198 protein-coding genes, 2 tRNA genes, 3 rRNA genes and 1 riboswitch (2 of these 204 cut by a window edge) are annotated in these 230,686 nt (G+C 56.4%); of the genes, 114 read left to right on the forward strand and 89 right to left on the reverse strand.

All coding sequences use genetic code 11. The annotated features are described in order from the left end of the window. On the forward strand, nt 1–990 hold the 3' portion of the coding sequence (locus tag BN1936_RS00450) for an alpha/beta hydrolase (protein WP_232422044.1). It extends 132 nt beyond the left edge of the window; only the last 990 of its 1,122 coding nucleotides appear in the window; its start codon lies off the left edge, out of view; it ends in the stop codon at nt 988–990. Between the two features lie 45 nt (nt 991–1,035). Here the strand turns inward: BN1936_RS00450 and rlmD are convergent, their stop codons facing one another. Continuing rightward, nucleotides 1,036–2,442 (reverse strand): 23S rRNA (uracil(1939)-C(5))-methyltransferase RlmD, encoded by a 1,407-nt coding sequence (gene rlmD / locus BN1936_RS00455; RefSeq protein WP_022443306.1) that lies wholly within the window; start codon nt 2,440–2,442, stop codon nt 1,036–1,038. Nucleotides 2,443–2,881: 439 nt separating this feature from the next. Between rlmD and cysK the strand changes: the two genes are divergently transcribed. From cysK to BN1936_RS00500, 9 genes are all read left to right on the forward strand, one after another. Further along, the gene (cysK, locus tag BN1936_RS00460) at nt 2,882–3,817 is read left to right on the forward strand and encodes a cysteine synthase A (RefSeq protein ID WP_049686391.1); all 936 of its coding nucleotides are present in this window, start codon (nt 2,882–2,884) and stop codon (nt 3,815–3,817) included. 225 nt (nt 3,818–4,042) lie between these two features. Further along, the gene (locus tag BN1936_RS00465; RefSeq protein ID WP_049686392.1) at nt 4,043–5,050 is read left to right on the forward strand and encodes an ABC transporter substrate-binding protein; all 1,008 of its coding nucleotides are present in this window, start codon (nt 4,043–4,045) and stop codon (nt 5,048–5,050) included. Nucleotides 5,051–5,172: 122 nt separating this feature from the next. Continuing rightward, on the forward strand, nt 5,173–6,066 hold the full coding sequence (locus BN1936_RS00470) for an ABC transporter permease (RefSeq protein WP_022443302.1): 894 nt from the start codon (nt 5,173–5,175) through the stop codon (nt 6,064–6,066). Beyond that, the gene (locus tag BN1936_RS00475) at nt 6,066–6,863 is read left to right on the forward strand and encodes an ABC transporter ATP-binding protein (RefSeq protein WP_022443301.1); all 798 of its coding nucleotides are present in this window, start codon (nt 6,066–6,068) and stop codon (nt 6,861–6,863) included. Before BN1936_RS00470 ends, BN1936_RS00475 begins: the two co-directional genes overlap by 1 nt. A 325-nt stretch (nt 6,864–7,188) precedes the next feature. After that, the gene (locus tag BN1936_RS00480; RefSeq protein WP_022443300.1) at nt 7,189–8,871 is read left to right on the forward strand and encodes a carbon starvation CstA family protein; all 1,683 of its coding nucleotides are present in this window, start codon (nt 7,189–7,191) and stop codon (nt 8,869–8,871) included. A 181-nt stretch (nt 8,872–9,052) separates the two neighbouring features. After that, entirely contained in the window at nt 9,053–9,964 is a 912-nt protein-coding gene (locus tag BN1936_RS00485; protein ID WP_022443299.1) for an AEC family transporter, read from the forward strand. 260 nt (nt 9,965–10,224) lie between these two features. Continuing rightward, on the forward strand, nt 10,225–10,506 hold the full coding sequence (locus BN1936_RS00490) for a hypothetical protein (protein ID WP_022443298.1): 282 nt from the start codon (nt 10,225–10,227) through the stop codon (nt 10,504–10,506). Between the two features lie 370 nt (nt 10,507–10,876). Then, a complete protein-coding gene (locus tag BN1936_RS00495; protein WP_148521167.1) occupies nt 10,877–11,632 on the forward strand; it encodes an HNH endonuclease in 756 nt (251 codons plus the stop codon). A 75-nt stretch (nt 11,633–11,707) separates the two neighbouring features. After that, a complete protein-coding gene (locus BN1936_RS00500; protein ID WP_148521168.1) occupies nt 11,708–13,504 on the forward strand; it encodes an IS1634 family transposase in 1,797 nt (598 codons plus the stop codon). Nucleotides 13,505–13,678: 174 nt separating this feature from the next. On the opposite strand, the gene BN1936_RS00505 is transcribed toward BN1936_RS00500, so the two are convergent. Then, nucleotides 13,679–13,754: transfer RNA gene (locus BN1936_RS00505), tRNA-Glu, on the reverse strand. A 110-nt stretch (nt 13,755–13,864) separates the two neighbouring features. After that, on the reverse strand, nt 13,865–15,271 hold the full coding sequence (gltX, locus tag BN1936_RS00510; protein WP_022444649.1) for a glutamate--tRNA ligase: 1,407 nt from the start codon (nt 15,269–15,271) through the stop codon (nt 13,865–13,867). A gap of 173 nt (nt 15,272–15,444) precedes the next feature. Further along, nucleotides 15,445–15,642, forward strand: a riboswitch (yybP-ykoY riboswitch). A gap of 56 nt (nt 15,643–15,698) precedes the next feature. Between gltX and BN1936_RS00515 the strand changes: the two genes are divergently transcribed. Continuing rightward, nucleotides 15,699–16,298 carry a TMEM165/GDT1 family protein gene (locus tag BN1936_RS00515; protein ID WP_049686395.1) on the forward strand — a complete coding sequence of 200 codons (600 nt, stop codon included), beginning with the start codon at nt 15,699–15,701 and terminating at the stop codon, nt 16,296–16,298. 1 nt (nt 16,299) lies between these two features. On the opposite strand, the gene BN1936_RS00520 is transcribed toward BN1936_RS00515, so the two are convergent. Together BN1936_RS00520 and BN1936_RS00525 are read right to left on the reverse strand one after the other, a co-directional pair. Then, nucleotides 16,300–16,941 carry an epoxyqueuosine reductase QueH gene (locus BN1936_RS00520; RefSeq protein WP_022444647.1) on the reverse strand — a complete coding sequence of 214 codons (642 nt, stop codon included), beginning with the start codon at nt 16,939–16,941 and terminating at the stop codon, nt 16,300–16,302. 107 nt (nt 16,942–17,048) lie between these two features. Further along, nucleotides 17,049–18,410 carry an OmpP1/FadL family transporter gene (locus BN1936_RS00525; RefSeq protein WP_022444646.1) on the reverse strand — a complete coding sequence of 454 codons (1,362 nt, stop codon included), beginning with the start codon at nt 18,408–18,410 and terminating at the stop codon, nt 17,049–17,051. A gap of 342 nt (nt 18,411–18,752) precedes the next feature. Between BN1936_RS00525 and BN1936_RS00530 the strand changes: the two genes are divergently transcribed. Continuing rightward, nucleotides 18,753–19,475, forward strand: coding sequence for a YggS family pyridoxal phosphate-dependent enzyme (locus BN1936_RS00530; protein ID WP_022444645.1), 723 nt, complete (start codon nt 18,753–18,755; stop codon nt 19,473–19,475). A gap of 9 nt (nt 19,476–19,484) precedes the next feature. On the opposite strand, the gene recG is transcribed toward BN1936_RS00530, so the two are convergent. Continuing rightward, nucleotides 19,485–21,545, reverse strand: coding sequence for an ATP-dependent DNA helicase RecG (gene recG / locus BN1936_RS00535; protein WP_049686396.1), 2,061 nt, complete (start codon nt 21,543–21,545; stop codon nt 19,485–19,487). 672 nt (nt 21,546–22,217) lie between these two features. Here recG and BN1936_RS00540 point away from each other — a divergent pair. The 4 genes from BN1936_RS00540 to BN1936_RS00555 all read left to right on the forward strand — a co-directional run bounded on the left by BN1936_RS00540 (nt 22,218) and on the right by BN1936_RS00555 (nt 28,270). Beyond that, nucleotides 22,218–24,206, forward strand: a complete 1,989-nt coding sequence (locus tag BN1936_RS00540; protein WP_049686397.1) for a fumarate reductase flavoprotein subunit — start codon at nt 22,218–22,220, stop codon at nt 24,204–24,206. 19 nt (nt 24,207–24,225) lie between these two features. After that, nucleotides 24,226–25,029 (forward strand): fumarate reductase iron-sulfur subunit, encoded by an 804-nt coding sequence (locus BN1936_RS00545; RefSeq protein WP_022444640.1) that lies wholly within the window; start codon nt 24,226–24,228, stop codon nt 25,027–25,029. Between the two features lie 296 nt (nt 25,030–25,325). After that, nucleotides 25,326–26,726 (forward strand): aspartate ammonia-lyase, encoded by a 1,401-nt coding sequence (locus BN1936_RS00550; RefSeq protein ID WP_049686398.1) that lies wholly within the window; start codon nt 25,326–25,328, stop codon nt 26,724–26,726. 206 nt (nt 26,727–26,932) lie between these two features. Further along, the gene (locus BN1936_RS00555) at nt 26,933–28,270 is read left to right on the forward strand and encodes an anaerobic C4-dicarboxylate transporter (protein ID WP_022444638.1); all 1,338 of its coding nucleotides are present in this window, start codon (nt 26,933–26,935) and stop codon (nt 28,268–28,270) included. A gap of 106 nt (nt 28,271–28,376) precedes the next feature. Here the strand turns inward: BN1936_RS00555 and BN1936_RS00560 are convergent, their stop codons facing one another. The 5 genes from BN1936_RS00560 to leuS all read right to left on the reverse strand — a co-directional run bounded on the left by BN1936_RS00560 (nt 28,377) and on the right by leuS (nt 35,400). Then, nucleotides 28,377–29,603 carry a THUMP domain-containing class I SAM-dependent RNA methyltransferase gene (locus BN1936_RS00560; RefSeq protein ID WP_022444637.1) on the reverse strand — a complete coding sequence of 409 codons (1,227 nt, stop codon included), beginning with the start codon at nt 29,601–29,603 and terminating at the stop codon, nt 28,377–28,379. Nucleotides 29,604–29,641: 38 nt separating this feature from the next. Further along, nucleotides 29,642–30,940, reverse strand: a complete 1,299-nt coding sequence (locus tag BN1936_RS00565) for a glutamate-5-semialdehyde dehydrogenase (RefSeq protein WP_049686399.1) — start codon at nt 30,938–30,940, stop codon at nt 29,642–29,644. A gap of 80 nt (nt 30,941–31,020) precedes the next feature. Then, nucleotides 31,021–32,076 (reverse strand): DNA polymerase III subunit delta, encoded by a 1,056-nt coding sequence (gene holA, locus BN1936_RS00570; RefSeq protein ID WP_022444635.1) that lies wholly within the window; start codon nt 32,074–32,076, stop codon nt 31,021–31,023. Then, a complete protein-coding gene (locus tag BN1936_RS00575) occupies nt 32,060–32,584 on the reverse strand; it encodes an LPS-assembly lipoprotein LptE (RefSeq protein WP_022444634.1) in 525 nt (174 codons plus the stop codon). Before BN1936_RS00575 ends, holA begins: the two co-directional genes overlap by 17 nt. 164 nt (nt 32,585–32,748) lie before the next feature. Next, nucleotides 32,749–35,400: a leucine--tRNA ligase gene (gene leuS / locus BN1936_RS00580; protein WP_022444633.1), complete on the reverse strand. Its 2,652-nt coding sequence runs from the start codon at nt 35,398–35,400 to the stop codon at nt 32,749–32,751. A 286-nt stretch (nt 35,401–35,686) separates the two neighbouring features. On the opposite strand from leuS, the gene BN1936_RS00585 reads away from it, so the two are divergent. From BN1936_RS00585 to BN1936_RS00595, 3 genes are all read left to right on the forward strand, one after another. Next, a complete protein-coding gene (locus BN1936_RS00585) occupies nt 35,687–38,083 on the forward strand; it encodes an ATP-dependent helicase (protein WP_049686400.1) in 2,397 nt (798 codons plus the stop codon). Between the two features lie 167 nt (nt 38,084–38,250). Beyond that, nucleotides 38,251–40,584 (forward strand): inorganic phosphate transporter, encoded by a 2,334-nt coding sequence (locus tag BN1936_RS00590; RefSeq protein WP_022444631.1) that lies wholly within the window; start codon nt 38,251–38,253, stop codon nt 40,582–40,584. 85 nt (nt 40,585–40,669) lie between these two features. Further along, nucleotides 40,670–41,107: a prolyl-tRNA synthetase associated domain-containing protein gene (locus BN1936_RS00595; protein ID WP_022444630.1), complete on the forward strand. Its 438-nt coding sequence runs from the start codon at nt 40,670–40,672 to the stop codon at nt 41,105–41,107. A 58-nt stretch (nt 41,108–41,165) separates the two neighbouring features. Here the strand turns inward: BN1936_RS00595 and BN1936_RS00600 are convergent, their stop codons facing one another. Further along, nucleotides 41,166–41,825 carry a response regulator transcription factor gene (locus BN1936_RS00600; RefSeq protein WP_082164407.1) on the reverse strand — a complete coding sequence of 220 codons (660 nt, stop codon included), beginning with the start codon at nt 41,823–41,825 and terminating at the stop codon, nt 41,166–41,168. Then, entirely contained in the window at nt 41,822–43,531 is a 1,710-nt protein-coding gene (locus tag BN1936_RS00605) for a sensor histidine kinase (RefSeq protein WP_187367740.1), read from the reverse strand. The genes BN1936_RS00600 and BN1936_RS00605 overlap by 4 nt, the downstream gene beginning before the upstream one ends. A gap of 631 nt (nt 43,532–44,162) precedes the next feature. On the opposite strand from BN1936_RS00605, the gene BN1936_RS00610 reads away from it, so the two are divergent. Further along, nucleotides 44,163–45,770 carry an amidohydrolase gene (locus BN1936_RS00610; RefSeq protein ID WP_022442972.1) on the forward strand — a complete coding sequence of 536 codons (1,608 nt, stop codon included), beginning with the start codon at nt 44,163–44,165 and terminating at the stop codon, nt 45,768–45,770. A 9-nt stretch (nt 45,771–45,779) separates the two neighbouring features. On the opposite strand, the gene BN1936_RS00615 is transcribed toward BN1936_RS00610, so the two are convergent. Then, on the reverse strand, nt 45,780–46,418 hold the full coding sequence (locus tag BN1936_RS00615; RefSeq protein ID WP_049686402.1) for a LysE family translocator: 639 nt from the start codon (nt 46,416–46,418) through the stop codon (nt 45,780–45,782). 137 nt (nt 46,419–46,555) lie between these two features. Between BN1936_RS00615 and BN1936_RS00620 the strand changes: the two genes are divergently transcribed. After that, nucleotides 46,556–47,482, forward strand: coding sequence for a LysR family transcriptional regulator (locus BN1936_RS00620; protein WP_022443026.1), 927 nt, complete (start codon nt 46,556–46,558; stop codon nt 47,480–47,482). Between the two features lie 60 nt (nt 47,483–47,542). Here the strand turns inward: BN1936_RS00620 and BN1936_RS00625 are convergent, their stop codons facing one another. Next, a complete protein-coding gene (locus BN1936_RS00625) occupies nt 47,543–47,779 on the reverse strand; it encodes a hypothetical protein (RefSeq protein ID WP_082164422.1) in 237 nt (78 codons plus the stop codon). Between the two features lie 444 nt (nt 47,780–48,223). On the opposite strand from BN1936_RS00625, the gene BN1936_RS00630 reads away from it, so the two are divergent. The 5 genes from BN1936_RS00630 to BN1936_RS00650 all read left to right on the forward strand — a co-directional run bounded on the left by BN1936_RS00630 (nt 48,224) and on the right by BN1936_RS00650 (nt 53,816). Beyond that, nucleotides 48,224–49,021, forward strand: a complete 798-nt coding sequence (locus tag BN1936_RS00630) for a MetQ/NlpA family ABC transporter substrate-binding protein (protein ID WP_022444001.1) — start codon at nt 48,224–48,226, stop codon at nt 49,019–49,021. A gap of 233 nt (nt 49,022–49,254) precedes the next feature. Further along, nucleotides 49,255–50,049 carry a MetQ/NlpA family ABC transporter substrate-binding protein gene (locus BN1936_RS00635; protein ID WP_022444002.1) on the forward strand — a complete coding sequence of 265 codons (795 nt, stop codon included), beginning with the start codon at nt 49,255–49,257 and terminating at the stop codon, nt 50,047–50,049. A gap of 301 nt (nt 50,050–50,350) precedes the next feature. After that, complete coding sequence (locus tag BN1936_RS00640) at nt 50,351–51,142, forward strand: MetQ/NlpA family ABC transporter substrate-binding protein (RefSeq protein ID WP_022444003.1); 792 nt, start codon at nt 50,351–50,353, stop codon at nt 51,140–51,142. A gap of 613 nt (nt 51,143–51,755) precedes the next feature. Then, nucleotides 51,756–52,730, forward strand: a complete 975-nt coding sequence (locus tag BN1936_RS00645) for a LysR family transcriptional regulator (protein ID WP_022444004.1) — start codon at nt 51,756–51,758, stop codon at nt 52,728–52,730. A 231-nt stretch (nt 52,731–52,961) separates the two neighbouring features. Next, nucleotides 52,962–53,816 carry an adenine nucleotide alpha-hydrolase family protein gene (locus BN1936_RS00650; RefSeq protein ID WP_049686405.1) on the forward strand — a complete coding sequence of 285 codons (855 nt, stop codon included), beginning with the start codon at nt 52,962–52,964 and terminating at the stop codon, nt 53,814–53,816. Between the two features lie 464 nt (nt 53,817–54,280). Here the strand turns inward: BN1936_RS00650 and BN1936_RS00655 are convergent, their stop codons facing one another. The 5 genes from BN1936_RS00655 to BN1936_RS00675 form a co-directional block, all read right to left on the reverse strand. After that, nucleotides 54,281–54,583 carry an integration host factor subunit beta gene (locus BN1936_RS00655; RefSeq protein ID WP_049686485.1) on the reverse strand — a complete coding sequence of 101 codons (303 nt, stop codon included), beginning with the start codon at nt 54,581–54,583 and terminating at the stop codon, nt 54,281–54,283. A 113-nt stretch (nt 54,584–54,696) separates the two neighbouring features. Continuing rightward, a complete protein-coding gene (locus BN1936_RS00660; RefSeq protein WP_049686406.1) occupies nt 54,697–55,869 on the reverse strand; it encodes an MFS transporter in 1,173 nt (390 codons plus the stop codon). 168 nt (nt 55,870–56,037) lie between these two features. Further along, on the reverse strand, nt 56,038–56,376 hold the full coding sequence (locus tag BN1936_RS00665) for an integration host factor subunit beta (protein ID WP_049686486.1): 339 nt from the start codon (nt 56,374–56,376) through the stop codon (nt 56,038–56,040). A 410-nt stretch (nt 56,377–56,786) separates the two neighbouring features. Beyond that, nucleotides 56,787–57,452 carry a hypothetical protein gene (locus BN1936_RS00670; protein WP_022442986.1) on the reverse strand — a complete coding sequence of 222 codons (666 nt, stop codon included), beginning with the start codon at nt 57,450–57,452 and terminating at the stop codon, nt 56,787–56,789. A gap of 456 nt (nt 57,453–57,908) precedes the next feature. Then, nucleotides 57,909–58,598, reverse strand: a complete 690-nt coding sequence (locus BN1936_RS00675; protein ID WP_022442985.1) for a Crp/Fnr family transcriptional regulator — start codon at nt 58,596–58,598, stop codon at nt 57,909–57,911. Between the two features lie 144 nt (nt 58,599–58,742). Here BN1936_RS00675 and BN1936_RS00680 point away from each other — a divergent pair, with 144 nt between their 5' ends. Further along, nucleotides 58,743–59,609: an alpha/beta fold hydrolase gene (locus BN1936_RS00680; protein ID WP_049686407.1), complete on the forward strand. Its 867-nt coding sequence runs from the start codon at nt 58,743–58,745 to the stop codon at nt 59,607–59,609. A 68-nt stretch (nt 59,610–59,677) separates the two neighbouring features. Here the strand turns inward: BN1936_RS00680 and BN1936_RS00685 are convergent, their stop codons facing one another. Then, on the reverse strand, nt 59,678–61,261 hold the full coding sequence (locus BN1936_RS00685; protein WP_049686408.1) for an FAD-dependent oxidoreductase: 1,584 nt from the start codon (nt 61,259–61,261) through the stop codon (nt 59,678–59,680). A gap of 265 nt (nt 61,262–61,526) precedes the next feature. Between BN1936_RS00685 and BN1936_RS00690 the strand changes: the two genes are divergently transcribed. The 3 genes from BN1936_RS00690 to BN1936_RS00700 all read left to right on the forward strand — a co-directional run bounded on the left by BN1936_RS00690 (nt 61,527) and on the right by BN1936_RS00700 (nt 64,525). Next, a complete protein-coding gene (locus tag BN1936_RS00690) occupies nt 61,527–62,309 on the forward strand; it encodes a basic amino acid ABC transporter substrate-binding protein (RefSeq protein ID WP_049686409.1) in 783 nt (260 codons plus the stop codon). A 90-nt stretch (nt 62,310–62,399) separates the two neighbouring features. Then, the gene (gene mmuM, locus BN1936_RS00695) at nt 62,400–63,356 is read left to right on the forward strand and encodes a homocysteine S-methyltransferase (RefSeq protein WP_022443346.1); all 957 of its coding nucleotides are present in this window, start codon (nt 62,400–62,402) and stop codon (nt 63,354–63,356) included. Nucleotides 63,357–63,559: 203 nt separating this feature from the next. Continuing rightward, a complete protein-coding gene (locus BN1936_RS00700) occupies nt 63,560–64,525 on the forward strand; it encodes a metallophosphoesterase (RefSeq protein WP_022443347.1) in 966 nt (321 codons plus the stop codon). Nucleotides 64,526–64,720: 195 nt separating this feature from the next. Here BN1936_RS00700 and BN1936_RS11150 read toward each other — a convergent pair whose 3' ends face one another. Both BN1936_RS11150 and BN1936_RS11540 read right to left on the reverse strand, forming a co-directional pair. Continuing rightward, nucleotides 64,721–65,239: a hypothetical protein gene (locus BN1936_RS11150; protein ID WP_053101769.1), complete on the reverse strand. Its 519-nt coding sequence runs from the start codon at nt 65,237–65,239 to the stop codon at nt 64,721–64,723. 114 nt (nt 65,240–65,353) lie between these two features. Continuing rightward, nucleotides 65,354–66,220, reverse strand: a complete 867-nt coding sequence (locus BN1936_RS11540; RefSeq protein ID WP_187367741.1) for a Crp/Fnr family transcriptional regulator — start codon at nt 66,218–66,220, stop codon at nt 65,354–65,356. 294 nt (nt 66,221–66,514) lie between these two features. Between BN1936_RS11540 and BN1936_RS00715 the strand changes: the two genes are divergently transcribed. Beyond that, nucleotides 66,515–68,050, forward strand: coding sequence for a flavocytochrome c (locus BN1936_RS00715; RefSeq protein ID WP_022443350.1), 1,536 nt, complete (start codon nt 66,515–66,517; stop codon nt 68,048–68,050). A 193-nt stretch (nt 68,051–68,243) separates the two neighbouring features. On the opposite strand, the gene BN1936_RS00720 is transcribed toward BN1936_RS00715, so the two are convergent. Continuing rightward, complete coding sequence (locus tag BN1936_RS00720) at nt 68,244–68,588, reverse strand: cytochrome c3 family protein (protein WP_022443351.1); 345 nt, start codon at nt 68,586–68,588, stop codon at nt 68,244–68,246. Nucleotides 68,589–68,813: 225 nt separating this feature from the next. On the opposite strand from BN1936_RS00720, the gene BN1936_RS00725 reads away from it, so the two are divergent. The 4 genes from BN1936_RS00725 (at nt 68,814) to BN1936_RS00740 (ending at nt 73,758) form a co-directional block, all read left to right on the forward strand. After that, on the forward strand, nt 68,814–70,643 hold the full coding sequence (locus BN1936_RS00725) for a sensor histidine kinase (RefSeq protein ID WP_049686411.1): 1,830 nt from the start codon (nt 68,814–68,816) through the stop codon (nt 70,641–70,643). Next, on the forward strand, nt 70,640–71,260 hold the full coding sequence (locus BN1936_RS00730; RefSeq protein WP_049686412.1) for a response regulator transcription factor: 621 nt from the start codon (nt 70,640–70,642) through the stop codon (nt 71,258–71,260). The genes BN1936_RS00725 and BN1936_RS00730 overlap by 4 nt, the downstream gene beginning before the upstream one ends. Nucleotides 71,261–71,445: 185 nt before the next feature. Then, a complete protein-coding gene (locus tag BN1936_RS00735; RefSeq protein WP_049686413.1) occupies nt 71,446–71,703 on the forward strand; it encodes a hypothetical protein in 258 nt (85 codons plus the stop codon). 258 nt (nt 71,704–71,961) lie between these two features. Beyond that, nucleotides 71,962–73,758 (forward strand): IS1634 family transposase, encoded by a 1,797-nt coding sequence (locus tag BN1936_RS00740; RefSeq protein ID WP_148521168.1) that lies wholly within the window; start codon nt 71,962–71,964, stop codon nt 73,756–73,758. 97 nt (nt 73,759–73,855) lie between these two features. On the opposite strand, the gene BN1936_RS00745 is transcribed toward BN1936_RS00740, so the two are convergent. The 5 genes from BN1936_RS00745 to BN1936_RS00765 form a co-directional block, all read right to left on the reverse strand. Beyond that, nucleotides 73,856–73,949 (reverse strand) — tRNA-Ser (locus tag BN1936_RS00745). A gap of 103 nt (nt 73,950–74,052) precedes the next feature. Continuing rightward, nucleotides 74,053–75,168, reverse strand: coding sequence for a M20 family metallopeptidase (locus BN1936_RS00750; protein ID WP_049686414.1), 1,116 nt, complete (start codon nt 75,166–75,168; stop codon nt 74,053–74,055). Between the two features lie 96 nt (nt 75,169–75,264). Next, a complete protein-coding gene (locus BN1936_RS00755) occupies nt 75,265–75,762 on the reverse strand; it encodes a YjiG family protein (protein ID WP_022443356.1) in 498 nt (165 codons plus the stop codon). Between the two features lie 17 nt (nt 75,763–75,779). Then, a complete protein-coding gene (locus tag BN1936_RS00760) occupies nt 75,780–76,475 on the reverse strand; it encodes a nucleoside recognition domain-containing protein (protein WP_022443357.1) in 696 nt (231 codons plus the stop codon). A 391-nt stretch (nt 76,476–76,866) separates the two neighbouring features. Next, the gene (locus BN1936_RS00765; protein WP_049686415.1) at nt 76,867–79,335 is read right to left on the reverse strand and encodes a heavy metal translocating P-type ATPase; all 2,469 of its coding nucleotides are present in this window, start codon (nt 79,333–79,335) and stop codon (nt 76,867–76,869) included. A 108-nt stretch (nt 79,336–79,443) separates the two neighbouring features. Here BN1936_RS00765 and BN1936_RS00770 point away from each other — a divergent pair, with 108 nt between their 5' ends. Genes BN1936_RS00770 through BN1936_RS00795 form a run of 6 tightly spaced genes read left to right on the forward strand, consistent with a single transcriptional unit; the run spans nt 79,444 to nt 84,953 of the window. After that, on the forward strand, nt 79,444–79,884 hold the full coding sequence (locus BN1936_RS00770) for a MerR family transcriptional regulator (protein ID WP_022443360.1): 441 nt from the start codon (nt 79,444–79,446) through the stop codon (nt 79,882–79,884). A gap of 27 nt (nt 79,885–79,911) precedes the next feature. Next, the gene (locus tag BN1936_RS00775; RefSeq protein ID WP_022443361.1) at nt 79,912–80,493 is read left to right on the forward strand and encodes a hypothetical protein; all 582 of its coding nucleotides are present in this window, start codon (nt 79,912–79,914) and stop codon (nt 80,491–80,493) included. A gap of 20 nt (nt 80,494–80,513) precedes the next feature. Continuing rightward, complete coding sequence (locus BN1936_RS00780) at nt 80,514–81,065, forward strand: hypothetical protein (RefSeq protein WP_022443362.1); 552 nt, start codon at nt 80,514–80,516, stop codon at nt 81,063–81,065. Next, the gene (gene tadA / locus BN1936_RS11620) at nt 81,065–81,979 is read left to right on the forward strand and encodes a tRNA adenosine(34) deaminase TadA (RefSeq protein WP_232422045.1); all 915 of its coding nucleotides are present in this window, start codon (nt 81,065–81,067) and stop codon (nt 81,977–81,979) included. The genes BN1936_RS00780 and tadA overlap by 1 nt, the downstream gene beginning before the upstream one ends. Before the next feature lie 2 nt (nt 81,980–81,981). Further along, entirely contained in the window at nt 81,982–83,010 is a 1,029-nt protein-coding gene (locus BN1936_RS00790) for a S66 peptidase family protein (protein ID WP_022443364.1), read from the forward strand. 20 nt (nt 83,011–83,030) lie between these two features. After that, complete coding sequence (locus tag BN1936_RS00795; protein WP_022443365.1) at nt 83,031–84,953, forward strand: ATP-binding protein; 1,923 nt, start codon at nt 83,031–83,033, stop codon at nt 84,951–84,953. On the opposite strand, the gene BN1936_RS00800 is transcribed toward BN1936_RS00795, so the two are convergent. After that, nucleotides 84,943–85,626, reverse strand: a complete 684-nt coding sequence (locus BN1936_RS00800) for a response regulator transcription factor (RefSeq protein ID WP_022443366.1) — start codon at nt 85,624–85,626, stop codon at nt 84,943–84,945. The genes BN1936_RS00795 and BN1936_RS00800 overlap by 11 nt on opposite strands. A 123-nt stretch (nt 85,627–85,749) precedes the next feature. Here BN1936_RS00800 and BN1936_RS00805 point away from each other — a divergent pair, with 123 nt between their 5' ends. Next, nucleotides 85,750–86,022, forward strand: coding sequence for a hypothetical protein (locus tag BN1936_RS00805; protein ID WP_049686416.1), 273 nt, complete (start codon nt 85,750–85,752; stop codon nt 86,020–86,022). A gap of 59 nt (nt 86,023–86,081) precedes the next feature. Here the strand turns inward: BN1936_RS00805 and BN1936_RS00810 are convergent, their stop codons facing one another. From BN1936_RS00810 to BN1936_RS00895, 18 genes are all read right to left on the reverse strand, one after another. Continuing rightward, a complete protein-coding gene (locus BN1936_RS00810) occupies nt 86,082–86,693 on the reverse strand; it encodes a hypothetical protein (RefSeq protein ID WP_022443367.1) in 612 nt (203 codons plus the stop codon). A gap of 15 nt (nt 86,694–86,708) precedes the next feature. Beyond that, complete coding sequence (locus tag BN1936_RS00815) at nt 86,709–87,206, reverse strand: RDD family protein (RefSeq protein WP_022443368.1); 498 nt, start codon at nt 87,204–87,206, stop codon at nt 86,709–86,711. 12 nt (nt 87,207–87,218) lie between these two features. Then, nucleotides 87,219–88,271, reverse strand: a complete 1,053-nt coding sequence (hypE, locus tag BN1936_RS00820) for a hydrogenase expression/formation protein HypE (RefSeq protein WP_049686417.1) — start codon at nt 88,269–88,271, stop codon at nt 87,219–87,221. Nucleotides 88,272–88,313: 42 nt separating this feature from the next. After that, nucleotides 88,314–89,432, reverse strand: a complete 1,119-nt coding sequence (gene hypD / locus BN1936_RS00825; protein ID WP_022443371.1) for a hydrogenase formation protein HypD — start codon at nt 89,430–89,432, stop codon at nt 88,314–88,316. Further along, the gene (locus tag BN1936_RS00830) at nt 89,429–89,683 is read right to left on the reverse strand and encodes a HypC/HybG/HupF family hydrogenase formation chaperone (RefSeq protein ID WP_022443372.1); all 255 of its coding nucleotides are present in this window, start codon (nt 89,681–89,683) and stop codon (nt 89,429–89,431) included. Before BN1936_RS00830 ends, hypD begins: the two co-directional genes overlap by 4 nt. Nucleotides 89,684–89,711: 28 nt before the next feature. Next, nucleotides 89,712–92,072, reverse strand: coding sequence for a carbamoyltransferase HypF (gene hypF / locus BN1936_RS00835; protein ID WP_049686418.1), 2,361 nt, complete (start codon nt 92,070–92,072; stop codon nt 89,712–89,714). Nucleotides 92,073–92,115: 43 nt separating this feature from the next. Next, nucleotides 92,116–92,967: a hydrogenase nickel incorporation protein HypB gene (gene hypB / locus BN1936_RS00840; RefSeq protein ID WP_022443375.1), complete on the reverse strand. Its 852-nt coding sequence runs from the start codon at nt 92,965–92,967 to the stop codon at nt 92,116–92,118. A gap of 64 nt (nt 92,968–93,031) precedes the next feature. Beyond that, nucleotides 93,032–93,403, reverse strand: coding sequence for a hydrogenase maturation nickel metallochaperone HypA (gene hypA / locus BN1936_RS00845; protein ID WP_022443376.1), 372 nt, complete (start codon nt 93,401–93,403; stop codon nt 93,032–93,034). After that, entirely contained in the window at nt 93,396–94,532 is a 1,137-nt protein-coding gene (locus BN1936_RS00850) for a nickel-dependent hydrogenase large subunit (protein WP_022443377.1), read from the reverse strand. The genes hypA and BN1936_RS00850 overlap by 8 nt, the downstream gene beginning before the upstream one ends. Then, on the reverse strand, nt 94,529–95,167 hold the full coding sequence (gene hybE / locus BN1936_RS00855) for a [NiFe]-hydrogenase assembly chaperone HybE (RefSeq protein ID WP_022443378.1): 639 nt from the start codon (nt 95,165–95,167) through the stop codon (nt 94,529–94,531). The genes BN1936_RS00850 and hybE overlap by 4 nt, the downstream gene beginning before the upstream one ends. A gap of 1 nt (nt 95,168) precedes the next feature. Beyond that, nucleotides 95,169–95,414, reverse strand: coding sequence for a rubredoxin (locus tag BN1936_RS00860; protein ID WP_049686419.1), 246 nt, complete (start codon nt 95,412–95,414; stop codon nt 95,169–95,171). Nucleotides 95,415–95,443: 29 nt separating this feature from the next. Beyond that, nucleotides 95,444–96,262 carry a hydrogenase expression/formation C-terminal domain-containing protein gene (locus tag BN1936_RS00865; RefSeq protein WP_022443380.1) on the reverse strand — a complete coding sequence of 273 codons (819 nt, stop codon included), beginning with the start codon at nt 96,260–96,262 and terminating at the stop codon, nt 95,444–95,446. A gap of 30 nt (nt 96,263–96,292) precedes the next feature. Next, nucleotides 96,293–96,751, reverse strand: coding sequence for a thioredoxin domain-containing protein (locus tag BN1936_RS00870; RefSeq protein WP_049686420.1), 459 nt, complete (start codon nt 96,749–96,751; stop codon nt 96,293–96,295). Between the two features lie 26 nt (nt 96,752–96,777). Further along, complete coding sequence (locus BN1936_RS00875) at nt 96,778–97,107, reverse strand: HypC/HybG/HupF family hydrogenase formation chaperone (RefSeq protein ID WP_022443382.1); 330 nt, start codon at nt 97,105–97,107, stop codon at nt 96,778–96,780. 5 nt (nt 97,108–97,112) lie between these two features. Next, nucleotides 97,113–97,769: a HyaD/HybD family hydrogenase maturation endopeptidase gene (locus BN1936_RS00880; protein WP_082164411.1), complete on the reverse strand. Its 657-nt coding sequence runs from the start codon at nt 97,767–97,769 to the stop codon at nt 97,113–97,115. Nucleotides 97,770–97,942: 173 nt separating this feature from the next. Then, nucleotides 97,943–98,656: a Ni/Fe-hydrogenase, b-type cytochrome subunit gene (gene cybH, locus BN1936_RS00885; protein ID WP_022443384.1), complete on the reverse strand. Its 714-nt coding sequence runs from the start codon at nt 98,654–98,656 to the stop codon at nt 97,943–97,945. A gap of 11 nt (nt 98,657–98,667) precedes the next feature. Beyond that, nucleotides 98,668–100,440, reverse strand: a complete 1,773-nt coding sequence (locus BN1936_RS00890) for a nickel-dependent hydrogenase large subunit (RefSeq protein WP_049686422.1) — start codon at nt 100,438–100,440, stop codon at nt 98,668–98,670. Then, the gene (locus tag BN1936_RS00895; RefSeq protein WP_049686423.1) at nt 100,433–101,536 is read right to left on the reverse strand and encodes a hydrogenase small subunit; all 1,104 of its coding nucleotides are present in this window, start codon (nt 101,534–101,536) and stop codon (nt 100,433–100,435) included. Before BN1936_RS00895 ends, BN1936_RS00890 begins: the two co-directional genes overlap by 8 nt. A gap of 568 nt (nt 101,537–102,104) precedes the next feature. On the opposite strand from BN1936_RS00895, the gene ccmA reads away from it, so the two are divergent. The 10 genes from ccmA to aroD all read left to right on the forward strand — a co-directional run bounded on the left by ccmA (nt 102,105) and on the right by aroD (nt 110,410). Then, on the forward strand, nt 102,105–102,815 hold the full coding sequence (ccmA, locus tag BN1936_RS00900; RefSeq protein ID WP_022443387.1) for a cytochrome c biogenesis heme-transporting ATPase CcmA: 711 nt from the start codon (nt 102,105–102,107) through the stop codon (nt 102,813–102,815). After that, a complete protein-coding gene (gene ccmB, locus BN1936_RS00905) occupies nt 102,808–103,476 on the forward strand; it encodes a heme exporter protein CcmB (protein ID WP_022443388.1) in 669 nt (222 codons plus the stop codon). Before ccmA ends, ccmB begins: the two co-directional genes overlap by 8 nt. 96 nt (nt 103,477–103,572) lie before the next feature. Next, the gene (gene ccmC, locus BN1936_RS00910; protein WP_022443389.1) at nt 103,573–104,304 is read left to right on the forward strand and encodes a heme ABC transporter permease CcmC; all 732 of its coding nucleotides are present in this window, start codon (nt 103,573–103,575) and stop codon (nt 104,302–104,304) included. Between the two features lie 2 nt (nt 104,305–104,306). Beyond that, nucleotides 104,307–104,504, forward strand: a complete 198-nt coding sequence (gene ccmD, locus BN1936_RS00915; protein ID WP_022443390.1) for a heme exporter protein CcmD — start codon at nt 104,307–104,309, stop codon at nt 104,502–104,504. Nucleotides 104,505–104,508: 4 nt separating this feature from the next. Then, nucleotides 104,509–104,973, forward strand: a complete 465-nt coding sequence (gene ccmE / locus BN1936_RS00920) for a cytochrome c maturation protein CcmE (RefSeq protein ID WP_022443391.1) — start codon at nt 104,509–104,511, stop codon at nt 104,971–104,973. A gap of 63 nt (nt 104,974–105,036) precedes the next feature. Then, the gene (locus BN1936_RS00925; protein ID WP_049686424.1) at nt 105,037–107,001 is read left to right on the forward strand and encodes a heme lyase CcmF/NrfE family subunit; all 1,965 of its coding nucleotides are present in this window, start codon (nt 105,037–105,039) and stop codon (nt 106,999–107,001) included. Nucleotides 107,002–107,003: 2 nt separating this feature from the next. After that, complete coding sequence (locus BN1936_RS00930; protein ID WP_022443393.1) at nt 107,004–107,543, forward strand: DsbE family thiol:disulfide interchange protein; 540 nt, start codon at nt 107,004–107,006, stop codon at nt 107,541–107,543. Further along, nucleotides 107,543–108,160, forward strand: coding sequence for a cytochrome c-type biogenesis protein (locus BN1936_RS00935; RefSeq protein ID WP_022443394.1), 618 nt, complete (start codon nt 107,543–107,545; stop codon nt 108,158–108,160). The genes BN1936_RS00930 and BN1936_RS00935 overlap by 1 nt, the downstream gene beginning before the upstream one ends. After that, the gene (gene ccmI, locus BN1936_RS00940; RefSeq protein WP_022443395.1) at nt 108,157–109,446 is read left to right on the forward strand and encodes a c-type cytochrome biogenesis protein CcmI; all 1,290 of its coding nucleotides are present in this window, start codon (nt 108,157–108,159) and stop codon (nt 109,444–109,446) included. The genes BN1936_RS00935 and ccmI overlap by 4 nt, the downstream gene beginning before the upstream one ends. 163 nt (nt 109,447–109,609) lie before the next feature. Then, on the forward strand, nt 109,610–110,410 hold the full coding sequence (aroD, locus tag BN1936_RS00945) for a type I 3-dehydroquinate dehydratase (RefSeq protein WP_157274768.1): 801 nt from the start codon (nt 109,610–109,612) through the stop codon (nt 110,408–110,410). Nucleotides 110,411–110,503: 93 nt separating this feature from the next. Here the strand turns inward: aroD and BN1936_RS00950 are convergent, their stop codons facing one another. From BN1936_RS00950 to BN1936_RS00985, 8 genes are all read right to left on the reverse strand, one after another. Next, entirely contained in the window at nt 110,504–111,214 is a 711-nt protein-coding gene (locus BN1936_RS00950; RefSeq protein ID WP_022443397.1) for an ankyrin repeat domain-containing protein, read from the reverse strand. Between the two features lie 56 nt (nt 111,215–111,270). Then, on the reverse strand, nt 111,271–112,071 hold the full coding sequence (locus BN1936_RS00955; RefSeq protein WP_022443398.1) for a TatD family hydrolase: 801 nt from the start codon (nt 112,069–112,071) through the stop codon (nt 111,271–111,273). 5 nt (nt 112,072–112,076) lie between these two features. After that, nucleotides 112,077–113,927 (reverse strand): AMP-dependent synthetase/ligase, encoded by a 1,851-nt coding sequence (locus BN1936_RS00960; RefSeq protein WP_022443399.1) that lies wholly within the window; start codon nt 113,925–113,927, stop codon nt 112,077–112,079. A gap of 6 nt (nt 113,928–113,933) precedes the next feature. Further along, entirely contained in the window at nt 113,934–115,790 is a 1,857-nt protein-coding gene (locus BN1936_RS00965; RefSeq protein WP_022443400.1) for an AMP-dependent synthetase/ligase, read from the reverse strand. 275 nt (nt 115,791–116,065) lie between these two features. After that, on the reverse strand, nt 116,066–116,449 hold the full coding sequence (locus tag BN1936_RS00970; protein WP_049686426.1) for a hypothetical protein: 384 nt from the start codon (nt 116,447–116,449) through the stop codon (nt 116,066–116,068). Between the two features lie 39 nt (nt 116,450–116,488). After that, nucleotides 116,489–116,995, reverse strand: coding sequence for an HMA2 domain-containing protein (locus tag BN1936_RS00975; protein WP_049686427.1), 507 nt, complete (start codon nt 116,993–116,995; stop codon nt 116,489–116,491). Continuing rightward, nucleotides 116,992–119,085 carry a heavy metal translocating P-type ATPase gene (locus tag BN1936_RS00980; protein WP_049686428.1) on the reverse strand — a complete coding sequence of 698 codons (2,094 nt, stop codon included), beginning with the start codon at nt 119,083–119,085 and terminating at the stop codon, nt 116,992–116,994. Before BN1936_RS00980 ends, BN1936_RS00975 begins: the two co-directional genes overlap by 4 nt. Nucleotides 119,086–119,216: 131 nt before the next feature. Next, nucleotides 119,217–119,522 carry a hypothetical protein gene (locus BN1936_RS00985; RefSeq protein WP_022443049.1) on the reverse strand — a complete coding sequence of 102 codons (306 nt, stop codon included), beginning with the start codon at nt 119,520–119,522 and terminating at the stop codon, nt 119,217–119,219. 688 nt (nt 119,523–120,210) lie between these two features. Between BN1936_RS00985 and BN1936_RS00990 the strand changes: the two genes are divergently transcribed. Genes BN1936_RS00990 through BN1936_RS01000 form a run of 3 tightly spaced genes read left to right on the forward strand, consistent with a single transcriptional unit; the run spans nt 120,211 to nt 123,232 of the window. Next, nucleotides 120,211–122,253 carry a ribonucleoside triphosphate reductase gene (locus BN1936_RS00990; RefSeq protein WP_049686429.1) on the forward strand — a complete coding sequence of 681 codons (2,043 nt, stop codon included), beginning with the start codon at nt 120,211–120,213 and terminating at the stop codon, nt 122,251–122,253. Nucleotides 122,254–122,288: 35 nt separating this feature from the next. Next, entirely contained in the window at nt 122,289–122,486 is a 198-nt protein-coding gene (nrdD, locus tag BN1936_RS11800; RefSeq protein WP_049686430.1) for an anaerobic ribonucleoside-triphosphate reductase, read from the forward strand. An 11-nt stretch (nt 122,487–122,497) separates the two neighbouring features. Beyond that, nucleotides 122,498–123,232, forward strand: a complete 735-nt coding sequence (locus BN1936_RS01000; RefSeq protein WP_022443047.1) for an anaerobic ribonucleoside-triphosphate reductase activating protein — start codon at nt 122,498–122,500, stop codon at nt 123,230–123,232. Nucleotides 123,233–123,316: 84 nt separating this feature from the next. Here the strand turns inward: BN1936_RS01000 and BN1936_RS01005 are convergent, their stop codons facing one another. Beyond that, nucleotides 123,317–124,870, reverse strand: coding sequence for a Na+/H+ antiporter NhaC family protein (locus BN1936_RS01005; RefSeq protein WP_022442918.1), 1,554 nt, complete (start codon nt 124,868–124,870; stop codon nt 123,317–123,319). Between the two features lie 602 nt (nt 124,871–125,472). Between BN1936_RS01005 and BN1936_RS01010 the strand changes: the two genes are divergently transcribed. Then, nucleotides 125,473–125,661: a hypothetical protein gene (locus BN1936_RS01010; RefSeq protein ID WP_022442917.1), complete on the forward strand. Its 189-nt coding sequence runs from the start codon at nt 125,473–125,475 to the stop codon at nt 125,659–125,661. Nucleotides 125,662–125,798: 137 nt separating this feature from the next. Here the strand turns inward: BN1936_RS01010 and BN1936_RS01015 are convergent, their stop codons facing one another. Beyond that, entirely contained in the window at nt 125,799–127,595 is a 1,797-nt protein-coding gene (locus BN1936_RS01015) for an IS1634 family transposase (RefSeq protein ID WP_148521168.1), read from the reverse strand. A 470-nt stretch (nt 127,596–128,065) separates the two neighbouring features. On the opposite strand from BN1936_RS01015, the gene BN1936_RS01020 reads away from it, so the two are divergent. The 4 genes from BN1936_RS01020 to BN1936_RS01035 all read left to right on the forward strand — a co-directional run bounded on the left by BN1936_RS01020 (nt 128,066) and on the right by BN1936_RS01035 (nt 131,464). Beyond that, the gene (locus tag BN1936_RS01020) at nt 128,066–128,758 is read left to right on the forward strand and encodes a nucleoside recognition domain-containing protein (RefSeq protein WP_022443108.1); all 693 of its coding nucleotides are present in this window, start codon (nt 128,066–128,068) and stop codon (nt 128,756–128,758) included. After that, entirely contained in the window at nt 128,751–129,233 is a 483-nt protein-coding gene (locus tag BN1936_RS01025) for a YjiG family protein (protein ID WP_049686431.1), read from the forward strand. Before BN1936_RS01020 ends, BN1936_RS01025 begins: the two co-directional genes overlap by 8 nt. 177 nt (nt 129,234–129,410) lie before the next feature. Then, a complete protein-coding gene (locus tag BN1936_RS01030; RefSeq protein WP_022443106.1) occupies nt 129,411–129,959 on the forward strand; it encodes a DJ-1 family glyoxalase III in 549 nt (182 codons plus the stop codon). A gap of 89 nt (nt 129,960–130,048) precedes the next feature. Then, the gene (locus tag BN1936_RS01035) at nt 130,049–131,464 is read left to right on the forward strand and encodes an esterase-like activity of phytase family protein (protein ID WP_022443105.1); all 1,416 of its coding nucleotides are present in this window, start codon (nt 130,049–130,051) and stop codon (nt 131,462–131,464) included. On the opposite strand, the gene BN1936_RS01040 is transcribed toward BN1936_RS01035, so the two are convergent. Beyond that, nucleotides 131,442–132,176 (reverse strand): Crp/Fnr family transcriptional regulator, encoded by a 735-nt coding sequence (locus BN1936_RS01040; RefSeq protein ID WP_022443104.1) that lies wholly within the window; start codon nt 132,174–132,176, stop codon nt 131,442–131,444. The two genes, BN1936_RS01035 and BN1936_RS01040, sit on opposite strands and share 23 nt — an antisense overlap. A gap of 204 nt (nt 132,177–132,380) precedes the next feature. Here BN1936_RS01040 and BN1936_RS01045 point away from each other — a divergent pair, with 204 nt between their 5' ends. After that, nucleotides 132,381–133,877 (forward strand): FAD-dependent oxidoreductase, encoded by a 1,497-nt coding sequence (locus BN1936_RS01045; RefSeq protein WP_049686432.1) that lies wholly within the window; start codon nt 132,381–132,383, stop codon nt 133,875–133,877. Nucleotides 133,878–133,991: 114 nt separating this feature from the next. Here the strand turns inward: BN1936_RS01045 and BN1936_RS01050 are convergent, their stop codons facing one another. From BN1936_RS01050 to BN1936_RS01065, 4 genes are all read right to left on the reverse strand, one after another. Continuing rightward, nucleotides 133,992–134,507, reverse strand: coding sequence for a cysteine hydrolase family protein (locus tag BN1936_RS01050; RefSeq protein ID WP_022443102.1), 516 nt, complete (start codon nt 134,505–134,507; stop codon nt 133,992–133,994). 44 nt (nt 134,508–134,551) lie between these two features. Beyond that, complete coding sequence (locus BN1936_RS01055; RefSeq protein ID WP_049686433.1) at nt 134,552–134,902, reverse strand: hypothetical protein; 351 nt, start codon at nt 134,900–134,902, stop codon at nt 134,552–134,554. A gap of 32 nt (nt 134,903–134,934) precedes the next feature. Further along, nucleotides 134,935–135,606 carry a hypothetical protein gene (locus tag BN1936_RS01060; RefSeq protein ID WP_022443100.1) on the reverse strand — a complete coding sequence of 224 codons (672 nt, stop codon included), beginning with the start codon at nt 135,604–135,606 and terminating at the stop codon, nt 134,935–134,937. Between the two features lie 125 nt (nt 135,607–135,731). After that, complete coding sequence (locus BN1936_RS01065; RefSeq protein WP_022443099.1) at nt 135,732–138,533, reverse strand: heavy metal translocating P-type ATPase; 2,802 nt, start codon at nt 138,531–138,533, stop codon at nt 135,732–135,734. A gap of 104 nt (nt 138,534–138,637) precedes the next feature. Here BN1936_RS01065 and BN1936_RS01070 point away from each other — a divergent pair, with 104 nt between their 5' ends. Then, nucleotides 138,638–139,114, forward strand: a complete 477-nt coding sequence (locus tag BN1936_RS01070) for a winged helix-turn-helix transcriptional regulator (protein WP_022443098.1) — start codon at nt 138,638–138,640, stop codon at nt 139,112–139,114. Between the two features lie 78 nt (nt 139,115–139,192). Further along, the gene (gene proC, locus BN1936_RS01075) at nt 139,193–140,074 is read left to right on the forward strand and encodes a pyrroline-5-carboxylate reductase (RefSeq protein WP_082164414.1); all 882 of its coding nucleotides are present in this window, start codon (nt 139,193–139,195) and stop codon (nt 140,072–140,074) included. Between the two features lie 91 nt (nt 140,075–140,165). Here the strand turns inward: proC and BN1936_RS01080 are convergent, their stop codons facing one another. Both BN1936_RS01080 and BN1936_RS01085 read right to left on the reverse strand, forming a co-directional pair. Continuing rightward, nucleotides 140,166–140,804 (reverse strand): YigZ family protein, encoded by a 639-nt coding sequence (locus tag BN1936_RS01080; protein ID WP_022443096.1) that lies wholly within the window; start codon nt 140,802–140,804, stop codon nt 140,166–140,168. A 241-nt stretch (nt 140,805–141,045) separates the two neighbouring features. Beyond that, complete coding sequence (locus BN1936_RS01085) at nt 141,046–141,675, reverse strand: hypothetical protein (protein WP_022443095.1); 630 nt, start codon at nt 141,673–141,675, stop codon at nt 141,046–141,048. A gap of 267 nt (nt 141,676–141,942) precedes the next feature. On the opposite strand from BN1936_RS01085, the gene BN1936_RS01090 reads away from it, so the two are divergent. Further along, nucleotides 141,943–143,511 (forward strand): alanine/glycine:cation symporter family protein, encoded by a 1,569-nt coding sequence (locus BN1936_RS01090; protein WP_082164415.1) that lies wholly within the window; start codon nt 141,943–141,945, stop codon nt 143,509–143,511. Between the two features lie 106 nt (nt 143,512–143,617). On the opposite strand, the gene BN1936_RS01095 is transcribed toward BN1936_RS01090, so the two are convergent. Then, complete coding sequence (locus BN1936_RS01095) at nt 143,618–144,394, reverse strand: radical SAM protein (RefSeq protein WP_049686435.1); 777 nt, start codon at nt 144,392–144,394, stop codon at nt 143,618–143,620. 204 nt (nt 144,395–144,598) lie between these two features. On the opposite strand from BN1936_RS01095, the gene BN1936_RS01100 reads away from it, so the two are divergent. Both BN1936_RS01100 and BN1936_RS01105 read left to right on the forward strand, forming a co-directional pair. Continuing rightward, nucleotides 144,599–148,192 (forward strand): SNF2-related protein, encoded by a 3,594-nt coding sequence (locus tag BN1936_RS01100; RefSeq protein ID WP_022443092.1) that lies wholly within the window; start codon nt 144,599–144,601, stop codon nt 148,190–148,192. Between the two features lie 38 nt (nt 148,193–148,230). Continuing rightward, nucleotides 148,231–148,710 (forward strand): hypothetical protein, encoded by a 480-nt coding sequence (locus BN1936_RS01105; RefSeq protein WP_022443091.1) that lies wholly within the window; start codon nt 148,231–148,233, stop codon nt 148,708–148,710. A gap of 86 nt (nt 148,711–148,796) precedes the next feature. On the opposite strand, the gene BN1936_RS01110 is transcribed toward BN1936_RS01105, so the two are convergent. The 8 genes from BN1936_RS01110 to BN1936_RS01145 all read right to left on the reverse strand — a co-directional run bounded on the left by BN1936_RS01110 (nt 148,797) and on the right by BN1936_RS01145 (nt 157,129). Further along, nucleotides 148,797–149,114 carry an HU family DNA-binding protein gene (locus BN1936_RS01110; protein WP_022443090.1) on the reverse strand — a complete coding sequence of 106 codons (318 nt, stop codon included), beginning with the start codon at nt 149,112–149,114 and terminating at the stop codon, nt 148,797–148,799. Nucleotides 149,115–149,457: 343 nt separating this feature from the next. After that, a complete protein-coding gene (locus tag BN1936_RS01115) occupies nt 149,458–150,516 on the reverse strand; it encodes a tetratricopeptide repeat protein (protein ID WP_022443089.1) in 1,059 nt (352 codons plus the stop codon). An 18-nt stretch (nt 150,517–150,534) separates the two neighbouring features. Further along, the gene (locus BN1936_RS01120; RefSeq protein ID WP_022443088.1) at nt 150,535–151,008 is read right to left on the reverse strand and encodes a hypothetical protein; all 474 of its coding nucleotides are present in this window, start codon (nt 151,006–151,008) and stop codon (nt 150,535–150,537) included. 261 nt (nt 151,009–151,269) lie between these two features. Further along, entirely contained in the window at nt 151,270–151,701 is a 432-nt protein-coding gene (locus BN1936_RS01125; RefSeq protein WP_022443087.1) for a type II toxin-antitoxin system HicB family antitoxin, read from the reverse strand. Nucleotides 151,702–151,825: 124 nt separating this feature from the next. After that, nucleotides 151,826–153,166: an MmgE/PrpD family protein gene (locus BN1936_RS01130; RefSeq protein ID WP_053101771.1), complete on the reverse strand. Its 1,341-nt coding sequence runs from the start codon at nt 153,164–153,166 to the stop codon at nt 151,826–151,828. A 65-nt stretch (nt 153,167–153,231) separates the two neighbouring features. Next, complete coding sequence (dcuC, locus tag BN1936_RS01135) at nt 153,232–154,629, reverse strand: C4-dicarboxylate transporter DcuC (protein WP_022442680.1); 1,398 nt, start codon at nt 154,627–154,629, stop codon at nt 153,232–153,234. Between the two features lie 126 nt (nt 154,630–154,755). After that, entirely contained in the window at nt 154,756–155,946 is a 1,191-nt protein-coding gene (locus BN1936_RS01140) for a mandelate racemase/muconate lactonizing enzyme family protein (protein ID WP_049686436.1), read from the reverse strand. 217 nt (nt 155,947–156,163) lie between these two features. After that, entirely contained in the window at nt 156,164–157,129 is a 966-nt protein-coding gene (locus BN1936_RS01145) for an AEC family transporter (protein WP_049686437.1), read from the reverse strand. A 311-nt stretch (nt 157,130–157,440) separates the two neighbouring features. On the opposite strand from BN1936_RS01145, the gene BN1936_RS01150 reads away from it, so the two are divergent. The 6 genes from BN1936_RS01150 to fsa all read left to right on the forward strand — a co-directional run bounded on the left by BN1936_RS01150 (nt 157,441) and on the right by fsa (nt 167,063). Continuing rightward, nucleotides 157,441–159,336: an AIPR family protein gene (locus BN1936_RS01150; protein WP_022442683.1), complete on the forward strand. Its 1,896-nt coding sequence runs from the start codon at nt 157,441–157,443 to the stop codon at nt 159,334–159,336. Beyond that, nucleotides 159,336–159,941: a hypothetical protein gene (locus BN1936_RS01155; RefSeq protein WP_022442684.1), complete on the forward strand. Its 606-nt coding sequence runs from the start codon at nt 159,336–159,338 to the stop codon at nt 159,939–159,941. The genes BN1936_RS01150 and BN1936_RS01155 overlap by 1 nt, the downstream gene beginning before the upstream one ends. Before the next feature lie 117 nt (nt 159,942–160,058). Further along, complete coding sequence (locus BN1936_RS01160) at nt 160,059–164,681, forward strand: AAA domain-containing protein (protein WP_049686438.1); 4,623 nt, start codon at nt 160,059–160,061, stop codon at nt 164,679–164,681. 15 nt (nt 164,682–164,696) lie between these two features. Continuing rightward, nucleotides 164,697–165,617, forward strand: a complete 921-nt coding sequence (locus BN1936_RS01165) for a ketopantoate reductase family protein (RefSeq protein WP_022442885.1) — start codon at nt 164,697–164,699, stop codon at nt 165,615–165,617. A gap of 44 nt (nt 165,618–165,661) precedes the next feature. Beyond that, complete coding sequence (locus tag BN1936_RS01170) at nt 165,662–166,261, forward strand: hypothetical protein (RefSeq protein ID WP_049686439.1); 600 nt, start codon at nt 165,662–165,664, stop codon at nt 166,259–166,261. Between the two features lie 154 nt (nt 166,262–166,415). Then, the gene (gene fsa / locus BN1936_RS01175) at nt 166,416–167,063 is read left to right on the forward strand and encodes a fructose-6-phosphate aldolase (protein ID WP_022442883.1); all 648 of its coding nucleotides are present in this window, start codon (nt 166,416–166,418) and stop codon (nt 167,061–167,063) included. A gap of 76 nt (nt 167,064–167,139) precedes the next feature. On the opposite strand, the gene BN1936_RS01180 is transcribed toward fsa, so the two are convergent. Next, entirely contained in the window at nt 167,140–167,937 is a 798-nt protein-coding gene (locus tag BN1936_RS01180) for a mechanosensitive ion channel family protein (protein ID WP_022442882.1), read from the reverse strand. Between the two features lie 146 nt (nt 167,938–168,083). Between BN1936_RS01180 and BN1936_RS01185 the strand changes: the two genes are divergently transcribed. The 5 genes from BN1936_RS01185 to rrf all read left to right on the forward strand — a co-directional run bounded on the left by BN1936_RS01185 (nt 168,084) and on the right by rrf (nt 174,944). Beyond that, nucleotides 168,084–168,395, forward strand: a complete 312-nt coding sequence (locus tag BN1936_RS01185) for a UxaA family hydrolase (protein WP_022442881.1) — start codon at nt 168,084–168,086, stop codon at nt 168,393–168,395. A 1-nt stretch (nt 168,396) separates the two neighbouring features. After that, complete coding sequence (locus BN1936_RS01190) at nt 168,397–169,557, forward strand: UxaA family hydrolase (protein WP_022442880.1); 1,161 nt, start codon at nt 168,397–168,399, stop codon at nt 169,555–169,557. Nucleotides 169,558–169,975: 418 nt separating this feature from the next. Then, nucleotides 169,976–171,508, forward strand: a 16S ribosomal RNA gene (locus BN1936_RS01195). A gap of 280 nt (nt 171,509–171,788) precedes the next feature. After that, nucleotides 171,789–174,671 (forward strand): 23S ribosomal RNA (locus BN1936_RS01200). A 158-nt stretch (nt 174,672–174,829) separates the two neighbouring features. Then, nucleotides 174,830–174,944 (forward strand): 5S ribosomal RNA (gene rrf, locus BN1936_RS01205). The 16S, 23S and 5S rRNA genes sit together here, the layout of an rRNA operon. 128 nt (nt 174,945–175,072) lie before the next feature. Here the strand turns inward: rrf and BN1936_RS01210 are convergent. After that, on the reverse strand, nt 175,073–176,251 hold the full coding sequence (locus BN1936_RS01210) for a DUF4143 domain-containing protein (protein WP_022442998.1): 1,179 nt from the start codon (nt 176,249–176,251) through the stop codon (nt 175,073–175,075). Nucleotides 176,252–176,445: 194 nt separating this feature from the next. Here BN1936_RS01210 and BN1936_RS01215 point away from each other — a divergent pair, with 194 nt between their 5' ends. Next, entirely contained in the window at nt 176,446–177,789 is a 1,344-nt protein-coding gene (locus BN1936_RS01215) for an MFS transporter (protein WP_232422046.1), read from the forward strand. Nucleotides 177,790–177,795: 6 nt separating this feature from the next. On the opposite strand, the gene BN1936_RS01220 is transcribed toward BN1936_RS01215, so the two are convergent. The 3 genes from BN1936_RS01220 to BN1936_RS01230 all read right to left on the reverse strand — a co-directional run bounded on the left by BN1936_RS01220 (nt 177,796) and on the right by BN1936_RS01230 (nt 180,237). Beyond that, nucleotides 177,796–178,365, reverse strand: a complete 570-nt coding sequence (locus BN1936_RS01220; protein ID WP_022443000.1) for an RrF2 family transcriptional regulator — start codon at nt 178,363–178,365, stop codon at nt 177,796–177,798. A gap of 127 nt (nt 178,366–178,492) precedes the next feature. Continuing rightward, nucleotides 178,493–179,200 (reverse strand): orotate phosphoribosyltransferase, encoded by a 708-nt coding sequence (locus BN1936_RS01225; RefSeq protein ID WP_022443001.1) that lies wholly within the window; start codon nt 179,198–179,200, stop codon nt 178,493–178,495. 5 nt (nt 179,201–179,205) lie between these two features. Then, nucleotides 179,206–180,237: an amidohydrolase family protein gene (locus BN1936_RS01230; RefSeq protein WP_022443002.1), complete on the reverse strand. Its 1,032-nt coding sequence runs from the start codon at nt 180,235–180,237 to the stop codon at nt 179,206–179,208. A 445-nt stretch (nt 180,238–180,682) separates the two neighbouring features. Here BN1936_RS01230 and BN1936_RS01235 point away from each other — a divergent pair, with 445 nt between their 5' ends. From BN1936_RS01235 to BN1936_RS01250, 5 genes are all read left to right on the forward strand, one after another. Continuing rightward, entirely contained in the window at nt 180,683–181,855 is a 1,173-nt protein-coding gene (locus BN1936_RS01235; RefSeq protein WP_022443003.1) for an iron-containing alcohol dehydrogenase, read from the forward strand. A gap of 163 nt (nt 181,856–182,018) precedes the next feature. Continuing rightward, nucleotides 182,019–186,416 carry an acyl-CoA dehydratase activase-related protein gene (locus tag BN1936_RS01240; protein WP_198290739.1) on the forward strand — a complete coding sequence of 1,466 codons (4,398 nt, stop codon included), beginning with the start codon at nt 182,019–182,021 and terminating at the stop codon, nt 186,414–186,416. A 52-nt stretch (nt 186,417–186,468) separates the two neighbouring features. Next, on the forward strand, nt 186,469–187,260 hold the full coding sequence (locus tag BN1936_RS01245; RefSeq protein ID WP_049686441.1) for an amidohydrolase family protein: 792 nt from the start codon (nt 186,469–186,471) through the stop codon (nt 187,258–187,260). A gap of 168 nt (nt 187,261–187,428) precedes the next feature. Then, complete coding sequence (locus BN1936_RS11440) at nt 187,429–187,602, forward strand: hypothetical protein (protein WP_157274769.1); 174 nt, start codon at nt 187,429–187,431, stop codon at nt 187,600–187,602. Nucleotides 187,603–187,773: 171 nt separating this feature from the next. Beyond that, nucleotides 187,774–188,622 (forward strand): formate/nitrite transporter family protein, encoded by an 849-nt coding sequence (locus tag BN1936_RS01250; protein ID WP_049686442.1) that lies wholly within the window; start codon nt 187,774–187,776, stop codon nt 188,620–188,622. Nucleotides 188,623–188,702: 80 nt separating this feature from the next. Here BN1936_RS01250 and map read toward each other — a convergent pair whose 3' ends face one another. Further along, nucleotides 188,703–189,548 carry a type I methionyl aminopeptidase gene (gene map, locus BN1936_RS01255; RefSeq protein WP_022443007.1) on the reverse strand — a complete coding sequence of 282 codons (846 nt, stop codon included), beginning with the start codon at nt 189,546–189,548 and terminating at the stop codon, nt 188,703–188,705. A gap of 359 nt (nt 189,549–189,907) precedes the next feature. Between map and rpsB the strand changes: the two genes are divergently transcribed. The 7 genes from rpsB (at nt 189,908) to BN1936_RS01290 (ending at nt 196,235) form a co-directional block, all read left to right on the forward strand. Then, nucleotides 189,908–190,672: a 30S ribosomal protein S2 gene (gene rpsB / locus BN1936_RS01260; protein WP_022443008.1), complete on the forward strand. Its 765-nt coding sequence runs from the start codon at nt 189,908–189,910 to the stop codon at nt 190,670–190,672. 113 nt (nt 190,673–190,785) lie between these two features. Beyond that, a complete protein-coding gene (gene tsf / locus BN1936_RS01265; protein WP_022443009.1) occupies nt 190,786–191,676 on the forward strand; it encodes a translation elongation factor Ts in 891 nt (296 codons plus the stop codon). Between the two features lie 202 nt (nt 191,677–191,878). Then, nucleotides 191,879–192,610 (forward strand): UMP kinase, encoded by a 732-nt coding sequence (gene pyrH / locus BN1936_RS01270; protein ID WP_022443010.1) that lies wholly within the window; start codon nt 191,879–191,881, stop codon nt 192,608–192,610. A 43-nt stretch (nt 192,611–192,653) separates the two neighbouring features. Then, nucleotides 192,654–193,217, forward strand: a complete 564-nt coding sequence (gene frr / locus BN1936_RS01275) for a ribosome recycling factor (RefSeq protein WP_022443011.1) — start codon at nt 192,654–192,656, stop codon at nt 193,215–193,217. A gap of 22 nt (nt 193,218–193,239) precedes the next feature. Continuing rightward, entirely contained in the window at nt 193,240–193,977 is a 738-nt protein-coding gene (gene uppS / locus BN1936_RS01280) for a polyprenyl diphosphate synthase (RefSeq protein ID WP_022443012.1), read from the forward strand. Between the two features lie 73 nt (nt 193,978–194,050). Continuing rightward, the gene (locus BN1936_RS01285; protein ID WP_049686443.1) at nt 194,051–194,905 is read left to right on the forward strand and encodes a phosphatidate cytidylyltransferase; all 855 of its coding nucleotides are present in this window, start codon (nt 194,051–194,053) and stop codon (nt 194,903–194,905) included. 304 nt (nt 194,906–195,209) lie between these two features. Next, nucleotides 195,210–196,235, forward strand: coding sequence for a branched-chain amino acid aminotransferase (locus BN1936_RS01290; RefSeq protein WP_022443014.1), 1,026 nt, complete (start codon nt 195,210–195,212; stop codon nt 196,233–196,235). Between the two features lie 120 nt (nt 196,236–196,355). Here BN1936_RS01290 and BN1936_RS01295 read toward each other — a convergent pair whose 3' ends face one another. Then, a complete protein-coding gene (locus tag BN1936_RS01295; protein ID WP_049686444.1) occupies nt 196,356–196,772 on the reverse strand; it encodes a DUF805 domain-containing protein in 417 nt (138 codons plus the stop codon). A 3-nt stretch (nt 196,773–196,775) separates the two neighbouring features. Next, nucleotides 196,776–197,612 (reverse strand): SDR family NAD(P)-dependent oxidoreductase, encoded by an 837-nt coding sequence (locus tag BN1936_RS01300; protein ID WP_022443015.1) that lies wholly within the window; start codon nt 197,610–197,612, stop codon nt 196,776–196,778. A 264-nt stretch (nt 197,613–197,876) separates the two neighbouring features. On the opposite strand from BN1936_RS01300, the gene BN1936_RS01305 reads away from it, so the two are divergent. From BN1936_RS01305 to BN1936_RS01360, 12 genes are all read left to right on the forward strand, one after another. After that, nucleotides 197,877–198,926, forward strand: a complete 1,050-nt coding sequence (locus BN1936_RS01305; RefSeq protein ID WP_082164418.1) for an autotransporter domain-containing protein — start codon at nt 197,877–197,879, stop codon at nt 198,924–198,926. A 71-nt stretch (nt 198,927–198,997) separates the two neighbouring features. After that, on the forward strand, nt 198,998–200,173 hold the full coding sequence (dxr, locus tag BN1936_RS01310; protein ID WP_049686446.1) for a 1-deoxy-D-xylulose-5-phosphate reductoisomerase: 1,176 nt from the start codon (nt 198,998–199,000) through the stop codon (nt 200,171–200,173). A gap of 22 nt (nt 200,174–200,195) precedes the next feature. Beyond that, nucleotides 200,196–201,569 (forward strand): RIP metalloprotease RseP, encoded by a 1,374-nt coding sequence (rseP, locus tag BN1936_RS01315; protein WP_049686447.1) that lies wholly within the window; start codon nt 200,196–200,198, stop codon nt 201,567–201,569. Nucleotides 201,570–201,667: 98 nt separating this feature from the next. Beyond that, on the forward strand, nt 201,668–204,001 hold the full coding sequence (gene bamA, locus BN1936_RS01320) for an outer membrane protein assembly factor BamA (RefSeq protein WP_022443234.1): 2,334 nt from the start codon (nt 201,668–201,670) through the stop codon (nt 203,999–204,001). 84 nt (nt 204,002–204,085) lie between these two features. Then, the gene (locus tag BN1936_RS01325; protein ID WP_022443233.1) at nt 204,086–204,604 is read left to right on the forward strand and encodes an OmpH family outer membrane protein; all 519 of its coding nucleotides are present in this window, start codon (nt 204,086–204,088) and stop codon (nt 204,602–204,604) included. Between the two features lie 151 nt (nt 204,605–204,755). Beyond that, the gene (gene lpxD / locus BN1936_RS01330; RefSeq protein ID WP_022443232.1) at nt 204,756–205,868 is read left to right on the forward strand and encodes a UDP-3-O-(3-hydroxymyristoyl)glucosamine N-acyltransferase; all 1,113 of its coding nucleotides are present in this window, start codon (nt 204,756–204,758) and stop codon (nt 205,866–205,868) included. A gap of 93 nt (nt 205,869–205,961) precedes the next feature. Continuing rightward, complete coding sequence (gene fabZ, locus BN1936_RS01335) at nt 205,962–206,411, forward strand: 3-hydroxyacyl-ACP dehydratase FabZ (protein ID WP_232422047.1); 450 nt, start codon at nt 205,962–205,964, stop codon at nt 206,409–206,411. Between the two features lie 73 nt (nt 206,412–206,484). Beyond that, nucleotides 206,485–207,273 carry an acyl-ACP--UDP-N-acetylglucosamine O-acyltransferase gene (lpxA, locus tag BN1936_RS01340; protein WP_022443230.1) on the forward strand — a complete coding sequence of 263 codons (789 nt, stop codon included), beginning with the start codon at nt 206,485–206,487 and terminating at the stop codon, nt 207,271–207,273. A gap of 57 nt (nt 207,274–207,330) precedes the next feature. Continuing rightward, entirely contained in the window at nt 207,331–208,533 is a 1,203-nt protein-coding gene (gene lpxB / locus BN1936_RS01345; protein WP_049686449.1) for a lipid-A-disaccharide synthase, read from the forward strand. Continuing rightward, nucleotides 208,530–209,189, forward strand: a complete 660-nt coding sequence (gene rnhB / locus BN1936_RS01350) for a ribonuclease HII (RefSeq protein WP_049686450.1) — start codon at nt 208,530–208,532, stop codon at nt 209,187–209,189. Before lpxB ends, rnhB begins: the two co-directional genes overlap by 4 nt. Nucleotides 209,190–209,205: 16 nt before the next feature. Continuing rightward, entirely contained in the window at nt 209,206–210,030 is an 825-nt protein-coding gene (locus BN1936_RS01355; protein WP_049686451.1) for a TrmH family RNA methyltransferase, read from the forward strand. A gap of 38 nt (nt 210,031–210,068) precedes the next feature. Then, a complete protein-coding gene (locus BN1936_RS01360; RefSeq protein WP_022443021.1) occupies nt 210,069–210,302 on the forward strand; it encodes a hypothetical protein in 234 nt (77 codons plus the stop codon). 112 nt (nt 210,303–210,414) lie between these two features. Here BN1936_RS01360 and BN1936_RS01365 read toward each other — a convergent pair whose 3' ends face one another. The 4 genes from BN1936_RS01365 to BN1936_RS01380 all read right to left on the reverse strand — a co-directional run bounded on the left by BN1936_RS01365 (nt 210,415) and on the right by BN1936_RS01380 (nt 213,638). Next, nucleotides 210,415–211,143 carry an amino acid ABC transporter ATP-binding protein gene (locus BN1936_RS01365; RefSeq protein WP_049686505.1) on the reverse strand — a complete coding sequence of 243 codons (729 nt, stop codon included), beginning with the start codon at nt 211,141–211,143 and terminating at the stop codon, nt 210,415–210,417. 55 nt (nt 211,144–211,198) lie between these two features. Beyond that, entirely contained in the window at nt 211,199–211,876 is a 678-nt protein-coding gene (locus BN1936_RS01370; RefSeq protein WP_022443019.1) for an amino acid ABC transporter permease, read from the reverse strand. 11 nt (nt 211,877–211,887) lie between these two features. Further along, nucleotides 211,888–212,607, reverse strand: coding sequence for an amino acid ABC transporter permease (locus BN1936_RS01375; protein WP_049686506.1), 720 nt, complete (start codon nt 212,605–212,607; stop codon nt 211,888–211,890). A 146-nt stretch (nt 212,608–212,753) separates the two neighbouring features. Further along, nucleotides 212,754–213,638 carry a transporter substrate-binding domain-containing protein gene (locus tag BN1936_RS01380; protein WP_022443017.1) on the reverse strand — a complete coding sequence of 295 codons (885 nt, stop codon included), beginning with the start codon at nt 213,636–213,638 and terminating at the stop codon, nt 212,754–212,756. Nucleotides 213,639–214,020: 382 nt separating this feature from the next. Between BN1936_RS01380 and BN1936_RS01385 the strand changes: the two genes are divergently transcribed. Continuing rightward, nucleotides 214,021–215,313, forward strand: a complete 1,293-nt coding sequence (locus BN1936_RS01385) for an exonuclease SbcCD subunit D C-terminal domain-containing protein (RefSeq protein WP_049686452.1) — start codon at nt 214,021–214,023, stop codon at nt 215,311–215,313. Continuing rightward, complete coding sequence (locus BN1936_RS01390) at nt 215,310–218,789, forward strand: SbcC/MukB-like Walker B domain-containing protein (RefSeq protein WP_049686453.1); 3,480 nt, start codon at nt 215,310–215,312, stop codon at nt 218,787–218,789. Before BN1936_RS01385 ends, BN1936_RS01390 begins: the two co-directional genes overlap by 4 nt. Before the next feature lie 66 nt (nt 218,790–218,855). On the opposite strand, the gene BN1936_RS01395 is transcribed toward BN1936_RS01390, so the two are convergent. Continuing rightward, nucleotides 218,856–219,401, reverse strand: coding sequence for a hypothetical protein (locus BN1936_RS01395; protein WP_049686454.1), 546 nt, complete (start codon nt 219,399–219,401; stop codon nt 218,856–218,858). A gap of 149 nt (nt 219,402–219,550) precedes the next feature. After that, complete coding sequence (ppsR, locus tag BN1936_RS01400) at nt 219,551–220,408, reverse strand: posphoenolpyruvate synthetase regulatory kinase/phosphorylase PpsR (protein ID WP_022443619.1); 858 nt, start codon at nt 220,406–220,408, stop codon at nt 219,551–219,553. A 112-nt stretch (nt 220,409–220,520) separates the two neighbouring features. Here ppsR and ppsA point away from each other — a divergent pair, with 112 nt between their 5' ends. From ppsA to BN1936_RS01430, 6 genes are all read left to right on the forward strand, one after another. Continuing rightward, nucleotides 220,521–222,887 (forward strand): phosphoenolpyruvate synthase, encoded by a 2,367-nt coding sequence (gene ppsA, locus BN1936_RS01405; RefSeq protein ID WP_049686455.1) that lies wholly within the window; start codon nt 220,521–220,523, stop codon nt 222,885–222,887. Nucleotides 222,888–223,002: 115 nt separating this feature from the next. Then, a complete protein-coding gene (locus BN1936_RS01410; RefSeq protein WP_049686456.1) occupies nt 223,003–223,428 on the forward strand; it encodes an NfeD family protein in 426 nt (141 codons plus the stop codon). Between the two features lie 51 nt (nt 223,429–223,479). After that, entirely contained in the window at nt 223,480–224,436 is a 957-nt protein-coding gene (locus tag BN1936_RS01415; RefSeq protein WP_022442695.1) for an SPFH domain-containing protein, read from the forward strand. Nucleotides 224,437–224,526: 90 nt separating this feature from the next. Beyond that, a complete protein-coding gene (locus tag BN1936_RS01420) occupies nt 224,527–225,090 on the forward strand; it encodes a hypothetical protein (protein ID WP_049686457.1) in 564 nt (187 codons plus the stop codon). 30 nt (nt 225,091–225,120) lie between these two features. After that, complete coding sequence (locus BN1936_RS01425) at nt 225,121–225,492, forward strand: hypothetical protein (RefSeq protein WP_022442693.1); 372 nt, start codon at nt 225,121–225,123, stop codon at nt 225,490–225,492. 84 nt (nt 225,493–225,576) lie between these two features. Next, the gene (locus tag BN1936_RS01430) at nt 225,577–226,092 is read left to right on the forward strand and encodes a hypothetical protein (RefSeq protein ID WP_049686458.1); all 516 of its coding nucleotides are present in this window, start codon (nt 225,577–225,579) and stop codon (nt 226,090–226,092) included. Between the two features lie 59 nt (nt 226,093–226,151). On the opposite strand, the gene BN1936_RS01435 is transcribed toward BN1936_RS01430, so the two are convergent. Then, nucleotides 226,152–226,769 carry a response regulator transcription factor gene (locus BN1936_RS01435; protein ID WP_232422048.1) on the reverse strand — a complete coding sequence of 206 codons (618 nt, stop codon included), beginning with the start codon at nt 226,767–226,769 and terminating at the stop codon, nt 226,152–226,154. Nucleotides 226,770–227,242: 473 nt separating this feature from the next. Between BN1936_RS01435 and BN1936_RS01440 the strand changes: the two genes are divergently transcribed. The 4 genes from BN1936_RS01440 to feoB form a co-directional block, all read left to right on the forward strand. Continuing rightward, nucleotides 227,243–227,674 carry a hypothetical protein gene (locus tag BN1936_RS01440; RefSeq protein WP_022443249.1) on the forward strand — a complete coding sequence of 144 codons (432 nt, stop codon included), beginning with the start codon at nt 227,243–227,245 and terminating at the stop codon, nt 227,672–227,674. A gap of 354 nt (nt 227,675–228,028) precedes the next feature. Beyond that, complete coding sequence (locus BN1936_RS01445; protein WP_022443248.1) at nt 228,029–228,250, forward strand: FeoA family protein; 222 nt, start codon at nt 228,029–228,031, stop codon at nt 228,248–228,250. Nucleotides 228,251–228,265: 15 nt separating this feature from the next. Further along, nucleotides 228,266–228,493: a FeoA family protein gene (locus BN1936_RS01450; protein WP_049686459.1), complete on the forward strand. Its 228-nt coding sequence runs from the start codon at nt 228,266–228,268 to the stop codon at nt 228,491–228,493. A gap of 16 nt (nt 228,494–228,509) precedes the next feature. Next, nucleotides 228,510–230,686: the 5' portion of a Fe(2+) transporter permease subunit FeoB gene (gene feoB / locus BN1936_RS01455; RefSeq protein WP_049686460.1), read on the forward strand. It continues 172 nt past the right edge of the window; 2,177 of the gene's 2,349 nt are visible here — the first part of the coding sequence; it begins with the start codon at nt 228,510–228,512; its stop codon lies off the right edge, out of view.

Genomic DNA, 230,686 nt, shown 5'->3' on the forward strand with positions numbered 1-230,686 from the left:
ATTGATCCCGCAAAGCTCTCGAACGCTTGGGACAAGGTTTTTCCGGAGGATTCGCGGGTGTCGCACCGGAAGGTTGTTTTCCATAACCGCTTTGGAATCACCCTGGTAGGAGATCTCTACACGCCGAAATCCATGAAGGCGGGAGAGAAGATGAGAGCAATCGCTCTTGCGGGTCCCTACGGCGCGGTGAAGGAGCAGGTATCGGGGCGTTACGCTCAGGAGCTCGCGGCCCGAGGTTTTCTGACGCTGGCATTTGATCCGTCATTCACCGGTGAATCTGGTGGACAGCCCCGGAATGTAACTTCCCCCGATCTCAATACGGAAGACTTCTCTGCAGCGGTTGATTATCTGTCGAACCGTCCCGACGTAAATCCTGAAGCGATTGGTATTGTGGGCATCTGCGGCTGGGGCGGCTTTGCTATTAACGCGGCCGCTATGGATCCGCGCATCAAGGCTACCGTGACCTCCACGATGTACGACATGAGCCGGGTGATTGCGAACGGGTACTTCGATAAAATGAAGACGCAGGAAGCGATCCGAGCTGAACGGAAAGCGCTGAGGAAGACGCTGAGCGCGCAGAGAACGGCTGATTACAAGAGCGGCACCTATAAGAAGGCGGGCGGTGTGATCACTGAAGTGAAACCCGATACTCCTCAGTTTGTGCGTGACTATCACGACTTTTATCAGACGAAGCTCGGCTATCATCCGCGTTCATTCGGGTCAACAACCGGAGCGACTCTGAGCTCAGTGCTCGACTTCACGAATATGCCGATAACGGTTTATGCCGAGGAAATCGAAACGCCGGAGCTGATGATCCATGGCGAGAAGGCTCACTCCCGCTACTTCAGCGAAGACCTGTTCAAACGCCTGAAGGGGAACAATAAAGAGCTTGTCATCATTCCCGGTGCCGTACACACAGATCTGTACTACAAGATGAATGTGATCCCGTTCGATAAGATTACGTCGTTCTTCGACGCGAATCTGAAGTAAACGGAATCAGGTTCTGAAAGCGGATGACGAAAACCGTCCGCTTTTTTATTGCGCCCGCCGGAACCGCGCAACGCATTCAATATGCGCGGTATCCGGGAACAGATCTACGGGCTGAAGCGTATCGAGGCAATACCCGAGGCTGTGGAACTTCGCCGCGTCGCGCGCCAGAGCCTCGGGGCCGCACGCAATATAGATCACGGTTTCGGGCCCCATGGCAGTAATGATGCCAGGGACAGAGGCTTCGAGCCCTTTTCGTGAAGGGTCGACAAAAACCGTTTTCGGCTGGATGCCGCGGCTGTAGATATCCGGGAGGATTTTCTCTGCCGGGCCGCAGAAAAATTCGGTATTGGATAAGCCGTTCCTCACCGCGTTTTTCTTTGCCTCTTCAACCGATTCTGGAACAATCTCGACGCCGATCACGTGTCCCGCCTTTCTGGCGAGCAGCAGCGAAATGGTACCGATACCGGAGTAGAGATCAAGCACAGTATCCTCTGGGTCGATGGAGGCAAGGCGAATCGCTGTGTCATAAAGAACCGGGGTCTGCGGTGTGTTGACCTGCAGAAAGGTTTCGGGTCTGACCTCAAACTCAAGACCTGAAATTTCAGCAGTGATGGAACCTCTGCCCAAAAGCACCTGAGCTCTCTCACCAAGCACAAAGTTTCCAGGGCGGGTCTTGATGGAAACGGTGACGTCTGTAACACCGGCAGACTGAAGAGCCGGAATCAGGTTTTCAGAGGCGGAGTCAGGGATGGAAGAGGAGGTCACCAAAGTCGCAAGACGCCCGCTGCTGCCGGATCTAAGAATAAGACCGCGGAGCAGTCCCGTCTGAGAGCTTTCGCTCCAGACAGATAATCCTGAATCCTTGCTCCAGTGAAGCACTGCATTCGCCGCTTCTGCCATCCAGTTTGGACAGAGTCTGCAGGAGTCAGTTCCCGGCGCGACATGATGGCTTCCCGCTTCGTACATGCCCAGCTTTCGGGTTCCTGCAGACTCTTCAAAGTAGAGCACCGCTTTGTTTCGGTATCCAGAGTCAATCCCGTGAGGCATCGGAATCGGATCCAGTATCTGAGGTGCCCCGCCAGGGATCGCGGAGAAAAGCTTCTCGAGGAAACGCTTTTTATAAGAGAGCTGAGCCTCGTTTGTGAGTTCAATCAAAGGGCACCCGCCGCAGAGCGCTGAAGCAGGGCAGGGAGAACTCCGGCGGCCGGGGGATTTCCGAACGAAACGTGAAACACGTCCGATAGCGGAATGAGCCCCTTTTTTAGGCAGTTCGACCACGGCCTCTACCGTATCGCCAGGCAGCGTGCCGGGAAGAATCACCCGGACAGTCTTCCCTGAAACTTCAGTCCAAGCGATGCAGCTGCCATTTTTTCCCAGCTCCTCAGAAGTTAGCTGAAGCGTGAGAGAAGAGGGGGCTGTTGTCTCAGTGCGTTGGGAAGAAAATGAGTTCATTCGGGATCAGATCGGTGAGTGGTGACGGGGAAAAAGTATTTTCGATGAAATTCAAGGATTCGTCAGGTAATACATCAGAAGGTACACTTTTTTACAGAAGAGTTTTGATGCCGGGAGCTCTGAAAAGACCGATTTTTTAGCTGTTTTTTAACTTTTTTGTGTCGTTTATAGGGTTTGGTTTTTAAGGTCTTGTTTATATAAGATAATGAAAAATTTATATTTAATAAGTTTATTTAAATCGTAATCATCTACGTTTAAGACTTAAAAATCCACAAAAAATTAATTTTGCTTTTTTAAAATCCGACTGATAATATATCCGACAGAAAAACTCGGGTTTAAGCCCAAACACCTGTTACCAACTGGCGGATGAGCTGAGTCATCCGTATTCCATCACTGTTAGGCAGGCGTGAGTGAAACGCCTTGCTTTTGGAGAAAAGAATTGGCTATTTATAAGTCTGTGTCCGACCTGATCGGCAATACTCCCCTCGTCGAACTGAGCAAGCTTGAGAAGGAGCTTGGTCTTAAGGCCCGCATTCTCGCGAAGCTCGAATCCTTCAATCCGGCTGGTTCCGTGAAGGACCGTATCGCTAAGTCCATCATCCTGAACGCTGAAAAGTCTGGCCGCCTGCAGCCCGGTGCCACGATTTACGAACCGACCTCCGGTAATACCGGTATTGGTATTTCCATGGTTGGCCGTGCTCATGGCTACAAGGTTGTTATCGTCATGCCGGATACGATGTCGGTTGAACGCCGCAACATGATCCATGCCTATGGTGCTGAGATTGTTCTCACTCCGGGTAAGGACGGCATGAAGGGCGCCATTGCGAAGGCTCAGGAACTTCATGAGAAGGATCCTGGCTCAATCATCGCCGGTCAGTTCGATAATCCTGCGAATCCGCAGGCTCACTACGAAACCACTGGTCCTGAAATCTGGCGTGACACGGAAGGCGTTGTCGACTACTTTGTCGCCGGCGTCGGCACGGGCGGCACGCTGACAGGTGCCGGACGTTACCTCAAGGAAAAGAATCCGAATGTGAAGGCTGTAGCTATTGAGCCGACCACCTCTCCGGTTCTTTCCGGCGGCAGGCCCGGTCCGCATAAGATTCAGGGTATCGGTGCCGGTTTCATTCCGAAGACGCTTGATACGTCTGTTTATGACGAAGTGATCACGGTCACCAATGAAGACGCTTTCGCGACTGGCAAGAAGCTTGCCGGCACTGAAGCCATCCTCTCCGGTATTTCCGCTGGCGCTGCTCTTTGGGCTGCAATTGAAATCGCCAAGCGTCCTGAGGCCGAAGGAAAGACGTTTGTCGTGATCTTCCCGGATAACGGCGACCGTTACTTCTCGACCCCGCTGTTCGCCGAGAACAACTAATCAGTTTCGGAATCTGATCCCGCGGCGACGGGATCAGACCATGCTGAGAATAAAACACCAGGAATGGTTCATTCATCCTGGTGTTTTTTCATGCCTGTGGGAAATTCCAAAATTTCCACAACCTGCTTTCAGACGTGCATAATGACCAAATGCATCTGCTGAAACAGCAGACAAGATCCGATACATTTCAGATATCAGCAATAAATTCCCCCGAAGGAGCCCCTTATGAAGATGAAGTCGATTGGAATCGCGCTCGCCTGCGTCGGCGCGGCTGTACTGCTTGCTGCTTGCGGTGATAAGGGTGGAAGCGCTTCTTCGGCGGCAGCGTCTGCTCCGGCTGGTCAGCTGAATGTCGGCATCATTCAGCTGGTGGAGCACCAGGCTCTCGATGCGGCGAATAAGGGTATCGTGGATGAGCTGGCGGCCCGTGGCTATAAGGACGGCGAGAAGATCAAGATTGATCAGCAGAATGCGCAGGCCGATCAGTCGAATATGAAGAGCATCGCTCAGCGCTTTGTGTCCAACAATTCCGCGCTGATCTTCGCGATCGCGACACCGGCCGCCCAGACTGTAGCGAACACCACGAAGACGATCCCGATTGTCGGCACCGCTATTACGGACTATCAGACCGCGCGTCTCGTGAAGAGCAACGAGAAGCCCGGCACCAATGTTACCGGCAGCTCTGATATGAACCCGATCGCTGAACAGGCTCAGCTGATCAAGGATTTTGTTCCGAATCTGAAGACGCTTGGCGTCATCTATAACTCGAGTGAAGTCAATTCCGAGGTCCAGGTGAATGCTCTGAAGACCGTTGTTCAGAAGATGGGTGTGACTCTGAAGATCGCGACGGTTTCCAATGTGAATGATATTCAGCAGGCTGCGAACAGTCTTGTTGGCAAGGTTCAGGCGATCTATATCCCGACTGACAACGTTCTCGCGAGCGCCATGCCGACTCTGATCAAGGTCACCAACCAGGCGAAGCTCCTCGTGATCTGCGGTGAACCCAATATGGTGAAGAACGGCGGTCTTGCCACGATCGGTATTGACTACTATGAGCTCGGCAAGATTGCCGGTGACATGGGCGCGGATATTCTTGACGGCAAATCGAAGCCTGAAAACATGGCGATCCGCTATCAGCAGCAGTTCAAGGCCATGGTGAACGCGAAGACCGCCAAGGAAATCGGCATTCAGATTCCGGACTCCGTGAAGTCGAAGGCTGAAATCATTCAGTAAGAATTCCGCAGAGGTTCCGATCTCTGCTTTTGTTCAAAGCCTGCACGGCTTCATACTCTGAGGCCGCGCAGGATTTCTTTTTAGGTAACTCAGGTTCTTGTGCAGAAAGGAGCACCTGATCGATGTTAGATTTACTAATTCCCACCATTGCCCAGGGGCTTCTCTGGTCACTGCTTGCGCTCGGCGTTTATATCACGTTCCGTGTGCTCGATATTGCTGACCTGTCGGTTGAGGGTACTTTCCCGATTGGAGCTGCTGTCGCGGCTACCTGCATCACCTCCGGTCATTCCTTGGTTACGGCTTTTGTGCTTGCTGTTCTTGCCGGGTGTATCGCAGGTGCAGTGACCGGACTTCTCACGACAAAGCTGAAGATTCCCGCACTCCTCTCCGGTATTTTGACGATGATCGGTCTGTACTCGATCAATCTCCGCGTAATGGGACGCGCGAATCTTTCGCTTCTCGGGCAGACCACGATTTATTCCTGGGGCGCTTCCGCGGGGCTCACCGAAGCCCAGACTACCCTTGCTGTCGGTCTGATCGCGACGCTTCTGGTCGTCGCTGTGGTCTATTGGTTCTTCGGAACTGAGATTGGACTCGCTCTGCGCGCTACGGGCTATAACCCGCAGATGAGCCGCGCTCAGGGCGTGAACACGGATTCCATGGTGATCCTTGGTCTGCTTCTTTCCAATGGGCTTGTGGCTCTTTCCGGCGCGCTTGTCGGGCAGAGCAATGGCTTTGCGGATGCCGGCATGGGCGTCGGTACCATCGTGATAGGCCTTGCCTCAGTGATTATCGGCGAAGTGCTTTTCGGCACCCGGAGCTTTAAGAACTGTCTGATTTCAGTGGTTCTTGGCTCGATTGTCTATCGACTCGTGATCGCCATTGTGCTCGAGCTTGGCATGCCGCCGAACGACCTTAAGCTCTTCACTGCTATTCTTGTCGCCATTGCGCTTTCCCTGCCGCTTATTCAGTCCAAACTGAGAGCGGCATCCCGTCTCACCGGGAGGGCTTCCTGATGCTGAAACTTGAAAACGTTTATAAGACATTCTTCCCCGGGTCCCCGAATGAAAAGAAGGCCCTCCAGGGTGTGAGCTTCACGCTTGAGGACGGTGACTTTGCGACGGTGATCGGCAGTAACGGCGCCGGCAAGTCGACCGTTCTGAATTCGATTGCCGGTGTATTCCCGATCGACTCTGGACGCATCATCATCGGAGACACCGATGTCACCAAAATGCCGGAGCATAAACGTGCCCGTTTCATCGGCCGTGTTTTCCAGGATCCGATGAAGGGAACGGCAGCTGGCATGCAGATTGCGGAGAATCTGGCTATGGCCATGCGCCGCGGCCAGAGACTTGGACTGCGGTGGAGTGAGAGTTCAAAGATGTACGAGCATTTCCGCGAAATGCTCGCTGAGCTGGATCTTGGCCTTGAAGACCGGCTGACCAGCAAGGTTGGACTGCTTTCCGGCGGTCAGCGTCAGGCTGTTACGCTTTTGATGGCAACAATCCGCCGTCCTGAGTTGTTGCTGCTTGATGAACACACGGCGGCTCTGGACCCGAAGACCGCGGAGAAGGTGCTTGCGATTACCGATCGTTTCGTTCATGAGGGCCGTCTGACGACTCTGATGATTACGCATAACATGCGTGACGCTCTCCGTTTCGGTAACCGTCTCATCATGATGCATAACGGCCGAGCGATTGTGAATATCGCTGGAGAAGAGAAGAAGAAGCTCACGGTTCAGGATCTTCTTGGTCTCTTCGAAAAAGCTTCGAACGGAGAAGCGGATATTCCCGATTCGATGATTCTTGGCTGAAATAGCTGAGCAATAAACAGAACACCCTGAGAGATTTTTGTTTCTCAGGGTTTTTTATTGCCGCAAACACGGTATTCATGGGCTTTTTTAGGTGTGATGCTTGACCGCAGTGCAATCAATTAAGCACTTTTTCTTAGAAGTATCGATGTGCGAATGTGTATATTTTTAAACATTGAAAGAATAAAAACCTTCTTCCAAAAAGACCGCCGCCTCTCCTGATTCAGGAATCACTCATCTTTTTATCCAAGCGACCACCTGCGCTGGGACCAAAAGCAACCTCCGGGAGGCGGCTGCAGATTTCGTACTTGCTTCAAAGGAAAATAAAATGAACGGTTTAACCGTCATGCTGATCGCCTTTGTCGCTCTTGGCTTCGGATACTTCATCTATTCGAAGTGGCTTGAGAAGACATGGGGTATTGATCCTAAGCAGCCGACTCCGGCTGTAAAAAATGCGGGCGGTGACTATGCGCCTGCTTCCAAGTGGACGGTGGCCGCCCACCAGTTCACATCCATCACGGGTGCCGGCCCTGTCACGGGTCCGATTATTGCCGCCATGTTTGGCTGGCTTCCTGCGTTGCTCTGGATGCTGATCGGCGGCGTGTTTTTCGGCGCCGTTCAGGATTTCGGCTCTCTTTACGCATCTGTCAAGAACGGCGGCAAGTCAATCGGTGCCATTATTGAAGACTATGTTGGCCGTACAGGGCGTCAGCTGTTCCTCCTTTTCGGCTGGCTTTTCACGCTGCTCGTGATTGCGGCCTTCGGTGACATGGTCGCGGCAACTTTTAACGGTTTCTCGAAGACCGGTGATCTTCAGGTGCCGAATGCCGCAGCCGCGTCGATTTCAATGATCTACATGGTCGGCGCCGTTCTCTTCGGTCTCTTCATGAAGTATGTGAAGCCGAATTCCGGTGTGCAGTTCATTGTCGGTCTCGTGCTGATGGTGCTGATGGTTTGGGCGGGCATCGCTTACCCGATCTATGCAGACGCCGATACGTGGCGCTATATCGTCTTCATCTACCTCTTTGCGGCTTCCGTAATGCCGATGTGGCTTCTTAAGCAGCCCCGTGACTACCTGTCTGCTTATCTGCTGATCGGCATGATTATCTGCGGCGTGCTGGGTGTGTTCATTAAGAATCCGACACTCAATATGCCGGCTGTGACGGGCTTTACGGTTAAGAACATGGACCTCTTCCCGATCCTCTTTGTGACGATTGCCTGCGGCGCTGTGTCCGGATTCCATTCGCTCGTTTCTTCCGGTACGTCCTCCAAGATGATCAGCAACGAGAAGGATATGCGTCTTGTTGGCTACGGTTCGATGTGCGCTGAAGTGGTGCTTGGTATCGTGTCTCTCGTGGTGGTCTGCGCTGCGGCTACGAACGGCGCTCTTCCTGCAGGTACTCCGTTCCAGACGTTCTCCCACTCGGTTGCCGGTTTCCTCCAGGACATCTTCGGTGTTCCGGCTGATATCGCCGCCTGCATTCTGACGATGTGCGTTTCCGCTCTTGCCCTGACGTCTGTTGACGCCGTGGCCCGCATCGGCCGCATGTCGCTGCAGGAACTCTTTCAGCCGGCTCCGGGGAAGGAAAAGACCTTTATCCAGAAGATCTTCACGAATGTGGTCTTCTCCACGGTCCTTACGCTGGTCTGCGGCTTTGCGCTCTGCATGGCGGGTTATATGTCGGTGTGGCCGCTCTTCGGCTCCGCGAACCAGCTCCTTTCCGCTCTTGTGCTGACCGGTCTCGTAGTGTTCCTTAAGGCCACGGGCCGCAAGGGCTGGATGCTTTATGTTCCGATGACCTTCATGTTCATCGTTACTATGACTGCTCTGGTTGAAGCTGTGGTACGGATTTTTGGTCAGATCGCAAATGGCACGTTTGTCTTCATGGTGGGCGGTCTGCAGCTGATCGTTGCTTTTGCCCTGATCGTGCTCGCACTCCTTGTGGTTTACCACTGCGTCGCGAAGCTCCGTGAGCCGGCTCCTGTGAAGGCAGTGGCTCAGGCTGAGTAATCGAAGCCGAATCTTTCCAGTAGAGATCATTTACTGGAAACCAGAAAATCCCCGGGCAAGTCCCGGGGATTTTTGTCACTGAAGAGAACATATCTGGTCTCGATTCTGCTGATCAGACTGACCTATACTTAAGAATTAACCGATTAGGTATATTTGCTTAAGGGGCAGGGGGCTTCGAACCATGCATTTCTTCTCAGTCATTATTCAGCCCTTCATCCTTATAGCGCTCGGTTTTCTGCTCTCAAGACTGAGGATGTTTCCCCGGTCACTTTGGGAGGGAGTGGAGAAACTCGTCTACTACGTCCTTTTTCCTCCGCTGCTCTTTAATAGCGTCGCACGGGCAGAGCTGACGGTGTCCCAGACGAGTCTCTATCTTGCCTGCGGTGTGGGATCGATGGCGGCCGGCATGGTGCTCGCCTGGATCGTGTCAAAGCTTGCTCCGGCTGATCGTCTGACTGACGCCAGCATCCGTCAGTGCGGTTATCGATTCAACTCCTATATTGGCTTCGCAGTGGTTCTGGCGCTGTATGGAAACACCGGCATGGCGCTTTTTGCTTTGCTGGTAGGCGTCTGGGTGCCGATTTCCAATGCGGTAGCCGTAGCGGATCTCGCAGCAGCGTCTCAGTCTGAAGGATCCGGAATCAAGGGAATACTGAAGTCGATCTTTACGAATCCCCTCATTATTGCGACCCTTGCCGGGCTGTTCTTCAATGTGACCGGGCTTCAGATGCCCGCGCTTGTTACTTCGGTATTCAAAAGTCTGGGATCCGCCTCTCTCGCCCTCGCTCTGATGGCGATTGGTTCAGGACTCAGGCTTGAGGATTTCAGAAAGTATGGGAAACTGATTTCTCTCGCTACCGTGGAACGCCTGATTGCGGTTCCTGCTGTTTCATTCACCGTTGGTCTGTACTTTCATCTGACTCCGGTCGAGATGGGGGCACTCCTTTCGTTCACAGCGCTGCCGACAGCAAATTCCTGCTATATCCTCGCGGTCAGAATGGGTGGCAATGGTCCGGCAGTAGCGGATTTGACGACAGTTCAAACAATTGCGGCTCTCGCCACGATCCCATTCTGGATGGGACTTCTACAGTAGAAATTTATCGTTATTAAAAATATTCTTTATAAGAACATACCTTATTGGTATAAACCCAGCCTCTAGATCGTTTTTATCCCTATTTTATAAGGGTTATGACGGGGGATCACGTGTTTATATGATCCCCCGGTAGTACTTGTCCTACCCCCGAGAATAGCGCTTGCGGGATACTATTCGATCTCGCGGCAAGCACTGCGGCATCACCTAATTAAAGCTGTGTGCTTATCGCCCTAAAAAATTCAACTAAAGGACTTTTTCAAATGTCTATCAAGAACATCGCTCTCGCTGCTTCCATGATCGCTTTCGGCACCTTCGCCGTTTCCGCCCAGGCTGCTGACGTTGCCGCTCCGGCTGCTTCCACCGCTGCCGCCACCGCCTCTGCCCCGGCTGCCGCTCCGGCCGCTGCCAAGAAGGCTGTGAAGGCTGCCCCGAAGAAGGCCGCCAAGAAGGCTGCTAAGAAGGCCCCGAAGAAGGCTGCCAAGAAGGCTGTGAAGGCCGAGAAGAAGGCTGCCGCTGAGGTTGCTTCCCCGAAGGCTGAGTAATATCAGTTATTCGAATCCGGTGGCTTTGATCTGATATCAGATTGAAGCGCTGGAGGGAAAAAATAAAGGCTGCTGAAAAGCGGCCTTTATTTGTATTCATATAGTTATTAAAAAAGTTATTATATTATGGATGATCTACATCTGGACCATATGGTGCAGAAAGTCGCTAAGTGGTGCAGCATAATGAACAAACTTAGCCGATAATCGAATCGGTGTTCGATCTCTCTTCTGTCTTCTATTGGCTCATCCTATGCAATCATTCTCTATAGAACAGTCTGCCAGGCGTAATTGAACAGAGGATGAGGTAACCCTGGCCTTAGTGCTCTACGTTCAGATGTCGTCGGGTCAGTACACGCATGGCAATCCTTATGTGATCAAACTCGCTCAGCAGATTGATAGAACTCCAAATGCGGTTGCACTGAAACTCAGCAATTTGATGAGGCTTGATCCGAAACATGCGAAGAAAGGTGTCTCGGGCATGAGTCACGGCAGCAAAATCGATGAGGCTGTGTGGCATCGTTACATCGGAGATGATCCCCAGACAGCGGATCTGACGCGGCTTTTTGACGCTGCGGAGCAGATTGGAGATGAGAGAGGAATTTCTGAGGATGCCTATGTCCCCGGTTTTAATGGAATCAAGGTTCCTGATCCGATGGCGAAGACGGAGCGGTTCTATCTATCAAAGACGCGTCTGCACCAGGATATGTTCAGAAATGCGGTTCTTTCATCCTACGGATGGAAGTGCGCGATAACGGGGCTCTCGGAGAGAGGCTTAGTGGAGGCAGCCCATATTAAGCCGTGGAAAGACTCCTCCGAGATGCGTCTGCAGCCTAGCAACGGCATTGCGCTCAGCGTGACGATGCACAGGGCGTTCGATAAGAACCTTTTAGGCATCTCACCTGACATGAAGTGTGAGTTTTCCGGCGAACTCCTGCGTTCTGTTGAGGAAGGGAGCGCTGCCGCGGAATTCTTGGCACAGCTTAATCATCAAAGCCTTCAGATGCCTGAGAAATTTCAGCCGAATCGTGATTTTCTCAGTGAGCGATATCGGGAATTCTTGATTACGGAAAGCCCAAACTCCCGGAACATAGCTCCGGGATTTTTTCATTCTGGAAAAAATTCCTAGTAAATTTAAATAGTTGAGATTGACATTAAGGGTAATTCTTGGTATTATAGTCTATAAATATTGATAAAGACTATTATGGCTCGACCAAGAACTCTACCAGACAACCATTTCCGTTTCTCCACCTTCAGAAAAGGAGATTCCACCTATGTTTATGGCTATAGAAATGAGTGGGATCCGGTGAAGAAACAGTCAAGAATTGCCAAAAGGATTTATGTCGGCACGCTCAATGAAGCAACCGGAAGACTTAGACTGGGCAAAAAGTACTTATCCAATCATCCTGAGTATGAAGGCAAGACGCTTTACTTTGAAAATCGTACCCTCGTTGAAAGATCCGAGCAGGATGCTGCAGAAGAAGTTCAACAGCGCGAGCAGTCATGGGCTTCAAACAACCTTTCTTACGCTGCCACCTGGGCCCTTTGGCAGTTCGCCTCCAAGAACCGAATTCTGCAAAACCTGCAGGCGGCGTTCGGAAAACAATTAGGAACCGGCCTTCTGGCTTTGGCCGTCTATCAGCTCTTAGACGGGGGCGCCATGAACGGCTATGAAGACTGGCTTCCCGACAACTGGCTTCCTGTAAGCGCTCCTTTAAGCTCTCAGCGCATCAGCGAACTGCTTGCTCAAGTCGACCATGAGGACATGGTTAATTATTTCCGTTTACGATTTGACCGATCCAAGCAGAATTATCAGAAATGGCTTGAGGAAATAAAACAAAAGGCTCAGAAGCAGGGCTCGGCCATGCCGCCTTCAACTCTGCAAAAGATGTATATGGCGCTGGACTCCACGGCAATAAGTACCTTCTCTATGACAATCGAGGATGCGGCTTACGGGCACGCCAAACAGAATCCTGAACTCAAACAGATAAACCTTACGCTTGCCGTGGATTTCTTGAACGGAGACGTCTGCTATGCCAGAGAAGACGAAGGCTCGATAACCGATAAGTCGGTCTACAAATCCATCCTGGCTCAGATGAAAAGCTACGGCTTTGATCTTGACGAGACAGTCCTGGTGACCGACCGGGGTTACTCTTCCCTAATGAATCTTCAGAATCTTTTTAATACCGATGTCAGCTTCGTCGCCGGCGTTCCTATCGTGGAAAAGGGTTTAAAAGATAAATTTACAAAGTTCCGTGAAGCACTTTGCGACCTCGCTTTTTACAACAGTGAGTATGAAGTTTATTGCCGAACCATAAAAGAAGACTGGAAGCAAAACACAGAGGCCGGCTCAGTAAATCGTGACTGCTTCGTGCATCTGTATCGGTTCCCGGAAATTGCGCTCTCTCAGCAGAAGCAGCTACTAAAGAAAATAGATAAGGTCTTAGATAAAAAACGCGATGGAAAAGTCGTAGATCGAGATGACTGGAACTTCGCTGCCCGCTTCATAACTGAGTGCAAAGAAGAGCAAGACGGCAAGGAAAGGAAAATATGGGAGAAAAACCTCGAGGCTCTCAGACTCTGGGAACGCACTGCCGGCTGCTTTGTTATCCGCAGCGACTGGCTCGAAGATCCGATCGAGGCTCTAAGAATTTACAGGCGCAGGAATATCGTTGAGGTGGCTTTCCGACAGTTTAAAGTCCTTAACGGAGGAGACCGACTGCAGGCAACCCAAACCTCTTACATGGGCAAATTGATGGTACACATAATCGCTCAGTCTCTGAGGATGGCTATAACAGTGCAGGCTAAAAAAAGAGAAACTCAGGAATTAAAACTCCCCGATAACTCGGTGGAAAAGTTACTGGCCGCATTGAAGAGGATCAGAGCGGTGAGGGCACCAACGAGAGCTACATGGGTTGTGGAGCCTCTGACGAAAAAAGCCCAAGACATGCTTGAGCTTTTAAACCTGCCTAAACCTCCCATGACGTTTAAGTCAATATAGAACTATGTCACGGGAGTTCAGGGTTCAAGTAGATTGAGCGAGAATTCAATCTACTTTTTATTTTATGCCGGAGTTTCCCGGCGCCAAATCAGGTCCAGTGAACTGTTTCATGTAGTCCTGTATGTAGTCCACGAAGTGGAGCCTGCCTCACAAGGCCTGAATTCATTGAATTTATGGCGTCCCCACAGGGATTCGAACCCTGGTTCTAACCGTGAGAGGGTTATGTCCTAGGCCTCTAGACGATAGGGACTTAACGATCCCGACAAGTTCAGAAAACTCATCAGTTGAGGAGTAAAACTATACCGAAAGAATCTCAGAAAAGCAAGTTTTACATCCCAACTGCGGTTTTTCCTCCCATATTTAGGCGAGGTTTTCGCGGAGACGGGAGATTACAGCGTCACGGCCGATGATTTCGAGCGTCTGATCGATCTGCGGAACCTTCTTGGCGGCAGTGGCAATCACGCGGATCGGGGTCGCGATCACGCCGAACTTCACCCCCTGCTCATCGCAGACGGACTTCAGCACGGCATAAATATCTGCGGCCTTCCACTCAGGGAGCGCTTCAAGCTTCTTCAGAGCGAGGCTTGCGGCTTCACGGCCTCCATTTTCAAGCGACTTTGCGATGTCTTCAGCGACCGGAGTGTAGGGGCCATAGAACACCATGGCGTCGTCAGCCAGTTCCTCGAGCGTCTGGGCGCGGCTCTTGAGGAGCGCGCAGACCTTCACGAGATCCGCCTTCGAGAGATCGCCGCCGCGGGCAACGATACGGTCCTTCACGAGATCGGCGAGGCGGCTGTCGTCCGCTTCCTTCATGTACTGACCGTTCAGCCAGGCAAGCTTCTTGAAGTCCATGCGGGCAGCGGCGCGAGAGCAGTCGGAGAGCACGAACACCTTCGCGAGTTCCTCGCGGGTGAATTTCTCCATGTTGCCGTGGCCCCAGCCAAGACGGGCGAGGTAGTTGAAGATCGCTTCAGGCAGATAGCCGGCCTTCTTGTACTCCGTCACAGCGACGGAGCCGTGACGTTTCGACAGCTTCTTGCCGTCCGGTCCGTTGATCAGCGGCAGGTGGCCGAAGATCGGAGGCTCTACGCCGAGAGCGCGGTACAGATTGATCTGGCGGGGCGTGTTGTTGATATGGTCAGCGCCGCGGATCACGTGCGTCATCTTCATATCAATATCATCCACCACGACCGCGAAGTTGTAGGTCGGGATACCGTCGGAGCGCATGATGACGAGGTCATCAAGCTCAGTGTTTGACACGGTGATCGGACCGTACACAGCGTCTTCCCAGGTCACATCGCCGTCATCCGGATTGCGGAAGCGGAGAACTGGCTTCACGCCTTCAGGCTTCACAAGGCCGAGCTCAGCGGCGCGTTCGGGTCTCCAGCGGCCGTCATAACGGGGCTTTTCACCGCGGAGCTTCTGGGCTTCACGCATCGCGTCAAGCTCTTCCTTCGTGCAGTAATCCCAATAGGCAAGGCCCTTCTCGAGAAGCGAATCCGCCACTTCCTTGTAGCGGTCCAGACGCTGCATCTGATAAACCACAGCGCCCTGGTTGTCGTAGTCGAGGTTCAGCCACTTCATCGAGTCCAGAATCACCTGGGTCGCTTCCGGGGTGGAGCGTTCCTGATCGGTATCTTCAATACGAAGAAGGAATTTGCCGCCAAAGTGGCGGGCGACAGCCCAGCAGTAGATAGCCGTACGGGCGGTGCCGAGATGCATCATGCCGGTAGGGCTCGGTGCAATGCGGGTGCGAACTTCAGTCATGTTTCTTAATAGTCCAAAGAAAAAACCCGGGGAGAATCCTGTGACCCGCTCCGGTTCTGAGTACAAAACGCTCCCTATTGTAAGTCGTGAGGGCGGTGAGTCCAATAGGGTGAGAGAGGAAGTGATGGAAAAAATCCGTTTTTTTCCGGGAGTGTTATTTTCCGGTACAATCCCTTTCCTACTTTGGGGAGTAGCCGCGCTGCAGACCCTGGACCGCCACTAAGAGCGGCAAGGCAGCGACCTGCGTCAACACACTTGGCTCCAGAAGCCATGGCGCAGGATTCAGATATCAAGACTGAACCGGCAAGACCAGAGACTCTGCTGGGTGCGTGGGATGAGACGCCGGTCTCTGCCGCCTGCAGGGTTTCTGTCTGTCAGGACCGGCTCAGGATCTACGGGGATCCTTCAATCTCCCGACCCCAGAATCATGCTTCAAACAATACTGCTCAGCATGGGCGCAATCACGCTCTCTGAAATTGGTGACAAGACCCAGCTGCTTGCTCTGGCTCTGGCCGCTCACTACAGAAAACCTATCCCGATCGTGCTCGGTATTCTCTGTGCGACACTCCTGAATCATTGGCTCGCCGCCATGCTCGGCTACTGGATCAACGCGTGGCTCACGCCGGAAATTCTGCGCTGGGTGCTGATTGTGTCCTTCATCGGCATGGGCATCTGGATGATGATCCCCGATAAGGATGACAGCGACGCGGAACACAGCCGCTGGAAGAAGTACGGCGTTTTTACAGCGACGCTGATCCTCTTCTTCCTCGCTGAAATGGGAGACAAGACCCAGCTCGCGACCATTGCGATTGCGGCGAAGGTCGGCACCGTCATTCCAGTGATGATGGGAACCACGGTCGGTATGCTTTTGGCGGACGCTCCCGTTGTCTTCATCGGTGACCGGTTCGCGAAATACATTCCGGTCCGTACGGTTCACATTGTGGCGGCGCTCGTCTTTATCGGCTTCGGTGTTGCCGCCTACTTTGCCGATCCCTGGTCATTCGTGCCGCACGTTCCGGCACCGTAATTCAGGCGGATTTTCTGACGGACTGAAGAACGGCGTCGATCTTTTCCCGCGCTGCTTCTTCGTCCTTTTTCGCCTGTTCGCTCTGGCGGGCCATGCGTTCCGCAAGTCCCCGCATCGAGAATTCGCAGCCGCAGTAGAGCTGGTTATAGAAGTGATTCTCGCGGATCAGAGCGCCCCGGCGATCCTGCAGACCGCCTTTTCTCCAGTTGCGATCCCAGTATTCAACCCCGGGGAACTGGGATGCGGCCCAGTTCCCGGCCTCCGCTACCTGATCAAGGCGCTTCCAGCGGCTTGAGGCGAGCGTGGTTGTGAAGCGGGAGAAACCCATTTCGGAAGCGACCTTCGCTGTCTGGTACAGCCGCACGCGGAAGCACTGCAGGCACCGGGCGCCGCGTTCCGGCTCATCTTCGAGCCCCTTCACTTTTTCGCGCCAGAAGTCGTGATTCCAGTCACCGTCGATAATCGGTACGCCAAGTTTTTTCGCGTATTCGGTGATTTCGTTTTTCCGGATCAGATACTCTTTTTCCGGAAAAATATTCGGATTGTAGTAATAGACAGTCGGTTCGTAACCGTTTGCCATCATCCACTCAAGGATCGCGCCTGAGCACGGGGCGCAGCAGCTGTGAAGGAGAATTTTTTCCATAGTGCGCGTATTTTACTGAGGAAGCAGAGAGGCCTCATGGCTTGAACCATGAGGCCTCTCTTTTTTCAGATGGAGGCCGCGGAAGAGGCGGCCCCTGAATCTGCGGATCAGAAGCGGTAAACGACGCCCGCGCCGACCATGTAGCAGTTCAGCTTGTCAAAGCGGCCGATCTTCTGGGAGTTCGCGTCCTGGGAGGCGTAGAGATTACGTTCGCCGATACCGTGGATGTGAGTCGCGGCGATATCGAACTGCCAGTGCTCGTTCATGCGGTAGGTCGCGCCAAGCGTCGCCCAGATGCGGTTTGCGTCCGGAATCAGAGCCGTACGGTAACGGGGATTCGCGATCGGGGAGCGGTCATAGGCAACACCGCCGCGGATCGTCCACTTCGGCGTGATATCGAGGTCGTAGCCGAGGGAGAAGAACCAGGAGTCGCGCCACTTCATCGGCACGTCAGTCTGGCTGTGGGGGAGTCCGCCCGCATTGATAATCAGGTTATCGAAGCTGCTCCAGTCGGTCCAGCGGATGGAGCCCGAGAGTCTCATCTTCGGGGAGTACTTCCAGACAAACGTAAGGTTCGCGTTCGCGGGAGCGTCCATCTGGGCGCCGCCATTCAGCGTCATTGCGCCCGACTGGGCGATGCCCATGACGTCAGCGAACGACAGATTCGCCTGCCGCATGGCCGCGATCATGCCCGCAGCCTGAGTACTGCCGGGATTCAGTTTGGCGTTCTGAGCGGCGGCAACAATGGCCTTCTGGCCAGCGGCATCCGTCGAGAGCTTCACCGTGCCGTGTGCCTTATGCGTGATGGCGGAGCGGTAGCCGAAACCCATGCGGAAGTTATCGGTGGCGGACCACATGCCGCCGATATTCCAGCCGTAGCCCCAGTCATCCGCGTCAAGACGCGAGTACACGTTCTGGCCGAGGAGGTTACGCTTCATGGACACCGTGGCGTCAATGTACTGAGCCGAGAATCCAGCGCCGACCGAGAACTTGTCGTTGATCTTCCAGGTCACGGACGGGTTGATGTTGATCGTGAGAAGCTTGGCATCGTAGCCGCGTTCAGCGCCTTCCCAGTTCTGGTTATAGGAGTCAGCGAGGCCGAAAGGCATCACGATGGCAAGCCCGCCCCAGATCTTGTCATTGAACTGGTGGGTCACCATCTGGTGAAGAATCGGGGAAATGCGCTTACGGCCGTTTTCCGTAGAACCATCAGTGCCCTTATAGGACATGTCCATGGCATTTGCCACACCGCCGAGTTGGACCTGAGTGCCGGAGAGCAGCGTCATGCCGGCGGGGTTATACCAGGTAGCCGAGAGGTCGTCCCCCATGATGCCTTCGCCAGCGAAAGCGCGGCCCAGACCCGTAATCGACTGCTCGTTAAGCTGGAAGCCGCCTGCGAAAGCGGGACCCGAGAGAGAAAGAACGGCAGCAGCCGCGGCTGTCAATACGATTTTTTTTCTGATGGTCATTTTCTGTTTTGAACGAGTAATGCGTTGGGGCGTCCGCTAAAATACAGGGACACTGGGTTTAATGATGGTAAGACCTGGAGCGAAGGTTATTCTATGAACCTGAAATAGCTGCAAAAGTGAATCTGTTTTAGGTAATAACCCTTGCGGTATCTTTATTAAATCAGCAGCAAAGCTTTTTTATTGCGACAGCTGATTGAATTTAAACGAGTAAATCTTACGGGAAATTTTTCTTCCGCAAATGGATTTCAGATGAGGCGGCTTGTCGCCCCTTCAGGCTAATCCCTGCGGAAGCCCCATGCAGACAGAGTTTTCCGTGACTGAATGGAGGGCAGGGAAGTCACTATGTCAGTGCTGAAGCCTGGGATTGAAGAAAGAGTGGCGGAAGTTCGAAGTCGGATCGAAAAAGCGTGCCTAGAGGCGGGAAGGAAGCCCGAAGAGGTGAAGCTTCTGGCGGTGAGCAAGACGTTTCCCGCTGAGGCGGCGCTCGCAGCGGCTCAGCTAGGACTCTTTTCTCTTGGTGAAAACTATGCCCAGGAGGGCTGCGACAAGGTGGACTGGTTCCGCTCGAATCATCCGGAGCTGCCGCTTGAGTGGCACTTTATCGGACCGCTCCAGTCCAATAAAACGCGTCCGGTGGCGGAACACTTCAGCTGGGTGCAAAGCGTGAACCGGATGAAGATCGCCGAGAGACTCTCATCCCAGCGTCCCGAGGGGATGCCCCCGCTTAACGTTCTGATCGAAGTGAATGTGGACGGAGAAGAAACGAAGAGCGGAGTAAAGCCCGAAGAGGCGCTGCAGTTCGCGCGCGATGTTGCCGCGCTTCCCAACCTGAAGCTTCGCGGTTTTATGGTGATTCCGACCCCGGAAGAGGATCCCGAGAAGCAGAAGGTGCCGTTCCGCGCCATGAAGAAGCTTTTTGATGAAGCCAACGCGGCTGGCCTCGGTCTTGACACGCTTTCCATGGGAATGAGCAGCGATATTGAAAGCGCCATCCAGTGCGGGAGCATGATGGTCAGAGTCGGAAGTGCGATTTTCGGGCCGCGCGATTACGGGCACGGCCACTGATTTCAACGCTCAGGCCTCAAGGAACCCCTCGCGGCCCGCGAACCAGCGTTTCGCGTGACGCAGTGCGGTCTCGGGGTCGTTCTTCAGCCATTCGTCTCCGAGTTCGCGTGCCATATCGAGCAGTTCGCCATCCTCCTCGAGGCTCGCGAACCGAAGCATCGGCACGCCGCTCTGGCGGGCTCCCAGGAATTCACCCGGTCCCCGAAGCTCAAGATCCTTACGCGCGATTTCAAAACCGTCCGTTGTATTACGGATGACCTGAAGCCTCGCCCTTCCGTTTTCGGAAAGCGGCTCTCCATAGAGAAGAATGCACCAGCTTTTAAGCGAGCCTCGGCCGATACGTCCGCGAAGCTGGTGGAGCTGCGCAAGCCCGAATCGCTCGGCGTGCTCAATCACCATGGTGGAGGCGTTCGGTACGTCGACCCCAACCTCAATCACTGTCGTTGCGACGAGGAGTGAAATCTCTCCTGCCTTGAAGGCCTGCATGACGGCATCTTTCTCCTGCTGAGGCAGTTCCCCATGCACAAGGCCTACCGTTACGCCGGGCAGGGCAGACTTGATTTCTTCAAAGGTTTCCTTGGCGGCTGTCAGCTCCAGCTCTTCATTCTCTTCAATCAGAGGGCATACCCAATAAGCCTGGTGGCCGCGGGAGACCTCACGCCCGATACCTTGAATCAGTTCTGGCTTCCTTGAAATCGGCATGATGCGTGTTGATACCGGCTGACGCCCAGGCGGGAGTTCATCGATAACCGAGACATCAAAGTCCGCGAGGTAACTCATGGCGAGAGTTCGCGGAATAGGAGTGGCGGAGAGCATCAGAAGGTGAGGCGTAAGGCCGTCGGCTGCAGCGGTACGGAGCGCCAGACGCTGCGAAACGCCAAACCGGTGCTGCTCATCGATAATTGCGAGACCAAGCTTATGGAAGCTCACCGCATCCTGAATAAGAGCATGCGTTCCAACAGCCAGCTGCGCGCGGCCGCTCGCGATGTCTTCCAGCATGGCGCGCCGCTCGGAGGCTTTCTGGTGTCCTGTGAGGAAGGCGATCCGGATTCCAAGCGGCTCAAGCCACTGAGAAATGCCCCGGAAGTGCTGTTCCGCGAGAATCTCGGTGGGTGCCATGATCGCCGCCTGATAGCCGCACTCAATCGCGCGGCAGGCGGCTAGCGCCGCAATCACGGTCTTACCTGAGCCGACATCGCCCTGAACCAGACGGTTCATCGGATGAGGGAGGGCGAGATCAGCCCCAACCTCCTTCCAGACCCGGGACTGGGCTCCGGTCAGGCGGAAGGGAAGACTGCGGATCAGATCGGAAGTAATCCGGCCGGACTTGGGCTCCGCAAGAACCGGAGCTACCGATTTCCCGCGAAGAACGCGCGAATGCCGGAGTGTGATCTGCTGCGCAAGAAGCTCATCGAGCTTCAGACGCTGCCAGGCTGGGCAGGAGTGGGTGTCAAGATCCGCAAGTGTCGCGCCGCGCGGCGGATGATGCAGATACTGAAGCGCGTCGCGGAGCGGCGGCAGCCGGAGCTTTGTCCGGATGGATTCCGGAAGAAGATCGGAGAGATCAACATCCAGTAATGCCCGTGCGATCCGCTTCCGGAGCCAGGGCTGCGTGATACCTTCTCCCGCGGGATAAACCGGGGTGAGCGTTGTCGGGAGATCGTCAGTCCGTTCAACCGCGCGCTTGATTCTCGGATGCACCATCTCGAGTGTCTGGTTCCAACCGGAACGCGGTTCACCGTAAAGCCTTACCCGGGCTCCGACCCTCAGCTGCTGAGCCTGAGAGGGGAAAAAGTGGATGAGACGCACCTGAAGCACACCGGTATCATCCTCAACGACAGCGGTGAGCGACCGGGGAGTCACCCGCTCGTCAATCACAACGCCTTCAATCTGGGCAGGGGACCCCGATACCAGATCCGCGATCGGCGTGATCGCGGTCTCATCCTCGTACCTCAGCGGAAGATGAAGCACATAGTCCCAGTCGTTTACTAGGCCGATCCGGGCAAGTCTCTCCTTAAGCGGGGGAAGCTTTTCTCCTTTTTTTCTCGGTCTGAATGTGGGAATGGGCATGCTACGAGATCCTAAGTTATGACTCTGCCGGCCTGACTGAGCCGGTTCTCCTGCAGTCTTCTAATTATGCCCTGAGCATCCGGAGACGTTTCAGATGGTCTCAGAAAGTGGGAATCATCATTTCCCGATGGTAAAACAACGCCGTAAGTATTAAGTGGATACCCTATAAACCTGAAGGGGTATGAATAATCCGGATGTAGTGGATGATAACTAGTTACAGAATGGCGGCGCGGAGAATACGGTTTTTTTCGTAAATCTCGCTTTTTCACTTGATATTAAGCGTTTTAAATGGGAAAATACGAGAACTTTGGAGCACAATTGAGGCTATAATACGGGTTATTCCTAGTAGTCCCAATGGCTAGGTAATCACTAGACTTCAGCCGAAAATCGCAGAGAGGTGGGTAGAATACCTACCGAATTGTGAAAGTCCGGTGGTAGCTACTTTAGGGTGAATGACCCTGTCGTCTTTCTCTCCCTAAGTAGGGATGAGGCCGGAAAGCCGGATTCGTTCGGCAAACACAGGTTTCTGTTCTTTTATTAACAGGAAGTACCTTTCAGCCGTTTGGCTGAAAGAGGCGGTCTCGGGTTGCTTAGAGACTGCCACTAAAAAATATGACCCGCGGGATGACTGAAAGGCCATCGCTGCAGGGCATCTTAGGAGACCAAGCAAACATGAAAATCATCTACACCGACGTACTGGTGATCGGTGCCGGTCTGGCAGGCCTTCGCATGGCAGTTGCTGTGCAGCGTCGCGGCCAGGACGCCATTGTCCTGTCCCTCTGCCCTCCGAAGCGCTCTCACTCTAAAGCGGCTCAGGGCGGCATGCAGGCCTCCCTCGGCAACATGATCAAGGGCCTTGGCGATAACGAAGATCTTCACTTCGTCGATACCGTCCGCGGTTCTGACTGGGGTGCGGACCAGGACGTCTGCCGTATGTTCGTGAATACGGCGCCGAAGGCCGCCCGTGAACTGGCTGCCTGGGGCGTGACGTGGTCCCGCATTACCGCCGGCGACCATCAGGTGATTATCAATGGCGAGCGCGTGACGATTACGGAACGCAAAGAGTGCCAGGGCCTTCTCCGCCAGCGTGACTTCGGCGGCACGAAGAAGTGGCGCTGCGTTTTCGCTTCCGACGGTACCGGCCACGCCATGCTGAATGCTGTGTCCGACCGCGTGATCGCCGAGCACATCCCGGTGATGGAGCGTGTTGAGGCTCTCGCCCTGATTCATGACGGCAAGCGCTGCTACGGCGCTATCGTCCGTGACCTCGTGACCGGTGAGCTGATGGCCTATGTGGCCAAGGCTACCGCCATGTCTACCGGCGGTGCCGGCCGTATCTACCGCGTGACCACGAACGCCGTGATCTGCGAAGGCATCGGTGCTGCTCTCGCCCTCGAAACCGGTGTCGCCGGTCTGGGCAACATGGAAGCCATTCAGTTCCACCCGACCGGCATTTTCCCGGCTGGCATTCTGGTGACGGAAGGCTGCCGCGGTGACGGCGGTCTGCTGCGTGACGTCGATGGCTATCGCTTCATGCCCGATGTCGAACCGGAAAAGAAGGAACTTGCCTCCCGCGACGTGGTCTCCCGCCGTATGGAAGAGCGTATTGCTCAGGGCAAGGGTGTTCACTCCAAGTATGGCGATCACCTCTGGCTCGATATCACGCTGCTTGGCGAACATCACATCAAGCACAACCTGCGTGAAGTCTATGACATCTGCCACTACTTCCTCGGCGTTGACCCGATCAAAGAGTGGATTCCGGTGCGTCCGGCCCAGCACTACACGATGGGCGGCATCCGTACCGACTACCGCGGTGAATCCCGTCAGCTGAAGGGTCTCTTCGCTGCCGGCGAGTGCGCCTGCTGGGATATGCACGGCTTCAACCGTCTGGGCGGCAACTCTGTTGCTGAAACCGTGGTTGCCGGCATGATCGTCGGTGAATTCATCGCTGACTTCTGCGAGAAGCCCGAGAACGAGATCGACCTTCCGACCTCTATCGTTTACGACTTCGCCCGTAAGGTCCAGGATGAGCTGAACGGCTTCCTGCACAACACTGGTAACGAAGACGCCGTCAAGATCCGCACCCGTATGCAGGAAATCATGACGAGCAAGATCGGCATCTTCCGTAACGAGAAGCAGATGAGTGAAGCTGTTGATGAACTCCAGCAGCTGCTTGAACGCTCCTACAACATCAGCGTGAAGAACGACATCGGCAACAATCCGCAGCTTGTGTACGCCTACCGTACCCGCAAGATGCTGAAGGTTGCTCTGACGGTTGCCTGCGGCGCTCTCGCCCGTAAGGAATCCCGCGGTGCTCACTCCCGTGAAGACTATCCGCGCCGCGATGACGTGAACTGGCTGAAGCGTACTATCACGACCTGGAAGGATCCGAAGTCCACCGTGCCGGATATCTCTTACGAGGATCTCGACATTTCGACGATGGAACTCCCGCCGGGCTTCCGCGGTTACGGTGCCAAGAACTACATCGAGAACCCCGAATCTGTCCGTCGTCAGAAGGAAGTGGACGACATCCGGGCCAAGATGGAAGCCGAAGGCAAGGATCGCTTTGCAATTCAGAATGCCCTTATGCCTTATGAGGACAAGCTCCCGAAGCGTCTTCGTGGACGCAATGAACGTACCTACGAACCTCTTGCTGACTAATTAGGAGCAGACAGAAAAAATGAGCAAAACCCAAACTGAAACCAAGCACCGTCTGCTTAAGATCAGCATCCTGCGTTACAACCCGCAGGATCCGGACAGTGTTCCGCACATGCAGACTTATGAGCTCGAAGAAGGCGACCGTATGACCCTCTTCATCGCTCTGAACGATCTGCGCGATGAACAGGATCCGACGCTGCAGTTCGACTTCGTCTGCCGCGCTGGCATCTGCGGTTCCTGCGCGATGCTGATCAACGGCAAGCCGGGCCTTGCCTGCCGTACGCTGACCCGCGATCTGCCGAGCGAATTCACGCTCGCCCCGCTCCCGGGCTTTGAGCTGATTGGTGACCTTTCCGTGAACACCGGCAAGTGGATGCGCAATATGTCTGAGCGTATCGAGTCCTGGGTTCACACGAAGGAAATCGATATCGATATGCGCAAAACTGAGGTTCCGATGGACCCGCAGCTTGCTGAAGACCTTTACAACCTCGACCACTGCATCGAATGCGGCTGCTGCGTTGCTGCCTGCGGCACGTTCCGTATGCGTCCGGACTTCGTCGGCGCTGTCGCGATCAACAAGATCGCCCGCTTCCGTCTCGATCCCCGTGACGACCGCAATGATGCTGACTTCTATGAAGTGATGGGCGATGACTCCGGCGTCTTCGGCTGCATGTCGCTCCTCGGCTGCGATGACTTCTGCCCGAAGCAGCTCCCGCTGCGTACGCAGATCGCCTTCATCCGTCGCAAGATGGCTGAACAGGGTATCAAGAACTACGATAAGGTTCTGCCGACCCCGAAGAAGCTGATCCCGATCAAGTCGATCTAATCGGCTGAAGTCTTAGCTTTAAGAAAAACCCCAGACCGTAAGGTCTGGGGTTTTTTGTGTCTTCGTTATTCGGGGTGGTACGCATTTGATCTATGTCACATACCTAATGGGCAATACACCCTAGATAGGAAATTAGTACTATAGTATGCCGCATAAGTAGTTTATCTTAGATAAAAGTAACCACCCTCCGGAAATAGAAGGATTACTCCGGTGAGCGGCCCGGCGCTGGCGGTCCGGTCTGCGGAAGCCAGTCTGGTTAACACAGAGCTTCGGCCCTGTTTTTATAGGAGTAGAAGATGTCCCGTATTGAGCATGATTTCCTTGGCGATCTCGAGATTCCTGATGATGTGTACTACGGTGTTCAGTCCCTGCGCGGCAAGGAAAACTTCCACATCACTGAGCATTCGATGAATGAAGACGAATACTTCATCAAGGCTTTCGCTCAGGTGAAGAAGGCGGCAGCCCGTACGAACAAGGAACTCGGCACGATCCCGGCGAACGTTGCTGATGCCCTGATCTACGCCTGTGATCAGCTGCTCGAAGGCAAGTACCGTGACCAGTTCGTTACCGACTGGCTTCAGGGCGGTGCCGGCACTTCGACCAATATGAACACGAACGAAGTGATCTGCAGCATCGCCTGCGAGAAGCTCGGTCTCCCGAAGGGCTCCCAGAAGCAGGTGTCGCCGAACGACCACGCGAACTTCGGCCAGTCCACGAACGATACGTACCCGACCGCTCTGCACCTTGCGATGTACTACCGCTCTGAGGACCTCCTCAAGGCTCTGCAGCAGCTCGTTCAGGCCTACTACAAGAAGGCTGACGAATTCAAGAACGTTCTGAAGATGGGCCGCACGCACCTCCAGGACGCCGTCCCGATGTCCATGGGTCAGGAGTTCCACGGCTGGGGCCGCACGATTGAAGACGAAATTGAAACGATCAAGGACGCGCAGAAGCACCTCCGCGTGATCAACCTCGGCGGCACCGCTATCGGCACGACCGTGACCTGCCACCCCGACTATCCGGCGAAGGCCGTGAAGTACCTCGCTGAACAGACCGGCATCGACTTCCATAACAGTGACGATCTGATCGCCGCGACGAGCGACTGCGGCGCCTATGTTGCGATTTCCTCCGCTGTTAAGAGCCTCGCTGTGAAGCTCACGAAAGTCTGCAACGATATGCGTCTGCTCGCCTCCGGTCCCCGCACGGGTCTTTCCGAAATCAACCTGCCGATGCGCCAGCCGGGTTCTTCCATCATGCCGGGCAAGGTGAATCCGGTGATCCCGGAAGTGACGAACCAGGCCTCCTTCCTCGCGATCGGTCTCGACACCACGGTGATGCTCGCTGCCTCCGCTGGCCAGCTTGAACTGAACGTGATGGAGCCGGTGATTTCGTTCGCTGTCTTCACTCAGATGAAGGTGATGACGAATGCCATGATCGCCCTGCGCGAGAAGTGCGTTGACGGTATCACGGTGAACGCCGAACACACGAAGGACCTCGTGATGAACTCCCTCGGCATCGTTACCCTCCTGAAGCCCCACTTCGGCTACATGCTCTGCGCTGAAATGGCCAAGGAAGGCTACACCGAAGGCAAGTCCCTCCATCAGATCGTCGTTGAAGAACGCAAGCTGATGACGGAAGACAAGTGGAACGAAGTGTTCTCCTTCCAGAACCTGATCGCTCCGAAGTTCGAGATGTAAAGAATTAGAAAACCGCCCCTCCGGGAAGCACTCACCCGGGGAGGCGGTCTTCTGATATCCCTGGGAGGTCACCCGGATTTTCCGCTCCTGGGGATCAGTTTTAAAAAGCCCGAAAAATACTTTGCACGGCAGCAGTCAGGCCGCAGCAAAAATAACTTCAAAGGAACTGGGATTCCGGAGCCGCTCCGGATGAACAGAGAAAACAGATGAGTATCGTGGTGATTCTGCAAATCATCGTCCTGCTCGGCGCAATTTTCATCGGCGTCCGTCTGGGCGGTATTGGTATCGGCTATGCTGGCGGCGCAGGCGTTCTCGTGCTCGGCCTGCTTCTCGGCATGAAGCCGGGCAACATCCCCTGGGACGTGATTCTGATTATTGCGTCCGTGATCTCGGCTATTTCCGCAATGCAGCTCGCGGGGGGCCTTGATTACCTCGTTCAGATTGCTGAAAGGATTCTGAGAAACAATCCTAAGCACATTAACTATCTCGCTCCTATCGTGACGTATGTTCTCACGATCTTCGCTGGCACCGGCCACACCGCTTTCTCCATGATCCCGGTTATCGTCGAAGTCGCCAAGGAGCAGCACATCCGTCCGGTCTGCCCGCTGTCCATCGCTGTGGTTGCCTCCCAGATCGCTATTACCGCTTCCCCGGTGTCTGCTGCCGTGATTTACATGAGCGGCGTTCTTGAACCCTTCGGCTGGAGCTACCCCACGCTGCTCTGCATTTGGCTTCTGACGACGTTCGTTGGCTGCATGCTCACCTCCTTCGTGATGAGCCACATCCAGAATATGGACCTCGACTCTGATCCGGTTTACAAAGAACGTCTAGCCAAGGGCCTCGTCAAGGCTCCGGATGCTTCCAGCATGAACAAGCCCCTCAAGCCGTTTGCCAAGCGCTCTGTCGCGATCTTCCTGATCGGCGTGCTCGCGGTTGTGTTCTATGCTTCCGCTATTTCTCCGGCTGTCGGTCTCATCAAGCATGTGGTTGTCGGCCGTGACGCCGCCATCATGAGCCTGATGCTCCTCGTTGGCTGCCTCATCACTGTCCTCTGCAAGATTGAACTCGGCAAAGTCGCTGACACCAGCGTTTTCAAGAGCGGCATGGTGGCCTGCATCTGCGTGCTGGGTGTTGCCTGGCTCGGTGACACTTTCGTGTCCGGCCACAGCGCTGAGATCAAGACCTTCGCTGCCGCGACGGTTGCTCAGTATCCGGCTCTGCTTGCAGTCGTGTTCTTCGTGGCTGCTATGTTCCTCTACTCGCAGGCTGCTACCGCGAAGGCCATTACTCCGGCTATCGTGGCTGCTCTCGGCATCACCGCTGCCAACACGGGTGATTCCTATATGCTGGTTGCCTGCTTCGCCGCTGTGAGCGCTCTGTTCGTTCTCCCGACCTACCCGACCCTCCTCGGCGCGGTCCAGATGGACGACACCGGCACCACCCGTATCGGCAAGTGGGTCTTCAACCACGCCTTCTTCCTCCCAGGCGTTCTCGCGATTGTGTTCAGCGTCGCGCTGGGCTTCCTCGTGACGAAGTTCTTCTAAGCTTCGCGATCATTCAGACCGGATCCATTCCGGTCTGAGAGTGAAGAAAGAAAAAAGCCAGCTTTCAAAAGCTGGCTTTTTCATGTCTGGAGATTCCCAGAGGCGATCAGGATTCGGTGTCAGACGAGGTTTCGATGGATGCGCTGTCCTGCTTCTTCACGCGGCGGTTTGACCCCGCAACGAGATCGAATTTGAAGAAACGGCATTCGAGGGGTCCGTTGAAGAGCACCGTCTTCCGGCCTTCCTTCAGATGCATTTCGCCCGGCAGGTGACGGTCAGATGTGAGCATCCAGGCGGTCCACCCGGCGAAGTTATGCTTCAGGTTGTCAGCGACGTGACGCATCATCGAACCAACCGTCGCGCTTCGGGGAGTCGACTGTTCGCCGTATGGCGGGTTAGCGACAATAATGCCGGGCTTCTCTGTCGGGGGGAGGACATTTCGCGCGTCGCATACCGAGAACTTCAGATTCCCGGATTCAAGCAGCCCGCCGAGGCCGGCGCGGAGCGCATTCGCCTCAGCCTTGCGTACAACGATCGAAGAAATATCGCTTGCCGTGATTGAGACCTCTCGGTGCAGGTTAACCTCACTCTTCGCGTCTTCGCGGAGTTCTGTCCAGAGTTCACGGTCAAAGTTAAGGAGCTTCTCGAAGCCGAAAGACCGGCTGATACCCGGAACCAGTCCGCAGGCGATGGAGGCCGCTTCAATAGCGATTGTGCCGGAACCGCAGAAGGGATCCAGAAGCGGCATATCAGGCGTCCACCCCGAAAGTTTGAGGAGGCCGGCCGCCATGTTTTCCTTCAGAGGGGCCTCACCCTTATCAGTACGCCAGCCGCGCTTGAAGAGCGATTCTCCCGAGAGGTCAATGTAAAGCGTGCAGTACTTTTCGTCGAGGAACGCCGCGATCTGAACATCCGGCGACTCGCGGCTGATGTCCGGGCGGGTGCCGGCGATCTCACGGAACCGGTCGCAGACAGCATCCTTGATGCGTAGCGTCGTGAATTCAAGAGACTTCAGCGGAGCGCGGTGAGCGGAAATCGAAATGCGGAACGTCTGATCCGGCGTGAAATAGAGCTCCCAGGGCGTGCGGCGGGCCTGCTCATAGATGTCGCGGCTGTCCCAGTAGTCATGGAAGGAGACCTCCATCATCACGCGGGACGCGATCCGGGAGCGGAGGCACGCGAGGTAGGCAGTCTCGATCGTGCCCTCAAACATCACGCCGGATGGCGTCTTGCGGGAGCGCTTCGCGCCGCATGCCGCGAGCTCTTCCTCGAGCACGGCCTCAAGTCCCCAGGGACAGGCGGCATAAAAGCGGTGGTTCTTCTTATCTTGCATTTTTTTCCTAACAAAAGGGGTTCCGGGCGGAGGCCGCTCTAGCGGCGGCCTTCGCCATGTCCGAGGACAACGAATTTCTGGCTGGTGAGCCCTTCAAGTCCGACCGGACCCCGGGCATGCAGCTTATCGGTGGAGATGCCGATTTCCGCGCCAAGCCCGTATTCGAACCCGTCAGCAAAGCGGGTGGAGGCGTTGATCAGGACGGAGGCGGAGTCCACTTCCCGCAGGAAGCGCTCGCCGCGCGTATAGCTGTCCGTCACGATGGCGTCGGTGTGGTGGGAGCCGTGTTCGTTGATGAAGTCGATCGCTTCATCGAGGCTCTCCATCACCTTGATTGAAATGACCGGCCCATTGTATTCGGTATCCCAGTCTTCGAGGGATGCGCTGATCGCGGCAAACCCTGAGTTCTGAATAATATCAAGGCTCGGATCGTCGGCCCGCATTTCAACTTTCTTATCGTGGAAGATCCGCGCGATGCGGGGGAGGAAGTCCGCGGCGACTCTCTCATGGACGAGGAGCGTCTCTGTCGTGTTGCAGGGTGAAAAGCGCTGCGTCTTCGCGTTATCCGTAACTTCAACAGCCATGTCGATATCGGCATAGGAGTCGATATACGTGTGGCAGATCCCGTTGAGGTGCTTGATCATCGGAATGCGGGACTTCTCCATGAGACGCGAGACAAGCCCCTTGCCGCCGCGGGGAATCACGATATCAACCCACTCAGGGTGGGTGACCAGCTGATCCACCATATCGCGGTCGGGCGTAGCCACAAACTGCACGGCGTCAGCCGGCAGTCCGGCTTCTTCAAGCGCTTCGGAAACAATTTTCGCGAGAATCCGGTTCGTACGGATCGCTTCGCTGCCGCCTCGTAGAATAGCCGCGTTGCCGCTCTTCAGCGTCAGCGCCGCTGCGTCCACCGTGACATTCGGGCGGCTTTCATAAATGATCGCGATCACGCCAAGCGGCACGCGCATGCGGCCAACCAGAATGCCGGAGGGCTGCGGTTCGAGCGACTGGATAGCGCCGATGGGGTCGGGAAGGTTCGCGACCTGAGCGCAGCCTTCCGCCATCTTCTTCACCGTGTCTTCCGTCACCGTAAGGCGGTCAATGAAGGCGTCCGGATACCCCTTGAGCTTTGCGGCCTCCAGATCTTCCCGGTTTACGGCCTGGATTTCTTCAGACCGCTCGAGGAGAAGGCGCGAAAGCGCGGCAAGCGCCTTATCTTTCGGCGCCCGGCGGGCAGCCGCCATCGGCTTCGACGCGGCGCGGGCGCGGGTCCCAAGGTCCCGCATATAGTCGAGCGCGGCGCGGCCCGATTCGTTTTCTGTCACTTCAGACATTTTTTCCTCACTTTTGCCCAGGAATACCCAGGCGGCGGCGTGGCTCTCAGGCCGGATGCGCGGGGCAGGAGCGGCTCCGGTTACCGGGCGATAAAGGACGCAACGGACTTCAGTTCAACCCAGGGATCCGTGTCCCGGGAAGGAACGGGGATCCCCTTATAGATTCTGTCGATATCCGCGCAGACGGTCAGCGCATTTTCGAGTTTCCTCGAACTGAGCCGTGAGGCACCTGAAGCGACCGCGTCTGCGATGTCACGGGGCCAGATCCGGAGTTCCCGGGCAGCGTTTTGAGCGGTCAGTCCTGACGCATCCATATGGTGCCGGACCGCGATCATCTTGCGGATATTTTCAGAGAAAAGATACATCAGAAGGGGCAGCGCTGCGCTCTGATCAAATTCGGCGCGGATGCCCTCAATCGCGCGGCACGCGCGGGCGGCATCTCCCTTCATAGCGGCGATCCCGACCGAAGCAAAATCGAAGCGCGAATTATCGAGCACTGAGCTCTGAACCTCTTCGAGCGTGAGAGGCTCTTTTCCTTCATGAAGGAGTGAGAGTTTCCGGACTTCCTGGCTCGCGGCGAGAAGGTTGCCTTCAGTCTGTTCCGCAAGGAACCGCATCGCGTCAGCGTCAGCCGACAGGCCCTCGCTCTTCAGCCTGGCGCGGAGCCAGGAGGGGAAAGATGCGATCGGCACGGGGTCACAGCTGACGAGAACCGCGCCTGAAGTGAGTTCCTTGAACCACTTGCTCTTCCGTACCCGCCAGTCGGCTTCAGGAACCGTCACAATCACGATGACCGCGCCCGGGTCTATCGGAGTGGAGCCAAGAGCCGAAAGCGCCGCGCTGCCGCGGATACCCGGGGAGGGGCTCGCGAGACGGATTTCCACTATTTTTTTTGACGCGAAGAGAGAGATCGCGGCAACCGCGACACTGATCTGATTCCAGTCACTGTTCGAGGACAGAGTGAGAACCTCACGCTCTTCGTAGCCGAGACCTCGGGCCGCAGAGCGGATCGCGTCAGCGGATTCAAGAGCGAGCAGTGGCTCCTCGTCCGCGATCACCCAGAGCGGAGCGATTCCGCCCCGCTTGGCGTCTGAGGTGAGTCTCGGACCGAGCGACGCGCTACTTAGCTGCTGCATGGGCCTTCGCCTTTGCGGCTTCGATGCGGCGCATCAGCTGCACCACGATATCCCGCTCGATATCACGGTAAAGCGTTGCTTCCTCGGTCTCACGCGAGAGATAGTTGCGGATCGTGTACGGAAGGTCGCGGCGGGCGGAAAGCGTCGTGGGCGGGAGATATTCGTAGCCATCAGGCGCAGCAAGCTTGAAGGTCACATCCCAGCCGAGACGGTATTCGCGGGCATCGCCGATATCGTTATAAGTCTGCACCACGCGGAACCGGGACTGAGACACGATCGAAAGGATCGCGTCAGCGTCTGCCATCTGATCCACGACACGGGCATTGGTTTCCGCATTGATGTGGCGGCGCAGCTCCCACTTCAGCGTCGACTGATCGCTCATCTGCAGGTACACGGTCTCAAACGGAACAGTGAACCGGCCGCGGGGCCTGAAACCGCACCCGGTAAGAGCGAGCGATGCGGCGGCCGCGGCAAGAAGCGCGCGGCGATTGAGACCGGTGGTATGCATAAGCGGAAATTCCTTCTTTTCGCGGCGGTGTAAGAACATCCCTACATTATACGGAGAGGGGGCGAGGGTGAAATGCGAAAGAAAAGCCCCAGTCGGGGATTCCCGGCTGGGGCTATAGCGGAAAGAAGAGCCCATGCAGGCTCTTCTTCCAACCGACGGGCTTATCAGGCCTTCGGAGCCGGAGCGACGATATTCACGAGACGCTTCGGAACGATGATCACCTTTTTCACCGGGGTGTCGCCGAGGAAGCGGGACACGTCGGCATCGGCGAGGGCCGTCTTTTCGATCTCCTCACGGCTGGCGTCCGGCGAGACCATGATGCGGCCGCGGAGCTTGCCGTTCACCTGGACCACGAGCTGAATCTCGTCAGCGGCAAGCGCTTCCGGGTCCACCTTCGGCCACGGGGAGTCGATGATTTCGCCGAGTTCCTTCACATACCCGAGCTCATCCCAAAGGGAAGTCGTGATGTGAGGAGCGAGCGGGTAGAGCACACGCAGCAGGAGCGAGAGCGATTCGCGGAGCAGCGCGGCGCTGCCGGCGGAACCATCGTCCTTGAAGCTGTCGATCTCGTTCATCATCTTCATCGCAGCCGATACAACCGTGTTGTACTGCATGCGGTCAAGGTCAGCCGTCGCCTGAGCGACGTTCTGATAGAGCGAACGGCGAAGGTTCTTCTGATCCGCGGTGGCGGTCTTCGGATCAAAGGCACCGGCGGAGGCGAGTTCATCGCGCTTCGCGTAGGTCCAGCTCCAGAGACGGCGCAGGAAGCGGAAAGTGCCCTCGGCGCCGGCGTTGCTCCAGGCCGCCGACTGATCCGGGGGTCCCGCGAACATTACGAACGTACGGGCGGTATCGGCGCCATACTTCTTGATGATGTCGCGCGGTTCAACCACGTTGCACTTCGACTTCGACATCTTCTGGATACCGGCTGACTTCACGGGCTGGCCATCTTCCTTTGCGATTGCGCCGGTCGGACGGCCCTTTTCATCCGTCTTCACCTCGATTTCATCGGGGTAGTACCAGCGGACATGACCATCCGGGAGCTCACGGTAGAAGGCTTCGGCGCAGAGCATACCCTGCGTGAAGAGGCGCTTGAACGGTTCATCGAATTTTACGAGGCCGAGGTCGCGCATCACCTTCGTCCAGAAACGGGCGTAGAGAAGGTGGAGCACGGCGTGCTCAATACCGCCGATGTATTGATCCATCGGATTCCAGTAATCGTTCCGGCTGTCCACCATCGCGGTGTCACAGTCCGGCGAGCAGTAGCGCATGAAGTACCAGCTCGAATCAACGAACGTGTCCATCGTGTCGGTTTCACGCTGAGCGGGGCCGCCGCACTTCGGGCAGGTCACGTTCAGGAACGCCGGATCCTTGGCGAGCGGATTGCCGGAGCCGTCCGGAATCTCGTTCTCAGGAAGCACGACTGGCAGGTCTTCTTCAGGAACCGGAACGGCACCGCACTTCGGGCAGTTGATCATCGGGATCGGAGTGCCCCAGTAGCGCTGACGGGAAATGGACCAGTCGCGGAGACGGAACTGCACGTGCTTTTCACCCAGGCCCTTGGCCTTCAGGTCAGCAGCAATAGCGACAATCGCCTCATGGAAGTGGAGTCCGTCATACTTGCCGGAATTCACGCAGTAGGGGTTCAGCGTCTTGTCGCCGTACCATTCCTGCCAGTGATCCGTCGTGAATTCGGGAACGCCGTCAAGGTTCACCGCCTGGCGGATTTCGATCCCGTAACGCTTCGCGAACGAGAAGTCGCGTTCATCGTGCGCCGGGACGCCCATGACGGCGCCTTCGCCGTACGTCATCAGCACGTAGTTGCCGACCCAGACCGGAACATCAGCGCCCGTGATCGGGTGACGGACCGTGAGGTTCGTCTTGATGCCCTTCTTTTCCTTTGTCGCCATATCGGCTTCGGAAACGCTGCCCTTCGCGCACTCAGCAACGAAAGCGGCCACCGCGGGATCGCTCTTCGCGGCATATTTCGCGAGCGGGTGCTCAGCCGCCACGGCGACAAACGTCACACCCATGATCGTGTCAGCGCGCGTCGTGTAAACGCGGAGCTGATGCTCTTCGCCTTCAAGCGTGTAGGGGAAGGCAAAGTCCACACCTTCGCTGCGGCCGATCCAATGGCGCTGCATCGCGCGGACCTGATCCGGCCAGCCGTCGAGCTTATCGATGTCGTCCAGCAGTTCCTGGGCGTACTGCGTGATGCCGAGGTAGTAGCCCGGGATCTCCTTACGCTCAACCACAGCGCCGGAACGCCAGCCGCGGCCGTCAATCACCTGTTCGTTGGCGAGCACGGTCTGGTCCACCGGGTCCCAGTTCACTACCTGGGTCTTGCGGTAGGCGATGCCGCGCTTCAGCATCTGCAGGAAGATCCACTGATTCCAGCGGTAGTACTCCGGCTTGCAGGTCGTTACTTCGCGCGACCAGTCAAAGGCGAGCCCCAGCGGCGCCATCTGCGACTTCATGTCAGCGATGTTCGCGTACGTCCACTGCGCGGGCGGCACCTTCTTGGCAAGCGCGGCGTTTTCAGCCGGCAGGCCGAAGGAATCCCATCCCATCGGAGTCATGACGTTGTCGCCGCACATACGGCGGTAACGGTACAGCACGTCATTCAGGGTGTAGTTGCGTACGTGGCCCATATGCAGCTTCCCGGAAGGGTAGGGAAGCATCGAGCAAACATAGAATTTCGGTTTTTCATGGCCGGAGGCATCAAGCGCATGCTCGACCGCGCGGTAGACATCCTGTGCCTTCCACTTGGCCTGAACTTCCGCTTCGACGAGTTCCGGAGAGTAGGTCTCACGCATTGGAGGATTCCCAGTCTTAAGGAAATAAAGAGTTAGATTAGTTAGTATATCCCGCGGAACAGGCTGTAACGCCAGTCAGCACGCCCGGAACGGCTGACAGGCAGATGGTCTGAGTCTCATTTCCGCCTTTCCCCGCTCTTTCCATGCGGGTAGAATTTCAACCCCCTTTCAGCGAAGGATCCGCGACCGAGCGGTTCCTGTGCGGCTCCGGCTTCGTCCTGTCAGAGGATGGACACCCGAGCGACGCTTCGCCTCTCTCTTTTCACTCAATTTGGACAGAAGACCTATGACAGATCCTTTACTCGACGGCCTGAACCCTGAACAGCGTGAAGCAGTGACGCTGCCTGATCAGAACGCACTCGTGCTTGCCGGCGCAGGATCCGGTAAGACCCGGGTACTGACGTCCCGTATCGGGTGGCTTATCCGCGAAGGACGGGCGACGCCTGGCAGCATCCTCGCCGTGACCTTCACGAACAAGGCGTCGCGCGAAATGCTGTCGCGAATTGAGTCTGTGCTGCAGGTGAATACACGCGGCATGTGGGTCGGCACGTTCCACGGTCTCTGCAACCGGATGCTTCGGGTGCATGCTGCGGACGCCGGGCTGCCGTCCGGTTTTCAGATCATTGATCAGGCGGATCAGCTCTCAGTCGTGAAGCGCGTGATGAAGTCTGCCGGAATCGATAAGGAAACGATTGAGCCGAAGATCGTTCAGCACTTCATCAATCAGCATAAGGAAGCCGGGGAACGGAGCTCAGATATCCGGTCGCTGGATGCCCGGACGCCGAACGGCGCTGTGTCGCTTGAACTCTACCGGCTGTACGAAAAGCTTTGCATGGCAGAGGGGGTTGTGGACTTTGCTGAACTTCTTCTGCGTTCCTACGAGCTTCTGCAGCGGAACGAACTGATCCGCCGCCACTATGAGAGGAAGTTCTCGCATATCCTCGTTGACGAGTTCCAGGACACGAACGTGCTGCAGTACCGCTGGCTGAAGACGCTTGCCGGGTACGGAATTCCCGGCATGGCGCGCGAACCCGGCATCACGAATTCAATCTTTGCCGTGGGTGATGATGACCAGTCGATTTACGCGTTCCGAGGCGCGAATGTTAAAAATCTGACTGACTTCACGCGTGAACTCGGTGTGGATCATGTGGTGAGGCTGGAACAGAACTACCGCTCGACCGGCCATATTCTGGATGCCGCGAACGCGCTGATCGGAAACAATACGGGACGTCTCGGCAAGAATCTGTGGGCGGACTCCGGAAAGGGCGAAAAGCTTCGCGTTATGCCGACCGGAAGCGGTGAGGCTGAGGCCCAGTTTGTGGCAAACGAAATCGAGGCTGAACACCTTCGGGGCCGGAAGTACGAGGATTTCGCGATTCTCTACCGCTCAAACGCGCAGTCCCGGGCGCTCGAATCCATTCTGATGTCAGCCGGCATTCCTTACCGGATCTATGGTGGTCATCGGTTCTTTGAGCGGGCGCACGTGAAGGACGCGCTTGCCTATCTGCGCCTCATTGAGAATCCGAATGACAATACGGCTTTTCTCCGTGCCGTGAATACCCCGACCCGGGGTATCGGCGCGAAGACGCTTGAAGGGCTTTCCGCCGCGGCGGAAACGGCCGGTGTCTCGATGATGACAGCGGCGAAAAACAGCCCGACCAAGGCCTCCGCGTTCTCTGACCTCATTCTCAGTATCCGCGATAAAGTCGCGGATCTCCCGCTTGTCGACGCGGTGAAGGTGGTGATTGAGAGCTCAACCCTCCGGGCGGCGGTTGAAGCCGCCGATAAGAAGGAACACACCGCGAAGGCCGAAGACCTCGATGAAATCGCGAATGCGGCCGCCGCCTTCCTGAAGAACGCCGAGATCGACGAAAAGACGCCGGCGCTTCTTCCGGTGTCTGAGGATGAGCTGTCACCGCTTGCCGCGTTCCTCGCGCTTGCCACACTGGAGGCTGGCGACAATCAGTCGGAAGCCGGCGCCGATGCCGTGCAGATGATGACGGTGCATGCCGCGAAGGGTCTTGAGTTCCCGGTGGTCTTTATTACGGGACTTGAGGAGAATCTTTTCCCGCACGCGAGCGCGATGCGTGAGAACGGTGACTCCGGGCTCGAAGAGGAGCGCCGCCTGATGTACGTCGCGATTACCCGGGCGAAGCGCCGTCTCTATCTCTCATACGCCGCGGTCCGCTTTATCAATGGTCAGCGTCAGGATGAGATGCCGAGCTCATTCCTTGACGAGATCCCGCAGGAGCACCTTGAGTGGCTCGCGGATCCGCAGGCCGCGTCCCGCGAAAGCTGGGCGTCCAGCAGCGGCTCCTGGGGCCGCGGAGATGATGAACCGCACCGCGGCCGCGCGAGCTACGGTCACTGGGGCGAGCGGCGCGGATCTTCCGACAGCCGCGGAACCGGTGATCGCGGCACCTTCATGGGCAACGCTTACACGTGGAGCCCGAAGGGGAAAGACGCGAGCTACAACGGCTCGAAGGATGAGCCTCTCCTCAAAAAGCGGAAGGCGGGTCCCGACGGCTGGCAGGCGGGTCAGCACGTAAAGCATCCTAAATTTGGGAAGGGGGTAGTTGTTTCCGTAATCGACAGCGGAGATATGACGAAACTGCAGGTGGCTTTCGTCGGGGGCGGCGTGAAGCAGCTCCTCGCGAAAATCGCAAAACTTGAAAAAATCTGATCTTTCCCGCCCTCCGCCGCGTCCGGTGTGTCCGGTGTATGACGAAACATACGCCGGATGGCCTTCCTCTCAGGTATGATGAGAGACATCAAAATGCGGTAGGTGCGTGCTGACGGAATTTCCGTGTTTCACTGTCAAAAACGGGAATTCTTCCGCGCAATTGGGCAATGGAGACATTCTTTCTCGTTATTCTGGGCTTTCTCGCGCTCCTCGCGGCGATTGACCTTTTTGTCGGCGTCAGTAACGACGCCAGCAACTTCCTCAATTCGGCAGTCGGTTGCCGGATTGCTCCCTATAAAGTCCTTGTCGCGGTAGCCGGTCTGGGCATTCTGCTGGGTGCCACCTTCTCCGGTGGCATGATGGAGATCGCGAAGAAGGGCGTCTTCAATCCGGGAATGTTCTCGTTCTCAGACGTGATGGCGATTTACTTCTCCGTCATGGTGACAGACGTCGTTCTGCTCAACTTCTTCAACTCTATGGGGCTTCCGACATCGACCACGGTGTCAATTGTGTTTGAGCTGCTCGGAGCCGCGGTTGGTTTGGAAGTGAACCGGATCCTGGAGCGGGGCGGGTCGCTTGTTGAAGTCGGTGCCTACATCAATAACGAGAAAGCGCTGACAATGATTTCAGCGATTCTGGTTTCGGTTGTCGTAGCCTTTATCGCAGGCGCCATTGTTCAGTACATTCTCCGCGTGATCTTCTCCTTCCACTACGAGAAGATGTACAGAAGGATCGGCGGTATTTACGGCGGTTTCGCGGTCACGATGATCTTCTACTTCCTCGTGATGAAGGGCGCGAGCGGCGCCTCCTTCATGACGCCGGAAATGATGCAGTTCCTCGACACGAATACCTGGCCTATCCTCGGAGTGCTCTTTATCGGCTCTACAGTGCTGATGCAGCTCGGGCTGATTCTTTTCAATCTCAATATTTTCAAGATCGTCATTCTCGCGGGCACTTTTGCCCTGGCCTTCGCCTTCGCGGGGAACGACCTTGTGAACTTCGTCGGCGTGCCGATTGCGGCTCTCGACAGCTATCACATCTTCTCTGTTGCCCAGGGTGCTGATCCGAACACCTTCGCGATGGGAGCTCTCGCTGAACCGATTCCGGCTCCGACACTCCTTCTGGTGCTCTCCGGCATCATCATGGTGCTCACGATCCGTTTTTCGAAGAGCGCTCAGCGCGTGATCGAAACGTCAGTCAATCTGTCCTCCAGCACCACGGGTGAGAAAGAGCAGTTCGGTGCCTCGATGCCGGGCCGTATCATCGTGCGTTCGGCAATGTCGGTGGGGAACGTCATTTCGAAGCTCACGCCGTCTCCGGTTAAGAAGTGGATTGACACCCGGTTTGAGCCCATTATTCCTCGGACCGGAACCGAGCCTCTGCCGTTTGACTATGTCCGCGCGTCGATCAACCTGATCCTCACGGCTATTCTGATTTCGTCCGCAACCTCTCTTCAGCTGCCGCTCTCAACGACTTACGTGACCTTTATGGTTGGCATGGGATCGTCTTTCGCTGACCGTGCCTGGGACCGTGAAACGGCTGTTTACCGTGTGTCCGGCGTGCTGATTGTGATTGTCGGCTGGTTCCTGACGGCTCTCACCGCGTTCGTCGCGGCGGGCGCTGTAGCCACCGTCGTCCTCTGGGGCGGGAAAGGCGCCTGCATCATCCTGATGCTGATTGCCGTTGCCGTGATCGTGAAGGAAAACTTCTTCGCCAGCGATGAGAAGCAGGCCGCGACCGAGACCCTTCAGAGTCTCGACCGCTTCGGTGTCCGCAAGCTTCTCAATAAGGCTGTGGCGAAGAATTTTGAAACGTCCGTGACGATCTTCCGCGACATGATCCGCTGCTTCCTCGACGATAACGAGCGAGGGCTTCGCGAGGTTTCAAACCGCGCCGGTGAGTTCTTCGATAACGTGTCGGAAGGCCGTGCCCGGTACTACCAGATGGCGCAGCGTCAGGGGTCTCACAGCGATAACGACGCGAAGTTCTTCTACTACCGCAGCTACAGCAATATGCGCGAAGTCTGCCGCACACTGAAACGCACGGCGATTCAGGCGCAGGAGCATGTGGCAAACCGCCACCGTGTTTTCAAGGGGGAGATTGCCGGAAGCCTTGAGCAGCTCGTGCAGGTGCTTGAGGTGTTTGAACAGGATATCCGGGATTTCAGCGGTGGCTGGGGCGATACAACAGAGCTCCGTGAGCGTTCTAAGAAAGTGTCGGATCTGATGGACCAGTATCAGGAGCTCCTGCTTTCTGATATTCATCACTACGATCTTTCGCTCCGCGGCTGCGAGCTTTACATGATCTTCCTGCAGTTCGCCCGTGACCTCCTGAACCGCTATGACATGGTGGTCATTCTGCAGAATCACCTGAACGATATGTGCGAAAGTGAGAAGCCGTTCACCATTCCGGAAGCAGGAACTGAACCGCCGGCATCCGGCACGGGGGACGGCACGCCTTCGGAACCGGCTGCGAAACCCGTGGGAGGTGCCGCCGCATGACTGAGGCAGAAGAGAGGAAAACGACAACAGGCCCGGTCCCTGGCGTGAGGGGATTCCATTCACGAGTTTTATTCATCCCCCGATCATGACGGTAGCGGAAGGGGCTGAGATTGCCGCGCGTACGGGAGGGCTCTGCTGCAAGAACCTCTTCCTCAAAAACAGGAAGGGCGGTTTCTTTCTTCTCATGATTCCGCACTGGAAGCGGCTTGACAGTAAGGAGCTCGCGCATCAGATCGGGAGTCCGAGGCTATCGTTTGCCGGGGGAGACGATCTGAGGCAGCTCCTTCACCTGTATCCCGGGGCGGTAAGCCCGATGGGACTCATCTTTGACCGGGAGGGAGCTGTGCAGGTACTCCTTGACCGCGAGATCATGAAGCACCCGAAGGTCGACTGCCATCCATGCCGGAATGACGAGACGCTCACCATGACGCCGGATGACCTTGTGAACCGGTTCATGCCGGCGACCGGGCACCCGGTACAGTGGGTGGATATTCCGGAGCCGGAAGAAAAAACGGAGTCCTGATAATGAAAGACCGTGAAGCATCCGCTTCACGGTTTTTTATTCGGAGAAAAGCGGGGTCTCAGCCTGCGGGAGGTTCCCATCCATCGTCGTCTCCAAGTTTTCCCCGCTCAAGCAGCACGGTAACCGGAGCGAGTTCCGCGGTATTGTGAACATCGAGTTTCCGGTATGCGGAGAGACGATGTACCTGAACCGTGCGTTCACTGATAGCGAGCTTAGACGCGATCTGACGGTTCAGAAGCCCCTTGGCGGCGAGACGGATGATTTCCCGCTCGCGTGTCGTCAGACGCCCGAACCGGGATTCCCACTCAGCTTCATCAATCGGGTGCTCGCGGCTGTCACAGTCCTTCTGAACCGACCGGGCTACCGTTGTGAGAAGCCTGTCCGGCTGCACGGGCTTCTGAAGGAATTCTTCAGCTCCTGCCCGTATCGCAAACACCGCGGTGTCAATATCCCCGTGCCCGGTGAGAAAGATGATCGGAAGCGTGATCCCCCGTTTATTCATTTCCGCCTGTACCTCAAGTCCGGAAACATCCGGCATCCGAAGATCCAGGATCAGGCAGCCAGGGCGCGATGGCCGGTCATTCACGAAAAAATCGCGGGCTGTGGTGTAAGCCGCGACATCCCAGCCTTCGCCGCTCAGCAGCGCTTCCAGTGAAATCAGCTGGTCCTCGTCGTCATCCACCGCGCGGATCAGTGGGGTTTCGTGTTCAGTCGTCATGATGGTGATGCCTTGTCTTTCGATTGGGGAGCAGTGGCTGCGCATGCCTCAGAAGAGGCCCCTTTTGCCTCTTCAAGGGGAATCGTAACGCGGGCCAGCGTGATACCGCCTGAGCGTGAGAGCTCAAGACGCCCGGATATCTTTTCCACGAGTGTTTTTACGATGAGAAGCCCGAGCCCAAGACCGTTTCCTTTGGTGGAGTGAAGCGGGGTGGGGGTGAGGGGGGTATCAGCGTCAGATTTGTTACCGGACCCGTTGTCCTCAACCGAAAGAACGGCGAATCCGGCATTTTCCCCCAGTGTCACAGCGACTCGGGGAGCAGGGTTGGACGCGCAGGCTTCCGCCGCGTTTTTGATGAGGTTATTGGCGACAAGCTCCATTTCCAGTTCATCCCACGCGGCAAAAAGCGGCTTTTCGGGAAGTGAAAGCGTGATACTGATATCGGGGTGTGCGAGGCGCCGCATGGAGGCCACACGCTCCAGAGACGCGGAAAAATTCACCGGCACCAGTTCCCCATTCCGGTTCTTCGCGTAGCCCCTGACGCGCTCAATGATTTCAGAAGAGCGCCAGCTCTGTTTTTCAATCAGCGCCTCCATGCGTGTGACAACGGGGGCCGGCGGCGTTCTCTCAAAAAGCCGCTCCAGGGTGCCGCAGCAGTTGGAAATTGTGGATAGCGGCCCATTCAGTTCATGCGTAATGAGGCTTGAGATAGCGCCGATCACGCTCACGCGCTCAAAGGTCTCCAGTTTCTTTTCAGCCTCAAGTTTCCGCCGGGTGGCAGCTTCTTCGGCGAGTCTCGATTTCTCGAGTTCCGCGGTCCGCTCCTCAACGAGCTTTCCGGATCTCCAGCTGTGGAAAATGAGGAGAAAAATGAGCAGAACGCAGAAGAGAATTGGGGGGCGGTATTTGCGGACAAAGTCGCCGACCGACTCGACCCGAAGATAGGCGTAAGGACCGGCTTTGAGTGTCCTGAAAAGCCCGTCCACCCGGGCGAAGTCTGATACGACGCCCCAGGCTACGCCGTGACTTGTCTCAGGCATCGTGAGGAGCGCGACTGTGACAGCGCGGCTCACGGGCGCCGTGGCGGTCTGAGTCGAAATAAAAGTCCAGTACGGGTAGAGATCCGTTGATGTGCGGCAGTGGAAAACGGCGTCCGGCTTTTTCAGGCTGACAGCCCGGAACTGCTTCGCGTATTCCGGTGTCGTTTTCTCAAGCTGCTCAAAGGTGCAGGTCCGGGCGAGCGCGAAGTCGGCATCTCCTCTCTGCACAGCGGCCAGCAGGTTGGTCATCGGGGAACCTGCTTCAACGTAGTGAAAGTAGTGATCGGGCGAGAGTCCCCGGGCGGCGAGCTCGCCCTCCGGGATATAGACACCTGAAAACGCCTCGATCCAGCTTACGGCCGCCCGTTTTCCCTTCAGGTCTTCAATGCTCTTATAAGGGGAATCGTAGGGCACAAGAATGAGCGACCCCACGGCTTCACTCGGGTTCGGGGCCTCACGGGTGATCATCGTCGCGATGTCACGCAGCCCCTGCACATACACGCGCCGGTAGAAGCCGGCGGTCTCAAGAAAGAAATCGACTTCCCCATGCCGGATCGCGTATTCGAGTCCCGGGATTGTGTAATTCCGGATCTCAATCTGATACTGAGGGAGTTTTTTCTTCAGCCACGCAAAGGTGGCAAGAATATCGGGGCGCTCTTCCGGCATGAAGTTTCGTTCCACGTAACCGATGCGGACGATCCTCCGGCCGTCAGCCGCGACGGGGGAGGGTTTTGCGGAAAGGCTGGATACGGAAGCTGAGGCTTCCGTAAGAGCGGCGGCTCCAGCTGGGAATGGCAGACAGAAAAACGCGGCGGCGAGAAGCGTTATGAGGGCTGTGAGCAAAACGCGGTCTGAAAGACCTGAGAACCCGCAGCGCCAAAACCTTGATTGTCTGTCTCTAAGCCGCATCAGAAGGATCTCCCCGGTAGCTTCACCCATCATAGCGGGGAAGGAATCGGGGAGCAGGAGAGATTCTGAGAAAAAAGCGGGGAAAGGAGATGGGAGACACCTTCTCCCTTAAATCCTTTCCCCGGCTTAGGTAACCGGTTAGAAACCAGAGTTCTGCGTGAGTCTCTGAACTCTCTGTTTCTGTTGAAAAAGATTCTAGGGGAAGGGGCTACTTAGGTAGCATGTTGGAGAACAAGCCAAAGCGTTTTTGTTTCCTGGATCCGCATCGGAGCGGCCAGGCTCCGGGAATACGGTCCCGCATTCCGAAAAAGTCCAGCTGATACGTGTATAAATGAGCTCACATCGGTCCCGAAGTCCGACACGGGGACCGCCTTGGAGAATTTTCAGCATGACGACGACGCTTTACCGGAATGGAAAGGTTTTTACGGGGACAGGCCCGGATCACTTCGCCTCAGCGTTTGAGGTAACAGACGGTGTGTTTTCCTGGGTTGGTGAGGAGGGCGATGCCCCCTACAAAGCCGACGCGGAGGTGGATCTTTCGGGAGCTTCTGTAATCCCGGGGCTTATTGAAGCCCATGAGCACGCGCTGATTGTTGCCGGCATCGCGAATTCCACGGCGTGCACGATTCCTGCGGTAACCGATATCCCGTCGATGATTGAAGCCCTCCGGAAGAATCCCTCCTATGGGAAAGGACCGGATCGGTGGATCACGGGCTGGGGGTACGACGAAACGAAGCTCGCTGAGCATCGGACCCCGACCCGTCACGATCTGGATCTCGTCAGTACCTCGCAGCCGATCTATATCATCCGGTCTGACTGTCACTCAGGCATCTGCAACACGAAGGCGCTGGAACTTGCCGGTGTCACCCGAGATACGCCTGATCCTGCGGTAGGTGCTTTCGGCAGGGAGGCGGACGGGACGCCGAACGGCATTCTCTTTGAGCTGGAGGCGAACGCCAGGGTGAGGAGTCTCGCCGAGAAACCGGATTTCGAGAGTGTCGTGAAGGTGATCGCGGGATCTGCCCGGCACTTTCATGAACGCGGGTATTCGGTTGTCACGGAAATGATGGCGCGCCGTTCCCCTCTGAATACGCTTGAAGCGTTCCGGGCCGCGGAGCCGCTTGGGTTTGACCTGCAGGCCGCGCTTTACCTCGTCTGGGAAGGCGGTGAGGATGAGCGGGGCATGGCAGACATCACGGAGGAAGAAAAAGCGGGCCGCATCCGCATCGCAGGAGTCAAGCTCTTTGCGGACGGCTCAGTTTCCGGCCGCACGGCCTGGGTGAATGAACCGTATCAGGATGGGACGACCGGGCTCTCAACGCTGACTCCGGCTGCGATCCTGGCGGCCGTTTCCTTCGCGAAACGAAATGGCGTGCAGCTTGCGATCCATGTGATGGGAGATCACGCGATTGATCAGATTCTCGAGGTGCTCGAGGGCGAAACCGACTGGCTTCAGGGGGTGCCGAGCGTGCGGCTTGAGCATGTGACGCTGATTACGCCTGAGCAGCTTGAGCGGATCCGGAAGAGCCGTCTGACATTCGGTATGACAACCCAGGTGATCTTTCCTTTCGCGGAAATTGAGAGCTATGAGGCGTCACTCTCCCCGGGGCCTTTTAAGCGCATGTATCCGGTAAAAACACTGGAGAAATCGGTGGAGGCGCTGGCCCTTTCGTCAGACAGCCCGGCGACCACCTGGATGGATCCGGACGATCCTGCGGTGTCGCTTGAAGCCGCGGTGCGGCGTGTGGCTTATAACGGCCATCCGATCAACCGTGAGGAAGGGGTGTCACTTGGCACCGCGCTTTCACTCTACACGGGGCGGGCCGCGAAGCTCTTCGCGAAGGAGTCACCGGCCGGTGTCATCGCGCCTGGGGCCGAGGCGGACTTCAGTATTCTGGAAGCGGATCCTTTTACGATGCCCGAAGACCGGATCCATGAGATGCGGGTGAGGCGTGGTTTCCTCCGCGGCGCTGAGGTGTTCCGCCGGGAGGACTGACCTGGCAGTTCAGAAGAAACCGGACAGAATCTTTGCGAACACCATGAGACCGAGCGCGATAAAGAGAATGCCGCTTGTCCGGTTAATGATGAGAGATGCGCGGGTGCTGTGAAGGGCACCCCGCGCCGCTGTCGCGATCACGGCGTATGCGCTGTGAATCAGAATGAGAAGGACGCTGAAAAGCGCGATCAGGACAGTTGCCTGGGGCCAGAAGGGGCTTTCCTTCATGACAAACTGAGGAAAGAGCGCGAAGAGGAAGAGAAACAGCATCGGGTTCGTGCCCTGAAGCAGAACCGCGTTCCGGAAGAGCGTCCACTGGGATTCAGACGCCCGGTCACTCGCGGAAGCGAGCCGCATCAGGTCAAAGGGTTTTGCCCGGAGTCCCTGGATTCCGAGGTAGATCAGATAGAGACCGTCGATCGCCTGGAGCGTCGTGAAAAGCACAGGGCTCGCGGCCAGCACAGCGCCCAGACCTCCCGCTGTCAGAAATGACACGATAAGAACACCGACCGCGTTTCCGGCCACACAGGGCCAGGCGTACCGGACACCGTATTTCAGTGATCCGGTCACCGTGTAGAGCACACCGGCTCCGGGGGTCACGATCGTAGTGAAGCAAAGCAGAAGGTAGAGCGGCAGCTGCGACGTCATTTTTCTTCAGAATCAGAAACCGGGAGACATTTCCGTTGAAATCCATTCTATGAAAGCACCCACGGAAAACGGGTTTACAGTCAGCGTTAAAATTTTTTAATACCGATATCGCTGTGCATAAGACAGATGAGGGCATCATGAGAAAGCGGCCGGATGGAAAACTTTTTGAAGCGCTCGAAGCTTTTGCGGCGGCTTCTGATGAGCGGAGTCTCAGTAAGGCGGCGAGGATTCTTGGATGCTCAACTCCGACGGTGGCCTCAATGATCACGCGTCTCGAATCCGATCTCGGAGTCAGGCTTCTGCAGCGCACCGCGCGGGGTGTGTCGCTCACTCCCGAAGGCGAGGCGCTGCTCCCCAAAGCCCGCTCTGTCGTCAGACTGGCGTCGGAGTTTGAGCGGGATGCGGTCACAGTGAGCCGTGAAGCTATCCGGGAGATACCGATCGGGGCAGTGGAAGCCTGCCTTTTCCAATTCCTTCCGGACTTCATGCGGTACCTTGATCAGACGCTTCCCGGTGTCAGGCTCAGCGTCACGCTCTACGACACCGCGGACCTGGTGGCAGCGCTGCTCGCGGGTGAGATCTCAATCGCTTTCGGGCGATTCGCGGAACTCTCTGTCCGCGGGATTTCTCTTCAGCTGCTGAGTGAGGAGCCATCGGTTCTCATCGTGCCGCGGGATCATCCTCTCAGCAGGAGAAAGATTGTGACGTGGGAGGACGTCCGCGATGAGGAATGGATCATGACGCTACCCCGTGTGAATCCGGGGTACGCTGCAGCGTTTGTCAGAGCCTGCCGGACGGAAGGCTTTGAGCCCCGTGTGCGTCACAGACCGGAAACGATCCAGCATCAGATCGCCTATGTCGCCTGCCGGGAAGGGATCGCGCTGATCCCGGAGTCTTATCTCAGCTCAACTCCGGATGCGGTCCGGGCGGTGACTTTCGAGGGACCGCTCCCTTCCATCCGTATGTCGGCCGCTGTCAGCCGCCTCAGGTCTGATCCACTGAGAGATCAGGTGCTTCAGGAGGCTATCCGGTTCGCGAGTGAAAAAACTCCCTCCCGGCAATAAAAATCCCCGGCTTTCGTAAGAAAGCCGGGGGGACTGCATCAGGCAAAAAGTCTGATGGAATTACTTCGCGGCAGCGGAGCTGGCCGGAGCGGAAGCAGCGGCAGAAGCAGCAGCGGAGCTGGCGGCAGCGGAAGCAGCCGGAGCAGAAGCAGCGGCGGAAGCGGCAGGCGAAGAAGCTTCCATCGTAGCGGCAGCAGAAGAAGCCGGAGCGGAGGCCGGGGCGGAAGCCTGCTTGGAGCAAGCAACAGCCATCATGGCGATAGAGGCGGCGGCAACAATCTTCAGAGCAGTATGCATGTTGAAAAACATCCTTAAAAGTGACTTCCCGGCCTTATAGGCAGGGAGAAAACAAAACAAAGTTCTGTTCCCGACCTGGAACGCAGAGAGGCACTTAAGTCTGCGATCTCCTGTTTCCCGAGAACAGTTCCGATTCTAGATAAACCTTTTGGGCTTATCCACAAGAGTTAGTGTTTTCGCCACTAGGGATTTCCTTTTGGGGTAAGAACTGATTTAAAAACAAAAAAATCATGACCGGATTACCAGTCCCGGATCTCAGAAGAAAAGCCATTCCGGTAATACCTGTGCGGTGTCAATTCAGTAAGTAATACCTATTTGGTGTAATAAGCGGGCAATCGGTACTGTTCGGTAAAGGGAGCGCGGATCAATACCGATCCAAAGCCTCTTCTCAGAAAAATCCTACGGCTGGCAATGAACAGCCGGACTGAATCAAAGGAAACCCATATGAAACGCCGCGCACTGCTCCAGACATCCTTTCTTCTGCCGTTGACACTGATTGCGTCGAATCCGGCATTCGCCTCCGTGAAACGCCTCCGGATCGGGGTGACGTCAGGTCCTCACGCGGATATTCTCCGTGCGGCCCTTCCCGTTGCGAAGAAAAACGGGCTGGACATAAAAATTGTTGAGTTTCAGGACTATGTGTCGCCGAATGAAGCGCTAGCCGCCGGCGATCTGGACGCCAACATCTTTCAGACTGAGTCTTACCTTGGTCTCATGAATAAGCAGCGCCGTTATGGGCTCGTGCCGGTCGGCCGGACGATTACGCTGCCGCTCGCCTTTTACTCCAACCGCTATAAGAGCTTCAGCCAGGTGCCGCAGGGTGCGCGGATCGGAATCCCGAATGATCCGTCTTCAGAAGGCAGGGCGCTCTATGCGCTGCAGGATGCGGGAATCATTAAGCTGCGGCCTTCCGCTGGCCGCGAAGGTTCCCCGCTTGATGTCATCTCAAACCCGAAGAAGCTGAAATTTGTGGAACTGGATCCCGCGCAAACCGCCCGGTCGCTTCCGGATCTGGATGTTTCCGCGGTGAACGGCAACTACGCGTTCCTCGCCGGGATCATGGGGAGCGGGAAGGCGATTCTTTATGAAAAGCCCGCGTCGCTTTATATCAATCACATCGTTGTACGCGAGAAGGACAGAAATGCCGTCTGGGTCAAGCCGCTCGTGAAGTCCTACCAGGACGCTTCTGTCCGCGATTTCATCCGGAAAACCTACCGCGGCGGTGTCGTTGCGAATTTCTGACGGACATAACCTGAGGGGCGGAACTTCAGCGGTAATACCTGAGTTTCGTCAAATGCCGCTGGTAATACTTTTTTGAACACAGCTCTCCCTTCAGGTAACTTTTGACTCAACGGGATCCCCTGATGCGCTTCTCCTCCGCCCGATGGGGATTCCCGGCAAAGACAAAATTCCCGGCAGCCGGCACTCACTCTCTCAGGTGACGGCGGCTGAAAAGCTATAAAAGGACAAACATCATGCTTCGCCGCTCACTTCTTATCTCTGCATTCGCTGCATCCCTGGCCTTCGCGATTCCCGCTCAGGCAGCCCCCGTCAAGACGCTGAAGATCGGTGTCACGGCCGGCACTCACGCTGAAATTCTCCGCGCCGCTCTGCCGATCGCGAAGAAGAACGGCCTTGACATCAAAGTGATCGAGTTCCAGGACTATGTGTCTCCGAACGAAGCTCTGGCTCACGGTGATCTGGACGCGAACATTTTCCAGACGCTCTCCTACCTGAAGCTGATGAACAAGCAGCACAACTATGGCCTTGCCCCGGTTGGCAAGTCGATCACCGAGCCGCTTACGTTCTACTCGAAGAAGTACACGAGCCTCTCCCAGCTTCCGACCGGCGCGAAGATCGGCATCCCGAACGATTCGTCCACCGAAGGCCGCTCGCTTTTTGTGCTTGAACAGGCGGGGCTCATCAAACTGAAGGCCGGTGTCGGCCGTGAGGGGGCACCGCTTGACGTGATCTCGAATCCGAAGAAGCTGAAGTTCGTGGAGCTCGATCCGGCCCAGACTCCCCGTTCCCTCGATGATCTGGACGCGGCGGCAGTTAATGGCAACTACGCCTATATCTCCGGTCTCACGAAGACCCGCAAGGGCATTCTCGTTGAGAAGCCCGGTCCTGAATACGTGAACTACATCGTGGTTCGCGAGAAGGATAAGAACGCCGCCTGGGTGAAGACCCTTGTGAAGTCCTATCAGTATCCGTCTGTCCGCGCTTTCGTGAACAAGTCTTATAAGGGCAGCGTGATCGCGAACTTCTGATAGAGAAGCCCGGTTTCAGAATCCCTTTGACGCCCTCTGGCTTAGCCCTGCCCGCACTTCCCTCGGGCAGGGGAGGCCGGAGGGCGTTCTTCGTAAGAGATCTATTTCCGACAGATGCGGTAATACCTGAGACGTGTCAAGCGTTTCAGGTATTACTTTTTTGAGTTCAGCAAAGCCTTCCGGTAATTTAATTCTCAAGGACGGGCTGGAGCGAGTCTCCCTCCCTCTTCGAAAACCATTCAAAGACATCATTGCTTTTTCAGCCGGCACTTCAAGCGGCTGGAGAGAAAAGGAAACTGCCATGCTTCGCCGTACTCTTCTCATCTCTGCTCTTGCTTCCACCCTTGCTCTCGCGGTGCCCGCCCATGCGGCGACCAAAACCCTGAAGGTTGGCGTGACGGCTGGTCTCCACGCCGAAATCCTCCGCCAGGCCCTACCGATTGCGAAGAAGAACGGACTCGATATCAAAGTGATTGAGTTCCAGGACTATGTGTCTCCGAACGAAGCGCTTTCCCACGGCGATCTCGATGCCAATATCTTCCAGACGCTTTCTTACTTTGAGCTTCTGAATAAACAGCGGAACTATGGCCTCGCCGCCGTCGGCAAGACAATTACGGCTCCGCTCACCTTCTACTCGAAGAAGTGGAAGAGCTTCAGCGAGATCCCGACCGGCGCCCGGATTGCGATTCCGAACGATCCGTCGACAGAAGGCCGCGCGCTCTACGTGCTGCAGGAGGCGGGCATTATCAAGCTGAAACCCTCCGCGGGCCGTACCGGAACGCCGCTTGATATCGTCTCGAATCCGAAGAAGCTGAAGATTGTGGAACTGGACCCGGCACAGACGCCGCGCGCGATCGATGATCTCGATGCCGCTGCCGTGAATGGCAACTATGCCTACATTTCCGGTCTTTCAAAGACCCGCAAGGGGATTCTTGTCGAGAAGCCCACGGCGAACTACATCAACTACATCGTGGTCCGCGAGAAGGACAAGAACGCTGCCTGGGTGAAGACTCTCGTCAAGTCCTATCAGGATCCGTCAGTCCGCGCGTACATCAATAAGTCCTATAAGGGCAACGTGATCGCCAACTTCTGAATCTGAAAAACTCCTGAGGTCGCAGCCCCCGCAGTGTCTGGCATGGTCTTCCTCCAAGCCGGGCATTGCGGGGGTGTTCTTTTGGGTGAAGTTTGAAACGCATGATTGGGAATCGCCCGCAATTCCCTATTTTTGAAAGGTTATCGACAGCATTCCATATGATAAGATTTGATCTCAGATACTTCGGAAGAATGATGCAGGTCGGTCATTTCCCCGCGGCCACGGCTGTCGGGAGCGTCTGATTCAAGAGGGCTTACGCCCCGCAGAAGACCCGGGAAGAAGCTGAGAAACCTCTCGGCAGGATTCCAGATAAGCAGTCGGGCATTCACCAAACGCGAGCTTCCAGGTACGGCGTCTGGAGCCGCGTCACACAGGGCGGACCCAGCCGTCTGGCCGCCGTAACCCTCGGCAGGCAGCGAGTCCGGGAAACCTCCGGACAGAGCCGGGGTCGTATCATCTGGTTCATTTCAGCACGCGCTCGGGCGATCAGTCTCACGCTTTCCCGGCAGAGCTTCTGCTCCGACATACCGCAAGCGGAAACCGACAGCGGATAACGGAGAGAACGGCCAGATTTTGGTTTTCGGCGAATTTCAATATCTGGAGAATAAAAATTATGAGGACTCCAGCAAACGAACAGTTTCAACTGGATCAGCTGAACGACTGGCGAATGCTTATCGACGTGGTGAAAGCCAGGTCGATGAAGATTGCCGCACAGAACCTCGGCGTTGCCCCGTCAACCGTCACGCGCCGTATCGATAAGCTCGAAACGACCATGGGAACGAAGTTTCTTCTCCGTTCCAACCAAGGGCTTGAACTCACCCCCGAAGGACGCGTGGCTTTCGCAAACATCAGCCATATTCTGGCGGAATACGACGCATTTCTTGCCTCATTCCAGCGCAGCCAGAAAGAGCCCCCTCAGAAGATTTCCATCACCTGCCCGTCAGTTCTCGCGGACTGTGATCTGATTGGACTTATCACGGATTTTCAGAAGCGCTATCCGCAGACTTATTTCGAGATCTACGACACACCGGAAGAAATCAAGGGTGAACCGGATCTCTGCTACTGGTTCGGGACACCGACGGGACGCGATAAGAACCGTCTGCAGCCGATCTGCTCCTTTCATCCCGTGCTCGCAGTAGCCCCCTCTTATATAGAGAAGTACGGTGAACCGAAAGAACCAGAGGATATTCTGAAGACGCCGGTTTTCTTCTTCTACCGTCCTACGGGCGGAGAAGGGACGACTCTGACGTTTACAAAGAATGGCGAAACGCGCGAAGTCCGTATTAATCCGTCGCTGCGTTCCAGTGCGTATCTGCCGCTCGTCCCCTCAGCCCTTGGCGGCGAAGGGGTTCTTGCGAACATCAACAGCCTGATGGTTGATAACTACCTGAAGACCGGTGATCTGAAGCTTATTCTCACCGACTGGAAGCTCCCCGCCGTTCCGATTTATCAGGAGGTGAATCCGACCCGTGAGCGCGATCCTCTGATCAGTCAGTTCATCGAGGAAGTGCTGACGCATGTCCACGGCATCATTAAGGACATTCCGGGCTTCATGGGGTATGAAGAAAGCCCTGGCGGTATTTTCTGAAAGTAGTCCGGGAAACCTTAAAAAGAGGAGAACAGCAATGTTCTCCTCTTTTTTCAGGGAATTTTTCTTCATACGAGAAAATCCGACAAGAAATAGCGAGAAAAGATCCACTCGGAGTAAGTCGGAATCGGTATGCTTATACCATTCATACTCAGTGTGGATAGATAGTAAGGAAGACTCCGAAACGATTGCTTCCTCTGTCAATTTCTGCGGCTTAAGGAGAGCCTTGTAATGGAAGGTTTATCGAACGAAGCGAACGGGCTGCTGGAGCGGCTACGTAAAGCGCTGGAAGATGTGGCGCCTCAGGGGCGTTTTGCTATTGCTTATTCGGGCGGGCTCGACAGCCGGTTCCTTTCTCATGCCTCCAAACTTCTTGGATTCACGCCGACCTTGCTTCACGTCACCGGCTCCCATGTTGGAGGAAATGAAGAGGAAGGGTATCGCTGGGCGCGGGAGAACGGCTTCGAAATCCGGACTCTTGAGCTGGATCCTCTAAACGTACCCGAAGTGCATGACGGCACCAAGTATCGTTGTTACGGCTGCAAGAAGGCGGTTTTCACGGCACTTCTTAAAGAAGCCGGTGATCTTCCGCTCTGTGACGGCACAAACCATACGGATGGAGAAGCGGGTGTCTGGCGCCCGGGTATGATCGCGCTTAAGGAACTCGGTATTCATTCGCCCCTCGCGGTAGCGGAACTTGGTAAGCCTGAAATTCACCGTCTTGCGGCTGAAACCGGAATGGAACGCCCGGACCAGCTTCCTGAGCCCTGCCTCCTTACGCGTTTTCCTTACGGTATGACACCGACTGAACCTGTGCTTCAGAGGCTTAAGAAGGCAGAGGAGGCCATACGTAAGACGCTTGAGGCTGAAGGAATGGAAGCGATGACCTATCGGCTCAGGATCGTCTCTGAGGGGCATCCTGAGATTCATTTCGACCTCGCCACCTGGACCCATCTCACAGATCGGGAGAAGTCAGTGATCCGGGAGGCAGTGGTGAAGACGGATCCGGAATTCTTTTCAAACATCAGCCTGCGGGGAATGGAAAAACTGTCCGGGTATTTTGATCGGGTATCAGGAATCGTCTGACAGCTCTCTGACGCGGTTTTCCAGGGAATCAGGCCTCTCACAGAGACCTGATTATTTTTTAGGCAGTCTTTTTTAATCTTGCTCTGTTTTCAGGTTAAGCAACTTATCCAGTGATTTTTCCACTCTTCTGTGGATAACTTGGAAACTTACGCACCGGAGCGGCTGAAACCGGCAGTTCTGGAAGATTCCGGGAAATGTAAAGATTCTGGTTTTCTTTTCCTGATATCAAACAACACAGGATTCAAGCTGGTATACCGTCCGGTTTATAAAGAAAAAATGCTGTAATTACTTCCGTTAGGTGCCGCAAATTGTGCCTGACGCTCCTCATATATGTTTTTATGAAGCCCGCCCATCCGTAATGGATTTGAGCGGGCTCTCTTTTTATCCAGGTCTGGAACAGGGTGAAAAAAACCTGCCGGCGAATGAGCGCTGGCAGGTTTTTTTATGAAAGCAACAGGCCTGAATTATTCGGCGAGAGGCTTCCGAGAGTGAGAATCCACCACTTCTCGCATTTCCTTACCTGGCTTGAAGTGAATGGAGTACTTCGGCGGAACCGGAACGCTCTCGCCGGTACGCGGATTGCGACCGATACGGGCAGGACGGTAGTTCAGCGAGAAGGAGCCAAAGCCGCGGATTTCAATCCGGCGGCCGCTCGTAATTGCCTTTCCCATTTCTTCAAAGAGGATGCGCACTGCTTCGTCAGCTGACTTGTTCGACAGTACGGGGAGGCGTTCATTCAGCATGGAAATCAGTTCAGAGCGGGTGATGGGGGACGGCATTTCAAAATCCTAGAAGCATTAAAAATCAAAAAAGGGCTACGAATCATAGGACTTCAGGGATTTTTTAGCAAGGCGAAAATGCGATAAAACGATGTTTTTGATTACGCTTCCTCTTCCGTGACCTCATCTGACCGGTCTCTGAACTGCGCGAGCACGGCGGAACCGCCCATGATGACCCCCATTGCGATGAAGATCCAGAAAAAGCCTACAGCTGATGCGAGAAGGCCAAATCCGGTCGGAAGCACGGTATGGCAAAGGTTTGTCAGCATCGTGCGGATGCCGAGCGCTTCGCCGACCCGTCCCTTCGGACTCTGGGTCTGAAGGAGGCTCATGACGTTCGGCTGGCTCGCGCCGAGCCCCAGACCGAGAATGAACGCGACGATGAGCAGCGGCCCAAGCTCTGTAAAGAACGGAAAAAGAATGTAGGCAAAGCTGCCGATCGCAAGAACGGCGACAAGGAACTGCCACTCAGAGATGCGTTTTGAGAGCAGCGGCATGAGAAATCGGACTGCGAACGTCGCCGCGAAAAACATACCGATCAGCCAGCCAATCTCGGTAGCGGAAAGTCCGATCGCATGACCGTAAACCGGGAACATAAAAATTTCCAGATCCCAGGCCATGGAAACAAGGGCGGAAACGAAGAGCACATTTCGGACTCTTGGGTGCGAGAGCAGCTCGAAGGCCCCCGTCTTTTTGTCGCGGAGCCGTGTCCGCTCCCAGGAAGCGGGGAGCTTATTGCGGCTCCAGTAAAAGGCTGCGAGCCCAAGCAGAGCCGCCGCTGTGCCGTAGAAGAAAGCGTACCGGTGACCGAACGCGTCAATGATCATGCCGGAAAGGATTGGCGTGACGAGACCGGAGGCCGCCTGTCCGGTTGCGAGCCAGGCAAAGTTAGCGGTCCGGTTGTGGGAGTTGGAGTAGAAGCCCATCAGCTGCTGCGATACCATGGAGGTAGACATCATGCCGATACCGGTAAGAGCGCAGGAGAAGGCGAGCGGTGTGAGACCGAAGTGCGACGTCGGGAAGACTGCCGGAATCATGACCCCGGCGAGCAGAATCAGCCCGCCGACCGCGATGGGCAGACGAGCGCCGACCCGGTCTACGATACGGCCCCATGGCATGGAGAGGAAGGTTGGGAAAAGCGCGAGAAGGCTGATCAGCAGGCCAACCTTAAAGGAACCGTATCCGTGCGAAAGCGCGTCAAGACTCGCGGTAACGCGCACAACCGAAAAGGTCATGTGAAACGCAACGGTAAAGAGAATGATGCGGAGAATCATGGGATCACATAAAAAAGACAGGCAGTTTGATCCAATATACGCCGTTCGGATGAGGTTTTAAATTGGTTTCCTGATGTGGAATTGCCAAAAAAACAGCCTCCGGGAAAGCTCTGTTCCTGGAGGCTCACTCGGTTTTGCTGATGGCCTTGCGGCCATCAGAAGGCGGTATCAGTCTTCATCCTCGGCTTCAGTCCCTTCCGGGGAACCGATCGGGACGCCGGCCTTTGCCTGACGGTCGACGACTTCGCGCATTTCCTTGCCGGCCTTGAAGTGCACGGCATACTTTGCCGGGACTTCAACGCTCTCACCGGAGCGGGGATTGCGGCCCTTGCGGGCAGGGCGATAGTTGAGCGCGAAGGAGCCGAAGCCACGGATTTCAATCCGACGGCCGCTCGACACCGCACGCGTCATTTCTTCGAGGATAAGCCGCACAGCCTCGTCCGCGGTTTTCGCCGAAATGCCGGGAATCCGTTCGCTGAGAAGAAGCATAAGTTCAGAACGAGTCACTGCAGCCATTTATTAAACTTCCTGAAAATTCAAAAATTAAAGAGTGAGATACGAATCTTAAGACGCCCGTGGAAAAATTTCCACCCCTTGACAGAAGAGGATTTTGTATACGTCTGCTACTCTGCGCTTTGAAGCGATCGTTTTCGGGTCGGAATGTGGTCTGAACATAACGGAAGAGCGGAGTTAAGACTGCTCCATAGCAGACGCTGTGACAGTTTCAGGAGAGGTGGAACGTGCCGGGAGCAGCGGCCGGACGTGAGGGCATTTGGGATTCAATCTGCGAGGCAGTGGAGTGGCTGGCGGTTTCTCCGTTAAGCCTGAAAGAGTCACGGAGTTCAGACATTTCAAAGCGGCGCGTCCCTTACCGGGAGCGCCGCTTTGAAAGAAGACAGTCAGAGTTCTGACTGTTCTTAAAAGAAGCGGGAAACGGAAATCACCTTTCCGATCGGTACCCCGCCCGTAGGCGCGCGGTCTTCTTTTGCATAAATGACAGCATCCTTGCCATCCTTGCCCGGCATCAGGAACGCGTAGATGCCGATGGTGCCGCGTCTCGGATCGCCGGCAGCGGTATTGATGACAACGATGTCGCCTGAGCAGATGCTGTACTCGGGAATGTCTTCACCCGCGATCAGTCCCTTCAGATCCTTCGGCTCAAATCCGCGGTCTGCGAGATAGAGACGGGGGTAAACGACGGAAGGATAACGGACTTCATCAAGGGGATGGAAATCAGGCTTCCCGTCAGTGAAGGAGACCGTGCAGGTCGGAGCGCGGGAGAACGTACGCGACTTGGTGCGGCGCTGACGAAGCTCCAGACGTTCTTCGGGTGAGGCATCGTCGAGAGAATGGTCCTGATCCATCCAGCCGGATGGGAGATTCAGTTTCTCTTCAATCAGGCGGGCCAGGAAGTGTCCCATGTTGCGGACGGTGCCCTTCGGGGAGCATGCGCGGATCTTGATCTGGCGGAGGGTCGGATCGGTACGCTTTTTGCCAATAGCCTCGGAAATTGCGGCAAGGCTGCCGCACTGATCGACAAGCCGGAGAAGATTTTCCCTTCGAATTTCAGTAATAATTTTCATAGTTTAAAGGTGTTCCTCTGTGTAAAGCCAAACTTATTTAATGCTTGGTACCGCAGTTATATATCTTAGCTTTTTTATTTAGAATGTATTGTTACATTAATTGTGCTAATTGGCAATATTTTAGCCGGATATTTAAAAAGAAGCATTTAATTTCAGCCGTTTGAAATTGTAAATAATGAATGTGGGAGAAATAAACCCTTACGGGTTAACGTCATGTTTAAGTGAACTCTGGTGATTGTTATTTATGCAATCACAAATCAGGCGTTTTCTCTTGGCGTAATAACTTTGTGTCACGGAAAGTAAGCGAGATTTTGTCAAAAGAGCGTCAAAATCACGTAAGACTGGTAGAGGAAATGTAACTAAATCTTTTTTATGAGTTCTGTTTTATAAAAAGTGGCACGAAAAATCATTTCAGGCCCTGCCCGACTGGATATCTGAAGACGGTGTGTGTTCCGGTCAGACGTGATCTTTCTGCGCCAGAAAGAGAAGCTGCTGCCGGGCGTAGGCATATCGGCCATTCTGCTCGGAAATCAGACCTTCCCTGGCCCACCCTGAAAGTGTCCGGCTGACAACTCCCCGGGTGCTGTGAATGAGAGCTGCCAGATCCGTGACAGTAATGGAGCCGGGAAGCGGTGCGCCAGTATCGTCAGGAACGCGGTTGCCCGCTTTGAAGAGAGACAGAATCATCAGAGCGAGACGTTCCGGAACGGTGAGGAGACCGTTCATCAGCAGTCCTTCCACCTGAGCTTCTTCCTTCAGAATGAAATTGGTTTTGGTAAGAGACAGAAATTCAGGATCGCGCGAGAGTTCCCTGAGATACAGCGGGATATCGAGTGCCAGAGCCTCAACAGGCAGCAGGGCTTTGGCCATCAGGGGCATCTCATTGCCTGGCTGTGAGATAGCGCGGATGGCTCCCAGAGTGGTGCCGGCCGGAAAAAGCCCGACCATGCGGCTGAAGTCCCCGGCGCCGCCAGCCAGCGTGGCGAAAAGTCCCTTTCTGATGAAATAAACCCGTTTCTCGAGGCCGAAAGGAATCACCTCGTGATCATTAAACGTGACCTTCCAGCCGTGTTCCGTGAATATTTTTTCGGTTCCCTCCGGATCCTTAGGCAGAACCCAGGGGCTCTGTGAATATACGAAATCCATAGCAATGACTCTCCTCTGAGCGATCTATAACACAGCGCGGGGGCCGATGTCACAGCTTTGGGGGTATATTTCTGGCCGGAATCGTATTTTTCATTTGCGCAGCCCGAAAGTGCCGCCGCGGCAGAAGATCTCAGAGGAGAACCTATGACAAGGTACGGATCAATAAAGATTGAGGGGCTTGATATTTTTTATCGCGAAGCGGGGAGCCCCCAGAAACCGACTCTCCTCCTTCTTCACGGTTTCCCGTCCTCCAGTCACATGTTCCGCGATCTGATCCCGGCGCTTGAAGATCAGTTTCATCTGATCGCTCCCGACTATCCGGGGTTTGGCCGGTCTGACATGCCTCCAAGAACCTCTTTCGCTTATACGTTTGATCATCTCGCTGATATCGTCCGGCAGTTTGCCGATGAGATGGGGCTTGAGAAGTTCTTTCTTTATGTGTTTGACTATGGAGCCCCGATCGGCTTTCGGCTCGCAAAGTCGGAACCGGCCAGGATTCTCGGGATCATCAGTCAGAACGGAAATATCTATCAGGAAGGGCTTGGCAAAAAGTGGGAGGCAAGAGCCGAGTACTGGCGCCATCCGACTCCTGAACTTCGCGAACAATATAAAAGCGCCTTTGCGCCTCAGACCATCATCGGTCAGTACACATTCGGCACGGAACCGGGAAGCGTTTCACCGGATGGCTATACGCTGGATATCCACTACACGGAACGCCCGGAATATGGCGAAATTCAGTCAGATCTGATCTTTGACTATCAGACGAATGTCGCTCTTTATCCGGCATTTCAGGCGTATCTGCGTGAATATCAGCCGCCTCTTCTCGCGGTCTGGGGGAAAAACGATCCGTCGTTTATTCCTGCCGGGGCTGAAGCCTTCAGACGAGACCTTCCGGATGCCGAAATTCATCTTGTGGACAGCGGTCACTTCGCTCTGGAATCGCGCTGCAGCGAAATCGCGGCTTACATCCGAGCCTTTGCGGATCGGGTTGAGCGCGGCGCGCTGAGTTGACAGGCAAACGCCCGGTCCGGAATCCCCGGATCGGGCGTTTTCAGATCGCTGACGTCACATGTTCAGGACTACATCGAAGAGGTTTTCCCCTTGATCGCGTCTATCGCATGGATCGCGGCGAGACGGCCGGAGGTCATTGCGAAACTCGAAGCCGAGCCTTCGCAGCGAAGGTCGTACGTTGAATCATAGAGACCGCCGATATCCTGGCCAATGACATAGAGGTTAGGAATGACATCGCCCTGCAGGTTCTTCGCCTCGAAGCGTGGCGTGACTGTTACGCCGCCCAGCGTGAGGAAGTACGCGCGGATACCTTTCAGAGCGTAATACGGACCGTGATTCATATCGAAAGCCTCCAGGTGCTCAGGCTTTCTGCCAAAGTCCGGATCCCTCTTTTCGGCGGCAAATTTATTGACGCGTTCCATCGTCGCGCGAAGATTCTTCGGGGGAACGCCGATCTGGTTTGCCAGATCCTCAATCGTGTCGGCCTTGAATGCCCAGCCGCGCTTCATGCCTTCTTCCCAGGTCTTCGGGAGTTCCTTCAGAGGAACGCCGGCGAGAACGATCGCGTTAAACGGAAGGAGGGCACCTTTGTTCACCATGGTGTCCATCTTCTTCTGATCGAAGATCGTGTACATCACGCCGCCCGCGGTGGTCATGGCGTTGTAGACATCAACAAACACGGAGCCGCGGGACTCATTGAAGAAACGTTTGCCTTCGTGGTTCACCCAGAGCCAGGGCTGCGCGAGCGCGCAGCGTCCCTGCTTCAGATAATCCGGACCGCTGAACTGACGGATCGGGGGATTATCGGGGAGGTACGGAGCGTTGCCGGCAACAGTCTGCATGCCGGCAAGACCCGCGCCGACCAGCTGCGCCATGTTGATGCCGTCGCCCGTGCGGCCGTCCTTTTCCGGGCCGCGGAGCCAGATCGGTTCCACCATGCCCGGGGTCGACGAGTCAGCCACATACTTCGCGATCATCTCCTTATTCGCGGCGAAACCGCCGGTGGCGATGATGACTTTCTTCGCCATGACAAAGATGGTATCGCCCTTGGCGCTCTTAGCCTCAACGCCGACAATCTGCCCGTTATTCGTGAGAAGCTTCTGCGCCGGGGTAGAGGTCAGAATCTGTGCGCGGTCACCCGCCGCGCGGATGTTCTTTTCGTAGTAGTCGAGAACCGCCTCGCAGCCACCCTTGAATAGGTGCCAGGTCATCAGGGATTCATTTTTCGGGTACATCGTGCGGATGCCGCGCATACCGATATGAGCTTCGTTCAGGATTTCGTTGATGGTGTCTGTCGATCCGGCGATCAGTGCGCGGAGAACTTCGGGATCGGCGCGGAAATGATGATATTCAAGCGATGCGTCAAGCACCTGATCCACTGTGGTGTTGATGCCGTGGGCCTTCTGCCAGGTGGTCTGAACACCAAGTGAACCTTCAGGGAAGTGGCCGGCGCCGCCGAGAACCCCCAGTTTTTCAAGCACCACAACACGGGCTCCATGCTTCACGGCGGTGCTCCCGGCGGAAAGACCTCCCAGCCCGCCGCCGATAATCACAATGTCTGTATTGATGGTCTGGGTTTTAGCCCAGGCGGGGCTTGTGACAGCCGTCAGCACAGCAGCCGTGATCAGATTCCTGCGTGAAATAGTGAACATAACTTTCTCTCCTTTGTGAACCACACCGGGACGAGTGCCCGGGATCCTGTTCTTATTATTCGTAAGAATTAGTTCTTTAGATGTAACTTAGGTGACGCTGCCCCACAGGGAGCTTGCCGCCAGACCGCTCCGGAGATCGAAATTCGCGGAATCCTTGCGGTATTACTTGCGGGGCATGCGGCTTTTTCGGGTTTCCCGGCGGATAATGAATCTCACCAGCTAACCACCCGTTTTTCAGTTGAAAGAATTCAAAAGAGAGGAAAACATGCTGAAGCAATTTCTCCTGGCCTCATTCGCCTGCGCTCTTGCCGTCGTCTCCGGATTTGGCGTCAGCACTAAAGCTGAAGCCAAGCCTGTTTACACCGTAGCGATGGATGCGGCGTACCCTCCGTTCGGATCTCAGGATCTGAAGTCGAAGGAATATGTCGGCTACGACGTCGACATCATCAAGGCGATTGCCGCCAAGGAAGGCTTCGCGGTCAAGATCCGCAATCTGCAGTTTGACGGTCTGATCCCGGCTCTCCGCACCGGTAACATTGATATCGCGATCAACGACATCACGATTACTCCGGACCGCGCGAAGAATGTGGATTTCTCTCACCGCTATTACATTGCCGGTCTCGGTGTTGTGGTTCAGAAAAATAACCGCACGATTCGTACGGCCAAGGATCTTGAAGGGAAGCGTCTCGGTGTTTCAATCGGCTCAACCGGTGAAGAGGCTGCCCGTAAGATCAAAAACGCTGACGTTCACGTCTATAACCAGCTGAATGAAGCCTATCTTGAGCTCCGGAATGGCGGTGTGGATGCCGTAGTGAATGACATCCCGACGAATGACTACTATGTGGCTACCGCAGGACGCGGCGCTGTGAAGGCTCTGCCTGTCGCGCTGACTCAGGAAGACCTTGGTATCGCCGTGAAGAAGGGCAACACCAAGCTTCTCACTCAGATCAATGACGGTCTTGCGAAGATCAAGAAGGACGGCGAATTCGCCAAGATCTATCACAAGTGGTTTGGCAAGCAGCCACCGAAGGCTCTGCTTCACGACTGAGCCTGATCACCCCCGGTACCCTAACCCCTGAGCGGGAAAGTGCGGATAAAGGCGCTTTCCCTGCTTTTATTAAAACAAGAGCAGGTCACCATGAATCCGATTGAATCCATTCTCAGCCGCTATCCTCTGATGGTTCTTGACTGCGCGCTCGGCACTGAAATCGCCAAGCGTGGTTTTGACACGAACGATTCGCTTTGGAGCGCGAAGGCGCTTTATGAGCGTCCGGAACTGATCCGGGAAATTTTTGAAGAGTATTACGATCAGGGCGCCGACCTTGTCGCGACGGCGAGCTATCAGGCGACGATTCCTGGTTTTGAGGCGAAGGGGTTCTCGCACGATGAATCGGCAGACCTGATCCGGAAGTCGGTTGTGATTGCCCGCGAAGCGCGCGACGCATCATGGAGCCGTCACTCCGGAGAGAACCGCCCGAAGCCGATCGTAGCGGCCTCAGTCGGCCCCTATGGCGCCTATCTGGCAAATGGCAGTGAGTACACGGGCGACTATTCACTTACGCGTAAGGAGCTGGCCGACTTCCATGCGGAACGCCTCGCGCTGCTCCTTGAGGAGCGGCCGGAGATTGTGGCAATCGAAACGATCCCGCTGCTTCGCGAAGCCCAGGCGGTTCTCGATGTGCTGAAAGACACGCCTGAAGCAAGCGCCTGGGTGGCCTTCTCCTGTAAAAACGGAAAGGAAACCTGCGGCGGTGACAGTGTCTATGAAGCCGCGAAGGCACTCGACTCGAACCCGCAGCTCGCCGCGATCGGCATTAACTGCACCGCTCCCCAGTATGTGGCGAGCCTCATTCAGGAAGTCCGCCGCGGTACATCGAAACCGATTATCTGCTACCCGAATACCGGTGAATCCTATAACCCGGCAACGAAGACCTGGTTTGGTTCCCCGCTCCCGTTCCGCGCCTATGTGCGGACCTGGTACGAGGCGGGTGCCCGCGTGATCGGCGGCTGCTGCCGCGCGACTCCCGCAGATACTCACGATATCGCGGAATTCCGTGCCGAGCTGATCCGTGAAGGAGTGCCTCCGGCGCTTTAATGATCTACGTGAATAACTGAAATCATGACGGGAACCCCGGTTTTAAGGCCAGAGGTTCCCGTTTTTTTTATGTCGGTGTCACGCGAATGTCATTAAAACGAAACGGAGCCGTCAAAAAGTATCCCTATTCTGCATAGCGTTCAGGGGAGATCAGTCAGCATCTCCCGCGGACACCATAACTTATTTAAGGATAGAGATACCAAATGAACTGCAATCGCCGTACGCTTCTTAAAACTGCTGCAACCCTCATTGTTCTCCCTGCCGCCGGCGCCGCCAAGGCTGTTTCGGTCTGCCCCGCCACCGACATTACGATTCCTCCCGAAAAGGATCTGATTTCCTCTTTCGGCTGGGTGACGGATGTTCACTACAGCGTGCAGCCTGTCCGCCGCATCGATAACGAGGATTCCACCCGCGTCTACGCGCATTCCCTCGCGAAGCTCCGTCAGGCAACGGATCTCTTCAACACCCGTAAGCTCGACTTTGTGATTGAGCTGGGTGACTTTAAGGACTGCAAGGATGACGGCGACCGTGAGGGGACGCTCGAATTCCTGCGTACGGTTGAGCGCGAGTTCAGCCGCTACAACGGCCCCCGCTACCATGTGGCCGGCAATCATGACTTTGACAAGATCACCTACGAAGACTTTGTGACGAACGTGACGAACCCGGGTGACGCGAACGGCAAGAGCTACTACAGCTTCGTGCGCGGCGGCGTGAAGTACATCGTGCTTGACGCCTGCTACAAGGACACGAAGGGCAGCCATTACTCTGAAGGCAATTTCAACTGGGTTCAGACCTATGTGCCGGATGAGGAACTTGCGTGGTTCAAGAAAGAACTCGCGACCGGCTCTGAACCGATCATTGTCTTCACGCACCAGAATCTCAACTACTGGGACAAGGGACCGATGAACAACTGGTTCATCAAGAACGCGGCTGACGTTGTGAGCGCCATGGAGCAGAGCGGCCGGGTGCTCGCCGCTCTTTCCGGTCACTATCACCGCGGCTGGTATTCGGTCCGCAACGGCATTCACTATGTTGTGAATCAGGGGCTGGTAGAACGCGCTCTGCCGCGTAACGTCTTCGGCATTGTGCACGTCGGCCGTGATCACACGGTTTATGTGGAAGGCTTCTATAACGAACGCTCCCACGTCTGCAAGCCCGCCAAGGCCTGATTTCCGCAGTACCCCCGCACGGGCCAGGGCCGTGCGGGTTCTCCTTTTTACTTTGCTTGAGGCTTCGGTTTCCGTTCCGTCCCCGGGATTCTCTCCCCTGGGGCAACGTGTCGGGAACCGCTTTTTTTATTCTGAAGAACGAAAAAGAGGATGACGCAGTAGCGTCATCCTCTTTCAGTTGCTCAGAACCGCGGATCAGCGGGGACCGGGGCCATGGGGGCCTTGTTCCTGCGGACCGTGTCCAGGTCCCTGAGGTCCATGTCCCTGCGGACCGGGGCCCGGGCCGCCCATCTTCTTAGCCTGTCCGGGCGGCATGGGGTGACCGGGACCATTCATTTTTTTAGCCTGTCCCGGCGGCATTCCATGGGGATGAGCCTTGCGGTAGGCCGGGGCATAGTCGTTGCGGTACCAGTCGTTGCGGACAAAATGCACCGGACGGCGGCAGGCGTTGTACTTGCCGCAGTAGCGGGGCCAGTCGAGACGCTCGCGATCCGGCACGTTGAGGTAGATCGCGGCAACACCAGCAGCGGCGGCGCCGATTGCAACAACAGGTGCGCTGTTCCACACTCTCGGCGCATGACCGGCGAGGGCGGGAATCACGCCCCAGTATCCCGGGTCGCCGATTGAAATACTGATGTTCGTCGCGGCGTTTGCTGCGGTCGCAGTCATGAGAGCGGCAGCTGCCAATGCAGCAGCGGCATTCTTAAGCTTCATGAGCTCCTCCTTTCCTTGTGGGAACGTTTCGTTATTTAAAGGATACGGCGGTCACTGTCGAAGAAGCGTGAGCAAACCGCAAAATTTCCTTCGAAACCGTAATTGGATATTTCGTTAATAGGAAACCGCCTGCGTTTCCGAATCCGGGTCCCGCATTTTGTCCCCCCAGAGAGAGTCGAGAAGGGATGCCGGGCGGACCCGGATTGAAATCTCCTCTTTGTCGCAGATCCAGGCGTGAATCGGTTCAAGGAGAGACGGCTGTACCCAGAGCTCCTCACCGACCATTTTCGAGAGATTCTTATCCTTCCACTGCTTCAGAAAACGGTCTATGGAAAGCCGCGATGTGTTCACGACGTTCGCGATGTAGTGACGCTGAATCGGGGGTGGCATGCGGATCCAGGTGTTCCCCGCTTCATCCTGAACGGTATGACCGTAGCTTGCGGCCCACGCATAGTAGAAAGCCGCGAGCCTCAGCTCCACGCTGCAGCTGGAAAGAATCGCGAAACCGAGACGGTCAGAAAGCTTTGCCATTTCGAACTGCCGTGCGAAAAGAAGCGCGGCCTCGGGGCTCCCCCGAAGCACCGGGCTGAGGAGATCCTTGGGAGCCGTGATGATTTCGCTCGGGATCAGCGCGAAATACCGCCCGAAACACGGAAAACCGGTGAAAAAATTCAGATTGCCGCTCGCGAACCGTCCAGGGATCGCGAGTCCGATCGCGTTTCCGTCATGTCCCAGCGCGCGGCCCGTGATGCCCTTCCTGACAACCGTGACCTGATCCACCGGGTCACAGGGCCTGAAGATTTCCTCACCGGCGTTCAGTTTCCGCAATGTGCCGACTCTTTCAATCAGCCGCAGAAGCGAGGGATGCAATGCGTGAGTAATAAAAGGTATGACAGGTGTTCTGGGAATCCCGGATTCAAACCATGCTGTCGGCCGCGGCAGTTCAACCGCAGCGTACCAGGCGAAGGGACGACGTGCCATTTTCTCTCTCCATAAAACAGTTTGTCCGCCGCTTTCTCTGTTTTTCTGTGTTCTTTTTTTCAGCTAATAGTAGCTTTTTTCCTTTGTCTGCAGAGCAAAAGACCTACCTACCGCACCCAATATTCAGTGCTAACCCCTATAACAGTTGCTGTTATATGAGTATCAACCCTTATGTTGATAGCCTATGTTGTTAGGGCTTATAGATCAGTCGAAAGTAGTACAACTAAATTGTTGGCTTAAGACCGTGAGTGAAAACGGTCTGCACAGAGCCATTCAAAGAGAGAGGAGAATAATATGGAATTTTCGCGTCGTCATTTCCTTGGTGCCGGAAGCGCTATTGCCGCGGCTGGTCTTATGTCCGCCGCCGGTCAGGCTTCTGCCCAGACCGCGAAGGTCCCCGCTAAGTGGGATGAAACCGTCGATTTCCTGATCGTCGGCACCGGTTTTGCTGGTCTTGCAGCCGCTCTTGAAGCGCATCAGATCGGCATCAAGAACGTACTCGTGATCGACAAGATGCCGACCCCGGGCGGCAACTCCATCATCAACGGCGGCGCTGTGGCCGCTGCCGGCACGGATATGCAGAAGAAGGCCGGCATTTCCGATAATCCTGATCTGCTCTACAGCGACATTCTGCGCGCTGGCGGCGGTCTCGCCCATCCGGAACTCGCCCGTCACATTGCTGACGAATCCGTTGAAAACTTCTACTGGCTCCGTGACAAGATCGGTGTTCAGTTCGAAGCTGTGACGTATCACGGCGGTCACTCCGTGAAGCGCAGCCACTCCGTTACTGCTCACATGGGTTCCGGCTTCATCAACCCGATGCTTGCGAAGTGCAAGGAATACAACATCCCGATTCAGCTCCGCACCTACCTCGAAGACATCATCGAGGACGATAAGGGCGTGGTGCTGGGTGCCAAGGTCCGTACCGGATACCGCTTCCCGCGCACCAATTCCGGCAAGGTGAAGTACATCCGCGCCCGCAACGGCGTGCTGCTCGCTGCCGGCGGTTTTGCTCAGAACGTCACGATGCGTATGAGCCATGACCCGCGTCTGACCGCGGCCTTCGGTTCAACGAACCAGCCGGGCGCGACCGGTGAAGCGCTCCAGGACGCTCAGTTCCTTGGCGCTAACACGGTGCATATGGACTGGATTCAGCTCGGACCGTGGACCAGCCCGGATGAACAGGGCTTCGGCAAGACTCCGCTTCTGACTGAGCCGCTCGTTGGCTACGGCCCGATGGTGGACCCGGCGAATGCGAAGCGCTTCGTCCAGGAAACCGGCAACCGCAAGGTTCGTGCCGACGCTATCGTCGCTATCGGTCACCCGGTCGTGATGTATGCCTGCGCGAAGAACGTTTTCGGTCAGGCTGTGGGCAAGAACATGTCCAAGGAAATGTTCGACTCCCTCCTGAAGTCTGGCGTTGTCCATGAGTTCAAGACGCTGAAGGATCTCGCGGCTTTCTACAAGATCCCGTATGACGCTCTGGTTGCTGAGAACGATAAGTTCAACGGCTACATGAAGGCCATGAATGACCCGCAGTTCCACACCAAGTTCTTCAAGGACGGCGTGCCGAACACGGAAGCGAACGGTCCGTTCTATGCCTGGAGACTCTGGCCGCGTGTCCATCACTGCATGGGCGGTCTCGAGATTAACAACAAGGCTCAGGTGCTGGATGCCCGCCACAACGTGATCCCGGGTCTCTTCGCCGCTGGCGAAGTGACGGGCGGTGTCCACGGCATGGTCCGCCTCGGCACGGTCGCTGTTGCTGACTGCATGATCTTCGGCCGTACGGCAGCCCGTTCTGCCAAGGCCTATAAGCAGCCGATGTAACTTTCTCCCGTAGTACACGCGCCTCTATCCCTACTCTCCTGGAGAGAGGCGCGAGAGATCCGGTGATTCCCCATCACCGGATCTCTTTTTTATGGGAGAAGGCGGGCCAGTTGTTCAGTCACTCCGACTTGAGAGTATTCAGACATAAAAAAACGGTTCCCGAAGGAACCGTTTTTTCTGCACCATTCTGCTATCAGGGCATCTTGAAGTTGAACTTGTGGCACTGGTTGCAGTAGATCTCAGACTTCTCGTGACCCACGTGGCAAAGCGTGCATTCCAGGTTCTGATGATAGTGCGGGGAGTCGTGCGGATTCGTCGGCTTGACGTCCTTCGTCTTCTCGGCGAGCTTCTTCGGATCGTGGCACTTGACGCACTGATTCATGTCAGGGGTCTCGATCTTCTTATCGGGGCCGTGGCAGGATTCGCACTTCATGCCGGCAGCAATATGCTTGTCAGCGGTGAAGTCGGCGGCGTAGGCGCTCGAAAGCGAGAACGCGCCAAGCATCAGTCCCAGAGCGCATAACTTGAGTAGTTTCATGGTGCTGAGTCTCCGTTTTTTTTAGGTGTTTTCTTAATTATTCCTTAAATCCATCAGTTCTACTAACGGTTTAATGGTTTGCACTTAGACCTATAGTACTCCTGGTAAGGTTATGAAGGGCAAAAGCGCTTGATTTATCGGAGAATCCTTGTGACTGCTGAAGTGTTTAGGGGATAATGGCAGATCCAGAGATCGCCCCGGCCTGATCTCATTCCTACGATTCAGATGATGCTGAAACTGATCCCGTCTCAAATTGCTGCTCTGATGTTTTGTGTTCTTGCCGCTCTTCCTGCGTCCGGAAGCGGGAAGGCGTCTGACGAATCAGCCCGGCCGCTTGTTATTGCTTCAATGGACTATGTGAAGCCAAGCGATAAGGGAGCCGTGATTGAGAAGACGGCGGAAAGTCTTCGGAAGCATTTTCCAGGGCGATCCGTGGAGGTGGCCCTTGTTCCTGCCTCGGAATTTGGCAACGAACTGACAGCGGGAAAGCTCGATTTTTTTATCACCAGCGCTGGTCAGTCCTATCGGCTGCAGCAGAACCACGGTGTCCGTGTGTTCGGAACTCTGGTGCAGCCCGGTTACCCGGATCCCAATCATGGGGACGGGGCTGCCATTCTGGTGAGGAAATCTGACGGAATCACGGATATCAGCGAACTGCGCGGCAGAACGCTGCTCGCCAATACCTCAATCGCTTTCACCGGGTTTTATGTTCCGATGGGAGAAGTGGCTAAGGTTGATCCTAACTGGGAGACTTTCTTTTCTTCTGTGAAGTTTGTCGGGGGAGGAAGTCATCTCGCTGAAGCGCTTACGGATGTTGCGAAAGGGAAGGCCGGGGTCGCGTTTGCCAGACTCTGTTTCTTTGAGTCCTGGGCTAAGGATCATCCGGATCTTGCCTCAAAGCTCGCTGTAGTGGGAGAGAAAACCGAGCCTGGAGAACCCTGCCGGCGGAGCACGCCTCTGTACCCCAGCTGGATCATTACGGGGACTAACCGTCTGACGCCGGGAGAAGCCCGGTCGGCGGAACTCGCGATCCTCAATATGCCGCCGGATTCACACGGTAACTACTGGGGAATCGCGACGGATTTTCTCCCGGTCGATCATCTCTATCGGACGCTTCGGATCGGTAAATACCGTTACCTCCGCGAAACCACGGTGCAAATGCTGCTTCGCGAGTACTGGCCGCTTTTTATCATCGCGGTGTTTGCCGCGATCGGTCTGATTCTTCACGCATGGCGCTCTGACGTGCTTGTGCGCCGTCGTACAGAGCAGCTGAAGGCCCTGATGGATGAGCAGCAGAAGCTGCAGAAAAAGGCGCTTGACGCCACAAAGCATCTGGACGCGCTGCAGAAAATGGGAGCCCTCGGACAGGTGTCCGGAATGCTGGCGCACGAGATGCGTCAGCCGCTTTCCACAATGAGTTTTTATCTGGATGGACTTCGGATGCTGCTGAAGCGGGGGGTGATCGGTCCTGCGGAGAAACTCTCGGAACCTCTTTCTCAGATCGAGCGCCAGGCAAAAAAGGCTTCAGATATCGTCGATCATGCGCGCTCCTATGCCCGTTCCTCGAGGCTTGAGGGGCGCCGAGTCTGGATCCGTCTTGGTGACGCACTGAAAGAGGCGGCGGAAAATTACCGGGTATCGAGAAAGAAACCTCTTCGGCTCGACGCATCACACGCCGACGTGGATGTCTGGGTGAGGATGGATCCACTGGAACTGGAGTGTGTGGTATTCAATCTCCTCAAAAACGCCGGGGAAGCAGCGGAAGGGTCGGACTCTCCCTCTGTAACGCTTGACGCTGTTCCGGGAAACGGCAAAATCCGTGTTGAAGTGCTGGATAACGGTCCCGCCCTTGACGATGAGGCTTTTGCGAGGCTCTCTTCTCCGCTTAACAGCACGAAGGAAGGCGGTCTCGGACTTGGCATTTCAATTGTCCGGGAGCTTCTCAGTTCATACGGCAGCCATCTTCTCTATGAAAGAATCCCGCAGGGTGGCCTCCGGGCATCATTTGAGCTGGAGTGCGTGAAGGAAAATCCAGGTGAAGGAGAAAAGGAATGAAGAATCTTGAAGAAATGCAGGATGAGACTCTCATCCGCATCGTGGATGATGACTTGGATCTTCGGAAGGGGCTTTCCTTTATGCTGGAATGCGCGGGATGGAGGAGCGCCGCCTATCCCTCCGCCCGTGATTTTCTGACCCAGGATTCCCCTTCCATCCCGGGCTGCCTGATTCTGGATGTTCAGATGGCCGGGATGACAGGAATCGAGCTTCAGCATGAAATGAACCGCCGCGGAAACACCCTCCCCATCATTTTCCTGACCGGTCACGGAGACATCGATATGGCGGTCACCGCCATGATTGATGGTGCCGCGAATTTCATTCAGAAGCCTCCGGAAAGCGGAAAACTCCTTGCGGCAATTGAGACCTGCGTCCTGCAGTCATTGAAGAATGCGGAAGGGACTTCGTCCCCCGCGGTGCTCCGTCAGAGGCTCTCTCTTCTCACAAGGCGGGAGCTCGAAATCGCGGAACTGGTGGCGGCAAGGCTGACGAGCCGGCAGATCGCGGAGCGTCTTGGTATCAGTGAGCGGACCGTGGAGGTGCATCGCTCTTCTCTTCACCAGAAACTTAGAATGCAGATTACAGCTTCCTCACTCAGTCAAATATTAAAAAAATAAGTTTCCGATAAATTCATCCTTTTCTCGATAACTTCGGGGTCTTGTCAGATTCTGGTCGATATTTTCAGTAATTAAATATAGAATCAGAACTGATGTCGTTCCATGTGCGGATGATATAATCAATTTTGACAACTTTGAGTGCGTTTGCAGCGCCTGCCCTGAGACCGAGTCAGAAAGGATGGAATATGGAAAACAGCAAGATTGTTGACGCCGAACCGGAAGACGGTGCTTCCTACCGAGAGACGCTTTCCAATTTCGGCGGCTATCTGTCCCGGGACGGCAGCTATGGAGACCAGGAAACCCGCGCCATGCTGGAGCGGATACTGAAGAACCAGGAGTACATCATCAGCCGCCTGATCCGTGTCGAAACGCGTCTCTTCAAGCTGATGCAGGCTGAAGGAGTCAGACCGGACGGCACGATATTCAGAACGGATAAGAGCTGAACAATTTTTACTGGCTGAGAGTTCCGAAGCCCCCGTATTCCTTTCCAGGGAACGGGGGCAATATTTTGCCTGTTTTTCTCAGCGGGAGAGTAATGAGTTCCCATCCATTCGAGGCGGAATAGATAGAACCCAAACTCCCGGAACATAGCTCCGGGATTTTTTCATTCTGGAAAAAATTCCTAGTAAATTTAAATAGTTGAGATTGACATTAAGGGTAATTCTTGATATTATAGTCTATAAATATTGATAAAGACTATTATGGCTCGACCAAGAACTCTACCAGACAACCATTTCCGTTTCTCCACCTTCAGAAAAGGAGATTCCACCTATGTTTATGGCTATAGAAATGAGTGGGATCCGGTGAAGAAACAGTCAAGAATTGCCAAAAGGATTTATGTCGGCACGCTCAATGAAGCAACCGGAAGACTTAGACTGGGCAAAAAGTACTTATCCAATCATCCTGAGTATGAAGGCAAGACGCTTTACTTTGAAAATCGTACCCTCGTTGAAAGATCCGAGCAGGATGCTGCAGAAGAAGTTCAACAGCGCGAGCAGTCATGGGCTTCAAACAACCTTTCTTACGCTGCCACCTGGGCCCTTTGGCAGTTCGCCTCCAAGAACCGAATTCTGCAAAACCTGCAGGCGGCGTTCGGAAAACAATTAGGAACCGGCCTTCTGGCTTTGGCCGTCTATCAGCTCTTAGACGGGGGCGCCATGAACGGCTATGAAGACTGGCTTCCCGACAACTGGCTTCCTGTAAGCGCTCCTTTAAGCTCTCAGCGCATCAGCGAACTGCTTGCTCAAGTCGACCATGAGGACATGGTTAATTATTTCCGTTTACGATTTGACCGATCCAAGCAGAATTATCAGAAATGGCTTGAGGAAATAAAACAAAAGGCTCAGAAGCAGGGCTCGGCCATGCCGCCTTCAACTCTGCAAAAGATGTATATGGCGCTGGACTCCACGGCAATAAGTACCTTCTCTATGACAATCGAGGATGCGGCTTACGGGCACGCCAAACAGAATCCTGAACTCAAACAGATAAACCTTACGCTTGCCGTGGATTTCTTGAACGGAGACGTCTGCTATGCCAGAGAAGACGAAGGCTCGATAACCGATAAGTCGGTCTACAAATCCATCCTGGCTCAGATGAAAAGCTACGGCTTTGATCTTGACGAGACAGTCCTGGTGACCGACCGGGGTTACTCTTCCCTAATGAATCTTCAGAATCTTTTTAATACCGATGTCAGCTTCGTCGCCGGCGTTCCTATCGTGGAAAAGGGTTTAAAAGATAAATTTACAAAGTTCCGTGAAGCACTTTGCGACCTCGCTTTTTACAACAGTGAGTATGAAGTTTATTGCCGAACCATAAAAGAAGACTGGAAGCAAAACACAGAGGCCGGCTCAGTAAATCGTGACTGCTTCGTGCATCTGTATCGGTTCCCGGAAATTGCGCTCTCTCAGCAGAAGCAGCTACTAAAGAAAATAGATAAGGTCTTAGATAAAAAACGCGATGGAAAAGTCGTAGATCGAGATGACTGGAACTTCGCTGCCCGCTTCATAACTGAGTGCAAAGAAGAGCAAGACGGCAAGGAAAGGAAAATATGGGAGAAAAACCTCGAGGCTCTCAGACTCTGGGAACGCACTGCCGGCTGCTTTGTTATCCGCAGCGACTGGCTCGAAGATCCGATCGAGGCTCTAAGAATTTACAGGCGCAGGAATATCGTTGAGGTGGCTTTCCGACAGTTTAAAGTCCTTAACGGAGGAGACCGACTGCAGGCAACCCAAACCTCTTACATGGGCAAATTGATGGTACACATAATCGCTCAGTCTCTGAGGATGGCTATAACAGTGCAGGCTAAAAAAAGAGAAACTCAGGAATTAAAACTCCCCGATAACTCGGTGGAAAAGTTACTGGCCGCATTGAAGAGGATCAGAGCGGTGAGGGCACCAACGAGAGCTACATGGGTTGTGGAGCCTCTGACGAAAAAAGCCCAAGACATGCTTGAGCTTTTAAACCTGCCTAAACCTCCCATGACGTTTAAGTCAATATAGAACTATGTCACGGGAGTTCAGGATAGAAATCGCGTTAAAATCAGATATTCAGGCAAAGAAAAACCCCGAAGGATTTACCTTCGGGATTTGCAATTCCTGGCGGAGAAGGAGGGATTCGAACCCTCGAGACCAGTTATATTTGATCTGCACCCTTAGCAGGGGTGTGCCTTCAGCCACTCGGCCACTTCTCCGATAGCGAGGAAATTAATCGTCGCTAGAGACTATACATTCTACAAGAAGTTGCGCATTATTTCAAATAAAAAATTAAATCCTGTGATGCAGAAGTTATTTCTGTCAGATCAGCGAGTAAACATTCGCCTGCATGCGGATGCGCTCTTCGACCGTATCAAGCTGCAGATATTCGCGCTCGGTGTGTAGTCCCGATCCGGCAGGACCGCAGCCATCCACAACGGGAACCCCGCTTTCCGCGATGTGGTTACCATCCGAGCCGCCGCCCGCATCCACCCACTCAGCAGTGAAGCCGGCCTTTTCGGCCGCCTGATTCACAATGCCGACAAGTCCCTTTGTAGCTTCGGAGAGCGGCATGGCGGGAAGGAATGAGTTGCGCTTCAGCTCGCAGGTCACGCCTTCAACCCAAACCTTCTTCGCGGCTTCCTGAATCTTCTGATCGAGCCACCTGCCGTCTTCGTCCTTCCAGAATCGGGTATCAATTTCAACGCGGGCGAGATCTGGGATCGCGTTCACGATTTTTCCGCCTTCGATGATGCCAGGGTTCACGGTCGTCCCGCGCTCGAAATCGTTGTACTGATAGATCTCACTGATAAATCTCACCAGAGCGATGTTGGCGTTATGGCCTTCCTGAGGATTGTTGCCTGCGTGAGCTGAAAGCCCGTGGAAAGTGACGGTGTAGAGGGCAGAGCCTTTTCTGGAACGGACCAGGGCGCCGTTTGCGCGGGCCGGTTCACAGATCAGAACGCGATCCGCTTTTTTGCCCTGAGCGAGAAGCCATTCAGAAGACCAGGGTGAAATCAGCTCCTCATCCGGGTTGCAGCAGACGAGGATCGAAAGTCGGTCAATATCTTCCTTACGGGCGGTTTTGATGCCGTAGAAGATAGAGAGAACCCCAGCCTTGCAGTCGAGACATCCTGGACCGTAGGCCTTGACATCATCAAACCGGAAAGGTCTCGCGGCAGCCGTTCCGTCCGGGAAGACCGTGTCGAGATGAGCGTTCAGCATGATGTCATAGTGATCGGCTCCCGGGCGGTTGGTCGCGAGGAGAGCCTTTCCGCAGTCCGGCGACAGATCAACAAGCTCCGCATGGAATCCGATTGATTCATAGTGCCGTTTCATGATTTCAGCGGCTTTTGTAACGCCAGCCGCGTTTCTCGTTCCCGCGTCGATGTTGACGAGTTCAGCGAGGTCTTTCAGGAAATCCTGCAGGATTGTCATTTCTGCTCCTTCAGCTATGCCTTCATGCTGTCAAAAAGAAAAAACCGAACGGGGAGAGAGCTCCGCCGTTCGGCTTATTGTAGAGATACCTGAACCTCAGGATGCGAGCACGATGAGCCGCATGACCCAGAGCGAAAGAATCGCGACGATGACAGGTACCGTCATGATGATCGGGACCATTTTGCCGGAAACACCGATCACGCCGAGGACGCGTCCTAGGTATTGGACCTGAGATCCCATCAGGAAGATCGCGGGAGTCAGGATCGCGAGATCTGTGCCATTCAGCGCTCCGGATGAGTGCAGCGCAATCGCCGTACCGACACCGCCGCCCGCGGAAAGCCAGGCGCCGAGAAGCACCACGATAGCTTTTCCGGGAAGTCCGAAAATCTCCATCACGGGGCCGCAGGTATTTCCGACGAGCGTGAGTATCCCGGTAATATCGAGTGCCTTGATGATGACAAACGCCATCACAACATTCGGAAGCATTGAGCCGATTGCGATACCCCAGCCTTTCTTTGCTCCGCGGACAAACACGTCCGTCACAATTTCCTTTCTTTCAGGCTGCACCGCGGCCGCCATTTTTTCTTCTGCCATTTTTCTTTTCCTGTCTATCAAGAGGCGGACTTTTTGCCGGAGAGGAAGAGCCTCATAATCCAGGCGGCAACCACTTTTCCAAGCAGCTCGATCCCGAGCCCGACGCCGAGCGCAATCGGGAGGAGAGGTTTCCCGTCTGGTCCCATCAGCGTGAAGAGGACCGCGCCTGAGGCGAGGAAACTTCCGATACCGGCACCCGCTGTCTGCTGGAACGTGGCGAAGATGGTGACTTCTTTTTCAGTCAGTTTTCCTTCGTCCTTCAGCTGACGGGTCATGGCAGCACCGCCGTCAGAAGACTGGAGTGAGGCGATCAGGGCGAGACAGGCGCTGCCCGGAATACCGAGAAGACCGCGGAGAATCGGGGTGAGGAGCTTTCGGGCGGCATCCAGCGCGCCATAGTGCTCACACACCGTCACCATGCCGATCGAGAACATGATGGTTGGAATCAGGGTGAGGGCAAAGCAGAATCCATCAATCGCTCCGGATCCTCCCTTACCGCGGAAGTTTCCGAGGACGGTCTGCAGCGTGCCGGCATCATTCATGACCGCCGTCTGTACTACCTTGCCCCACGTGCCGTTCAGGGTGATGAAGTCAAAAATGCCCCACCAGTGATTTGAGGCGAATGCGCCGGAGAAAAACACGCAGGCAAAAATCAGCGAGATGTAGGCGCCGATCCCAACCTTCTTCTCAGGCTGGGTCAGTTCATCGGACATATCGAGAGCTCCTATTTTTGTTGACTAATCCGCCGGTCACGTCGCTCGGGTCTGTGCCGGCAAAGGGTTTTCCCGAAAAAAGAAGTCTTGAATTCTAGCAAAAATGATTCTTTGGATACAAAAATTATTTCTGAAGTAAATAATTCAGGTGTTTGAAAAAAGCGAAATTTTTTAAACTTGAGTAGCAATATAAGTAATATTGAAGTAATGAATTCATATCCCCTGTTTCTTCTGTTCCTGAAAAAACGCCGAGGAATCAAAGCCCTTGGGAGGTAGAAAAAAAGGGGTAGATCATCTCGTTTTTTTCGGGGTGACGAAGCCGGAAAGAAAAAGAAAACCGGAGCGTCTTTTAGGAGGCGCTCCGGCTGACCAGGTGATGCCCTGAAGGAGATCAGGCTGCGGCGCTGAGAGGAGAATCCTCAGCCATTTTTCCCGTACGTGTCTCCCCGCGTTCAGATTCCATATCGCTGTGGATTCCCGGCGCTGCGCGGAGAAGCCGCATGCCGTTTGCCACCACAATCAGGGTGACGCCGGTATCTGCGAACACCGCCATCCACATGGTGGCAAGCCCCGCGAAGTCAAGTATGGCGAAGATGATCTTCACGGCGATCGCAAAAGCGATATTCGCGACGAGGAATCGGTAGGTCTTCGCTGCCAGCCGCTTAAAGAAAGCGATCTTCCCGATGTTGTCATCCATCAGCATGACGCTCGCGGCCTCAATTGCCGTATCCGTCCCTTTGACTCCCATCGCGAAACCGATATCAGACTGCGCGAGAGCCGGAGCGTCGTTGATGCCATCACCCACCATAGCGGTAAGGCCGTCTTTCTGAAGGCTGCCGATTTTCTCGAGCTTCTGCTGCGGAAGGAGCCGGGCTTCAGCGTGATCGATTCCGACAGAGGCCGCAATCGCACTTGCGGCCCGCTCGTTGTCTCCTGTCAGCATCCAGGGAGTCATCCCGGCTGCCTTAAGGTCAGCAATGGATTCACGGATACCGGGTTTCACGGTGTCAGCGACTCCGAATACAGCGACCGGCCCGAAGAGATCAGCGAGTACCGAGACGGTCTTGCCTTCAGACTCAAGCTTCCGGACGCCTGCCTGGTAGGCAGGGTTTCCGCCTTTGATAGCGGCCGGGGACACCAGTTTCAGCATTGCGCGGCCGACTTTCGCTTCAACGCCGGCGCCAGGAATCGCCTTCAGGTCTTCCGCTGGGCCGCCGAGCGCCGTTGCTTTTCTTGCGGCATGCGTAATGGCTGTGGAAACCGGGTGGTCAGAAAGCTGTGAGAGGGCAGAGGCATTTTCCAGAGCCGCAGCTTCGGTGAGTTTCGGAGACACTGGAATCACATCCGTGCAGACCGGGCGTCCTGTTGTAATGGTGCCGGTTTTATCCAGCGCTACGTTTTTCAGAAGCCTTCCTTCTTCGAGATACTTTCCGCCCTTAATCACGATGCCTTCACGTGCCGCGCAGGCAAGCGCTGAAATGATTGTGACCGGGGTCGAAATCACAAGCGCGCAGGGGCAGCCGATCACGAGGAGCACGAGTCCCTTGTAGATCCAGTCCATCCAGGGAGCGCCCGCGAAGAGCGGGGGGAGCGTCGCGGTCAGAATGGCGGCCGCGAAGACAATCGGCGTGTAGTAAAGCGCGAAGCGGTCGACAAAACGCTGTGTCGGGGCCTTCTTCTGCTCAGCATCCTCGACTGAGGCGATGATCCGTGCGGCGAGCGTGTCAGAAGAAGGAGCCGTTACCCGGATTTCCAGCATTCCGGTGGTGTTTACAGTACCGGCATAGACATCGCTTCCCGGGTGCTTGGAGGCAGGAACGGGTTCGCCCGTGATCATCGACTCATCCGCGGATGAGTCCCCCTTGACGACCCGTCCATCGAGACTGATCCGCTCGCCGGCCTTGACTCGGATCTGATCGCCGATCGCGACGGATTCGACCGGAACCGTTTCCCATCCCGCGCCGCGTTTTACTTCAGCGGTCTTCGGGACGATCGAAAGGAGCGACTTCACAACGCTGCGGCTCTTCTCAAGGCAAAGCTGCTCGATTCCTTCCGAAATCTCGAAAAGCGCCATGACCATAGCGCCTTCCGCCCAGTTGCCGGTCAGAATCGCGCCGATCACCGCAAGCGCCATGAGGGCGCTCATATTGAATTTGAAGTGGAGGAATGAAATGAGGCCGCGCCGGAAAGTTGAGACGCCGGAGAGCGCGACGGAAATAACCGCGAGACACAGCCCGATCAGGTCCGGCGTGCTGAAACTATGGCCGAAGAGTGTGAGAACCGAGCCGCCAGCCGGAGCAAAATCCGGAATCAGCTCAGCCGCGAAGGCAAGCACCAGCGCAGTGCCGAGTTTCTTCCATGGAATTGAGGTCTTGACCGGGTCAGACGACTTCCGGAGAGCGAGCTGCGCTGAGTATCCGGTGCCGCGGATGACATCGAGAATCTCAGGCGCGCGGTCGCGCGCCACCGGGAACGTGATCGTCCGGCGCCGGGTATCAAAGACTCCGTCCGGAATCTCAGGGTGAGAGGAGAGGGCTTCCTCAATTTCTCCGGCTTCCACCGCGCAGTCCATCTCAGGCACGAGAATGACGATCTGTTCTGAACCGTTTTCTGGAGAGCCCGGAAGGATTTTCCCGGGATGTCCAGCCCGTTCGAGGGCGGCAAGAATGTCCTCGTCAGGCACTGAGTCAGTTTTGACTTCCAGAGTCCGACGGGCCGTATCCGCGGCAATAGAGCTGATGCCGCTGATTTTTTCAAGTTCTGCCCGGATTTCACCCTCCTCCACCGGGCAATCCATATCCGGAACGGAAAGCCGGATCAGGTTCTCTCCGGTCTTCTCTTCTGTTCCTGAATAAGCCATGACAGGCCTCCTCTTTGAATGGTTTCATGTTTGTTATGATAAATTAAAAAGCCTGTAGTTGCTACAGGGTCAAGAGTTATTGACCGAACAGATTTAAGGATTAACCCTATGAGAATCGGAGAACTGTCGCGTGAGACCGGTGTTCCGGTTGAAACGATCCGCTATTACGAGAAAGAGGGGCTTCTTGAGCCCCCGATGCGCCTGCAGAATAACTACCGCTCCTACGGTGACCGGCATCTTGCGAGGCTTCGCTTTATTGCTCACTGCCGGAAACTAGATATGGGTCTTGAGGAAATCCGCGAGATTCTGAATTACGACAGCAGTAAGCCGGAAGAGGCCGGGCATATTCACGAGCTCCTGCATCGTCAGATTGAGGCGGTGGATGCCAGAATCCGGGCGCTGACAGAACTTCAGACAAAGCTCTACGAGCTTGAGCACAGCTGCCACGGTCATACGCAGGGTCATCAGTGCGGCATCATTCAGGAGCTTTCTGCCCCCGAGGCGGGGAGGAAACCGGACGCGGGATCCATTAAACTCGCACACGGCTAATTTACTTATTGGACACTGAGTCAAAAGATGGTTCATTTCACGCCGCTTCAGGTCATCCTGAACATTGTGATCGCGCTTCTCGCGGTTGCCCTGCCTACCTGGGTTCTTTGGATTGTGGGAAGCAAGATCCCGCCGGTGCTTACCTGTGAGGGAAGGAAGAGCGGATTTGCCGGCTCCCTTCCGTTCTTTACGGCGACGCTCGTTTTCTTCTTCCTCTACTGGGTCATCATGACGGCAGTTGATGCCGCTCAGGCCTATCGGTTTATTCTGATGTCGGTGGACTACACGCCGCTGCAGATTCTGATGCCGATGATCCCGGATGTGCTTTTCGTCCTCATTTTCGGCTGGGTGATCGTGCGCCTTACGATGAAGCGCTCCTCCCGCGCGGTCGCCGAAGCAGGGGCCGTTATCTGGGTGCTTGGTCCGATCGGGACACTTGGGTCGTTCTTCTTCTACCAGACCCCGGACCTCAATGTGACGGGGCTCTTCGCCTCATTCTTCTACGCGCTCGCCGCGACGGTTTATCTGGTGTTCTCTGACCGCGTGGCTCTGACCTACGGAACCCGGCGCGGCCGCTCGCTCAGGCCGCTCAAGGTTTCCGCTGAATAAAAGAAAAGGAGGAAAGAAGCATGAGTTATGCCGGTTCATTTCAGATGTGGCTTGGCGTTGCGATTCTGATCGGGCTGCTCTTCATTCTCGTAGTGAGTCTGAAGAACAGCGCGGCGAAGGTAGATGCCGGACGCACGGATCTTGAACGCTGGCACGGCAGCGTAACGGGGTGGTTCCTCGCGCCGGTGGCCCTGATCGTCTTTATGGCGTTTCAGAACCTCGTGCTTCTTATTGTCCTGATTTCCTCTCTGGGACACCGCCTCGCGATGGACAGCACGAGCGGAATGCTGGCAGTGCGCTATATCCTTCCCGCCTTCCTCTCGTTCCTTTTCTACGCGCTTTCGATCTACTTTATTGTCTGGGTGAGGAAGCCCTGGGTTCCTAAAATGGCCTCTGCGCTGCTGTGGCTCGCAGGCCCGGTTGTGTCGATCCCGGCCTACGCGCTTTTTGGCATGCAGCCGGGGCCGGCTGACTTCGCGATCCCATCCGGGGTTGCGGTGATCGGCACGGCTTATCTGCTCTTCTCCAAACGCTCCCGCGCGGTGTACCGCGTTCCGGCAGGAAAGATCTGATGGCTCCGCTTCCAATGCCTGAGCGGGCTGATGCCGCGGATGCGTCCCGCCTGGTTGAACTCTCCGTGAGACGCGGCTGGCCTCTCGCGTCGCTCAGGAAAGCGCCGTTTGAAGACCGCCATGCGGTGCTCGCTGGATTTGCGCTCTACGCGGATGCGGGGAAGGGGAATGCGGCGGACGCCGCGAAGAAGTTCCTTGCCGGAGCCGGGAGTTTCCTCTCCGGAACGCCTGAAGGACTGGTGGGGCTCGCCGTGGAGTACGGCTGGCTCGCGCCGGACGGGGCCGCGAACTTCACGGTGGGGCCCGGCGCGACGAAGCGGGGGCTCGAGGCCGAAATTGAATTTGCGGAGACGCTGCGTGCGGAGCGCCGGGAAAAGATCCGGGGGCAGCTTCAGGCGAAGAACCGCGAAGTGAACGGACCGGCCGCCGGGTTTGAGCCGGCGCTCGAAGAAGACGTCCGCTTTATGGACGAGGCGCTCACTGAAGCCCGTAAGGCCGGAGCCGAAGACGAAGTGCCGGTCGGCGCCGTAGTTGTGCTGGATGGTGAAATCATCGGGCGGGGCCGGAACGCTTCGGTTCACGGCTGTGATCCGACAGCGCACGCTGAAATCATGGCGATTCGCGATGCCGCGTCACGCCTGCGGAATTACCGTCTTGACCGGGCAACACTCTACGTGACGCTTGAACCCTGCCCGATGTGTACGGGAGCCATCGCGCATGCCCGCATCGCCCGGGTGGTTTTCGGAGCGTCGGATGCAAAAGCCGGCGCCTTTGGTTCAGCCACGTCACTCTCAACGGATCCTGCGCTTCAGCGTCGGATCCGCGCGACGCAGGGGGTCTGCGCGGATGAAGCCGCGGCGCTTCTGCGGAATTTTTTTGATTCGCGGCGGACAGCCCGCGAAGGGGAAATCTAGTCATGCAGTCTCTCAGGCCGAAAGTCGGTCTCATCACGCCGAGCAGAACCTATGTGATGGAGGATGACGCTGCGGCGCTTAATACAGAGCGTCTCACCGGCTGTATCACCGGGCTTGAGGATCTGGGATTCACCGTGGTGCGGGATGCCGCGGGATTCAGAAACTGGCGCCGCTACGGCGGCACAGACTCGGAACGCGCGGCCGAACTGAAGCAGGCGCTTCTCGACCCGGATCTGGATCTCGTGCTGCCGGTAAGAGGCGGTTACGGAATGACGAGACTCCTTCCGACGCTTGACTTCCGGAAGATTGGCGCACGAAAGCCCTTCGCGATGGGGTTTTCTGACTTTACGGCGCTGAACCTCGCGCTTTTCTCAAAAGCCGGACTCGCATCCTGGCAGGGACCGATGGCGGGAGGCCTCGCCCCCGGCTACCGGACGCGCGAATCCCAGATCGCGTTTCTGGAGGCGCTGACCGCGGGATTCTGGCGTCAGGAATGGAATGCCGGCGCGGCTGACCCGGACACGGAGCGTGAGGGCGTGATCTGGGGCGGGAACCTCGCGATGGCAGCCTCTCTCATAGGCACCCCGTGGTTCCCGACTCCTGAACAGGTGAAAGGCGGAATTCTGTTCCTCGAGGATGTCGGTGAGCCCCCGTACCGGATCGACCGGATGCTGCTGCAGCTTTGGGAAGCAGGCGTTCTCGGAAGCCAGTCCGCGGTGGTGCTTGGATGCTTCACGGATGCGGACCGCCATGTCACAGGAGATCTCGACCTGAGACTGGAGGACGTGCTTTCAGACTTCAGAGACCGGCTCGCGCGCTCTGGCGTCACCATGGTGACGGGGCTCCCGTTCGGTCACATCAGGAAGCTCTCCGCGGTGCCGATTGGGGTGAAGGGAACCCTGCGGGTGAAAGCGGGACGGGCTGAGCTGTCAGCGGATTCGGTGCCTGTCATCAGCCGCGGCCGTGACCTTCTGCAGGCGTCTCTCGACACGGTCAGAAATACGGCTTCCGAGGCTTCTGCCCCGCTCTGAACGGAAAAGGATACTGACTGATGGGTGCCCGTTTCAGTGCCTTCCGCCTTGCGGTGCGAAGGATTTTTTCCGAATCACTTCCCGGTGCGGTGCTCGGAAAGCGCACGTCCCGCGTGATCAGCCAGCAGCTCGATCAGGCAATGCGGGTGATGTCTGTGGCGCTGATTGCCCAAGGGGCGGGCGCCGCGCTTCTCATCGCGTCGCTCTGGAGTGCCGGATCGCATGCGCTCCTCATCTCCTGGGGCATTGTGGTGATCCTTACGATCATTTTTTCGATCGAATATAACCACCTTTTCTTTGCGGATAAGAACCGCGTGGCGAGGATCCGCGGCTGGATCCGGGTTGGAATCGCGCATAGCTTCGTTACCGGAATCACCTGGGGTTTCGCGGGGGCGGTGTTCCCGTCACTCGGAAGCGAATACACGCTTGCGGCCTCGGTTTCCGCCGTGATCGGCGTAGCGCTTGGCAGCTGGCCTTTCTACGCGATGTGGCTCCCGGGACTCGCGATTTTCACTTTCCTCGCGCTCTTCCCGACTGGTCTCTCCATTCTGCTCAATTACTTTCATACATCGCAGGGTTTTGTAGCCATCTTCTTCTTTATCGTGATCGGCGTGATTCTTTATTCGGGCCGGCGTCTTCACGACCTGATTCTCTCCTCCATTCTCACGGAAACCGAGAACCGGAAGCTGCTGCAGAAGCTGGCCCGTGAGAGGAATGCCGCGGAAGCGGCCCGCCGCACAGCGGTGCGTGAGGGGCAGAAGCGGCAGGAATTCTTCCGGGCAGCGAATCACGATCTCCGACAGCCGCTTCAGGCGATGGCGATTTACCTGCAGATTCTGAAGAAGAAGGCCCCGGCCGATATTGCCCCGGTTGTGCAGCAGCTCTCGCTCTGCGCGGGATCGATTTCCAACCTCGTGGAGCAGATTCTGGAAGTGAGCCGAATCACGGCAGACACGCTCGCGATTCAGCGGGAACTCGTGCCGATTCCGGAGTATTTCGAGAAGCTACGCCAGGAGTGCGCGCCGATCGCCAGAGCGCGCGGCGGCACATTTGTGATTCGGCCGCTCGACTACAAGATTGACACGGATCCTGCGCTTCTCTCACGTGTGATCCGGAATCTCGTGAATAACGCTTTCAAGTATTCGGATAAAGAGCATCCCATTGTGATTCTCGCCGCACGGCGCCGGGCGAAGGGGCTGATTCAGATCTGTGTCTACGATAACGGTCCCGGTATCAGCCGGGAAGACCGGGAAAAGATTTTCCACTCGTTCTATCGTGGGGAAGCCGGCAGAAAGGCGGAAGGCTTTGGTCTGGGGCTCGCCATTGTGAAGGGGATCTGCAGCCGGCTCGGAATCGGTCTCTCGATGGGGTCGCTTCCCGGGAAGGGATCGGTTTTCAGACTGCAGCTCGGGGCCTCAACGATTACAGAGCCGCTTGCCCTTTCGCCCCGCGGCCAGGCAAAGAAGACGATTGAATTCCGCGATATTCTGGCCCGGATTCTCTATCTCGAGGATAACCGTACGGTGTCTGACTCCGTGAAGGCCCTGCTCGAATCCTGGGGCGCGACGGTTCGGGTGTCGCCGTTCCTTGATGACGGGCTGCTGGAGGAGATGAAGGCCTTCAGGCCTCAGATCCTGCTCACTGACTTTGATTTCGGGGAAGGGGCGCCGAACGGCATTGAGTCCTGCCTGAAGCTCTCGCACGCCCTGAAAACATCTGTCCCGACCGTGATTCTCACAGCGGTGCCTGAGGACATGATCGAGCGCGAGTGGCAGAAGCAGCTTCCTCATCGGGCGCTCGCTGAGATGCCTGAAATCCTGCGGAAGCCCGCGGATGAGGAAAAGCTGAACGGCGCGCTCTGGCGGATGTTTGAGACGAAGGGACCGGATTTTGCGGCCCCGTCGGGCACTTCCCAGGCGGCGGAACCGGCGCTTAAAGGTTGATCTTGTAACCCGCGCGGTGCGCGGCAATGAGGGCTTCGGTGCGGTTCCGCGCGCCGAACGCCCGGTAGATCGCGGAGACGTGAGTCTTCACGGTGCCTTCAGAGAGATTGAGATTCGTGCAGATACGCTTGATGGGGTTGCCCTTCGCGAGCTCCCGGAGCACATCCATTTGCCGCGGGGTCAGCGTCGGAGCGGATGCCATACGGCCCGCGATGCCTTCCCCGGCCTCAGCGAAGAATCCGCGGCGCTGGCTTTCCTCGATGATCTTTGAAGGGAGATAGACGCCTCCCTTCAGCACAAAATGAATCGCGGTGAGGAGGAGATCCGTGTCGAGCGTTTTCGGGACGAACCCGGCGGCACCCAGCGACAGCGTGTTCATTACGCTTTCACGGTCTGTAACACCTGAGAGCACGAGGATCTTAAGCGAGGGCTCCTCGCGCACGAACTCTTCCAGAAGACTGGTGCCGACAACCCCAGGCATCGAGAGGTCGAGAATCAGGAGATCAGCCTCCGGGGCATGGCTGTGAACGAGTTTCCGCGCTTCATCCACGGAATTCGCCGTGAACACTTCCGAGTCGGGATTTTCACTCGTGAGAAGCATGGATAGCGCTCCGGTAATGAGCGGCTGGTCATCGACCACGAGGAAGCAGAGCTTATCGGAAGCATCGGACACGGAAAATCTCCTTTAGACATCAAATACGGGAGTGAATTCTAGCCGGATAACCCGGGGTTCGCTCTCACCTGAAACTTAAATGGACTTAAAATTTACTGTATTCATTCTTTCGGAGTACTGGCTGTGCCGCTGAATCCCGCTCAAATCGCGCTTCTTATGGCGAGGCTCCCCGCCGCGAGCCAGCAGGCGCTCGAGTTCCTCGCGAAAACCAAGGGTAAAACACCCCAGGATGTGTTTGAAGAGTGCCTGCGCGAATACATCGCCGGCCGGGTGCCTCAGGTTGACGTGTCGGCCGCGCTCTCGACAACCAAAAATGTGATGTATAACTTCGGGTTCGCCTTCGGCAGGATCCGAAGTCTTGCCAGGGCCTGGCAGGACCGTAACGACAAGGAGTAAAGCAAAAGGGCGGTTGAATCAACCGCCCTTTTTCACTGGATCCGGGGTTTCTGTCCGGATCAGGCTTCCTTTTCAGGTTCGCCGCTGAAATCCATGTGCTGGAACGCTTCGGGAAGCTCCACAGACTTGGACGTGCCGGAGACGAGCTTTGCGAACACGTCAAGCATTCCCTCAAAATCCGATTCATTCACCGGCTGATTGAAGCGCTTCATCAGCTGCTCAAACGTCGCAAACTTGCTGTAGACGTTCGAGAAAATGAGGATGAAGTTCTGCATGGCGGCCTCTTCCGTGCCGGCGGCGAAATCCGGGCTCTTCTCGAAGAGGTTGCCAGGGATAGAGTCCGCGAGCCACTTCACGAGCGGAACTCCGGCCCATCCGGGAAGGGTCTTGCCGGGGAACTGGCCGAGGAAGAGCGCTGAAAGGAAGAAAAGCGCGCGGTGTTCCTGATCGATCAGCCCCAGCGTCTCTTCATCAGGAGCGTCAGGCGCGTCAACACCGCGCTTCGCGGCATCCTGATACAGATCGCCGATCCGGCGGCAGCTTTCTCGGGCAACCGTGGCGGGAATCCGCAGGAAAGCCTTGACGGTTTCCGGATTCTTCAGATCAATATTGCCGGCATCCAGGAGTGCCTTGAGCTTCTCGGTTGTCGCATCCATTTTTTCTTCTGTCATGAAGCGTCCTTCACTTTATTTGGTTTTGTTGTCCTGCCCGTTTTTTAGAATTACACGGGTTTTTGCCATGGTATCCCACGGCTGGGCTTCGCGCCTCGAGGCCCAGAGATAGGAAAAGGGAAGCAGGAAGGGGTAGAGGAAGTACCAGAAAAGTCCGAAATTCAGAATGCCGCGGGCTCTCTGGTAGGCCTGAAGGTAATTGATCCGTCCAAGCGTTTCCTGATCCACGACTCTCAGCTTCATCAGCATCTTTCCCGGCGTGGCGCCGAAGAGGAAAAGGAATACGGATTCGTACGACATGTGGCAGACGCCGAGAGTCGCCACTGCGCAGACAATAAAGAGAATGCCGGCCGTCTGGTCAGAACCGATATGGCCGGCTGCGTTCAGATACTCGTAGACCGCGCTGTACAGCATCAGGCCGCACGGGAATCCGATGATGAAGCAGATGAGGGAATCAATTCCCCGGGCGGCGGTGCGCCGCCTGAGGAGAGGATCACGGGGTTTTTTATCCATAGCCCCGGGAGTTTAGCAGATGCGCGGGAGCTGATCCGCGTTCAGCCAGTCGACCATGCGGACGCCGCCCATGAGGGTCGTCATCTGCACGTAGCCGCGGGCTTCATCCGTCACCGTGCCGACGATTGCGGATTCTTCACCGTGAGGTGCGGACTTCATGGCGGCGAGGCAGGCTTCGGCCTCGTCCTCCGGGACGATCGCGATCAGTTTGCCTTCGTTCGCGACGTAGAGCGGGTCAAGGCCCAGGAATTCGCAGGCCTGTGCAACGTCTGAGTGAACCGGAATCGAGGCTTCGTTCAGCATGATGCCGACGTCACTCTGGGCCGCGATTTCGTTCAGCGTGGTGGCGAGACCGCCGCGCGTCGGGTCACGGAGCACATGGACGTGGGGAGCGGCGGCGGCAATGGCATCCACCATGGCGTTGAGAGGCGCCGAGTCGCTGAGGATCTTGGAGCCAAAGGAGAGTCCTTCGCGCTCCGACATGATCGCCATGCCGTGGTCACCCATCGAGCCCGAGATCAGCACCTTGTCGCCCGGTTTCGCGAGACGTCCGGAAACGTGAATCCCCGGAATCACTTCACCGAAACCGGTGGTCGTGATGTAGAGACCGTCGCCGTGTCCCTTTTCAACCACCTTCGTGTCACCGGTCACGATCTGCACGCCCGCCTCATGAGCGGTACGGGCCATCGATTCGATGATCTTTTCAAGCTTCGCGATTTCGAAACCTTCTTCGAGCACGAAGCAGGCCGCGATGTAGAGAGGTTTCGCGCCGCACATGGCGACGTCATTCACCGTACCGGCAATAGCGAGGGATCCGATATCGCCGCCCGGGAAGAAGAGCGGACGGATCACGTGAGCGTCACAGGAAACGACCGGGGTTCCCTTGATTTCCGGGAGGAACGCGCCATCGTGTCCCTCATCGAGAATCGGGTTCGAGAAGTACTTGCCGAACACCTGAGTGATCAGCTGAGCCGTTGCCCGGCCGCCGGCGCCGTGCGTGAGATCAATGATCCCGTGCTTCACGTCGATCGGAGTTGAGAAATAACGTCTTTTTTCTTCCGCCATAGCTGTCCTTTTTATTTTTAATCTTCGAATACCGGAAGGCTCTTACTTGCGAAGCCGGCCGTAGCTGTAATAAGCCGCGCAGGCACCTTCGCTCGAAACCATGCAGGAGCCGAGCGGATGAGCCGGCGTGCAGGCCTTGCCGAACGCCTTGCATTCAAACGGTTCCTTCTCGCCTCGGAGAATAGCGCCGCACTGGCAGGCCTTATTGTCGGGCACATGGTGCTCTACGAGGCCAAAGCGGGTTTCGGCATCGAATTCAGCGAACTCAGGCGAGAGCTTCAGAGCGGACTTCGGAACCGGGCCGAGACCGCGCCACTCAAAGGAGTCGCGGAGCGAGAAGACGCGGGCCATCAGATCGATTGCGCGGCGGTTGCCTTCCGGTACCACGGCTCGGGTGAATTCATTCTCCACCTCATGGCGGCCTTCGTTCACCTGCTTCACCAGCATCAGAATCGTCATCAGCATGTCGAGCGGCTCAAAGCCGCAGATCACGACAGGCATTTTCCACTTCTCGGCGAACTGCGCGTAGGGCTCGGAGCCAATCACGACAGAAACGTGAGCCGGGCCGACAAGACCGTCGAGCACCGGGGCGTCAGCGCGCTTCGGAGCGGTGAGAAGAATGTGTTCCATCGCGGAAGGCGTGAGCACGTGGCAGCAGATCACGGAGAAATTCTTGATCTGCTCCTTCTTCGCTTCCAGCAGGCAGAGCGCCGTCGGAGGCGTTGTTGTTTCAAAGCCGATCGCGAAGAACACCACCTGGCGGTCCGGATTGTCGCGCGCGATCTGCAGCGCGTCCATCGGCGAATAGACCATGCGGACGTCCGCGCCTTCAGCCTTCGCCTTGAAGAGCGACTTGCCGCCGGAGGCCGGAACGCGGAGAGTATCCGCGTACGTGCAGAGGATGGCGTTATGCTTCAGCGCGCATTCCATCGCCATATCGATACGGCCGATCGGAAGCACGCAGACCGGGCATCCCGGTCCGTGAATCATATGGACGTTCTTCGGCAGGATATCCGTGAGACCCCAGCGGGCGAGCACATGCGTGTGACCGCCGCAGAACTCCATGAAACGGTACTCACGGTTAGGATCCACCGTGGCGGCGAGCTCCGCCGCAATACCCTTGGCCTGTTCGGAATCGCGGTATTCAGTGACGAACTTCATGCTGCGGCTCCTGCAGCGGCAGCCGAACGGGCGCCGGACTGGGCAACTTCAGCAAGAACCTTGAGCGTGGCCTCGGCCTGCGCTTCATCGATCTTCTGAAGCGCGAAACCCACGTGGATCACGACCCAGTCGCCAGGCTGAGGATCCTCGATGAGACTGATGTTGATGTTCTTCTGAATGCCGCCGAGGTCAGCGATGGACTCATCGGCGCTCAGAATCTTTTCGAGTTTTCCAGGAACTGCCAAGCACATATCATTGGTCCTTAAGTTAAAAAATCGTTTACGGAGAGACACGGTCTCCGCCGTCCAGAGCGCCTTCACGGCGCGCGAGAGCGGCGAGCCACGCCTGACCGAGAGCGACGCCTCCATCGCCAGGAGGCACAGCCGATGAGAGGAGCGGATGGATCCCAGCGCGGCCGAGGAGGCTGATAAGCCGGACGGTCATCCGGCGGTTCAAGAAGCAGCCGCCGGCAAGACAGAGCGGCAGATCCGCTTCATCCGGTCCGGTGAGCTGCAGAATCCAGTCAGAAAGCGCGCGGGCGACGCCCTCATGGAAATCCGCGGACGCCTGTGAAACAGCATCCGGTTCATGCGGGGTGTCAGCGAGCATCGCCATCAGGGGAAGAAGGGAAAGCGAGCCGTCGGGCAGGATTTCCCAGAGTTTTCCGAATTCGCGCGGTGTCTTCCCTTCGGCCGCGGATTCGAGCCGCATGGCGGCTGTCGCTTCATCATGCTGCGTGAGGCAGAGTCCGAGAAGCGCGGACGCTGCGTCAAACCACCGCCCCATGGCGGTGGTGACACCGGAGAGCCTGGGGTTGGCAATGACCTTCCGGATCATGCCTGAGTTCGGTTTTTCGCGGAACCGCTCCGCGATTTCGTCTCCCCGTCCCAGAGCTTCGAGAACAGAGGAAGCCATGCGCCAGGGTTCACGCGCCGCGCGGTCGCCGCCGGGAAGCGGGATCGCGAGAAGATGCGCTTCGCGTGTGAAGCCTGCGGGCGTGAGATGGAGCATTTCGCCGCCCCAGGCTTTGCCGTCGGTGCCGAGACCCACGCCGTCAAGCGCGATGCCGCGGGCGGATCCCGTGATGCCGTATTCCGCCATCACGGCGCCGATATGGGCCCGGTGATGCTGCACGGCATAGGCAGGGATCCCGCGATCAAGCTCAATCCGGTGAGCGAGACGCGTGGAGAAGAAGTCCGGATGCAGGTCATGCGCCACCAGTTCGGGCGTGATTTCAAGCACCGCTTCGAGATGCTTCACTGCAAGTTCGAGCGCCTCACAGGAACTGGCGTTCCCGAGGTCGCCGATATGCTGCGAGAGGAAGGCTTCGCCGCCGCGGGTCAGACAGGCTGTGACTTTAAGTCCCGGTCCGGTAGCGAGAACCGAAGGAGAGTCAAAGGCAAGCGGCACCGCTTCCGGTGTATAGCCGCGGGCGCGGCGCACCATGCGGGGCTTATCCGCCACGACCCGGACAACCGAGTCATCGCAGCGGACCAGAATCTCGCGGTTATTCGCGAGAATGAAGTCGGCAATGCCGCCGAGACGCTGCAGCGCTTCATCGTTTCCGATCACAAGCGGTTCTCCGCCCGGATTCGCGCTCGTCATCACGAGTGTCCAGGGGAGCACGCGGCTGTCAAGCCATTCAACGCCATCCGGACGTCCGGCAGCCTCATGGAAGAGGAGCAGATGCACGGGCGTATAGGGGAGCATCACGCCGAGTTCAGTGAGCCCTGGGGCAACGCCCTCGAGTTCAGCGTCGCAGAGCGGTGTCTTTTTGGCGAGAACAATCGGGCGCGCGATGGATTCAAGGGTTTTGCGCTCAAGGTCTGAAAGCGTGACAAGCCGGGAAGCGGACACCGTATTGGCGCACATCACGGCAAGCGGTTTTTCGTCGCGGCGCTTCCGGGCGCGGAGCAGATGAACCGCTTCAGCGTTTGCCGCGTCGCAGACAAGGTGGAAGCCGCCGAGCCCCTTCACCGCGAGGATGCGGCCTTCCTTCAGGAGTTTCACTGCGTCGCGGATGGGATCATCCGTTTCGACGGTTTCGCCTGTATTTTTCCAGAGCATGAGCTTCGGACCGCAGACAGGGCAGGCGTTCGGCTGAGCGTGGAAACGCCGGTCGAGCGGATCGCGGTACTCCTTCAGGCACTCGGGGCACATCTTGAAGGGTGCCATCGAGGTCTGCGGGCGGTCGTAAGGCAGATGCCGGGTGATGGTGAAGCGGGGGCCGCAGTGCGTGCAGTTGGTGAACGCGTAGCGGTAGCGGCGGTTGCCGGGCGTGAACATATCGCGCTCGCATTCGCGGCAGGTCGCCGCGTCAGGCGTGATCGCGGTGGTGACGTGCCCCGCCTCGCTCTCATGAATGGTGAAGGACGGATCGCCCTTCAGGGGAATTTCGCGGCTCAGAACCGTATCGATTCTGGCGAGCGGGGGTTTGGCAGCACGGAGTACCGCTTCAAACCCCAGAACGGCTTCTCTCTCCCCCTCGATTTCTATACCGACGCCGGCTGCGTCATTGAAGACGAAACCGGTCAGATGGCGTTCAAGCGCGACCCGGTAAACGGTGGGCCGGAAACCGACTCCCTGTACAAGACCGGTTACGCGGACAAGCTGTCGGATCATCTGCGGTGTTTCTGGCATGAGAAATCGACCTGATAGTGGAGAGAAAAGCTTATGTCGACAATCAGAGAGTGGCGAGGGTGAGCTCGGTTTCGAGCCACTTCATCCACTTATCCATGCCGTCACCCTTCGTGGCGGAAACACGGAGACAGCGGATCTTCGGGTTCACGCGGCGGGCGTATTCTTCGCACTTATCGATATCGAAGTTCACGTAGGGCAGCAGATCGATCTTATTGATCAGCATCAGGTCAGCCGCCTGGAACATATCCGGGTACTTGAGAGGCTTGTCAGCACCTTCAGTTACCGAAATCACGACCACCTTGTGGGCTTCGCCGAGATCGAATTCAGCCGGGCAGACGAGGTTGCCAACGTTTTCAATCAGAACAGCGCTGCCGTCCTTCGGTTCAAGGTGATGAAGCGCCTCGTGCACCATGGCGGCGTCGAGGTGGCAGCCCTTGCCCGTGTTGATCTGAATGGACTTCGCGCCGGCGGAGCGGATACGGTCAGCGTCGTTCGCCGTTTCCTGATCGCCCTCGATCACAGAAATCGGCAGTTTTTCGGGGTCAGCGCGGCGGATCGTTTCGGAGAGCAGCTCAGTCTTTCCGGATCCGGGGCTCGAAACGAAGTTCAGAGCGAGGATGTGATGCTCAGCAAAGAAGGCGCGGTTTCCGGCGGCAACAGCGTTGTTGCGGGAAAGGATGTCTTCTTCGACGGAGATCGTGGACTCGTGAGAGTGGTCGTGCTCATGGGTATGGGCATGTTCATGATCGTGCGTGTGGGCATGATCATGGTCATGATCGTGATGATGATCATGCTCGTGCTCGTGTTCTCCGGCGTGAATCGTCACGTTGCCGTTTCCATCCGTATGGGAATGCATATGGGAATGATCACCACCGCAGCCGCAGGTTGCACACATAGCGTTTGACTCCTTTAAGTTTAGAAAATCAGTTTATTTCTATTTGTAAATGGAAGTGAGGCTATCAGGAAGCGGACGTATCCGAATCCTCAGGGGTTGACGCCTTGATATCAACGACCCGCATGTCGCGGCCCCCGGAAACAACCACCTGATAACCGCCGCAGATTGGGCAGGCGTCACCGAACCGGTGATACGGGACATCTTTCTGGCAGGTCATGCACCAGGCGCGTCCCTCCGGCCGGTCAATCACGAGCTTCGCGTTATTCGCGACCGTGCCTTTTTTCACTGATTCAAAGGCAAAGGCAAGGGCCTCAATTTCAACATTGGAAAGTTCACCGACCGCAACGCGGACTTCAGAGACCGCGGTGGCGTGGGCACCTTCCGCGGCGCGTTCGACAACGTCAATCACGCCCTCAGCGAGTGAGACTTCATGCATTGGCAGACTCCGTTTCAATTCTGAAGGGGACGCAGGCGTCGAACTGCCGGACAACCAGTTCCGCGCGGGTGCGCCATGAATCCCAGTTGGTAACCCCAAGACGGGACAGCGCCTGTTCAGCGGCTCCGCCAGGAGCGAAATTCCATTCGGTCGGAGCGACGATCGTTGATTCGATCATCTTTCCGTTTTCAATTCTCAGTCGATGAATCAGGGTACCCCGGGCGGTCTCAACGAAGCCGATCCCGACTCCCGGTTCAGGGCTGAATCCGGAAACAAGCTTCTCCGGTTCTTCAAATGACTGCATCCAGGAGCCAAGCTCGAGAAGCCTCGCGTAGAAGTAGAGGAATGTGCCCGCTCCGTTCGCAAGATACTCGGGCATCAGCGCCGGAGACTCATAGCGGCGGCCAAGAGCCGAAGTCTGCGCGGATCCAAGCGTGAGGGACGGTGCCGTGCAGAAACCTTCCTGCGTCAGATGAGCCGCGAGATCCTTCCTCACAGCAGCGCTTGCGGTGCTGAGCGCCGGAACGCTGCTTCGGCCGAGCTCGCGGGGAAGACTGAGCAGATAGGAGAAGACCGGACGGAGAACGGTACTCCTTGAGTCGATCCAGGCTTCCATCTGATCCGTCGGACGCCAGCTGCCGAGTGTCGGAACATCTTCTGTCTGATAGAGCAGTTCGTCCGCGCAGTCAGCGACATCCTTCCGCAGAGCCTCCAGTTCTTTCTTGGAAAGCCGGGAAACACCGGTTACGCGGGTGCGGAGACGGCCGATCAGTTTCGCGTCGCTCCGGGACTCGATATCGAGAGAGCGGGGCAGCTCAAACGCGAGGCAGCGCAGGTGCTCAATCATGGCTTCCAGCTGAACGCCGGCGGCCCAGTTTTCAAGCTCCTCAGCCGAAGGAGCCCCCTCAGCATAGGCCCGGGCAGCTCTCCACGCGGTCGACTGAGCAACCGGGCAGAGGGTGTAAAGCATGGAGATGAGGCTCGGGATCGACTCGTCAGCCTGACGGCCTTCAAGCAGCTTCGACACCATCGGGCCGCGGGTGCTCCGGGTTCTCGCGCTGACAGGAACGCCGTCCTTGGTGTCGACTGTTACGATGATGGCTCCGAAATCAGGCAGCGCACCCTTCATAGTTTCTCCTTGCCGGAAGCGGCCTCGGCACGATCCTTGGCTGCATCAACTGTCTTCGTGAAGATCTCACGGCGGGACATCGGGGTCTTCGTGTCGATCAGAGGGGCCTGAGGTTCAGGATCCGGAGCCTTCGCCGGCGTGAGAGGAATTGCTCCCTCATCCGGGTCCGGCTCTTTGTAGCCCTCTTTCGGCGGATTCAGCATCGTGTCGAGCGAAATCCGGGCGACAGCCTCACCTGTCGCCTGATCACCGATCTCCCATGTCGGGGAGAGGAGCGAGCAGCTCTGATAGCCGCCCAGGTCAGGGTCGAGAACGCCCATGAAGCTGAAGTCACCGCCCGGGAGTTCAACACTGCCGATCTTCGTTTCCGGAATGGCTTTCCAGGTAGCGGGGTCTCCGCACGCGCGGATCACGAGAATCGACCACGGCGTGACAATGCCGCCTACCCACTGCCCATCGACCTTACGGAATGGGACAGAAGAGACGTGCAGCTTCGGATTGAGAATCGGAACCCCTTTCATGCGGGTGTTCGCGATACGCTCGAATCCAGCCCGGAAGAAAGCCTCCGGACTGTCACGGAAAACACGGGTTTTGATTTTCGGCAGAGACCTCTTCTGAGGCGATTCACTCGTCATCCTAGACCTCCTCATCATCGTCAAGAACGATGAACGAATGGTGAGGACAGCCGCAGGCGGGGCAGTCGTAATTGTCCGGGATCTCAGCAAAAGGAGTTCCGGGAGGCACCTGCCACTCCGCGCATCCCTCCGCAGGATCGTATACGAAACCGCACACCTTGCACTGCATGCGGGTCTCAGGCTTGATACGGCTCGCCTCAAGCGTCTTAAGAACGCTCAGCGGGTCATTCGTCAACATTCCGGACATGATTCTCTCCTCAATTCAAACGGATGGAATTACAGCGCGCCGCGGGACAGATCGAGTTCAACCCACTCGATGAGATCGTCCATCTTCTTGATGGCGCCCGGGAGGTCTTCCGCGGTGCTCGGAATTTCAGGAGGAAGCGGCGTTGCTTCAACCTGATCGAGCAGTTCCTTTCCGGCCTTGTTCAGAATGCGGCTGCGCCACAGACCGCGGACTGAAGTCTGACGGATTGTGCTCTTCGCGAAGCCCTGCATCTGAACTTCGATCGTGCCTTCGCCCAGAACCTTATTGATATAGTCCTTGTCATTGGGGGAAAGAGGCTGGCGGGTCAGTTCAACAGCCACCGGGACCATCGTCGGATCAAAATGATCGAAGTCAACGTCCTTCGCGGCGGCATTCAGCTCGGAAATGATCGCAGGCGCAGCGAAAAGTCCCTCCGGCTTCTCAGCCGGCTCTTCAATCTGATCCTTCATGTCACGGGCAGCGTAGGTAAGAACGACGTCGGGAATGTAGGCGACAACGAGCAGATCCTGCTGGCCGATCAGCATGCGCCAGATGGTCGGGACATTTGTCTCTTCCATACGGATCTGGCCTCCGCCCATCGTGATGCGGATTTCCCCCTTGGAAAGTGTGTCAAAGAGGAACTTCTTGAAGGGATCGTCCTTCTGACCCAGATCCGTTACTGAGTGAAGGCGGCCGCCTTCTTTCTGGGTCTTCACCAGCAGGTCGCGGGTTTCGCGGAGCCAGTTCAGGGTCTCGCGGGCAGCAGCGAGCCTTTCCTCAGAGGTGGAGTCCTTCTTGGCCTCGCGGGCAGCGGCGAGGATGCTATCAGCAGAAATAGGAGCTGTCATGTCTGTCAGTAGATTAATGAAAGGGGTTCGTCAGTTGGCCTGGATCGAGATCGTGCGGCGGGCAGGAGCCGTACGGCCGCCGATTTCAGCGAGACCGCTGATGTATTCATTCCAGTTCTTAAGGCCCTGGAGGCCGCCGAGCCACTCACCGTCGCGGTAGAAACCGACAGCAGGGAGACGCGTCAGGCCGAGACGGCTCGCGATGGCGCGGCCCACGGCAGGGGCAGTGAAGCCCTTTGCGGCAATGTGATCCTGGAACACTTTCGCGACTTCAGGAGCGATCACTGCCATGTCAATCGTTTCCTTGAAAGTGGTCGGGTTATCCGCGAAGAAAATGAGAACGAGTCCCTTGGCGGACTTGAACTCTTCCAGGTTTTCCTCGTTCACTCGGACGAAGCCTTCTTTCCCCCAAAGCCGGTTGAAGATCGGATGATCGTCAACGTTGACGATAGTCATCTCGCGGGTCGGGTCATTCAGTTTTGACGGCATGGTCTCTTATCCTTTGTTTTTCTGAATTACTGCTTGTTAACCTTAACCTGAGCTTTCAGGAAGTCGGGAAGTTCGCCCGTGTGTGCCGTGATATCGGCAAAGGCGTCATCAAGCTGGCTCTGCGTGGCGGTACCACTCATCACGTCAGACAGCGCAATGAGGGCAGTGCGCATTTTGATCGCCTCATCCTCTGTCATGCGGCGCTGGGAGGCACCCTGGAATACCAGAAGCCACTCGCCAGGGGTAGCAAGTCCCGTAAGTTCCGTGTTGACGGTCTCGGTCTTTTCACCGGAATCACAGACCGCGGAGAAATTATCGGAAACTGAAACGACCTTCATCGGAATCGCAATGCACATGGTTTTCACTCCTTTTCAGAGATCGGGTTTCCATTCTGATCTCTTTTCACGAAGTACCGGAGGTCTGCATAACGGCAGGCTTCTTCTTCCGACGGACGTCCTTCTTCATAAGGCTTACGCTCAAGACAGGTCTCGGTAAGCGCCTCGGCTTTTTCTCCTGGAGTACGGGGCTCGATCTTGAATCCCCATTCCTTCAGCTGCTTCGCAGCCTCTTTCACCATGCCGGGGACGGCAGCGCTTACTGCGGGAGTAAGGGAACCACCGTAATCCTCGAGATCGCCCGGCTGGCAGCCAAGCACAACAATTTCATCTGGGTAACGGCCGAGGAGTTTCGCGACTGCGAAGAGGTCATTCAGACCCTCCTGGTGCGCGCTCATCTTGGTGTTCAGCCACGGGTTGATATCCTCTTTTTTCAGAACCTTGCAGGTGCCGGGGAGATCGTTGAATTCGCAGGCATCGAAAATAATGATCTTCGAGCAGTTCTCAATGTACTCGGAGAGATAAAAACCAAGCGTACCGCCGTCCAGCACCAGAACATCTTCAGGACACTTCCAGGCTTCGTTGAATGCTTCTACCGCCCGGACGCCGAATCCCTCATCTGCCCACAGGATATTGCCGATGCCCAGAACAACCACGGGGTATTTTTTATTACTGTCTGACATGTGTCTAACCACTCCCTGATGGAACACGAATATTAGCCATCACAAATGTGCGGGAGTGAGGTTAGCAAAAAAAAAAGACCGGAACCACCACCAAGGGGGGGAAGTTCCGGTCTATATCCCTATTCCTATGTACTACCCCCTATCCAAAGGGATAGTACGAAAGGATGTGAGGATTACTTCGCGTGCTTGAACATGCGGAGTCCATTCGTGATGGCGGACATTTCCGTTGCGCCGCCCATGATGTCCTCGCGGGCAGCCATGTAGAAATGGGCCACCATGAAGAGCGTGAAGACATACATCAGAGCGTGATGGAACGTGCGGACTGCCTGAGCGTTATCGCCGAAGAGAGCGAACACCCAGCCGGTCATGATATCCCAGCCAGAGCCGGCGCCGTAAGGCTGTCCATAAAGTGCAAGGCCCGTGATGATGATGCAGAAGGAACCGAGCACGAAGAAGCCGAACATGGCGGTAGCAGCGAGCGGGTTATGCGCCGCGTACTCCGGAGACGTCTTCTTGATGAACAGATAATACAGAGCCTGATCCCAGATGCCTTTCAGGAACTTAAAGGACCAGAAAGGCGGCAGGAAGATCTGATGAGCGTAACGGTTGCCCATGAACGCCCAGAAAATACGGTAGACAAACAGACCAGTGAAGCAGATGCCCGCGATGAAGTGAATCATACGGATATCAGCGAACTGGAACGTCGCCCAGGTATTTCCCAGATTGGCATCCAGAGGACGCCCGATCAGGTAACCGGTGACGATCATCGTAAACATCGTGACGACCATGAGCCAGTGCCAGACACGTACCGGAGCTTCCCAGACGTAAATCGGGCGCTTATCGCCATCACTCAAGTCTACTTCGTAAGTAACCTTATCAATTTTCATGAGGTTCCTCCTTACTCGGATTCGACCTTCGTAATTTCTTTGCCCTCAGGGTCGAAAAGATGAGAAGCGCAGGCGAGGCACGGGTCGAAGGAGTGGATCGTACGAAGGATCTCGAGCGGCTTCTTCGGATCGATGATCGGAGTGCCGAGCAGAGAGGCTTCGAACGCGCCGTGCTGACCATTGGCGTCACGCGGGCAGGCGTTCCAGGTGGTCGGAACCACAGCCTGCCAGTTGGCGATCTTGCCGTCCTTAATGACGCACCAGTGGCTCAGAGCGCCACGAGGAGCTTCGCAGAGGCCGACGCCCTTGCATTCCTTCGGCCAGGTCGACGGATCCCACTTCTCCATGTTGGCAGCCACTTCATCGCCGCCCTTGATGTTGGCGGTGAGGTCGTCAACGTACTTCACCATCAGGTCAGCAGCCACGACCGCGTCGATAGCGCGGGCAGCCGTACGGCCGAGGGTGGAGAACACGGCTTCGAGCGGAAGGTTCATTTCCTTCAGCAGAGCGTCAACCGGCTCCTTGTAGACTTCCTTGCCGAGAGCGTAGCCGATCACGACACGGGCGAGCGGGCCGACTTCCATCGTGTGACCCTTCCACTTCGGGGTCTTGATCCAGGAGTACTTGCCGTCACCGCCGAGCCAGCTGAACTTGGTCTTCGTGCCGACAGAGCCCTTCGGGAGCTCGAAGTGCGGAACGGTCTCACCGTCAAACGGATAGAGGCCGACGTCCTTCTGATCGCCCTTGTCATAGGTGAACCAGGAGTGATCAACGAATTCCTGAATTTCCTTCGGATCGTTCGGGTTGACCGGATGAACTTCCTTCAGGTTGCCGTCAACGATAGCGCCGCCCGGCATCACGAGGTTGTCATTGCTCCAGTCGTTCGGACGGACAGGGAATTCGCCGAAGGAGAGCAGGTTCTTGGAGCTGATGCCGCCGCCATACTTGAACCACTCGGGGTAGAAGGAAGCGATGGCCTTGACGTCCGGCACGTAGACATTCTTCACGAAGTCGACGGTGTACTTGGCGATATCGCGCATGTAGTTCATCGTCACTTCATTGATCATGTCGCCGGCTGCGCCGGTGCCATTCATGTTGATCGGGCAGGGAACGCCGCCGACCAGGTAGTTCGGGTGCGGGTTCTTGCCGCCGAGAATCGTGTGGATCTTAACGATTTCGCGCTGGAAGTCGAGAGCTTCCAGGTAGTGAGCCGTCGCGAGCAGGTTAACCGCGGGCGGCAGCTTCATGGCGGGGTGACCCCAGTAGCCGTTCTTGAAGATGGACAGCTGGCCGCCGGCAACGGAGGCCTTCAGCTGGCGCTGAATATCGGCGAAGTAGCCGGCGCCGTTCAGTTCATGCGTCGGGGAGATCTTCGCTTCGATAGCAGCGGCTTCGCGCGGATCCGCATTCAGAGCGCTGATAACGTCAACCCAGTCCAGAGCGTGGAGCTGATAGAAGTGGGTCACGTGGTCCTGAACGAACAGCACAGCGTTCATCAGGTTACGGATGATGTTGGCGTTGGCCGGGATCTTGATGCCGATAGCACCTTCCACAGCGCGGACAGCAGCCAGAGCGTGAATGCCGGTGCAGACGCCGCAGATACGTTCCGTGAAGGCCCAGGCGTCGCGGGGATCGCGGCCCTTCAGAATCACTTCAATGCCGCGCCACATCGTGCCGGTGGACCAGGCGTCGGCAATCTTGCCGTCAGCGCCCAGAACGGCCTGCATGCGCATATGACCCTCAATTCTGGTCAGCGGGTCAACGACGATACGGGTTTCACTCATGACGATCCTCTCCGATATGCTTGTTATTGGTCTTCGAGCGTGCCTGGACAACAGCGCTGGCCGCGATATGGGCGGCAGCGGCGACGCCGACAACGGCCATCACACCAAGGCCGACCTTGTCAACGGTCGCTTCAACACCACCCCAGCCCGGAGGCAGAACAGTGGTTTCGTGATCATAGAAGGAGCCCTTGTCGAAGAAGTCGGCTTCGGCGCAGCCAATGCAGCCGTGACCAGACTGAACCGGCCAGGACAGGCCTTCGTTCCAGCGGATGGTGGAGCAGGGGGAGTACGTGACCGGGCCCTTGCAGCCAACCTTGTACAGGCAGTAGCCGAGCTTCGCGCCTTCGTCATCGAAATGTTCGACGAACTGACCGGCATCGAAGTGACCGCGGCGATAGCACTTGTCGTGAATACGCTGGCCATAGAACATCTTCGGACGGCCCTGACGGTCGAGCGGGGGCAGACGGTCATAGGTGAGGATGTAGGTGAGAACGCCAGTCATCACTTCGGCGATCGGGGGGCAGCCCGGGACCATAACGATCGGCTTGTCCTTGATCACTTCGTTGATCGGCACAGCGTGGGTCGGGTTCGGCTTGGCAGCCTGGACGCAGCCCCAGGAGGCGCAGGAGCCCCAGCTGATCACAGCCTTGGCGCCAGCAGCAACGTGCTGGATCTTGTTCTTGAAGATTTCACCGCCAGGGATGCAGAACGTGCCGTCGCCGGCGAGAGGCACATTGCCTTCGACCGCGAGGATGTACTGACCCTTGTACTTCGTAATGGTGTCTTCGAGAGCCGCTTCAGCCTGTTCACCGGCAGCTGCCATGATGGTGTCGTCGTAGTCGAGCGAAACCATGGAGAGGACGATGTCCTTGGCGATCGGGTGATAAGAACGGATGAAGGATTCGGTGCAGCAGGTGCACTCAAGACCGTGAAGCCAGACCACCGGAACGCGGGGTTTGGTCTGCATCGCGGTAGCGATATCCTTGGCGCCGGCGCTGCCGAGGCCGAGGCTGGCAGCGGTGAGGGAGCAGAACTGCAGGAAGCTCCTGCGGCTTACACCCTGACGGCGAAGGGCCTCGTATTGTGTTTCAGCCATAGCTATCTCCTATAGAAGCTTTGCGGTTTCCAGATGAAGCAGAGGAAGCCGTTTAGCCACTTTATTTGACGTTTGTTATTGGTAAAACTGTGACTAACGGAAAAAATCCTGCCTCAGTTTTTTGCTTCACCGTAAATTTAAGAAGTGCGGGCCGAATTGGGAATACTTTTTTAAAAACGCATTAGGTTTAAGGCTAAACCCTTGTGTAAATATTTACAGTATCTTGTAGTTTATGAAAATATATCCATATATGGGTAATAATTTGATCTGTATCAGCTATATTCGGTTATAAGTCGAATTATTTTGCGGATGGCGAAAAATAAGGGATTAGTCGGTATTAAGGGTATGTACCTACCAGAAAAAGAGCAGACCTAAAGACCCAATGCGAAGGAAGGGGGAAGGAAAGAATCCTTAAGCAAGGCTTAAGCGCAGATTCCTAGACTCCCGATAGCGTTTTTTGAGGAGGGGAGAATTGCGCCCGAAAAAAGCCCCCTCTCTTATAGCCGGTTCCGCCGGCTGACGCCAGGTTCTATTTATTTACTGACTTAATCATTTCTGCCTTCCAGCCATGAATCAGGATTCTGACCATCAGAAGGCCCCGGCAGCTTCGCTGAGGGCTGAGGGAATCACCTGCGTGAGAGGCGAACGGTGCCTCTATGAAGGACTCTGCTTTGAGGCAGAGCCCGGTGCCGTGCTGCGCCTTGCCGGTCCTAACGGAGCGGGAAAAACCACACTGATGCGGATTGTGGCCGGGCTTCTTACGCCGACCGAGGGCAAGATTTTCTGGGGCGGACGGGATACCAAAGAGTTAGGAGGAGACTTCCGGGCGGATCTCCTCTATATAGGACACCTGAACGGAGTGAAGGAAGAGCTCACGTGTCTCGAGAATCTCCGCACCAACGCGACGCTTTTCGGCCGCGAGGCATCCCGCGAGGCGTGCCTCGATGCGCTGAAACAGGTTGGTCTCCGGGGATTTGAGGAAGAACCCGTTCGGTTCCTTTCCCAGGGGCAGCATCGGCGCGCGTCACTCTCACGGCTTTATCTTTCGGAAGACATTCCGCTCTGGATCCTCGATGAACCGTTCACGGCTCTCGATGTGAAGGGCGTTGCCTCACTCTGCCGCCTGATTGAGCGGCATGCGGCTTCAGGCGGTATCACCCTGATGACAACGCATCAGGAATCGGGGCTCAGCACGCCGGGATACCGCGAGCTTGATGTCTCTGACTTTTCTCCGGCCCGCCGCCGGGCCCGCAGGAATCCGGAGGTGACCCATGCTTAAGCTTTTCCGCGTGATGGTCCGCCGGGATCTGCTTCTTGCTTATCGGCAGAAATCTGACGTCCTGCAGACAGTGTTTTTCTTCCTGGTGGTAATTACGCTTGTGCCGCTTGGTGTCGGAGCAGAGACGGAACTCCTTCGCAGCATGGCTCCGGGCATTGTCTGGGTGGCCGCGCTTCTCGCGGCACTCCTCTCGCTGCCGCGGCTCTTCGCGCATGACTTTGCTGACGGCACGCTTGAGCAGATGGTTCTCTCTCCTGACCCGCTCCCCGTGATTGTTCTCGCGAAGGCATTCGCGCACTGGCTTACGACCGGCGTGCCGATCACCGTTTTCGCGTCGCTTGCCGCCGTGATGTTTGATCTGAAGGCGGAAGTGGCCGCCGTCCTTGTTTTCTCGCTTCTCATCGGCACTCCGGTGCTTTCGCTTCTTGGAAGCGTCGGCGCGGCGCTCACGCTTGGGCTCCGGTCGGGCGGTGTGCTCACATCACTTCTTGTTCTGCCGCTTTATATCCCGGTGCTTATTTTCGGTGCCGGTGCGGCGGGAGCGGTGGCGGTTGCGGTTTCCCCCGCGGCCTATCTGCTGATTACCGGGGCGCTTTCGCTTTTTGCTCTCGCGATTGCCCCATGGGGCAGCGCGGCGGCTTTGAGAATCGCGCTCGAATAACAGCTCGGGATGATGCGGCGGTTCTCCGCCCTTTTATCCCGGAAAAATAAAAAAGCATCTGTCTATATATAGAGACTTCAGTCTGGAACAGCAGCTATGAGTTTTCCAAATTTTTCGGATCCACAGTGGTTTTATGAAACCTCGCGGCCGATCGTGATCGGCTGCTACATCGTGGCCTTTGTCCTTGCCGTGATAGGCATCTACATGGGCTTCTTTGTCACTCCGATCGATTACCGCCAGGGCAATTCCTACCGCATCATCTTCATTCACATTCCGTGCGCCTGGATGAGCCTCTTCACGTACCTCATGATGGCCTTCTATACGATCTGGGCGCTGGTCACGAAGTCGAAGATGGCCCCGGTATTTGCGGTCGCGATGGCGCCTACCGGCGCGATCATGGGCTTTATTGCACTCTTCACGGGATCCATGTGGGGCCGTCCCACCTGGGGCACGTATTGGGTGTGGGACGCACGCCTCACCAGCATGCTGATTCTTTTCTTCCTTTATCTCGGTTACATCGCCCTTCATACAGCGTTTGACGACTGGAGAAAGGCAGACCGGGCCGCCGCGGTGATTGCGATTGTCGGCGCGCTCAACGTTCCGATTATTTATTTTTCCGTCCGCTGGTGGAACACCCTGCATCAGGGCGCGTCCATTACGACGCACGGCACCTCGATGGAAACCACGATGTTCTACACCGTGCTCACCATGGTGGCCGCGATGTGGATCTACTGCACGGGGGCGATCGTGCGGCGCGCTAGGACAGTGGTCCTTGAACGCTATCGCCGCGAACCCTGGGCTCGCGCAGCTGCTGCCAAGGAGGCTTGATTATGCATTGGGAAAGCGCATCGGCATTCTTCGCCATGGGCGGGCACGGCTTCTGGGTCTGGATGGCCTGGGGTATGGCGCTCGCCGCTGTGATTTTTGAAAACATTTTCCAGTCAGTCCGCCGCAAGGCGGCACTTGACGCCATCCGGCGCATTGAACGCGCTGAAAAGCAATCCGAGCAGGTATCGGACGAGGAGTAGAAACATGGCCAGAAACGTATCCAGAAAAAAGGTTCTGATTCTTGGAGGTATCGCTTTTGCGGTCATTGTGGGCGCGGGCGCGCTCATCTACTCGGCTATGTCCGAGAACGTGGTGTTCTTCTATTCACCGACTCAGGTAGCCGCCGGCGAAGCGCCGCATGACCACACGTTCCGTGTGGGCGGCATGGTGAAGAAGGGCACCGTGGCCACGTCAGGTGACGGTGTCACAACGAGTTTCACGGTGACAGATGACAACAAGGACGTGCCGTGCATTTACAATGGCGCGCTTCCTGACCTGTTCGCCGAGAACACCGGTGTTGTGGCTCAGGGCAAGCTGAACGCTTCAGGCACGTTTGTTGCCACTGAAGTGCTCGCGAAGCATGACGAAAAGTACATGCCGCCGGAAGCCGCCAAGGCAATGGAAGACGCAAAGAAGGCGAAAGCCGCCAAGCAGGGTGCGTCGATCTGACGGCGCGGGACCGGCAAAGATTCAATTAAGCAACACAGGCAATAAGGAAACGGAGAAAGTCTCGTGATACCAGAACTCGGACACTTCGCTCTCATGCTGTCGCTCGTCATCTGCCTCGTGCAGGGCGTGCTGCCGCTTGCGGGCTCATTTTTGAAAATCAGGAGCTGGGTCGATCTTGCGCGTCCAGCGGCCGTAGCGAATGCGCTCTTCCTCACAATCGCGTTCGGAATCCTCGCGTGGTGCTTCCTCACGAGTGACTTTACGGTGCTGAACGTGGCGAATAACTCCAATTCGCTGCTCCCGTGGTACTACAAGCTCGCCGCGACGTGGGGATCGCATGAAGGCTCCATCCTCTTCTGGGTGGTGTGCCTCAGCTGGTGGACCTGTGCGGTTGCCTTCTCGGCCCGCTCGATTCCTGAGATTACCCAGGCCCGTGTGATTTCGGTTCTCGGTCTCGTCTCAGTCGGCTTCCTTCTCTTCATCCTGATGACGTCGGATCCGTTTGCCCGCCTCTTCCCGCCGGCACCGGAAGGCGCCGACCTGAATCCGCTTCTGCAGGATCCGGGCATGGTGTTCCATCCGCCGCTTCTCTATCTCGGTTATGTGGGCTTCTCGGTGCCGTTCGCTTTCGCGATCGCGGCGCTCCTCGGCGGCCGTCTCGATATCGCATGGTCCCGCTGGATGCGTCCGTGGACTACGGCGGCCTGGGTTCTTCTCACGCTCGGCATCGCGCTTGGCTCCTTCTGGTCGTACTACGAACTCGGCTGGGGCGGCTGGTGGGCCTGGGACCCCGTGGAAAATTCCTCGTTCCTTCCGTGGCTGACCGGTACGGCGCTCTTCCACTCGCTCGCGGTGACCGAGAAGCGCGGCTGCTTCAAGATCTGGACCGTGTTCCTCGCGATTCTCACCTTCTCGCTTTCGCTGCTCGGAACGTTCCTCGTCCGCTCGGGCGTTCTCACGTCGGTGCACGCTTTCGCGGCTGATCCGTCCCGCGGTCTCTTCATCCTGATTTTCCTCTGCATCGTGATCGGACTTTCGTTCGCGCTCTTCGCCTGGAAGGCGCCTGAAGTGGCTTCCGGCGGAAGCTTTGCGATCGTGTCCCGCGAATCGATGCTCCTTGTGAACAACATTTTCCTCGTGGTGGCAATGAGCGCGGTGCTGCTCGGCACCCTTTACCCGCTGATCCTCGACGCGCTTGGTCTCGGCAAGATCTCGGTCGGAGCCCCGTATTTCGACGCGGTTTTCGCGCCTCTCATGCTCCCTGTGATTTTCCTCATGGCGATCGGACCGCTCGTGCGCTGGAAGGAAGCTGAGCTTGGGAGTCTCGTGAGCCAGATGGCCCCGTCCTTCATTGTGTCTCTCATCGCAGCTGTCGCGATTCCCTTCGCGATGGGGGAATTCAAGGTCTGGCCGGCCGTCGGTTTCTTCCTTGCTTTCTGGGTGCTCTGCTCGATCATTCACGAGATCCGCGTGGGATCCCGCAACGCGAAGACGGTTTCTTCCGGTTTCCTCCGTCATGGCCGCAGCTGGTGGGGTATGCAGCTCGCCCACCTCGGTATCGGTGTCACGGTGTTTGGTATCGCGATGGTAATGGGGTACGAAGCTGAGCGCGATGTCCGTATGGTGCCGGGTGACGTGGTTACGGTCCGTTCTACCACCTTCAAGTTCAATGGCGTCACTGAAGCACGCGGCCCGAACTATCTTTCGAAGAAGGGAGACATCACGCTGATCGAAGGCGGACACGAAATCGGTCATCTCTATCCTGAGAAGCGAGACTACTTCTCAAGCCGCGGCATGCCGATGACGGAAGCCTCCATCCTGCACCGCGTGACGGGCGATGTGTACGTCTCTCTCGGCAATCCGACAGCTGACGGCGGCTGGGTTGTGCGCGCGTACTCGAAGCCCTTTGTGCTCTTTATCTGGGGCGGCACGCTGCTCATGGCGGTCGGCGGTCTGTTCGCGATTACGGACCGCCGCTACTGGAAGAAGGCCGCGAAGCCTGTGGTCGGTGCTGCGGGAGCTAACTGATTATGAAAAAGCTGAAGTATCTTCTGCCGCTTGCGCTCTTTATCGTGCTGGCGGGGTTCCTCGTGAAGGGACTTTATCTGGATCCGCATGAGGTGCCTTCGCCCCTCATCGGGAAACCTGCTCCGGCGTTCCAGCTGCAGGATCTGAATCATCTTGACCGCACGGTGTCGAGTGATGAGCTTAAAGGGAAGGTCTGGCTTCTGAATGTCTGGGCATCCTGGTGCGAAAGCTGCCGGGAAGAGCATCCGTACATCATGCAGCTTGTCCGCAGCGGCGAACTGAAGAATACGGTCGTGGGACTCCAGTACAAGGATAAGGTGGCTCCCGGGCTCGCGTTCCTTACGCAGTACGGCAATCCTTACACCCTGGTGCTTCGGGATCCAGAAGGTCAGACCGGCATCAATTTCGGTGTCTATGGTGTTCCGGAGACCTTCATCATTGATAAGAAGGGCATCATCCGTCACAAGGTGATCGGGCCGATGATGCAGAAGGAATGGGCGAACGACGTGAAGCCGCTCCTTGCGAAACTGGAGGCTGAGTAATGAATCGATTTTTGACCGTACTGTTTGCTTTTGGGACGGCCGTGATCTCAGCGTCAGCCTTGGCAGCGCCCGAGGCGTCTGCAGAGGCGGTTCAGCCTTCCGCGGCCGCTGCTGCTGTGGCTTCTGCTCCTGCCTCGGCGCCGGCTGCTTCGGCAGATGCTCCCCGTATGGAAGCCCATGAGGCGGCTTCTGACGAATTCGATCCGGTAAAGAACAAGCGTCTTCTCGCCATTGCCGAAAAGCTCCGCTGCCTCGTCTGCCAGAACCAGACCATTGCGGAATCGAACGCGGATCTCGCGATCGATCTGCGCCGTCAGGTGCGGGAGCAGATTGCCGAAGGCCGGACTGATGACGAAATCATCAGCTACATGACGGACCGTTATGGTGACTTCGTTCTTTATAAGCCGCCTTTCAAGGCATCGACAGTCATTCTCTGGGTTGGCCCGATCGCGCTTCTCGTGATTGTGCTTGCCTGGTATTTCGTGACTGTGCGTCGCCGCAGAAAGCAGCCTGAAGGCGAGGGAAGACCGCTCACGCAGGCAGAGCGCGAGGAGGCGGAGCGTCTGCTCGGTATCCGTCCGGATGATGAAGATTCCCCGAAGGAGAGCCGCAAATGATGATGGCATTTTTTGTTCTGATCGCCGTGATTTTCTGCGCGGTCGCTGTGGCGATCCTCGGGTTCGGCCTGCGTTCCAAGCGGGTGTCGGGCCGGGCTGAAAGCGAACTCGTGCAGACAAACGTCGAAGCCCTGAAGGCGAGCTACGCGGATCTGAAGGCCGGGCATGACGCGGGAAAGATTTCGGACGATGAGTTCGAGGAAACCCGCGCAGAGCTTGAGCGCCGGGTGCTGGACGAAAGCCGCGCCACGGAGTCGCTCGATAAATCCGATAAGCGTGAGCGTCTGACGACACTCGCCTTTATCGCGGTCTTCATTCCGATCGCAGCTGCGGTGATCTACTGGCGCTTCGGTACCTGGGACGCCATGAATCCGGCGATCGCCGGCATGCAGGCCCAGAATGAGTCGGGCGGTCACTCGATGGCTCAGCTGGATGAACAGCTCGCGAAGCTTGAGAAGAGCCTGCAGGAAAATCCGAAGAACGTGAACGGCTGGATGCTTCTCGCCCGTACAAACGACGCCCTGAAGCGCTTTGATAAAGCGGCTGCCGCTTATGAGAAGCTTTCCGCGCTGGTTGACGGCGAAACGAAGGCTGAGGTTCTTGCCGATTGGGCTGACTGCCTCGCGGCAAAGAATGGCTCGCTTGACGGAAAACCTGAGGAGCTGGTTGACCAGGCTCTGAAGATTTCCCCGAAACTCTGGAAGGCGCTCGCGCTGAAGGGCACCGCCTACTACAACCGAAACCAGTTCAAGGAGGCCGCGGCCACCTGGGAAAAGGTCTTGGCGGATCAGAAGCCGGGGTCTGAGGACTATCAGAGCGTTCTCAACATGGTGAATGACGCCCGTACGAAGGCCGGCATGAAGCCTCTCACGGGGCCGAGTTCCGTTACCCGTGTGGAACCGAGTCCGGTGTCAGAAGCGGCCGGAAGCCAGCGTGTGGTGTCGGTCTCCGGGACCGTGAGCCTTGCGGCTGACCTGAAGGCCGGTCTCTCAGGGAACGAAACTGTATTCATCTTCGCGCGCCCCGTCGAAGGCAGCCGCATGCCGGTTGCTGTGACCCAGGTGAAGGTGTCGGATCTTCCCGCAAAGTTCACGCTGGACTCCAACATGCGGCTTCCGGGCGGCATGGGGGAAATGGAATCCCTGAAGCAGGTGGTTGTCGGTGCCCGCGTGTCGAAAACCGGTAACCTGATGCCGCAGCCAGGGGACCTGGAGGGCGATACACCCGCGGTCGCGGTCGGCAGCTCCAACCTTGTCGTGAAGATCACGAAGAAACTCGCTCAGTAACTTCAGAAGTTTCTTCTGATTCTCTATACCGCTTCCCGGCGCAGTGATGTGCCGGGAAGTTTTTTTAGGCGAGAAGACCGGTTTCAGGCTGTCTTTCTCTGCCGTTCCGCTAAACTTTACTCATTCGGCTTTCCGACAGTTTTTGAAAAAAGGCGGCGCAGTCATGTCAGCAGCAGACACTGAAAAGAAGATTTCCCGGACCCATGTCATCCCCGGCAAGGGAAAGAGGATCGGGGAGGGCGCGCCCGGCATTCTCGTTTCGGCGACAGGACGCACGCCTGAGGCGATCCTTGAAGCCGTGAAGCGGCTTGCCGCTGATCCGGCAATTGACGGAATTGAGCTGAGGCTGGATCACCTCGATTCTGGCCGGAACAGTGATCAGATTCTTGAAATCACAGGGCTCGTGAATCAGGCTTATGCAGCCGCTTCCGACAAAATCCTCATTGCCACAGTGAGGACCGGGAAGGAAGGAGGAGAGGCAAGCTACACAGCGGCTGAGTACCTGCGTCTTCTCGGGAGTCTCATCCGGTACTCCCGGATGGATCTGATAGATCTTGAGGTGTCGCGCGGTGAAGCGATTCTCGCGCCGCTCGTTGAAGCTGCGCACACGGCCGGTATCGGCGTGATCATGAGCAGCCATAATTTCTCCGAAACGCCGGATTCCGCCGTACTCCGTGAGACTCTGGAACTCGAGCGGAAGCTCGGGGGGGACATTCTGAAGCTTGCGGTGATGCCCCGGAAGGCGTCTGATGTGGCAAGACTCCTGCTTGTGACAGCGGAGGCCCGTGAAGCGGGGCTTGGTCCGCTTGTCACGATGGCAATGGGGCCGCTCGGTTCCATCTCCAGAGTCTCAGGCGGTATCTTCGGCTCGGCGCTCACCTTTGCGATGTCCGGCACGGCATCGGCCCCAGGGCAGATGGCGGTGGAGGATGTAAAACGGTCACTCGGGCTTTTCTCCGTCTGACAGAAATCGGTGAACGACAAAAAAGCTGCAGTCTCTATTCAGAGCTGCAGCTTTTTTCATGGGAAGAGGAGATTCAGAACTTCGTTTCCCTGATTACTTCGCGCACTTATTGGTGGCAAGGAGATCAGCAAGCTTCGTGTCCGTCGTGGTCTTATTCGCGCGGACCATATCGGCCGGGCTCTGACCGTGATCGTTGCAGAGGTCCTTGCGGGCACCGGCCTTCAGGAGGCGCTCGATACAGGGGCGGTTCGCGATGCGGGCCGCCATGAAGAGCGGCGTGACGCCGGACTTCGTACGGACATTCACATTCGCGCCTTTCTTGATGAAGAGATCAACGAGTTCAGCAGAGCCTGCAGCCGCAGCGTAGTGGAGGGGAGACCAGCCGGAGGTACGGTCAACGATGGCACCCTTAGCGAGGAGCGCCTTCACGAGCGGCACATTCTTCTTATAGGCCGCGACCATCAGAGCGGATTCGCCCGACGGATTTGCCTTATCCACATCAAGCCCCTTCGCGTTCAGCAGCAGGTCGATCACGTCAGTGTTATCCGCGCGGATAGCATAGACGAGAGCGGGGTCGCCGTTCGGCATCTTCACGTTCGGGCTGTAGCCCTGGGCGAGCATCTTCTTCACTACGTCGCCGCGGTTATTCTTTACGGCGCCGGTGAAGTTGGCATAGAGCTCTTCAGGGCCCATCTGAGCCGCGGAGGCGGCTGCCGGGAAGCTGAGCACCGCGGCCGGCGCGAGCGTCATCATGGCGGCGGCAAAAGCCGATGCGAGCGTAATCTTCAGAGAAGTCTGTTTCATGCTTTCAATCCTGTGTATTCCAAAAGCGCTTCCGCATGGGAAAGAGCCGGGATGGCTCATTCTCCGGAGACCGGCGGCGGGAGGCGGAAGAACCGGCGGGCGTTGGCCTCGGTCATGCGGGCTGCCTCTTCAGCAGCGATCTGATGCAATGCGGCTATTTTAGCGACGGTATACGCGACAAAGGAAGGTTCATTCCTGCGTCCGCGCTTCGGTACAGGCGCCAGATAGGGGCAGTCAGTCTCTGCAAGAATCCTATCCATGGGGATCGCGGCGCAGGCGTCCTGAATTGCAACAGAACGTTTAAATGTCATATTTCCGTTAATGCCGATCATTCCGCCGGCATCAAGCGCTTTTTTGGCCACCTCAGTAGTAGAGGAGAAGCAGTGAAGAACAAATCCCGTTTCCCCGGCATTTTCGGATTTCAGGATATCGACCGCTTCAGACTCCGCGTCCCGTGCATGGATGATGAGAGGCTTCCCGAGGCGCTTCGCGGCCTCAATATGGCGGAGAAACCGCTCGACCTGCCACGGGCAGGGGGGCTTATGCCAGTAGTAATCAAGCCCGGTTTCCCCGACCGCAACGAAGTTCGGATCTGAGTTCGCGCTGCAGATCTCCTCAACAGTCGGTTCGTGACCCACATCCTGATACTCCGGATGCAGCGCCCAGGCGCCCCAGAGATAGCCCGGGTGCTGACTGAGGAGCGCCCGGAGCGGTTTGAGCTCCGGGTCCTCGCAGCCGATGACGACAGCTCCTGTCAGCCCGGACTCTTTCATGCGGGCAATCACTTCCTCCCGGTCCTCATCAAACTCTTTTGAATTGATGTGGCAGTGGGAGTCGAAAAGCCTCATCTCGGTCATGCCGGTCAGGCCTTGTTGTTCGCGTAGAGCTCTTCGATCAGCGCGAGATAGTGCTTCGTGATCACGCGGCGGCGCAGTTTCATCGTGCTGGTCGTCATGCCGTTTTCAGGCGTCCAGTGTTCGCTCAGAATACGGACAGCGCGCGGCACACCGTACTGTGGGAACTGACGCGTAAGCTTCCGGATCCGCTGCAGCACAGCACGCTGAGCCTGACGGCTTTCGTAGGAGGCGGGATCTTTCGGGTCGAGCGAAAGTTCGGCACAGAAATTCTCCCAGCGCGTCGGGTTAACGACAACGAGCACTGCGACAAACGGCCGGTCTTCACCGATGATCATCACCTGCTCAAAAAGCGGATCCGACTGAATGGCGAACTCGAGATCCACCGGCGGAATCTTTTCACCGGTGGAAGTCACGATGATTTCCTTGATGCGGCCCTTGATGCGGATACGGCCGCCGTCAGAGAGATCCGCCTGGTCACCGGTCTTCAGGAAACCATCCTCCGTGAAGGTTTCCTTCGTGGCGTCCGGACGGTGCCAGTAGCCCTTCATCACCTGAGGTCCGCGCACGAGGAGCTCATCATTCGCGCCGAGCTTCACCTCAATGCCGGGGAGAGGCTTGCCGACTGTGGTCGGGTGATTGCCGACCGTTTCCGACATTGAAATCACCGGGGCCGATTCCGTGAGGCCATAGCCCTGGCGGAGATTGATACCCATGGCGCAGAAGAATTTCGCGATGGAGTAATTCAGGGCGGCGCCGCCTGAGATCAGATCACGGATACGGCCGCCGAAAAGGGCCCGGACTCGGGTGCCTATTTTCGCGTCGAGATCAGGCCACGCGGCGTCATCCAGTTCCTCGCGCGGGCTGTGCTCCACAGGAAGGCTGTTCTTGCGGCAGAACCGGCGCCAGCCCACTTCCTGCGCCCAGGCAAGGGTCTGAACGGCGGCTTCACCTTCGGAAGCGATCTGATTCACGAAGTTCGTATGAATCTTTTCCAGAACGCGCGGCACGGTGTTCATCGTGGTGGGCTGCGCGTGCTGCATGTCTTCCGTGAGTGACTGAATACCGCGCGAAATCACAAGCTGAGAGCCAACTGCGACGGCGAGATAGTAAGCGACCGTACGCTCAAAAGCGTGGGAGAGCGGCAGGTAGCTGAGGGACACATCCTGCTCGGTGAGCGGGAGACACTGCCAGGTCTGGCTGCAGTTCGCAACAAGCGAGCTGTGAGTCAGCATGACGCCCTTCGGGCGGCCGGTGGTGCCGGACGTGTAGACGAGAGCCGCGAGATCTTCCGGAGCAGGACGGTCCGCGGGATCGATTTCGGCGTATTCGCCGGCGGCGAGCCAGTCTGTCACCGCTTCGACGCGCGGTGTGCCATGAAACTCTTTTTCAGTCGGGGTGTCAGAGCAAAGCACCACGGTGCCGAGGGCCGAGAGATCAAGCGTCGGATCGGCATCCCGGATCGAGTGCCAGCGGGCTTCGGACGCTGTGACCAGTGCCCTTGCGCCGCTGTCCGAGAGGACAAAGGCGCAGGCGGAAGGCGTATCGATTGCATGCATCGGCACAGGGGTCATGCCGCAGGCGAGCACAGACTGGTCAATCAGAAGGGATTCGATGCTGTTCGTGAGAAGCACCGCGACGCGGTCACCTTTTTTCAGGCCGGATGCCTTGAGGGCCTTCTGCCAGCGGCGGACTGCGGACAGGAATTCCTTCCACGTGATGGAGGCCCAGGCCTCAGTCGCCCGGTCAAACCACTGATAGGCGATACGGTCAGGCCACGTGGCAGCCGTATGCTCAAGCATCTCAGGGAGCGTTCTGCAGCCCTTCGGAAATTCCGGATAGGTATTCATTTCAGTCATTCTGTATCACTCACCTCGTTTCGCGTAGAGTTCGTCGATTTCCTTCTCAAGGTTCGCGAGGATTATCCGCCGCTTCAGCTTAAGCGTCGGGGTCATTGTTCCATTTTCAATGGTCCAGGGAGAGCGCGTGAGGTAAACATCACGCGGCACTCCGTAATTGGGGAAGCTGCGGGTTGCCGCCCGGATCCGCTTCGTCACAGCAACGCGCGCGGTGCGGCTTCTGAAGCTTTCCGAATCAGTCGGATCTAGTGACAGGCTTTCGCAGAGCTTTTCCCATTCAAGCGGATTCACGACGACAAGCGCCGTGATGAACGGGCGGTTTTCTCCGACCACCATCACCTGATTCACGAGCGGATCCATCCCGATTGCCTGTTCAAGGTCGTCCGGCGGGATCTTTTCACCGCTCGAAGTCACGATGATTTCCTTGATCCGGCCTTTGATCCTGATCTGGCCGTCTGAATAAATCTCAGCAACGTCTCCGGTGTGAAGCCAGCCATCAGGATCGATCGCCTTCGCGGTTGCCTCGGGAAGCTTCCAGTAGCCCTTCATTACAGACGGGCCTCGTACCAGCAGTTCGTCACCATCCCCGAGTTTTGCCTGAACATTCGGCAGAGCCGGTCCGACGGTGTTCGGATTGATGGCCCCCATTTTATTCACGGCTATGATCGGCGAATGTTCAGTCATGCCATACCCCTGGACGATCCGGATGCCGAGACCGAGAAGAATCCGGGATACCGCTGGATTCAGCGCGGCGCCGCCCGATACAAAGCAGTACACGTCGGGGTGCTCGCCGAACGCGCGGCGGACCACAGAGCCAACTTTGCGGTCGAGGAATCCTGACACAAGCGGATCCAGGAGTGAGAGCGCGCCGCCTTCAACCGGGAGATGATTCTCGCGGCAGAAATTCCGATAGCCGACATCAACCGCCCAGTGGAAGATCTTCTGGGCAAAAGGCGGCTGCTTCTTCACGGTCTGGAGAATCTTCGCGCAGATCTGCTCATAGATCCGGGGGACCCCCATCATCACGTTTGGGGACGCAAGCTGCATATCCTGGGCGAGCGTCGCGATCGAGCGGCAGAAAATAATTGCGTTTCCCATGCCCATGCCGACGTAGTAGGTCGTCGTCCGCTCAAAGGTATGCGAGAGCGGCAGGAAGGAGAACCAGCGGTCATGAGGCCGGGGGCATAGGTGCTTCAGCACAGCGCGCACATTGCAGAGCACGTTGAGGTGCGTAAGCATGACGCCCTTCGGGCGGCCGGTGGTGCCGGAGGTATAGACGAGGGCTGCGAGATCCCCTCCCTTCGGAGGCGGAGGAAGCGGTGTTCCGGCGCCTTCTTTTAAGAAGGTTTCGAGGGGAATCACTCTGGGGTGAGCGTCGGAATCTTCGGCCGGAACCTCATCATCCGTGATCACAACGAGCTGCAGGTCGGGAAGGTCGACGCCGGAGGTGCGGATCCCCTTCCACTTGAGGTACTTGTTTGTCACGAGCACCTTGGCGCCAGAGTCTGAGAGGATATAAGCCGAGGACCCTGGGGTGTCGATCGAATGGAGCGGCACCGGGGTCAGGGCGTCAGAGAGGACACCCTGATCGAAGCAGATCGCGTCAATCGAATTCGGCATCAGCATGGCGCATCGGTCGCCGCGGGTGAGGTTCAGTGCTGCGAAGGCCTCGCGCCAGCGCTGAACCCGGGCATCCATTTCCCTGAATGTCAGGCTGATCCAGCGCTTCTCTCGGGCACTGTATTCGCGGAAGGCTTCGTCATCGCCCCGGTCCGGAAGGTTATGCGTAAGCAGCTCGGGGAGCGTCTGCAGTAGATCCAGGCTCTTCGCCCGGGCTGCTGAAGTATCAGTTTGCTGAGCCAATTTGTATTCCTTCTGATCTTTCCGGAGTTTGGCAGCCGCGGATCGGGGGCGCGCCGCTGCAGACTTTCCAGCTGTCCAGGGAGCGTCCTCGGCCCCGGCGCATTCATTGCGTGGACGGCTGTTCGAGGGATAACGATAACGCAACAGGGCGTTTTATGCCGGTTTTTTTAGCCCCAGGCTTATCCGAGAGGCGGGTAAAGCCGGGCACTTTCCGTGATGTTCGGAACTGATCAGGCGTGTTTTGGGGGGATTAAAGAAAAGATAGGGATAAAAGCTTAGGTCTTATCTCTTTTTGGGTAATCCGCGGATTTCGAACCGGAATCCGGGGTTTCGGAGGGGGGTTCTGCCGGTTCCGTAACTTCTTCCTCCGGATCCTGACGATGTCTGCCGGCAAGCCCCTCAGCCATCTGTCCAAAGTCTGACATCGCGCCGGTCAGGCTTTCAGTCATGGCCTCGCACCGGCTGATCCAGCCATTGATGGTCTCGCGCAGCAGGATGAGAAAGGCGCGGCACTCTTTCGGCATCAGGAGATAAATCAGGAGCAGACAGACAGTGGCGGCCACAAGCGCTATCAGCACCGCAGCCGCCGCCCATAGCAGAAGGGCGCCGCCAAGAATCGCCGCAATGGCGGTGAGAATTCCCTTCGTCAGTTTTTCCATGCCTAAAGCCTTCCGGGGCCCGCCAGAGCCCCATTCCTATCAGATAACCGTACTTCTGTAGCGTATCAGATGCCAGGCAAGGAAGGCGGTGAAAGCAACACCGGACGCGACATGAAGCGCCATCTTGCCGCCGGGACCGATTCCGGGAACGAGACCGAGCAGCGTGAGCGCGTAGGTAGCGGTCATGGCGCGGTTCACGTTCTGGTTCACGAGCTTGGAGCCGTGGAAGGGATTGAGGTCACCGATCTGGAAACCCTTCGCAGGAGCTCTCTGTCGGGAAGATGCCGACTTCGCCGCGGCCGGTTTCTCCTCAGGAAGAGCGGCAGAGGCGAGGGCCTTCAGCTGCTCGATATCGAGCTTTGCCGGATCCCAGAGCAGGAGGAGGCTCCCAACGCGGGGATTGATTTCCACGGAACGGACGCCTTCAAGCCCCGCGAGGAAAGTTTTCACCTGCTTCACGGTTTCCGCGTTTTTCAGCGCGGCGTGCCGAGCCCGGAGACGCCCCGGGAAGTAGCTTCGGATGCAGTTTTCAAAAGAGTCCGTCATGATGCATTTCCTGTCAGATAATTGCCGCGCATTGAATTCACGCAGACGCCGATCGTGGTGCCGTTATGGAGCAGGGCACCGGCAGCCGGCGTGAGAACATTGGTGAGACCGCCGGCAAGGAAGAGCGTGTTAAGACCGACGCTCGCCTTGAAGTTCGTCTGCACGCGGGTCATGGCGCTGCGTGCGAGACGGATGGCCTTCGGAAGATCGGCGAGGTTATTTGCCGTAAGCACGACGTCCGCGACTTCCTGAGCGATATCCGTTCCGTCGCGGAGCGAAACGCCGACATCAGAGCTCGTGAGGGCCGGAGTGTCGTTGATGCCGTCGCCCACCATGATCACCTTGTAGCCGGCGGCGCGGAGCGCCTTCACGGCGTCAGCCTTGCTTTCCGGGAGCATCTGCGCGCGGAACTCATCAATTCCTAGTCGGGCCGCGATATTCGCCGCGGTTCTCGGGTCGTCGCCAGTCAGCATCACAACTTTCTTGATCCCCAGGCCCTTCAGTTCCCGGATTACTTCCACCGCGTTTTCTTTCGGCGGATCCTCGACCCCGAAGACACCGATCAGTTTCCCGGCATGAGCCATGTAGAGGATGCTCTTGCCCTGGTCTGAAAGCCGGATGATATCGTTATTCATCACGCTGACATCGACATTCTCATCCTCCTCCACAAAGTGGCGGGAGCCAAGAATAATGTCACGCCCTTCAACCCGGGAGCGGATGCCGTGAGCAACGACATACTTCACCTCAGAGTCATGTGCTTCGATCAGATGATCGAGACCGGCTTCGCGCGCCGCCTTCACAATGCTGTGAGAGACGGGGTGCGGGAAATGCTCTTCAAGGCAGGCCGCGACTTTGAGGAGCTCATCCTCACTCCATTCACCGGCCGACACCACGTCCGTGAGGCGCGGGGTAGCCTGAGTAAGCGTTCCGGTCTTATCGAACACCACAACGTCAGCCTCAGCGAGTGACTCGAGATGACGCCCGCCCTTCACGAGAATGTTTTCCCGGGTTCCTTCCTTCATGGCGGAGAGAACACAGAGCGGCGTGGAGAGTCTGAGCGCGCAGCTGTAGTCAACGAGGAGCACGGATGCGGTGCGGGTGAGATTCCGCGTAAAGAGGAACACGAGACCAGCAAGAAGGAAGTTGAACGGCACAATCGCGTCCGCCAGATGATCCATCCGGCTTTCGATCCCTGACTTCTGACGCTCACTTTCATCAATAAAGCGGGCAATCTGATTCAGGCGGGAATTCTCGACAGATCCGGTCGGACGGATATCGACTTCACCCTCTTCAACCACGGTACCCGCGAACACGGGCATACCCTTCGCTTTGCGGACCGGCAGAGGTTCTCCCGTCATCGTTGACTGGTTGACGAAGGCTTCACCCGAAACCACGGTGCCGTCAACCGGAATGGCGGCGCCTGAGCGCGCCACGATGAATTCGTCGTCATTCAGAAGCTGAATGCTCTTCTGACGCACACTGCCATCGGGTTCGCGCACCCAGACCGTGTTCACTCGGACCGTGAGCTGCTCGGCAAGCGAATCCAGAGACTTTTTCTTCGTCGCCTTTTCGAGCATGTCGCCGAGACCGAGGAGGAGGATCACGAGACCGGCGGTCCCAAAGTCCCGCATCAGAAGCGAAATACCGACCGCTGAGGCGTCCAGTACCTCAACATTCAGTTTTCCTTTCAGGAGTTCGCTGATTCCCCGGCCGATGAACGGAATGGATCCGATGGCGGTATGAATCGTGTTCCAGAGTGTAGGAAGCAGAGGACGCACGAAAACATAGCGTTCAAGCGGCCACCAGTTGTAGTCGGGATCCTTAGGCGCAAGCCCTCGCTGGGCTGAGGCGGGGCGGGGCGGCGCGGCTTCGGTGCGGATGCCAGCGAGCGCGTCAACCGCGGTGAGCAGCCCCTGCTCCGTGGAATAGGTGATAAGAATGGAGCCGCAGCGCGGGCTCACCCGGACACCTTCGACGCCGGCGATCGCGTCGAGTTTTTCGGCGATCGTTTCAGCGAGACTTCGGGTGAAGCAGTTCGCTGACCTCCAGCGGATGCGTCCCGGGATGTGATGGACAACGGTGAGATTCATGCGGAAAAGGTCCTTCTGTGTGTTTCGGCCTGCACAAAATAAAACGGAGCCGGGCTTTCGCCTGGCTCCATCACACCTTCTGATTGCAGCTTTCAGGGGAAAGCCGGTCGGTATTGCTTACGGACCCGGTATCAGGCAGCAGCGGGCTTTTCAGCAGCGGGCTGCGCGGGAGCGGCTTCCTGAAGCACCGGTTCCTTATCGGAACGGCGTTCTTCAGACTTCGCCTGGGCTTCGGCGAGCACGTCAGAAATATCCTCACGGGCAGCGTCAACCTTCTCGAGAACCTTCTCGCGGACGTCATAGCCGCGGGAAAGGAGATCAGAGGCGATAGGCTTGATGCCCTTCAGCTTGCCGCGGGAAACCACGGTAGCACCGATAGCACCGATAGCGATGCCGCCAAGGAGGAAGAGTCCGCACTTCACGACTTCACGGTTCATTTTGTTCTGGCCTTTATAGAGTAGATAGATTTTGTGCTGAGGCGCCTCTTCGTCTCCCTTGAAAGGAGATGATTGTGAGAAGCGTTTTTATTCGCTACATTCTACCGAAGAAAAATATTTCTGGTAACTGCCCCATTTTTTAGCACAGATGGCGACAAACAGGCAATCTGTGCTGAAGAGTTACTCAGAGGGGGTATCTGGCCTGGTTGTCAGAAAAGCGATGCTATCGGGTGAAAGAGAAGGGGGATTGGAAGGGAAAAGGCAAAAAAAACCGGGCTTGCAGGTAAGCCCGGACACCAAGAAAAGCATGGTTCACTTTATACATAGCGGAAGCAGTAGCGCTGCCGCCGCCAGCCCCTCGAAAGGAACCACGCAGGGAGAAACATCAGATTGTCCGCAATAACCCATCACGGTTCTGACGTAAGGAATTGTACGTATCGATAGGTAAAATATAATAAGTGAAAACCCTATAAAAGAGAGGATTCGGGATTTAAGCAGTAGAATCAATGTGTAGCGGTACTCCCCCTTTTGACTACAACCTAAGGCCAGATAACGCATCAAAGCTATGATGATATAGTAAACAGAAAAAAGCACAATAAATGGTGTTTTTCGCGTTTCCATTCGCTATCAATGGTGTTTATGCGGATTTCACTTCTGTTTAAAACACAATGATCTCAGGGGACTCAGCATGACAGTGGAACTTGAGCCGCGCCATATTATCAAGCGCGACGGCAGCATCCGTGATTTTGACGCGGACAAGATCGTGATCGCGATCGCGAAGGCGGGCAAGGCAACCGGAGAAATCACGGCTGAAGGCGCGAAACGCCTGACGGAAACCGAGGTGATGCCCCGGATCCGGGCTCTGAAAACCGAAACGCCGGATATTGAGAAAGTTCAGGACGCTGTCGAACAGTCGATCTTCGCGGGCGGCTTTTTCAAGACGCTCCGCGCCTACATCGTTTATCGCGAGCAGCATGCGAAACAGCGCGATGCGAAGCACAGCTGGATTGATGTTGAGTCCTCGATCAATGAGTATCTGAATCAGCTTGACTGGCGCGTGAACGCCAACGCGAATCAGGGCTACTCGCTTGGTGGCCTGATTCTGAATGTGTCAGGTAAGGTCGTCGCGAACTACTGGCTGAATTCGATCTACGCTCCGGAGATTGGGCTCGCCCACCGGAACGGCGATCTTCATATCCACGATCTCGATATGCTGTCCGGCTACTGCGCCGGCTGGTCGCTCCGTACGCTTCTGCAGGAAGGCCTGAATGGCGTTCCCGGGAAGGTGGAAGCCGGTGCGCCGAAGCATTTTTCTTCCGCCGCCGGTCAGATCGTGAATTTCCTTGGCACGATGCAGAACGAGTGGGCGGGTGCGCAGGCATTTTCTTCGTTTGACACCTATATGGCCCCTTACATCCGTAAGGACAATCTGCCGTACGAGGAGGTTCTTCAGAGCATTCAGGAACTGATTTACAACCTGAATGTGCCCTCCCGCTGGGGCACGCAGACGCCGTTTACGAATCTCACGTTTGACTGGGTGTGTCCGGAGGATCTGAGAAATCAGCATCCGGTGATCGCGGGCGAGGAGCAGCCCTTCACCTATGGCGAACTGAAGCCCGAAATGGACATGATCAACCGGGCCTATATTGAGGTCATGATGAAGGGGGACTCGAAGGGCCGTGTCTTCACGTTCCCGATCCCGACCTACAACATCACCAAGGATTTCGACTGGGACAGCCCAAATACCCTGCTCCTCTTCCGGATGACGGCGAAGTATGGTCTTCCGTATTTCCAGAACTTCATCAATTCGGATCTGAAACCGAACATGATCCGCTCGATGTGCTGCCGTCTGCAGCTTGATCTGCGGGAGCTTCTGAAGCGCGGCAACGGTCTCTTCGGTTCCGCGGAGCAGACGGGATCCATCGGTGTGGTCACGATCAACTGCGCGCGGCTTGGCTATCTCTTCAAGTCCGATGGGGAAGGCCTCTATAAGCGCCTTGATCACCTGCTGGAAATGGCCCGTGATTCGCTTGAAGTGAAGAGAAAGGTGATCCAGCGCTACATGGATCAGGGGCTCTTTCCGTACACCAAGCGTTACCTCGGCACGCTCCGCAATCATTTCTCCACGATCGGCGTGAACGGCATGAATGAAATGATCCGGAATTTCACTAACGATGAACATGACATCACGGATGACTGGGGGCACGCTTTCGCGCTGAAGATTCTGGATCACGTCCGGAGCCGCATGGTCGAGTTCCAAACCGAAACCGGGCACATGTATAACCTCGAAGCGACGCCTGCTGAGGGGACGACTTACCGGTTCGCGAAGGAAGATAAGAAACGCTTCCCCGATATTCTTCAGGCGGGCACTCCGGAGCATCCGTACTACACGAACAGCTCCCAGCTTCCGGTCGGATATACGGATGATCCGTTCCTCGCTCTTGAAATGCAGGATGACCTGCAGAAGAAATACACCGGCGGCACGGTTCTGCATCTTTATATGAATGAGGCGGTGTCGTCCGCTGAAGCCTGCAGAGAGCTCGTGCGGCGTGTTCTGACGACATTCCGCCTGCCGTACATTACGGTGACCCCGACCTTCTCAATCTGCCCGAAGCATGGGTATATCTCAGGGCGTCATGATTTCTGCCCGTACTGCGACGCTGAGCTTCTCGCGAAGAAGAAAGCGGAAGCGGCCGTGGCAAATGCCTCGCAGGCTGCCAAGACTGCGTAGGCTGACTAGACTTTGAATAGTGAAACAGGAGACGAATGATGGAAGAAAAATCCTCTGAAGTGGTTCTGAAAGATTCCGAGCGTCAGAAGTGCGAAGTGTGGACCCGCGTGATGGGATATCACCGTCCGGTGCAGTCCTTCAATAAAGGCAAGGTCGGCGAATTTCTCGAGCGGAAGTTCTTCACGGAAGAGCGCTGCGGTCTTGCCCGTCCGGCTGAAAAGGCGCATGCCTGAGGGATGGAGGCATGACGCCTGAAAGAGGTCCTGAGGGACTACGGGTCGGAGCGATCACGTCATTTACGACGATCGACTTCCCGGGGAAACTGGCGGCAGTCGCTTTTATTCAGGGCTGCCCCTGGGACTGCACGTATTGCCAGAATCCCTGGCTGCGCCCCTTTAAATTTGACCCGCAGTATGAGCATGAGAGCTGGGAGTCGCTTGCCGAGCTTCTCAGACGCAGAAAGGGGCTTCTGGATGGTGTTGTTTTTTCCGGCGGTGAACCGCTCTCGGATCCCGCACTGCCGGCGGCAGTAAAGGCAGTGAAGTCACAGGGATTTCTGGTGGCGGTGCACACGTCGGGTGCTTACCCTGCAGTTCTGAAGGAAATCCTTCCCGATATCGACTGGGTTGGGCTTGATATCAAGGCACTGCTCACCGATCCGGAGACTTTCAGGAACATTATCCGGGTTGGCGCAGGGGAAGAGAAAACGCTCGACAGTCTGGATATTCTGAAGGCTTCAGGTGTTGCCTTTGAATGCCGCACCACCTGTCACCCGGATTTTCTTTCTGAGGATCAGCTGCTCGAGATCGGTACGTCACTGGCGGCTAAGGGCGTGAAGTCCTATGCGCTGCAGCCCTTCCGTGTGCCGCCGGGATTTGAGTCCGAATCACTGTACTCTAACTGCCCACCGGATTATCCAAGTCCGGATCTTCAGGCAAAACTGAGATCGCTTTTTCCGCAGTTTGCCGTAAGACGCTAGAAATTTTCTGAGGAGAGAAAAAGGGGCCGGATTCCAATCAGGAATCCGGCCCCTTTTATTCAGTGTTTCAGCCGAAGCGGATTTTTACGCCTGAGCTTTCACAGCTTTGGAGTGACGCAGATGAAGCATCGTCACAGCAACCAGCATGAGAACCACAGCTGTGCCGAAGGAGGCGATCCAGGAGCCGTGAGTGAAACCGGCAACCAGATACCCGGCCATCGCGCAGGTAGCCACCGTGAGTGAATATGGAAGCTGTGTGGATACGTGGTCTATGTGGTTACACCCGGAACCCGCTGAGGAAAGAATCGTGGTGTCTGAAATCGGCGAGCAGTGGTCTCCGAAGACGGAGCCCGCGAGCGTAGCGGAGAGCGCCACGATCATCATGTCCGGCATGACAGAGTGGGTGATCGGAACCATGATCGGGATCAGAATGCCGAACGTGCCCCAGGCCGTGCCGGTCGAGAAGGAGAGGAACGCGGCAATCACAAAGATGGCGGCCGGAAGGAAGAGCGCAGTGGCGGAACCCGACTGCACCAGCCCCTGGATGAACTGCGGGGTCTGAAGCATATCGCGGCAGACACCGGACAGAGCCCAGGCGAGCACAAGAATCATGTTCGCGGGAAGCATCACCTTCACACCTTCAACGAACCCATCCATATAGGTCTTGAAGGACATCACCTTGCGGCTGAGGAACATGATGAGCGTCACGATGTGAGCGCCGAAGCAGGCCCAGACAAGAGCGGTGGAAGCGGAGGTATTGCCGAGCGCGGCGAACACCGTGTGGAACTTGGGATCCTTGCCCCAGTAACCGCCCGAGTAAAGCAGACAGAAGACCGCGAAGCAGATGAGAGCGATGATCGGCACCAGCATGTCGGCAACCGTACCCTTTTCTCCGGCCCGGTCCAGAGCGTCAGACTTCACAACACCGGTGCCGGCGCCGTTATCGATCCCTTCACGGGCACGCTTTTCAAACGCCTTCATCGGACCGATATCGTAGCTTGTCCAGCTGATGAAGAGGGCAAGACCGATCGCGAGCAGCGCGTAAAAATTCCACGGAATGGCAGCAACAAAAGCGGCGAGATCGTTCTCAAAAGCGCCCGTGGTCTTCAGAGAGGAGCCGACAGCGGCTGCCCATGAGGAAATCGGGGCGATGATGCAGACAGGCGCAGCGGTCGTGTCGACGAGATAGGCGAGCTTTGCGCGGGAGATGCGGTGGGCGTCCGTCACAGGTCGCATCACCGTACCGGTCGTGAGGCAGGAGAAGTAGTCGTCAATGAAGATGCAGATACCAAGACCGGTCGTCGACATCAGAGCGCCGCGGCGGGATTTGATTTTGCTGAGAGCCCAGTTCCCGTAGGCCTTGGTGGCTCCTGAGAGCGAGATGCAGTACACCAGGGCGCCAAGCATTGACGTAAAGAGGATGATGGTGAAGTCAAGCTTATTCACCATGATTCCGAAGGTGGCGGACACGGTTCCCATGACAGGGTTCGCGCCGGTTCCGATGGCCCAGATAAGCGATCCGGACAGAACACCGAGCAGCAGCGAGGACAGCACTTCTTTGGTTACAAGAGCGAGTCCGATTGCGATGATGGGAGGCAGAATCGACAGCCACCCGGCGGCGTAAGGGGCGATCTCCATTTATTTATCCTATTAGAGGCAGTCTGGCCGGAAGTCCCCGTGCGGCTAGAGTCTGGACGGGGGGTGCAATCCGGCGATGTTAACTGCGATTCTACTTAGCTTGAAAATGAATGTGAACATCGTTTCGATACCAATACCAAACTTTAAAATTGAAAAAATTTATTAAAAATATGTTTTTTAAAGATTTATTGGTATAATAGGAGTTGTCCCAATATTTCTTTTTTCTCTCAGGGACGAGTAGATCATCTTAGGCGGTAACCCTGAAAAAGGGCTCTCTGAAACCGTCAGCCCATCGAGCAGCAGACATCTGCTGAATAAAGTGCAGACCGGATCCGGTCGAAAATCTGTGCATTCACTCAAGAGAAAAATACGGCAGAACGCCTCCTGAGACAGGCGGGCTGCTCCTGTAAAACCCTCACTGTTGTATTTGCTTTTTCCGCCCGCCTTTGCCGGCGGAAAGATCCTGTAACGGCTGTCACGATGCAGTCATCAAAATGCCTCAGGATCTTCATAAAAGAGGGCTATAAATAGATTCGTCGGATGAAACCGCAAACCACGCCAGAAAAGCAGGCGTACAAAAATAAATATAAGGAAGTGAAAAAATGACTAACTATCAGTATGAAGACAAGAAGACGAACAACCTCGTGAAGCAGGTAGTCGGAACTCTTTCCCGCCGGATGGGCCTGAACGGCCGGTCTGAGAGCGGGATCAAGATGAAGACCGCTGAGGATCTCGCCTGGCGCGAATCGATCCGCAGCATTGACCTCGCTTACGGGACTGGTTCTCTCTAAGCAACTGATTCCTCCCTAGGTGAGGAATCCACTGGGGGCGGACGAAACCAAGGTTCGTCCCCTGAGAATTCAATGAAAACCCTGTTCAGAAATGAACAGGGTTTTTTCGTTACTACCTGAACTCCCGTGACATAGTTCTATATTGACTTAAACGTCATGGGAGGTTTAGGCAGGTTTAAAAGCTCAAGCATGTCTTGGGCTTTTTTCGTCAGAGGCTCCACAACCCATGTAGCTCTCGTTGGTGCCCTCACCGCTCTGATCCTCTTCAATGCGGCCAGTAACTTTTCCACCGAGTTATCGGGGAGTTTTAATTCCTGAGTTTCTCTTTTTTTAGCCTGCACTGTTATAGCCATCCTCAGAGACTGAGCGATTATGTGTACCATCAATTTGCCCATGTAAGAGGTTTGGGTTGCCTGCAGTCGGTCTCCTCCGTTAAGGACTTTAAACTGTCGGAAAGCCACCTCAACGATATTCCTGCGCCTGTAAATTCTTAGAGCCTCGATCGGATCTTCGAGCCAGTCGCTGCGGATAACAAAGCAGCCGGCAGTGCGTTCCCAGAGTCTGAGAGCCTCGAGGTTTTTCTCCCATATTTTCCTTTCCTTGCCGTCTTGCTCTTCTTTGCACTCAGTTATGAAGCGGGCAGCGAAGTTCCAGTCATCTCGATCTACGACTTTTCCATCGCGTTTTTTATCTAAGACCTTATCTATTTTCTTTAGTAGCTGCTTCTGCTGAGAGAGCGCAATTTCCGGGAACCGATACAGATGCACGAAGCAGTCACGATTTACTGAGCCGGCCTCTGTGTTTTGCTTCCAGTCTTCTTTTATGGTTCGGCAATAAACTTCATACTCACTGTTGTAAAAAGCGAGGTCGCAAAGTGCTTCACGGAACTTTGTAAATTTATCTTTTAAACCCTTTTCCACGATAGGAACGCCGGCGACGAAGCTGACATCGGTATTAAAAAGATTCTGAAGATTCATTAGGGAAGAGTAACCCCGGTCGGTCACCAGGACTGTCTCGTCAAGATCAAAGCCGTAGCTTTTCATCTGAGCCAGGATGGATTTGTAGACCGACTTATCGGTTATCGAGCCTTCGTCTTCTCTGGCATAGCAGACGTCTCCGTTCAAGAAATCCACGGCAAGCGTAAGGTTTATCTGTTTGAGTTCAGGATTCTGTTTGGCGTGCCCGTAAGCCGCATCCTCGATTGTCATAGAGAAGGTACTTATTGCCGTGGAGTCCAGCGCCATATACATCTTTTGCAGAGTTGAAGGCGGCATGGCCGAGCCCTGCTTCTGAGCCTTTTGTTTTATTTCCTCAAGCCATTTCTGATAATTCTGCTTGGATCGGTCAAATCGTAAACGGAAATAATTAACCATGTCCTCATGGTCGACTTGAGCAAGCAGTTCGCTGATGCGCTGAGAGCTTAAAGGAGCGCTTACAGGAAGCCAGTTGTCGGGAAGCCAGTCTTCATAGCCGTTCATGGCGCCCCCGTCTAAGAGCTGATAGACGGCCAAAGCCAGAAGGCCGGTTCCTAATTGTTTTCCGAACGCCGCCTGCAGGTTTTGCAGAATTCGGTTCTTGGAGGCGAACTGCCAAAGGGCCCAGGTGGCAGCGTAAGAAAGGTTGTTTGAAGCCCATGACTGCTCGCGCTGTTGAACTTCTTCTGCAGCATCCTGCTCGGATCTTTCAACGAGGGTACGATTTTCAAAGTAAAGCGTCTTGCCTTCATACTCAGGATGATTGGATAAGTACTTTTTGCCCAGTCTAAGTCTTCCGGTTGCTTCATTGAGCGTGCCGACATAAATCCTTTTGGCAATTCTTGACTGTTTCTTCACCGGATCCCACTCATTTCTATAGCCATAAACATAGGTGGAATCTCCTTTTCTGAAGGTGGAGAAACGGAAATGGTTGTCTGGTAGAGTTCTTGGTCGAGCCATAATAGTCTTTATCAATATTTATAGACTATAATACTAAGAATTACCCTTAATGTCAATCTCAACTATTTAAATTTACTAGGAATTTTTTCCAGAATGAAAAAATCCCGGAGCTATGTTCCGGGAGTTTGGGTTACTACATGGTATTCCGGTATGCCTGTGGGGACAGAGACCCCGGAAATTCAGACAGATTCTTTCTTGACTCAGCGTATGACTCTCATTATTCTTCGATTTCTAGCTGTCCCTTCATAGTTCAGACAGCTGGATGCGGCTTCAGCTGTTTTTTCAGCTGAAATAAGAGCTTACAAAGTCAAGCCGCAGCCCTAGAGAGTCTCCGCCCGGGAAAGGCGGGGACCAAAACGACCTGCGGGCGACCTTTTTCGGGCGACTCGCAGATATTTCTTCATTCTTCTGTCCGTAAGTCCGCTTCGATGCAGTTACGCCGAAGCAGATTTTGCTCAGGGAGCTCATTCATGTCTGATGCAAAAGTAGAAACAAACGCTGCTGAACAGGCGCCTCAGACACACGAGAACAAGCTGCCGGGAATTGGGGCGTTTATCGCCTTTCTTCTCGCTGTGATTATGTTCTCCGGTGTGTTTGCCAAGATGCCTGATGCCTACAAGTGGCTTTCCGCCCTTGACTTCTCGACCCTCGTCGGCAAGTTCGGCACAATCGTCGATAAGGCGAATCTCGTGGGTCACGGCGGCAACGGTGCCCGCGGCGGCTTCCTCTTCGGTCTTTCCCTCGTTCCGGGCGTGATGTTCGCTCTCGGCATGATTGAAGTCCTCGCTCACTACGGCGCTCTCCGTGCCGCTCAGTTCCTGATGACTCCGCTTCTCAAGCCGCTCCTTGGTCTTCCGGGTCTGACGGGCCTTGCCCTGATTACCGACCTTCAGTCGACTGACGCCGGCGCCGGTCTCACGAAGGGTCTCTATGACGACGGTCTGATCAACAGTAAGCAGCTTGTCACGATGTGCGCCTGGCAGTACGCGGGCGCTGGCTGCATCAGCAACTACATGACTACCGTGGTTGGCGGCCTCATCGCCTGGTTCCTCGTACCGATCTGGGTCCCGATGGTGGTTTTCCTCGTCCTGAAGTTTGTCGGCGCGATGCTTGTTCGCTTCGTGCTCTCGACCGTTTATAAGAAGGACTTCGCAAATGAGTAATAACAACGCAGCTCAGGCCGAAAAAGTTTCCCAGAATCCGTTTGATATCTTTATCGTCGGCTGCCGCAAGGGCTGGAATCTCGGCGTCTTCAACCTGATCCCGAACGTGCTGATGGCGTTCGTGCTCACCTACATGCTGACGATCTTCGGCGTGATGGATTGGATCGGCAATACCTGCGGCGGGTTCATGGCGGTCTTCGGTCTGCCGGGCAAGGCGATTCTCGTGCTCTGCGCCACGTGGCTCTCCTGCGGCGCTGGTGTCGGTGTCGCTGCCGCTCTTGCGACGGACGGTTCCCTGAACGCTAATGACATCACGATTCTGCTTCCCGCCCTCATTCTGATGGCGTCGCAGATCCAGTACATGGGCCGTCTCCTCGGCATCACGGACTGCCCGAAGAAGTACTGGCCGGTTCTGATGGTGAACTCGGTTCTGATGGCCTTCATCAGTATGGAAGTGATGCACTTCTTTATCTGATGAAGCTTCAGGATTCGCTCAGGTCCAGAGCGAATCACGAAAAGCCAGAAATGCCCGGCCCCTGAATCAGGTGGCCGGGCATTGTTTTTGTGCCCCTCCGCTCCATCTCTCCTACTCGGAGCGCGGCCGATAAAATACCGGCAGCACTTATATAAAACACCTGGAGGTATCGGCAAGATGTCACATGCATTGGTTTTCATTGCGGACGGTTTTGAGGAAATCGAGGCACTGACTTCCGTTGACCCGCTCCGCCGGGGCGGCGTAGACGTAAAAACGGTTTCCGTGGGCGGCGGAAATCTGAGAAAGGGAGCTCACGGTGTTCAGATTCTCTGCGATACGCTGCTCTCCTCTGCTGACTGGGATCAGGCCGATATGCTCGTCCTGCCGGGCGGGTGGCCGGGCGCGGAGAACCTCGGTCAGGATACGGTTCTCACGGGGAAACTGAAGGAATTCGCGGATGATCCGAAGAAATGGGTGGCCGCGATCTGTGCCGCGCCTTACGTGCTTGGCGGTCTCGGGCTGCTTCGCGGCAAGCGCGCGACCTGCTATCCGGGTTTTGAAAAGTACCTTGAGGGAGCCGAAGTGACCGGAGGCCGTGTTGAGCGCGACGGGCATATCATCACGGGCCGCGGGCCGGGCACAGCCTCAGATTTCGCACTTGAGCTTGTTGAGGTGCTTGAGGGGAAGGACAAGGCGGAAGACGTCCGCGACGGCCTCGCCGGCTGATCGGAACTCAGAAGAGAAAAGTCTCCGGAAATTCCGTTTTTTCGGTTTCGAGTTTATAATAAGGGTTTGCGCTACTAAGGTTTCTACTCATGATTCTTTTCTCTTCTTTTCGTATACGGGAAAGAGCTCTGCGGCATGCGGTCGCTGCAGGGCTTTTTCTCACCTGCCTTGCGACGCTTGGGACTTCTGGTGCCGCCTGGGCTTCCGGAATTGATGCCGTAAAGCTCCAGGTAAATGTCCCCTATGCCTTCCTGCCTTCGCTGAAAGGCGCGGAGGGGGCGGCGTTCGCTTCCGAAAAGAAAGAGGGAACTTTTCCAACCGGCCGCTACCTTGATCTTTCATTCGGGAGCGGCATGGCGCTTCGCGAGGGACTCGGAGACGGCCGATACCGACTCCTTGCGGTCACTGATGACGGTCCTACCTGTCATGGCCCCGGGCGAAAGACCCGTGATGGTCTGATTCCAACCCGCCTCTATCTGATTCCCGGGTATTCACCGCTTTTTGTAGAACTGACCCTTGACTCGAGGAGCCGGGTTCTGCAGGTGACCGGGATTCGCCGCGGGAGCCGGAATTCCCAGCCTTACAGCGGCATTCCCCCGAAAGCCGCGCGATCCCTTTCTCTCGACTTTCATGAAGAACCCGTTACCACCCGGTTTTCTCCGATTGAGCCGCGGGGGTCCGCGATTAATCCTCAGGGTCTTGCCGTCACATCTGACGGAACGATCTGGGTAGCTGACGCGTCGCTTCCTTCAGTGGTCCGTCTCTCAAACCGGGATTTTGGAGAAATATCTCGGGCCATCCCCGGAAAGGGGCTGCCCCGGTTTCTCGCCTGGAGCGCCATGGAGTCCGGTTTCCAGGGACTCGCCCAGCTGCCAAATGGGAAACTCGCAACCACTATCAAGCCGGAAAGAAGGGCGGATTACGCGGTGATTCTGCTCTCCGATCCGTCAGACTGGACGTCCCGAGCCTATGTTTATCCCAAGCCCTCTGATCTCGACCGGTTTTCTCTCAAAGCCTTTGCTTCCGTCGGAGATGGAACTCTGTTCGCGGTGGAGAGCGGTGAAACCGACCGGGGAAGGGCGGTTTCCCGCCTTGTCCGTATCAGCTTCAAGGGTGCGGATGATCTCTCGGAATTCCCGCTTCGGGGCGGCAGCATTGTGGATACGCCGCTTCGGTACCTGAAAAGCGAAGGCGTAACGCCGGTCCGCCGAGATTTCGTGGCGGATCTGATCAAAGCCGGTGTCGATAAGCCGATTTCAAGTCTTGTGCGGATTGATGACGAAACGCTTCTTGCCGTGAACGAATCGCACTATGGCGTGAGGTGCAGGGCGGCGGGCGGCGCGGCGCTGCCTTCGCTCAGGCTTTCACCGGACGGTGATCTGATGAAAAACGGCAAAGTGCTGCCGGATGAGGAACAGGCGGTGACGCTTCATCCAACGGGAAACAGCACAAACGCCTGGCTCCTGAAGTTTCCTAAACCGTTCACGGTTTCCCGTAACCGGTGAGGTAGGTAGACTCGGCAGAGCCCTTGCCGTCGATCCAGTCGTAAAGGTCTGAGAAGAGTTCCTTCCGGACAGAGATCGAACGACGGTCTTTTCTGATAAGACCGGCCGCTTCCCACTGGGAAAAAATTCTGCTGACAGAAACGCGGGACAGATTGACGACCTGGCCGTACTGGGAGTTATTAAGGAGCAGCGGAATCACGGTCCAGTCATCCCGTAGCGGAATCCCGTAACTCGTGATCAGTACCTTGAAAAGTGTCCGGAGTCGGAACTGCGGGTCAAGCGTGAAGTTCGCGACCATGCCCTCGATGTAACTCTCCTCTTTCGCGGTCACATCTGCGAGCACGGCTTTGCCGAACGCAGGGTCCTTGGACATCTCTTCGCTCAGAGTTCGGGGCGGCATGGCATACACCACACAGTCGCGCCAGGCGACCGTTTCCACATTCACGCGTTCATCAACCGCGGCTGAGATATCACACATGCTTCTCCCGGGAGGAATCAGGGAGAGGATTGAGCTTGACCCCTTAATGGCGCTCGCTATCCGGTAAACACAAAGGCCCCGGACGAGGAGAAAGGACTTCGGATTATCGCCTCCGGCCTTCAGCACCTGGTTTCGTTTCACCTTCTGAAGGACGCCCCGCCGTTCATATAAGGATGCAATCACGGGGGGCACGGCTGGCTGAACCCAGGGCAGGTTCTGAAATATCTGGCGCACGGGGATGCACTCCTTAAAAGGTCTGTGATTGGATGAATACCGAAAAATGTAACACGCTACCGCGTTCCTGTGATTTAGTGTAACTGCTGATACAGATTTTCTCTTACCATTTGGGGATAATTTTTAAGTTAAGCCTAGACAGAAAGAATTAGTTCTGTTTCAGGCCGAGTAACTAATACGACACATTCAAGTGGAGAGAGAAGAATGAAGTTACTGAAAACGATCATTGCCGCGACTCTGGCGGCTGCCTGTGTTCTCCCGGCTCAGGCCGCGGATAAGACGATGAGCACCGACATTGTGGTGCTCGGCGCCGGCTGCGGCGGCACCTCTGCCAGTGTGGCAGCCCAGGAACTCGGCGCCAAGGTGATTCTGCTTGAGAAGCAGGGCATCACCGGCGGTACCTGCAAATTCTCCGAAGGCATCATGGCTGTTGAGTCCAAGATGCAGCGTGACTGGAACTATGGTCTGACGAAGGATGATGCTTTCCAGCGCATCATGCGTTACGGCCACTGGCGCGGCAATGGCCGCGTGGTCCGTGCGTTCGTGGAAAAGACCGCGAGCACGATTGACTGGATGCAGGGCAACGGCGTGAAGTTTGAGAAGCTCTTCTCGAACTATCCGGATGGTCTCTACACCTGGCATATTTATGAAGGCCGCGGCGCAGGCTGGCTCGCCAAGTATCAGGACAAATTCGTGAAGAATGGCGGCACGCTGCTCCTGAATACCCCCGCCACCGATCTGATCCAGGGTTCTGACGGTGTTGTGCGCGGTGTGATTGCGAAGAACAAGGAAGGCGACAAGATCACCATCAACGCGAAGGCTGTGATTATCGCCACGGGCGGTTTCGGTGCTAACGAAGCGATGAAGAAGAAGTATCTCCGCTTCCCGGGTGTTGACGGCCTCGCTCAGACCGGCAAGACCGGCGACGGCATCCAGATGGCCTGGAAGGCCGGCGCCGCTGAAGACGGTGTTGAGGTTCAGGCTTCCTACCGTCCGGGCCCGAAGGGCGTGGGCACCACGAATCAGGTTGCCGCTTCCGCCAAGCAGCCGCACCTCTGGCTGAATCCGGAAGGCGATCGCTTTGTTGACGAAACCGTCATGCTCGAGTGGCCGTTTGCCGGCAACGCTCTGGAACGCAACGGCGGCAAGATGTGGGTTGTGTACGATCAGGCGACGCTTGACTACATGAAGAATGAAGGTATCGACCTCGGCGTCGGCGTGATGGTTCCGGTCGCGACGAAGCTCACGAAGTTCGATTCCGAGTGGGATGCCGCTGAAAAGGCCGGCTGGGCCAAGAAGGCGAATACGCTTGACGAACTCGCCAAGATGACCGGTATGCACGCTGATGTTCTGAAGAAGAACGTCGCTGAGTACAACCATTGGGCTGATATCCGTCACGACGGTCTCTTCGCCAAGAATCCGAAGTACATCCGTCACGTGAACAAGGCTCCGTACTACGCGATCCAGCTTGTTGCCACGTCTCTCGGCACGCTCGGCGGCATCAAGATCGACGACAAGTGGGAAGTGGTCCGCAAGGATGATTCCCCGATCAAGGGCCTCTACGCTGCCGGCAACGACGCGGGCGGTATGTATGGCGACAGCTACGATCTGCTGATGGCTGGCTCCACCATTGCCTGGGCTGTGAACGGCGGCCGTATCGCGGCTGAAAACGCTGTGAAGTACATCGGCCTCAAGAAGTAAAAGCCTCAGATTCCCGCTCCGGGATTCCCGGAGCAGTGAGTATGAAAAAGAGAAGCCCGGAGAGCGATCTCCGGGCTTTCTGTTTTAAGCAGCCTCAAAGCGGTAGGTCGGTGATCAGGCGTCGATCTGGCAGATCCGGAGTGCTTTCAGAGCGTTTTCGTGATTCTCGGGGGTCGTTCCGGCGCAGAGCTCGGGCCTCACCTCGATCGCTGTTTCCGGAGCGGCGGCCTTCGCGATCAGCGCGTTGCTGATCACACAGATATCGGTGCAGACACCCGTGAAAATAATGCGGTCATAAGTCTTCAGACGGCTGCCGAGTTCCAGGCTTCCGAAAGTGGGTTTCTGGATCGTGCGATCAGCGGATGCGAATGGCTTCAGCTCCTCGCAGATATCCCAGCCGCGGCTGCCCTTAATGCAGTGAGGAACTGGAAGATGCCGTCCTTCCTGCGTTTCGAGATAGTTTTCAGGATGCGTGTCCTGAGTGAAGAAGACATCGGCGGGCGAAGAGGATGCCGCGTTTTCCGCGAGAAAGTCCCGGATGCGGGGCAGAACCTCCGCGGCCTCCCGGGTTCCGAGAGAGCCCGTAACGAAATCGTTCTGCATATCAATCACGACGATAGCGGTCTTCATGGCCATCTCCATCTTCTTTAGAAAACGCGATCCGCCGGTGCGGATCAGAGTTCGGCGGACGGGTCAATAGCCTGCACGCACTTGAACTGCAGCCATACTGAGGCGCCTTTGGTCAGTTTGCCGGACGCGTCCTCGACTCCCCAGGAAATCGTCTGATCGAGCGGCTGGATCCCCATGCCGCGCTTCGCGCAGAAGTTTTCCGCATGCTGCACAGTGGCTTCCTTCACCCGCATCGGATTCTTTTCGAAGGGCCAGGTTTCGGTTCGCTCGTAGATTTCGCCAAGAACCTGCTTCTGCTGAACCTGGGTATCCAGTTCAACACCCGGGTATGCGCACCCGGAGAGCAGAGCGGCGGCAGCAGCAGCTGCCAGGACGGGAATCAGCGTCTTTTTCATTGGTGTTTTTTCCTCAGAGAATGGCGTCAGTCTTACTTATTGAATCCGTCAAACTTCAGAAGATTGTCGTAGTCGATCATGTGGCACTGATCGAGCTTATTCACGCGGACAATCTTGTTATCAGGAAGGGACGTGAAGATGGCGCTGCAGCTGTAGCGGCCCAGATTCTGTCCCCAGGAGAAATTCGCCTGATACTGTTTTCCCGGCTCAGGGACAAAGCGGAAGCCCGCGCGGCAGAGCGCGCCGGTGTCCTGAGGCATATCGTCATCAGGTCCGAGTTTGATCTTCGGCGCGCTGCCGGGGACCCGATCATACGGGAGCGAGTACTGGATCTCGATTTCCTGACCGGCCGGGATACGGATTTCAGCCCAGCGGTTTTTATCCGGGAAACGGGCAGTGGCGGATGAAGGCGGGAGCCCAAGTGACTTGCCCTGGTTCGGAAGATCAGCAGGAGCTTTTTTCGTGATGCCGTCGAGATAGTAGAGCACCTGGTTATGCTTCCCGTCCCAGGTGTAACAGAAGTCGGCGTCGTCCTTGGTCACTGTTCTGACGGCAATCATGCCTTCACCGCCGACTCGCATCAGTGCGGTTTTTCCCTCTGTCGGTTCCACATAGTGATTCGGGGGAGGGGTAACAGCGCAGCCGCCGAGAAGTGCTGCGGAAAGAGCGGCAAAGGCCGCTTTGGAAAGACGCATCCGGATCAAGTCAGAGCTCCTAAAAAACCGACCCCTCCCATGGAAAGGAGGGGTTTCGCTCCGGCTATTTTAACCGGGGGCAGGGCACTGTGGCCGCTGTCCCCGGGGGAGATGCGGGAGAGTTGAGGCAAAGATCAGGCGACTTCGTAGCCGGCGTCGACGATTGCCTTCTTCAGAGCATCCTCGGAAACACCGGTGCCGCAGGCAACGGTGGCTTTGGCGCCTTCGAGGTCCACATCAGCCGACGTCACACCGGCGACACCTTCAAGCGCCTTTTTGACACGCGCCTGGCAGTGACCGCACATCATGCCCTTCACGGGAAGCGTGACAGTCCTGCCTTCAAGGGGGGAAGCGCCGTATCCGGCGGCTTCCACTGCCTTCACGAGGGCGTCTGCCGTGACGGAGTCATCCGCTTTCACGCAGGCCTTCGCGCCTTCGAGATCGACTTCCGCGGAGGACACACCCGGCACCTTTTCGAGAGCTTCCTTCACGTGAGCCTGGCAGTGCTTGCAGGACATACCGGTGACAGCGAGATTCAAGGTTTTCATATCAGCCATTTCAGTTGAGTTCCTTTCTTCAGGAGTTTCAGGTTCAAGAACAGGGCAAGCTTTGGGCTCTGCCTGGATTGCTTCAGAGGCGGCAGCCATAGGGGCGGCCGGAGACTCGGAATTCTGGAAAGCGCTCTTAAAGAAGCGAAGCCGGAGCGCATTGGTTACTACGCAGACACTCGAGAGACTCATGGCTGCGGCGGACACCATCGGGTTCAGGATAATTCCGAACGGATAGAAGAGTCCGGCCGCGATCGGAATGCCAAGCGTGTTGTAGATAAAGGCCCAGAACAGATTCTGGTGAATATTCCGGATGACCGCCTGGGAGAGCCGGCGGGCGTCCGCAAGCCCGGTGAGACGGTTCTGCGAGAGCACGATGTCAGCTGACCCGAGCGCCACATCAGTGCCAGTGCCGATCGCGATGCCGACATCCGCCGCGGCCAGTGCCGGAGCATCGTTAATACCGTCCCCTACCATGGCGACAAGGTTACCCCCCTTGCGGAATTCCTCAAGTATCCGGGCTTTGTCTTCAGGTTTCAGACCCGCGCGGACTTCGTCGATTCCGGCCTGGCGCGCGATAGCGCGGGCCGTCAGCTCCTGATCACCGGTCAGCATCACAAGGTGCAGTCCGGCTTCGTGAAGAGCGGCCATCGCTTCTTTCGCGTCGGGTTTCAGAGGATCCTGCAGGGCAATAGCGCCGAGAATCCGCTTCCCAAGCGAGAACCAGAGCACGGTCTTTCCTTCAAGGGAGAGCTTTTCAGAAAGCGCGTTTTCCTTCTCACCGAGCCCCGGTCCGAGTTCGGACATCAGACGGGCATTGCCGGCCAGAAGCAGTTCACCGTTCGCGGTGGCACGGATTCCGGCCCCCGGCAGCTGCATGAAGTCTGTGAGCGGGAGAGTCGGAAGTCCAACATCAGCGGCGCGTTCAATGATCGGGCGGCCGAGAGGATGTTCGGAAAGCTTTTCAATAGAGGATGCGAGCTGCAGGAGTTCATTCCGGTCAGAACTGTCAGAAGGAATGAGATCGGTGATCACGGGCTTGGCCTGTGTGAGCGTGCCGGTCTTATCAAGCAGCATGGTCTTCACGCGGTCCATCAGTTCGAGTGACTTCGCATCCTTCACCAGAATTCCAAGGCGGGCGGCGCGCCCCGTACCGACCATGATGGCGGTAGGCGTGGCGAGACCGAGCGAGCACGGGCAGGCGATCACGAGAACCGAGATTGCCATCGTGACAGCGAAGGAAAGATCCTTGCCGAGAACCAGCCACACGATCAGGGTTACCAGGGCGATACCGATCACGATCGGAACAAAAATGGCAGCGACCTGATCCGCAAGGCGCGCGATCGGAGCCTTGGTTGACGTGGCTTCCTGGACAAGCGCGATGATCCGGGAGAGGGTTGAATCCTTGCCGACCCGGGTGACCTCCACCGTCAGATGACCGGATTTCGCGATTGATGCTCCAGTCACTTCCTTGCCAGGAGTTTTCTCAACCGGCAGCGATTCACCAGTAACAACGGACTCGTCCACCCAGGCGAGACCGGTCTTCACACGGCCGTCAGCCGGAATGGTTTCACCAGCTTTGACGGCGAGGAGATCCCCCACCTGCACGGAGTCGATCGGCACAGTCACTTCAGCGCCGTTACGGATCACCGTGGCAATCGAGGGGCGGAGCTTCGCAAGCGCTGTGACAGCTTCCGTTGCCTTTGACTTGGCGCGGGACTCCATATATTTGCCGACAGAAACGAGTGTCGGCACCATGGCAGCCGAGTCAAGGTAAAGGTTTCCGAAGAGTCTTCTCACTTCTTCCGTGTTTCCGTCCGCTGAAGCAAAAGCCATCAGATAGAGCGACACCAGACCGAAGAGGTACGCGGTTCCCGAACCGATCGCAACGAGCGCGTCCATATTGGGATGCCCATTGAAGAGGGAACGGAATCCTGTGATATAGAAGTGCCTCTGAATCAGAAGCACAGCGCTGGCCAGAATAAAGAGCGTGAGCGTGACAGGTACCGCTCCGCGGGCTCCGGAGAGCGAAGCCGGGAGCCATCCCTGCATAGAGGCGACAGAAAGCGCCATCAGGATTACGGAGATCACAGCAGACCAGATCAGCGCTTTCCAGCGGGAGGCGGCTTCTTCAGCGGCTTTTTTCTCCTGACTTGTTTTTGCTTCAGGTTCCACGCCTTCCGGGGTGGCGCCGTACCCAATCTGAGCAATCCGGCTGCAGATGGCGTCGTTCGTGACCTTGGTCTCGTCGTACTCAGTCGTAAGAGTGTTCGCGAGCAGATTTACGACAGCGCTCTGCACGCCGTCCATTTTTCCTACTGTCCGCTCAATAGCGGCCTGACATGCGGCGCAGCTCATGCCAGTGACATTGAACCTTTGTTTTTTCACTTTCAGGGTTCCTATCAATTTTCGTGTAATGGACATTTTAGAACTTAATGCTAAAATAGCAATAATGATTCAAATGAAACAAAGTATCCTAAGAGATATCAATAATGACTCTGAATGCGAAAAATGACAAGTACGGATGCCCGGTGTGCGAGAAGATCGCCCGGGAGGAAGGGCTGATGAATGATGAGGATGACACGCCTTACTGCCCGGTTGAAAAGACGCTGTCGCTGATCGGCGGGAAATACAAGGCGCTGATTCTCTGGCGGCTGATGGAAGGGCCCATGCGTTTTTCCCAGCTGGCAAGAATCGTGACCGGAGCAACGCCCCGCACGCTGACGCGGCAGCTCCGTGAGCTCGAAGAGGATCATCTGGTGCACCGTCATGTGTATGCCGAGGTACCGGTCCGTGTGGAGTACTCACTTACCCCGCAGGGTGAAAGCATTTATCCGATTCTCGCGTCGATGTACCGCTGGGGTAGCGGCTACCTGAAGGCCCATGGCAAGAAGGTTGGCTGCGCCATGAAGCCGCCCGCGGGTATGGAAACCGAAGAAGAGGATGAGGCCGCGGCCGCGGCCGCCTGATCCCCGATGTCCGGGCGTCTCCCTTTTAGCGGAAGCAATGGGATACACTCTTGATACGTAATTTTCAGGAGTAAAGGCATGAAACTCGGTGTCATCGGCGCGGGCAATATGGGCCGCGCGATCCTTTCAGGGATTCTCGCGTCCGGTCTGATCACAAAGGACGATATTGTGGCGTCCAATCGGACTGAAGCCGACCGTGATAAGACAGAGAAGCTCGGTGTCAATGTAACGGGCGACAACGCGGACGTCGCGCGCGCTGAGTGCGTGATTCTCGCGGTGAAGCCGGCTAAGCTCGCTGATGTGATTCATGAGATTGCCCCGGTCGTTAAAACCGATACGCTGATTGTCAGCGTGGCTGCCGGTCAGTCTATCGCGCTGATTGAATCGCTTTTCGGAAAGCCGGTTCAGGTGGTCCGTGCGATGCCGAATACGCCGGCTCTCGTTCGTGAAGGAATGACCGCGCTCTGCGCGAATAACCTGGTGTCTGAGGAGTCGTTCGCATGGGTTCAGGCCCTTTTCGCGACCTGCGGCCGTGTCGAAGTGATTCCCGAATCCCTGATGGGGGCAGCCGGTACTGTGAGCGGCGCTTCTCCTGCCTGGGTTTATATGCTGATTGAGGCGATGGCGGACGGCGCGGTGCGTGATGGAATGCCGCGCGCGCAGGCCTATAAATTTGCGGCTCAGGCGGTTCAGGGTGCTGCGAAGATGGTGCTTGAAAGCGGGCTTCATCCCGGTGAGCTGAAGGATCAGGTGACGAGCCCCGGCGGCACGACGATCGAAGCGGTGCGTGTTCTTGAAGAGCGCGGATTCCGCGGCGCTGTGATTGACGCGATGGGAGCCTGTACGGCGAAGAACGGCTGCATTGCCGCAAAGGCAGCCTCTACTGTGGCGACGAAAAAAGAAGCCCAGGCGCAGGAACCCGGCGCGCTTTCCAATCTCTTCCGCGCGCTGAAGGGCTGAATTGCGGGGACAGACTGATCTTTGATCAGAAGGAACAAACCGGACCGGTATCAGATCGGTCCGGTTTTTTGTTGAGGGATCGGCAGACCGGTCATTCTTCCTCTGGAGGCTCCACAAGGACTGAGCCGGAAGTGAGTTCCGTCAGATCCTTGGTCAGCGCCGGGATGGCGTCACGGGGAATCGCGAGAACGTATTCGGCGTCCATGCCGAAACTGGATTCCGAGATGCTGGCCCGATACTGCGGAAGAAGCCTGAGAAACTGCGTGACGTAGCGATGCTCGATCGTGACGCCGAGCGGTACGGTGACGAGCCTTTCCGCGGTGGGAAGCGTTTCAAGTGCAAGCTTCACGGTTCCCTGATACGCGCGGATAAGACCGCCGGTTCCGAGAAGGATGCCGCCGAAGTAACGGGTTACAACGACTGCGATTTCGCCGACTCCGCAGTGGAGCAGCACAGTCAGCATTGGGCGGCCGGCCGTGCCGTGAGGCTCGCCGTCGTCACTCATTCCGACCTGGGCAGTGGCGCCGGGAGCGCCCGCGGCGTACGCCCAGCAGTTATGCCTCGCGTCTGAGAATTCCTCCCGTATCTGATCAATAAAGGCTTTTGCCTCTTCAGGAGATGTGACTTGGGCCGCTGTGCAGATAAAGCGGCTGCGCTTGATGGTCTGCTCAACCCGATGAAACTGACCGGGTGCAAGATCCGGCACCGGATAGAGAAAATCATTCGGCATAAATGAGAATGAGTATTAATTGCAAGTGTAAAGAATTGTTTCTGGGTTCCTGCCAGTCTTGTATTTTTCTTAATTCCGAGTAAAGTACTCAAGTATTGAAAGGGCGCCAATTCTGGTTCTCTGGCTCCCTTCTCATGGTTTGCTTCTGGCAAGTCTCCTATATATTTTAAGCCTTCAGCCGCTCCCGGCCGAAGGCTTTTTTTTACCCTGAAACTGCGGAGAAGCCTGAATTACGCGGATTTCAGCGATGCAGTTTGAGGCGTTCCACGTAGTAGGAAATCGAGGAAAGCGTCATCAGGGCGTAGCCGAGCAGCTCCGTGCTTTCTTCTGAAAGGCGCTTCGCGATGTACTTCGGGCCTTCCTCTGAAATGAAGAGAGACCAGAGGTGCCCCGAACCGTAAATACGGGAATAGACGAGGAGCATGCCGAGACCGGCAATCATGGCGACAAAGGATTGAGAGCGGACAAAGTGAGCAACGCCTTCAAGCGTCTCCGAGAGACCGCGCTTCGAAATGCGCCAGAAGAGAATGACAAGGAAAACCGCGAGAACGATCTGCCAGGCGCTCTTGGAAATGAAGTCAAAATAAGCGTCCTGCTCACGGATAAAGAGCGAGGTCATAAAACCCGCCATCAGCAGGATACCGCCCCGCTCTTCGGGGATACGTTTAGCAAGACTGTAGAAACTGCCCATCGAGATCAGCAGTACGACGTCCTGCACCCATTCAATTGCGGTTTCAGACTCAACACCGTAGCGGGACTGCCAGAAACAGGCCGCAAGGCAGAGCAGATAAATGAGGGCCCCGGCCAGCACGGCGAGAACGCCGTAGCCGAAGGTTTTGAGGTTTTGCTTATCTCGAGGCGTGAGTGTCATGATTGATGAACCTGTTTCTTCTTTATTTTTTTAGCGGATAGAGGTTCTGTCCGTTTTTTTCCGAGGCGGTACATTAGCAAAATTTCCAGGTTTGTGAAATTCCTGTGAAGGTATCCGAACTGAAATAAGGGAAAACGGGGTACACGAAAAAGTGATGACGCTTTGCGCCTAAGGGAGTCATCCGGCGGTATCCTCTAAGGAAAAATTCCGTTACAGATTAAGAAATAGTCTGTTTCCTCCTTCAGACTACGTTTTTTGGGATATTCCATGGAAGGATTTATTACTCAGGCGAGCAACTTTGTCTGGTCGCCCGCGCTGGTCGCACTTTGTCTTCTTGGCGGCCTTTGGTTTTCGGTCCGGGGCCGTTTTCTGCAGCTGAGGCTGATTGGCGAAATGGTTCGGCTTCTTTTTCAGAAGAAAGTTGGCGAAGTCGGTATTTCTAGCTTCCAGGCACTCACAATGACGCTCGCCGGCCGAGTCGGCACCGGCAATATCGCGGGTGTTGCCACGGCCATCTGTTTCGGCGGTCCGGGGGCGCTTTTCTGGATGTGGGTTGTGGCCTTCCTCGGAGCATCCTCCGCCTTTGTTGAATCTACCCTTGGTCAGGTTTTCAAGGTCAATATCGACGGCGAATACCGCGGCGGTCCGGCTTACTATATCGAGAAGGGCCTGCACAGCAAACCCTTTGCCGTACTGTTCGCCGTGGTGACAGTGCTTGCCGCAGGGTTCCTCTGCCCGGGCGTTCAGGGCAACTCAATCACGAGCGCCTTTACGCACGCCTTCGGACTGAACACAGCGGTCACAACGGTTTTTGTGATCTCGCTTCTCTGCTTCATTATTTTCGGCGGCATTACCCGTATCGCGCAGTTCACGGTCGTGGTGGTTCCGTTCATGGCTCAGATCTATATCGTTGCGGCTCTCATTATCGTCGGCGTGAATATCGATAAGTTCCCCGAGATGCTGCATCTGGTTTTCTCGTCCGCTTTCGGCGTAAATTCGATGTTCGGCGCAATGCTGGGCACTGCGGTGACCTGGGGCGTGAAGCGCGGCCTGTACTCGAATGAAGCCGGCCAGGGCACCGGTCCTCACGCGTCGTCTGCCGCTGCTGTTTCCCATCCGGCGAAGCAGGGTCTCGTGCAGGCGTTTTCGGTTTATATCGATACGCTCTTTGTCTGCTCAGCTACCGGGTTCATGATTCTTCTCACGGGCAGCTACAACGTGATCGGTCCGAACGGGCAGACAATTGTGAATAATCTGCCGGGCGTGGAAGTGGGGCCGGCTTACACGCAGGCTGCTGTCGAAACGCTGATGCCGGGCTGGGGTTCTCCGTTTGTGGCACTCGCGCTTTTCTTCTTCGCTTTTACGACGATCGTTGCTTATTACTATCAGGCGGAGACGAATATTGTTTACCTTTTCCGCGGTCCGAAGCGGGGCGCTGCGATCTTCGTGCTTCGCGTTATCTTCCTCGTGGGGACTGCCTACAGCTCGATGAAGAGCGCAGATCTCGCCTGGGCTATGGGTGATATCGGCATCGGCATGATGGCCTGGGTGAACTTCATCGCGATTCTGCTGCTTCAGGGAATCGCCTTCAAGTGCCTCCGGGATTATGAGGAACAGAAACACCTGGGGCTTGATCCGACATTTGATCCGGCAAAGCTGGGGATCACGAATGCCGAATACTGGACAGAATCGCAGCGTGAAACCAATACGATTCTCGAAAAATCTTCCGGTGTCGATAACCGTGTGCTTTCCACCCTGCAGGAGAAGCGTGAACTCGAAGCTGCGAAGAAGGGGAAGAGAACCGGCCTCTTTATTGATAATGACGGAGATGACTAAGGAAACCTTCATCTATCGTCCGTAGAAAAAAGCGTTCGTCATTGGAAGACGAACGCTTTTTTCGTTTTCTCCGGCACATAGTCAGTACCGGAGAAAAGCGTCTGCGCTAGTACGAGACCTGGCAGGTGAGCCCCCGGACCCGGACACGCTCAGCGATCGCGTCAAGCTCTTCATGCGTCGCTTTCTGCAGGTCATGCGCCGGAGTATCGCGGTCAATCGTATAGATCGTGACGAGTCTCGGTCCTATCTTATCCACGGCGTCCAACCAGGGACCGACATACTTTTCATCAACGTTATCGACCCGCTTGCCGTCGAAAGATCCGTGAAGGAACATCGTCTGAATGATGGCGCGGTTTCCGAAGCACTCCATCGCCTCGAGGATCTTATCGAGATGCAGGGCGGCATTCGGTCGATCAACCCGCTCAATGTATTCCTCATCCACGGTGTCTAGCTTCAGTTCTGCGTTATCAACCTTGAGAAGCGCGTCAAAGATGGGCTGACGCGTGATAAGGAAGGCGTTTGTCAGGACAGAGACCTTCGCCTTCGGGCAGTACTCATCCCGGAGCTTCAGTACGTCATCCACGATTTCAGGGAATTCAGGGTGGCCGGTCGGCTCGCCGTTCCCAGAGAAGGTGAGCGTATCGGGAAGCTTTCCCTCGGCTTTCATTTCCTCGAGTTTTTCCCTGAGCATCGTTCGGATCAGTCCCCGGCTCGGTATCTTCTGATGCGAACGTGTGTCAGCGTTGAAACCGATCTCGCAGTAAATGCAGTCAAAGGAACAGATCTTGCCGTCCCCCGGGCAGACATTGATACCAAGCGAAATGCCGAGGCGGCGGCTGTGAACAGGGCCGAAAATGGGTGATGGGAAAATTATCGTAGACATGTTTTTTATAGGTTAGGGTCTTTGTTCCATTGTAGCCGCGGGAGTGAAAGCAGTCGGGGAAGCCTTGCGGAGCATCGGGAACATCATTCGTAGTGCGGAATATCCGGAACTCAGGGGGCCAAGCGAGTAAAATATAGCGATTTCGGCTCCCCCTCAATTTTTGAGGGCTGGGGCCTTCTCCGGAATCTGAGAGAGCTTATAAGCATGGCGCGTATTCCCTTTGGAACAACCTGGTGGGGCAAAAAGTGGCTCGATTCACTGACGCTCCTCGACTACGAAAACCGGCTGCCCCGCGGCCGGAGTTACTTTTCGACGGGTCATGTTCTCTCCAGTGAATTCGATCCGAAAGAACTCCTTTTCACAGCAAAGGTTCAGGGATCGCAGCTGAGACCTTATACCGTGAAAATCCGTTTCCCCCGGGTGGACCGGGATGCGGCTGCCCGCTTCACGGATCTTGTCGCCAAGGATCCGGAATTTATTTCTTCTCTTGTCGATGACAGGCTGGAGCCCCGCGTCGCGGATGTCGCTGAGGCCGCCGGGCTCAGGCTTTTTCCGGAATCCTGGCGCGAATTCGGTCTTACCTGCACCTGCCCGGATTTCGCGGTGCCCTGCAAGCACATTGCGGCGGCCTTTCTTGCCATCGTCCGCGAAATCGACGCCGATCCCCTGAAAGTGCTGAGTTTCCAGGGTTTTGACCTGAAAAAGGCGCTGAAGGAGCGGGGAGTTGATCTGGAGCGGGCCGAGGGGTTTGAGCTTCCGGACGCCCGGTCACTGCTTCGCTGGAAGGCAAAGCCTGAAGAGGCGGTGGCACCGAAGCAGGGCGGAGTGAAAGACGCGGAAACCGCGTTTTCGGCTGTTCCGCTCTATCTGGTGAAACCGCTCTCCGCAACTCTTTTGAAACTTCTGCCGGAAGAAACCGCGCTGTTTCCGGGCGGACGCGATTGGCTGAAGAAAGTCTGGAACCGGATTTCAAAGCGCGCGTCAAACGCCTGGTCTCTCCGCGGAAGCCATGCGAATGTCTGGGATCGTATTGACAAGGGGCCGCTCGGTTCCTGGGGACCGGTCGTGCCGAAGGTACAGATGTTCGACGATTCGCTCGACTTCGTGCGGCCTTATTCTGAAGGCATGACACCCCGGCCGCTTTCTGAAAAGCGGGCCTCCGGGTGGCTTTTTGACGCCATGCTGGAGCTGGGAAATGAAGAGGCGAGAAATCACTCGGTCGGGCTCTCTGTCTGGTATCAGCTGATCACTATAGCGTTGGCTCTCATGAAAAACGGGGCTGTGGTGCCGGTGCTCGTGCGTCATCCGGAAGCAGAAAAGCCCGCCTGCACGCTGGTCTGGGAACCGGCTCTCGCGGCGGATTCCGTACGGAGTGTCGTGCTCGAAGGCGCCGCAGCGCTCGAGTCGCTCGGCGTCCGGCTGATCACGCTTCCCGAGCATGAGGAGTCAACACCTGAAGGGCGGTTCCTCGCCATTCTTACGGTTCTTATCACAGCCTTCGCGGATCACATGCAGGCGGTTGACGCGGCTGCCCGCGGGAAGCTTGTCACCGGACTCTTCGGCGACCGCTACCGGTGTCTTGAAGAAGGGGCATGCGACTCTGAAATCCACACGCTGAGCCGTTACCTCCGTCCGCTCTCCTTCTATCAGCTTCCGACCGACTGGGTGCCGGTTGTGGTTGTGAGGAGCCGGAACCGGGAGACGATCCAGCTGAATCTTGGAATTCTGCCCGCGAAGCATGAGGCCGGGGAAAAACCGATTCTGCTGAAGGCGATTCTGACCGATCCGGAGTATGAGCGGGACCGTTATGCGGTGATCGCGGGTTTCCAGATGCTGACGAGCGCCTGCCCTGAGCTTGCCGAAGTCCTGAAGAGTCAGGGGAAACCGTTCTCGATGGTGCCGGAGGATCTGAAGCCGTTCCTCTTTGAGGCCCGCCCGGCTCTTGAGCTGCTGGGCGTGCAGGTGCTGCTGCCGAAGCGGCTGAGGAAGATTTTCCGCCCGCAGCTGACAGCTGAAATATCAGGCACCGCGAAGAGTTCCGCCGGTCGTTTCCTTACAAAAGAGATGCTCGCGGACTTCAGCTGGAAGGTCTCTATCGGAAGCCGGGAACTCACTGAAGCGGAAGCGCTACAGCTCTTTGAAAAGAAGGGCGAGATTGTTCAGCTGGATGATGAATACGTGTGGCTTGATCCGGCGGAGATCGAGGCGATTGAAAAGCGCCTGAAGCAGAAGCGTAAGCCCGGGTACCTTGAGCGTCTGAGAGGGGCTCTTACCGGAGAAATCGAAGGCGCCGGCGTACAGGTATCGGGCGACATCATGGAGAAGCTGCGTGAGATCAGCCGCGAGAAAGAGATTCCGGTGCCGGATGATATCCGGGCGGAACTCCGCCCGTATCAGAAGCGAGGCTACTCCTGGCTTATGAAGAATTTCCGCCTGGGGCTGGGATCCCTGATTGCGGATGATATGGGGCTCGGAAAGACACTTCAGGTGATCACGGCGCTCGATGAGCTGAAGCGTGAGGGCGAACTGAAAACCGGGAAAGTGATCGCAGTCGTTCCTGCCACTCTTCTCACAAACTGGGTGAGAGAGATCCGGAAGTTTGCTCCGAATCTGACAGCCGAGATTTATCACGGATCGGACCGGAGACTGGGTGACCCGGATAAGCGCCCGGATGTGCTTCTCACGACCTACGGTACGCTGAGACGGGATTCCGAGCAGCTGTCAAAACTCTCGTGGCGTGTCATGGTGCTGGATGAAGTCCAGGCCGTGAAGAATACGGGTACCGGCGCTTATGCCGCTGCCTCTTCCTTCCCGGCTGACCGCGTGATCGCCATGACTGGCACACCGGTCGAGAACCGTTTGATGGAATACTGGTCTATTTTCTCGATTGTTCAGCCAGGACTTCTTGGCACGGCGTCTGACTTCCGTGAGAATTTTTCGGTTCCGATCGAGAACGAACATGATCCCCGGGCGGCCGAGGCTTTCAGAAAGCTTGTCGCCCCCTTCATGCTTCGCCGTATGAAGACCGATAAGGCGATTATCAGCGATCTGCCGGACTGCATCGTGCAGGACGTCATGACGACGCTGCTCCCCGAGCAGGCTTATCTCTATCAGGAAGCCCTCACGAGGAATCTCGACGCGATCAGCCGCGCCGAGGCGAACAGCCGCGATAAGCAGGTGAAGCGCCGCGCGCTGGTTCTCAAGCTCATCACGGAGCTGAAGCAGATCTGCAACTCTCCATCTCAGTACAACAAACAGTGGTCTGAGACGCCGGACAGCGCCAAAGCGGAAACGCTTTTTGAGCTGCTCGATGAATGCCGGGAAAATGGGCGGAAGGTTCTCGTCTTCACGCAGTACCGGGAGATGGGTGAGCTTCTGCAGGGGTGGATCGCGAAAAAGACCGGTCGGAAACCTGAGTTCCTGCACGGCGGGGTGAGTGTCGCGCGCCGCGCGGTGATGGTGGATGACTTCCAGAATAATCCTGACAGCCATATCCTTCTGGTGTCACTCAAAGCGGGCGGTACCGGCCTTAATCTCACCGCAGCCTCCGTCGTAATCCATTACGATCTGTGGTGGAACCCTGCGGTAGAGAGCCAGGCCAGTGACCGCGCCTGGCGTATCGGTCAGCAGCGCGATGTGCTGGTTTACCGTTTCGTCACCGAGGGAACGTTTGAAGAACGAATCAACGAAATGCTGACGGAAAAGCGCCGAATAACGGATCTCGCCGTGTCGAGCGGCGAAAACTGGGTGGGTGATATGAGCACGAGCGAACTGCGCGCGCTCTTCAGTCTATCCTAGCGGATTCAGGCGCAGACTCCGGCGCAAAGGAGAATCTGATGAAAACGTTGAAGACTGCGGCCGTCTGCGCCGCCCTGATGATGACGCTTGCGGGGGCTTCGGCACAGGCATTTGCTGCCGGGACTTCCTCCCAGGCGCTCGGCGAATGTCTTTACCGGAACGCGACGCCTGACCAGAAGACCCAGCTGATTCAGTGGGCCTATGTGACGATCGGGAAGACGGATGCCGCCAAGAGCATCCAATCGATTCCTCAGGCCAAAACCCAGGCGGTGACGCAGAAAATGAAGAGCACGCTGACGACGCTTCTTCTTCATTCCTGCCCGAAGGAAGCGGCTCAGGTGCTTCTGACGGATCCGAAGAACGGTTCCATTGACGCCATGGAAACAGTGACCTCGCTTATGCTGCGGGAAAAGGTCCGGAATCAGGTCGGCAACGTCCTGGATCTGCAGTCCGCGGGCGGAGCGGCGAGCAAGGCGGGCGAGCTTCTGAAGGGCGTCGGCTCTTTCTTCGGTAAGTAACATCCGGCATCCGGACAAAAAACAGCCTCCGGAATCAATAACCGGGGGCTGTTCAGACGGGAGGATCATTTCCTCCTCGTACAGAATTACTTGCGGGCCTTCGCCTTGCGGGCAGGAGCCTTCTTCTTCGGTGCGTTGACAGCAGCCTTGAAAGCGGCGCCCGGGATGAACTTCGGCACATTGGTCGCGGCGATCTTGATCGGAGCGCCGGTGCTCGGATTGCGTCCCGTACGGGCGGGGCGGGCCTGGAGCTTAAACGTACCGAAGCCGACCAGCGTCAGCTTCTCATCGGCCTTGACGGTTTCAACAACGGCATCGAGAACGGTCTGCAGAACGCGAGCGGCTTTGGCCTTCGGAAGTTCTTCGGCAGCTGCGATCTTTTCAACGAGCTCTTGACGATTCATAAGCGGTTCTCCTTTAACCGGCAGCTTTGGGCCAACGCCCGGCCGGCTGATTTTTAGAAAAAATACAAAATGAACCAGGGCCGCGGGACGCTCGAGAGATCAACATCGACTTTAAGCTGTCAGCCGTAAGCGGATCGCCTGAAATCAGCGGTTTCCGCCCGGAAAGCGGTCCACACCGAAAAACGCAGGTGTTGAATTGATGTTAGCTGAAAAAACCGCAATTGGACACAGAAAAACCTCAGAAACACCTGCTAAATAAGGGTTTTAGCTGGAAAAACAGCAAAAAAATGCCCTGCGTCAAAAGTAATCCGGTGTTTGACCGAGAATAATGCCCGCAGACCGCCTAGAAAAGGGCGGCGACAAGCGCCGAGTCTTCAGGGTAGCGAGCGGAAAGCTTCTGTGCTTCACTGCGCTCGGAAGGGGAAGCGACAGCCTCAAGCGCTCCGATCATGTCACGTCCGAGTTCTCCGTCAGTCTGCTCCTGAGCCCGAAGGGTCAGGGCGAGGGCTGAGGCGATGTTCTGCTCCACGCCATCGCCCCGCTGCAGGGCAGAGGCAAGGAAAAGAAGCGCATTCGGATTGCCCTGGGAGGCGGAGGCCTTTGCCCAGCTGATCGCTTTTGCGGGGTTTGCCGCGACGCCCCGGCCGCTCGCGTAGAGAAGCGCGAGACGGTACTGGGCATCGGGAAGGCCGTCAGAAGCGGCCGCCGTGATCCACCGCACAGCCTCTTTTTCCCGGTTTTCTCCCCGGGATTCTTTTTCATTCGCGTAGAAAAGCCCGAGCTCGAGCTGAGCCGGAGCATAACCCTGAGATGCCGCGCGGCGAAGCCAGAGCGCAGCCTGTACAGGATCCGGCCGGCAGCCGATCCCGGTTTCATAGCATTTGCCGACTTTGAGCTGTGAAAGCACATGCCCCTGGGCACCGGCGAGGCGGTACCAGGTGAGAGCCCCGTGAGGATCCTCAGGTGTTCCGAAGCCGTGCTCCATCGCGACCCCGAGGTGATACTGGGCGTCCGCGTTCCCGGCCAGAGCCGCTGTGTGAAAGAGTTCCACCGCGCGTTCAGGGTTGGGATGTACGCCCTGACCCCGGGCGTAGAGAAGCCCTAGCAGCGCCTCACTCGCGGCATGATCCCGGGCTGCGGCCTTGCGGAGCCATTTGACGGCTTCGCGGTTCTCTGTGGAAAGTGTATTTCTTGAAACAAGGAGCTTCGCGAGTTCGTACTGCGCCTGAGTGTCGCCGGTTGCGGCGGCTCGGGCATAGTCCTCAATCGCTTCGGCAGAGCGCCGTGTAGAAGCGCCGGGCGTCCCTTCAAGCAGTTCGAGGACTCCCTGATCGCGCATCAGTTTCTCGCGGCCCGGGGCCGGGAAAAGACTCTGCCCGATTTCCCTTGCTGTTTTAGTCATCCTGCGGCATCCGCTTTCTCAGTCGGTATACGGAATGACGCCGATCAGCTGCCAGAACATCTTCGCAATGTAGAAAAGCGCAGTCCAGGCGGCAAGACCGAGCACACCGAAAGTAATCGCTTTTGAGGTTGGAACACTGACGAGGTGCTTGGAGAGTCTCTGAGCCTCGCGGATCCGGATCGCATGACGGACACCGCACGTAGCGGCCCAGCCGACAAGCAGCACCACATCAACGATGAAAAGCGTCAGCCCCCAGCCCGGGCGGATCGCCGCAATTGGCTGAATAATGGCCGCGATGGCGAGCAGGATCATGCTGCTGCGTTCCCAAAGGAAAGCGGCATCCGCACCTTCCTCATCACCGATATGCCTCAGATCGGTTCCCTGCAGCATAGTGCCGAAAACAGGAGTAAAGATGATGGACAGCCACAACGCGGCCCAAGGGTTCCAAATCTCATTTTCGTGATTCCGTTCCGGGGCGGAATTGGTGGCCATCGGCTTGCTCCTTATAAGAAAACCCCATCATTTTACCTGTCCCAAAGCGGTCTTTCTCATCGAAGGAACGAGAATTTTGTATCATACCATCTTTAAGAATTAGGTAAAAAGGAGTAGAATGCATTTTCGAAGGGAGCGCTCAGCAACGTGGCTCTCCCCAGATGCATTTTCATCTTGCGGATGATGATGCATTTGCCGGTTCTCCGTTATCGGGGGATAGCAGTACGGAGAATCGGCTGTGATCTTGATTCCCGGAGCCGTTTAACGAGCTCCGGGATTTTTTTCGGAGAGTGAAAAAGCGCCGCCGATTGCCCGGAAGGCGTCTTCAATCGCTTCCATGCTGGCGAGATCCCGGTCAAGATCAACCAGTCTCTGAGCCTGTGTCTGTGTGACACCGAGAAGACGGGCCAGATCTGAAAGCCGCCAGCGGTTTTTCAGCATGTAATTCCAGAGAAGAATCTTTGCCTGCACACGAACGGGCAGATAGACGAGGCAGGTGGCACTCCGGTCAGAGGTGACCGGTATCGGTTCATGTTTTTTCCGGTAGGTCTGGAGCGCGGAGGCAAGGTTTTCTCTGACGAAGTCGAGCGCCTCAGGGCGTGACGGCTGTACAGTGAAGAAAGCCGGAATGTCCGGGCAGGTGGCTTCGACACTTCCGTTTGGGAGATCTCTCAGATTGACTCGGTAATGCATGGCTGGCAGCAGGTTTCAGATTCTGAGTTAAACAGGATTTGCACATTTTACTATGCCGGCCAAGGTGAACAATCCAAAAAAAGATCCGGCATAAATGCCGGATCCGTAAGTGGAGTTCCTGTCCTCAGGCAACGCTGATCAGCTGGGCAATCGGCGAAACACCTGACAGTGAGTCTGCGGCGAGAAGCAGGTCGGCTGCTTTATCAGCCCCCTCGTCTCCAAGCGTTTTCTGTACGGCAGACAAAAATTTCTGCCGGATGACGGCGGGATCCGCCGCGTCGTTTGAATTCCAGACTTTTTCCGAGAGGACGGTGCCGTCCGAAAGCGTTACTTCAACTTCGGCGACGCGTCTTGGGAAAAGTGATGTGGCCTCAGGATCCTCAACCACTTCAATCTTTCGGGCAAGAGCGAGCTTTCCTTCATCGGCTCTTGCTTCCCGGGTGAACTGAGACAGAGTGACCGCGCCATCGGTGATTGCCGCGGCGAAGCACCAGGGAAGCGAGAATTTAGCTTCATCCTCCGTGCCGTACCGGAGAGCGCCTGTCACATCCACAGCGACCCGGTAGGTTTTTACGCGGACTGATCGGATGGCAGCCGGATCAAGCGGATGCTTCTTCATCAGGGTGAAAAGAGCGTCGAGCGGCGAATTCGTGTGTCCGCAGGAGGCATACACCTTAAAGAAGGCTGTATCGGAAACCAGCGTTTCCTCAGACGGATTTTCAAGGTTCTCCGGGTGAGGATCAGAGCACGTGGCAGCAACAAATCCCTTCTTGCCAAGAAGAGCGGAGTGTGACCCGGTGAAACCGGATTGAGCGAGGAGCGCGGCATCGATGCCGTTCTGGCAGGCTTCAGCAATGTTAAGAGCCTTGGCGTGTGACCCAAACGATTCAATGAGGCCACCAGCCATCGTGGCAGCAAGCCCGAGCGCGTTATTGGCGGCTTCCTCGTTAAGGCCGAGAATGCTCGCCGCCGTGGCCGCGGCCGCAATCGTGCCGACGGTTCCCGTGGTGTGCCAGGTTTTGTAGTGCGAGGGATTCACGGTCCGCCCCAGGCGGGCGAAGATATCGTAGCCGATGATAACGGCCTTAAGAAAATCAGCTCCTGACGCGCCGGTTTTTTCCGCCAGAGCGAGAGCCACCGGAATCGTGACTGAGCCCGGGTGACCGATCGCGGTGCGGTGTCCGTCATCCAGCTCACAGACGTGGCCAGCCACTCCGTTCAGAAAAGCGGCAGATCGGGCGGGAAGCCGGTCATCAAGTCCGATAGCGGTGGATTCCGCCGCGCCGCCGATCGAGCTGAGATATCTGCCGGCAATCACGGTCTGAGGGTAATGGGCGCCGGCGATAGCGCAGCCCGCCCAGTCAAGGACGCGGAGTCTTGCGTCCGCTTTGAACTTTTCAGGGATCTTTTCCAGACTGCAGCCCGAAATGAACCGGGCGAGACCGGCCTGAAGCGGTTCTTCCATAATTTCGTCTCCTAAAGAAAAGAGGGACCGGATTTGTTTCCCGGCCCCTCTGTTCAGATTTCGGATCAGTAGAAGATCACGAACGTTGCGATGAGATAGACCACCGTGGTGATAACAAGCGGAATGGCGTTTCGCTTAACAACACGGAAGGGCGATACATTCGCGAGGCCAGCCACTGCGACGATCGCGCCGGTCACCGGAGAAATTGTGCGGCCCATGCCGGTCATCGTCTGCAGAGGAAGGAGCATCGTTGCCGTGTGGATTCCGTAGCGAGCGGCGATATCCGGAATCAGCGGAGCGAACGAGAAGAAAGGCGCGTTACCGGAACCCATCAGGAAGGAAACGATACCGATCACGAGTGCCATGGCGAGCACCATCGGGATAGCGCCGAGGCCGACAGACTGCGCTCCATCGATCAGCGTCTTGATAGCGCCGATTGAGATAAGGCCCTTGCCGAAAACCTGGCCCGCGATGATGAGGGATATCACGACAGTGAGCGCATGCCCCATGCCTTTGAAGAACTCACGGAGTCCGTCCATAGTATCCATGACGTTCCGCGTACGGATAACGTCGAAGATCATGGCAACAATCACAGAGAGCACGATCGCGGTCGGGACGCCGACCTTCACGTTGATGCCGTACTGGCCAAGCACTACCGGATTGAAGAGCAGCAGAATGAAGAGCGGGAGCATCGGAAGAAGAGCGTAGATCTTCGGGATCCGGGCTTCTTCAGAAGCTTTCTTTTCATCCATTTCAAGCGCAGCCATTTCTTCGGCCGTCAGCGGCTCAACGCCTTCCTTTTTATCCCAGTAACGCTGGACAAAGTACATGGAGATCAGCATCGAGAGCAGCATGAACGGGTAAATAGCCATCTGCCAGTGGAAGAAGTATTCTGCCCATTCGATATTCGCGGTTTTCGCGGTGAGAAGGCAGTTCGCGGAGCCCGGTCCGAGGTCGAAGAACCGGCTGGCTGCGATCGTGCAGACAGCTGTCATCTTCGGGACGCCCGCGCGGATCATGACCGGATAGAGGGTCACCATCATCATGAGGGCAAGCCCTGCGGCAGACGGGATCGCGAGCCCCACGATCTGGGTCACGATGAGCCCCATGCCGGCGAGGACATAGGGAGACTTCACGTACTTCAGGGGACCGCCCACAACGTCATAAAGGGCGCGGCCCGCATGCACGCGGTCCATGTATTTCGCGAAGCCTGCCATGCACATGATGGAAAGACCGAGTTTCGCGAGAGTCGTGGACATGACATTTTCGACGACAAGGAAAATGTCGAAGAAAATGGAACCGGAACTCTTTTTAAGGCCGAGTCCAAGGCCGATGTCGCCGAGCGCTGCGATGGCAAGCAGCACCACGCCCGCGACAAGAAGCACTGCCGGGGCGTAAGCGCGCTTGACAATCAGATAGCCGGCTGCAACGGTGACGATGGCAGCTATAGTGAGACCAAGCATAGGGGTACCGTATGTATGAATCAGGGAGAGACCGGCGGTTTGTTGCGGGTCTGCTCCTCTTTCAGTTTTCGGGAACCAGGAAGGGGAATCCCCTTCCATCGGTTTGTCAGAAGAAAGCCCTGAGGCTTACTTCACGGTGACCTTGGGAGACTCGGCGATGCACTCGTCAGTCAGTTCCTGGCCAATGCCGGGCAGATCCGGGATCTGGTACTTGCCGTTGACAGGCATGTAGTCATACTTGCAGGTCCGGCGGTTGCCTTCGAGCAGCGCATAGCGGTGCAGTTCATGGATAGCGAAGTTCGGGATCGCGGCTTCGAGCTGCAGAGACGCGGCCGTCATGATCGGGCCGCCGCAGACGTGAATCTGCGTGGTCGTGTCATAGATGTGGCCCATATCGCAGATCTTCTTGCCTTCGGTGAAGCCGCCGCAGGTTCCGAGATCCGGCTGAATCAGATCAATGATGTGATTCTCGAAGAAGGGGCGGAATCCCCAGCGGGTGAAGACGCGTTCACCGGCAGCGATCGGAATATTCACGTTGTCGTGCACTTCCTTCAGCTGCATCGGGTTGAGGCTCATTACCGGTTCCTCATAGGCGGAGATCCGGAATTCCTCTATCATGCGGCCGAACTCAATGGCGGACGTGGTATCCGTCAGGGCGTGAGCCTCAACGATGATGTCGATCTGATCGCCGACCGCTTCGCGGATGGCCTTCAGGCGGTCATAGCCCACGCGGAGATCGCGGCCTGCAAAGCAGCCGTAGAGATTGCGGCGCTTCGCGTACCCTTCAAGGTCGATTTCGTTCACGTCGACCTTGATGCAGTCATACCCCTGTTCGAGCGCCTTTTCGGCTGCCGCGGCGTACTGAGCGGGAGTGACGAGAATGTCTTTCTTTTCGGCGTTGCCCCAGCCAAACTGCAGCTGTGAGGCATACGTGCGGAGCTCATCGCGGCATTTGCCGCCGAGCAGCTGATAGCAGGGAACGCCGAGGGCCTTGCCCTTGATATCCCAAAGCGCGACGTCGATTGCCGACATACCGGCAGAAACGACCGTGCCGCCGCCCTGACCCCAGAAGGTTTTCTTCTGGAGCTTGTCCCAGATGAATTCATTCCTCATCGGGTCGAGCCCGATAAGAAGCTTCGCGAAATCCTGAGCCATGCCGAAACCGGCAGATGCGCCTACGCCGTAGGCAAGACCGACTTCACCGAAGCCGGAAATGCCTTCGTCCGTATTGATACGAACGACGACGGGTCGCCACTTGGCAACAGCGGATTGAAGCGGATTCTTAACGTCAATTATGTCCACACTGACGATTTTCATTTATGAATCTCCGATGTATTTGCGGTGGTTTTCTTGATTGAAGGGAGGTGTAGATCAAAAATGAACTTCACCTCAAAGACGCCGGCTTTTTAGTGACTCAGCCGATCAATTGTGATGTATCGCGGATAATAGTAATCCACTTTAGAACTAATTGATAATACCCATTAAGAGATAAAGAACCTCACCTTCCAAGGGAAGAAAGGTGAGGCGTCGGAAACTATTTCACGAAACTCACAAGTACCATGATGACAGGAAGTGTGAAAGTGAGTGCGGCCACTGTTACCCCAACTGTGGCAGAGGCGAACTCAGCCGGTCCGTCATGAAGCTTTGCCAGAACCCCGAGCATCGGGCTCACCGGCATAACGGAGGAGAGGATCAGGATCTGCCGCATCATCGGATCCATAACAAGAAGCTGGGAGATCAGGAACATCACGAGCGGCTTATAGACATTGCAGCCGAAAAGAATGATCCAGGTTTCGCGCGGGAGATGTTTGAAGCGGGCAAAACCGATCTGCTGCACAGTGATACCGATAAAAATGAGAGCGAGAGGTGAGCAGATCTGACCGATCAGCCGTGTGGCGAGCGTAATGGGCTGCGGGATCTTGAGGTCAATCGCGACGCAGAGAACGCCGATCAGAAAGCCGATCAGGGGTTTTGTGAAGATCATTTTCAGGCTTTGCCTGGAAAAGAATTTTGGTGCCGGCTTTCCTGTATGCCGAACCCCGTCAAGCTGCACGTTATAGAGCCCAATGGTCCAGACAAATATCACATTCGCGAAGAAATAGACGAGCAGGTACGGGATACCCCGGTCACCGAACATGGCGTAGGTCACCGGAATGCCGACGAAAAGCAGTGAGGAGCCGGAAAATTCAGCGATAAAGGTGCCGTGCCACTCATCTCTCACCAGTCCCGCTTTGCAGATCAGCCAGGACGTAACGATGTAGACCGCGAATGCCATGAAAGGAAGCCCCGAGATTCGGAGCAGTTCCAGCAGCTGCGCGTGCGTGAACTTGGAGGTGATCGAATAGAAGAGAAAGAAGGGGATCGCGAGACCGACGATCTTGGATACGAGCCTCTTTCCTGCTTCGTCGTACCAGCCCTTGGAAGACGAATACCAGCCAAGTCCGGCAACGCAGACGAGAACGAAAACCGCGGAGAGGGCATGCAGAAACGCGTCAAGCATAAAGAAATACCTCCGGAGCAGGGCTCGGCCTGAGGCCGGACTGGCTCCGGATCATGCGCTCTTCCGGTAACCTTCCGCGTGTAACAGGCTGTAACCAGGAACCTTCAAAGATTCTAATCCTTTGGGATGATGAGTGATATTTTGTAGTACAGAATAAAAAATACAGAGCGGAAAAACAAGGCAAATTTCCTCTCGGTCCCGGTCTGAAATGTGGAAAGTTTTCTTTTTCTTCCTGTAGGATTACCCTATGAAAGCGCAGTGCCGGGCAATCCGGCACACACCGCGCGAGATACCAGAGGGGAGGGCGACGCATGATGGCGGCTGATACCGTGCTGCAGCAGTATTTCACTGAACTTCAGAGCGAAGTGAAGGCCATAGCGGTCAATGCCGATCTGGAAACGGCCTACACGGAATTGGAAGGCGCCTTTACCGAACAGGTCTCGCGGCTGATGTCAGAAATGGGTCTTCTTGCGGCGGAACCTGAGCTCTGCCCTTTTCAGGGCACAGTGAACGGCGCTGTTGCCCGGGTGTCGGCCTATGCGGTGTCGGATGATCTTGACCGGATGGATGTCTTTGTGACGCTCTACGAGTCGTCAAGCGAAGTGTTTGAGGTTAAGGCAGACGAAGCGCAGAGGGCGGCATCCCAGTGCCTTCTGTTTCTGAGAGCCTGTGTTGACGGGACACTCACGCAGGAAATCCCTTCTGGCGGCAGGGCCGCGGCGCTCGCGGCTCTCGTCGAGTCGTGCTGGAAAGGGCTGGACCAGATCCGGATCTGGATCGTGACAAATGGTCTGGTGAAGAACGTCCGCTATAAGCCTCAGGAAATTGCCGGAAAGCTGGTTACGCTCGAAGTGGTGGATCTGCTTCGTCTTTCGCGTATGGCACTTGAGGGTGAAAAGGGCGATCCGATCAACGTTGATTTTTCCCGCGAATGCGGAGAAGCGCTTCCCTGCGTTTTTTATTCCGATGAAAAGGCGTCGTATGACACGGCACTCTGTCTGCTGCCCGGCGAAGTGCTTCGTTCCCTTTACGAAAAGTACGACGCCCGGCTGCTCGAAGCGAATGTCCGGTCCTATCTTTCGATTCAGTCGAAAGTGAATAAAGGCATGTTTACGACGCTCGAGGAGCATCCCGAGGATTTTCTTGCCTTTAATAACGGGATTGTGATTGTGGCTGAACAGCTGCAGCTTTCTCGGACGTCGATCGGCACAACTGGGATCAAGGTGCTCGCCGGCATCAAAATTGTGAATGGCGGACAGACATCGGCAACGCTTTTCTTCGGTAAGCGCCGTGACAGGACGCTTGATCTTTCGCGCATCCGGATTCCGGCAAAGATTATCGTGCTGAAGCCTGAGATCGGGGAGCACGCGGATGCGTTCCTGACGGATATTGCCCGTTTTGCGAATACGCAGAATAATGTGCGGGCATCGGATCTCTCATCCTCATCACCCTTCCATTTGGGGCTTGAACACCTGGCCCGGACGACCTGGTGCCCTGATGGTGAGCATCAGTGGTTCTATGAGCGCACGACCGGTTCATACCGAACAATGCTCGCGAAGGAGAGAACGCCGGCCGAAAGAAAGCATCGAAAGCAGCTGATTCCTCCCTCGAACCGTATAACAAAGCTTGACCTTGCGAAGATTATGAACGCCTGGTTCTGGCGTCCGGAACTTGTCTGTCTTTCCCCACAGAAAAATTACGCGCTTTTCATGAAGGCGCTGGATGATCAGGGGGGAGCCGACCAGCTGAAACTAACCCCGGGGACATGGAAGGACATCGTCGCGGTGGCCGTGATTTTCCGTGAGTGTCAGAAGATCGCGAAAAAGGAATTTTCCGGAAGCAGCCTCGTTATCACCGCCTACACGGTAGCTATTGCCTCACGTAGGCTTGCGGGAAAGCTGCGGCTCAGGAGGCTTTGGGAGCAGCAATCGCTGTCCCCCGAGTTCTTGGCTCAGCTGGAAGCCTGGGCGAAAGAGATCAACGCGACACTTAGACTGTCCTCCCTGGGTAAACCCATTTCTGAATGGGGGCGGGATCCGGAGTGCTGGAAGTTTGTCCAGGAATCGATTGCGCCGGGCTACGCCCCTGGTATCCCCGAACTGGAGGAGCAGAGGAACGCTCAGCCGGCTGAGCAGAGTGCGTCCGGTCCGCTTGCCGCAGAAACGCAGACGGATGTGGTATCTCCCGCAGACAAGGGAGAGAGCTGATGGAGTGGCTCCGCAGTCTGATCCGGAAAGCGGCTGCACTTTTCAGCCGCGGCACTCCGTTTCCCGCTGAAAACACCGCTGTACCCGCAGAAGTCCCTGAGAGGGAGAAAGAGACGCTGATACCGGAAACGCGGCAGACAGGAACTTTGCCTCCCACTCGCCTCCCCGGCAATGAGCTGAAGAGTTTTGAAACGCTCCGGCCTGGTGAACGCCGGGCACCGATTGCCTACAGCCCGGATCCCCTTCCGACTCAGGACAGGAAGGGCAGGACAGCCGCCGTACCTGGTGTTTCCTGGGAACCGGACGATTCAGGCAATGTGATTCTTGGCCGTGATGATCGCTTCCGGGAGCAGGAACGGGAAGTACAGGAAGTCTTTACCCGGTATAAGGGCAGGTACGGGACTTATGTGCCGGGGAACGATGAGCCTGATGTCTGGGAGGACGATGAGGAGGATGAAGCCGAAGAAGCGAGAGTCCAGCCGAAGTCCTCAGTGTCAGGAGATAAAAGCGAGCAGATGTCATTTGATTTCGATCGGCTAACGCGGGCCGCTCAGACCTCAGAAGACATCGGTGCAACTGTTTCCCCCGGCCCGCAGCAGCAGTAAGTGCGCCTCTCGGAGAGCCTTTTCTCCGGGCTTTGGCGTCCTGATATGATGTTTCAAACGTAGTTCTCCGGCAGGCTTCCCGCTTCTGGGCAGCCGTTTTCTCTGGGTGGATGGATTATGCAGGAAGTATCGATTGAGAAAAGAGGGCGGCAGGCGGCCCAGGCAAAAGCGCTTTTCGGTTTTGCCCGGGAATTGGGCAGAGTTCGCCGGGAAAACATCATCTGGCTTGACCGACATCCTTGGTTCCTGAAATTTTCCTCCATTGATCCAAAGCTTCCGGGGGTCAAAAAATGGACCCCTGAATCGAGGGAACCTAATCTGCTGCTGTCTGTTGAGCAGCTTCAGCTTCCTCATTGCCCGGAACCCCCGGCGCTGCTTCGGGAGGCTGTGGGTGAAGGCTGGGAGAAGCCCGAGTGGGAACCAGGAAGTGAACTGATAGAGCGCGCCGCTTCGGATGAAAAATTCGGAGAGGCCTGGCTCGACTGGGGCGGAGCGAGAAAGGACTGGCTCCTCCACTGGGAGGCCGTTTCAAAGTCTCTTGATCTCTTCCAGATGCTTTATCAGAAGAGCCGCGAGGTGGAGGACAGCAATCTCAGGCTGATTGCCAAGGCGGGCTCCATTTCCTTCGCCAGTGACGACGCGCACCTCGCCGCACGTCATCCGGTACTTACTCGCCCAATCCGTTTCCGGCTGATTGTGGATGAGAACCGTGTGACGATCCGTGTAGAGGTGGATCTTTCTGAACCGGCACGGTTTGAGTCAGAACTGCTTTCCGGATTCCAGGACGATGGTTTCAGGCTTGAACTCTGCCAGGCAACGCGAGAAGACGTCGAGAGCACCAATGTGCATCCGTTTGACACGCAGCCTGTGCGGGCTTCTTTCCAGAAACTCGCGGCAACGATTTCTCCTGAAAGCCGCTGGTCAGACAGTGGAAAACCGCCGGAGTTTGATGACCGTGTCCATTTTGGTTTCTATGAGGATCCGGTTTTCTGGATAGAAGAACGCGTTTCCGGCATGGCGGAAGCCTCTGATCGGATTATCCGTGAGATTGATGCGGGCGAAAAAATTCCGCAGCATCTGATCGATCTGGTGAGCGGTGTGGAGGAGCGGGACGATACCGTCCCCGCCAAGACGGCCGACACTCTGGAAGACCGTCTGGCTGCCGCGGGTGGGGAAGATGCTTCAATTCTTTTCACTAAGCCTGCTAACCGCGAACAGCTGGAGGTCGCCCGGGAAATCCGTAATCGCGACGCTGTTCTTGTCATGGGGCCTCCGGGAACAGGTAAGACCCATACGATCGCGAACCTGATCGGTGATTTCCTTTCCTGCGGAAAGACAGTGCTGATTTCTTCTCAGAAGGAGAAAGCCCTCCGGGTTATCAAGTCGATGCTGCCAGCTGAAATGCAGGATCTCTGTATTTCCTTCTCGAGTGAAGAGGATGACGTCCTCGCGACCGTTCAGGCGCTGACAGAGAAGCTTTCCCTGGTGAGACCGGAGGAGCTTGAACGGAAGATTGAGGCAGAAACCGCGGCGCGTGACAGAACTTTCAAGGCTCTGCAGGAGTCCCGTTCAAGACTCTACAGCCGTATTAACGCAGAGTCTGAAAAGCAGGAGATCGGGGGACGAAGCTGGACGCCGTCCGAAATCGGCGCGTGGCTCCATGAGAACGAATCGCTTGAAGCGGTACTGCCCGGCAAAGACACGCCGACAGGGCCTTTCCCTCTGACTGAGGAGGAGCTTCGGACGCTTTACAGCCTTTCGGGTGTTGTAACCCGTGAAGTGGAGACTGAGTCGCTTTCCGGAATGCTTGAGGCAGATATCCTGCCTCAGCCTGAAGAACAGGCGCATCTCGCTGCCGAAGCTTCTGAACTCCGCGATTTTGTCCGCCATTCGTCAGTACGGGTTGAAGCGCGCGGCGGTCAGGGCGGACAGAGAATTTTCCGCTATGTGGCAGGTGATCTGGCTATTGAGGCACCCGAAAAACCGGGCGGCCCTGTCGCCATGCTGTCTGAATGGCTGGAAAGGGATCGGACGGTCGGTATCCCTGAACCCTGGGTTGCTTCAGCACGCGCAGCCGGTGCGGCAGGCGGTGCCATCAAAGCCCGCTGGGAAAAACTGTTAGCCGCTGTACAGGCCGCTTCTGAACTCGCAGAGAAAGAAATAGGGCAGATGGATGAGTTTGCGGTCGAGATCCGTCCGGATGCAGACCGCCCGGCTCTCCGTGAGGCCCTGAATTATTTCAGGGAAAATCGGATTTCAGGTGAACCCGGTTTCCTCACCAAGCTCACTCAGAAAACACGGCTTGTGGCCCTTAGCGGATCACTTGTGAATGGACACGTGCCGAGCACGGACCATGATTACGCCTCGGTGCTTCTCAGGCTCGATCTGGAAGAGGCCCGCGCTGCGGCTATGAAGCTCTGGAACGATCTCGTGCAGAAAGAAGGCGGCCCCGCCTTTGAGTCGCTCGGAACAGATCACCCAGAGGAACAGGTGAGACTGCGCTATGTCCCGCGGCTGGAAAAAGCGCTTTCCTGGTGGACCGGCTGGGCTGAACCCCTGCTGAGAAAGGCGGAGGTGCTGGGGATCAATCCCGCTCTGATCACGGGAGGTACCGGCGTAGGCCCTGTGGAAAGCTGCGGCGCGCTGGCGCGCAGCGTAGAAGAATTGCTGCGCCCTGCGGCAGCGCTCGACCGCGTTATGGACCGGCTCACCGAACTCCGGGACTATGTCCGTTCTGTCCGAGAGAGTCTGAAACCCGCTATTCAGAAGGGATCCCAGATTGCGGTAAGACTGTCTGCCGCACTCGATGAAAGTCCTGAGGCTTACCAGAAGGCCTGGGAAGAGCGCGAAGCGCTCCGGGGACTTAGCCCTCAGATTGATGCTCGCCGCGAACTGCTTGAGAAACTGTCTTCCGGAGCTCCGGCCTGGGCGCGGGCTATCGCAGAGCGCCGTTCAACGACGTGCCCGATGCACGCGATTGAGGCCTGGAACTGGAAACTTCTGGATACCAGCTTTGAATCCTATCTCTCCAGCAGCATGGCGGATGAGCAGAAAAAAGCCGGGGAGCTGTCCGCAATAGTGAGGCGTCAGACTGTCACCCTCGCTGTGGATCGCGCGTGGCTCGCTCTGTCGGAACGCATGCGGGAGAATCGCGCTCTTATGCAGAAACTGCAGGGGTGGGCACAGATTGCGACGAGAATCGGCCGCGGGAACGGCCGGAACGTTGAAACGCTGAGAGCCCAGGCACGGGATCTGATGGCTTCCTGCGCACAGGCTGTTCCCTGCTGGATTATGCCGGCTGAGCGCGCCCTTGCCATGTTTGACGGCACTTGGAAGTTTGACGTTATCGTGCTGGATGAGGCGAGTCAGTCTGACATTGTGTCGATGCCGCTTCTCTTCCTCGCTAACCGCGCGGTGATTGCTGGTGATGACCGGCAGGTGTCGCCGGCTGCAGTCGGCGTTGGTGACATGGCTGTCAACGCGCTGTCCCGTCAGTATATTGAGGGAAAGATTGCAAATTGGCCGATTTATCAGGCTCAGTCCTCCCTCTATGATCTCGCCCGCACAGCATATGATCCTCTGATGCTTCGTGAGCATTTCAGAAGCGTTCCGCCGATCATCGGCTACTCAAATCAGCTCTCCTATAACGGTCTTATTCTCCCGCTTCGCGACGCTGCCTCAACGAATCTTGTGCCGGCTATCGTTCGCTGCCGGGTGAACGGTGTCCGTGAGCAGAACGACGCGAATAAGGCTGAGGCTGAGGCAATTGTCGGAAGGATCAAAGCCTGTATTGGAGAAAAGGCTTACGACGGCAAGACCTTCGGTGTGATTGTCATGCGATCCGGCCGTACAGGCGCGCAGATACAGCTGATCAATGATCTGCTTTATAAAGCGCTTGGTCCTGAAGTCATTCAGAGCCGGAGAATTCTCTGCGGTCTTTCCCCGGACTTCCAGGGTGACGAGCGTGATGTTATTTTCCTGTCGCTTGTCGATTCTCCTGACGGAGACAAACCTTTGCGGCGTGAAGGCGCGGGAAGCGATGATGGCATGAAGAAGCGCTGGAATGTTGCCGTGTCACGTGCCCGGGATCAGATCTGGGCCGTGTACTCTTTTGATCCGGCGACTCAGCTGCAGGACGGAGATATCCGCAAGACGTTCTTTGACTATCTGTCGGATCTCGAGAAAAACGGATGCCGGGCGGAGGAGAGCGGACTCATCTCCGAACTTGCCTCTGAAGTGGCTGATGGGCTCGAAGAGAAGGGGTTCACCGTTCACAGAGGGTATCGGATCGGGGCTTTTGATCTTGACCTTGTTGTGGAAGAGGACGGGAAAAAAGTCATCATTGAATGCGATGGTGACGCTGGATCGCCGATACCCAACGCGGTCATCGCCAGGATGGAGTGCCAGACAATTCTGGAGCGCGCCGGGTGGCAGTTTGTCCGGGTCAGGGGAGGAGCCTGGAGCCGTGATCCTGAATCGGGACTCTGGTGGGTGATGTCACAGCTGGCGGAGAAAGGTGTGAGACCGTCTCCTGAAGAAAAGCCAAAGGCGGAGGATAAGCAGGAAGATCTTGTGACTGAGGTGCAGGCGAAGGCTGAAACCTTCACGAAGACACTGCGTGTTGACAGTGACGCGGCTGAAGCAAAGCGCCTGAAGCGCGAGAGAATCATTGCTGAACTTCGGAAGCTGGGTGCGGAAGTTGACAGTGAGGTGAAGAAGAGTTCCCGGTTTGCCGGGTAATTCGGGGATGCGGGCATGAAGACTATTGGAAGCGTTGCTATTATCGGAATGGGTGCCCTCGGTATCCTGTACGGGCACCTGATTGGCCGGAGAATTGGCTATGAAAACCTTTTCTTTGTCGCAGATGCCGCCCGGGTGGAGCGTTTTAACTCAGCTGGCGTGACCTGCAATGGTGAGAAATGTCCGTTCCGGATGCTTGAGGCAAAAGATGCACCGACTCCTGATCTGCTGATTTTTGCGACGAAGGCAACTGGTCTGGAAAGCGCAATTGGTCTCGCGAAGCAGTTTGCCGGTTCCGATACCATCATCATTTCGCTGCTGAACGGAATTACGAGCGAAGAGATCATTTCGGAAAAACTGGGAGGCCGACATGTTCTCTACACAGTTGCGCAGGGCATGGATGCTACAAAGATCGGCCCAGATCTGAGGTATTCGCATCCCGGAACGCTTTGTGTGGGACTGCCCGCAGAGGATAAGGAACGTCTTCCTGATCTGGGAATGCTCTGTGAGCTGCTGACCCGCTGTGATGTTCCCTTTGAGCGGGATCCGGATATCCTTCACCGGATCTGGGCCAAATGGATGCTGAATGTCGGTGTCAATCAGCTCTGCATGGTTGAGGAAGGCGGCTATGCTGTTGTTCAGAAGCCTGGTCCCGCGCGCGATCGGATGATCGGGGCGATGCGGGAAGCTATGCAGATCGCCCAGAAGAGCGGTGTCGCGGTGACAGAGAAAGATCTCAGTTTTTATGTAGGACTGATCGACACTCTGGCCCCTGAAGGCATGCCCTCAATGCGGCAGGATGGTCTCGCCCATCGGCTCTCTGAAGTGGAGTCGTTTGCCGGAACTGTGGTAAAGAAGGGGCACGAACTTGGTGTCTCTGTTCCTGTGAATGAATCACTTTATCGTGAAATCCGAGAGCGTGAGGCCGGATATTAGATTGAAAACAGTCGCCGGAAAGACGGCTGATAAGGATGGTCTGAATGAAGTTTAGTCAGAAAGCGTTCAGGGCTGCGGCAGCAGCTCTCACGGCGCTGCTCCTCGCCGGATGCACAGGCATGCTCTGGCTCAGTTATGTCCAGAACGGGAAAATCAGTTTTGAGGATGGCAGAACGTTCAGAATCGGTGATGCCCTGAATCAGTATCAGTACTGCAAAAAGAATACGGAAAGCTGGACGGTGGAATCCGGGGATAGCGGACATCGGGTGCTGTTTTCCTGTCATACAACAGGAGAAGATGATCTGGAGACCGAGAGGACTCCGGACCCTAGTCTTGTGCTGAATGTAGAGTTTCTGATTCCGAGCTGGTCTCTGAAGTACGACGTGTCGCGGGTCTGGTATGCGGTTGACCTCGCGGGTGGCACGGATCCCGCGGCTCAGGCGGTCATGAAAACGGCTAATCCCCATGAATCCCTTCGGGAGATCGCGCTTGGCCGCGATGTGAGCATTCCGCCCGACGAATTCATGAAGTGGCAGCAGATGGCTGGAGCCTATCTGCTGGGCGGTGGAACGCCAAGGGCAGATGGCCCCAAAGCCGAGGACGGAACGCCGCTCCCGCCGGGTGAAGGCTGGGTCAATCTGTAAGGTTTTTAACCTGTCCGGGATGCCCAAGGTCAATAGTCCGTCTGAATCACGCAAAATCCCTTTGTCTTAAGTTGAAACTCCTCTTCAGGATCGGCATTATATTAAGCAATAACGCCTGTCCTCAAGAGGCAGACGGAAAACAAAGGGGATATGCATGAAGATTTTTATGGACACGGCTAACGTGGATGAGATCCGCGAATTTGCCGATATGGGGATCGTTTACGGTGTAACCACCAATCCCTCTCTGATTGCGAAATCCGGCCGTTCCCAGGCGGATGTGATTCCTGAGATCTGCAGTCTGATTCCAGGTCCGGTATCGGCGGAAGTGATCAGTCTTGACTGCGCGGGCATGCTGGAAGAAGCGCATAAGCTCGTCAAGATCGCTGAGAATGTGGTGATCAAGATTCCCTGCACCGCAGAGGGTCTTAAAGCGGTAAAGGTACTCTCCTCAGAAGGCATCCGTGTGAATGTCACGCTGATCTTCAGCCTTCCTCAGGCGCTTCTTGCGGCCCGTGCGGGCGCAGCTTATGTTTCGCCTTTTGTTGGGCGGCTTGATGATATCGGTGAAGATGGCGTGCAGCTGGTTGCCGATATTGTGGACGTCTTCCGCAATTTCGATATCAAGACTGAAGTCATTGCGGCAAGCATCCGCTCGCTCGGGCACGTGAATGCGGTGATGCTCGCCGGGTGCGATATCGCGACGATTCCGACGAAGGTGCTTCGGGCGATGCTGGTTCATCCGCTGACTGATAAGGGGATCGAGAAATTCCTTGCCGATTACCGCGACAGTCAGAAACGCTGATCAAGGTAAGGCAAAAAGAAGCGAAGACGTTCATAAGAACGGTCTGCGCCTTTTCTTATGGAAAGAAACTTGTGATTTAAGCCTGAATCACGCGTGCCGCAGGGGCCTTAACGTCATTCTCACCCATAGCTTCGGTGATGTTCTGCGTGAGGTCAAAATAGACGTCCCAATAGTCAGAGCTCTTGCACCAGGCTCGTGCCTGGAAGTTCATGCCCTTGTCATTTCCTCCGGTAAGACGGGCAAACGGGGCCGGATCCTGGAGAACCTTATTGGTCTTCGCAATGGCATCAAGCATGAGAGACTGAATTTTCTCAGGTGTCTCATCTTTGGCAACGCTGAAGTCGAGATCGACACGGCGAAGTTTTTCGCTTGAAAGATTGGTGACCGTAGTGTTCATGACCTGCGAATTCGGGATTGTGATTCGCTTGTTGTCAGGGGAGATCAGCGTGGTATAGAAAAGCGTGATATCCCGAACCGTCCCTTCAACGCCGGATGCCTGAACATAATCCCCCACACTGAACGGGCGGAAGATCATCAGCATGACGCCGCCCGCGATATTAGAAAGAGCTCCCTGCAGAGCGAGACCGATAGCAAGGCCTGCGGATGCAAGTACTGTGATGACGGACGCCATCGGAACACCGAGGATCTGAATCACAATGATCAGCAGAACGACCCAAAGGCCAATCTTCAGGAATGAATTGATATATCCCTTTGCTGTCTGATCAACATTGTTGAAGTATTTGACCCTGCCCACAGCACCGATGATGAGGTTGATGACGATCTTGCCGACAATAAGGCAGATGATCGCGAGTGCGATCTTCTCACCATAAGTGACAAGAAGCTCAGAAAAACGTGTTTCAAAAAGATGATCCATTTCGACACCTGTCTGAGGAGTGGTGATAGCAATACTCTTATCACAAAAAGGATCCGCGATTATATCACGTTAAGCTGTATACCCCTAAAGAACTAATAAGTGTAGAGTGCGTTCTAGTTATTCCGGATCAGGAAAGGAACGTTCAGATGCCAAAAGCCTTGCATATACATGTCACTGACAATATTGCGGTTTGCACGTCCGCGGTTCAGCCGGGGGATGAGGTCGAAATTCTTGAGCCGGATGGCTCAAGAGGAGCGGTGAAGGCCGTTGAGGCGATTGCTTTCTGCAACAAAATAGCTCTTTGTGATATTGCCTCCGGAGAAGAGGTGCTGAAGTACGGTGAGGTCATCGGCAAAGCGACTGAGGATATCCGTAAGGGATGTCTTGTGAATGACCGGAATATCGCTAGTCAGCCGCGGGCGTATGCAGACGAGTATCTGCTTAGGAAGGAGGCGTGAAATGCAGTTCATGGGATATCGCCGGGCGGACGGGCGTGTTGGTGTCAGAAACTATGTATTGATTCTTCCAGGCTGTGCCTGCGCTTCCGAAACCTGCAGACTGGTAGCTAGCGAAGTCCGCGGCACAAAGAACGTGATTATGAATGTCGGGTGTTCTGATGTGCAGGCGAACACTGACATGAACCTTCGTGTACTGACGGGGTTTGCTCTGAACCCGAATGTGTTCGGAGTCATCGTGATCGGCCTAGGGTGCGAAACGGTTGGTCATCGAGAACTGGCTGCGAAAATCCGCGCGGAAACTTCCAAACCTGTCGTCTCGTTCGGGATACAGGAAATAGGCGGAACGGTAGCAACAACTGCGGCCGCAGTGAAGGCGGCCCGGGAAATGGTTGCTCAAGCGAGTGAGCAGCAGCGTGAACCTTGCGATGCGTCAGACCTTTTTGTCGCGATTGAGTGCGGCGGATCCGATGCAACAAGCGGCATCGCTTCGAATCCAGCGGTTGGCAACATGTCTGACCGTATTGTGGATCTGGGCGGCACCACGATGATGTCTGAAACTATTGAGTTCGTCGGCGCGGAGCATATTCTCGCGAAACGGGGAGCAACGCCGGAAATTCATGACCAGATCATCCGCATCTGTGAGGATTACGAGAAGCACCTTGCGGGAGTTGGACAGGATTGTCGTACGGGTCAGCCGACTACCGGTAACAAAGCAGGAGGTCTTTCCACGATTGAGGAAAAATCTCTTGGATGTATCCATAAGGGAGGCACAAGGCCTGTTGTAGAAGTACTCCAGGAAGCCGCGAGACCCACCAAGAAGGGGGCTCTGATTATGGATACCCCGGGGTACGACATTTCGTCTGTCACCAGCATGGTGGCAGGCGGCGCCACCATGGTGGTTTTTACGACGGGACGGGGTACACCGACCGGTCATGCCTTGGCACCGGTAATTAAAGTTACCGGTAATAGGGAAACCGCAAAGCGGATGGCTGACAATATGGATATCGATGTGTCCGGTATTCTGGAGGGAGATCTGACTATCGCAGATGCCGGAAAAGGCATTCTCGATGAAGTCCTGCGGGTCGCCAGCGGTAAGGTAACCAAGGCGGAGGCCTTTGGGTTCTCAGATATTGCTGTTGATCATATCTGCCGCTTCATTTAAGCATTTTTGGCTTTTCAGACAGGGCGGAGAAACGGAAGTTTCTCCGCCCTGTCTGTATGGAAGCTGTCCGAAATCCATAAAACAGAAAAAATTAATAAAAAATGATCTTTTTAATCAATTATTTTTATGAAATCCATTGAGGAAAATGAAAGATCGAATGAAAAAATATTTGCATTTTTAAAATTGAGAGGGTAAGATACTAATCCTGTCGCTGCGATGCAGTGACGATCTTTAAAAACTGAATAACGAACCGATAAGCGTGAGCATCTGGTTTTGAAGAGCTTCAGCTCATAAAAAATCAGGTGCTTGAAAAGACGAATGGAATGATGCAGAAGCGAAAGCTTCTGAGAAATACCAGTCGATAATTTTGAGCGCGACGCTTCAGGAAACTGAAGCAAATGAAGTAATAGCAGTGATTGAACTCAAGAGTTTGATCCTGGCTCAGATTGAACGCTGGCGGCATGCCTTACACATGCAAGTCGAACGGCAGCGGGGGAGCTTGCTCCTGCCGGCGAGTGGCGAACGGGTGAGTAATGCATCGGAACGTGTCCTGTTGTGGGGGATAACTGATCGAAAGATCAGCTAATACCGCATGAGACCTGAGGGTGAAAGCGGGGGATCGCAAGACCTCGCGCGACAGGAGCGGCCGATGTCTGATTAGCTAGTTGGTGAGATAAAAGCTTACCAAGGCGACGATCAGTAGCTGGTCTGAGAGGATGATCAGCCACATTGGGACTGAGACACGGCCCAGACTCCTACGGGAGGCAGCAGTGGGGAATTTTGGACAATGGGGGAAACCCTGATCCAGCCATGCCGCGTGCGGGATGAAGGCCTTCGGGTTGTAAACCGCTTTTGTCAGAGACGAAAAGGGACGTACGAATAATACGTTCCGCTGACGGTATCTGAAGAATAAGCACCGGCTAACTACGTGCCAGCAGCCGCGGTAATACGTAGGGTGCAAGCGTTAATCGGAATTACTGGGCGTAAAGGGTGCGCAGGCGGCTGTGCAAGACAGATGTGAAATCCCCGGGCTTAACCTGGGAACTGCATTTGTGACTGCACGGCTAGAGTTTGTCAGAGGAGGGTGGAATTCCGCGTGTAGCAGTGAAATGCGTAGATATGCGGAAGAACACCAATGGCGAAGGCAGCCCTCTGGGACATGACTGACGCTCATGCACGAAAGCGTGGGGAGCAAACAGGATTAGATACCCTGGTAGTCCACGCCCTAAACGATGTCAGCTGATTGTTCGGAAAGCAATTTCTGGGTAACCAAGCCAACGCGTGAAGCTGACCGCCTGGGAAGTACGGTCGCAAGATTAAAACTCAAAGGAATTGACGGGGACCCGCACAAGCGGTGGATGATGTGGATTAATTCGACGCAACGCGAAAAACCTTACCTAGCCTTGACATGTCAGGAATCCGGATGAAAGTCTGGAGTGCCCGCAAGGGAGCCTGAACACAGGTGCTGCATGGCTGTCGTCAGCTCGTGTCGTGAGATGTTGGGTTAAGTCCCGCAACGAGCGCAACCCTTGTCATCAGTTGCTACGCAAGAGCACTCTGATGAGACCGCCGGTGACAAACCGGAGGAAGATGGGGATGACGTCAAGTCCTCATGGCCCTTACGGCTAGGGCCTCACACGTCATACAATGGTCGGAACAGAGGGCAGCGAAGCCGGGAGGCGGAGCCAATCCCAGAAAACCGATCGTAGTCCGGATTGCAGTCTGCAACTCGACTGCATGAAGTCGGAATCGCTAGTAATCGCGGATCAGCATGCCGCGGTGAATACGTTCCCGGGTCTTGTACACACCGCCCGTCACACCATGGGAGTGGGGTTTGCCAGAAGGCGTTTGTCCAACCGCAAGGAGGACGGCGACCACGGTGGGTTCCATGACTGGGGTGAAGTCGTAACAAGGTAGCAGTACCGGAAGGTGCGGCTGGATCACCTCCTTTTAAGAGAACGAAGTTCTCAAGACAGGTGCTCATACTTATCGTTCGTTGTCTTCTGAGAAATGGAGACTATGTTCGGTTGTTCTTTAACAATTAGGAAGGAATGAAAGTTCTAAGTGCCTGAAATACTTGATGAGGGTATTTCAGGGCAGTTATGAACATGGGTTGTGATTGCATTCACAAATTTGCAAGTTTCTCCAAGAAACCGAAGCAACATTTAGAGAACAGCGACACGTTACAAGTCGATTGAAATCGTGCCGGGTAAAAGGCGGCAGGGTTATAGGATCAAGCGACTAAGTGCATGTGGTGGATGCCTTGGCGATCACAGGCGATGAAGGACGCGGCAGTCTGCGAAAAGCCCCGGGGAGCTGACAACGAGCTTTGATCCGGGGGTCTCCGAATGAGGGAACTCCAAGCTTTAGCTTGATCCATGCGTGAATACATAGCGTATGGAGGCGAACGCGGCGAACTGAAACATCTCAGTAGCTGCAGGAAAAGAAATCAACCGAGATTCCGGAAGTAGCGGCGAGCGAAACCGGAACAGCCTGAATTCGATATTGAGAAAAACACTGGAAGAGTCTGGAAAGGCTCGCCATAGTGGGTGATAGCCCCGTACGGGACGTTTATCTCAAGGTACTGAGGATTCGAAAAGTAGGTCGGGGCACGTGAAACCCTGGCTGAACATGGGGGGACCATCCTCCAAGGCTAAATACTCGTGATCGACCGATAGCGTACTAGTACTGTGAAGGAAAGGTTAAAAGAACCCCGGGAGGGGAGTGAAATAGATTCTGAAACCGCATGCATACAAACAGTAGGAGCCCTTCGGGGTGACTGCGTACCTTTTGCATAATGGGTCAGCGACTTATGTTATGTGGCAAGCCTAACCGACTAGGGGAGGCGCAGCGAAAGCGAGTCCGAACAGGGCGATTCAGTCGCATGGCATAGACCCGAAACCAGATGAGCTAACCATGGCCAGGCTGAAGGTGTGGTAACACACACTGGAGGGCCGAACCTACTGGTGTTGCAAAACCAGAGGATGAGCTGTGGTTAGGGGTGAAAGGCTTAACAAATCTGGAGATAGCTGGTTCTCCCCGAAAACTATTGAGGTAGTGCCTTGTATATGAGCTTCTGGGGGTAGAGCACTGTTATAGCTAGGGGGACATGGCGTCTTACCAAACTATGGCAAACTCCGAATACCAGAAAGCTTCGTACAGGAGACAGAGCACCGGGTGCTAACGTCCGGACTCAAAAGGGAATCAACCCAGACCGCCAGCTAAGGTCCCTAATATCAGCTAAGTGGAAAACGAAGTGGAAAGGCTAAAACAGTCAGGAAGTTGGCTTAGAAGCAGCCATCCTTCAAAGAAAGCGTAATAGCTCACTGATCGAGTCCTTCCGCGCGGAAGATGTAACGGGGCTAAGTTGATAACCGAAGCTGCGGATTCATACTTTTAGTGTGAGTGGTAGGGGAGCGTTCTGTAAGCCTGCGAAGGTGGATCGTAAGGTCTGCTGGAGGTATCAGAAGTGCGAATGCTGACATGAGTAACGATAAAGCGGGTGAAAAGCCCGCTCGCCGCAAACCCAAGGTTTCCTGCTCTACGTTAATCGGAGCAGGGTGAGTCGGTTCCTAAGGCCAGGCTGAGAAGCGTAGCTGATGGAAATCAGGTTAATATTCCTGAACCGGCGTTGAATGCGATGGGGTGACGGAGCAGCCAGAGTGGACCGGGTGTTGGATGTCCCGGCTTCCGAGCGATGGGTGCCTGCAGGCAAATCCGCAGGCGTATACCCAGGACGAAGGATCGGGTCTTCTTTTGAAGACGAAGCCACTGGAAGCGCTTCCAGGAAAAACCTCTAAGCTTCAGTTCAACGGCGACCGTACCGTAAACCGACACAGGTGGGTGAGCTGAATATGCTCAGGCGCTTGAGAGAACTCGGGAGAAGGAACTCGGCAAATTGACACCGTAACTTCGGAAGAAGGTGTGCCTTTGTAGCTTGATGGGAGAGAAACCCAAAGGGCGAAGAGGTCTCAGAGAATCGGTGGCTGTAACTGTTTACTAAAAACACAGCGCTCTGCAAAGATGAAAGTCGACGTATAGGGCGTGATGCCTGCCCGGTGCTGGAAGATTAATTGATGGGGTGCAAGCTCCTGATCGAAGTCCCAGTAAACGGCGGCCGTAACTATAACGGTCCTAAGGTAGCGAAATTCCTTGTCGGGCAAGTTCCGACCTGCACGAATGGCATAATAATGGCCACACTGTCTCCTCCCGAGACTCAGTGAAATTGAAATGTTTGTGATGATGCAATCTCCCCGCGGCTAGACGGAAAGACCCCATGAACCTTAACTGTAGCTTTGCATTGGACTTTGAACCGATCTGTGTAGGATAGGCGGGAGGCTTTGAAGAATGGACGCCAGTTCATTCGGAGCCGTCGTTGAAATACCGCCCTGATTTGTTTGAGGTTCTAACCTGGGCCAGTAATCCTGGCTGGGGACCGTGCATGGTGGGCAGTTTGACTGGGGCGGTCTCCTCCTAAAGGGTAACGGAGGAGTGCGAAGGTACGCTAATCACGGTCGGAAATCGTGAGGATACTGCAATGGGAAAAGCGTGCCTGACTGCGAGACAGACAAGTCGAGCAGATGCGAAAGCAGGTCATAGTGATCCGGTGGCTTCTGCATGGAAGGGCCATCGCTCAACGGATAAAAGGTACTCTGGGGATAACAGGCTGATACCGCCCAAGAGTTCATATCGACGGCGGTGTTTGGCACCTCGATGTCGGCTCATCTCATCCTGGGGCTGTAGCCGGTCCCAAGGGTATGGCTGTTCGCCATTTAAAGAGGTACGTGAGCTGGGTTTAAAACGTCGTGAGACAGTTTGGTCCCTATCTACCGCGGGCGCTGGAAGATTGACAGGGGCTGCTCCTAGTACGAGAGGACCGGAGTGGACGCACCTCTGGTGTATCGGTTGTGACGCCAGTCGCATTGCCGAGTAGCTATGTGCGGAAGAGATAACCGCTGAAAGCATCTAAGCGGGAAACTTGCCTGAAGATTAGTCTTCCCGGAGGCTTGACCTCCCTGAAGGGTCGTCCGAGACCAGGACGTTGATAGGCCAGGTGTGGAAGCGCTGTGAGGCGTGAAGCTAACTGGTACTAATTGCCCGTGCGGCTTGATCCTATAACCGTGCTGCTTAGTTAAATGACAGCAAAGGTTTTGAAAGGAAGCTTGCAAAAAGAAAGAAGTGTGTGAATGTGGAAAAGCAAGCCATGTGATTTCATTCCTTCCCAAAGAATTCGCTTCAGAAGTCCTAAAAAACTTTGAAAGCAAAGCCTTTGCCTGACGGCCATAGCAGAGTGGCCCCACCCCTTCCCATTCCGAACAGGACGGTGAAACGCTCTCGCGCCAATGATAGTCGGTTGTATTTCCGGTGAAAGTAGGTCACTGTCAGGCTCCCCCCTTCAAAACCCTCGAAAGTTTTTCTTTCGAGGGTTTTGTTTTATGCTCGCCTGGAAAACCTGGAAAAAGAAAGGAGGAGCTCACGCTCCTCCTTTCTTTCTTTGGGATTATCAAAAATCTGATCAGGTAAGAAGTATCAGATCCGGATTGATCGCTTTCACTTCCTCTTTCTCCGCCAGGGATTTCAGTGTGACCAGAGCCGGAAGTCCGGTTTTCAGGCCCAAAGCCCGAAGTATTCTGAAGTCCCGTATCTTCTTCAGAAGAGAATCTTCATTTGTTGATACCGCGATCGGCGTGAATGTTCCGGAAAGCTCGCAGATCAGATCGACCGCGATGTGATTGGTGTCCTGATAGTAAAAGAATTCCGCTTCCTCGAACGGTCTGAAGCGTTTTATCAGCTCCACAGAAAAAGCATTTTCGACAAGGGCATCGCGGTATGTGCTTGAGCTGATGTCATAAGAAGAGATGTCGAGAAGATATGCAGCGAAACCGGTATCGGTAAAAAGAAGTTTCGGACGCCTGATATGGCGATGATTTTCAGGCTGGGGGACGGGTTGAATCAGCTGAATGATCTGCTGCGACTCCAGCTTCTGAATCCAGTTCCCTGCAGTCATCGCGGTTACGCCCGACTGCTTTGCAATAGCCCGTGCGTTCAGTCCCTGTCCAGCAGAGGCAGCAAGTGTTTTCAGAAACCGGAAAAAGGCCGCCTGATCGCGTACCTTTAGGGTACTTATCGCAGTATCCCGAATAAATTCGTTCATCCAGTCAGACCAGAAGCTGTAAGAGCCAATACTGTCTGATCCTCGGCTTCTGGCGAGTCCGGCTGCGGTTCTTTCTTCTGCCGCTCCGGCCGGCATTTCGTAAACGGTGCCTGTCTCGGACACATCCTCTCCCATCGGAGGAAAGGCTTCTGTTTCAGGCCAGGCGGGCGGAAGCAGACAGATTCTGCTGAATAGAGGTGATTTCAGCAGGTCTTTTGGAATCGGATCCGGATTACCGATCAGAACAAGGGGCCCGGTCAGGTTTGGCAGCTCTTCTGCCAGGTATCTTAGAAACCCAGGAACACGTTCGCATGCGTCAAAAATCAGAGGTGTCTTGTAAACAGAAAAAAACTCGCGTGGGAGGTTTTCTGCCAGATTCCAGACCTTGATGGACTCACCGCTGACCACCGTGAAGTCCGGAAAGCATTCTGAGATCAGTTTTGCGGACGGTTCACCGGGAAAATGGCTGATAAGCGTCACAGTGTGATGGTTTACGGCATCTTTCAGGTGTTCCAAAGTACTTTGTTGAATCTGATTCACTGCTAAACCTTTCTCATCATGTTGCGGGATCCTATAGAAACAGCCCGGGTTGTTTCTATTGTCACGGAATTCAAAAATTTTGCCAGAATTGTTTTTCCGTGATGCGTCAAGTGTATCCTCACAATTGGTTAAACTAAGCGCCTCGATAGTTTCATCTGTTCGATTTATTCCGTTCAGCTTATGAGAGCGGAAATATGGCAGAAAGAAATTATGTGCAGGATCTGAATATGAATAATCAATTAATTGAAAAGACACCTCCAAAGATGATGAATTGGAAGGTGCTGCTGACCATCCTGACACTGGCGGCCACGCTGATGTCGTCAAGCTACACCATGCTGATTCCGTTTCTGCCGGTGTATCTGACGAAAGAGCTCGGAGTTACTGAACACGTCAATCTCTGGTCCGGGGCGGTGTTCTCTGTGACTTTCCTGGTCAGTACCTTTATGGCTCCGATCTGGGGCGCAATGTCTGACAAGGGAAGCCGGAAGCTGATGGCTATCCGGTCTGCCGTGCTGCTGTCACTGGCTTATACGCTTGGCGGTCTTGTCCAGACGCCGACACAGCTCTTTTTTGTCCGCGTTCTTCAGGGCATTGCGGCAGGCCTCTGGCCTGCGCTGCTGGCGATTATGTCTTCGAACTGCCCGCAGCAGAAGCTTGGGATTTCAATGGGTATCATGCAGGGGGCCGTGACGGCAGGCGGTGTGATCGGACCTCTGATCGGCGGTGTTCTGGCTCAGTATTTCGGCATGCGTACGTCGTTCTTCTTCGGCGGCGCGGCGCTTTTCACGATCACAATGGTCATCATTCTTTTCGTAAAGGATCCGCCGAGAAAGGCTGCCCCGAAAGCGGTCAAAACTGAGGAAAAGAAAGAGAAGAAGCCGTCGCTCTTTAAAATGCCTGTCATCCGCGGCCTGCTGATTTCAGCCTGTCTGACTCAGGTGTCGATCACGCTCGCTATGCCGATCTTTACTTTCTATGTGGCCTTCCTGCAGGGGTCTGAAGATAATATCGTCGCGCTTTCCGGATATGTCTTCGCTCTGCTTGGTATTGCTGGTGTTATCGCGTCTCCGCTTTGGGGCTGGGTAGGGCAGACTTTCAGCTTTAAGCCCGTCCTTCTGGCTTCCATGCTGTTTGCCGGTCTCTTTGCTGTTATTTCCGCGATCCCAAGCACCCTCGACCCGTTCATCGTTCTCCGGTTTATCGGCGGTCTGGCTTTTGCAAGCGTATTCCCGTCAATCAACGCGCTCCTGACGCGCTACACACCGTCCACAGAGCGTGGCCGCGCGTTCGGTATTTCTTTCAGTTTCCAGCAGGCGGGATCCATCATCGGACCTTTGGCGGGCGGTGCAATTGCGTCACTGCTCTCGCTTCGTGCGACGATGATTGCAGCCGGTGTCGTGCAGATTATTGCGTTCGCCTATCTGTGGACGAAACGTAAGGAATTTATTGAGAATACGGCCACACCGGCCCAGGGCATTCCAAAGTCTTCCGTGACCCGGTCACAGGAACGGAAGACAGAGGAAGTGAAGCAGTCTTAGAGAGATTTACGGAACCTCGTAAATTTTGATACGGCCGGCGGAAGAGGATTTCCTGCCGGTCTTTTTTTTGCCGGATGCTTTGTCAGCAGCTTCGGCATCAGGGTGATGACGGCAGATTTCACGGCTGTGCATCAGAACTTCGAGTGTCGGATGCAGGGCTTCCACGGCGGCGACCGTTTCGGCATCCATGGCGTCCGCAAGAGTGTACTGATTCAGCTCATCAAAAAAATGACGGATTGCGCGCCACAGTGCTCCGGAGAGGCCGCACTTTCCAGTCAGAACGCAGCCGATCTTCTTGCAGTCAATAACCGCGCGGCCGCCTTCCAGCTGCTCGATGATGTCACCGATCCGGTATTCACTCGGGTCTTTAGCGAGACGGACTCCGCCCCCGCGGCCCCGCACGGTCAGCAGAAGCCCGCGCTGGCCAAGTTCGTGCACGATCTTGACCAGATGGTTTCGGCTGATCTGAAACTGCTGGGAAAGTTCGTCGACGGTGACCGGCGGATTCCGATTCTGATCCACTGCAAGGTAGAGCAGAACCCTCAGGCTGTAGTCGGTATAACGAGTGAGCTGCATGGAGTTTTATGTAGACTGAAAAAGATGCCAACGGCGTACATCATAAAGGAAAAACACAGTCAGCGAACGAAAAAACGCCGCGACTGAATCGCGGCGTCTGATCAGAAAACGGAGATCCTGAAGAGGGTCAGTTTTCTGCGCCTGTTACTGCACGTCCGCGGCGCATGCTCCAGGTCCACGGCGTGGCAAGCCAGTCCTTCAGGTCTTCATGCTGAGCGGCATCAATCATGCCAAGGGTTTCTGCCTTATCAAGGATGAAGCTGAAAGGAAGCATGGCGTAGGTAGCGACGCCGGCTTTAGCGAAGAGCCGTTCGGTTTCGGGCATATCGTAATTCGTGATGGAGAGGCAGTCCGTCACGGTAGCGCCTTCGGCACGGAGTGCGTCGATCGCGTCGAGGCAGGATAGACCGGTCGAAATATGGTCTTCAATCAGAAGCACTTTCTTTCCGGCCACAGAACCGCCCTCAAACCGGGAGCGGTCACCGTAGGTCTTTGGCGCGCGGCGCACATAGAGATTCGGCTTATTCATGCGGTAGGCCAGAGCCGCGGAATGGCTTACACCTGCGCCTTCAACACCCGCGACGCAGTCAAAGTCGAGTTTCAGCGCCTCGATGCAGGAGGCCATCGTTTCGATGACATCGTGCCACTCGTCGGGATGGGAAATCAGCTGACGGTTATCCACGTAGATCGGGGTTACGAGGCCGGACTTCAGTCGGATCGGCTGATCCAGAAGGAAGTTGACCGCTCCGATCTGAAGCAGATTCTCCGCCGTAATATCCATCGCAAGCGGGGAGGAAGCGGTGAGATGGCGGGTATTGTTCAGAGGTTCAGTCATTGGGATCACTCCTTCTTAGCATCAGTAACAGGATCAGTTTCAGCATCGTAAGGATCAAGGCCCAGAACCTTACGGCCATTCACGGAGGCGATCTTCACGAGATTATCGAAGTCGTCGAAGCGGCAGCCCGTGGCAAGGAGCTGAAGCTCATGCCACATATCGCCTGAGCACCAGGGCACCATGGCGTCGCAGACGTTATCCGTGCCGAGAGCGACCGTGACGCCCGCAGGAATCATTTCATCCACCGGGGTCATGGAATTGTGGAAAAGGCTGATCATGTTGCTGCGGCGGGTATCAATCCAGGCGGTCGGACAGGTCACCATCATCACCTTCGCCCGCTTCAGCTGTTCATAGAGGCGCGTACGGTATTTCTGGGAGTGGGCGGCAATCGAAATGCCGTGAATACCGACGACGCGTCCCTGCATGCCGTGCTCAATCGTTTTGGCGCAGAGCATTTCCGTCTCATATTCATCAGACGAATTGAACTGATCCACGTGGGCGTGCACCATCTTGCCGTACTTCTTGGCCGTTTCAAGAATGATGTCAAAGGCTTCTTCGCCGCGCCCGTAGTCGCGCTCGTCGCGTTTCGGAAGCGCGCCGATAAAGTCCACCAGTTCCGCACCGCGGTCAAACCACTTGCGGGCTTCCGGATCAATCACGCCTTTCAGCGTCTGATTGCCGAATTTAATCGTCAGCTGATCCTTATAGTGTTCTCGGGCCTTGAGACCAGCCGTGATCGCGCGGTCTTCGGACTGCGGGTCGATGTCCACGAAGGAGCCGACGGCGGTAACACCCTGGCTGATCATCAGTTCAAAGAACTGGCAGAACCTGCGGTAATAATCCTCGACGGTAGAGTTCTTCTTCAGCTGGTCCAGAACGTCCCACTTCTGCTGCAGCGTATAAGTGCGGCGGATTTCCAGTACCTTGTCTGACAGAGTAAAGGCGCGGTCTGCATGGGCATGGGTGTTCACCCAGCCGCCAGCCTTCATAATGGCGGGTTCAATCAGGTCTCGAACCGTCAGGGGTTTTTCCAACATAGAGCTAGCCTCAGATTAAGAATGAATGATGGGGAAATTGTTGCGCCTGGAGGAGGGGGTTCCAGGTATGGCCCGCTGTGAGGTCTGAATGACCGTTTGCAGGCTGCGGTGCGTGTCATGGGCGCAAAAAAAATCTTCCCATAAAGGGAAGATTCCTTGAAAAACGGCGATCGCTGGTTCCCGCAGCGGCGGAACCAGGCGAAAAAAGTGCGCGGCAGAGACCGGTGCAGTCCCCCGCGTATCAGATAGGCCGTTTTTGACATGGCCTGAAAGATAGACTTTCAGACCGTCAAAGTCAAGCTGAAAATAACCCTCATCCCACTTTCTGGGGGTTACTTTTGAAGCAGAAATACAGCCCCTCAGGTTAGGTATCCGGGATCCTTAGCGCGTAACAAATTTTGTTGTAAGCTGATCGCAACATGTGTTTCAGATTGAAGGGGCTTAAATGCAGAATTTCGATTTTTGTTCTCCAACAGAACTGGTATTCGGCCGGGGTGTTGAGACAGAAATAGGTACACGTCTGGCGCGCCGTTTCCCCGGGGGAAAGGTATTTCTCGTGTACGGAGGTGGCTCCATCAAACGAACGGGACTTTATGACCGAGTGACAAAGTCACTCCGCGACGCGGGGTTAAACGTTCGGGAAAAGGGTGGCGTGCATCCGAATCCTGAAATCGGTTTTATCCGGGAACTGATCACTGAGGCACGTGAGTGGCAGCCGGATGTGCTGCTTGCGGTGGGAGGCGGTTCGGTTATCGATACGGTGAAAGCCGCGTCGATGGGGATCCCCTATGACGGCGATGTCTGGGATTTCTTCATTGGGCGCGCCGTCTGTCAGACGGCGACTCCGATCTCAGTGATTCTTACGATCCCGGCAGCCGGTTCTGAACTCTCCATGCGTGTCGTGGTGAGCAACGGTGAAAAGAAGCTTGGAACCGCGAGCCAGCATATCCGGTCGTTTATGTCTCTGATAGATCCGGAACTCTTCTTTACGCTGCCTACCGTACAGGCAGCCTCCGGAGTGGTTGACATGATGAGCCACATCATGGAGCGCTACTTCACGAACACGGCGGATACCGGTTTTATTGACGGTCAGGCAGAAGCTGCGATGCGTTCCATCATGCATTTCGGACGCGTGATTCGCCGTGAGCCCAAGAACTACAGTGCCTGGAGCCAGATCGGTCTTGCCGGCACATTTGCCCATAACGGCTTCTATGGCCTTGGACAGGAAGAGGACTGGGCCTGCCACGGGATGGAACACGCTCTTTCCGGCTGGAAGCCATCCATTATTCACGCTGAAGGTCTTGCGGTCATCATCCCGGGGTATCTCGCCTTCGTCGGTGTCAGAAATCCTAAACGCGTGGCGCAGTGGGCCCGCAATGTGATGGAAGTGAAGGAGGAGGATGATGCTGAGGCGATCCGCGAAGGCATTGCCCGGCTGAAGTCCTTCTATCGGGAGATGGGAATGCCTGATTCCCTGACGGCCCTTGGAGCCGGCGATGCCCCGCTTGAAGAACTGTCGCAGAGCGTGACCGGAGGAAAAACTCTGGGACACTTCGTGCCGCTTAAAGCCTCCGATGTTCTCACTATTTACAGAAGCGTTTACCAGGCTGAAGTCTGACGCTATACAGTTCGGCTTTTGATAAGGGTAAACCTGTATTCTGGTTGCTACTTATACAACTGCTGATTTGTCAAAATTTACTCAGGTTTTTTGCCGGTCCATCGTTTAACAGCAGCCTTCCCCGGAATGTAACCGGGGAATTGGACGGTTTTGGAGTCAAGTTGTGAAGATTCTAGGGATTGGTCTTGATCTAGGTTCTACGACTGCCAAGTTTGCAGTTGTTGACAGCGAAGGAAAGATCCTTGAAAGCGATTACCGTCGCCATGGTGCGGCCGTAAAGGAAACTGCGCTTACGCTCCTGAGGGAGCTGCAGGTCAAGTACCCCGATACCGCCTTTGAACTGATGCTGACAGGATCCGCCGCTTTGGATCTTGCCGTATCAGCAGGCGCCGGATTCATTCAGGAAGTGATTGCGTCAAGCCGTGCTATCAAACGTGTTGCCCCTGATACTGATGTGGCAATCGAACTGGGCGGTGAAGACGCGAAGATCCTCTACCTCTCTGACGGGATGGAGCTTCGAATGAATGAAGTCTGTGCCGGCGGCACAGGGGCGTTCATTGATCAGATGGCGTCACTCCTGAATACGGACGCCTCAGGGCTCAATAAACTGGCAGCAGACGCAAAGACGATCTACCCTGTCGCGTCACGCTGCGGCGTTTTCGCAAAAACAGACGTCGTGCCTCTTCTGAATGCCGGTTCCCGGCGTGAAGATGTGGCTGCTTCCATCCTTCAGGCGGTCGTCGATCAGACGATCGGCGGTCTGGCCTGCGGCCGTCCGATCCGAGGAAAAGTCGCTTTCCTTGGCGGTCCGCTTCACTTCCTTGATCAGCTTCGCGCACGCTTTATAGCGACGCTGAAACTGACGGATGAAACGATTGCCGATATTCCTGACGGCCAGTTCATTGTGGCCTACGGCGCCGCGCTCTGCTCCCTTTCTCCGCGGCTTGAGAACGAAAACCGCGCTGGTCCTATTCTGCTCAGTGACTGGATTGAGCGTATTGAGCGCAGCCGTCCGACGGGAAAGCGCACATCAAGTCTTCCCCCTCTGTTTACGAGTGAAGAGGAATATCAGAAGTTCCTTGCGGATCACAGCCGCAAGGTGACTCCCCGGGCTCCGATTGCCGAAGCGAAAGGGGATCTCTGGATGGGGGTGGACCTTGGTTCCACCACCATGAAGGCGGTCGTGCTTGACAGCGAGTCCCGCATTGTGAAGTCCTGGTACGGCAGCAATACGGGATCCGTGCTGCCGACACTGCTTCCGCATGTGATTGAGCTGCTGAAGGAGATGCCGGAAGGCGCTCAGATCCGGGGTATCTGCACCACGGGCTATGGTGCCGATCTGGCGGCCTCTGTGCTCGGTACACCGCTGAGCGAAGTGGAAACCGTGGCGCATCTGCGCGCGGCAACATTCCTTGACCCGAAGACCACCTATGTGATCGATATCGGCGGTCAGGATATGAAGTGCCTGAAGACGCATAACGGAGTGATTGAGCAGGTTAAACTGAATGAGGCCTGCTCCTCCGGCTGCGGTGCCTTCATTCAGACATTCGCGAAGAGCCTCAATCTGACACTTCCGGAATTCGTGCATAAGGCGCTTTTCGCGAAGAATCCTGCGGATCTTGGTACCCGCTGCACAGTGTTTATGAACTCCCGCGTGAAGCAGGCGCAGAAGGAGGGCGCGGATGTAGGCGATATCGCGGCCGGCCTCTGCTACTCGGTGATTCGGAACGCGCTCTACAAAGTGCTTCGTCTCCGTTCTGCCGAAGAACTTGGCGACCACGTGGTTGTGCAGGGCGGTTCATTCCTGAATGACGCGCTGCTCCGTGTTCTGGAGAAGCATCTCGGGAAGCCTGTGCTTCGCCCGGATATTGCCGGTCTGATGGGGGCCTATGGCTGTGCTCTGATCGCGCGTGAAAAGGTGCAGATGCGGAATCTGCCTGCACCGAAGCTTGATGTCGCTTCTCTTGAGGCGCTCGAAGTGGTAACCCGCAGCTTCCGCTGCAAGGGCTGCAACAACCGCTGCATGCTGACGATGAACCGGTTCAGCAATGGCCGTAAGTTTATTTCCGGCAATCGCTGCGACTTCGGTGCCCGGGGCGGTGCCAAGAAGAAAGAAGAGCCGACGAATAACGTCTGCGCCTGGAAGCTGCAGCACCTGTTTGAAGGGGAGCCCCTTGCTGAGGAGAACGCGCCTCAGGGGGTGATTGGCATTCCGCGCGCGCTCAATATTTACGAGCACTATCCGTTCTGGTTCACGCTTTTCACGAAGCTCGGCTTCCGCGTTGTACTGTCACCGGAGTCCACGAAGTCCATTTTTGATTCCGGTCTTTCCTCGATGCCGTCTCAGTCTGTCTGCTTCCCGGCGAAACTGGCTCACGGTCATGTGACGTGGCTCGCCACGCATGGTGTGAAGCGGATCTGGTTCCCCTGCATCCCGAAGGAAGAGAAGGTTTTCAAGGAGTCTGATAACACCTTCGCCTGTCCTGTGGTCGCAGGCTACCCGGAAGTGGTTCGCCTGAACGCGGATCTTCCGGCTGGCGTGGAACCTCAGGTTCTGACGCCTTTCGTGCTGGTAAGCGACAAGAAGGTCGTGAAGCGCGTGATGCTGAAGTATTTCCCGCAGCTTGACGGCGCGGCAGTTGACCGTGCCTATGATGCGGCCCGTGACGCGCTGGCGGATTGGAAGCAGAGGCTGGAGGCTGAGGGTGAAAAAGTTCTCTCAGAGGCACAGGCTGCCGGCAAGACGGTGGTCCTGATCGCGGGCCGTCCTTACCATGTGGATCCGCTGATCAACCACGGACTTCCTGACTATATCGCGTCACTGGGCGTGTCGGTCGTGACTGAAGATTCCGTGATGCAGCTTGCGCCTGAACCCGGGAAGCTCCGTGTTGTAAACCAGTGGGCTTATCACTCGAGGCTTTACCGCGCCGCTGCGCTTGCGGCTTCTGAGCCCTGCGTGGAACTGATTCATCTTACGAATTTCGGCTGCGGCATTGATGCCATTACGTCTGACCAGGTCGCCGAGATTCTGCAGCGGTCCGGAAAGCTTTACACGCTTCTCAAGATTGACGAAGGTGATTCTCTCGGACCCGCGAAGATCCGTATTGCGTCACTCCTCGCAACGGTGGAAGAACGCAAGGCGGGCCGCGGTATGCCGAAGGCAGACGATTCTGCAGACACATCTGCCAAGGCTCCGACGAAGCCTGCGGTTTTCGTGCGTTCGATGCGCGAAACCCATACGATTCTGGCGCCTCAGATGTCGCCGATTCACTTCGCGATTCTGGAAAAGGCGCTTTCCGCAAGCGGCTACAAGCTGAAGCTTCTGCCGGTTGCGTCGCCCCGCGCGATTGAAACTGGTCTGAAGTACGTGAATAACGACGCCTGCTATCCGGCTATCGTCACGATCGGGCAGCTGGTGAACGCGCTGAAGGAAAACGTTGAGGATCCTGACCATACGGCGCTCATGCTGGCACAGACCTGCGGTCCGTGCCGTGCGACTAACTACATCGCGCTGCTTCATCGCGCTCTTGCTGAAGCGGGCTTCAGCCAGGTGCCGGTAGTGTCGCTCTCCGGCGGCTCTCTGAATGAACAGCCAGGTTTCTCGATTTCGCCGCTTGCGCTTCGCCGCGCAATGATCGCGACGCTTTACGGCGATATGCTTCAGAGGCTCTACTACGCGACCAAGGCTCACGAGCTCTTCAAGGGTGACGCTAAGGAGAAGCTTGACGAGTGGATCGAGCGGGCCCGCGATGTGAGCTTCCGTAACAGTGTCGAAGACTTTGAGTCTGATATGGTCCCGATGGTGCGTGAGTTTGGTTCCATCCCGCAGGATGACATCGAAAAACCGCGTGTCGGCATCGTGGGTGAGATTCTGCTGAAGTACCACCCGGACGCTAACCGTCACCTGACGGACATGATTCTGGCTGAAGGCGGCGAACCGGTCCTGACAGATATGACGGACTTCTTCCTCTACTGTCTGGATGACAGCGTGCTGGAGCAGAAGTTCCGCCGTGGTTCTTTCCTGAAGTCGATGGTTGGGAAGTTCTTTATGGGCCGCATTGAGTCTCTGCGCCGCTCGATGCGCGAAGCGCTCGCCGGCACCCGTTATATGCCGATCGCGGACTTCAAGGAGCTGCAGAGCTCGGTGAACGGTATTGTGTCGCTTGGGGAGCAGGCCGGTGAAGGCTGGCTGCTCACGGCAGAGATGATTGACTTCATCAATCACGGCGTTCCGAATGTGCTCTGTCTGCAGCCTTTCGGCTGCCTCCCGAACCACATCACGGGCAAGGGGGTAGCGAAGGCAATCCGCGGCCGCTATCCGGAATCCAACCTGAAGGCGCTCGACTTTGAAGCAGGCAGCTCGGAGGCGAATATCGCGAACCGCGTGAAGCTCTTCATGACGATTGCCCGTGAGACGAAGCAGAAGGAGATCGGAAGCGATTCGAGCACGAATCCCGTGGTCGAAAACGCGAAGAAGGTTCTCGACAGGCTTCGCGGTATCGGCGGAGTCGAAGAACAGCCGGTTCGGGTCTACGGATTCAACCGCGAGTCTTCGAAGTAGACCGGGAGGCCGTCTCCGAAGCCCCGCATCGAAAAAAGAAAGGAGAGATCTAATGGCAAGTTTTCTTTTTCAGCGGGCTGAACTCTATGCCCCGGACTTCCGGGGAGTGAAGGATATTCTCGTGGTCGAGGGACGGATCGCCGCAATCGGCGACTCGCTCGACCCGGGCATTCCTGAGCTTCAGAAGATTGATATGGCAGGAGCGAAGGCGCTCCCGGGGTTTATCGATCAGCATGTCCACGTGACAGGCGGAGGCGGTGAGGGTGGAGAGCATACCCGGGCGCCCGAGCTTTCTGTCGAGGAAGCAGCCGAGTGCGGAGATACAACAGTGGTTGGTGTCCTCGGAGCTGATGTTATTTCCCGCCCGGTGGTTTCGCTGCTCGCGAAGATCCGCGGCCTGAGACGGGAAGGTCTCTCCACCTGGATGTGGACCTCAAACTACGCTTATCCTCCGACCACACTGACCGGCTCCGTGAAGCTGGATCTTTACACAATCCCCGAGTGCCTTGGGGTCAAGGTTGCCATGGCCGACACACGCGCTTCCTTCATGACGATGGAAGAGATGATGCGGCTCGTCTCCGAAATCAGGCTCGGAGGCCGCCTCGCTGGCAAACGGGGGTTCCTCCACATCCATCTCGGAACTCTGGGCGGCGCGTTCGGTATGTTTATGGACGCGGTAAAGCGGGGAATTCCGATTGAACATTTCAGACCAACGCACTGCGCAAGAGACCTGGACGCTGCGATTGAGTTCGGCCGAGCGGGCGGGATGCTCGACTTCACGACGGATGAGCCAGAGAAAGCCGCGGATGCCGTTCTGAAAGCGATTTCAGAGGGCGTTCCCTAAGACCGAATCACGCTCTCCACTGACGGGCATGGCGCTCTGCCGGTTTACGCTGAAGACGGGACGCTGCAGGGACTGCAGACCCTTGACATCCGGAATAACTTCCGTGCCTGGAAGATTCTCGCTCACGAAATCGGTATCCGCCGGGCGCTGCCTTTCCTTACGAGCAACGTGGCTGACAGCCTCCTGATACCGAAAGGCCGGGTGGAAGTTGGGCGCGACGCGGATCTCTGCTTCCTCCGCTCGAACGGTGAACTGACGGATGTGATGTCACGCGGTGCCTTCCTGAAGAGAGACGGGAAAGTTACTGTCCGCGGCACGTATTCCGGAACGGCACTTTGCTAATTTTCCGTAGTCCATCGGGGGACATGACGGATATTTGGTATCACCATAAGTGACAGGCGGAATGCCTCTGAGTAGGGAGGCCGCCTGATACTTCAGTAGCCTTTTGAATAATGTAATTTTCCTTTAAAATCATCACTCTTCAGCACTTCCAGATTAAGGAGAGAATGAGGAATGACTGATTTAAAGAAAGAGGGCGCCGCAGCGCAGCCCGTGATTTCGATTGATTCCCTTGCCCCTGCCGCGATTGAGCGGAAGGCGGAGTCGATCGGGGTCACGAAGAATGCCCTGACGCTTTCGAGACTGATACCGCTCGCGCTTGCCGCGGGCTTTTTTATTGGCCTTGGCGGACTGTACTTCACCCTCTTCATGTCTGACAGCTCACTGTCCTTCGCGGTGCAGCGTTTCGCGGGGGCCCTGATGTTCTCGCTCGGCCTCGCTCTCGTGATCATCTGCGGCGCGGAGCTTTTTACGGGAAACTCTCTGATGATCGGGGCACTAGCTTCGAGGAAGATCCCCGTGGGCGGCATGCTGAGGAACTGGATCTGGGTCTGGATATTCAATTTTGTCGGCGCCGTGATCCTGGTGACACTCGTCTACCTCTCTGATACTCCGAAGCTTGGGCAGATGGGAGCCACGATGATGAAGATCGCGGCTGGCAAGGTGTCGCTTGGCTGGGGGACACTCTTCTTCAAAGGCATTCTCTGCAACGTGCTTGTGTGCCTCGCGGTCTGGATGGGATTTGCGGCTCACTCGGTCGCGGACAAGATCCTTGCTGTGCTCCTTCCGGTTTCTGCCTTCGTGGCGCTTGGGTTTGAGCACTGTGTGGCCAATATGTATTTCCTTCCGATGGGCTACCTTCTCGCTTCGAGCGGCTTCCCGGCGCCCGCGGGATTCGATCCCTCGGTGATTACGATTCCGGGGGTCTTCTATAACCTTTCCGCTGTGACGCTCGGGAACCTCGTCGGCGGCTTTATGGTGGCGCTCGTTTACTGGTGGGCCTTCTCTGAGAAGAAGGCCTGATCGCAGGAAAAACTCAGAGTGAGAAAAAGCCGCGGATGATTCCGCGGCTTTTTGGTTTGGGCGCTAGGATCAGCTGTTCCTTACCACTTCTGGGTCGCCCATTCCGGCGGCTTCGGGCAGCCATCCGAATGCGTGAGCACCTCGTAACCGGTTTCCGTCACGACGAGAGTGTGCTCCCACTGTGCGGAAAGCGAGTGATCCTTCGTAACAACCGTCCATCCGTCGCCGAGATCCAGAATATGGCGGCGGCCGGCGTTCACCATCGGCTCAATCGTGAACATCATGCCGGGCTCAAACACGATGCCGGCAGGCGGGAAGTCCTTCGGAGAAAGCGGATAGTGAGACACCCAGGGTTCGCCGTGGAAAACGCCCTTGCCGATTCCGTGGCCGCCGTACTCACGCACGGTGGAGTATCCGGCGTCTGACACCACTTTGTCGCAGGCAACAGCGATATCGCGGAAGGTATTGCCGGGCTTAACCGCCTCAATGCCGCGCCACATGCATTCGTAGGTCACCCGGGCGAGACGCTCCCCCGCGATGGTCGGCTTGCCGACAAGGAACATACGGGAAGTATCGCCGTAGAAGTCGTTCCAGATGCTCGTGACATCGATATTCACGATATCGCCCTTCTTCAGCTTCTTATCAGACGGGATGCCGTGGCAGACGACGTTATTAACCGAGATGCAAGAAGCAGCCGGGAAGGGGACACCGGCGGCGTTCGGATACCCAAGGTCTGCCGGACGGCACTTCTGGACGTCAACCGTATAGCGGTGAATGAGGTTATCGAGCTCAAGGGTAGTGATACCCGGCTCAACGTAAGGTGTGATGTAGTCAAGCAGCTCGGAAGCGAGGCGGCAGGCGGTGCGCTGTCCTTCGATTTCTTCCGGTGTGCAGATATGAATGCTAGGGATCTGTTCTTTTGCCATTTTTAAATTGCCCCCGGACGCGGGAAGAGAGGAAAAGGGGCGCAGGACGCCCGGCCGCTTCCCGCGGCGCAGGTCATATTGAAAACCAGAGTTAGCCAACATGGTACACCAGAGGCGGGGGCAGGGCAGGGAAGCGCGGCTAACGCCCAAGGAAATTTCATAAAAAACGCTTGAGCGGGATCTCAATTTATCCTATAATTGCACGCCTGCTCCAACCGGGGCAGACAAAACTTAACCTTTTTTCTGGCTGTCCGTCCTCCGGGCGGGAGCCTTAAATAGCGCATCCGGGTTTACCGAGGTGCCTGCTTATGCAAGCGGGCATGAGACCCGGATGTCAGACCAAACCTTGGAGAATCAACATGGTTAGCATGCGTGAAATGCTTGAAGCTGGTTGCCACTTCGGCCATCAGACCCGTTTCTGGAACCCGAAGATGGCTCAGTACATTTTCGGCTCCCGCAACCACATCCACATCATCAACCTCGAGAAGACGGTTGCGAAGCTCGCTGAAGCCGAGAAGTTCGCGCACGACCTCGCTGCCAAGGGCGGCAAGATCCTGTTCGTCGACACGAAGCGCGGCGGTCGCGAGATCATCGCTGCTGAAGCCCAGCGCGCTGGCATGAGCTACGTCGATCGCCGTTGGCTCGGCGGCACTCTCACCAACTTCAAGACGGTGAAGAACACGCTCAAGCACCTCAAGGAAATGGAAGACACCGTCGCTGAAGGCGGCCTTGAGAAGATGACGAAGAAGGAAGCTCTCGACTTCAACCGTGAAATCGAAGCCCTGAACCGCTCCATCGGCGGCATTAAGGACATGGCCTCCCTCCCGGACGCCCTGTTCATCATCGACGTTGGCTATCACAAGATCGCCATTCAGGAAGCCAACAAGCTGGGCATTCCGGTTATCGGCGTTGTCGATACGAACAGCAGCCCCGCTGGTGTTGACTATGTGATCCCGGGTAACGACGACGCCGGCAAGGCTGTCGCTATCTACGCCTCCTGCATCGCTGACGCCGTCATCGCCGGCGCCGCTGAACACCAGGAAGGTGCTGACAAGGATCCGGCTGAAGAGTTCGTGGAAGTCGAAGCCGCTGAAACCGCTGCTGCCGACGCCGCTCAGGCCTAATCAGTCATTCAGCAGGCGTTCCTGCCGAAGCATTTCAGGGGGCGCTCTCAGTCTTGGGTGCGCCCCCTTTCGATTTTCAAACGTATCAAATTTATTAGTATCTGGAGAATTAAATGGCCGCTATTACCGCCGCAATGGTGAAAGACCTTCGCCAGAAGACCGACGCTCCGATGATGGAGTGCAAGAAGGCCCTCGTGGCTGCTGAAGGCGATTTCGCCAAGGCTGAGGAAATCCTCCGCGTGAAGCTGGGCAACAAGGCCAACAAGGCTGCCGCCCGCGTCGCCGCTGAAGGTATTGTCGGTGTTTACGTGTCTGACGACCGCAAGCTCGGCGCTCTCTTCGAAGTCAACTCTGAGACCGACTTCGTTGCGAAGAACCCTGACTTCGTCGCCATGGCTGAAACCGGCGCCCGCCTCGTCGCGGAAAAGAATCCGGCTGACATCGCTGCCCTCTCCGCCCTGACGGTTGACGGCAAGTCCCTCGAAGAGATCCGTACGGGCCTCGTCGGCAAGATCGGTGAGAACATGTCCTTCCGCCGCTTCGTCCGCGTGGAAGCCCAGGGCCGTCTCGACACGTACGTTCACGGCGGTGCCAAGATCGCCGCTATGGTCGACATGATCGGCGGTGATGAAGAACTCGCCCACGACGTCGCCATGCACATCGCTGCCTCCAAGCCGAAGGCTCTCGATGAGAACGGTGTTCCCGCTGAGATGATCGAGTCCGAGCGCCGCATCGCCATCGAAAAGGCCCGCGAGTCCGGCAAGCCCGAGAACCTCGTCGAGCGTATCGCTGAAGGTTCCGTGAAGAAGTTCCTGAAGGAAGTGACGCTGCTCAACCAGCCCTTCGTGAAGGACGACAAGATCACCGTCGGCCAGCTGCTGAAGAGCAAGGGAGCCACCTGCGCTGCCTTCTACCTCTTCGTCGTTGGCGAAGGTATCGAGAAGAAGACTGACGACTTCGCTGCTGAAGTGGCTGCTCAGGTTGCCGCTTCCAAGCAGGCCTAATAGCCAGTACCGGAATTCCGCTCTCCAGAAGAACGGAATTCTGGGCAAAAAACCGCCCGGGAGATCTCTCTCCGAGCGGTTTTTTTATGGGAGCCTTCTGCTAAGCCGTAGCGCGAAGGTGCGTCTTTGCAGTATTATCCCCATGCCTTACTAATATGTTATTAGGGCGGCAGTGTGCCTAGCCCGCCTGGAGATACAGCGAATGTCGGATCAGAAAAAAGCGAAACCTATCTATAAGCGTGTTCTACTGAAGCTTTCCGGAGAAGCCCTCATGGGGCACGACCAGTTCGGTATCAACCGCGATACGCTGAACTACATGGTTGGCGAGATCAAGTCGATTCTCGATATTGGGGTGCAGGTGGGCATCGTAGTGGGCGGCGGCAATATTTTCCGCGGCGTTGCTCTGGGTGCGAACGGCATGGACCGTGCGACCGGTGACTACATGGGCATGCTCGCCACCGTGATGAATGCGATGGCGCTCCAGGACGCGCTGACAAAGACGGGCGTTCCGGTCCGTATCCAGTCCGCGCTGCACCTCGAGCAGGTTGTCCAGCCGTACATCCGCGGCAAGGCGCTGCGTTATCTCGATCAGAACCGTGTCGTGATTTTCGCTGCCGGTACCGGTAACCCCTTCTTCACGACGGATACGACCGCGGCGCTTCGAGGCGCTGAAATGGGCGCCGAGGTGGTGCTGAAGGCGACGAAGGTTGACGGTATCTATACCGCTGATCCCATGAAGGATCCGACTGCCACGAAGTTCGCAGATATCACGTTTGATGAAGCGATGAAACGCGACCTCAAGGTGATGGATGGCACGGCTTTCGCCCTCTGCCGCACTAACGATCTGCCGATCCGGGTGTTTAATATATTCAAGCCGGGCGCCCTGAAGCGCGCCTGCACGGGACTCGAAGAAGGGACGCTTGTCCACTCCTGAGTACCCGCAATCAATACAACAAAGCAAAGCAAAGGATATTTTTATGCCGACGATTCAGGAAATCCGTACCCAGACCGAGCGCAAGATGGCTCGCAGCCTCGAAGGGCTCCGGGAAGAATTCCGCAAGATCCGCACGGGCCGCGCTTCGACCGGTCTGCTGGATTCGATTTATGTTGAATACTACGGTGCACGTACGCCGCTCGCACAGTGCGCCTCTGTGAACGTGGCTGATGCCCGTACGCTTACGATTCAGCCGTATGACCGCACTCTCGTGAAGCCGATCGAGAAGGCCATCATGGAGAGCGATCTTGGTCTGACCCCGGTGACGAGCGGTCAGACGCTCCGTGTGCCGCTGCCTCCGCTTACGGAAGAGCGCCGCCGCGAAATCACGAAGGTTGTGAAGCGTCTGGCCGAAGAAGGCAAGGTCGCGATCCGCAATGTCCGCCGTGAAGCGAATGACTCCGTTAAGAAGCTCCTGAAGGATAAGGAGATCTCCGAGGATGAAGCCCGCGGTTCCGATAACGACATTCAGAAGCTCACCGACAAGTTCATCGCTGAAGTTGATACGGTGACTGAAGAGAAAGAAAAGGAAATCATGACCGTCTGATGGCGGCATGACTGGAGAACTGATGGAGGAAGCTAAACCGGTGAAAACTCTCCCGAGGCACGTGGCCGTCATTATGGATGGAAACGGCAGATGGGCGAAGAACCGTCATATGCCGCGCGTGGAAGGTCACAGGAGAGGAGTTTCCGCGGTGGAGAGCTGTACCGAAGCCGCGAGACGCGCCGGCATCAAGGCGCTTACCCTTTTCGCTTTCAGCAGCGAGAACTGGAAACGCCCTGAGGAGGAAGTGAGCGCCCTCATGAGGCTCTTCGGCCTGATGCTCGTGAACCAGCGCGAGAAGCTCGTGAAGAACGACATCCGCCTGCACGTAGCGGGTGACGTTTCGGCTTTCTCTGATCCCCTGAGACAGGCAATTGAGGAAACCGAACGGGCGACAGAGCATTGCAGCGCAATGCAGCTCACCATCTGCGCGAATTACGGCGGTCGCTGGGATATCGTGCAGGCGGTGAGGTCAATCCTGAAGGAGGAGCCGCTCGCGGCTTCCCACCCGGCCATGATCGATGAGGAACTGATCAGCCGTTATCTCGCGCTTCCCTGGGCAGGAGACGTTGACCTCATGATCCGCACCGGAGGCGAATCCCGGATCTCCAACTTCCTGCTCTGGCAGGCGGCTTACGCCGAGCTTTACTTCACGCCGGTGCTCTGGCCTGATTTCAGGGAAGAGCATCTTCTTGAGGCGATCCGGTGGTTCACCGGCCGTGAACGGCGTTTCGGTCTCACGAGCGAACAGCTCAGGGGCTAGCTGGAAGGGGTTCCACTGCGGAGCCCTGGTAAAACCTTTTATTGGCGGGCCGCGAAAGCGGCCTGCATTTCATATGCTTAAGCAACGAGTCATTACTGCCATCATCCTGCTCATCGTTCTGGTGGGCTCCATCTACCTGTCGCCGCTCGCGTTCGCCGCAGTGATGACCTTTGCCGTGGCGGCGGCCATCTGGGAGTGGCTGAGGATGCTGGGAGTCAGAGCCGCGCTTCCGGTTGCTGCAGTAATGGGGATCGTGCTTTACGCCCTCTGGTGGGTGATGGGGTTCCGGCTCAGGCCTCAGGCGCTCCTCGCGCTTACGGCGGCTGATGCCGCGGTCTGGTTCCTGCTGACGGTCGGTCTCTTCCGCGACCGGAATACAGGTTTCCGTCTGCCTGTTGCGGCTCAGGGCGCTATGGCGGTACTGATGCTGCCGCTTGCCTGGTACTCGATTCTCTGGCTTTTTGAGATCGGCAGCTGGCAGATGGTGATTTCCGTGCTGGCAATCGTCTGGAGCGCGGATATCTGCGCGTATTTCTGCGGCCGCTTTTTCGGCGGGAAGATTTTCGGCGATACGAAGATGGCCCCCGCGATCTCACCGAAGAAAACCTGGGAAGGAGCGCTTGGCGCCTATATTCTCGGACTCTGCGTGCTGTTCGCGATTGGCATTGCGTGCGCCGGCCGGGCTGATGTTTTCCAGTCTGTCCTGATTACTGAGACCGGATTCCTCACCGCCGTTGTGGTGACGCTGCTGCTCACGCTTTTCTCGATGGCGGGGGATCTGCTTGAGTCAGCCGCGAAGCGTCAGGCGGGCATCAAGGATTCGAGTAACCTGCTTCCGGGCCACGGCGGCTGGTTTGACCGTCTGGACTCCTGCGTGCCGGTGATGCCGGCAGTCGTGCTGATCATTCTTCTGACGACGATCTCCTGATATCGGATCACAGAGTCCGGTCTGCAGAGCCTCTGACAAGCCTTTCCCTTGCGGGAAAGGCTTTTTTATACACACTTTCCCGTGATCCCTGACCCTAGTTATTCGTGCCGGGTGTACGATTAAATGAATTAGCCAGCGTGAGGACCTTGCGCCCTAAGCCCCTTCTGGCGCAGCCATTTGAAATAACGGCCGCCTGAATCCCTTCGGCCACAAGCTGAACCGGGTTCTGAGCAGAAAGGTTTGGGAAACCGGTCAGTGACCGCAGAATTTTTTCAGCAAGAAAGTTTTTGAAGGTTATAAGCAAATGGAAAAGAAAAATCTTGATTGGGCCAACCTCGGGTTCGCTTATCGTCCGATCGATTATCGCTGGCAGACCCGCTGGCATGACGGCGCCTGGGAAGAGGGCGGTCTGACCACGGATCCTGATATCACGCTCTCAGAGGCAGCCTGCGTTTTCCACTATTCCCAGTCCTGCTTCGAGGGTCTGAAGGCGTATACGACGAAAGACGGTCACATTGTGACTTTCCGTCCGGACCAGAACGCGGAACGCATGCAGAATACCTGCCGCCGCCTCGAAATGCCGCCGCTCCCGAAGGAAACCTTCCTGAAGGCGCTTGATGAAACGGTCAAGGCGAATGCCGCCTGGGTTCCGCCTTTCGGCACCGGAGCTTCCCTCTACATCCGTCCGGTGATGATCGGTTCGGGCCCCCAGATCGGTGTCGCTCCCGCGCACGAATTCCTTTTCCGTCTGTTTGCGATGCCGGTTGGCTCCTATTTCCAGGGCGGTGTGAAACCGATCCGCATTCAGGTTGCTCATTATGACCGCGCGGCTCCCCGCGGCACCGGTCACATTAAGGCCGGCCTTAACTACGCGATGAGCCTCTATCCCACGATGGAAGCTCACCGCGCGGGCTACGCCGAAAATATTTACCTCGATCCGTCCACCCACACCTACGTTGAGGAAACGGGCGGCGCGAATGTGCTCTTTGTCGATAAGGACAATAACCTGATTGTTCCGAAGAGCAACTCGATTCTCCCGTCTGTCACCCGCCGCTCTCTCGTCTACGTCGGCGAGCACTACCTCGGCCTCAAGGTGATTGAGCGCCAGGTGAAGTTCTCTGAAGTGAAGGACATGAAGGAATGCGCCCTCTGCGGCACGGCTGCTGTGCTCGCACCGGTTGGCATGATCCACTCTGAGGACGGTGATATTTACTTCCCGTCCGGCATGGATAAGATCGGCGAAATCTCCGGCAAGATCCGTGAGACGCTGCTGAAGATCCAGTCCTGCGAGATTGAAGCGCCGGAAGGCTGGATCCGCCGCATTCTCTGATTTCCGTTTCCAGGGCAACTCTCAGGCGTTTTTTCTGTCTGGGAGTCCGCTGCAGGAACCGGAGTCAAAAAAAGCTGCAGAATTTTTCTGCAGCTTTTTTTATTCTCCGGGGAAAGGGAGTCAGGGGACCGGGCCGAACCGGTTTTCGGTCCTGGATCCCGGCAAAAGCGAGGCGAGGAACAGGATTCCAAACGCAGCGGGCGTCAGAAACTTTGCCCAGGAAAAGGCCGGGTAGGAACCCGCTGTCCCCGCCAGAATGGCGACGATAAAAGCCGCCGCCACCCACTTGCCGGATAATCCGATGTCATGCAGACGCCGGGTGAGAGCCGCGGCGAAGGGGCTCAGAATGACCAGCGAAAAGCCTCCGAGAATGGAGGTCTGTATCGCGGGAATGAAGATCCCGATCACGATCAGCGCGCAGTTGATCAGAAAGAGCGCGAGGATGAACCACCAGAATTCAGCGCGCCCCGTGCGGCCGCCGAACTGGGAATATTTCTCGTAAGCGCAGCTGCGCACGGATTCACGAAAGCCGGGCATCGGTTACTTCCCTTCGGGCTTATCTTCGGAAGCCTTGGAGGCTTCAGGCGTTTTCGGCGTTTCAGCTTTCTTGCCAGCCTCAGGCTTATAGAACGGCACGAAACCCACCGGGAGATTCTCCCAGGCGATCTTCGGGAGGCAGACCCAGGCGGCGCAGAGCAGCTGATACTTCCAGTCGATCCAGGCTACGGTCTTCTTCTTCAGAATGGCTTTCACAATATGGTCTGCGGCGTAGGGAAGAGGAAGCGTCATCGGGTACTTCTTCCCTTCGAGCAGCGGCGTATCCACAAACCCCGGGCGGATGTCCGTGATCCGGATATCCCAACCCTTTGCGTTCACCATCTGACGGAGCGCCTCGAGATAGTGAGCCTGAAGCGCTTTTGTCGCGGAGTACGCGGGAGAGGCGCCCAGACCGCGGGTCGCGGCAACGGAGCTGATTGCAGCGATCTGTCCGCCCGTTCCCTGACTGCGGAGCAGCGTCACAACGGCATCGATGCAGCGGACAAAGCCGGAGGCATTCGTGTCCACGGTGCTCATTTCGATCTTCGGATCGAGTTCAACATTTTCGTGTCCGATTCCGGCCGCGTGAATATAGAGGTCAACACCGCCGATTTCAGACGCGAGGTGAGAAATCTTAAGCGGCGCGTCTTCACGCCGGACATCGATTTCACTCCAGATCACCCGGACGTTATGTTCAGAGGAGATTTTCGAAGCAATTGCCTGGAGCCGGTCAGCGCGGCGGCCTGCAATGGCCAGATCGCACCCGAGGGCGGCAAATCGGACGGCGAGCGCTTCTCCAATCCCAGATGTCGCTCCCATGATGATGACGTTCTTTGCCATAGCGCTGTGATCCTTAGGTTGGATAATTTCTCGGGGGTACCCCCCATTAACGGTTTCTATTATCCTATCTTTTAGCTTTATTGCGAATAAAAAAGGGGCTCCTGCTCTATGTCGCCAGAGGGAAGAAGAGTAGAAAGTGATGAAAATATCGGCGCTTGCGTCCGGTATATGCTCACTTTTTTCTTTTTGTTCCTTTTTGTTGCCGCAGGCCCGGTTTCCGGGGCTCCGCATTATTCCCGTGATCCGTTATATCAGCTGCTGAAAGTGGCGTCGGCAGGAAAGTCGGTTCGTAACCCAAAATCACTCCCGCATCAGACAGCAAAGCAGAAGTCCGCCCGTAAGTCTCCGATCACGTCAGTTAAAAGCGTGAAGCCATCAGATACCGGAAAAAAGTTTCGCCTGAAGGCTGCGAATAAGCCCTCCCCGATCCTGACGCCGCTGCAGCTTGAGACTTTGATCGCGGCGGTTACCGCGGAACCGACCGGTTTTTACGGAGTAAGGCTCTCAGACCTAGAGAGCGGAGGCTTGGATCCTCAGGGGATCAATCTCCTCGCTGTCCCGGTGTCTGCCGGTTCAGAAGCCGAGGATGAAAACGGCGATAACGCTGAGAGCGCGGATGACTCGGTGCTGCCGCCGCTTAAGGAAGCCGATCACTCGCTCACCCGCAAGGAAGACGGCGCAATCCGTCTCGTTGACGCAGGCCCTCTTGATCTCGTTGGCTTCTACGGATACGGCGGGGTGATGAAGGGGAAGGGGTATCAATTCACGGGAACCGGCTTCGCGGGGGCAGAAGGCACTTCCCGCGTGATTCCGGTGGCGCTGACGCTCGCCGGCATTACGCCGGATCCGACACAGAACATCTATTCCGCTGAGATGCGGGCCGAGCTGCCGATTCAGGTGGGTACCGGCGTTCAGGTTGTGCCGTTCGCGGGGTACCGGGCAGTGAGAACCGATACCTCAGCGATGGGGCTCGTGTCGGAGCTTGGAGGATCGGCCGCTGTCACAACGGAAATGCGGAGTCTGCAGCAGGTCCCGGTCGGCATCGGCATGCGGCTGCTTCATGAGCCGGACAGCAAAACCGCGGTTCAGGTGAATACGTCGATCGGCGCTGTGGCGAGCATGGGCGACACCGGCACGGTGGAAGAGGACGGATCGATCCGCGCCAAAGGCGGGCGGACGGTCTCCGGCATCGGTTCAGTCGGCCTGCAGCTGAGGCGTAAGCTCTGGAATTTCGGCGTCGGCGCGGATATCGGCGTGACTGAAGGCGGAAAGTCTGAAACCGGGCTTTCCGTCAATGTGAAGCGGTCCTTCTGAAGAGAGGGTGCTCCGCTTCGAAACTCCCCTTTCAGGAAAGATCGTCCCGTCCCGGTTAGAATCCATCCACTATGGCAAAAAAGATCAATATTCTCGGTGCGACCGGTTCCATCGGCCGCTCAGCTCTTGACGTTGTTTCCCGTCACCCCGGCGAATGGCGGGTCGGTGTTCTCGCTGCCGGAAGCCGCGCGGAGGAACTCGCTGCGGCGTGTGAGGCGTGCGGCGCTGAAGCCGCGGTGCTCGCAGATGAGTCGAAGCTCCCGGAGCTTCAGGCGGCGCTGAAGGCGCGCGGCCTTTCCACTCGGGCAGCTGCGGGGGAAGCCGCCTGCTGCGCCGCGGCGTCTGACCCTGAGGCCGATGCGGTGCTGCTCGCCGCAAGCGGCGCGGCGGGACTTCCGCAGGCTTTTGCCGCGGCGAAGGCCGGTAAGCGCATGCTGCTTGCCAATAAGGAAAGCGTTGTCTGCGGCGGCGCACTGCTTCAGCAGGCGATCCGGGAGGGCGGCGCAGAACTGCTTCCGGTGGATTCGGAACACTCGGCGATTTTCCAGTCGCTTGCTGCCGCGACTCCTGCTCAGCGTGAAAAAGTGGTGATCTGGCTCACCTGCTCGGGCGGCCCGTTCCTTCGCAGAATGGACCTCACGGGGGTTACCGTCGAAGAAGCGAGTACGCATCCAAGGTGGAAGATGGGCCGGAAGATTACGGTTGACTCCGCCACGCTGATGAATAAGGCGCTTGAAGTGATTGAAGCGCGCTGGCTCTTTGACATCCCGCCTGAGAGGATCCGTGTTGTGATCCACCCGCAGAGCATTCTGCATTCCGGCGTTGCCTTTGAGGACGGCGCAGTGATGGCGGAGCTCGGTGTTCCCGATATGAGGACTCCGATCGCGGTGACGATGGCCTGGCCTGAACGGACGGAGTCCGGTGCCGCGGCGCTGGACTTCACGAAGCTGAAGGAGCCGCTCACCTTTGAGGCTCCGGATCTGGAACGCTTCCCGCAGCTGAAGCTCGCCTGGGAAGCGCTTGAAGCCGGCGGCTCCGCGACGATCGTGCTGAACGCCGCGAATGAGGCTGCTGTGGCCGCGTTCCTTGACCGGAAAATCAGCTTCCTTGGAATCGGGCGGGCCTGCCGCGAAGCGCTTTCTGGACTGGTGCTTCCGGCTCCGAAGTCGCTTTCCGATATTTACGCCGCTGACCGCGAAGCCCGGAGCTATGTGGACAGTCTGATCCGCTCGGGCCGGATTTCCTGATCTCTCCCCGGAGACTTTTACTTTGACTTTTCTGATAACGCTTCTCGCGTTTGCGGCGACTCTCGAGCTCCTCGTCGTGATTCATGAGGGAGGGCATTTCCTTGCCGCCCGATTCTACGGCGTGCGGGTGATCCGTTTTTCGGTCGGCTTTGGTCCCATCCTTTGGAAGATCCGGGGGAAGAGCGGCACGGAATTCGCGCTTTCGCTCCTGCCGCTGGGCGGCTACGTGAAGATGCTTGACTCACGTGATCCGACAACCCCGGCGCTCACCGCGAAGGATAAGGCCGAGGACTTTGTGGGGAAGAAACTCTGGCAGCGGGCGCTGATTGTCTTCGCCGGTCCCTTCATGAATCTGCTCTTCGCGGTTCTGATTCTCTGGGGAATCGGGTTTGTCGGGACGTATGAGCTTTCGAGCCGTGTTGCCGCTCCTCCTCAGGGGACGCCTGCGGCCGCGGCCGGTGTTCAGGCCGGACAGTATGTGATCGGAGTCGGGGACGGTGATGTGAAGACGTTTGCTGATCTCCAGATGAAACTGCTCCGTGTCGCGGGCACCGAGTCAACGATCACCGTGCGGGACGCGGACGATAAAACCGGAGAGCACGCGGAGCGCTATCCGATCGACCTCCGGAGTGTCAATTTCAAGGGGGATCCCAATAAAACCAATCCGCTTGAACACGTCGGCCTGATCCCCTGGCAGGGAGACGGCGCTGTGCCGGTGGAAGAGGTTATCAAAGGGGCCGCTGCGGAGACCGCCGGTCTCAGAAAGGGGGACCAGATCGCGTCCGTGAACGGCAATCCGGTTACGGGTGCTGTGATGCTCGTGAAGACCCTCCGGTCCTCTGGCGGGGATGAAATGACGCTGGGCGTGAAGAGGGGGACCGAAACGGTTTCTCTCAGGATCCGCGTGCCTGAGGTGAAGGATCCGAAAACCGGGAAAAGCGTTGGGCAGATCGGTATCCGCGTCGGGGGCTTCCCCGATGTGGTCCGAGTGAGGCTCGGCCCCTGGGATTCACTCACTGCGGGGGTCGGAAAGCTCTGGGATATGTCCGTGCTGACACTTCGCGTGATGGGAAAGATGGTGGTTGGAGAAGCGTCTGTGAAGAACCTCTCAGGCCCGGTTGCGATTGCGGACTACGCAGGGCAGGCGGTGCAGGTGGGGCTGCTTCCTTTCCTTCTCTTCCTCTCGATGATGTCGATCAGCCTTGGAATTCTGAATCTCCTTCCGATTCCGGTTCTCGACGGCGGTTACCTCGCGATGTATCTCTATGAGCTCATCGTGGGGAGGAAGCCTTCCGAACAGGCAATCGGCATCGCACAGCGGGCAGGCCTCCTTCTGATTCTCTTTGTGACCCTGATTGCGCTGATGAACGACGTCACACGCCTTTTTGGTGGTTAGAATAGAGAAACTTTAGCTTTAGCTTCTAATGCCTCGAAATTTAGCCTTCTGTCGGCAATCCTTGCCGGGGGAAAGAAGTTTTGGGCGGATAAAGACCAATGACACTGAAGACTTTTACCTTTAAAACCGCAGTAGCGGCTGTCCTTGCGACACTGTCGCTCGCGGCGGCGGCTCAGCAGTTCACGATCAAGGACATTCGCATCGAGGGTATTGCGCGAACCGAGCCTGGCACGGTGTTCTCGCATCTGCCCTTCCGCGTGGGTGACGAATACACGCCTGAAAAGGGCGCGCTCGCTATCCGCGCGCTTTATCAGTCGGGACTCTTCCGCGATGTGAATCTCACTGAGAATGGCGATGTCGTCGTTGTGCATCTGATCGAACGCCCGGCCGTTGCGACGATTGAGACGAACGGTATCAAGGCGTTTGATAAGCAGGAAGTTGAGAAGTCGCTTCGCGCGGCCGGTCTCGCTGAAGGCCGCATCTTCAACTCCGCGACGCTTGACAAGGCAACGCAGGAACTGCGCCGTCAGTACCTCGCGAAGGGACACTACGGCGTTGAAGTGACGACGAACGTCTCGCCGCTCGAACGTAACCGCGTCCGTGTGACGATCAACGTTGATGAAGGCGCCGCTTCCTCCATTAAGGAAATTCATTTCACGGGTCTCAAGGCGGCCAAGGCTTCCGAACTCCGTGACGTGATGCAGCTGAGCACCCCGGGTTGGTTCACCTGGTACACGAAGCGTGACCAGTATTCGCGCGAGAAGCTTGCGGGCGACCTGGAAAGCATCCGCTCCTGGTACCTGAACCGCGGTTACCTCGACTATCGCCTCGACTCCGTTCAGGTGACGATCGCGCCGAACAAGGAAGACGTCTTTATTTCGATCAACATTCACGAAGGCCTCCCCTATAAGGTGAAAGCCGTGAAGGTTGAGGGCGAGCAGCTTGGCCTCAATGATCAGCTCGCTGAACTTACGAAACCTGTGAAGATCGGCGAAACCTATAACGCTGAATCGGTGAACCAGGTTTCAAGCGCCATCAAGGATAAGCTTTCGGTTCTCGGCTACGCGTTCGCGACTGCGAATCCAAATCCGGTGACAAACAGCGCCGATCACACCGTGGATGTGGTCTACACGGTTGACCCGGGCCGCCGCGCCTATGTGCGCAACGTCTTCGTGACGGGCAACACCCGTACGCGTGACGAAGTGGTGCGCCGCGAAGTCCGCCAGTATGAGGCGTCGTGGTTTGACTCCGATAAGGTGAAACTCTCGCGTGACCGTATTGACCGTCTCGGCTTCTTCGACGAAGTGACGGCGGAGCCGGTTCCGGTTCCCGGCACCCGTGACGAAGTGGATCTGAAGGTCCACGTGAAAGAGCGTCCGACCGGTTCTATTTCCCTCGGCGCCGGTTTCTCGTCCTCTGACGGCATCATCCTGTCCGCGGGTATTTCTCAGAACAACATTTTCGGTACCGGCAACTCGGCTTCTATCGAAGCGAGTAATTCCGATTCGACCCGTACCTACGCGCTCTCTCTCACGCAGCCGTACGTGACGCCTGAAGGCGTCTCCCGCACGATTGACGTGTACGACCGCCGCGTCGACCTCGATGACCTCGATGTCGCGAACGTGATGTATGAGACGCTCGGCGCCGCAGTGTCTTACGGTATCCCGGTGACTGAGCTTGACCGTATCTTCCTCGGCGCGAAGATCGAGCAGACCAAGGTGACGCTGCGCGGCACCCGCGGTTCCGGGGACGCTTCGCCTGAACGCTACTGGGATTACGTCGATAACTTCGGCAAGGATCCGAAGTCGATCGCTGCCACCTTCGGCTGGTCGCGCGACTCCCGAGACAACGCTCTCGCTCCGAACAAGGGCCGTTATCAGCGTGTGAGCGGCGAAGTGTCGCTCCCGGTGCTTGACCTTCGTTACTACAAGGTGAGCTACCAGCTGCAGCAGTACTGGCCGCTTTCGAAGAATGTGACTCTGGCCTTCAATACGGAACTCGGCTATGCCGGTTCTTACGGTGACAAGGAGTATCCGTTCTTCAAAAACTTCTACGCCGGCGGTATCGGTTCGGTCCGCGGCTATGAAACCTCGTCTCTCGGCCCGCGTGATACGAACGGCGACAACATGGGCGGTCAGAAGCTCTTCGACTTCTCCACAGAGCTCTATGTGCCGCTGCCGGGCGCTGACCGGACGCTCCGCGCCTTCGGCTTCTTCGACGGCGGCTGGGTCTGGGGTTCCGGCGGTTCGGGCTCCAACCAGGGTACCGATACGAGCAACGTGAGCCTCAGCGATCTGCGCTACTCAGTCGGTGTCGGTGTGGCATGGATTTCGCCTCTTGGACCTCTGAAGTTCTCGCTTGCCTTCCCGCTGAACAAGAAGAAGGGCGACGACGTCCAACGCTTCCAGTTCCAGATCGGTACGAGCTTCTGATCGAGGGGCAACAGGTTAGAATCTAGAGTGTTTCCGGTCGGGATAATGTATTCCGAAGGAATTTCATAGAAAGGTTTGTTTAAGATGAAAAAGAACGTTTTCACCAAGGCCATCCTCGCAGCGACGGCGGCTGTCGCCATCGCCTGCACCAGCCCTGCCTACGCAGCGCCGGATGCGGCTCCGAAGATCGGCGTCGTGAGCCTTGAACGCGTGCTTCATGATTCGGCCCCGGCCAAGGCTGCGACCGAGAAGCTGCAGAAGGAATTCGCCCGCCGCAAGGCTGACATCGATAAGCAGGCTGCAGATTTCAAAGCCCGTGCCGATGCCTTCCAGAAGAACGCTCCGGCGATGAGCCAGAACCAGCGTTTGAACGAGCAGCGGGATCTTGCTGAGGCTGAGCGTGCTCTGAACCGTGAACAGCGTGCCTTCCGTGAGGAACTCGGTCAGCGCCAGAATGAAGAGATCCAGATTGTGATCGCCCGCGCTAATCAGGTGATTCAGGATCTCGCCCGCCGCGAAAATTACGATCTGATCGTTCAGGACGCCGTGTATGTCAGCCCGCGTGTTGACATTACCGATAAGGTCCTGAAGGCCCTGAAGTAATCAGGATGCCTTCCGCCCGACGGATGACGGTGCCTTTCGAAAAGAAAAGCGCTCCGTTTGCATCGCCGGGTTTCTTAGAAGCCTGGTCCGGCAGTACCGGAACAGGCTTTTCTGTTGATAGCCTAGTTAGACACTGAAGGAAAGGAGCGTCATGGCCGATTCATCTTCATTTCTGGTTTCTGATCTGATCGCAAGCGTTACGGAACTCTCGGGCGGCAGGCTTCCTTCTCGCCCGATGCATGGTGCTGAGGCGATCCGCGTCGAAGGGTTCCGTCCGATTGAAGAGGCTGACAGCGCGCATATTGCTTTTGTGTCGAATCCGAAGGCTCTGAAAGAGGCTGCGGCGTCGGGTGCTGCGGTTCTGGTTGTGCCGGACGCCGCGGAAGAATCGCTTTCCAAGCTTGAGGATTTTGCCCGCCCTGTGGTCTTCACGCCCAACCCTTACGCCTGGTACGCCTGGGCGAGCCAGGCGATGGAAGGCGGGGCGTTCCCGGATCCTGAGTCCGGCATTGATCTCCGGGCTGTGATCGCGGCTGATGCGGAAATCGATCCCTCTGCCCGGGTGGATGCCGGCGCGGTGATCGGTTCCGGCGCGAAGATCGGGCCGTGTGTCTGGATCGGCGAAGGCGCCTATGTTGGCGCTAAGACTGAGATCGGCGAACACACGCATCTCTTCCCTCAGGCCAAAGTGGGTGACCACTGCCACGTGGGACGCCGTGTGATCATCAATATGGGTGCCACAATCGGCGGCGAAGGCTTCGGCTTCGCACCTTTCTCCGGGGAATGGATCAAGATCCCGCAGGTGGGCGGCGTTACGATCGGTGACGATGTTGAAATCGGTGCCAATTCCACGATTGACCGCGGCGCGCTGGATGACACAGTAGTCGGAAACGGCACGAAGATTGATGATCAGGTTCAGATCGGGCACAATTGCCGCATCGGTTCGCACTGCGTGATCTGCGGCTGCGTCGGCATTGCGGGTTCCACAACGGTTGGAGACCACTGCGTGCTGGGCGGCGCCGCCATGATCAACGGCCATATCACGATCCCGGCAGGCTCCATGGTGGGGCCGGCCACTCCGATCGTAAGCTGGGGGGATAAGCCCGAAGTCATGATCGGCATTTATCCCGCGCAGCCCCGGCGCGAATCCGAACGCACGGCGGTGCTTGTACGAAACCTCACCGACATGCGAAAGACCCTGAAGTCGCTTGAACGGGAAATTGCGGCCCTGAAAGCCGCCCGTTCCGGTTCAGACGAATCTTAAATCCACGCCGGCGTTTGTCGGCTTTTATGGAGAGGCGTCACCCGCAGAGAGGACCTTTTTCCCCCGGGCCGCCTGATAAAAATGACAAAAACGATGAAGATTTATGAGATCATGGAGCTCCTGCCCCATCGCTACCCGTTCCTCCTCGTGGACCGGGTGGAGTCGATCAATGATGATCTCACGGAGATTGTTGCCTATAAGAACGTGACGGCGAATGAGCCCCAGTTTACGGGCCACTTCCCCGGCGCTCCCGTGATGCCTGGCGTCCTCATTATTGAAGCGATGGCTCAGGCCTGCGGTATTCTTGCCACCTGCCGCCTCACTGAGGAACAGCGTAACGACAAGAATGCGATTTACTACTTCGCCGGCATCGACAAGGCCCGCTTCAAGCGTGTCGTGCTGCCGGGTGACAAGCTCGTCTTCAATGGCCGTTATCTGAAGGACCGCATGGGTATCGGCTGGTTTGACTGCACGGCAACGGTTGACGGAGAGCTCGTCTGCAAGGCGACTCTGATGTGCGCCCGCCGTACAATTCACGAATGATCTGAAAGACGGCCGGATTCCGCTGATTCCGCTTCAGGAATCCAGCCGAGGCAGTTTGATATAAGGGGTATCAATGACAAAAATTCATCCGATGTCAGTAGTGGATCCTTCCGCGGAACTTGCGGAAGATGTTGAAATCGGTCCGTTCTGCGTTGTTGGCCCGAAGGTGAAGATCGGTTCAGGAACCGTTCTGATCAGCCACGTCTCCGTGACGGGGCGGACCACTATCGGTGAACGCAACCAGATCTATCCGGGTGCCTGCATCGGATGCACGCCTCAGGATAAGAAGTATGCCGGCGAAGATACCGCGCTTGAGATCGGCGACGAGAACGTGATCCGCGAAAACTGCACGATGTCGATTGGCACCGCTCAGGATCAGGGGATCACCCGGGTTGGCTCCCGCGGCCTCTATATGGTGAATGTGCACGTGGCGCATGACTGCCAGGTTGGCAACGACGTGATTTTCGCGAATAACGTCGGTCTTGCCGGTCACGTTCATGTGAAGGATTTCGCCATTGTCGGCGGCCAGGCCGGTGTCCATCAGTTCGTGCATATCGGTGAGCATGCCATGGTGGGTGGCGGTTCAATCGTTGTGCGCGACGTGCCTCCCTTCGTCATCTGCTCGGGTTATCCGGCAGCTCCTCATGGACTCAATTCGATCGGTCTTCGCCGCCGCGGCTTTACCGCAGCGCAGTTCGCCGTGCTGAAGCAGTGCTACCACGTGGTGTACCGCGAAAATCTCACGGTAGCTGAGGCAAGTGACCGGATGAAAGAGCTTGAAAAGGCAAATCCTGCCGATGAGGCTCTGATCGAACTGTTCCGTCAGGCTGTTTCAGAAAGTCCCCGGGGCATCATCCGCTAAGAGCAGCAGAAAGAGCCGGCCTCTGGGAGGCCGGTTTTTTTATCGTTGGAAAGATTTATGGAAAAACGAAGCGAAGAGACAGCAGCCGCGGCTCGGCCTGTGCCGGATGAGGCGCACAGAAACGGGGTGATGTGGCTCGCCGGTGAGGCAAGCGGTGACGCGCTCGCGTCGCTGGTGATCCCTCCGGTGAAACGCGCGATGGGCGGCGCGCTGCAGTTTGGCATTGGCGGCGAAAAGATGCGGGCCGCGGGGCTCAGTGTCTGGCACAACGCGTCCGTGCTTTCCGTCCGCGGCTATGTGGAAGTGCTGAAGAAGCTGCCGCAGCTTCTTATGCTTCGCCGCGATGTGATCCGTACTGTCAGCGCGGTGCGGCCGAAGGTGTTTATCGGTGTTGACGCGCCGGACTTCAATCTCGCGATTGAAGAGAAACTTCGCAAATCCGGAATCCGCACGGTGCATTTCGTGAGCCCCTCAATCTGGGCCTGGCGCCCGGAGCGGATTCACGCGATCAAGCGTTCAGTGGATCACATGCTGCTGGTTTTTCCGTTTGAAAAAGCGATTTATGACGCGGCAGGCATTCCTTCCACCTATATCGGATACCCAATGGCGGAAGGGATCCCGATGAAACCGGATACACTCGGAGCCCGTCAGCGACTGGGGCTTGAGCCGAGAGGCCCGGTGTTCGCTGTGCTTCTCGGATCCCGCTATGACGAGATACGGTGGAACGCGCCGGTATTCTTTGAAACCGCGCGCGAGGTGCTGAAGGCGGAACCGCATTCGATGTTCCTTATCCCGGCTTCTGACGATGCCCGCAGGACGCAGATCGTGCAGGCGTTAGGCGGATTCCGTGAGGTGGCCGAGCACGTGATTCTGTTCTCAGGACGGAGCCACGATGTGCTGGAAGCCTGTGACGCGGCGATGATCGCGTCAGGCACTGCGACGCTTGAAGCCGCGCTCTATAAAAAGCCGATGATTGTGGGTTACAAGATGCCGGCGCTTTCCTCTCTCATTATCCAGAGCAAGGGGAACACGTCCTTCGTGAGTCTGCCGAATATTCTTGAGCAGAAGCGTGTTGTGCCTGAATTCCTGCAGTACTTCGCTGAGCCGCAGTACATGGCGGCGTCCCTTCTCGATCAGCTGAATCCCGCTAGGCGTGAGTATCTTGAAGAAGTCTTTACGGCACTGCATCAGAGTCTCCTCCGGGATACGGCGACGCTTGCCTCACAGGCGATTCTCGACACCATCAGGGGCGCGGCATGAGAAAAGCGAAGGACACAGTGACGCTCCCTCTTTTCCCGATTGAGGACTATGCCTCGGAAATCATCGCGGGAATTGATGAGGCGGGCCGCGGGCCGCTCTGCGGAAACGTTGTCGCGGCAGCTGTGATTCTTGACCCGGAGCGGCCGATTGAAGGACTGAGAGACTCGAAGAAACTGAGCGAGGCGCGCCGCGAGGAGCTGGCTCCGGTGATCCGCGAGCGGGCGCTCGCCTGGGGAGTCGGTGAGGCAACGCCTGAGGAAATTGATCGTCTGAATATCCTTCAGGCGACGTTCCTCGCGATGCAGCGGGCGCTCGAGGGGCTGACGGGCGGAATCCGTCCGACTCTCGTGCTCGTTGACGGGAATCGCCTCCCGAAACTTGAGATCCGGGCAGAAGCCGTTGTTAAGGGGGATGACCGGGTGCAGGCGATTTCCGCTGCGTCCATTCTCGCGAAGACCTCGAGGGATGCCGAGCTTCGTCGGCTCGACGCGCTTTACCCGGAGTACGGTTTTGCCCGCCATAAGGGCTACGGTACGGCGGCTCATATTGAGGCGATCCGGAAGTTCGGTCTGATTCCGGGGGTTTATCGGAAGAGCTTCGAGCCCGTGCGTACGATGACCGGCTGGAGCCGGGAAGCGATGGAAAGAAAAGAGTAGGAGAGAGAGGAAAGAGATGTTCGCGATCGACATTACGTCCGCGTCTAACGACCGGTTCAAGACCTGGAAAAAGGTAAGCGCGTCGCCACGCGCGATCCGCAAGGAAGGCTTCACGCTCGCTGAGGGTCTGCACCTCGCCATGGCAGCCCGGGATGCCTGGGTGCCGGTACGCGCTGTCATCCTGAGGGCCGGACGGCGTGATGCCGAGACGGACGATCTCGCGCAGGCAATTGCCGATGAGAGCACTGTTCAGGGCGTACAGACGAAAGTGTTTTTCCTCGATGACCAGCTCTTTGAGGAGATTTCTCCCGTCGAGCATGGGGCCGGCATCATGATTGAGATTGATCTCCCGGCAAAACCTGAGGCGGATGACAGAATCCGGAGGAGCGATGTGCTGTATCTCGACGGAGTTCAGGATGCCGGAAACGCCGGCACGCTCATCCGGACCGCCGTCGCGTCCGGTGTCCGGGTGATCGCGGCGAGCCGCAAAACGGCTTCTCTCTGGGCCCCGAAGGTGATGCGGAGTGCCATGGGCGCTCACTTCGGCGCGGTGATTCTGGAAGGCATTGAACCCTCTGAGGCGAAGACGCTTTTCGAAGGCCGGTTCCTTGCTGCGGACGCCAGGGGCGGGCACGACATCTATGCCGAGCAAGGCTGGGAAAAGGGGCCCACTGTCTGGATGATGGGGGCCGAGGGTCCGGGGCTCTCTGATGCTGCGCTTGAAGTTGCTGACGAGCGCCTTTATATTCCTATTGAATCCGAGACTGAGAGCCTCAATGTCGCTGCCGCCGCTGCTGTCTGTCTTTTTGAGCAGCGCCGCCGCAGGCTTCATGTCCGCTGAAAGATTTCTGCATTTTTATCCCGGGGAAAGATAAAAAGATGTTCGACTTCAAAAATTACCGCAATCCGGCGCTTTTCTTTATCGAGGAAATTGTGCTGGTGGTTCTCTTCTTTGCTCTCGTGATTGAGAAGCCTCTGATGAATGCTCTGATCATGACCGGCATTTCGGAGGGCTTTTCCGCCGTTCTGGTCGGTGTCGTGGGTTTCGTGATTCTCTGGCTGATGGAGCGGGTCTGGAAGCGGTATGGTCCGATCAAGACGAATAAGTCCTGAACTTCATAATTAAACAGTTTTTGATTAATTTATTTATCAAGGGCTGTTTTCCAGAGTAAGAAAAGGGCCGCGATTCTTCGGAATCGCGGCCCTTCATTTTGATGAAGCCGGATCAGTGGCTCAGAATCTTCGAGAGGAAGTGCTGAGTACGCTCGGACTTCGGATGTTCGAAGAACTCGTCCTTCGGGGAGTCTTCCAGAATCTCGCCGCCTTCGACAAAGATCACGCGGTCAGCCACTTTGCGGGCAAAGCCCATTTCGTGCGTCACCACCATCATGGTCATGCCTTCCTGCGCGAGCTCAACCATCACGTCAAGCACTTCGTTAATCATTTCCGGGTCGAGAGCCGAAGTCGGTTCGTCGAACAGCATGCAGATCGGGTCCATCGCGAGCGCCCGGGCGATTGCCACACGCTGCTGCTGACCGCCGGAAAGCTGTCCCGGATACTTTTCCGCCTGCTTCAGAAGACCGACTCGGTCGAGAAGAGCAAGACCTTTCTTCGTCGCTTCTTCGCGGTTTCGCTTGAGCACCTTCATCTGCGCGAGAACAAGATTCTCGCGGATCGAGAGGTGCGGGAAGAGCTCGAAATGCTGGAAAACCATGCCGACATGGCTGCGGAGCCGCGTGAGGTTCGTCTTCGGATTCGTCACTTCGACGCCGTTCACGAGAATGGTGCCCTGCTGCACAGGTTCAAGGCCGTTCACCGTTTTGATGAGCGTGGATTTGCCGGAACCGGACGGACCGCAGACCACGACAACCTCTCCCTTCCTGACGCTGGTAGAGCAGTTTTTAAGGACCTGGAAGCTGCCGTACCACTTCGAGACATTGCGGATGTCGATCATGGGAGCTTCGTTTTCATTAACTGTCATGAGAAATTCTTCCTGGAAGAAAAGGGTCTTAGCGGATAATTGCGAGCTTCTTCTGCATCTGCTTCACGCCCGTGGAAAGGGTGAAGGAGACCACAAAGTAGCATACCGCAGCAAAGCAATACATGAGGGTAAGCTGGCTGTCGCGCTGGGCGATCTTGGAGACAGCACCCATGAAGTCGGTGGCCGAAAGCACGTAGACGAGGGAAGTGTCCTGGAAGAGCACGATCGTCTGAGTGAGAAGCACCGGGCCCATGTTGCGGAAAGCCTGCGGCAGAATCACGTAGCGCATCGTCTGGCCGAAGGAGAGACCGAGAGCGGAGCTCGCGTAGAGCTGGCCGCGGGAAATCGACTGGATGCCGGCGCGGATGATTTCCGCGTAGTAAGCCGCCTCAAAAAGGATGAAGGTGATGAGAGCGGTCTTTTCGGGTCCAACCGGAACCGGAATCGGTGCCCCCGTGAACCAGGCAATAAAAACCGGCACGAGGAAGAAGAACCAGAAGAGGATCAGCACGAGCGGCACCGCGCGCATCAGGTTGATATAACCCGAGCAGAGGAGCGAGAGCACGCGGCTCTTGGCCATCTTGCCAAGCGCGAGGAAGGTGCCGAGGATAATGGCGCCGATCGCGGAGGTGGCAGTGAGCTCAAAGGTATAGGCAGCCCCCTGAAGCAGGAAGGAGGTCGAACCGGTAATTGAAGAGAAATCCATGGCGTGGCTCCTTATCTGCGGATGAGGCCGGGGATGGCGACCGCTTTTTCAAGCGTTGTCATCGAGCGGTTGATCACGAGGGAAATGATGATGTAGACCACTGTCGCGAAGCAGAACGCGGCGAAGAACTGGAAGGTCATTTCACCCATTTCGTGCGACCGCAGCGTAAGGTCAGCGAGACCGATCGTGAGCGAGGTCGCGGTGTTCTTCATGAGGTTCATGGCTTCGGAGTTAAGCGGCGGCAGCGTGATACGGAACGCGAGCGGCAGAAGCACATAGCGGTAAGCCTGCGGGGTCGAAAGACCCAGCGCGTAGGCGGCGAAAAGCTGGCCGCGCGGAATCGTCTTAATGCCGGATTTGACGTTCTCAGCCACACGGACGGAGGTGAAAAGACCGAGACCGATCCAGGCGCAGAAGAATTCCCCATAGAGAGGATCCGTGCTGATCATCCACGCCTTCAGCGGCGGGATGAATTCCGGCACCACGAAGAACCAGAGGAAGAGCTGAACGAGGAGAGGGACGTTACGGAAGAGTTCGACCCAGGCTTCGCCGATGAAGTTAAGAGCGCGGTTCGGAACCGTGCGGATGATGCCCACAAGCGTTCCGACCACGAGGGCGAGCAGCCCGGCGGAAAAGGTGAGGGCGAGGGTGATTCCGGCGCCCCCCAGCATGTACTGCCACCAGGGAGTGTCCGAAAGGTCGCTGATCGCAAAAAGCGTCGACCAATCCATTTCAAATCCCATATCGTCATTCCCCAAATTAAATAAGGTGTTTGGTGTTGCCTGCCCGCTGATGTTTCTGAAAAATACGGAAAGCGAGGATCCTCAGCAGGGCGGGAGGATCCTCACTTTTTTCAAAGAACTGCTGTCAGAACCGATCAGATGCCGTTGGAGTTCGGATGCGCGAAGGCAGCCTTCGTCGGAGCGTTCATCGGGAAGTTCAGGTTGACGTTATGCGGAGCAATCGGCTTCGTGAACCAGGTGTCATACAGCTTCTTCATCTGGCCGGACTTGATCATGCCGGTAACCGTGGCGTCAACCAGAGCCTTGAACTGCGGATCCTTGCGGAGCATCGGAGCGTAGGGCTCTTCCGAGATGGTCTCGTTCAGGAGCGTGTAAGCGGCCGGGGTCTGGGAGTTCGCGATCTGGCCGGCAAGCAGAATGTCGTCCATCACGTTGGCAACGACGCGATTCTGGGCGAGCAGCTGGAAGGCTTCGGCGTGATCCTTAGCGGGAACCACACGGGTATTGATGCCTTTCTTGCGGAGATCCTTCAGCAGCGTGACAGAGGTCGTGCCGGCGGTGGTCGAAACGTTCTTGTTATTCAGGTCCTTGAAGGACTTGATGCCGGAATTCTTCTTCACGGCAGCAGTAACGCCCACAGCAAAGTACGTGGTACCGAAGTCGACGAGCTTCTGACGCTCCTTCGAATTCGTGGTAGAGCCGCACTCAACGTCATAGGTGCCGTTCAGGAGCAGCGGAATGCGGTTGCCGGAGGTAATCGGCTGCCACTTGATCGTCAGCTTGCGGCCGACCTTCTTTTCAACAGCGGCGGCGATGTTCTTGCAGATTTCGTTGCCGTAGCCGATCGACTTGCCCTTGGCGTCGAGGTAGGAGAACGGAACGGACGCGTCGCGGTAGCCGATCGTGAAGATGCCGGTATCCTTCGCCTTCTTCAGGGTGCCGTCGAGCGCAGGGGCAGCGAAGGCGGAACAGGCGATTGAGGCGCCGAGGACGGCGAGCAGAACATGAGAAACTTTCATTTAAGACTCCCTCTTGATTAAGTCTGATTGGCTTTTTAGCCGAAGCCCCTTTTTCCGGTGGCCTTTGCTTTCTATTACGCAAACGGCGTGCCAGTTTTTTAATCTCGGGGTATTTTCCGCGCAACTGAATGAAAATACGGATGAAATTAAAAACGCTTAGGTTGTTCTACTTATCGATATTTTACAGTTAATTCTACAGGAAAAATATTGTTTGCGCCATTACAGTGCAAAATTGCACCAAATTGATGCAGACGTGTGCTCCGGAATGGTGAATCCGGAGCGGGGTACCCGCTGCGGTTTCGTGTTAGGCTCATCGTCGATTTCAAACAATTCAAGCGGTCGGCAAGCTGCTCCGCTCCCCCTTGGGGCAGGACCGCGACATATGGACAGTACGGAAGTGGTTCGGATTCTTCATACATCAGACTGGCACCTCGGCAAGGAAGTCATCCGTGAAAGCACGATCGATATGGATCGCAAGATGCTGGAGTGGATCCTCGGTCTCTGCCGGGAGCGTTCAGTCGACTGCCTTCTAATATCAGGCGACGTTTTTGATGTCGCGATGCCATCCAACGAGGCACAGCGTCTCTATTACAGTTTCCTCTCGAGGCTGCTTGAGGCTGGCTGCCGCCGTGTGGTGGTGACGCCGGGGAATCACGATTCCGCCAACTTCCTTCGCGCGCCGGCTGCCATGCTCTCTCAGCTTGGCATCGTGGTGCCCGGACCTGACCCCGAGAGCGAAGCCGTTGTGATCCGGGATGACTCCGGAGTCCCGATGCTGGGAATCGGCGCCGTGCCGTTCCTTCGGGAGAGCGAAGTGCGGCTGAGTCTCGAAGGCATGACAGACGGTGAACGCTGGGCGCTTTATGAAAAGGGCGTCCGGGCGCACTATGCCCGCGTCCGCGAGGCGCTTGACGCGCGGCTCGCCGGGGCTGCGGTGCCCCGCGTGGCCATGGGGCACTTCTTCGCGCTCGGAACCTCCATCACGCCGGATCCGGAAACCGGTGAGGTCCCGCAGACAGTCGGCACGCTCGGCGCGATTTCGCCGGATGTGGTGGGAGATGGCTGGGACTATGTGGCGCTTGGCCACATCCATCGGGCGCAGACTGTCGGACGGGAAAATATCCGCTACAGCGGCTCTCCGCAGCCGCTTTCCTTCCGCGAGGTGAAAAACGAGAACCAGGTCGTGCTCGTGACACTGGAAGAAGGGAAGGCTCCTGACATTGAACCGGTATACGTTCCGAGATTTCAGCCGATGGAGCGGCTCGAGGGCGATGTGGACGGGATCTGCGCCGCTATGGAACGCGTGGCGCGCGAAGAGCCCGGAGCCTGGATTGAAGCGAACTATACGGGGGTGACTGAGCAGCCCGATCTGACGGAGAAGCTCCAGGAACTTGCCCTCGCCCGGGGGCTTAAGCTCCTCGCGGTCCGCAATCAGGCCGCTTTCCGCTATGCGCTCTCAAAAACCGCGTTATCGCAGTCTCTGGAAGAGATGGAGCCTGAGGATGTTTTCCGTCAGCTGCTCACGGAGTGCCATAAGGAAGAGGCGGCCAGAAAGCGCCTCATGGAAACCTTCGAAGAGGCGCTTGCCATTGTTCGCGTGAATGAGGCCGGTAAGGACAGGGATGAGGACTCCTCTCCGTCTGATGTGAAGAACGGACCGGAGGCTGCAGCATGAAGATTCAGACAATTGCTTTTGAGAATATCAATTCACTTGCCGGGAAGTGGAAGATCGACTTCACGGTGCCGGCCTATCAGGATGGAATATTTCTGATCACCGGACGAACCGGTGCAGGGAAGACCTCTATTTTTGACGCTGTGACGCTCGCGCTCTACGGCAAAACCGCGCGTCAGAAGAGTGACCGGTCTACCGCTGAGCAGAAGAAAACGGATGACTGCCCCTATATGACGAAGGGCACCCGGGTCTGCTGGGCTGAGGCTGTGTTTGAATCCCGCGGCCGGCTTTGGAAATCCAGCTACCGCGTGACGCGTTCTTCCAAGAAAGGCACGCTCCAGAAAACAGGCGAGCTCGCTGAACTGGTGAATGGCGAGTGGGTGCCGCGCACGGATAAGCTCGATGAGTGGCGGGAAAAGACCGCGGAAGCGATCGGTCTCCGGTTCCAGGAGTTCCTCCGCTGCGTGCTTCTTGCCCAGGGGAGCTTCGCTGAGTTCCTGCGGGCGAAGGGCGATGACCGGGCGGTGATTCTTGAGGGAATCACGGGAACTGAAATTTATAAAGACATCTCCCGCCAGGTGCACGCCGAAAAGCGTGCCCGCGAGAAGGCGCTTGAGGAAGCCGAGGCTCAGGTGCAGGGGATCCGGCTTCTCAGCGCCGAGGATCTGAAGGCTCTGCGTGTGCGTCTCGCCGGGTTTGAAGAACGCGAGGAGGTCGCCGAAAAGGAAGCCGCGAGGCTTGATGAGGCGCTCAGCTGGCTTCATAAGAAGGCCGATCTCACGCATGAGCACGAGGAGTCGAATAAGTCTCTGGAAGATGCCCGTGAGGCCGACAAGCGTTTTGCGGAAAACCGTCAGAGACTTGATCTCGCCCGGAAGGCGCGGGAGTTTGAGCCTCAGCTCGCGGCGATCAAGGGAAATAACGACGCGCTCAGCGAAACGCTGCAGAAACTGAAGAGCTATCAGGAGAGCGCGAAGGCGAAGACGCTGCTTCTTGAAGAGCTGAGCGCCCGGGCGACCGAGGCGGAGCAGCGGGTTTCTGAAGCCCGTGCGGCATCTGAGCAGCTTGAAGCGGTTGCGCCCCGTGTTCAGGCGCTGGATGAAGAGCGTGCTGTCCTGAAGGAGAAGCGCGACGCGGCTTCTGCCGCTGTACAGAAAGCGCTCGGCATCAAGACTGGGCGCGAGGAGGAGCTCTCCCGGCTCGCCTCTGACCTGAAGCGGTCGGAAGCGGATGCGGAGGCCGCGGCCCTTCGCGTGGAAAAAACCGAGAAGGACGATGTGCTGCTGGAAAGCTTCTCCGGAATGCGTGAGCAGTCCCGCCAGGTGCGTCTCGCCGACGAGCGCCTTGAAGCCGCTCATTCTGAACTCATCCGGGCATCCGCGTCTCTCGCGTCCGCGTCAAACGCGGTGTGTGAAGCTGACAGACAGGCGGAAAAAGGCCGCGCTCAGCTGCAGACGCTCCGCGGGAAAGCCGCTCAGGCGAAACTCCTCTCGGATGCTGCCCGGGGCGGTCTCACGCAGTCCGGGCAGATTGCCGCGCTGATAGCTCTTGATGAGCAGATTGCTCTCACGAAACTTCTCGACGTGGCACAGAAAGAGATTGAACGCGTTTCGGTGCTGCAGGATAAAGCGGCAGCCGAGCTTACCGAAGCGGAGCGGGTCAGCCGCGAGAGCGATCAGAGGGCGGTACAGGCGAAGCGCTCAGGTATCGAAATGGCGGTGAACTTCGCCCGCATTGCCGGTGAGAAAGCGGAGAAACTCCGGGCTCTGAAGCATGACCGTATTCCATATCTCTCGGGGCTCCGTGCCACCCGCGAAGCGAACCTCAAGCGGCTCGGAATGGCAGATCCTAACCTCCTGAAGGAATTCCTCGCGGACCGCGTGGCACTCCTCAGACGCCTTACCGAAGCCCGTGAAGCGATTCAGAACTGGTCGAGAAAGACCGAGAACACGGCTAAGGGCGCTCAGGAAGCGGCAGCGGCGGCTGAAGAGGCTGCGGAAGCCTATGCCGGGTTCCAGGCGCAGCTCGCAGTCGCGAGGAGCCAGGAAGCCGCGGCTAAGGGCCGTACAGAGGCTGCTGAAAAGACAGTCGCCGATGAAAAGGAAACGAGCGCTTCTGTGAGAAACGCCTGGCTCGATCTGGTCCGCCCGTTTGGTTTCGGTGAAGGGGCGCTCTCTGTTGAAGAAACGATGAACCGGCTTTCCGAGCGTCGGAAAGCACGTTCCTCTGCCCTTAAGGATCGTGACGCGGCAGAAAAGGCTGCCGTAACACAGCGCGCTCTGATCGCAAAGGCTGAAGAGGAACGCGTAAAGGCCGCGGAAGCTGCTGAGGCGGCCGGCACCGCGCTTAAGGCTGCGTCCGAAGCTTTTGAAGCGAAAACCGCTGAGCGCCATGAACTCTTCGGCACAGCGGTAGTGTTTGAGGAACGCCGGTCGATCCAGGCGCAGCTTGACAAAGCGGCGGCCGCGAAGACCGCAGTTCAGCAGAAGATTGAAGAGGCCAGCGAACAGAAGCATAAGGCTGAAGCCTGGATTGAGCAGTGCGAAAAGCAGGCCGAGGAAGAGCGCCAGAATTCAAAAACTCTTGAGACGAATCTCGATATCTCGATTCACGGTTCCTTTAAGACACGTGAGGAATTCCTCCGCGCCCGCCGTGAGCCCGATGTCATTGCTGAGTGGGAGAAAGAGTCGCTTGAGGTTCAGAGCGCCCTGAAAGCGGCGGAATCCCGCGTTAAACACGCCGAGAAGGCTCTTCAGGAGCATCTGATGAAGAGTGTCACGGCGGAAGCCCAGGAAGCGGTCCAGGCGAAGCGTGAGGCGGTTCAGGCGCAGCTCCTTGAAGCGGTCAGAGGCGCGACGCAGGCTGAGACTGAACTGAAGGCGGATGAGGAAAGCCGCCGGCAGTCTGACAACGCCCGCCGGGTCGCGGCGGCAGCCCGGGCGGAGTTTGACCGCTGGAATGAGCTGAACGATCTGATCGGAAGTGAGGATGGGGCGAAGTTTGTCCGTTTCGCTCAGGCGCTGACATTCAGGCGGCTGCTTCATTTCGCGAATGAGGAACTGGGGCAGCTCTCGCGCCGCTACGTGCTGGAACCGGCAGCGGGTGATCCGCTTGACTTCCAGGTGGTTGATAACTCGCTTAACTGCCTCAGCCGTTCAGCGACCAATCTCTCCGGCGGTGAGTCGTTCCTTGTGAGCCTTGCCCTTGCGCTCGGTCTCTCCCGGATGAGCAGCGGAGGATCCCGCCAGTCGCTTCAGGTCGATACGGTGTTCCTGGATGAAGGCTTTGGAACGCTGGATCTTGAGATGCTGGAGCGGGCGCTCTTCGCCCTTTCCGAACTCCGGAACCAGGGGAAACTTGTCGGCGTGATTTCCCATATCGAGGAGGTTGGGCAGAAGATCCCCGTGCGGATCGAAGTGAAGTCCGGCTCCGCGGGGGGCCTGAATCAGATCGAAGGACCGGGCGTTACCCGGGGCTGAAGCGGGAACTCATGAAACAGAAAAAGCTTTCAGGTGTCAGGCCTGAAAGCTTTTTTCTTACCCGGCCTAGCGGCGGTGAGGCGGGGGAGGCGGAGGAGGCGGCGGACGGAATCTCGGTCCGGGGCCCATATACATCGGTCCCCAGCCCCAACCCCAGCCGCCCCAGCCCATGTCCATCATGAGCTGTTCATTCTCGAGCTGGGCCGCACGCTCAGCCTCGCGTCTCGCCCGCTCCTGGGCATTTTTCAGCGCGACCCGGAGGTCTGTCTCCAGCCCCGGCGCGTCCTTCGGCCGGGTGAAAGAGAAACGGAATACCTGATTCTTGCCCGATGTCATCGAGCACATATCGAGAGGCGACGCGGTCGAGACCTTTGCTCCCGACTCCCAGATAAAGTCGTAGCCGTATGGCAGACGGTAGCAGCCAGGCGATGTGGCGTAACGCGCGAGAGAATCCGGATCCACGGAAACGCTGAAAGGCGTTGTGCCGAGAACGGAACCATTGCCGGAAGTCCGGACGACAGCGCCTTCGGGATCGGAGGCAAACTGCAGGGTCGCCGACGAGCATCCGCTCAGAATCAGAGCGGCAAGTATCGCAGCAGGCAGAGTCTTCATTCGCGGGCACTCCTGAAGAATGGTTGACCGGAACCGCAGCAGGGTGTTTGCACCAACCGCTGCAGAAAAAAGCCGCAGTCGCAGTGACCGCGGCTCGACTCCTAATCTATCGCAAAAAAGGTTCTGCGGCGAGAAGGAGCAGGGAATCCTCAGCCGATCCGCTCATGCTTCTCGAGGTGCAGCGTGGCGATGATCGTTGCGGCAATTTCTTCAATCGACTTCGTGGTGGAGGAGAGGTAGGAAATGCCTTCACGGTCCATCATCGCTTCGCAGGAAGAAATCTCGTAGCGGCAGTTCTCGATCGATGCGTAGCGGGAGTTCGGACGGCGCTCATTTCGGATTTCATGCAGACGTTCGGGGGAAATCGTGAGGCCGAAAAGCTTGTCGTGCACTTTGGCGAGCGCCTCGGGCAGTGTTCCGCGGTCAAAGTCCTCAGGGATGAGCGGATAATTCGCGACTTTGATACCGAACTGCATAGCCAGAAAAAGGGATGTCGGCGTTTTGCCGGAACGGGACACTCCGACGAGGATCACCTCAGCTTCGTCAAGACCAAAGTCTGTCTGCCCGTCATCGTGTGTCAGCGTGTAGTCAATGGCCGCGATACGGCGGTCATAGTTTTCTTCATTCCGGATCCGGTGTGTCATGCCGACCTGATGCGAACTCTTCATGCCGAGTTCTTCTTCCAGCGGATTCACGAAGCTGCGGAAAAGCTCGGACACAAACCCCGTACACTCGTCACAGAACGCGTTACTGATTGATTTCCGGGAGAAAGTTGAGAAGACCAGCGGACGCATCCCGGTTTTTTCCTGCACGAGATTGATGCGGTCTGCCGTGGCGACAGCCTTTTCGACCGTGTCGACAAAAGGAATGCGGCGCTGTTCATAGTTCAGATTCGGGAACTGAGTGAGCACAGCCTGGGCCAGTGTCTCAGCCGTAATTGCGGTGCCATCCGAAACGATGAAAACCGGGCGCGGAATGGTGCTGGAAGGAGGATTGAGGTCAGCCATAGTAAAACACCTTAGGTGGAGATTGGCGGAGTCTTCCCCCGCATTCGCTCGAATTGTTTAGAATGCGGTCAATTCTAAACATTCCCCACATCGGGGGTAGAGAGGAAATGGCATGCAGGGCAAGTACGTTATTCCGTTTAGCGAACTCAGATATACCGATGTTAACCGGGTGGGCGGCAAGAACGCCTCTCTTGGTGAACTGCTCTCCCAGCTGACGAGTGCGGGAATTCGTGTTCCTAACGGATTCGCAACGACTGCTGATGCTTTCAGGCTCTTCCTGAAGGAAAGCAACCTGAATGAGCGTATTAACAAGAGACTCGAAAGTCTCGACGTTGAAGATGTGAACGAGCTCGCCAAGGCGGGCGCCGAGATCCGTCAGTGGGTCGAGGAAGCCCCGTTCCCGGCTGAACTCGAGAAGGAAATCCGTGAGTATTACGACTGGCTGCGTGACGGCGCCGAGATCTCGGTGGCTGTCCGTTCTTCGGCTACTGCCGAGGATCTTCCGGACGCCTCGTTCGCCGGTCAGCAGGAAACCTACCTCAATGTGAACGGAATCGATCAGGTTCTCGCCCGCATGAAGGAAGTATTCGCTTCGCTCTACAACGACCGCGCTATTTCCTATCGTGTTCTGAAGGGCTTCGATCACGCTGAAGTGGCGCTTTCCGCCGGTGTTCAGCGTATGTGCCGCTCCGATAAGGGCGCTGCCGGCGTGATGTTCACGCTCGACACAGAATCCGGTTTTGACCAGGTGGTCTTCATCACCGCTTCCTACGGCCTCGGCGAAACCGTGGTGCAGGGCGCTGTGAACCCGGATGAGTACTACGTTCATAAGCCCATCCTCGAACAGGGCAAGTTCCCGATCATCCGTAAGCAGCTGGGTTCCAAGCTGATCAAGATGGAGTTCAACACTGAACCCGGTGCCAAGGAATCCGTCCGCACGGTTGATACGACGGAAGAAGAACGCCACCAGTTCGCTCTGACTGACGAGAACGTGATTGAACTCGCTCAGTTCGGCCGCCTGATTGAAAAGCACTACGGCTGCCCGATGGATATCGAGTGGGGCAAGGACGGTATCGACGGCAAGATCTACATTCTGCAGGCCCGTCCGGAAACGGTTAAGAGCCGCCAGAACAAGGCTGACGTCCAGGAAAAGTTCACGATCAACAGCAAGGGTGCCAAGACTCTTGTGACCGGCCGTGCCATTGGTCAGAAGGTCGGAGCGGGCCCCGTCCGCATCGTTCTGTCCGCAAAGGAAATGGATCGCGTGCAGCCGGGTGACGTGCTCGTGACCGATATGACGGACCCCAACTGGGAACCCGTGATGCGCCGTGCCTCCGCCATCGTGACGAACCGCGGCGGCCGTACCTGCCACGCGGCTATTATTGCCCGTGAGCTCGGTATTCCGGCTGTGGTTGGCTGCGGCAACGCGACCGAACTCCTCGCTGAGAATCAGGAAGTGACGGTGTCCTGCGCCGAAGGCGATACGGGCCACGTCTACGAGGGCAAGCTTGACTTCAACATGGAAGAAGTGAAGCAGGGCGCTCTCCCCGAGATCCCCGTGAAGATCATGATGAACGTCGGCAATCCGCAGCTCGCTTTCGAGTTCCAGAAGATCCCGGCGAAGGGTGTTGGTCTTGCCCGTCTCGAGTTCATCATCAACAACAACATCGGCGTGCATCCGAAGGCCTGCCTTGAGTACCCGAACGTTCCGGGCGAGCTCCGTGACGCCGTCGAGCGTCTCTCTGCCGGCTACGCGAATCCGCGCGAGTTCTACATCAGCAAGATCGCTGAAGGCGTTGCGACCATTGCCGCCGCGTTCTATCCCCGCAAGGTGATCGTCCGCATGTCCGACTTCAAGAGCAACGAATACCGCAAGCTGATCGGCGGCAAGCTCTTCGAGCCGGTGGAAGAGAATCCGATGCTCGGCTTCCGCGGTGCTTCCCGCTACATCTCGAATTCGTTCGCCGAGTGCTTTGAGCTCGAGTGCCTCGCCATGAAGCGCGTCCGTGATGAAATGGGTCTCACCAACGTTGAGCTGATGATCCCGTTCTGCCGCACGATCGATGAAGCGAAGAAGACTGTTGCGATCATGGCTTCCCATGGTCTGAAGCAGGGTGAGAATGGCCTGAAGATCAACATGATGTGCGAGATCCCGAGCAACGCGCTCCTCGCGGATCAGTTCCTCGACATTTTCGATGGCTTCTCGATTGGTTCCAACGATCTGACGCAGCTCACGCTGGGTCTCGACCGTGACTCCGGTCTGGTGGCTGCCTCGTTCGATGAACGTAACGACGCTGTCAAGGCTCTCCTCTCGATGGCGATCTCTGCCTGCCGCCGCCGAGGCAAGTACTGCGGTATCTGCGGCCAGGGCCCTTCCGATCACGAGGACCTCGCCCGCTGGCTGATGGATCAGGGTATCGAATCGATGTCCCTCAATCCGGATACCGTTGTGAGCACCTGGAGGCGTCTCGCGAAGTAACCGCGCTTAACATCCATCCACTGCCGCTATAACCCGGTAGACTATGGATAAGAGGCTGCAGCAGCTGAAAAGCCGCTGCAGCTTTTTTTATAGGCAGTGCAGGGAGGTGCGGACGATGCCGGTTTGGATTTGGTTTGTTGCGGCTGGGGTGCTTGGAGTGGCAGAACTCCTGACGGGCACTTTCTACATGCTGATTCTGGCGGTGGCGGCCTGTTTCGGGGCTGCGGCGTCGCTCCTCGGCTTCGGGGCCACAGTTCAGGTTGTGGTCGCCGCTGTTGCCGCTTCGCTCGGCTGCGGGTACCTCTGGCGGCGTCACAAGGCCGGGCGGCTGGCGGAGAAGCCCGGAGACAATTCCTTCGATATAGGTCAGCCGGTAGAGGTGAAAGCCTGGGCGGAAGACCGCACGGCCCGCGTGCAGTATCGGGGGGCGGAGTGGCTTGCCGAGGCAGTGCCGGGAGCGGAACTGGTGCTGGGACGCTGGGTGATTGAGCGGACAGAGGGGCCGCGGCTTGTCATTGCACCGTCACGCAAAAACGGGTAAGTTTTACGGGAACAGTTTTTCTGCGGGCTTCTTAGAGAGGTGGGCGAGATTATGACTTCAGGCTTTATTTTTGCGTTGGTGCTCGCTGCGATTGTCGCAGTGGTGGCCTATAAAGGTATCTGCGTCGTACCGCAGCAGACTGCCTGGGTGGTAGAGCGTCTGGGACGGTTTCATGCTGTGCTGAATCCCGGGCTGAACCTCGTGATTCCGTTTATTGACCGGATCGCGTACCGCCATTCCCTTAAGGAAGTGCCTCTTGATACACCGCAGCAGATCTGTATCACGAAGGACAACACGCAGCTCTCCGTGGACGGCGTGCTGTTTTTCCAGGTTACGGATCCTCAGCGGGCGTCGTATGGCACCAGCAACTATGTGATCGCCATCACGCAGCTCGCTCAGACTACACTCCGCTCCGTCATCGGCCGCATGGAGCTTGACCGGACCTTTGAAGAGCGCGATACGATCAACCACTCCGTGGTTTCAGCCATCGACGAAGCCGCCCTGAACTGGGGTGTCAAGGTGCTCCGCTACGAAATCAAGGATCTCACGCCGCCGAATGTGATTCTCCAGGCCATGCAGCGCCAGATCACGGCAGAACGTGAAAAGCGCGCCGTCGTGGCCACCTCTGAAGGCAAGAAGCAGGAAGCGATCAACCTCGCAGAAGGCGCCCGCGCGGCCGCTGTGGCGCGGTCTGAAGGCGAAAAGCAGTCGAAGATCAACATCGCTGAAGGCCAGGCCGCGGCTACAGTCGCAATCGCAAAGGCCACAGCTGAAGCTCTGCGCCAGATGGCGTCCGCAACCGAGGAACCGGGCGGCATGACTGCTGTCAATCTGCAGGTTGCCCAGCGCTATGTGGATGCTTTTGCGAAGATTGCAGATCAGAGCAATACGCTTGTTGTGCCTGCCAACATGGGAGATCTCGCCAGTCTGATCACCTCTTCCATGGCGATTGTGAAGGGCGGAAGCGCAAAACCTAACGCGGCAGGTGTAAAAAATCCGGCGCCGTAGTAGAATTTCGAATTACTTAGGCACTTTGTCTGTCCTGTGACAGTCTCTGTCCGGCGGCAAGGTGTCCTTTTGATTGAGGTTTAAGAAGAGATGCCAGATCAGGCAGCAGCAGAAAATTCTGAAGGTACGAATCAGCAGAACGGCGAAGCGAAGCAGAAGCATTCGCTTTCGCTTGGGAACGCTGAAGACGTCTATCAGATCTGCTTCGCGTTTATTGAAAACGTGAGTGAGATATTCGTTCGCGCGTCGACCGGAGAAATCACGAGCGAGCAGGCTGAGCAGCGCATGGAAAATGTGAACGAATGGCTCACGGAAGCGCTTCTCGGCGGCATCGATGGGGTAGAGGCGAAGGAAGGCTGGACCGGAGCGCCTCTTGCCCGCAGCCTGATCGCTGATCTGTCCGGGGATATTTCAAAACTTCCCCGTCAGGCTCAGGAAATGCTCTCTTCAACCGACGGCGTCATCATGTTTGCGGCGATCCGCTTCATGCATGAAGTTCAGGAGATGGTGAGTGAGATTAACCATGTTCCGGAGACCGATGCCGACAAAGCAATTGAGAAACAGGGACGGCTTCTTCATGACCTTTGCGTCAAGTGGACGGACCGCTTTGTAGGGAAGGGGAAGCCCGACATCATCCTCCCCGGATCCCTTTAACTTTAGTTGATGTGTAGCAAGGAGATAGGAATGGCTGGAAACAAAGCTGACGAAAAGGCAAAGACTGAGGCCCCGAAGACCGCTGCCAAGGCGGCCCCGGCTCAGAAGTTTGTCCATATTCTTACGCTGGGCCATGGTGCTGCAACCCGCAACGTGCAGCTGATTACTGACTCCCCCAAGGCTCCGAAGGTCTTCGAGGAATTCATCACGGGTTTCCGTTCCGGTCGTACCGACCTGATCTGGACCCCGACGCCGAAGGATCCGGTTTTCGCCATCCGCATGAGCGCGATCGACTTCTATGAGTATCGTGTTCAGAGGGCCGTGGCGGCTCAGCCCGCGGTTCAGGCTCCGGTTGAGGAGGCTCCTGCCAAGGCTGCTGAAAAGGCTCCTGCCAAGAAGTAATCTGGGTTTCTGTAGGATCCCCTGTAAAAGCCGCTTCGGTTATGCTGAAGCGGCTTTTTGATTATCAGGAGTGTGTCAGGAGAGATGGAAGAAGAACTAAAACGTATCGGGCATCAGACCCGCCGCCGTCCCATCCGGCCGGTCAGGCTGCGGGGAAATTACCCATCGCAGGCCGAGAGGCTCCCTGAACTGACATCCCCCGCAGTGCTGGAAGAAATTTTTTCTGAGGCGCTCAGAAAAACAGCGGCCAGAGCAGAGGCTCTGAGAGCAGGGGCGCTGACGGAGGACGATATCAGGGCTGCGGATTCGCGGCTCGTGAACTGGCTCGAGGATACCCTCTCTGGCGGGAATCCGGCCTTTGGGACCACAGAGAACTGGAATCCGGAGAGGCTTGAAGCGTATCTCTGGAAAAATTTCAGCGAGCAGCTCAGCCTTGGACCGCGGCCTGAAGCAAGCGCGATCCGGGCGGCGTCCGAACTCTTTGTCCGGAGTCTCTGGCGGGAGATTCGGGAGTGCGGCGGCGCGGTGCCGCCTGAAAAGGCTTCGGATCTCATTTCGGGGTGGGCCGCGCTTTTCTCAGGCGCGCCGGTCAGCCGATAAAAAAACGGCACCCGGAGGAGTGAGCCCCGGATGCCATTTCTTTCTGCGGTCCTGAAGGATTACAGGGGATCGCCGCAGCGCATCAGAAGCCGCGCGATTTCAGCGGCGTTATGAATCTCAAGCTTCCGGTAGGCCGAACCGCGGTGAACCTGAACGGTCTTCTCAGAAATGCCCAGCCCCTCTGCCACAGCCTTATTGGAGGCGCCCTGGGCTACCATGCGGATCACCTCGCGTTCGCGCTGCGTGAGGGACTCGAGCTTCGTCTTGAAGCTGGAAATTTCAGCGTCAGCGCGGCGGGCGTTCAGATTCTTCAGCACGGCGTTGCTGATCGCGTCCAGTAGCTTCCGGTCATCCACCGGCTTCTGCAGGAAATCCACTGCGCCGCTCTTCAGGCCGCGGACCGCCATATCAATGTCGCCGTGTCCTGAAATAAAGATGATGGGGAAATCGACGCCCTTGTCTTTCAGAGCATCCTGAAGCTCAAGACCGCTCATCCGGGGCATTCTTACATCAAGCAGAAGGCAGCCCGGGCGGGAGAAATCGTTCGCAGCGAGAAATGCGAGCGCATTGGAGTATGTCACGACTTCCCAGCCTTCCCCTTCGATCAGGAAGGCCCAGGAACGCCGCATGGCGTCATCGTCATCGATCACGCGGATCAAAGGCTTGAGATTGTCCAAGTTTTGTCTCTTTATCGGAAGGAGGCGTTATCTCGGGACCGTCTCCCATTTTCTTCTCATCTCCTGGGCCCGTTTCCGAGCGGGCACCCTGAGCATACTTTGTGAAATATTTTAGTCGCCATCAGGCATTCTGATTAAGGATTTAACCGCTTTTTTCTGAAACGGCTGTGGTGTCATCCGTGCCATTGCGCCTAAGAGCTACTCCTAAAGGGGGTTGAAAAAATCGAAAAATGCGTGAATAATGTTTTACGTAAAACAAATAAACCAAGTTATATACAAGAAAGGTAGATGTTTAGTACAGCTTTTCCTTCTAGCTGTCAGATGCCTGAATCTTAAGACATTTCATTGTGTAACAAAGGTGTCTTTTGGAAATAATCAATGGCATTTAAGCGGCTAATAAGAGAGCGTGACTAATAATACTTTCAACAGAGTACCCGCCGGGGCAGTAACCCGGCAATGAGGAGTCACAAGACATGCTGATGCGCGATATCAATTTGCTGCTGCCTTCCGCGATCCGTACGATGAGAAGCTCGCTCCGCGACGTTTCCCGTCAGCAGATTCCGTTTACGGTGGACGGCCTTATCCGTCAGGGACTCCCGGAAAAGTTTGCCTCCCAGGTGCGTGAGGCGGCGAAAGAGCTGGGCGGCGAGCGCCTGGTGGTTGCTCGTTTTATCGAAGAGCTCTTCGCAATGAATCACGAAACCTTTGAGGCTCATGAGTCCCTGATGAAGTGGATCAATTCCCATGATGCCGGGAAGGGTGAGGAAATCAAGGCTCGGGTCCGCGGGATCCTGAACGCCTGGTATGAAGATGAGTTTGGGCCGGGCTATCTCGAGTCCGTGACGCCCGATGACGAAGAGACGGTGCAGGACAAGGCCCGCATCTTCGTGAATCATCTCTTCTGAAAAAGAAGTCTGGCGGAGGATTCTCACCGCCTAACTGAAGAAGCAGCTCCGTTGGGGGCTGCTTTTTTATGTCTGAAGGATCCGACAGAGAAGATAAAACCGATTCCTGTTCTCGATAATGTTGAAATTTTCAAACGTTTGAATGAGTATGAGTCTCACAAATTTTTAATCTGAATATTAAATAAAATAAATAAAAACAAATAAATATAAAAATCATTCCGTGTAGTTCTTTTTAATAAATGATAATAATTATCAGAAGTGATAAACTTCACATGAAATTCTGCGGCGATAGACCGCAGTTTGCCTAAAAACTGTCCTCCCGGTTTTGGGAGGATTGCCACCAAGGGGTTCGAAATGATCAAGCCGTTGACGGAGCTCGGGATCGGGAATCCCGGGATTGTGACCGCGATCCGCGGTTCCGTAAAAGAAGTGAGTTCGCTGAAGGATCTGGGACTGCATCTGGGTTCTCAGGTGAAAGTGCTTCATGGGAAGGAAGGCGATTCAATCATGGTTGCAGTGGGAGATGCCCGCATCGGCATCAACTACCAGATGGCAAAGAAAATTCTTGTTCATTGACTAGAGAGACTTTTCATGATTCTGAATGAATTGAAGGTTGGGGACCGCGGCAAGATCGCGAAGTTCCTCGGGGGACAGCCCGATTACCGACGTCATCTTCTGATGCTGGGTGCGACGCCTGGAGCCACCTTCGAAGTGGTGCGCGTTGCTCCGATGGGGGATCCGATTGAGATCCGTGTCCGCGGTTCGATGGTTTCTGTCCGCAAGGGTGAAGCGGAAATCGTCGAAGTTGAAAAGCTCTAATCCGGGAGAACCACTCGTGTCCAAACATATTGTCTGCATCGTCGGCAACCCTAACTGCGGCAAGACGACTCTTTTCAACGCTATTACCGGTTCCAAGCAGGAAGTCGGCAACTGGCCTGGCGTTACGGTTGAGAAGAAGGTCGGTCATTACAGCTACGATGGTCACGATATTTCGCTCGTCGACCTGCCGGGTATCTATTCCGTTACGCCCTCCAACGCGACGGGCGAGGATGAGCGCGTCGCGCGCGACTATCTCCTGTCCGGAGAGGCTGAGGCGGTGATCAACATCGTTGACGCCGGCAACCTTGAACGCAACCTCTATCTCTCTACCCAGCTGCTCGAAATGCGGGTGCCGATGATCATGGTCGTTAACATGATGGACATTGCGCGCCAGCATAAGCTCGAGATCAATCTTGATCGTCTTTCCGAACGCTTCGGCTGCCCGGTGATCGGCATGGTGGCGAGCAAGGAAAAAGGCCTGAAGCAGCTTGAGGACGCGGTGAACCGCATGGTGGACAGCCAGACGATTCCGGCTAACGCCGTGCAGTATCCGTCTGACATCACTGCCGCGATCGACGCGATCGCGAAGCGGCTTGAGGCGACCGGCGCGAAGCACGCCCGCTGGACGGCCACGCAGGTGCTCGAAAACGCGGAACTCGCTTCTGAACTGCCCTCTGATGTCACGCACGATCTGCTGGAACTGAAGCGTCCGGTTGAGCACTATGGCGAAGACCTGGATATCGCTATTGCCGATACCCGCTATCAGCTCGTCGGCACGATCTGCGAAGAGGTGCTGCACCACAAGGGTGACGTGGGCTCTACCACCACCGATAAGATCGACAAGATTGTTCTGAACCGCTGGCTCGGCATCCCGATCTTCCTTCTCGTGATGTACCTGATGTTCGTTTTCACGATTAACGTCGGCAGCGCATTTACCGACTTCTTCGATATTCTCGTGGGCGGTGTGCTGGTTGACGGTTTCGGTCAGCTTCTCACCAGCATTGGTGCACCGGGCTGGCTGAAGACGATTCTCGCGGACGGTGTCGGCGGCGGTATTCAGACGGTTTCCACCTTCATTCCGGTGGTCTTCTGCCTGTTCATCTTCCTCTCCTTCCTTGAGGACTCGGGTTACATGGCCCGCGCCGCTTTCGTGATGGACCGCTTTATGCGCTCCATCGGTCTGCCGGGCCGCGCGTTCATTCCGCTCATCGTGGGCTTTGGCTGCGGCGTTCCCGCCATCATGTCCACCCGTACGATGAACCGTGAGTCTGACCGCATCATGACCGTCATGATGGTGCCCTTCATGTCCTGCGGTGCCCGTCTTCCGGTCTATGTGCTGTTTGGCGCTGCGTTCTTCGCTGGAAGCGGCTCGCTCCTCCTCTTCAGCCTTTATCTGATCGGTATCTGCGTCGCCATTCTGACGGGTTTCCTTCTGAAGAAGAATGCCTTCCCGGGCAATAACGCCTCCTTCATCATGGAGATTCCGCCGTATCACATCCCGACGCTTCGCGGCATCTGGAACCACACGGCAGAACGTGTCGGCGCCTTTATCGGCCGCGCCGGCAAGGTGATTACCGCTGTGGTCGTGGTTCTGACGTTCCTGAACTCCTGGGGCACGGACGGAACTTTCGGTCACCAGGACAGCGAGGACAGCGTTCTCTCTGCTATCGGTAAGACGATCGTTCCGGCCTTTGAGCCGATGGGCATTACGCCTGTAAACTGGCCTGCTTCTGTCGGCGTCTTCACGGGCGTTCTGGCGAAGGAGTCTGTGATCGGTACGCTTAATTCTCTCTACGCAGTGGCTGCTGACCGCGAAAACGCAGCGGCTGGTGTGGATACGAAGCCTGATGAACCGGAAGAAGCCTGGAGCTTTACCGCTACACTGCAGGAAGCCCTGAGCACGACTGGGGATAATCTGCTGGGTCTTGCGGGACAGCTTGAAAATCCGCTTCTCAAGGGTACCCATATCGGTGATCTCTCGAACACGGAAGAAGCCGTTGAAGAAGCTGAAGGCACAATGACGACCGTCACGATGATGCAGAAGCTCTTTGGCTCGACCACCGCGGCTTTTGCGTACCTCCTGATGGTGCTGCTCTACATGCCCTGCTGCGCCGCTATCGGTACGATCTGGCGTGAAGTGGGTACCCGCTGGACCCTCTTCGCCTGCGCCTGGACCACCGGTATCGGCTACTG

Source organism: Dakarella massiliensis (genome assembly GCF_001182045.1).
In the GTDB taxonomy this organism is placed as follows: domain Bacteria; phylum Pseudomonadota; class Gammaproteobacteria; order Burkholderiales; family Burkholderiaceae_F; genus Mesosutterella; species Mesosutterella massiliensis.

Excerpts from the sequence above, each read along its gene's own strand:
- rlmD (WP_022443306.1), bottom strand. The coding sequence starts at position 2,442 with ATGAACTCATTTTCTTCCCAACGCACTGAGACAACAGCCCCCTCTTCT.
- BN1936_RS00465 (WP_049686392.1), top strand. The coding sequence starts at position 4,043 with ATGAAGATGAAGTCGATTGGAATCGCGCTCGCCTGCGTCGGCGCGGCT.
- BN1936_RS00470 (WP_022443302.1), top strand. The coding sequence starts at position 5,173 with ATGTTAGATTTACTAATTCCCACCATTGCCCAGGGGCTTCTCTGGTCA.
- BN1936_RS00475 (WP_022443301.1), top strand. The coding sequence starts at position 6,066 with ATGCTGAAACTTGAAAACGTTTATAAGACATTCTTCCCCGGGTCCCCG.
- BN1936_RS00480 (WP_022443300.1), top strand. The coding sequence starts at position 7,189 with ATGAACGGTTTAACCGTCATGCTGATCGCCTTTGTCGCTCTTGGCTTC.
- BN1936_RS00485 (WP_022443299.1), top strand. The coding sequence starts at position 9,053 with ATGCATTTCTTCTCAGTCATTATTCAGCCCTTCATCCTTATAGCGCTC.
- BN1936_RS00490 (WP_022443298.1), top strand. The coding sequence starts at position 10,225 with ATGTCTATCAAGAACATCGCTCTCGCTGCTTCCATGATCGCTTTCGGC.
- BN1936_RS00500 (WP_148521168.1), top strand. The coding sequence starts at position 11,708 with ATGGCTCGACCAAGAACTCTACCAGACAACCATTTCCGTTTCTCCACC.
- gltX (WP_022444649.1), bottom strand. The coding sequence starts at position 15,271 with ATGACTGAAGTTCGCACCCGCATTGCACCGAGCCCTACCGGCATGATG.
- BN1936_RS00515 (WP_049686395.1), top strand. The coding sequence starts at position 15,699 with ATGCTTCAAACAATACTGCTCAGCATGGGCGCAATCACGCTCTCTGAA.
- BN1936_RS00520 (WP_022444647.1), bottom strand. The coding sequence starts at position 16,941 with ATGGAAAAAATTCTCCTTCACAGCTGCTGCGCCCCGTGCTCAGGCGCG.
- BN1936_RS00525 (WP_022444646.1), bottom strand. The coding sequence starts at position 18,410 with ATGACCATCAGAAAAAAAATCGTATTGACAGCCGCGGCTGCTGCCGTT.
- BN1936_RS00530 (WP_022444645.1), top strand. The coding sequence starts at position 18,753 with ATGTCAGTGCTGAAGCCTGGGATTGAAGAAAGAGTGGCGGAAGTTCGA.
- recG (WP_049686396.1), bottom strand. The coding sequence starts at position 21,545 with ATGCCCATTCCCACATTCAGACCGAGAAAAAAAGGAGAAAAGCTTCCC.
- BN1936_RS00540 (WP_049686397.1), top strand. The coding sequence starts at position 22,218 with ATGAAAATCATCTACACCGACGTACTGGTGATCGGTGCCGGTCTGGCA.
- BN1936_RS00545 (WP_022444640.1), top strand. The coding sequence starts at position 24,226 with ATGAGCAAAACCCAAACTGAAACCAAGCACCGTCTGCTTAAGATCAGC.
- BN1936_RS00550 (WP_049686398.1), top strand. The coding sequence starts at position 25,326 with ATGTCCCGTATTGAGCATGATTTCCTTGGCGATCTCGAGATTCCTGAT.
- BN1936_RS00555 (WP_022444638.1), top strand. The coding sequence starts at position 26,933 with ATGAGTATCGTGGTGATTCTGCAAATCATCGTCCTGCTCGGCGCAATT.
- BN1936_RS00560 (WP_022444637.1), bottom strand. The coding sequence starts at position 29,603 with ATGCAAGATAAGAAGAACCACCGCTTTTATGCCGCCTGTCCCTGGGGA.
- BN1936_RS00565 (WP_049686399.1), bottom strand. The coding sequence starts at position 30,940 with ATGTCTGAAGTGACAGAAAACGAATCGGGCCGCGCCGCGCTCGACTAT.
- holA (WP_022444635.1), bottom strand. The coding sequence starts at position 32,076 with ATGCAGCAGCTAAGTAGCGCGTCGCTCGGTCCGAGACTCACCTCAGAC.
- BN1936_RS00575 (WP_022444634.1), bottom strand. The coding sequence starts at position 32,584 with ATGCATACCACCGGTCTCAATCGCCGCGCGCTTCTTGCCGCGGCCGCC.
- leuS (WP_022444633.1), bottom strand. The coding sequence starts at position 35,400 with ATGCGTGAGACCTACTCTCCGGAACTCGTCGAAGCGGAAGTTCAGGCC.
- BN1936_RS00585 (WP_049686400.1), top strand. The coding sequence starts at position 35,687 with ATGACAGATCCTTTACTCGACGGCCTGAACCCTGAACAGCGTGAAGCA.
- BN1936_RS00590 (WP_022444631.1), top strand. The coding sequence starts at position 38,251 with ATGGAGACATTCTTTCTCGTTATTCTGGGCTTTCTCGCGCTCCTCGCG.
- BN1936_RS00595 (WP_022444630.1), top strand. The coding sequence starts at position 40,670 with ATGACGGTAGCGGAAGGGGCTGAGATTGCCGCGCGTACGGGAGGGCTC.
- BN1936_RS00600 (WP_082164407.1), bottom strand. The coding sequence starts at position 41,825 with ATGACGACTGAACACGAAACCCCACTGATCCGCGCGGTGGATGACGAC.
- BN1936_RS00605 (WP_187367740.1), bottom strand. The coding sequence starts at position 43,531 with ATGCCGGAAGAGCGCCCCGATATTCTTGCCACCTTTGCGTGGCTGAAG.
- BN1936_RS00610 (WP_022442972.1), top strand. The coding sequence starts at position 44,163 with ATGACGACGACGCTTTACCGGAATGGAAAGGTTTTTACGGGGACAGGC.
- BN1936_RS00615 (WP_049686402.1), bottom strand. The coding sequence starts at position 46,418 with ATGACGTCGCAGCTGCCGCTCTACCTTCTGCTTTGCTTCACTACGATC.
- BN1936_RS00620 (WP_022443026.1), top strand. The coding sequence starts at position 46,556 with ATGAGAAAGCGGCCGGATGGAAAACTTTTTGAAGCGCTCGAAGCTTTT.
- BN1936_RS00625 (WP_082164422.1), bottom strand. The coding sequence starts at position 47,779 with ATGCATACTGCTCTGAAGATTGTTGCCGCCGCCTCTATCGCCATGATG.
- BN1936_RS00630 (WP_022444001.1), top strand. The coding sequence starts at position 48,224 with ATGAAACGCCGCGCACTGCTCCAGACATCCTTTCTTCTGCCGTTGACA.
- BN1936_RS00635 (WP_022444002.1), top strand. The coding sequence starts at position 49,255 with ATGCTTCGCCGCTCACTTCTTATCTCTGCATTCGCTGCATCCCTGGCC.
- BN1936_RS00640 (WP_022444003.1), top strand. The coding sequence starts at position 50,351 with ATGCTTCGCCGTACTCTTCTCATCTCTGCTCTTGCTTCCACCCTTGCT.
- BN1936_RS00645 (WP_022444004.1), top strand. The coding sequence starts at position 51,756 with ATGAGGACTCCAGCAAACGAACAGTTTCAACTGGATCAGCTGAACGAC.
- BN1936_RS00650 (WP_049686405.1), top strand. The coding sequence starts at position 52,962 with ATGGAAGGTTTATCGAACGAAGCGAACGGGCTGCTGGAGCGGCTACGT.
- BN1936_RS00660 (WP_049686406.1), bottom strand. The coding sequence starts at position 55,869 with ATGATTCTCCGCATCATTCTCTTTACCGTTGCGTTTCACATGACCTTT.
- BN1936_RS00670 (WP_022442986.1), bottom strand. The coding sequence starts at position 57,452 with ATGAAAATTATTACTGAAATTCGAAGGGAAAATCTTCTCCGGCTTGTC.
- BN1936_RS00675 (WP_022442985.1), bottom strand. The coding sequence starts at position 58,598 with ATGGATTTCGTATATTCACAGAGCCCCTGGGTTCTGCCTAAGGATCCG.
- BN1936_RS00680 (WP_049686407.1), top strand. The coding sequence starts at position 58,743 with ATGACAAGGTACGGATCAATAAAGATTGAGGGGCTTGATATTTTTTAT.
- BN1936_RS00685 (WP_049686408.1), bottom strand. The coding sequence starts at position 61,261 with ATGTTCACTATTTCACGCAGGAATCTGATCACGGCTGCTGTGCTGACG.
- BN1936_RS00690 (WP_049686409.1), top strand. The coding sequence starts at position 61,527 with ATGCTGAAGCAATTTCTCCTGGCCTCATTCGCCTGCGCTCTTGCCGTC.
- mmuM (WP_022443346.1), top strand. The coding sequence starts at position 62,400 with ATGAATCCGATTGAATCCATTCTCAGCCGCTATCCTCTGATGGTTCTT.
- BN1936_RS00700 (WP_022443347.1), top strand. The coding sequence starts at position 63,560 with ATGAACTGCAATCGCCGTACGCTTCTTAAAACTGCTGCAACCCTCATT.
- BN1936_RS11150 (WP_053101769.1), bottom strand. The coding sequence starts at position 65,239 with ATGAAGCTTAAGAATGCCGCTGCTGCATTGGCAGCTGCCGCTCTCATG.
- BN1936_RS11540 (WP_187367741.1), bottom strand. The coding sequence starts at position 66,220 with ATGGCACGTCGTCCCTTCGCCTGGTACGCTGCGGTTGAACTGCCGCGG.
- BN1936_RS00715 (WP_022443350.1), top strand. The coding sequence starts at position 66,515 with ATGGAATTTTCGCGTCGTCATTTCCTTGGTGCCGGAAGCGCTATTGCC.
- BN1936_RS00720 (WP_022443351.1), bottom strand. The coding sequence starts at position 68,588 with ATGAAACTACTCAAGTTATGCGCTCTGGGACTGATGCTTGGCGCGTTC.
- BN1936_RS00725 (WP_049686411.1), top strand. The coding sequence starts at position 68,814 with ATGATGCTGAAACTGATCCCGTCTCAAATTGCTGCTCTGATGTTTTGT.
- BN1936_RS00730 (WP_049686412.1), top strand. The coding sequence starts at position 70,640 with ATGAAGAATCTTGAAGAAATGCAGGATGAGACTCTCATCCGCATCGTG.
- BN1936_RS00735 (WP_049686413.1), top strand. The coding sequence starts at position 71,446 with ATGGAAAACAGCAAGATTGTTGACGCCGAACCGGAAGACGGTGCTTCC.
- BN1936_RS00740 (WP_148521168.1), top strand. The coding sequence starts at position 71,962 with ATGGCTCGACCAAGAACTCTACCAGACAACCATTTCCGTTTCTCCACC.
- BN1936_RS00750 (WP_049686414.1), bottom strand. The coding sequence starts at position 75,168 with ATGACAATCCTGCAGGATTTCCTGAAAGACCTCGCTGAACTCGTCAAC.
- BN1936_RS00755 (WP_022443356.1), bottom strand. The coding sequence starts at position 75,762 with ATGGCAGAAGAAAAAATGGCGGCCGCGGTGCAGCCTGAAAGAAAGGAA.
- BN1936_RS00760 (WP_022443357.1), bottom strand. The coding sequence starts at position 76,475 with ATGTCCGATGAACTGACCCAGCCTGAGAAGAAGGTTGGGATCGGCGCC.
- BN1936_RS00765 (WP_049686415.1), bottom strand. The coding sequence starts at position 79,335 with ATGGCTTATTCAGGAACAGAAGAGAAGACCGGAGAGAACCTGATCCGG.
- BN1936_RS00770 (WP_022443360.1), top strand. The coding sequence starts at position 79,444 with ATGAGAATCGGAGAACTGTCGCGTGAGACCGGTGTTCCGGTTGAAACG.
- BN1936_RS00775 (WP_022443361.1), top strand. The coding sequence starts at position 79,912 with ATGGTTCATTTCACGCCGCTTCAGGTCATCCTGAACATTGTGATCGCG.
- BN1936_RS00780 (WP_022443362.1), top strand. The coding sequence starts at position 80,514 with ATGAGTTATGCCGGTTCATTTCAGATGTGGCTTGGCGTTGCGATTCTG.
- tadA (WP_232422045.1), top strand. The coding sequence starts at position 81,065 with ATGGCTCCGCTTCCAATGCCTGAGCGGGCTGATGCCGCGGATGCGTCC.
- BN1936_RS00790 (WP_022443364.1), top strand. The coding sequence starts at position 81,982 with ATGCAGTCTCTCAGGCCGAAAGTCGGTCTCATCACGCCGAGCAGAACC.
- BN1936_RS00795 (WP_022443365.1), top strand. The coding sequence starts at position 83,031 with ATGGGTGCCCGTTTCAGTGCCTTCCGCCTTGCGGTGCGAAGGATTTTT.
- BN1936_RS00810 (WP_022443367.1), bottom strand. The coding sequence starts at position 86,693 with ATGACAGAAGAAAAAATGGATGCGACAACCGAGAAGCTCAAGGCACTC.
- BN1936_RS00815 (WP_022443368.1), bottom strand. The coding sequence starts at position 87,206 with ATGGATAAAAAACCCCGTGATCCTCTCCTCAGGCGGCGCACCGCCGCC.
- hypE (WP_049686417.1), bottom strand. The coding sequence starts at position 88,271 with ATGGCGGAAGAAAAAAGACGTTATTTCTCAACTCCGATCGACGTGAAG.
- hypD (WP_022443371.1), bottom strand. The coding sequence starts at position 89,432 with ATGAAGTTCGTCACTGAATACCGCGATTCCGAACAGGCCAAGGGTATT.
- BN1936_RS00830 (WP_022443372.1), bottom strand. The coding sequence starts at position 89,683 with ATGTGCTTGGCAGTTCCTGGAAAACTCGAAAAGATTCTGAGCGCCGAT.
- hypF (WP_049686418.1), bottom strand. The coding sequence starts at position 92,072 with ATGCCAGAAACACCGCAGATGATCCGACAGCTTGTCCGCGTAACCGGT.
- hypB (WP_022443375.1), bottom strand. The coding sequence starts at position 92,967 with ATGTGTGCAACCTGCGGCTGCGGTGGTGATCATTCCCATATGCATTCC.
- hypA (WP_022443376.1), bottom strand. The coding sequence starts at position 93,403 with ATGCATGAAGTCTCACTCGCTGAGGGCGTGATTGACGTTGTCGAACGC.
- BN1936_RS00850 (WP_022443377.1), bottom strand. The coding sequence starts at position 94,532 with ATGAAGGGTGCGCTGCCTGATTTCGGAGCCATCATCGTAACAGTCGAC.
- hybE (WP_022443378.1), bottom strand. The coding sequence starts at position 95,167 with ATGACGAGTGAATCGCCTCAGAAGAGGTCTCTGCCGAAAATCAAAACC.
- BN1936_RS00860 (WP_049686419.1), bottom strand. The coding sequence starts at position 95,414 with ATGTCCGGAATGTTGACGAATGACCCGCTGAGCGTTCTTAAGACGCTT.
- BN1936_RS00865 (WP_022443380.1), bottom strand. The coding sequence starts at position 96,262 with ATGACAGCTCCTATTTCTGCTGATAGCATCCTCGCCGCTGCCCGCGAG.
- BN1936_RS00870 (WP_049686420.1), bottom strand. The coding sequence starts at position 96,751 with ATGCCGTCAAAACTGAATGACCCGACCCGCGAGATGACTATCGTCAAC.
- BN1936_RS00875 (WP_022443382.1), bottom strand. The coding sequence starts at position 97,107 with ATGTGCATTGCGATTCCGATGAAGGTCGTTTCAGTTTCCGATAATTTC.
- BN1936_RS00880 (WP_082164411.1), bottom strand. The coding sequence starts at position 97,769 with ATGTCAGACAGTAATAAAAAATACCCCGTGGTTGTTCTGGGCATCGGC.
- cybH (WP_022443384.1), bottom strand. The coding sequence starts at position 98,656 with ATGAAAATTGATAAGGTTACTTACGAAGTAGACTTGAGTGATGGCGAT.
- BN1936_RS00890 (WP_049686422.1), bottom strand. The coding sequence starts at position 100,440 with ATGAGTGAAACCCGTATCGTCGTTGACCCGCTGACCAGAATTGAGGGT.
- BN1936_RS00895 (WP_049686423.1), bottom strand. The coding sequence starts at position 101,536 with ATGGCTGAAACACAATACGAGGCCCTTCGCCGTCAGGGTGTAAGCCGC.
- ccmA (WP_022443387.1), top strand. The coding sequence starts at position 102,105 with ATGAATCAGGATTCTGACCATCAGAAGGCCCCGGCAGCTTCGCTGAGG.
- ccmB (WP_022443388.1), top strand. The coding sequence starts at position 102,808 with ATGCTTAAGCTTTTCCGCGTGATGGTCCGCCGGGATCTGCTTCTTGCT.
- ccmC (WP_022443389.1), top strand. The coding sequence starts at position 103,573 with ATGAGTTTTCCAAATTTTTCGGATCCACAGTGGTTTTATGAAACCTCG.
- ccmD (WP_022443390.1), top strand. The coding sequence starts at position 104,307 with ATGCATTGGGAAAGCGCATCGGCATTCTTCGCCATGGGCGGGCACGGC.
- ccmE (WP_022443391.1), top strand. The coding sequence starts at position 104,509 with ATGGCCAGAAACGTATCCAGAAAAAAGGTTCTGATTCTTGGAGGTATC.
- BN1936_RS00930 (WP_022443393.1), top strand. The coding sequence starts at position 107,004 with ATGAAAAAGCTGAAGTATCTTCTGCCGCTTGCGCTCTTTATCGTGCTG.
- BN1936_RS00935 (WP_022443394.1), top strand. The coding sequence starts at position 107,543 with ATGAATCGATTTTTGACCGTACTGTTTGCTTTTGGGACGGCCGTGATC.
- ccmI (WP_022443395.1), top strand. The coding sequence starts at position 108,157 with ATGATGATGGCATTTTTTGTTCTGATCGCCGTGATTTTCTGCGCGGTC.
- aroD (WP_157274768.1), top strand. The coding sequence starts at position 109,610 with ATGTCAGCAGCAGACACTGAAAAGAAGATTTCCCGGACCCATGTCATC.
- BN1936_RS00950 (WP_022443397.1), bottom strand. The coding sequence starts at position 111,214 with ATGAAACAGACTTCTCTGAAGATTACGCTCGCATCGGCTTTTGCCGCC.
- BN1936_RS00955 (WP_022443398.1), bottom strand. The coding sequence starts at position 112,071 with ATGACCGAGATGAGGCTTTTCGACTCCCACTGCCACATCAATTCAAAA.
- BN1936_RS00960 (WP_022443399.1), bottom strand. The coding sequence starts at position 113,927 with ATGACTGAAATGAATACCTATCCGGAATTTCCGAAGGGCTGCAGAACG.
- BN1936_RS00970 (WP_049686426.1), bottom strand. The coding sequence starts at position 116,449 with ATGGAAAAACTGACGAAGGGAATTCTCACCGCCATTGCGGCGATTCTT.
- BN1936_RS00975 (WP_049686427.1), bottom strand. The coding sequence starts at position 116,995 with ATGACGGACTCTTTTGAAAACTGCATCCGAAGCTACTTCCCGGGGCGT.
- BN1936_RS00980 (WP_049686428.1), bottom strand. The coding sequence starts at position 119,085 with ATGAATCTCACCGTTGTCCATCACATCCCGGGACGCATCCGCTGGAGG.
- BN1936_RS00985 (WP_022443049.1), bottom strand. The coding sequence starts at position 119,522 with ATGAACCGTGAAGTCGTGAAGTGCGGACTCTTCCTCCTTGGCGGCATC.
- BN1936_RS00990 (WP_049686429.1), top strand. The coding sequence starts at position 120,211 with ATGACAGTGGAACTTGAGCCGCGCCATATTATCAAGCGCGACGGCAGC.
- nrdD (WP_049686430.1), top strand. The coding sequence starts at position 122,289 with ATGATGGAAGAAAAATCCTCTGAAGTGGTTCTGAAAGATTCCGAGCGT.
- BN1936_RS01000 (WP_022443047.1), top strand. The coding sequence starts at position 122,498 with ATGACGCCTGAAAGAGGTCCTGAGGGACTACGGGTCGGAGCGATCACG.
- BN1936_RS01005 (WP_022442918.1), bottom strand. The coding sequence starts at position 124,870 with ATGGAGATCGCCCCTTACGCCGCCGGGTGGCTGTCGATTCTGCCTCCC.
- BN1936_RS01010 (WP_022442917.1), top strand. The coding sequence starts at position 125,473 with ATGACTAACTATCAGTATGAAGACAAGAAGACGAACAACCTCGTGAAG.
- BN1936_RS01015 (WP_148521168.1), bottom strand. The coding sequence starts at position 127,595 with ATGGCTCGACCAAGAACTCTACCAGACAACCATTTCCGTTTCTCCACC.
- BN1936_RS01020 (WP_022443108.1), top strand. The coding sequence starts at position 128,066 with ATGTCTGATGCAAAAGTAGAAACAAACGCTGCTGAACAGGCGCCTCAG.
- BN1936_RS01025 (WP_049686431.1), top strand. The coding sequence starts at position 128,751 with ATGAGTAATAACAACGCAGCTCAGGCCGAAAAAGTTTCCCAGAATCCG.
- BN1936_RS01030 (WP_022443106.1), top strand. The coding sequence starts at position 129,411 with ATGTCACATGCATTGGTTTTCATTGCGGACGGTTTTGAGGAAATCGAG.
- BN1936_RS01035 (WP_022443105.1), top strand. The coding sequence starts at position 130,049 with ATGATTCTTTTCTCTTCTTTTCGTATACGGGAAAGAGCTCTGCGGCAT.
- BN1936_RS01045 (WP_049686432.1), top strand. The coding sequence starts at position 132,381 with ATGAAGTTACTGAAAACGATCATTGCCGCGACTCTGGCGGCTGCCTGT.
- BN1936_RS01050 (WP_022443102.1), bottom strand. The coding sequence starts at position 134,507 with ATGAAGACCGCTATCGTCGTGATTGATATGCAGAACGATTTCGTTACG.
- BN1936_RS01055 (WP_049686433.1), bottom strand. The coding sequence starts at position 134,902 with ATGAAAAAGACGCTGATTCCCGTCCTGGCAGCTGCTGCTGCCGCCGCT.
- BN1936_RS01070 (WP_022443098.1), top strand. The coding sequence starts at position 138,638 with ATGACTCTGAATGCGAAAAATGACAAGTACGGATGCCCGGTGTGCGAG.
- proC (WP_082164414.1), top strand. The coding sequence starts at position 139,193 with ATGAAACTCGGTGTCATCGGCGCGGGCAATATGGGCCGCGCGATCCTT.
- BN1936_RS01080 (WP_022443096.1), bottom strand. The coding sequence starts at position 140,804 with ATGCCGAATGATTTTCTCTATCCGGTGCCGGATCTTGCACCCGGTCAG.
- BN1936_RS01085 (WP_022443095.1), bottom strand. The coding sequence starts at position 141,675 with ATGACACTCACGCCTCGAGATAAGCAAAACCTCAAAACCTTCGGCTAC.
- BN1936_RS01090 (WP_082164415.1), top strand. The coding sequence starts at position 141,943 with ATGGAAGGATTTATTACTCAGGCGAGCAACTTTGTCTGGTCGCCCGCG.
- BN1936_RS01095 (WP_049686435.1), bottom strand. The coding sequence starts at position 144,394 with ATGTCTACGATAATTTTCCCATCACCCATTTTCGGCCCTGTTCACAGC.
- BN1936_RS01100 (WP_022443092.1), top strand. The coding sequence starts at position 144,599 with ATGGCGCGTATTCCCTTTGGAACAACCTGGTGGGGCAAAAAGTGGCTC.
- BN1936_RS01105 (WP_022443091.1), top strand. The coding sequence starts at position 148,231 with ATGAAAACGTTGAAGACTGCGGCCGTCTGCGCCGCCCTGATGATGACG.
- BN1936_RS01110 (WP_022443090.1), bottom strand. The coding sequence starts at position 149,114 with ATGAATCGTCAAGAGCTCGTTGAAAAGATCGCAGCTGCCGAAGAACTT.
- BN1936_RS01115 (WP_022443089.1), bottom strand. The coding sequence starts at position 150,516 with ATGACTAAAACAGCAAGGGAAATCGGGCAGAGTCTTTTCCCGGCCCCG.
- BN1936_RS01120 (WP_022443088.1), bottom strand. The coding sequence starts at position 151,008 with ATGGCCACCAATTCCGCCCCGGAACGGAATCACGAAAATGAGATTTGG.
- BN1936_RS01125 (WP_022443087.1), bottom strand. The coding sequence starts at position 151,701 with ATGCATTACCGAGTCAATCTGAGAGATCTCCCAAACGGAAGTGTCGAA.
- BN1936_RS01130 (WP_053101771.1), bottom strand. The coding sequence starts at position 153,166 with ATGGAAGAACCGCTTCAGGCCGGTCTCGCCCGGTTCATTTCGGGCTGC.
- dcuC (WP_022442680.1), bottom strand. The coding sequence starts at position 154,629 with ATGCTTGGTCTCACTATAGCTGCCATCGTCACCGTTGCAGCCGGCTAT.
- BN1936_RS01140 (WP_049686436.1), bottom strand. The coding sequence starts at position 155,946 with ATGAAAATCGTCAGTGTGGACATAATTGACGTTAAGAATCCGCTTCAA.
- BN1936_RS01145 (WP_049686437.1), bottom strand. The coding sequence starts at position 157,129 with ATGCTTGACGCGTTTCTGCATGCCCTCTCCGCGGTTTTCGTTCTCGTC.
- BN1936_RS01150 (WP_022442683.1), top strand. The coding sequence starts at position 157,441 with ATGATGGCGGCTGATACCGTGCTGCAGCAGTATTTCACTGAACTTCAG.
- BN1936_RS01155 (WP_022442684.1), top strand. The coding sequence starts at position 159,336 with ATGGAGTGGCTCCGCAGTCTGATCCGGAAAGCGGCTGCACTTTTCAGC.
- BN1936_RS01160 (WP_049686438.1), top strand. The coding sequence starts at position 160,059 with ATGCAGGAAGTATCGATTGAGAAAAGAGGGCGGCAGGCGGCCCAGGCA.
- BN1936_RS01165 (WP_022442885.1), top strand. The coding sequence starts at position 164,697 with ATGAAGACTATTGGAAGCGTTGCTATTATCGGAATGGGTGCCCTCGGT.
- BN1936_RS01170 (WP_049686439.1), top strand. The coding sequence starts at position 165,662 with ATGAAGTTTAGTCAGAAAGCGTTCAGGGCTGCGGCAGCAGCTCTCACG.
- fsa (WP_022442883.1), top strand. The coding sequence starts at position 166,416 with ATGAAGATTTTTATGGACACGGCTAACGTGGATGAGATCCGCGAATTT.
- BN1936_RS01180 (WP_022442882.1), bottom strand. The coding sequence starts at position 167,937 with ATGGATCATCTTTTTGAAACACGTTTTTCTGAGCTTCTTGTCACTTAT.
- BN1936_RS01185 (WP_022442881.1), top strand. The coding sequence starts at position 168,084 with ATGCCAAAAGCCTTGCATATACATGTCACTGACAATATTGCGGTTTGC.
- BN1936_RS01190 (WP_022442880.1), top strand. The coding sequence starts at position 168,397 with ATGCAGTTCATGGGATATCGCCGGGCGGACGGGCGTGTTGGTGTCAGA.
- BN1936_RS01215 (WP_232422046.1), top strand. The coding sequence starts at position 176,446 with ATGGCAGAAAGAAATTATGTGCAGGATCTGAATATGAATAATCAATTA.
- BN1936_RS01220 (WP_022443000.1), bottom strand. The coding sequence starts at position 178,365 with ATGCAGCTCACTCGTTATACCGACTACAGCCTGAGGGTTCTGCTCTAC.
- BN1936_RS01225 (WP_022443001.1), bottom strand. The coding sequence starts at position 179,200 with ATGACTGAACCTCTGAACAATACCCGCCATCTCACCGCTTCCTCCCCG.
- BN1936_RS01230 (WP_022443002.1), bottom strand. The coding sequence starts at position 180,237 with ATGTTGGAAAAACCCCTGACGGTTCGAGACCTGATTGAACCCGCCATT.
- BN1936_RS01235 (WP_022443003.1), top strand. The coding sequence starts at position 180,683 with ATGCAGAATTTCGATTTTTGTTCTCCAACAGAACTGGTATTCGGCCGG.
- BN1936_RS01245 (WP_049686441.1), top strand. The coding sequence starts at position 186,469 with ATGGCAAGTTTTCTTTTTCAGCGGGCTGAACTCTATGCCCCGGACTTC.
- BN1936_RS01250 (WP_049686442.1), top strand. The coding sequence starts at position 187,774 with ATGACTGATTTAAAGAAAGAGGGCGCCGCAGCGCAGCCCGTGATTTCG.
- map (WP_022443007.1), bottom strand. The coding sequence starts at position 189,548 with ATGGCAAAAGAACAGATCCCTAGCATTCATATCTGCACACCGGAAGAA.
- rpsB (WP_022443008.1), top strand. The coding sequence starts at position 189,908 with ATGGTTAGCATGCGTGAAATGCTTGAAGCTGGTTGCCACTTCGGCCAT.
- tsf (WP_022443009.1), top strand. The coding sequence starts at position 190,786 with ATGGCCGCTATTACCGCCGCAATGGTGAAAGACCTTCGCCAGAAGACC.
- pyrH (WP_022443010.1), top strand. The coding sequence starts at position 191,879 with ATGTCGGATCAGAAAAAAGCGAAACCTATCTATAAGCGTGTTCTACTG.
- frr (WP_022443011.1), top strand. The coding sequence starts at position 192,654 with ATGCCGACGATTCAGGAAATCCGTACCCAGACCGAGCGCAAGATGGCT.
- uppS (WP_022443012.1), top strand. The coding sequence starts at position 193,240 with ATGGAGGAAGCTAAACCGGTGAAAACTCTCCCGAGGCACGTGGCCGTC.
- BN1936_RS01285 (WP_049686443.1), top strand. The coding sequence starts at position 194,051 with ATGCTTAAGCAACGAGTCATTACTGCCATCATCCTGCTCATCGTTCTG.
- BN1936_RS01290 (WP_022443014.1), top strand. The coding sequence starts at position 195,210 with ATGGAAAAGAAAAATCTTGATTGGGCCAACCTCGGGTTCGCTTATCGT.
- BN1936_RS01295 (WP_049686444.1), bottom strand. The coding sequence starts at position 196,772 with ATGCCCGGCTTTCGTGAATCCGTGCGCAGCTGCGCTTACGAGAAATAT.
- BN1936_RS01300 (WP_022443015.1), bottom strand. The coding sequence starts at position 197,612 with ATGGCAAAGAACGTCATCATCATGGGAGCGACATCTGGGATTGGAGAA.
- dxr (WP_049686446.1), top strand. The coding sequence starts at position 198,998 with ATGGCAAAAAAGATCAATATTCTCGGTGCGACCGGTTCCATCGGCCGC.
- bamA (WP_022443234.1), top strand. The coding sequence starts at position 201,668 with ATGACACTGAAGACTTTTACCTTTAAAACCGCAGTAGCGGCTGTCCTT.
- BN1936_RS01325 (WP_022443233.1), top strand. The coding sequence starts at position 204,086 with ATGAAAAAGAACGTTTTCACCAAGGCCATCCTCGCAGCGACGGCGGCT.
- lpxD (WP_022443232.1), top strand. The coding sequence starts at position 204,756 with ATGGCCGATTCATCTTCATTTCTGGTTTCTGATCTGATCGCAAGCGTT.
- fabZ (WP_232422047.1), top strand. The coding sequence starts at position 205,962 with ATGAAGATTTATGAGATCATGGAGCTCCTGCCCCATCGCTACCCGTTC.
- lpxA (WP_022443230.1), top strand. The coding sequence starts at position 206,485 with ATGACAAAAATTCATCCGATGTCAGTAGTGGATCCTTCCGCGGAACTT.
- lpxB (WP_049686449.1), top strand. The coding sequence starts at position 207,331 with ATGGAAAAACGAAGCGAAGAGACAGCAGCCGCGGCTCGGCCTGTGCCG.
- rnhB (WP_049686450.1), top strand. The coding sequence starts at position 208,530 with ATGAGAAAAGCGAAGGACACAGTGACGCTCCCTCTTTTCCCGATTGAG.
- BN1936_RS01355 (WP_049686451.1), top strand. The coding sequence starts at position 209,206 with ATGTTCGCGATCGACATTACGTCCGCGTCTAACGACCGGTTCAAGACC.
- BN1936_RS01360 (WP_022443021.1), top strand. The coding sequence starts at position 210,069 with ATGTTCGACTTCAAAAATTACCGCAATCCGGCGCTTTTCTTTATCGAG.
- BN1936_RS01365 (WP_049686505.1), bottom strand. The coding sequence starts at position 211,143 with ATGATCGACATCCGCAATGTCTCGAAGTGGTACGGCAGCTTCCAGGTC.
- BN1936_RS01370 (WP_022443019.1), bottom strand. The coding sequence starts at position 211,876 with ATGGATTTCTCTTCAATTACCGGTTCGACCTCCTTCCTGCTTCAGGGG.
- BN1936_RS01375 (WP_049686506.1), bottom strand. The coding sequence starts at position 212,607 with ATGGATTGGTCGACGCTTTTTGCGATCAGCGACCTTTCGGACACTCCC.
- BN1936_RS01380 (WP_022443017.1), bottom strand. The coding sequence starts at position 213,638 with ATGAAAGTTTCTCATGTTCTGCTCGCCGTCCTCGGCGCCTCAATCGCC.
- BN1936_RS01385 (WP_049686452.1), top strand. The coding sequence starts at position 214,021 with ATGGACAGTACGGAAGTGGTTCGGATTCTTCATACATCAGACTGGCAC.
- BN1936_RS01390 (WP_049686453.1), top strand. The coding sequence starts at position 215,310 with ATGAAGATTCAGACAATTGCTTTTGAGAATATCAATTCACTTGCCGGG.
- BN1936_RS01395 (WP_049686454.1), bottom strand. The coding sequence starts at position 219,401 with ATGAAGACTCTGCCTGCTGCGATACTTGCCGCTCTGATTCTGAGCGGA.
- ppsR (WP_022443619.1), bottom strand. The coding sequence starts at position 220,408 with ATGGCTGACCTCAATCCTCCTTCCAGCACCATTCCGCGCCCGGTTTTC.
- ppsA (WP_049686455.1), top strand. The coding sequence starts at position 220,521 with ATGCAGGGCAAGTACGTTATTCCGTTTAGCGAACTCAGATATACCGAT.
- BN1936_RS01410 (WP_049686456.1), top strand. The coding sequence starts at position 223,003 with ATGCCGGTTTGGATTTGGTTTGTTGCGGCTGGGGTGCTTGGAGTGGCA.
- BN1936_RS01415 (WP_022442695.1), top strand. The coding sequence starts at position 223,480 with ATGACTTCAGGCTTTATTTTTGCGTTGGTGCTCGCTGCGATTGTCGCA.
- BN1936_RS01420 (WP_049686457.1), top strand. The coding sequence starts at position 224,527 with ATGCCAGATCAGGCAGCAGCAGAAAATTCTGAAGGTACGAATCAGCAG.
- BN1936_RS01425 (WP_022442693.1), top strand. The coding sequence starts at position 225,121 with ATGGCTGGAAACAAAGCTGACGAAAAGGCAAAGACTGAGGCCCCGAAG.
- BN1936_RS01430 (WP_049686458.1), top strand. The coding sequence starts at position 225,577 with ATGGAAGAAGAACTAAAACGTATCGGGCATCAGACCCGCCGCCGTCCC.
- BN1936_RS01440 (WP_022443249.1), top strand. The coding sequence starts at position 227,243 with ATGCTGATGCGCGATATCAATTTGCTGCTGCCTTCCGCGATCCGTACG.
- BN1936_RS01445 (WP_022443248.1), top strand. The coding sequence starts at position 228,029 with ATGATCAAGCCGTTGACGGAGCTCGGGATCGGGAATCCCGGGATTGTG.
- BN1936_RS01450 (WP_049686459.1), top strand. The coding sequence starts at position 228,266 with ATGATTCTGAATGAATTGAAGGTTGGGGACCGCGGCAAGATCGCGAAG.